Annotated in this window: 236 protein-coding genes and 11 tRNA genes (2 of these 247 only partly in view); 178 read left to right on the plus strand and 69 right to left on the minus strand. The window is 40.0% G+C overall.

The genetic code is table 11. The features are described from left to right. A tRNA-Met gene (locus tag GM182_RS02920) sits at positions 1 to 23 on the minus strand (it extends 53 nt beyond the left edge of the window). Positions 24 to 232: 209 nt separating this feature from the next. Between GM182_RS02920 and GM182_RS02925 the strand changes: the two genes are divergently transcribed. The 5 genes from GM182_RS02925 to GM182_RS02945 all read left to right on the plus strand — a co-directional run bounded on the left by GM182_RS02925 (position 233) and on the right by GM182_RS02945 (position 1,985). After that, positions 233 to 307 (plus strand) — tRNA-Gln (locus GM182_RS02925). Positions 308 to 321: 14 nt separating this feature from the next. Continuing rightward, positions 322 to 396 (plus strand) — tRNA-Glu (locus GM182_RS02930). Positions 397 to 402: 6 nt separating this feature from the next. Beyond that, positions 403 to 478, plus strand: a tRNA-Asn gene (locus tag GM182_RS02935). A gap of 145 nt (positions 479 to 623) precedes the next feature. Further along, positions 624 to 995 (plus strand): DUF4405 domain-containing protein, encoded by a 372-nt coding sequence (locus GM182_RS02940; protein ID WP_449187100.1) that lies wholly within the window; start codon positions 624 to 626, stop codon positions 993 to 995. A 6-nt stretch (positions 996 to 1,001) separates the two neighbouring features. After that, a complete protein-coding gene (locus GM182_RS02945; protein ID WP_449187101.1) occupies positions 1,002 to 1,985 on the plus strand; it encodes a TIGR00341 family protein in 984 nt (327 codons plus the stop codon). 1 nt (position 1,986) lies between these two features. Here GM182_RS02945 and GM182_RS02950 read toward each other — a convergent pair whose 3' ends face one another. Further along, positions 1,987 to 2,847 carry a serine hydrolase domain-containing protein gene (locus GM182_RS02950; protein WP_449187102.1) on the minus strand — a complete coding sequence of 287 codons (861 nt, stop codon included), beginning with the start codon at positions 2,845 to 2,847 and terminating at the stop codon, positions 1,987 to 1,989. A gap of 36 nt (positions 2,848 to 2,883) precedes the next feature. On the opposite strand from GM182_RS02950, the gene GM182_RS02955 reads away from it, so the two are divergent. The 15 genes from GM182_RS02955 to GM182_RS03025 all read left to right on the plus strand — a co-directional run bounded on the left by GM182_RS02955 (position 2,884) and on the right by GM182_RS03025 (position 15,285). Then, the gene (locus GM182_RS02955; RefSeq protein WP_449187274.1) at positions 2,884 to 3,318 is read left to right on the plus strand and encodes a secondary thiamine-phosphate synthase enzyme YjbQ; all 435 of its coding nucleotides are present in this window, start codon (positions 2,884 to 2,886) and stop codon (positions 3,316 to 3,318) included. Positions 3,319 to 3,428: 110 nt separating this feature from the next. Further along, positions 3,429 to 4,259 carry a 30S ribosomal protein S2 gene (rpsB, locus tag GM182_RS02960; protein WP_449187103.1) on the plus strand — a complete coding sequence of 277 codons (831 nt, stop codon included), beginning with the start codon at positions 3,429 to 3,431 and terminating at the stop codon, positions 4,257 to 4,259. Further along, the gene (gene tsf, locus GM182_RS02965) at positions 4,259 to 4,858 is read left to right on the plus strand and encodes a translation elongation factor Ts (RefSeq protein ID WP_449187104.1); all 600 of its coding nucleotides are present in this window, start codon (positions 4,259 to 4,261) and stop codon (positions 4,856 to 4,858) included. The genes rpsB and tsf overlap by 1 nt, the downstream gene beginning before the upstream one ends. Before the next feature lie 5 nt (positions 4,859 to 4,863). Next, positions 4,864 to 5,580: a UMP kinase gene (gene pyrH / locus GM182_RS02970; protein WP_449187105.1), complete on the plus strand. Its 717-nt coding sequence runs from the start codon at positions 4,864 to 4,866 to the stop codon at positions 5,578 to 5,580. 17 nt (positions 5,581 to 5,597) lie between these two features. Beyond that, entirely contained in the window at positions 5,598 to 6,155 is a 558-nt protein-coding gene (gene frr, locus GM182_RS02975; protein ID WP_449187106.1) for a ribosome recycling factor, read from the plus strand. A gap of 2 nt (positions 6,156 to 6,157) precedes the next feature. After that, entirely contained in the window at positions 6,158 to 6,340 is a 183-nt protein-coding gene (locus GM182_RS02980; RefSeq protein ID WP_449187107.1) for a ferredoxin family protein, read from the plus strand. Further along, a complete protein-coding gene (locus GM182_RS02985) occupies positions 6,333 to 7,190 on the plus strand; it encodes a phosphatidate cytidylyltransferase (protein ID WP_449187108.1) in 858 nt (285 codons plus the stop codon). Before GM182_RS02980 ends, GM182_RS02985 begins: the two co-directional genes overlap by 8 nt. Further along, positions 7,177 to 8,259: a hypothetical protein gene (locus GM182_RS02990; protein WP_449187109.1), complete on the plus strand. Its 1,083-nt coding sequence runs from the start codon at positions 7,177 to 7,179 to the stop codon at positions 8,257 to 8,259. The genes GM182_RS02985 and GM182_RS02990 overlap by 14 nt, the downstream gene beginning before the upstream one ends. Further along, positions 8,256 to 9,530 carry an RIP metalloprotease RseP gene (rseP, locus tag GM182_RS02995; protein ID WP_449187110.1) on the plus strand — a complete coding sequence of 425 codons (1,275 nt, stop codon included), beginning with the start codon at positions 8,256 to 8,258 and terminating at the stop codon, positions 9,528 to 9,530. Before GM182_RS02990 ends, rseP begins: the two co-directional genes overlap by 4 nt. A gap of 1 nt (position 9,531) precedes the next feature. After that, entirely contained in the window at positions 9,532 to 10,596 is a 1,065-nt protein-coding gene (gene ispG, locus GM182_RS03000) for a (E)-4-hydroxy-3-methylbut-2-enyl-diphosphate synthase (protein ID WP_449187111.1), read from the plus strand. Between the two features lie 3 nt (positions 10,597 to 10,599). Continuing rightward, positions 10,600 to 12,309, plus strand: a complete 1,710-nt coding sequence (locus tag GM182_RS03005) for a proline--tRNA ligase (RefSeq protein WP_449187112.1) — start codon at positions 10,600 to 10,602, stop codon at positions 12,307 to 12,309. Beyond that, on the plus strand, positions 12,299 to 12,994 hold the full coding sequence (locus GM182_RS03010) for a glycosyltransferase family 2 protein (protein WP_449187113.1): 696 nt from the start codon (positions 12,299 to 12,301) through the stop codon (positions 12,992 to 12,994). The genes GM182_RS03005 and GM182_RS03010 overlap by 11 nt, the downstream gene beginning before the upstream one ends. Positions 12,995 to 12,998: 4 nt before the next feature. After that, positions 12,999 to 13,883, plus strand: a complete 885-nt coding sequence (locus GM182_RS03015) for a pseudouridine-5'-phosphate glycosidase (RefSeq protein ID WP_449187114.1) — start codon at positions 12,999 to 13,001, stop codon at positions 13,881 to 13,883. A 10-nt stretch (positions 13,884 to 13,893) separates the two neighbouring features. Continuing rightward, a complete protein-coding gene (locus GM182_RS03020; protein WP_449187115.1) occupies positions 13,894 to 14,718 on the plus strand; it encodes a PfkB family carbohydrate kinase in 825 nt (274 codons plus the stop codon). 12 nt (positions 14,719 to 14,730) lie between these two features. Beyond that, positions 14,731 to 15,285, plus strand: coding sequence for a TIGR00725 family protein (locus tag GM182_RS03025; protein WP_449187116.1), 555 nt, complete (start codon positions 14,731 to 14,733; stop codon positions 15,283 to 15,285). Positions 15,286 to 15,308: 23 nt separating this feature from the next. On the opposite strand, the gene GM182_RS03030 is transcribed toward GM182_RS03025, so the two are convergent. The 3 genes from GM182_RS03030 to alr are packed head-to-tail and all read right to left on the minus strand — an operon-like array spanning position 15,309 to position 17,912. Next, entirely contained in the window at positions 15,309 to 16,070 is a 762-nt protein-coding gene (locus GM182_RS03030) for an SDR family oxidoreductase (protein WP_449187117.1), read from the minus strand. Then, positions 16,063 to 16,842, minus strand: a complete 780-nt coding sequence (locus tag GM182_RS03035; RefSeq protein WP_449187118.1) for a TrmH family RNA methyltransferase — start codon at positions 16,840 to 16,842, stop codon at positions 16,063 to 16,065. Before GM182_RS03035 ends, GM182_RS03030 begins: the two co-directional genes overlap by 8 nt. Then, positions 16,839 to 17,912 carry an alanine racemase gene (gene alr / locus GM182_RS03040; protein WP_449187119.1) on the minus strand — a complete coding sequence of 358 codons (1,074 nt, stop codon included), beginning with the start codon at positions 17,910 to 17,912 and terminating at the stop codon, positions 16,839 to 16,841. The genes GM182_RS03035 and alr overlap by 4 nt, the downstream gene beginning before the upstream one ends. A 62-nt stretch (positions 17,913 to 17,974) precedes the next feature. Here alr and GM182_RS03045 point away from each other — a divergent pair. From GM182_RS03045 to GM182_RS03080, 8 genes are all read left to right on the plus strand, one after another. After that, positions 17,975 to 18,066 (plus strand) — tRNA-Ser (locus GM182_RS03045). A gap of 200 nt (positions 18,067 to 18,266) precedes the next feature. Continuing rightward, positions 18,267 to 20,558 (plus strand): NAD-dependent DNA ligase LigA, encoded by a 2,292-nt coding sequence (gene ligA, locus GM182_RS03050; RefSeq protein ID WP_449187120.1) that lies wholly within the window; start codon positions 18,267 to 18,269, stop codon positions 20,556 to 20,558. Then, on the plus strand, positions 20,494 to 22,686 hold the full coding sequence (locus GM182_RS03055) for a ligand-binding sensor domain-containing protein (protein ID WP_449187121.1): 2,193 nt from the start codon (positions 20,494 to 20,496) through the stop codon (positions 22,684 to 22,686). Before ligA ends, GM182_RS03055 begins: the two co-directional genes overlap by 65 nt. A gap of 5 nt (positions 22,687 to 22,691) precedes the next feature. Next, a complete protein-coding gene (locus GM182_RS03060) occupies positions 22,692 to 22,982 on the plus strand; it encodes a hypothetical protein (RefSeq protein ID WP_449187122.1) in 291 nt (96 codons plus the stop codon). Continuing rightward, entirely contained in the window at positions 22,979 to 24,391 is a 1,413-nt protein-coding gene (gene gatA, locus GM182_RS03065; RefSeq protein ID WP_449187123.1) for an Asp-tRNA(Asn)/Glu-tRNA(Gln) amidotransferase subunit GatA, read from the plus strand. The genes GM182_RS03060 and gatA overlap by 4 nt, the downstream gene beginning before the upstream one ends. 5 nt (positions 24,392 to 24,396) lie before the next feature. Then, positions 24,397 to 25,821: an Asp-tRNA(Asn)/Glu-tRNA(Gln) amidotransferase subunit GatB gene (gene gatB / locus GM182_RS03070; RefSeq protein ID WP_449187124.1), complete on the plus strand. Its 1,425-nt coding sequence runs from the start codon at positions 24,397 to 24,399 to the stop codon at positions 25,819 to 25,821. Beyond that, positions 25,814 to 29,248: a DNA polymerase III subunit alpha gene (gene dnaE, locus GM182_RS03075; protein ID WP_449187125.1), complete on the plus strand. Its 3,435-nt coding sequence runs from the start codon at positions 25,814 to 25,816 to the stop codon at positions 29,246 to 29,248. The genes gatB and dnaE overlap by 8 nt, the downstream gene beginning before the upstream one ends. Before the next feature lie 2 nt (positions 29,249 to 29,250). Next, on the plus strand, positions 29,251 to 29,766 hold the full coding sequence (locus tag GM182_RS03080) for a hypothetical protein (RefSeq protein WP_449187126.1): 516 nt from the start codon (positions 29,251 to 29,253) through the stop codon (positions 29,764 to 29,766). Here GM182_RS03080 and GM182_RS03085 read toward each other — a convergent pair. Beyond that, positions 29,741 to 30,607 carry a YitT family protein gene (locus tag GM182_RS03085; protein WP_449187127.1) on the minus strand — a complete coding sequence of 289 codons (867 nt, stop codon included), beginning with the start codon at positions 30,605 to 30,607 and terminating at the stop codon, positions 29,741 to 29,743. The two genes, GM182_RS03080 and GM182_RS03085, sit on opposite strands and share 26 nt — an antisense overlap. After that, positions 30,604 to 32,454, minus strand: coding sequence for a hypothetical protein (locus GM182_RS03090; RefSeq protein WP_449187128.1), 1,851 nt, complete (start codon positions 32,452 to 32,454; stop codon positions 30,604 to 30,606). Before GM182_RS03090 ends, GM182_RS03085 begins: the two co-directional genes overlap by 4 nt. A 76-nt stretch (positions 32,455 to 32,530) precedes the next feature. Here GM182_RS03090 and GM182_RS03095 point away from each other — a divergent pair, with 76 nt between their 5' ends. Together GM182_RS03095 and GM182_RS03100 are read left to right on the plus strand one after the other, a co-directional pair. After that, positions 32,531 to 33,775, plus strand: coding sequence for an amidohydrolase (locus GM182_RS03095; protein ID WP_449187129.1), 1,245 nt, complete (start codon positions 32,531 to 32,533; stop codon positions 33,773 to 33,775). Then, a complete protein-coding gene (locus tag GM182_RS03100) occupies positions 33,772 to 35,067 on the plus strand; it encodes a bifunctional folylpolyglutamate synthase/dihydrofolate synthase (RefSeq protein ID WP_449187130.1) in 1,296 nt (431 codons plus the stop codon). Before GM182_RS03095 ends, GM182_RS03100 begins: the two co-directional genes overlap by 4 nt. Before the next feature lie 24 nt (positions 35,068 to 35,091). On the opposite strand, the gene GM182_RS03105 is transcribed toward GM182_RS03100, so the two are convergent. From GM182_RS03105 to GM182_RS03150, 10 genes are all read right to left on the minus strand, one after another. Beyond that, positions 35,092 to 35,814 (minus strand): lipoate--protein ligase family protein, encoded by a 723-nt coding sequence (locus GM182_RS03105; protein WP_449187131.1) that lies wholly within the window; start codon positions 35,812 to 35,814, stop codon positions 35,092 to 35,094. Next, positions 35,814 to 36,056: a ubiquitin family protein gene (locus tag GM182_RS03110; protein WP_449187132.1), complete on the minus strand. Its 243-nt coding sequence runs from the start codon at positions 36,054 to 36,056 to the stop codon at positions 35,814 to 35,816. The genes GM182_RS03105 and GM182_RS03110 overlap by 1 nt, the downstream gene beginning before the upstream one ends. A gap of 80 nt (positions 36,057 to 36,136) precedes the next feature. Further along, on the minus strand, positions 36,137 to 37,975 hold the full coding sequence (locus tag GM182_RS03115; protein WP_449187133.1) for an aldehyde ferredoxin oxidoreductase family protein: 1,839 nt from the start codon (positions 37,973 to 37,975) through the stop codon (positions 36,137 to 36,139). A 23-nt stretch (positions 37,976 to 37,998) separates the two neighbouring features. Beyond that, positions 37,999 to 39,168, minus strand: a complete 1,170-nt coding sequence (locus GM182_RS03120) for an NAD(P)/FAD-dependent oxidoreductase (RefSeq protein ID WP_449187134.1) — start codon at positions 39,166 to 39,168, stop codon at positions 37,999 to 38,001. After that, positions 39,161 to 39,448, minus strand: coding sequence for a (2Fe-2S)-binding protein (locus GM182_RS03125; protein WP_449187135.1), 288 nt, complete (start codon positions 39,446 to 39,448; stop codon positions 39,161 to 39,163). The genes GM182_RS03120 and GM182_RS03125 overlap by 8 nt, the downstream gene beginning before the upstream one ends. Positions 39,449 to 39,454: 6 nt before the next feature. Further along, positions 39,455 to 39,940: a 4Fe-4S dicluster domain-containing protein gene (locus GM182_RS03130; protein ID WP_449187136.1), complete on the minus strand. Its 486-nt coding sequence runs from the start codon at positions 39,938 to 39,940 to the stop codon at positions 39,455 to 39,457. Continuing rightward, positions 39,940 to 41,034 carry an NAD(P)/FAD-dependent oxidoreductase gene (locus tag GM182_RS03135; protein ID WP_449187137.1) on the minus strand — a complete coding sequence of 365 codons (1,095 nt, stop codon included), beginning with the start codon at positions 41,032 to 41,034 and terminating at the stop codon, positions 39,940 to 39,942. The genes GM182_RS03130 and GM182_RS03135 overlap by 1 nt, the downstream gene beginning before the upstream one ends. Then, positions 41,024 to 41,341 carry a (2Fe-2S)-binding protein gene (locus tag GM182_RS03140; protein WP_449187138.1) on the minus strand — a complete coding sequence of 106 codons (318 nt, stop codon included), beginning with the start codon at positions 41,339 to 41,341 and terminating at the stop codon, positions 41,024 to 41,026. Before GM182_RS03140 ends, GM182_RS03135 begins: the two co-directional genes overlap by 11 nt. Positions 41,342 to 41,409: 68 nt before the next feature. Further along, entirely contained in the window at positions 41,410 to 42,243 is an 834-nt protein-coding gene (locus GM182_RS03145) for a hypothetical protein (protein ID WP_449187139.1), read from the minus strand. Then, positions 42,230 to 42,784 carry an RNA polymerase sigma factor gene (locus GM182_RS03150; protein WP_449187140.1) on the minus strand — a complete coding sequence of 185 codons (555 nt, stop codon included), beginning with the start codon at positions 42,782 to 42,784 and terminating at the stop codon, positions 42,230 to 42,232. The genes GM182_RS03145 and GM182_RS03150 overlap by 14 nt, the downstream gene beginning before the upstream one ends. A gap of 46 nt (positions 42,785 to 42,830) precedes the next feature. Here GM182_RS03150 and GM182_RS03155 point away from each other — a divergent pair, with 46 nt between their 5' ends. Genes GM182_RS03155 through GM182_RS03180 form a run of 6 tightly spaced genes read left to right on the plus strand, consistent with a single transcriptional unit; the run spans position 42,831 to position 49,116 of the window. Then, positions 42,831 to 43,817 carry an NYN domain-containing protein gene (locus GM182_RS03155; RefSeq protein ID WP_449187141.1) on the plus strand — a complete coding sequence of 329 codons (987 nt, stop codon included), beginning with the start codon at positions 42,831 to 42,833 and terminating at the stop codon, positions 43,815 to 43,817. After that, on the plus strand, positions 43,780 to 44,688 hold the full coding sequence (locus GM182_RS03160) for a hypothetical protein (protein WP_449187142.1): 909 nt from the start codon (positions 43,780 to 43,782) through the stop codon (positions 44,686 to 44,688). The genes GM182_RS03155 and GM182_RS03160 overlap by 38 nt, the downstream gene beginning before the upstream one ends. 29 nt (positions 44,689 to 44,717) lie before the next feature. Next, positions 44,718 to 46,436, plus strand: coding sequence for a S1 RNA-binding domain-containing protein (locus GM182_RS03165; protein ID WP_449187143.1), 1,719 nt, complete (start codon positions 44,718 to 44,720; stop codon positions 46,434 to 46,436). Positions 46,437 to 46,489: 53 nt separating this feature from the next. Then, complete coding sequence (locus tag GM182_RS03170) at positions 46,490 to 47,521, plus strand: pyridoxal phosphate-dependent aminotransferase (RefSeq protein WP_449187144.1); 1,032 nt, start codon at positions 46,490 to 46,492, stop codon at positions 47,519 to 47,521. Beyond that, positions 47,478 to 48,080 carry an HDIG domain-containing metalloprotein gene (locus GM182_RS03175; RefSeq protein WP_449187145.1) on the plus strand — a complete coding sequence of 201 codons (603 nt, stop codon included), beginning with the start codon at positions 47,478 to 47,480 and terminating at the stop codon, positions 48,078 to 48,080. Before GM182_RS03170 ends, GM182_RS03175 begins: the two co-directional genes overlap by 44 nt. After that, entirely contained in the window at positions 48,064 to 49,116 is a 1,053-nt protein-coding gene (locus GM182_RS03180; RefSeq protein WP_449187146.1) for an AAA family ATPase, read from the plus strand. The genes GM182_RS03175 and GM182_RS03180 overlap by 17 nt, the downstream gene beginning before the upstream one ends. Here GM182_RS03180 and GM182_RS03185 read toward each other — a convergent pair. After that, on the minus strand, positions 49,091 to 49,978 hold the full coding sequence (locus tag GM182_RS03185; RefSeq protein WP_449187147.1) for a PfkB family carbohydrate kinase: 888 nt from the start codon (positions 49,976 to 49,978) through the stop codon (positions 49,091 to 49,093). The genes GM182_RS03180 and GM182_RS03185 overlap by 26 nt on opposite strands. Next, positions 49,975 to 51,546 (minus strand): copper amine oxidase N-terminal domain-containing protein, encoded by a 1,572-nt coding sequence (locus GM182_RS03190; RefSeq protein WP_449187148.1) that lies wholly within the window; start codon positions 51,544 to 51,546, stop codon positions 49,975 to 49,977. The genes GM182_RS03185 and GM182_RS03190 overlap by 4 nt, the downstream gene beginning before the upstream one ends. A gap of 109 nt (positions 51,547 to 51,655) precedes the next feature. On the opposite strand from GM182_RS03190, the gene GM182_RS03195 reads away from it, so the two are divergent. After that, a complete protein-coding gene (locus GM182_RS03195) occupies positions 51,656 to 51,859 on the plus strand; it encodes a cold-shock protein (protein WP_449187149.1) in 204 nt (67 codons plus the stop codon). Between the two features lie 45 nt (positions 51,860 to 51,904). Here the strand turns inward: GM182_RS03195 and GM182_RS03200 are convergent, their stop codons facing one another. After that, positions 51,905 to 52,600, minus strand: a complete 696-nt coding sequence (locus GM182_RS03200) for a biotin--[acetyl-CoA-carboxylase] ligase (protein WP_449187150.1) — start codon at positions 52,598 to 52,600, stop codon at positions 51,905 to 51,907. A gap of 62 nt (positions 52,601 to 52,662) precedes the next feature. Between GM182_RS03200 and GM182_RS03205 the strand changes: the two genes are divergently transcribed. From GM182_RS03205 to purB, 5 genes are all read left to right on the plus strand, one after another. Further along, positions 52,663 to 53,016, plus strand: coding sequence for a histidine triad nucleotide-binding protein (locus GM182_RS03205; protein ID WP_449187151.1), 354 nt, complete (start codon positions 52,663 to 52,665; stop codon positions 53,014 to 53,016). Positions 53,017 to 53,058: 42 nt separating this feature from the next. Next, positions 53,059 to 53,208: a 30S ribosomal protein S21 gene (gene rpsU, locus GM182_RS03210; protein ID WP_449187152.1), complete on the plus strand. Its 150-nt coding sequence runs from the start codon at positions 53,059 to 53,061 to the stop codon at positions 53,206 to 53,208. A gap of 70 nt (positions 53,209 to 53,278) precedes the next feature. Next, on the plus strand, positions 53,279 to 54,085 hold the full coding sequence (locus GM182_RS03215; RefSeq protein WP_449187153.1) for a Fe-S hydro-lyase, tartrate dehydratase alpha-type: 807 nt from the start codon (positions 53,279 to 53,281) through the stop codon (positions 54,083 to 54,085). Then, the gene (locus tag GM182_RS03220; RefSeq protein WP_449187154.1) at positions 54,078 to 54,536 is read left to right on the plus strand and encodes a fumarate hydratase C-terminal domain-containing protein; all 459 of its coding nucleotides are present in this window, start codon (positions 54,078 to 54,080) and stop codon (positions 54,534 to 54,536) included. Before GM182_RS03215 ends, GM182_RS03220 begins: the two co-directional genes overlap by 8 nt. Positions 54,537 to 54,549: 13 nt before the next feature. Next, positions 54,550 to 55,851 (plus strand): adenylosuccinate lyase, encoded by a 1,302-nt coding sequence (gene purB, locus GM182_RS03225; RefSeq protein ID WP_449187155.1) that lies wholly within the window; start codon positions 54,550 to 54,552, stop codon positions 55,849 to 55,851. On the opposite strand, the gene GM182_RS03230 is transcribed toward purB, so the two are convergent. Next, entirely contained in the window at positions 55,846 to 58,020 is a 2,175-nt protein-coding gene (locus GM182_RS03230; RefSeq protein ID WP_449187156.1) for a DNA translocase FtsK, read from the minus strand. The two genes, purB and GM182_RS03230, sit on opposite strands and share 6 nt — an antisense overlap. Before the next feature lie 197 nt (positions 58,021 to 58,217). On the opposite strand from GM182_RS03230, the gene tilS reads away from it, so the two are divergent. The 30 genes from tilS to GM182_RS03380 all read left to right on the plus strand — a co-directional run bounded on the left by tilS (position 58,218) and on the right by GM182_RS03380 (position 84,357). Continuing rightward, positions 58,218 to 59,153 carry a tRNA lysidine(34) synthetase TilS gene (gene tilS, locus GM182_RS03235; protein WP_449187157.1) on the plus strand — a complete coding sequence of 312 codons (936 nt, stop codon included), beginning with the start codon at positions 58,218 to 58,220 and terminating at the stop codon, positions 59,151 to 59,153. Beyond that, positions 59,153 to 59,668 carry a hypoxanthine phosphoribosyltransferase gene (hpt, locus tag GM182_RS03240; protein WP_449187158.1) on the plus strand — a complete coding sequence of 172 codons (516 nt, stop codon included), beginning with the start codon at positions 59,153 to 59,155 and terminating at the stop codon, positions 59,666 to 59,668. Before tilS ends, hpt begins: the two co-directional genes overlap by 1 nt. A gap of 7 nt (positions 59,669 to 59,675) precedes the next feature. Beyond that, positions 59,676 to 61,538 carry an ATP-dependent zinc metalloprotease FtsH gene (gene ftsH, locus GM182_RS03245; protein WP_449187159.1) on the plus strand — a complete coding sequence of 621 codons (1,863 nt, stop codon included), beginning with the start codon at positions 59,676 to 59,678 and terminating at the stop codon, positions 61,536 to 61,538. Between the two features lie 17 nt (positions 61,539 to 61,555). Then, positions 61,556 to 63,238: an acyl-CoA mutase large subunit family protein gene (locus tag GM182_RS03250; RefSeq protein WP_449187160.1), complete on the plus strand. Its 1,683-nt coding sequence runs from the start codon at positions 61,556 to 61,558 to the stop codon at positions 63,236 to 63,238. 13 nt (positions 63,239 to 63,251) lie between these two features. Continuing rightward, the gene (locus GM182_RS03255) at positions 63,252 to 63,665 is read left to right on the plus strand and encodes a cobalamin B12-binding domain-containing protein (RefSeq protein ID WP_449187161.1); all 414 of its coding nucleotides are present in this window, start codon (positions 63,252 to 63,254) and stop codon (positions 63,663 to 63,665) included. Then, positions 63,658 to 64,605 (plus strand): methylmalonyl Co-A mutase-associated GTPase MeaB, encoded by a 948-nt coding sequence (meaB, locus tag GM182_RS03260; protein ID WP_449187162.1) that lies wholly within the window; start codon positions 63,658 to 63,660, stop codon positions 64,603 to 64,605. Before GM182_RS03255 ends, meaB begins: the two co-directional genes overlap by 8 nt. Continuing rightward, on the plus strand, positions 64,602 to 65,003 hold the full coding sequence (gene mce / locus GM182_RS03265) for a methylmalonyl-CoA epimerase (protein ID WP_449187163.1): 402 nt from the start codon (positions 64,602 to 64,604) through the stop codon (positions 65,001 to 65,003). The genes meaB and mce overlap by 4 nt, the downstream gene beginning before the upstream one ends. Positions 65,004 to 65,024: 21 nt before the next feature. Further along, complete coding sequence (locus GM182_RS03270) at positions 65,025 to 66,557, plus strand: acyl-CoA carboxylase subunit beta (RefSeq protein ID WP_449187275.1); 1,533 nt, start codon at positions 65,025 to 65,027, stop codon at positions 66,555 to 66,557. A gap of 13 nt (positions 66,558 to 66,570) precedes the next feature. Continuing rightward, positions 66,571 to 66,918 (plus strand): OadG family protein, encoded by a 348-nt coding sequence (locus GM182_RS03275; RefSeq protein ID WP_449187164.1) that lies wholly within the window; start codon positions 66,571 to 66,573, stop codon positions 66,916 to 66,918. A gap of 12 nt (positions 66,919 to 66,930) precedes the next feature. Further along, positions 66,931 to 67,356, plus strand: a complete 426-nt coding sequence (locus GM182_RS03280) for a biotin/lipoyl-containing protein (protein ID WP_449187165.1) — start codon at positions 66,931 to 66,933, stop codon at positions 67,354 to 67,356. A gap of 235 nt (positions 67,357 to 67,591) precedes the next feature. Further along, positions 67,592 to 68,737 (plus strand): sodium ion-translocating decarboxylase subunit beta, encoded by a 1,146-nt coding sequence (locus tag GM182_RS03285; RefSeq protein WP_449187276.1) that lies wholly within the window; start codon positions 67,592 to 67,594, stop codon positions 68,735 to 68,737. A 23-nt stretch (positions 68,738 to 68,760) separates the two neighbouring features. Further along, positions 68,761 to 70,263, plus strand: a complete 1,503-nt coding sequence (locus GM182_RS03290) for an HAL/PAL/TAL family ammonia-lyase (RefSeq protein ID WP_449187166.1) — start codon at positions 68,761 to 68,763, stop codon at positions 70,261 to 70,263. Between the two features lies 1 nt (position 70,264). Beyond that, a complete protein-coding gene (pdxS, locus tag GM182_RS03295) occupies positions 70,265 to 71,152 on the plus strand; it encodes a pyridoxal 5'-phosphate synthase lyase subunit PdxS (protein WP_449187167.1) in 888 nt (295 codons plus the stop codon). Between the two features lie 5 nt (positions 71,153 to 71,157). Then, a complete protein-coding gene (gene pdxT, locus GM182_RS03300; RefSeq protein WP_449187277.1) occupies positions 71,158 to 71,742 on the plus strand; it encodes a pyridoxal 5'-phosphate synthase glutaminase subunit PdxT in 585 nt (194 codons plus the stop codon). A 4-nt stretch (positions 71,743 to 71,746) separates the two neighbouring features. After that, entirely contained in the window at positions 71,747 to 72,499 is a 753-nt protein-coding gene (locus GM182_RS03305; RefSeq protein WP_449187168.1) for a YebC/PmpR family DNA-binding transcriptional regulator, read from the plus strand. Then, the gene (locus GM182_RS03310; RefSeq protein ID WP_449187169.1) at positions 72,496 to 72,990 is read left to right on the plus strand and encodes a crossover junction endodeoxyribonuclease RuvC; all 495 of its coding nucleotides are present in this window, start codon (positions 72,496 to 72,498) and stop codon (positions 72,988 to 72,990) included. The genes GM182_RS03305 and GM182_RS03310 overlap by 4 nt, the downstream gene beginning before the upstream one ends. Further along, a complete protein-coding gene (locus tag GM182_RS03315) occupies positions 72,980 to 73,561 on the plus strand; it encodes a helix-hairpin-helix domain-containing protein (RefSeq protein WP_449187170.1) in 582 nt (193 codons plus the stop codon). The genes GM182_RS03310 and GM182_RS03315 overlap by 11 nt, the downstream gene beginning before the upstream one ends. Further along, complete coding sequence (locus GM182_RS03320; protein ID WP_449187171.1) at positions 73,536 to 74,432, plus strand: Holliday junction DNA helicase RuvB C-terminal domain-containing protein; 897 nt, start codon at positions 73,536 to 73,538, stop codon at positions 74,430 to 74,432. Before GM182_RS03315 ends, GM182_RS03320 begins: the two co-directional genes overlap by 26 nt. Continuing rightward, positions 74,429 to 74,989, plus strand: a complete 561-nt coding sequence (locus GM182_RS03325) for an epoxyqueuosine reductase QueH (protein ID WP_449187172.1) — start codon at positions 74,429 to 74,431, stop codon at positions 74,987 to 74,989. The genes GM182_RS03320 and GM182_RS03325 overlap by 4 nt, the downstream gene beginning before the upstream one ends. Beyond that, positions 74,986 to 76,023 (plus strand): tRNA preQ1(34) S-adenosylmethionine ribosyltransferase-isomerase QueA, encoded by a 1,038-nt coding sequence (gene queA, locus GM182_RS03330; RefSeq protein ID WP_449187173.1) that lies wholly within the window; start codon positions 74,986 to 74,988, stop codon positions 76,021 to 76,023. The genes GM182_RS03325 and queA overlap by 4 nt, the downstream gene beginning before the upstream one ends. An 11-nt stretch (positions 76,024 to 76,034) precedes the next feature. Beyond that, positions 76,035 to 77,150: a tRNA guanosine(34) transglycosylase Tgt gene (gene tgt / locus GM182_RS03335; RefSeq protein WP_449187174.1), complete on the plus strand. Its 1,116-nt coding sequence runs from the start codon at positions 76,035 to 76,037 to the stop codon at positions 77,148 to 77,150. A 57-nt stretch (positions 77,151 to 77,207) separates the two neighbouring features. Continuing rightward, complete coding sequence (gene secD, locus GM182_RS03340; RefSeq protein ID WP_449187175.1) at positions 77,208 to 78,572, plus strand: protein translocase subunit SecD; 1,365 nt, start codon at positions 77,208 to 77,210, stop codon at positions 78,570 to 78,572. A 16-nt stretch (positions 78,573 to 78,588) separates the two neighbouring features. Continuing rightward, positions 78,589 to 79,530, plus strand: a complete 942-nt coding sequence (gene secF / locus GM182_RS03345; protein ID WP_449187176.1) for a protein translocase subunit SecF — start codon at positions 78,589 to 78,591, stop codon at positions 79,528 to 79,530. Between the two features lie 18 nt (positions 79,531 to 79,548). Next, on the plus strand, positions 79,549 to 80,070 hold the full coding sequence (locus tag GM182_RS03350) for an adenine phosphoribosyltransferase (protein ID WP_449187177.1): 522 nt from the start codon (positions 79,549 to 79,551) through the stop codon (positions 80,068 to 80,070). A gap of 28 nt (positions 80,071 to 80,098) precedes the next feature. Then, complete coding sequence (locus tag GM182_RS03355) at positions 80,099 to 82,477, plus strand: RelA/SpoT family protein (RefSeq protein ID WP_449187178.1); 2,379 nt, start codon at positions 80,099 to 80,101, stop codon at positions 82,475 to 82,477. Further along, positions 82,474 to 82,938 (plus strand): D-aminoacyl-tRNA deacylase, encoded by a 465-nt coding sequence (gene dtd, locus GM182_RS03360; protein ID WP_449187179.1) that lies wholly within the window; start codon positions 82,474 to 82,476, stop codon positions 82,936 to 82,938. The genes GM182_RS03355 and dtd overlap by 4 nt, the downstream gene beginning before the upstream one ends. Continuing rightward, positions 82,922 to 83,671 (plus strand): lamin tail domain-containing protein, encoded by a 750-nt coding sequence (locus GM182_RS03365; RefSeq protein WP_449187180.1) that lies wholly within the window; start codon positions 82,922 to 82,924, stop codon positions 83,669 to 83,671. The genes dtd and GM182_RS03365 overlap by 17 nt, the downstream gene beginning before the upstream one ends. Before the next feature lie 54 nt (positions 83,672 to 83,725). Further along, positions 83,726 to 83,813 (plus strand) — tRNA-Leu (locus tag GM182_RS03370). A gap of 63 nt (positions 83,814 to 83,876) precedes the next feature. Then, the gene (rpsT, locus tag GM182_RS03375) at positions 83,877 to 84,164 is read left to right on the plus strand and encodes a 30S ribosomal protein S20 (RefSeq protein WP_449187181.1); all 288 of its coding nucleotides are present in this window, start codon (positions 83,877 to 83,879) and stop codon (positions 84,162 to 84,164) included. A 16-nt stretch (positions 84,165 to 84,180) separates the two neighbouring features. Beyond that, the gene (locus tag GM182_RS03380; protein ID WP_449187182.1) at positions 84,181 to 84,357 is read left to right on the plus strand and encodes a ferredoxin; all 177 of its coding nucleotides are present in this window, start codon (positions 84,181 to 84,183) and stop codon (positions 84,355 to 84,357) included. A 60-nt stretch (positions 84,358 to 84,417) separates the two neighbouring features. Here GM182_RS03380 and GM182_RS03385 read toward each other — a convergent pair whose 3' ends face one another. Then, a complete protein-coding gene (locus tag GM182_RS03385; protein ID WP_449187183.1) occupies positions 84,418 to 85,137 on the minus strand; it encodes a hypothetical protein in 720 nt (239 codons plus the stop codon). Positions 85,138 to 85,225: 88 nt separating this feature from the next. On the opposite strand from GM182_RS03385, the gene GM182_RS03390 reads away from it, so the two are divergent. The 37 genes from GM182_RS03390 to GM182_RS03570 all read left to right on the plus strand — a co-directional run bounded on the left by GM182_RS03390 (position 85,226) and on the right by GM182_RS03570 (position 116,362). Beyond that, complete coding sequence (locus GM182_RS03390) at positions 85,226 to 87,442, plus strand: O-antigen ligase family protein (RefSeq protein ID WP_449187184.1); 2,217 nt, start codon at positions 85,226 to 85,228, stop codon at positions 87,440 to 87,442. 44 nt (positions 87,443 to 87,486) lie between these two features. Further along, entirely contained in the window at positions 87,487 to 87,843 is a 357-nt protein-coding gene (locus tag GM182_RS03395) for a flagellar export chaperone FliS (protein WP_449187185.1), read from the plus strand. Between the two features lie 6 nt (positions 87,844 to 87,849). Beyond that, the gene (locus tag GM182_RS03400; RefSeq protein ID WP_449187186.1) at positions 87,850 to 88,266 is read left to right on the plus strand and encodes a flagellar protein FlaG; all 417 of its coding nucleotides are present in this window, start codon (positions 87,850 to 87,852) and stop codon (positions 88,264 to 88,266) included. A 3-nt stretch (positions 88,267 to 88,269) separates the two neighbouring features. Continuing rightward, entirely contained in the window at positions 88,270 to 89,811 is a 1,542-nt protein-coding gene (fliD, locus tag GM182_RS03405) for a flagellar filament capping protein FliD (protein ID WP_449187187.1), read from the plus strand. Positions 89,812 to 89,901: 90 nt separating this feature from the next. Beyond that, positions 89,902 to 90,222: a hypothetical protein gene (locus tag GM182_RS03410; protein ID WP_449187188.1), complete on the plus strand. Its 321-nt coding sequence runs from the start codon at positions 89,902 to 89,904 to the stop codon at positions 90,220 to 90,222. Continuing rightward, a complete protein-coding gene (locus GM182_RS03415) occupies positions 90,200 to 90,769 on the plus strand; it encodes a hypothetical protein (RefSeq protein ID WP_449187189.1) in 570 nt (189 codons plus the stop codon). Before GM182_RS03410 ends, GM182_RS03415 begins: the two co-directional genes overlap by 23 nt. Next, the gene (gene flgB / locus GM182_RS03420; protein ID WP_449187190.1) at positions 90,759 to 91,157 is read left to right on the plus strand and encodes a flagellar basal body rod protein FlgB; all 399 of its coding nucleotides are present in this window, start codon (positions 90,759 to 90,761) and stop codon (positions 91,155 to 91,157) included. The genes GM182_RS03415 and flgB overlap by 11 nt, the downstream gene beginning before the upstream one ends. Before the next feature lie 20 nt (positions 91,158 to 91,177). Further along, on the plus strand, positions 91,178 to 91,585 hold the full coding sequence (gene flgC, locus GM182_RS03425) for a flagellar basal body rod protein FlgC (RefSeq protein WP_449187191.1): 408 nt from the start codon (positions 91,178 to 91,180) through the stop codon (positions 91,583 to 91,585). 5 nt (positions 91,586 to 91,590) lie between these two features. Then, positions 91,591 to 91,881 carry a flagellar hook-basal body complex protein FliE gene (gene fliE / locus GM182_RS03430; protein ID WP_449187192.1) on the plus strand — a complete coding sequence of 97 codons (291 nt, stop codon included), beginning with the start codon at positions 91,591 to 91,593 and terminating at the stop codon, positions 91,879 to 91,881. Between the two features lie 11 nt (positions 91,882 to 91,892). Then, positions 91,893 to 93,467: a flagellar basal-body MS-ring/collar protein FliF gene (fliF, locus tag GM182_RS03435; protein ID WP_449187193.1), complete on the plus strand. Its 1,575-nt coding sequence runs from the start codon at positions 91,893 to 91,895 to the stop codon at positions 93,465 to 93,467. Positions 93,468 to 93,469: 2 nt separating this feature from the next. Beyond that, positions 93,470 to 94,480, plus strand: a complete 1,011-nt coding sequence (gene fliG, locus GM182_RS03440; protein ID WP_449187194.1) for a flagellar motor switch protein FliG — start codon at positions 93,470 to 93,472, stop codon at positions 94,478 to 94,480. Positions 94,481 to 94,494: 14 nt separating this feature from the next. Beyond that, positions 94,495 to 95,298, plus strand: coding sequence for a FliH/SctL family protein (locus tag GM182_RS03445; RefSeq protein WP_449187195.1), 804 nt, complete (start codon positions 94,495 to 94,497; stop codon positions 95,296 to 95,298). Beyond that, the gene (gene fliI, locus GM182_RS03450) at positions 95,258 to 96,577 is read left to right on the plus strand and encodes a flagellar protein export ATPase FliI (RefSeq protein ID WP_449187196.1); all 1,320 of its coding nucleotides are present in this window, start codon (positions 95,258 to 95,260) and stop codon (positions 96,575 to 96,577) included. Before GM182_RS03445 ends, fliI begins: the two co-directional genes overlap by 41 nt. Further along, entirely contained in the window at positions 96,564 to 96,974 is a 411-nt protein-coding gene (locus GM182_RS03455; protein ID WP_449187197.1) for a flagellar export protein FliJ, read from the plus strand. The genes fliI and GM182_RS03455 overlap by 14 nt, the downstream gene beginning before the upstream one ends. A gap of 18 nt (positions 96,975 to 96,992) precedes the next feature. Continuing rightward, positions 96,993 to 99,008: a hypothetical protein gene (locus GM182_RS03460; protein WP_449187198.1), complete on the plus strand. Its 2,016-nt coding sequence runs from the start codon at positions 96,993 to 96,995 to the stop codon at positions 99,006 to 99,008. Between the two features lie 12 nt (positions 99,009 to 99,020). Next, positions 99,021 to 99,395: a flagellar hook capping FlgD N-terminal domain-containing protein gene (locus tag GM182_RS03465; protein ID WP_449187199.1), complete on the plus strand. Its 375-nt coding sequence runs from the start codon at positions 99,021 to 99,023 to the stop codon at positions 99,393 to 99,395. Then, on the plus strand, positions 99,392 to 99,781 hold the full coding sequence (locus tag GM182_RS03470) for a flagellar hook associated protein (RefSeq protein ID WP_449187200.1): 390 nt from the start codon (positions 99,392 to 99,394) through the stop codon (positions 99,779 to 99,781). Before GM182_RS03465 ends, GM182_RS03470 begins: the two co-directional genes overlap by 4 nt. Positions 99,782 to 99,879: 98 nt before the next feature. Continuing rightward, entirely contained in the window at positions 99,880 to 101,493 is a 1,614-nt protein-coding gene (locus GM182_RS03475; RefSeq protein WP_449187201.1) for a flagellar hook protein FlgE, read from the plus strand. Positions 101,494 to 101,559: 66 nt separating this feature from the next. Then, positions 101,560 to 101,775, plus strand: a complete 216-nt coding sequence (locus tag GM182_RS03480; RefSeq protein WP_449187202.1) for a flagellar FlbD family protein — start codon at positions 101,560 to 101,562, stop codon at positions 101,773 to 101,775. Beyond that, a complete protein-coding gene (locus tag GM182_RS03485) occupies positions 101,775 to 102,566 on the plus strand; it encodes a motility protein A (RefSeq protein ID WP_449187203.1) in 792 nt (263 codons plus the stop codon). Before GM182_RS03480 ends, GM182_RS03485 begins: the two co-directional genes overlap by 1 nt. Then, on the plus strand, positions 102,567 to 103,397 hold the full coding sequence (locus GM182_RS03490) for an OmpA/MotB family protein (protein WP_449187204.1): 831 nt from the start codon (positions 102,567 to 102,569) through the stop codon (positions 103,395 to 103,397). Beyond that, positions 103,394 to 103,825, plus strand: a complete 432-nt coding sequence (locus GM182_RS03495; protein WP_449187205.1) for a flagellar basal body-associated FliL family protein — start codon at positions 103,394 to 103,396, stop codon at positions 103,823 to 103,825. The genes GM182_RS03490 and GM182_RS03495 overlap by 4 nt, the downstream gene beginning before the upstream one ends. A gap of 14 nt (positions 103,826 to 103,839) precedes the next feature. After that, the gene (locus GM182_RS03500; protein WP_449187206.1) at positions 103,840 to 104,286 is read left to right on the plus strand and encodes a flagellar basal body-associated FliL family protein; all 447 of its coding nucleotides are present in this window, start codon (positions 103,840 to 103,842) and stop codon (positions 104,284 to 104,286) included. Positions 104,287 to 104,301: 15 nt separating this feature from the next. Then, entirely contained in the window at positions 104,302 to 105,381 is a 1,080-nt protein-coding gene (gene fliM, locus GM182_RS03505; protein ID WP_449187278.1) for a flagellar motor switch protein FliM, read from the plus strand. After that, positions 105,381 to 106,349, plus strand: coding sequence for a flagellar motor switch protein FliN (gene fliN / locus GM182_RS03510; RefSeq protein WP_449187207.1), 969 nt, complete (start codon positions 105,381 to 105,383; stop codon positions 106,347 to 106,349). The genes fliM and fliN overlap by 1 nt, the downstream gene beginning before the upstream one ends. Positions 106,350 to 106,369: 20 nt before the next feature. Beyond that, positions 106,370 to 106,735 (plus strand): response regulator, encoded by a 366-nt coding sequence (locus tag GM182_RS03515; protein ID WP_449187208.1) that lies wholly within the window; start codon positions 106,370 to 106,372, stop codon positions 106,733 to 106,735. 6 nt (positions 106,736 to 106,741) lie between these two features. Next, complete coding sequence (locus GM182_RS03520; RefSeq protein ID WP_449187209.1) at positions 106,742 to 107,038, plus strand: hypothetical protein; 297 nt, start codon at positions 106,742 to 106,744, stop codon at positions 107,036 to 107,038. After that, positions 107,035 to 107,703 (plus strand): flagellar type III secretion system pore protein FliP, encoded by a 669-nt coding sequence (gene fliP / locus GM182_RS03525; protein ID WP_449187210.1) that lies wholly within the window; start codon positions 107,035 to 107,037, stop codon positions 107,701 to 107,703. Before GM182_RS03520 ends, fliP begins: the two co-directional genes overlap by 4 nt. Next, positions 107,703 to 107,966, plus strand: coding sequence for a flagellar biosynthetic protein FliQ (locus tag GM182_RS03530; RefSeq protein WP_449187211.1), 264 nt, complete (start codon positions 107,703 to 107,705; stop codon positions 107,964 to 107,966). The genes fliP and GM182_RS03530 overlap by 1 nt, the downstream gene beginning before the upstream one ends. Then, positions 107,951 to 108,718: a flagellar biosynthetic protein FliR gene (locus tag GM182_RS03535; protein WP_449187212.1), complete on the plus strand. Its 768-nt coding sequence runs from the start codon at positions 107,951 to 107,953 to the stop codon at positions 108,716 to 108,718. Before GM182_RS03530 ends, GM182_RS03535 begins: the two co-directional genes overlap by 16 nt. A gap of 6 nt (positions 108,719 to 108,724) precedes the next feature. Then, positions 108,725 to 109,783, plus strand: coding sequence for an EscU/YscU/HrcU family type III secretion system export apparatus switch protein (locus GM182_RS03540; RefSeq protein ID WP_449187213.1), 1,059 nt, complete (start codon positions 108,725 to 108,727; stop codon positions 109,781 to 109,783). A gap of 5 nt (positions 109,784 to 109,788) precedes the next feature. After that, entirely contained in the window at positions 109,789 to 111,873 is a 2,085-nt protein-coding gene (locus GM182_RS03545; RefSeq protein ID WP_449187214.1) for a flagellar biosynthesis protein FlhA, read from the plus strand. Positions 111,874 to 111,899: 26 nt separating this feature from the next. Beyond that, on the plus strand, positions 111,900 to 112,952 hold the full coding sequence (locus GM182_RS03550; RefSeq protein ID WP_449187215.1) for a flagellar biosynthesis protein FlhF: 1,053 nt from the start codon (positions 111,900 to 111,902) through the stop codon (positions 112,950 to 112,952). Then, positions 112,939 to 113,805: a MinD/ParA family protein gene (locus tag GM182_RS03555; protein ID WP_449187216.1), complete on the plus strand. Its 867-nt coding sequence runs from the start codon at positions 112,939 to 112,941 to the stop codon at positions 113,803 to 113,805. Before GM182_RS03550 ends, GM182_RS03555 begins: the two co-directional genes overlap by 14 nt. Before the next feature lie 5 nt (positions 113,806 to 113,810). After that, on the plus strand, positions 113,811 to 114,542 hold the full coding sequence (locus tag GM182_RS03560; RefSeq protein WP_449187217.1) for a flagellar brake protein: 732 nt from the start codon (positions 113,811 to 113,813) through the stop codon (positions 114,540 to 114,542). Further along, positions 114,543 to 115,589 (plus strand): protein-glutamate methylesterase/protein-glutamine glutaminase, encoded by a 1,047-nt coding sequence (gene cheB / locus GM182_RS03565; protein WP_449187218.1) that lies wholly within the window; start codon positions 114,543 to 114,545, stop codon positions 115,587 to 115,589. It begins immediately after the preceding gene. Beyond that, positions 115,580 to 116,362 carry a CheR family methyltransferase gene (locus GM182_RS03570; protein ID WP_449187219.1) on the plus strand — a complete coding sequence of 261 codons (783 nt, stop codon included), beginning with the start codon at positions 115,580 to 115,582 and terminating at the stop codon, positions 116,360 to 116,362. Before cheB ends, GM182_RS03570 begins: the two co-directional genes overlap by 10 nt. 115 nt (positions 116,363 to 116,477) lie before the next feature. Here the strand turns inward: GM182_RS03570 and GM182_RS03575 are convergent, their stop codons facing one another. After that, positions 116,478 to 118,820 carry a transglycosylase domain-containing protein gene (locus tag GM182_RS03575; protein ID WP_449187220.1) on the minus strand — a complete coding sequence of 781 codons (2,343 nt, stop codon included), beginning with the start codon at positions 118,818 to 118,820 and terminating at the stop codon, positions 116,478 to 116,480. 17 nt (positions 118,821 to 118,837) lie between these two features. Here GM182_RS03575 and tyrS point away from each other — a divergent pair, with 17 nt between their 5' ends. From tyrS to GM182_RS03610, 7 genes are read left to right on the plus strand one after another with little or no spacing between them, the layout of a single operon-like run. After that, a complete protein-coding gene (gene tyrS, locus GM182_RS03580) occupies positions 118,838 to 120,040 on the plus strand; it encodes a tyrosine--tRNA ligase (protein ID WP_449187221.1) in 1,203 nt (400 codons plus the stop codon). Between the two features lie 17 nt (positions 120,041 to 120,057). Then, a complete protein-coding gene (locus GM182_RS03585) occupies positions 120,058 to 120,639 on the plus strand; it encodes a 2-oxoacid:acceptor oxidoreductase subunit gamma family protein (RefSeq protein ID WP_449187222.1) in 582 nt (193 codons plus the stop codon). After that, positions 120,632 to 120,931 (plus strand): 4Fe-4S binding protein, encoded by a 300-nt coding sequence (locus tag GM182_RS03590; RefSeq protein WP_449187223.1) that lies wholly within the window; start codon positions 120,632 to 120,634, stop codon positions 120,929 to 120,931. The genes GM182_RS03585 and GM182_RS03590 overlap by 8 nt, the downstream gene beginning before the upstream one ends. A 1-nt stretch (position 120,932) precedes the next feature. Next, on the plus strand, positions 120,933 to 122,102 hold the full coding sequence (locus GM182_RS03595; protein ID WP_449187224.1) for a transketolase C-terminal domain-containing protein: 1,170 nt from the start codon (positions 120,933 to 120,935) through the stop codon (positions 122,100 to 122,102). A gap of 11 nt (positions 122,103 to 122,113) precedes the next feature. After that, on the plus strand, positions 122,114 to 123,130 hold the full coding sequence (locus GM182_RS03600; RefSeq protein ID WP_449187225.1) for a thiamine pyrophosphate-dependent enzyme: 1,017 nt from the start codon (positions 122,114 to 122,116) through the stop codon (positions 123,128 to 123,130). A gap of 54 nt (positions 123,131 to 123,184) precedes the next feature. After that, the gene (locus GM182_RS03605) at positions 123,185 to 123,937 is read left to right on the plus strand and encodes a hypothetical protein (protein ID WP_449187226.1); all 753 of its coding nucleotides are present in this window, start codon (positions 123,185 to 123,187) and stop codon (positions 123,935 to 123,937) included. After that, positions 123,927 to 124,697 (plus strand): HAD-IIA family hydrolase, encoded by a 771-nt coding sequence (locus tag GM182_RS03610; RefSeq protein ID WP_449187227.1) that lies wholly within the window; start codon positions 123,927 to 123,929, stop codon positions 124,695 to 124,697. Before GM182_RS03605 ends, GM182_RS03610 begins: the two co-directional genes overlap by 11 nt. Here GM182_RS03610 and GM182_RS03615 read toward each other — a convergent pair. After that, positions 124,642 to 125,316: an endonuclease III domain-containing protein gene (locus GM182_RS03615; protein ID WP_449187228.1), complete on the minus strand. Its 675-nt coding sequence runs from the start codon at positions 125,314 to 125,316 to the stop codon at positions 124,642 to 124,644. The two genes, GM182_RS03610 and GM182_RS03615, sit on opposite strands and share 56 nt — an antisense overlap. A gap of 56 nt (positions 125,317 to 125,372) precedes the next feature. Here GM182_RS03615 and GM182_RS03620 point away from each other — a divergent pair, with 56 nt between their 5' ends. From GM182_RS03620 to GM182_RS03630, 3 genes are all read left to right on the plus strand, one after another. Beyond that, the gene (locus tag GM182_RS03620) at positions 125,373 to 126,797 is read left to right on the plus strand and encodes an aminopeptidase (RefSeq protein ID WP_449187229.1); all 1,425 of its coding nucleotides are present in this window, start codon (positions 125,373 to 125,375) and stop codon (positions 126,795 to 126,797) included. An 83-nt stretch (positions 126,798 to 126,880) separates the two neighbouring features. Next, positions 126,881 to 128,101: a 2,3-bisphosphoglycerate-independent phosphoglycerate mutase gene (locus tag GM182_RS03625; protein WP_449187230.1), complete on the plus strand. Its 1,221-nt coding sequence runs from the start codon at positions 126,881 to 126,883 to the stop codon at positions 128,099 to 128,101. Positions 128,102 to 128,127: 26 nt separating this feature from the next. Beyond that, entirely contained in the window at positions 128,128 to 128,637 is a 510-nt protein-coding gene (locus GM182_RS03630) for a hypothetical protein (RefSeq protein WP_449187231.1), read from the plus strand. Here GM182_RS03630 and GM182_RS03635 read toward each other — a convergent pair. Next, positions 128,625 to 129,209, minus strand: coding sequence for an IMP cyclohydrolase (locus GM182_RS03635; protein WP_449187232.1), 585 nt, complete (start codon positions 129,207 to 129,209; stop codon positions 128,625 to 128,627). The genes GM182_RS03630 and GM182_RS03635 overlap by 13 nt on opposite strands. Before the next feature lie 63 nt (positions 129,210 to 129,272). On the opposite strand from GM182_RS03635, the gene GM182_RS03640 reads away from it, so the two are divergent. From GM182_RS03640 to murC, 22 genes are all read left to right on the plus strand, one after another. Further along, positions 129,273 to 130,439 (plus strand): GGDEF domain-containing protein, encoded by a 1,167-nt coding sequence (locus GM182_RS03640; protein WP_449187233.1) that lies wholly within the window; start codon positions 129,273 to 129,275, stop codon positions 130,437 to 130,439. Positions 130,440 to 130,513: 74 nt separating this feature from the next. Continuing rightward, positions 130,514 to 131,842 (plus strand): amidophosphoribosyltransferase, encoded by a 1,329-nt coding sequence (gene purF / locus GM182_RS03645; RefSeq protein WP_449187234.1) that lies wholly within the window; start codon positions 130,514 to 130,516, stop codon positions 131,840 to 131,842. Further along, positions 131,835 to 132,476: a phosphoribosylglycinamide formyltransferase gene (gene purN / locus GM182_RS03650; RefSeq protein ID WP_449187235.1), complete on the plus strand. Its 642-nt coding sequence runs from the start codon at positions 131,835 to 131,837 to the stop codon at positions 132,474 to 132,476. Before purF ends, purN begins: the two co-directional genes overlap by 8 nt. Further along, entirely contained in the window at positions 132,436 to 133,335 is a 900-nt protein-coding gene (locus tag GM182_RS03655) for a phosphoribosylaminoimidazolecarboxamide formyltransferase (protein WP_449187236.1), read from the plus strand. Before purN ends, GM182_RS03655 begins: the two co-directional genes overlap by 41 nt. A gap of 12 nt (positions 133,336 to 133,347) precedes the next feature. After that, positions 133,348 to 134,535, plus strand: coding sequence for a phosphoribosylamine--glycine ligase (purD, locus tag GM182_RS03660; protein WP_449187237.1), 1,188 nt, complete (start codon positions 133,348 to 133,350; stop codon positions 134,533 to 134,535). A gap of 5 nt (positions 134,536 to 134,540) precedes the next feature. Continuing rightward, entirely contained in the window at positions 134,541 to 135,476 is a 936-nt protein-coding gene (purM, locus tag GM182_RS03665) for a phosphoribosylformylglycinamidine cyclo-ligase (RefSeq protein ID WP_449187238.1), read from the plus strand. Between the two features lie 27 nt (positions 135,477 to 135,503). Further along, a complete protein-coding gene (purE, locus tag GM182_RS03670) occupies positions 135,504 to 135,974 on the plus strand; it encodes a 5-(carboxyamino)imidazole ribonucleotide mutase (RefSeq protein WP_449187239.1) in 471 nt (156 codons plus the stop codon). Continuing rightward, positions 135,974 to 136,666 (plus strand): phosphoribosylaminoimidazolesuccinocarboxamide synthase, encoded by a 693-nt coding sequence (locus tag GM182_RS03675; protein ID WP_449187279.1) that lies wholly within the window; start codon positions 135,974 to 135,976, stop codon positions 136,664 to 136,666. The genes purE and GM182_RS03675 overlap by 1 nt, the downstream gene beginning before the upstream one ends. Continuing rightward, positions 136,663 to 136,893, plus strand: coding sequence for a phosphoribosylformylglycinamidine synthase subunit PurS (purS, locus tag GM182_RS03680; protein ID WP_449187280.1), 231 nt, complete (start codon positions 136,663 to 136,665; stop codon positions 136,891 to 136,893). The genes GM182_RS03675 and purS overlap by 4 nt, the downstream gene beginning before the upstream one ends. Continuing rightward, positions 136,890 to 137,546 (plus strand): phosphoribosylformylglycinamidine synthase subunit PurQ, encoded by a 657-nt coding sequence (purQ, locus tag GM182_RS03685; protein WP_449187240.1) that lies wholly within the window; start codon positions 136,890 to 136,892, stop codon positions 137,544 to 137,546. Before purS ends, purQ begins: the two co-directional genes overlap by 4 nt. Further along, positions 137,536 to 139,380, plus strand: coding sequence for a phosphoribosylformylglycinamidine synthase subunit PurL (purL, locus tag GM182_RS03690; protein WP_449187241.1), 1,845 nt, complete (start codon positions 137,536 to 137,538; stop codon positions 139,378 to 139,380). Before purQ ends, purL begins: the two co-directional genes overlap by 11 nt. Before the next feature lie 89 nt (positions 139,381 to 139,469). Beyond that, entirely contained in the window at positions 139,470 to 140,351 is an 882-nt protein-coding gene (rsmH, locus tag GM182_RS03695) for a 16S rRNA (cytosine(1402)-N(4))-methyltransferase RsmH (protein ID WP_449187242.1), read from the plus strand. Positions 140,352 to 140,357: 6 nt separating this feature from the next. Continuing rightward, a complete protein-coding gene (locus tag GM182_RS03700; protein ID WP_449187243.1) occupies positions 140,358 to 140,732 on the plus strand; it encodes a hypothetical protein in 375 nt (124 codons plus the stop codon). Next, positions 140,732 to 142,201 carry a Mur ligase family protein gene (locus GM182_RS03705; RefSeq protein WP_449187244.1) on the plus strand — a complete coding sequence of 490 codons (1,470 nt, stop codon included), beginning with the start codon at positions 140,732 to 140,734 and terminating at the stop codon, positions 142,199 to 142,201. Before GM182_RS03700 ends, GM182_RS03705 begins: the two co-directional genes overlap by 1 nt. Next, positions 142,180 to 143,580, plus strand: coding sequence for a UDP-N-acetylmuramoyl-tripeptide--D-alanyl-D-alanine ligase (locus GM182_RS03710; RefSeq protein WP_449187245.1), 1,401 nt, complete (start codon positions 142,180 to 142,182; stop codon positions 143,578 to 143,580). Before GM182_RS03705 ends, GM182_RS03710 begins: the two co-directional genes overlap by 22 nt. Then, complete coding sequence (locus GM182_RS03715) at positions 143,567 to 144,451, plus strand: phospho-N-acetylmuramoyl-pentapeptide-transferase (RefSeq protein ID WP_449187246.1); 885 nt, start codon at positions 143,567 to 143,569, stop codon at positions 144,449 to 144,451. Before GM182_RS03710 ends, GM182_RS03715 begins: the two co-directional genes overlap by 14 nt. After that, complete coding sequence (murD, locus tag GM182_RS03720) at positions 144,435 to 145,772, plus strand: UDP-N-acetylmuramoyl-L-alanine--D-glutamate ligase (protein ID WP_449187247.1); 1,338 nt, start codon at positions 144,435 to 144,437, stop codon at positions 145,770 to 145,772. Before GM182_RS03715 ends, murD begins: the two co-directional genes overlap by 17 nt. Then, complete coding sequence (locus GM182_RS03725; protein ID WP_449187248.1) at positions 145,765 to 147,111, plus strand: FtsW/RodA/SpoVE family cell cycle protein; 1,347 nt, start codon at positions 145,765 to 145,767, stop codon at positions 147,109 to 147,111. Before murD ends, GM182_RS03725 begins: the two co-directional genes overlap by 8 nt. Next, entirely contained in the window at positions 147,108 to 148,070 is a 963-nt protein-coding gene (locus GM182_RS03730) for a UDP-N-acetylglucosamine--N-acetylmuramyl-(pentapeptide) pyrophosphoryl-undecaprenol N-acetylglucosamine transferase (protein WP_449187249.1), read from the plus strand. The genes GM182_RS03725 and GM182_RS03730 overlap by 4 nt, the downstream gene beginning before the upstream one ends. 2 nt (positions 148,071 to 148,072) lie before the next feature. Next, a complete protein-coding gene (gene murB / locus GM182_RS03735) occupies positions 148,073 to 148,993 on the plus strand; it encodes a UDP-N-acetylmuramate dehydrogenase (protein ID WP_449187250.1) in 921 nt (306 codons plus the stop codon). A 12-nt stretch (positions 148,994 to 149,005) separates the two neighbouring features. Beyond that, positions 149,006 to 150,343 (plus strand): ribosome biogenesis GTPase Der, encoded by a 1,338-nt coding sequence (der, locus tag GM182_RS03740; RefSeq protein ID WP_449187251.1) that lies wholly within the window; start codon positions 149,006 to 149,008, stop codon positions 150,341 to 150,343. Continuing rightward, positions 150,340 to 151,713, plus strand: a complete 1,374-nt coding sequence (gene murC, locus GM182_RS03745; protein WP_449187252.1) for a UDP-N-acetylmuramate--L-alanine ligase — start codon at positions 150,340 to 150,342, stop codon at positions 151,711 to 151,713. The genes der and murC overlap by 4 nt, the downstream gene beginning before the upstream one ends. On the opposite strand, the gene folK is transcribed toward murC, so the two are convergent. Further along, positions 151,680 to 152,153: a 2-amino-4-hydroxy-6-hydroxymethyldihydropteridine diphosphokinase gene (gene folK / locus GM182_RS03750; protein ID WP_449187253.1), complete on the minus strand. Its 474-nt coding sequence runs from the start codon at positions 152,151 to 152,153 to the stop codon at positions 151,680 to 151,682. The genes murC and folK overlap by 34 nt on opposite strands. 39 nt (positions 152,154 to 152,192) lie before the next feature. Here folK and glpK point away from each other — a divergent pair, with 39 nt between their 5' ends. The 14 genes from glpK to GM182_RS03820 all read left to right on the plus strand — a co-directional run bounded on the left by glpK (position 152,193) and on the right by GM182_RS03820 (position 165,615). Then, positions 152,193 to 153,683, plus strand: a complete 1,491-nt coding sequence (gene glpK, locus GM182_RS03755) for a glycerol kinase GlpK (RefSeq protein ID WP_449187254.1) — start codon at positions 152,193 to 152,195, stop codon at positions 153,681 to 153,683. Between the two features lie 6 nt (positions 153,684 to 153,689). Continuing rightward, the gene (locus GM182_RS03760) at positions 153,690 to 155,144 is read left to right on the plus strand and encodes an NAD(P)/FAD-dependent oxidoreductase (protein WP_449187255.1); all 1,455 of its coding nucleotides are present in this window, start codon (positions 153,690 to 153,692) and stop codon (positions 155,142 to 155,144) included. After that, entirely contained in the window at positions 155,141 to 156,367 is a 1,227-nt protein-coding gene (locus GM182_RS03765; protein WP_449187256.1) for an NAD(P)/FAD-dependent oxidoreductase, read from the plus strand. Before GM182_RS03760 ends, GM182_RS03765 begins: the two co-directional genes overlap by 4 nt. Continuing rightward, the gene (locus GM182_RS03770; RefSeq protein ID WP_449187257.1) at positions 156,367 to 156,738 is read left to right on the plus strand and encodes a DUF1667 domain-containing protein; all 372 of its coding nucleotides are present in this window, start codon (positions 156,367 to 156,369) and stop codon (positions 156,736 to 156,738) included. Before GM182_RS03765 ends, GM182_RS03770 begins: the two co-directional genes overlap by 1 nt. 42 nt (positions 156,739 to 156,780) lie before the next feature. Next, positions 156,781 to 156,857: transfer RNA gene (locus GM182_RS03775), tRNA-Pro, on the plus strand. A 165-nt stretch (positions 156,858 to 157,022) separates the two neighbouring features. Further along, positions 157,023 to 158,033: a type I glyceraldehyde-3-phosphate dehydrogenase gene (gap, locus tag GM182_RS03780; protein WP_449187258.1), complete on the plus strand. Its 1,011-nt coding sequence runs from the start codon at positions 157,023 to 157,025 to the stop codon at positions 158,031 to 158,033. 5 nt (positions 158,034 to 158,038) lie between these two features. After that, positions 158,039 to 159,235, plus strand: a complete 1,197-nt coding sequence (locus GM182_RS03785) for a phosphoglycerate kinase (RefSeq protein ID WP_449187259.1) — start codon at positions 158,039 to 158,041, stop codon at positions 159,233 to 159,235. Between the two features lie 12 nt (positions 159,236 to 159,247). Then, positions 159,248 to 160,006 carry a triose-phosphate isomerase gene (gene tpiA, locus GM182_RS03790; protein WP_449187260.1) on the plus strand — a complete coding sequence of 253 codons (759 nt, stop codon included), beginning with the start codon at positions 159,248 to 159,250 and terminating at the stop codon, positions 160,004 to 160,006. A gap of 6 nt (positions 160,007 to 160,012) precedes the next feature. Next, the gene (secG, locus tag GM182_RS03795; RefSeq protein ID WP_449185802.1) at positions 160,013 to 160,228 is read left to right on the plus strand and encodes a preprotein translocase subunit SecG; all 216 of its coding nucleotides are present in this window, start codon (positions 160,013 to 160,015) and stop codon (positions 160,226 to 160,228) included. Positions 160,229 to 160,314: 86 nt separating this feature from the next. After that, positions 160,315 to 160,581 (plus strand): 30S ribosomal protein S15, encoded by a 267-nt coding sequence (gene rpsO / locus GM182_RS03800; RefSeq protein ID WP_449185803.1) that lies wholly within the window; start codon positions 160,315 to 160,317, stop codon positions 160,579 to 160,581. 37 nt (positions 160,582 to 160,618) lie between these two features. After that, the gene (locus tag GM182_RS03805) at positions 160,619 to 162,862 is read left to right on the plus strand and encodes a polyribonucleotide nucleotidyltransferase (protein WP_449185804.1); all 2,244 of its coding nucleotides are present in this window, start codon (positions 160,619 to 160,621) and stop codon (positions 162,860 to 162,862) included. A 95-nt stretch (positions 162,863 to 162,957) separates the two neighbouring features. Next, on the plus strand, positions 162,958 to 163,392 hold the full coding sequence (gene dut, locus GM182_RS03810) for a dUTP diphosphatase (RefSeq protein WP_449187281.1): 435 nt from the start codon (positions 162,958 to 162,960) through the stop codon (positions 163,390 to 163,392). Then, positions 163,379 to 163,951 carry a uracil-DNA glycosylase gene (locus GM182_RS03815; RefSeq protein ID WP_449187282.1) on the plus strand — a complete coding sequence of 191 codons (573 nt, stop codon included), beginning with the start codon at positions 163,379 to 163,381 and terminating at the stop codon, positions 163,949 to 163,951. The genes dut and GM182_RS03815 overlap by 14 nt, the downstream gene beginning before the upstream one ends. A 2-nt stretch (positions 163,952 to 163,953) precedes the next feature. Continuing rightward, positions 163,954 to 165,615, plus strand: a complete 1,662-nt coding sequence (locus GM182_RS03820) for a ribonuclease J (protein WP_449185805.1) — start codon at positions 163,954 to 163,956, stop codon at positions 165,613 to 165,615. Here the strand turns inward: GM182_RS03820 and GM182_RS03825 are convergent. Then, a complete protein-coding gene (locus GM182_RS03825; protein WP_449185806.1) occupies positions 165,599 to 166,387 on the minus strand; it encodes a sugar phosphate isomerase/epimerase family protein in 789 nt (262 codons plus the stop codon). The two genes, GM182_RS03820 and GM182_RS03825, sit on opposite strands and share 17 nt — an antisense overlap. Before the next feature lie 4 nt (positions 166,388 to 166,391). After that, positions 166,392 to 166,739, minus strand: a complete 348-nt coding sequence (locus GM182_RS03830) for a cupin domain-containing protein (RefSeq protein ID WP_449185808.1) — start codon at positions 166,737 to 166,739, stop codon at positions 166,392 to 166,394. Between the two features lie 70 nt (positions 166,740 to 166,809). Between GM182_RS03830 and GM182_RS03835 the strand changes: the two genes are divergently transcribed. The 15 genes from GM182_RS03835 to GM182_RS03905 all read left to right on the plus strand — a co-directional run bounded on the left by GM182_RS03835 (position 166,810) and on the right by GM182_RS03905 (position 183,284). Then, entirely contained in the window at positions 166,810 to 168,126 is a 1,317-nt protein-coding gene (locus GM182_RS03835) for a cyclic 2,3-diphosphoglycerate synthase (RefSeq protein WP_449185809.1), read from the plus strand. A gap of 69 nt (positions 168,127 to 168,195) precedes the next feature. Then, complete coding sequence (argF, locus tag GM182_RS03840) at positions 168,196 to 169,131, plus strand: ornithine carbamoyltransferase (RefSeq protein WP_449185810.1); 936 nt, start codon at positions 168,196 to 168,198, stop codon at positions 169,129 to 169,131. A gap of 10 nt (positions 169,132 to 169,141) precedes the next feature. After that, positions 169,142 to 170,077, plus strand: coding sequence for a carbamate kinase (gene arcC, locus GM182_RS03845; RefSeq protein WP_449185811.1), 936 nt, complete (start codon positions 169,142 to 169,144; stop codon positions 170,075 to 170,077). A 17-nt stretch (positions 170,078 to 170,094) separates the two neighbouring features. After that, the gene (locus GM182_RS03850; RefSeq protein ID WP_449185812.1) at positions 170,095 to 170,958 is read left to right on the plus strand and encodes a diadenylate cyclase; all 864 of its coding nucleotides are present in this window, start codon (positions 170,095 to 170,097) and stop codon (positions 170,956 to 170,958) included. Beyond that, entirely contained in the window at positions 170,945 to 172,018 is a 1,074-nt protein-coding gene (locus GM182_RS03855; RefSeq protein ID WP_449185813.1) for a CdaR family protein, read from the plus strand. Before GM182_RS03850 ends, GM182_RS03855 begins: the two co-directional genes overlap by 14 nt. A 15-nt stretch (positions 172,019 to 172,033) precedes the next feature. Beyond that, positions 172,034 to 173,371, plus strand: a complete 1,338-nt coding sequence (locus GM182_RS03860; protein WP_449185814.1) for a phosphohexomutase domain-containing protein — start codon at positions 172,034 to 172,036, stop codon at positions 173,369 to 173,371. A gap of 4 nt (positions 173,372 to 173,375) precedes the next feature. Next, entirely contained in the window at positions 173,376 to 175,229 is a 1,854-nt protein-coding gene (glmS, locus tag GM182_RS03865) for a glutamine--fructose-6-phosphate transaminase (isomerizing) (RefSeq protein ID WP_449185815.1), read from the plus strand. Between the two features lie 11 nt (positions 175,230 to 175,240). Continuing rightward, entirely contained in the window at positions 175,241 to 177,187 is a 1,947-nt protein-coding gene (gene metG, locus GM182_RS03870) for a methionine--tRNA ligase (protein ID WP_449185816.1), read from the plus strand. A 2-nt stretch (positions 177,188 to 177,189) separates the two neighbouring features. Then, complete coding sequence (locus GM182_RS03875; protein WP_449185817.1) at positions 177,190 to 177,969, plus strand: TatD family hydrolase; 780 nt, start codon at positions 177,190 to 177,192, stop codon at positions 177,967 to 177,969. Next, positions 177,947 to 178,168: a 4Fe-4S dicluster domain-containing protein gene (locus GM182_RS03880; RefSeq protein ID WP_449185818.1), complete on the plus strand. Its 222-nt coding sequence runs from the start codon at positions 177,947 to 177,949 to the stop codon at positions 178,166 to 178,168. Before GM182_RS03875 ends, GM182_RS03880 begins: the two co-directional genes overlap by 23 nt. Then, entirely contained in the window at positions 178,169 to 179,317 is a 1,149-nt protein-coding gene (locus tag GM182_RS03885) for a 2-oxoacid:acceptor oxidoreductase subunit alpha (RefSeq protein WP_449185819.1), read from the plus strand. It abuts the gene before it with no gap. After that, positions 179,310 to 180,152, plus strand: a complete 843-nt coding sequence (locus tag GM182_RS03890; protein WP_449185820.1) for a thiamine pyrophosphate-dependent enzyme — start codon at positions 179,310 to 179,312, stop codon at positions 180,150 to 180,152. Before GM182_RS03885 ends, GM182_RS03890 begins: the two co-directional genes overlap by 8 nt. Continuing rightward, positions 180,145 to 180,729 (plus strand): 2-oxoacid:ferredoxin oxidoreductase subunit gamma family protein, encoded by a 585-nt coding sequence (locus GM182_RS03895; RefSeq protein WP_449185821.1) that lies wholly within the window; start codon positions 180,145 to 180,147, stop codon positions 180,727 to 180,729. Before GM182_RS03890 ends, GM182_RS03895 begins: the two co-directional genes overlap by 8 nt. Beyond that, positions 180,726 to 182,021, plus strand: a complete 1,296-nt coding sequence (eno, locus tag GM182_RS03900) for a phosphopyruvate hydratase (protein ID WP_449185822.1) — start codon at positions 180,726 to 180,728, stop codon at positions 182,019 to 182,021. Before GM182_RS03895 ends, eno begins: the two co-directional genes overlap by 4 nt. A 69-nt stretch (positions 182,022 to 182,090) precedes the next feature. Then, entirely contained in the window at positions 182,091 to 183,284 is a 1,194-nt protein-coding gene (locus GM182_RS03905; RefSeq protein WP_449185823.1) for a nicotinate phosphoribosyltransferase, read from the plus strand. On the opposite strand, the gene GM182_RS03910 is transcribed toward GM182_RS03905, so the two are convergent. Beyond that, positions 183,281 to 184,684, minus strand: coding sequence for a potassium channel family protein (locus tag GM182_RS03910; RefSeq protein WP_494324946.1), 1,404 nt, complete (start codon positions 184,682 to 184,684; stop codon positions 183,281 to 183,283). The two genes, GM182_RS03905 and GM182_RS03910, sit on opposite strands and share 4 nt — an antisense overlap. Positions 184,685 to 184,806: 122 nt before the next feature. Between GM182_RS03910 and GM182_RS03915 the strand changes: the two genes are divergently transcribed. After that, on the plus strand, positions 184,807 to 185,640 hold the full coding sequence (locus tag GM182_RS03915) for a tyrosine-type recombinase/integrase (protein ID WP_449185825.1): 834 nt from the start codon (positions 184,807 to 184,809) through the stop codon (positions 185,638 to 185,640). Between the two features lie 55 nt (positions 185,641 to 185,695). Here GM182_RS03915 and GM182_RS03920 read toward each other — a convergent pair whose 3' ends face one another. The 12 genes from GM182_RS03920 to GM182_RS03975 form a co-directional block, all read right to left on the minus strand. After that, on the minus strand, positions 185,696 to 186,142 hold the full coding sequence (locus GM182_RS03920) for a prepilin-type N-terminal cleavage/methylation domain-containing protein (protein WP_449185826.1): 447 nt from the start codon (positions 186,140 to 186,142) through the stop codon (positions 185,696 to 185,698). A gap of 65 nt (positions 186,143 to 186,207) precedes the next feature. Beyond that, positions 186,208 to 186,879 carry a DUF2207 domain-containing protein gene (locus tag GM182_RS03925; protein ID WP_449185827.1) on the minus strand — a complete coding sequence of 224 codons (672 nt, stop codon included), beginning with the start codon at positions 186,877 to 186,879 and terminating at the stop codon, positions 186,208 to 186,210. Between the two features lie 11 nt (positions 186,880 to 186,890). Continuing rightward, positions 186,891 to 187,436 carry a hypothetical protein gene (locus GM182_RS03930; protein ID WP_449185828.1) on the minus strand — a complete coding sequence of 182 codons (546 nt, stop codon included), beginning with the start codon at positions 187,434 to 187,436 and terminating at the stop codon, positions 186,891 to 186,893. After that, positions 187,433 to 188,725 carry a type IV pilus biogenesis protein PilM gene (locus GM182_RS03935; protein ID WP_449185829.1) on the minus strand — a complete coding sequence of 431 codons (1,293 nt, stop codon included), beginning with the start codon at positions 188,723 to 188,725 and terminating at the stop codon, positions 187,433 to 187,435. Before GM182_RS03935 ends, GM182_RS03930 begins: the two co-directional genes overlap by 4 nt. Next, complete coding sequence (locus GM182_RS03940; protein WP_449185830.1) at positions 188,722 to 189,156, minus strand: prepilin-type N-terminal cleavage/methylation domain-containing protein; 435 nt, start codon at positions 189,154 to 189,156, stop codon at positions 188,722 to 188,724. The genes GM182_RS03935 and GM182_RS03940 overlap by 4 nt, the downstream gene beginning before the upstream one ends. 3 nt (positions 189,157 to 189,159) lie before the next feature. Next, a complete protein-coding gene (locus GM182_RS03945) occupies positions 189,160 to 190,389 on the minus strand; it encodes a type II secretion system F family protein (RefSeq protein WP_449185831.1) in 1,230 nt (409 codons plus the stop codon). 2 nt (positions 190,390 to 190,391) lie between these two features. Beyond that, positions 190,392 to 192,071 carry a GspE/PulE family protein gene (locus GM182_RS03950; RefSeq protein ID WP_449185832.1) on the minus strand — a complete coding sequence of 560 codons (1,680 nt, stop codon included), beginning with the start codon at positions 192,069 to 192,071 and terminating at the stop codon, positions 190,392 to 190,394. A 12-nt stretch (positions 192,072 to 192,083) separates the two neighbouring features. Continuing rightward, positions 192,084 to 193,691, minus strand: a complete 1,608-nt coding sequence (pyrG, locus tag GM182_RS03955; protein WP_449185833.1) for a CTP synthase — start codon at positions 193,689 to 193,691, stop codon at positions 192,084 to 192,086. Positions 193,692 to 193,709: 18 nt separating this feature from the next. Beyond that, a complete protein-coding gene (gene argS, locus GM182_RS03960; protein WP_449185834.1) occupies positions 193,710 to 195,356 on the minus strand; it encodes an arginine--tRNA ligase in 1,647 nt (548 codons plus the stop codon). Between the two features lie 40 nt (positions 195,357 to 195,396). Beyond that, positions 195,397 to 195,471: transfer RNA gene (locus GM182_RS03965), tRNA-Thr, on the minus strand. A gap of 15 nt (positions 195,472 to 195,486) precedes the next feature. After that, positions 195,487 to 195,561 (minus strand) — tRNA-Val (locus tag GM182_RS03970). Positions 195,562 to 195,573: 12 nt separating this feature from the next. Continuing rightward, a tRNA-Ser gene (locus GM182_RS03975) sits at positions 195,574 to 195,667 on the minus strand. A gap of 69 nt (positions 195,668 to 195,736) precedes the next feature. On the opposite strand from GM182_RS03975, the gene GM182_RS03980 reads away from it, so the two are divergent. Genes GM182_RS03980 through GM182_RS04000 form a run of 5 tightly spaced genes read left to right on the plus strand, consistent with a single transcriptional unit; the run spans position 195,737 to position 199,510 of the window. Beyond that, complete coding sequence (locus GM182_RS03980) at positions 195,737 to 196,591, plus strand: class I SAM-dependent methyltransferase (protein ID WP_449185835.1); 855 nt, start codon at positions 195,737 to 195,739, stop codon at positions 196,589 to 196,591. Continuing rightward, positions 196,591 to 197,322 carry a WecB/TagA/CpsF family glycosyltransferase gene (locus tag GM182_RS03985; protein WP_449185836.1) on the plus strand — a complete coding sequence of 244 codons (732 nt, stop codon included), beginning with the start codon at positions 196,591 to 196,593 and terminating at the stop codon, positions 197,320 to 197,322. The genes GM182_RS03980 and GM182_RS03985 overlap by 1 nt, the downstream gene beginning before the upstream one ends. Then, on the plus strand, positions 197,312 to 198,040 hold the full coding sequence (locus GM182_RS03990) for a WecB/TagA/CpsF family glycosyltransferase (RefSeq protein WP_449185837.1): 729 nt from the start codon (positions 197,312 to 197,314) through the stop codon (positions 198,038 to 198,040). Before GM182_RS03985 ends, GM182_RS03990 begins: the two co-directional genes overlap by 11 nt. A 26-nt stretch (positions 198,041 to 198,066) precedes the next feature. Next, positions 198,067 to 198,195, plus strand: coding sequence for a hypothetical protein (locus tag GM182_RS03995; protein ID WP_449185838.1), 129 nt, complete (start codon positions 198,067 to 198,069; stop codon positions 198,193 to 198,195). Beyond that, positions 198,182 to 199,510, plus strand: a complete 1,329-nt coding sequence (locus GM182_RS04000; protein ID WP_449185839.1) for an SPASM domain-containing protein — start codon at positions 198,182 to 198,184, stop codon at positions 199,508 to 199,510. Before GM182_RS03995 ends, GM182_RS04000 begins: the two co-directional genes overlap by 14 nt. Here GM182_RS04000 and mutL read toward each other — a convergent pair. The 3 genes from mutL to acpS are packed head-to-tail and all read right to left on the minus strand — an operon-like array spanning position 199,497 to position 203,930. Then, positions 199,497 to 201,191 (minus strand): DNA mismatch repair endonuclease MutL, encoded by a 1,695-nt coding sequence (gene mutL, locus GM182_RS04005; RefSeq protein WP_449185840.1) that lies wholly within the window; start codon positions 201,189 to 201,191, stop codon positions 199,497 to 199,499. The genes GM182_RS04000 and mutL overlap by 14 nt on opposite strands. Continuing rightward, positions 201,184 to 203,583, minus strand: a complete 2,400-nt coding sequence (gene mutS, locus GM182_RS04010) for a DNA mismatch repair protein MutS (RefSeq protein WP_449185841.1) — start codon at positions 203,581 to 203,583, stop codon at positions 201,184 to 201,186. Before mutS ends, mutL begins: the two co-directional genes overlap by 8 nt. Positions 203,584 to 203,585: 2 nt before the next feature. Then, on the minus strand, positions 203,586 to 203,930 hold the full coding sequence (gene acpS / locus GM182_RS04015) for a holo-ACP synthase (RefSeq protein WP_449185842.1): 345 nt from the start codon (positions 203,928 to 203,930) through the stop codon (positions 203,586 to 203,588). 117 nt (positions 203,931 to 204,047) lie between these two features. On the opposite strand from acpS, the gene GM182_RS04020 reads away from it, so the two are divergent. Continuing rightward, complete coding sequence (locus GM182_RS04020; RefSeq protein ID WP_449185843.1) at positions 204,048 to 205,109, plus strand: bis-aminopropyl spermidine synthase family protein; 1,062 nt, start codon at positions 204,048 to 204,050, stop codon at positions 205,107 to 205,109. Between the two features lie 307 nt (positions 205,110 to 205,416). Here the strand turns inward: GM182_RS04020 and GM182_RS04025 are convergent, their stop codons facing one another. The 20 genes from GM182_RS04025 to uvrA all read right to left on the minus strand — a co-directional run bounded on the left by GM182_RS04025 (position 205,417) and on the right by uvrA (position 225,540). After that, entirely contained in the window at positions 205,417 to 205,716 is a 300-nt protein-coding gene (locus GM182_RS04025) for a hypothetical protein (protein WP_449185844.1), read from the minus strand. Beyond that, complete coding sequence (locus GM182_RS04030; RefSeq protein ID WP_449185845.1) at positions 205,709 to 206,353, minus strand: V-type ATP synthase subunit D; 645 nt, start codon at positions 206,351 to 206,353, stop codon at positions 205,709 to 205,711. The genes GM182_RS04025 and GM182_RS04030 overlap by 8 nt, the downstream gene beginning before the upstream one ends. Positions 206,354 to 206,356: 3 nt before the next feature. Next, positions 206,357 to 207,736 carry a V-type ATP synthase subunit B gene (locus GM182_RS04035; protein ID WP_449185846.1) on the minus strand — a complete coding sequence of 460 codons (1,380 nt, stop codon included), beginning with the start codon at positions 207,734 to 207,736 and terminating at the stop codon, positions 206,357 to 206,359. After that, positions 207,733 to 209,511, minus strand: a complete 1,779-nt coding sequence (locus tag GM182_RS04040) for a V-type ATP synthase subunit A (protein ID WP_449185847.1) — start codon at positions 209,509 to 209,511, stop codon at positions 207,733 to 207,735. The genes GM182_RS04035 and GM182_RS04040 overlap by 4 nt, the downstream gene beginning before the upstream one ends. Positions 209,512 to 209,529: 18 nt before the next feature. Beyond that, entirely contained in the window at positions 209,530 to 209,826 is a 297-nt protein-coding gene (locus tag GM182_RS04045; RefSeq protein WP_449185848.1) for a V-type ATP synthase subunit F, read from the minus strand. Next, positions 209,819 to 210,616, minus strand: a complete 798-nt coding sequence (locus GM182_RS04050) for a hypothetical protein (protein ID WP_449185849.1) — start codon at positions 210,614 to 210,616, stop codon at positions 209,819 to 209,821. Before GM182_RS04050 ends, GM182_RS04045 begins: the two co-directional genes overlap by 8 nt. Next, positions 210,613 to 211,398, minus strand: a complete 786-nt coding sequence (locus GM182_RS04055) for a hypothetical protein (protein WP_449185850.1) — start codon at positions 211,396 to 211,398, stop codon at positions 210,613 to 210,615. Before GM182_RS04055 ends, GM182_RS04050 begins: the two co-directional genes overlap by 4 nt. A gap of 11 nt (positions 211,399 to 211,409) precedes the next feature. Continuing rightward, positions 211,410 to 211,880 (minus strand): V-type ATP synthase subunit K, encoded by a 471-nt coding sequence (locus GM182_RS04060; RefSeq protein WP_449185851.1) that lies wholly within the window; start codon positions 211,878 to 211,880, stop codon positions 211,410 to 211,412. After that, positions 211,877 to 213,853, minus strand: a complete 1,977-nt coding sequence (locus GM182_RS04065; protein WP_449185852.1) for a V-type ATP synthase subunit I — start codon at positions 213,851 to 213,853, stop codon at positions 211,877 to 211,879. Before GM182_RS04065 ends, GM182_RS04060 begins: the two co-directional genes overlap by 4 nt. A gap of 2 nt (positions 213,854 to 213,855) precedes the next feature. Beyond that, a complete protein-coding gene (locus GM182_RS04070; protein WP_449185853.1) occupies positions 213,856 to 214,170 on the minus strand; it encodes a hypothetical protein in 315 nt (104 codons plus the stop codon). A gap of 14 nt (positions 214,171 to 214,184) precedes the next feature. Continuing rightward, entirely contained in the window at positions 214,185 to 215,666 is a 1,482-nt protein-coding gene (locus tag GM182_RS04075) for an aminotransferase class I/II-fold pyridoxal phosphate-dependent enzyme (protein ID WP_449185854.1), read from the minus strand. A 48-nt stretch (positions 215,667 to 215,714) separates the two neighbouring features. Further along, positions 215,715 to 215,791, minus strand: a tRNA-Pro gene (locus tag GM182_RS04080). 60 nt (positions 215,792 to 215,851) lie between these two features. After that, entirely contained in the window at positions 215,852 to 217,075 is a 1,224-nt protein-coding gene (locus GM182_RS04085; protein WP_449185855.1) for an adenylosuccinate synthase, read from the minus strand. Further along, positions 217,072 to 217,512 carry a type II toxin-antitoxin system RatA family toxin gene (locus GM182_RS04090; RefSeq protein WP_449185856.1) on the minus strand — a complete coding sequence of 147 codons (441 nt, stop codon included), beginning with the start codon at positions 217,510 to 217,512 and terminating at the stop codon, positions 217,072 to 217,074. Before GM182_RS04090 ends, GM182_RS04085 begins: the two co-directional genes overlap by 4 nt. A gap of 14 nt (positions 217,513 to 217,526) precedes the next feature. Further along, positions 217,527 to 218,783: an aspartate aminotransferase family protein gene (locus GM182_RS04095; RefSeq protein ID WP_449185857.1), complete on the minus strand. Its 1,257-nt coding sequence runs from the start codon at positions 218,781 to 218,783 to the stop codon at positions 217,527 to 217,529. A gap of 43 nt (positions 218,784 to 218,826) precedes the next feature. Beyond that, positions 218,827 to 219,723 (minus strand): DNA-binding protein WhiA, encoded by an 897-nt coding sequence (whiA, locus tag GM182_RS04100; protein ID WP_449185858.1) that lies wholly within the window; start codon positions 219,721 to 219,723, stop codon positions 218,827 to 218,829. Beyond that, positions 219,686 to 220,585 carry an RNase adapter RapZ gene (gene rapZ, locus GM182_RS04105; protein WP_449185859.1) on the minus strand — a complete coding sequence of 300 codons (900 nt, stop codon included), beginning with the start codon at positions 220,583 to 220,585 and terminating at the stop codon, positions 219,686 to 219,688. The genes whiA and rapZ overlap by 38 nt, the downstream gene beginning before the upstream one ends. After that, positions 220,582 to 221,061, minus strand: coding sequence for a methylated-DNA--[protein]-cysteine S-methyltransferase (locus GM182_RS04110; protein ID WP_449185860.1), 480 nt, complete (start codon positions 221,059 to 221,061; stop codon positions 220,582 to 220,584). The genes rapZ and GM182_RS04110 overlap by 4 nt, the downstream gene beginning before the upstream one ends. Next, entirely contained in the window at positions 221,024 to 222,745 is a 1,722-nt protein-coding gene (locus GM182_RS04115; RefSeq protein WP_449185861.1) for a GIY-YIG nuclease family protein, read from the minus strand. The genes GM182_RS04110 and GM182_RS04115 overlap by 38 nt, the downstream gene beginning before the upstream one ends. Continuing rightward, positions 222,745 to 225,540, minus strand: coding sequence for an excinuclease ABC subunit UvrA (gene uvrA / locus GM182_RS04120; RefSeq protein ID WP_449185862.1), 2,796 nt, complete (start codon positions 225,538 to 225,540; stop codon positions 222,745 to 222,747). Before uvrA ends, GM182_RS04115 begins: the two co-directional genes overlap by 1 nt. A 61-nt stretch (positions 225,541 to 225,601) precedes the next feature. Here uvrA and GM182_RS04125 point away from each other — a divergent pair, with 61 nt between their 5' ends. Then, entirely contained in the window at positions 225,602 to 226,669 is a 1,068-nt protein-coding gene (locus GM182_RS04125; RefSeq protein WP_449185863.1) for a glycosyltransferase family 4 protein, read from the plus strand. On the opposite strand, the gene coaE is transcribed toward GM182_RS04125, so the two are convergent. The 5 genes in view from coaE to GM182_RS04150 are tightly spaced (at most 2 nt apart) and all read right to left on the minus strand, a layout consistent with a single transcriptional unit that may run on beyond the window. After that, positions 226,648 to 227,253 carry a dephospho-CoA kinase gene (gene coaE, locus GM182_RS04130; protein WP_449187283.1) on the minus strand — a complete coding sequence of 202 codons (606 nt, stop codon included), beginning with the start codon at positions 227,251 to 227,253 and terminating at the stop codon, positions 226,648 to 226,650. The two genes, GM182_RS04125 and coaE, sit on opposite strands and share 22 nt — an antisense overlap. Then, on the minus strand, positions 227,235 to 227,996 hold the full coding sequence (locus GM182_RS04135; RefSeq protein ID WP_449185864.1) for an Fpg/Nei family DNA glycosylase: 762 nt from the start codon (positions 227,994 to 227,996) through the stop codon (positions 227,235 to 227,237). The genes coaE and GM182_RS04135 overlap by 19 nt, the downstream gene beginning before the upstream one ends. After that, positions 227,996 to 229,381, minus strand: a complete 1,386-nt coding sequence (locus tag GM182_RS04140; protein WP_449185865.1) for a 5'-3' exonuclease — start codon at positions 229,379 to 229,381, stop codon at positions 227,996 to 227,998. Before GM182_RS04140 ends, GM182_RS04135 begins: the two co-directional genes overlap by 1 nt. Then, positions 229,378 to 230,328 (minus strand): polysaccharide pyruvyl transferase family protein, encoded by a 951-nt coding sequence (locus GM182_RS04145; protein ID WP_449185866.1) that lies wholly within the window; start codon positions 230,326 to 230,328, stop codon positions 229,378 to 229,380. The genes GM182_RS04140 and GM182_RS04145 overlap by 4 nt, the downstream gene beginning before the upstream one ends. 2 nt (positions 230,329 to 230,330) lie before the next feature. Further along, positions 230,331 to 230,686, minus strand: partial view of a nucleotide sugar dehydrogenase gene (locus tag GM182_RS04150; RefSeq protein WP_449185867.1) — the 3' portion only. The gene runs 922 nt beyond the window's last position; only the last 356 of its 1,278 coding nucleotides appear in the window; its start codon lies off the right edge, out of view; it ends in the stop codon at positions 230,331 to 230,333.

Raw genomic sequence — 230,686 nt, forward strand, 5'->3', positions numbered from 1 at the left:
TCTGCCACTTGAGCTACGGGCCCACACACTCGCAAGGTTATTATACACATATGCGTGTATCCTGTCAAGGGGACTATGCAAAATCTGCTCGGAATGCCTTTTTGCATATGGTTATACACTTTATGAATGCCACGAAACTTGAGAAAAGCTTTATTTGTAGGTGTTTTAGGGGATGTTGATACACATACTTGACATGTCGCAACTTTCATGGTATAAATATATTGCTGTCGGTTGGGGAATCGTCTAATCGGCAGGACGCGGGACTCTGGATCCCGTAGTGGTGGTTCGAATCCACCTTCCCCAGCCAGATAGAAAAACGGTGGCCCCATCGTATAGTGGCTAGTATGCCGGGCTCTCAACCCGGAGGCGGGGGTTCGATTCCCCCTGGGGCTACCATGAGGTTCCGGGGTAGCTCAATCGGCAGAGCAGCGGACTGTTAATCCGTTGGTTGAGGGTTCGAGTCCCTCCCCCGGAGCCAATTTTTATTTTTGAAATGTTTTATTATAACAATGCCTCGCTTTGCCCCTTGTAAAGGTATGAAACGCTACTGTTTGCTATCTGCGTTATAGGGAGTATAATGTTTCTATCTCTTTACCAGTTGAAAGTGAAAGGAGGTAATATTGATGAAGCAACAGAACAACAAAAAATGTGTTTTACCACCACAGCTTAAAAAGATGATGGGATTGAAAGGAATTTTATCTACTTTGCTGCTGATTAGTTTCACAATTGTAATGGTTACAGGAATAATGTTAACTTTTAAAATGAAGAATTTTTCTTCAGCACCAATGGGGTTAAAGTTGCATATAATTTTTGGTTTTGTTATGGGGGGATTGGTACTGATCCATTTGGTACTTAATTGGGGATTTTATAAGGCTGAAATGAAGTGCTTGGTTAAAGAAGCTTACTTTCATGATTTTCCTCTAGGAAGGATTATAATTAATCATATAGAGGCACAGAGAAAATTAGAGTTGGATAGTGAAGTGAAGGAAGACTAAAGGTATATGGAGCTTAGACTTATAGAGGCATATATACCCAAGGGGTTAGAAGAAAAACTTCTTGAGTCGCTTGATGACGATAAATATATATGGCTTAGATTTCACGATATAGATAATAACGATAACTTTGTATTGGTTAGAGTGCTTACCACTATCAAGTGGGATGAAGAAGTTATAGATAGGATTACCTCTTTATACAGTGTCTATGAAGGATTTGAGCTTGTGGTGTTTCAACCAAAAACGGCTGAGCCTCTTCACAACAAAAAAGAGCATCGTAAGAGGCTCGGCCCTATTCCTCGTATCAGTAGGCAGGAGCTTTATGTTAGCATGTTTTCCAAGGCAACTTTGTCTTTTTCCAATATCCTCATGGTTATATTGTCGGCTATTGTTGCCGGTATTGGTCTTTATAAAAATGATCCAGCTGTTATAATTGGGGCTATGGTGATGGCTCCTTTCCTAGGCCCCAACATGGCCTTAGGTCTTGGTGTTACTTTGGCCGATACAAGACTAATATTTGAAAGTATTAAAACCCTGTTTGTTATGCTTATCGTTGCTTTCGTGTTGGGTATTATTATGGGTTGGTCGTTACCTGTAAATCCTAACATACCTCAAATAGCCAGTAGAACAGATGTTGATATTTTAGCCGTTATTGTTGCCTTGGCGTCTGGTGCGGCTGGAACCCTATCTGCTATTACTGGAGAGATGGCTTCATTGGTTGGTGTTATGGTGGCTGTGGCACTACTTCCGCCGTTTATGGTGTTTTCTATGCTTCTAGGAGCTGGATACTTTTCATCCGCATTTGGAGCTCTGATGCTTTTCTTTGCAAATATTATTGGTGTTAACCTTGCTTCTGTGACACTATTCAATATTTATGGGATTACACCTATGACTTGGTGGGATAAGAGAAAGGCACAGATATTGTCTGCAGCTGCCTATGGCTTGTGGTTTTTGCTTCTTTTGTTCCTTATCACTATTATCTACTCTGTTTAGTTTAATCTTTTAGGGTCTCTTTGTATAACCAGTTGGACATTTGCCCTAAGAACCTGAATCGTTCTATCCGTCTTCTTATATGGTTGATGCTATGACTGAGAAATATCTGGAAAGTTTTATTATCTGGGTGAAACCATATAAAACTGCCAGGAAATCCACTATGTCCGAAGCTTCTAAACGAAAAATTTGAACCGCAAGTTTTACACCGTGTGCTATATAAGAACCAGCCGAGGGAATAACGCTGTATACCTCTTATGTGTGGCTTAGAAAATTCCTCTACAGGTATGCTGTACCATCTGCCGTTGAGTATTCTCTGAGCTACTCTTATAAGTGCCTGTATATTTCCAAATAGACCTGCATTTCCGGCTTTTTCTTTTAATAAACGGGCCTTTCCATCGTGTGGTATGCCAATGTAAGTTTTACCATCAACTATGGGTAAAGTATTGGAGTGTTTTATACCCATACCTAAGTAACCTTCATCTTTCCACTGAAGGTGTTCCAGTGGGTATTTTCCGCTCTTTATATACACATAGTGTGCAAGTAGATTGTAGTTGTGACACGAATAGTCGAATCCTGATATAGTTCCTTTATATGAGGCTACATTTTCAAAATATTCCTCAGTTTTCCAATTCATCCAAGGTAGTTTCTGAGGGATACCTGCACTATGGGTAATCAGTTTTATGATGTCAATACCGAAAATACTATCACCTTGTTCGTAGTATTTTAGAGTGTACTTTAATGTAACAAGGGGTTTGGTAAGAGATGCAAGATCAAATATTGTATTTTCGATAAGGCCATTGGTAAAAATGCGATACCTGTTTATATCTCCCACAGCTGCAATAAATGGTATATGTGCTTTCATACTCTTATAATAACAGTGGAGGTGATGATTGTGAAGATATATGAGGGTAGCAATGTTAGAGCATATACAGAATATCTGTGGTTTAATACAAAGAAGAGAAGGGAACTTATTAATATCACAGAAACCGTTAGGGATATAGTGAAAAAGAGTGGAATAAAAGACGGTTATGTGCTTGTCTCTGCTATGCATATTACAGCAGGTGTTTTTGTAAATGATGATGAAGAAGGTTTGTGGCAAGATATATGGGAATGGCTTGAGAAATTGGCTCCCTATCGTCCAGATTACAAACATCATCTTACAGGTGAAGACAATGGAGATGCACATCTGAAGAGTTTGCTTGTTCATCATGAAGTTATTGTCCCTGTTACTGATGGTGACCTTGATCTTGGCCCATGGCAGCAGATTTTTTATGCTGAATTTGATGGTCAGAGACGCAAGCGTGTGATTGTCAAAGTATTTGGCATCGTATAGTTTTATATGATATACTTCATAGGTAAAAACTCACACCCTCTAAAAGTTGGGTGTCCCCATTGGGGTGCACTAAGAGGGTGGAGGAAAAAACCCAACAGGAGGTGCAAACAATGCCTATCGTAACATTAAAACAGCTATTGGAAGCTGGTGTTCACTTTGGTCACCAGACACGTAGATGGAATCCTAAGATGAAGAAGTTCATCTACACTGAGCGTAACGGTATCTACATTATTGACCTTCAGAAGACTGTTCAGCAACTCGAGAAGGCCTATGAATTTGCCAAAGACATTGCTTCCCGCGGAGGGACAATTCTATTTGTGGGTACCAAGAGACAGGCACAGAGGGTTATTGCTGATGAAGCAAAGCGTGCCGGTATGCCTTACATCAATCAGAGATGGGTTGGTGGTTTTCTCACCAATTTCCAGACAGTGAAGAACAGTATTAAAAAGCTCAGGGAGCTCAAGAAGATGCAGGAGGAGGGACTGCTTGACAACATTCCTCTAAAGGAGCGCAACCGTATTATTAGGAGAATGAATAAACTAGAGAAGTACTATGGTGGCGTTATTGACATGGAGCGTCTTCCCGATGCAATCTTTGTTGTTGATACCCGTAAGGAATCCATTGCTGTTGCCGAGGCTAATAAGCTTGGTATTCCTATTATTGCTATGGTAGATACTAACTGTGATCCCGATGAGGTTACTGTACCTATTCCTTCTAACGACGATGCCATTAGGGCTGTTAAGCTCATTACCAGCAAGATAGCCGATGCCGTTATTGAGGGTAATGAGGGACGTGCAGGTGCAGCTGCTGAGATGGAACAGGCTCTGGAGCAGGTAGAGGGTGAAGAGGAAGAAGTTCCTCAGAATGTCAAAAAGCTTGAAGATGCCGTTGAGAAGTTTGGAGATCTATATGCAGAAAATGAACAGGGGGGCGATGAGTAATGCAGATAACAGCACAAATGGTTAAACAGCTGAGAGAAATGACCGGTGCCGGTATGATGGATTGTAAGAAGGCACTGCAGGAAGCAGGCGGTGATTTTGATAAGGCAGTAAAGATTCTTCGTGAACGTGGTCTTGCTAAAGCAGCTAAGAAGGCAGGGAGAACTGCTAAAGAAGGTATGATTCATGCATATATCCACGGTGGTGGCCGCATAGGTGTTATGGTAGAGGTTAACTGTGAGACAGATTTTGTAGCCCGTACTGATGACTTTAAAAATCTTGTCAACGATATAGCCCTTCACATTGCAGCTTATGCCCCCAGATGGGTTAAGAGAGAAGATGTGCCTGAAGAAATTATTGAGCAGGAAAAGGAAATTTATCGCAAGCAGGCCCTTCAGGAGGGTAAGCCTGAGCATGTTGTTGAGAAGATTGTTGAAGGTAAAATGAAGAACTTCTACAAAGAGAATGTACTTATGGAGCAGCCATTTGTTAAAGATGAAGATAAAACTGTAGAGGAAGTTATTAAAGAGGCTATTGCAAAGATTGGTGAGAATATCGTTGTTCGTAGGTTTGTACGCTGGGAGCTCGGAGAGGAGTCCTGATAGCCATGGTGGTCCGCTCAGCGTATAGTTCTATACTTTTAAAATTGAGCGGCGAAATTTTGGCGGGTGAAAGGGGCTGGGGTTATTCTTCCCAGTCCCTTTTTTCTATTTTGAATATTATCGCCGCTTTGTGGAAAGAGGGTATTCGTATAGGTATCGTTGTGGGTGGTGGTAATTTCTGGCGTGGCCGTATGCGTGGAGACATAGGACTTGGACGTGTTGTTGCCGATCAAGTGGGTATGCTTGCCACTGTAATGAATGCCCTTGTACTTCAAGATAAACTTCGTCAGCTGCATGTAAAAACCCGTGTTATTGGTGCCATGGATTTTGGCAACTTTGCCCCTTCTATGTCCCCTGTAGAGGCTGCCAAACTCTATCGTGCTGGTGAACTTCTTATATTTGCCGGTGGCACTTCTAATCCATTCTTTACAACTGATACTGCAGCAGTGCTACGTGCCGCAGAAATAGGGGCAGAAGTTGTTATTAAAGGTACCAAGGTTGACGGTGTTTATGACAAAGATCCTACAAAATATCCAGATGCAAAAAGATATTCATCTATTAGTGTAGAAGAAGTTCTTGAGCGCAGACTTGAAGTTATAGATATGACTGCTGCCTCCCTGCTTAGAGATGTGGGCCTCAAAATGATAGTATTTAATATAGGGAAGCCTGAAAATCTCGCTAAAATTGTTGCGGGAGAAGATATTGGAACTCTCATATACTAATTGAGGAGGTGGCGGTAGTGAAGAATGATCCACATGTTAAGGAAGCAAGACAGCACATGCAGAAAACTATAGATGTTTTCAAAGAGGAACTTGGTGGTATTAGGGCTGGTAGAGTATCTCCTACATTGATTGAAAAGGTAGAGGTTATGGCATATGGTCAACCTATGGAATTGAGACAGGTTGCCCTTATATCTGTACAAGGTTCTACTACACTTGTGGTACAGCCATTTGACCAGTCTACCCATGATGCTATTTTCAAAGCATTGGAAATGGCTAATCTTGGTGCCATGCCTACATCTGATGGTAGGGTTATTCGTCTAAACTTTCCACCAATGAGCCAAGAGCGTCGTGCCGAGATGGTGAAACTTGTACACAAGTTTGCCGAAGAGGCAAAGGTTGCTATTCGTAACATTAGAAGAGATCTCAATAAGCAGGTAGATGCTAAACAGAAAGATGGAGAGTATTCAGAAGACCAGGCAAGAAGAATAAAAGATGAAATTCAGAAAGTCACAGATGAGTTTATATCTAAGATTGACGATATGGTAAAACACAAAGAGCAGGAGATTATGGAGTAAGTGTGTACTACGAGATAACGACCTCTTGTGTCAACTGTGGAATTTGTGTGGCGGTGTGCCCTGTAGATGCAATAGAAGAAGGGGAGCACCGCCCTTTTATTAATATTGACACATGTGTTTTGTGCGATTTGTGTAGGAAAGAGTGTCCTATTTCCGGGGCTATTGTGGTGAAAAGTGATGAATAGAGACATGTTAAGAAAGTGGTGGTCTTTGATAAAAGAAACAGCCTTTCGTTCTTCCATTGGTGTAATATATGTTGCCATTGTCCTTGGGGCAGTTTTCCTTGGAGGGGAATACCTATATGGTTTACTATCGTTTATGGCTCTAGTAACTGTCTATGAGATAGTTGACATGGAATTTAAGGGTAAAGAGTGGTGGAAGAAAGTCATATATGGAGCCGTAGGGGTTCTTTTATGGCTTGTATTATATTTTGTGTCTCCTGAAGTGTTTCTTGCATTATTATTTGTTATTTTCTTCCTTTGGTTCTTTGTATATGCGGTTCTCTTGAAAAAAGAAGAAGAGGTATTCTCATCTTCTTACTATATGTTCTTTTTCCTTATCGTGTATGTTCTTGTTGGTCTGTATATAGGCATAGACTTATACGAGCATACGGGGAAGATGTTCTTTATGTCCTTACTGGTTATGGTGTGGACATTTGATGTTTTTAGCTACGCCGGTGGTAAGACAATGGGAAAAACAAAGCTTGTTCCTACTATCAGCCCTGGTAAAACATGGGAGGGATTTATTACGGGCTGGTTATCACTGACAATACTTGAGGTGTTGCTATGGCTTTTCCATATTTGGAAGGTTGAGCCATATACACTGGGTATTTCTGTTGTTCTTCTTGCTCCTATCCTCCTTACAGGAGACTTGGTGGAGTCTGTTGTGAAGCGAAAGGCTGGTGTGAAGGATTCAGGTTTTATTATTCCTGGTCATGGTGGTATGTGGGACCGAATAGATAGCACTATTGCCGCATTTTACATTATGTGGTTACTTAAGTATTTAGAGCAGGTGATTGGCAGTGTCAGAATGTAAGCTGGCGATATTGGGAATTACCGGTTCTATTGGTTCTCAAACTGTGCAGGTGGCACAGCACCTTGGTTGTGATATTGTAGCAGCATCTGCCGGCAGACGTATAGAGAAACTACAAGCTTTGAAAGATACACTTGGTATTGGTGTTATCTATTCGCCATATGGTAATTTTGATAGGAAAGCATTTGAGGAAGCGGTATATTCTGCAGATGCCATTATGGTGGCCACATCAGATGTATCTGAGATGCCCTTTGTTTTAAAGCTTTTGGAAGATGGCAAACGTGTTGCCATTGCCACCAAGGAGATGCTTGTTTTAGGACATGATTTATTTGCACCATACAGGTGGAAAAACTTATATCCCGTAGATTCTGAACATGCAACTGTATACATGCTGATGAAACCATATATTTCTTTGGTGAAAGAAGTGTATCTTACAGCATCAGGAGGGGCTTTTAGAGATTTATCACTTAACGAGATAGATAACCTTTCACCAAAGGATGCGTTAAAACATCCTGTGTGGAGTATGGGATACAAGATTACCGTTGACTCTGCGACCTTGGCTAATAAGGGTATAGAGCTCTTAGAGGCTCGGGTGCTATTTGATATTCCACCTTCTGAACTGAAAGCGGTAATGCATAGAGAGGTTATTGTCCACGCCATGGTTGTACTCCACGATAACTTTACACTTATGGGAGCATATAAACCCTCTATGCTTCTTCCAATACAGTTTTCACTGACATATCCCGATCTTAAAGAGTCTTTGCTAAAGCCCATTAGTTGGCATGGGCAAACTCTGCACTTTGAAGACATTCCCACAGACAAGTATGGCATGTATAAACTGGCTATAGATGTGTTGAATACAGACGATAAAAAACTGTATATGCTATATCTCATAGCAGATGATATTGTTGTTGAGAGGTACATGAAAGAAGAAATAAGATTTTCTCAAATGCCTTGGCTGGCAGAGAAGATAATAGATACTCTTTCAGAGAATAATATACCTTATCAACCGGAAGAGAGAATATTCTGGTATAGACAGATGAAAGAGAGAGCAAAGGAGGTAGCAATATGAATATACTGCTGGCGATTATTGCGTTGCTTATTATGGTAACCATTCACGAAACAGGCCATTATCTTGCCGCAGTTAAAAGTGGACTAACTGTAGAAGAGTTTTCCATTGGTTTTGGTCCCCTTATATACAAGAAAGATATTTTCGAGATAAGATTAATTCCTCTTGGAGCCTATGTCATGATAAAAGAGTTGGAGGATCCGGAATACGAAGGAGAGGATATCCCTATAGGGGCCAAAATTAACACGCTGATATGGGGACCTTTATCTAACATACTTTTGGGTATAGTGCTATTTGCTTTAGTTTTTATGATTGGTAATGTTTACTATCCTGCTGTGGTATATGTTCCCAAAGATTCCCCATCTTACAAAGCTGGCATACGAACGGGAGATAAGATAGTCAGTATTGATAAACATCCTATTAAGCAATTTACCGATATTACCTCTTATATGATGATGAATTATGAACCTCCTCGTTCTGTTAATGTTGAGGTGGAGCGTAAAGGAAAAGAATTGATGTTTACTGTTACTCCAACGCAGACAAGTGATGGTAGATATATTATTGGAGTAGCACTCTATTATCCTCCTGTTGTTGGTGATGTTATGAAAGATTCTCCCGCCTATGGAAAGGTGCAAAAGGGGGATAAAATCGTTTCCATTAATGGTCAACCTGTATCCTCATTTAATGAGGTCTATGAATATATTATGAAGACAGCTACCGGTGAGAGGTACTCCTACACCTTAGGTATTATGAGAAATGGTAAAGAGATATCTGTTAAAATAGATGTTGTCAAAGATAAAGACTCATACGTCTTGGGATTTGTGCCTCAGAGTCCTGCAAAGATAGAGAGATACAATGTCATTACCGCTATCTGGAAAGGGCTACAAAAGACATGGGCTACCACTGTGTTGTTCTTTAAAGGGCTTTGGCTCATGATTACAGGTCGTATTAGTCTTAAGTACGTTTCTGGACCTGTAGGTATTGTTGCAATTATGGGCGAAGCATTGTCTGCACGGGTATCATTTATTCTTAAGTTATCCTCTTTTATTAATATGAGCGCCCTTATTACTATAGCATTAGGGCTTACAAATCTCTTGCCTTTACCAGCTCTTGACGGTGGTAGATTGGTATTTGCAATATTGTCTCTCTTTGGTTTGAAGATTAGTAGAAAGGTAGAGGAAAAAATCCACATGTATGGCTTTTATGCACTGCTGGCACTACTTGTTCTTGTGACATTTAAGGATATACTTGCCATTATTGGTGGTGGGCTATAGTATGTTTTCGAAAAAGGTTGTCTATGTTGGTGACGTTCCTATTGGCGGAAAGCATCCTGTTGTTGTTCAAACTATGCTTTGGCGTCCGCTTGCTGATAGGGAGGGTAATCTTAGAGATTTAATTGATGCTGTAAATGCCGGGGCGGATATTGTAAGGGTATCTTTTCCCAGTCCTGATGACTTTGAACATCTAAAGTGGCTTGTAAATCATTCACCTGTACCTATTGTAGCCGATATCCATTATGACCCTCGTCAAGTTATATTAGCTGTGGAAGCTGGTGTGCATAAAATACGCTGGAATCCTGGAACCATAGCAGTAAAGAGGGTAAAAGATGCCCTGAAACTTATTGCGGAAAAGAAACTACCTATAAGGTTGGGCTATAATATGGCCTCTTTGCCAAGAGAGCGTATAAAAGCTGGTGAAGATGTTAAAGAGGCGATTCTTCGAATAGCCCGTGAAGATGTAGACATGCTAAACGATGTTGGAGTTGAGGATATTGTCATTTCTATTAAATCTTCAACGCCCAATGAAACCATAGATCTCAACAAATCTCTTAGCCAGTGGTTTAATGGTCCTATTCATATCGGTGTAACAGAAGCTGGTACACTTCTTGATGGTACTATAAAGTCTTCTTATGCACTGGGTTATCTCCTAAGAGAGGGTATAGGAGATACCATAAGGGTTTCTCTGTCTGCTGAGCCTTGGCAGGAGGTTAAAGTGGCGTGGAAGATACTATGTGCATCTATAGGCCAGTGCAGAGGACTAACCATTGTTTCATGTCCTAAATGTGCCAGAAGTACAGGTCCTGTATGGGAGATAGCCCAGAAAATAGAAGATAAATATGCACATATAAGAAAGCATATTACCGTTGCGGTAATGGGATGTGCCGTTAATGGGCCAGGTGAGGCCAGAGAAGCCGATGTGGGTATTGCATTCGGTGGTCCTGGTGAAGCAGTGCTCTTTAAAAAGGGCAAAGTTTACCGCACTTTCCATTTTGATAGTGATACAGATATAATGAAAATAATTACAACGGAAATAGATAAAATTCTTGAGGAGGAGGTATAACCTATGAGAATGTCAAGAATGCTGATTCCGACACTAAGGGAAGATCCTGCCGATGCAGAATCTATTTCTCATAAGCTCCTTGTAAGAGCTGGTTACATTCGTAAGATATCTGCTGGTATTTATGCATATCTGCCACTGGCATGGCGTGTTTTGAAAAAGATTGAAGACATTGTCCGAGAAGAGATGGATGCCATTGGCGGACAAGAGGTATTGATGTCTATTTTGATGCCCAAGGAGATGTGGGATGAAACAGGCCGTTGGGACCTTTATGGTGATGAGATGTTTAAGACAAAAGACCGTAAGGGAAGATGGTTCTGTCTTGGACCAACCCATGAAGAGCAGATAACGGCCCTTGTGAGAGATAATGTGTCTTCATATAAACAACTACCTGTGATTTTCTATCAAATTAATACAAAGTTTAGAGACGAGCTAAGACCGCGCTTTGGTGTTATTAGAGGAAGGGAATTTATTATGAAAGATGCCTATTCCTTCCATACATCTGTAGATGATTTGAAGAAAACATATGATGATATGTATAGGGCATATAGCAATATATTCCGCCGAGTAGGGCTTGATGCCGAGGCATTTGAAGCTGATAGTGGAGCTATTGGTGGTAAGATGTCTCATGAGTTCTTGGTACCTGCTGAATATGGAGAAAGTGAAGTTGTAAAATGTGAAAAGTGCGGATACAAGGCTACTATAGAAGTAGCACATGCCCCCTATAAGAAAGTTGATTATCCGCCATCAGATAAGCCTATAGAAAAGGTTCACACACCAGGTACCCATACAATAGAGCAGCTGGCAGAATTTTTAGGCGTTGAACCTTCTCGTATTATTAAGTCTATGCTTTACATGGTAGATGGCAAGATTGTTATGGTGCTTATCAGAGGAGACTATGAGGTTAACGAGACAAAACTTGCCAAGGTTCTTGACGCCTCGGAAGTGAGACTTCTTACTCCCGATGAACTTGACGAAATGGGACTTGTGAAAGGATACATTTCCCCGTATGCTGTAAAAGATAAAGATAAAGATATCAAGATTATTGCCGATGAGTCTGTTCAGGATGTTAAAGATGGTGTTATCGGTGCCGACGAAACAGATTACCACTATATTCACTTCAACATAGATGAGTTTGATGTGGAGTATGTGGATATTAGACAGGTGAACGATGGAGATGCTTGTCCTGTATGTGGCGCTCCACTGAAGAGGTATACAGCCATAGAGGTTGGCCATATTTTTAATTTGGGAACACGCTACAGTGAACCTATGGGGGCTACGTATCTTGATGAAAATGGTCAGCGTAAGCCGTATATTATGGGATGCTATGGTATAGGTATTAGCCGTGTAATGGCTACTATTGTTGAGAGAAGCCACGATGAAAACGGTATTATATGGCCTATATCTGTGGCACCATATCATGTAATTATTACTGTTCTTGATGTTAAAAAAGACGATATTATGACCGTTGGAGAAGAGATTTATAAGGCACTCACAGATGCCGGTATAGAGACGATCCTTGATGATAGAGACCTTAGACCGGGTGTCAAGTTCAAAGATGCTGATCTTATTGGTATACCGTTTAGAATCGTGGTATCGAAGAAGACAGTGTCTTCAGGGGAGTATGAAATCAAGGATAGAAAAACTGGCGAGGTTTTCAAAGTATCTAAAGATGAGATTGTTCCCTTCTTGAGGGAAAAGATCTATGGACAATGATAATCTACATATTAAGTCAAAAAAGGTATGTGCAATAGTTCCTGCGTTTAATGAGGAGGGAAGGGTGTCTGAGGTTGTTAAGGTGCTCAGACACCTTTTCCCTTATGTACTTGTTGTTGATGATGGTTCCACGGATAAAACTTCACTTGATGCAGCTATATCAGGAGCCGCAGTTTTAGTGCTTCCTGAGAATGTGGGTAAAGCACACGCCTTGCAGATAGCTTCTAGGTATGTTCATCACTGCAAATATGTTGTCTTGTTTGATGCAGATTTAACAGGTTTGCATCCTTCACATGTTTATGACCTTCTTGAACCTGTGCTGAGGGGTAGGGCTGATATGACAATAGGCCTTTTGCTTGGTGGTCGTGTTGCCACCCATCTTGCTCAAAGTCTTGTTCCCCATATATCGGGCCAGAGGGCTATGAAAGTGGATACACTCCGTAAATTTTTTGAGGAATATGGTGACGTTAGTGGATATGGTATCGAGGAAGGACTTAAGCGATTTGCTAAGGAGCACAACCTTAAGGTGGAATATGTCAAGCTTTGGGGAGTAGCTCAGGTTATGAAAGAAGAAAAATACGGATTAAAAGAGGGAGTAAAGATGCGCATGGGTATGTATAGGGACATTGTACTAACGCTTGTGCGTAGTATTAAAAGATTTGTAAAGAAGACTGTAGGGAGGTGATTGTATGCATATATATATTTCCGAGGAAGTAATAGGAAAGTCTCATGTTGTAGCACTGGAGACAGCGGTTTTGACACATGGCTTACCATATCCTAAAAATGTAGAGGCTGTTGTCAAAATGGAAAAGGCTGTTAGGGAATCAGGGGCTATTCCGGCTACAATAGGTATTGTTAACGGAATTATTAAGATTGGTTTGACTCTTGATGAAATAGAAATGCTTGGTACAGTAGATGGGCGACAAAAGGTTTCTATAAGGGATATTCCGCTGGCTGTGTATGGGAAGTGGAATGCTGGTACCACTGTTAGCGCCACAATGTGGATAGCTCATAAAGCTGGTATAGAGGTGTTTGCTACTGGTGGTATTGGCGGTGTACACCGTCATGTGGAGAAGACATGGGATATTTCTGCGGATATGTATGCACTGGCAACGATACCTATTATGGTTGTGTCTTCAGGTGCTAAGAGCATTCTTGATTTGCCTAAAACATTAGAGTATCTTGAAACTTTAGGTGTCCCTGTATTAGGCTATCAGACTAATGTTTTTCCTGCATTTTATACGGGAAAAACATTGCTTCAGCTTCGTCATCGTTTTGAAACACCTAACCAAGTGGCCGCGTATTGGAGAGTTCATAAAGGTGTAAATCTGGACAAAGGCGTGCTCCTTGCTAACCCTATACCGGAAGATAAGGCTATACCTCAATCGGAAATGGAAAATATTATGGAGAGTGTGCTTGACGAGATGGAGCAAAAAGGTGTTACTGGTAAGGATGTAACACCATTCTTGCTTTCTCGTATTGCAGATATCCTTGGCGAAAAAGTTGTAGAGGCAAATATAGCCCTGCTGGTAAACAATGCCCGTGTTGCCGGTGCTATAGCACGTTTCTTGTAAGGTGATGGCAATGGCAATGGATGTTACACCTATTCTTGTTATTGGGGGCAGCAATATAGATATAAAGGGTAGAAGTAGTGTTCCTCCTGTGCTTGGCAATTCCAATCCCGGTGAAGTGTATATTACTCCCGGTGGAGTAGGCAGGAACATTACATCTACACTGGCAACACTTGGAGCTGTTGTTTCACTTATAACATCATTTAGTACAGATGAATGGGGACTGACAATTAGGGCGAGTTTGGATAAGCAAGATGTAGATGTGTACGTTGTAGATAAAGGTTATACTGGAACGTATGTTGGTGTGCTTGATAATCACGGTAAGACAATCATTGGGGTGGCAGGAAAAAATCCCGCCTATGAAATTACATGGGATGATATCAAAGACTTTATTACAGATGCCAGTATATGGGTATTTGATACAAATCTTTCCCCGGAGCTTGTTGAGAAAATTGTTATGGAAGCTCAAGAAAGACACGTATTTTCGGTTTTGGTACCAGCTTCTCCCAAAAAGTTAGAGCCTGTTGTTCATGTTGTCGAAAAAGTCAATATGGCTGTGCTTAATAAAGACGAGGTAGAGCTTATAAGAGATATGAGACCTAAGGATATCCTTATAGGCACAAGTCACAGCAGTATATCGATTTGGCATAGAGGTCAGATTACCAATGTGCATTTTGCTCCTGTTCATGATTATGTAGATGATACAGGAGCAGGAGATACCTTTACTGCTGCCGTTATCTATCATCATCTGCTAATGGGTATGGATCTTGTAGAGAGTGTTAAGGTTGCTTTGGATTATGCTCGAATGAGCCTTGAGAGTTACTCGTCTGATATTTAAGGAGATGATTGTATGTATAGAGACATGTTTAAGGTAGCTGTTATCGGTTATGCAGGTGATATTGATAAGCCACCTGTTTCGCATGTTGCCGATATAGCCCTTAGTATAGGTAAGGCGCTAGGGAGAGAAAGATATGTGGTGCTAACTGGAGGACGTGACGGAGTCATGCATCTTGTTAGTAAGGGAGCCGCAGAAGAGGGTTCTATTGTTATTGGTATTACCCCTTATGCTTCTGGTGGTATTACTCCTTATGCTATAGAAATTTCTACTGGTCTTGATATGGCTATGAGGTCTGGTGTACTTCTTAACTCTGCCAATGCTGTAATATCTATTGGTGGTGCAGCCGGTACTTCTGTCGAGATATTTATGGCCTATTCGTATAGAAAGCCACTTATACTCATGAGGGGTACCGGAGGATGGACCGATAGAATTATTAAGATACTGGAAGAAGACACAACCCTTGGCGGAGATTCCCTTGATTATCGTCTTGCCGGTAGAGTATATATTGCTGATAGTGTAGACGAAGCAATGAAGATTCTTGAAAGAATAAGGGCAAACAGGGAATAACCCTGTTTGCCCTTTGCCGTTGGCTATAATGTGCATTTGACCCAACCACCATCTACCGGTATTACAGTCCCTGTGATAAAAGATGCTTCGTCAGAGACAAGGAATGCAACGGCTGCAGCAATTTCTTCAGGTTTTGCCAACCTACCCATAGGTACATCTTGAACGCGGAGTTTTTCCTCTTCTTCATATGTTATACCTTTCTGTTTTGCTGCATAGTTTATAAGGTTTTCCATGCGCTGTGTTGCTGTAAGTCCTGTAGCGATAGTATTAATTGTAATGTTGTAGGGGGCCAGTTCAAAAGCCAGATGTTTTGATAGTCCCACCACAGATGGTCTAATGGCGTTTGATGTTAGCAGGTTAGGATATGGCATTTTTACAGAGACTGATTCCATATTGACGATGCGTCCCCATTTCTGCTGTTTCATACCAGGAAGTACTTTTCGGATCATTCTTACCTTGCTGAGGAATGTGAGCTCGAATGATTTTATCCATGTCTGGTCATCTATGTCGTCAAAGTTGCCAGGTGGTGGACCACCAAGATTATTGACCAATATGTCGATATGTTCTTCCTTTTCTAAGATATCATTGAATATCCGGTCAATATCTTCTTTCTTTGATAGATCTCCTGTATAAGCTATAACACCGGGTATTTCTGCGATTAGTTTCCTGACGTTATCTTCACTCCTGGATGCTGTATATACCTTGTAGCCTTTATCTATCAGTGTTTTGACGATGGCTTTACCGATACCTTTTGTTCCTCCTCCTACAAATGCAATCTTACCCACAGAGTTCACCTCCTGTTTTTAGAATATACATGAGTATGCTGCCGGCTACTGCTACATTAAATGAATCTATAGTTGACGATTTTAGTAGTAGATTTAAGGTATCGGGATATTCTTTCCATATATCGGAAAGTCCTCTTCCCTCACTACCAAGGCATAGTGCAAAGTCATCAAGTTTCATATTAAATGTTGGCTTACAGTTTTCTTGGTGGATATAAGTTGTAATGATTTTTATGGTTCTTTCTTTTAATGCTTTGAAAATCTCTTTGTTTCTTCCTTTGAATATAGGGATAAATAAACTGTATCCTGCTGATGATCGTATAACTTTAGGGGATAGTGGATCTGCTGTTCCTTCTCCTACCAATATGGCCTTATACTGGAGTCCTACTGCCGTGCGAATAAGTGTACCAACATTTATGGGATCCGACACTCCGTCAAGTACAAGAAAAGGTCCTCTATCTGGTAATGTTTCAAGAGAAGTGTAGTGTTTTTCTATCACTGCCATTATGCCTTGATCTGCCATGACATCGTCAAGTGTTTTAGCCAGTTTAGGGCTAAGTAGTATAGGATTGAAATCTTCATAGAGTTGAGCATTTTTTTCATCAGTAAGCACAATATATTTAACATCTGTGGACAGTGTACTGGTAACTATATCATCTACTATTTTTTTACCTATGGCGATCGTTAGTCCTGTCTTTTTGCGATAAGATGAGGATGTCAGAATTTTCTTTATCTCTTTGTATGTTGGATTATCTTTACTCGATATGACCTTCACTCTATCTCCTTCCTTTCCACCCGTTTCCCAAATGATACAAGTATTTCATAGGGTATGGTGCCTGCGAGATTGGCTATGTCATCTGCCCATATGCTGCCTTCTTCCCAATCTCCCATAATTACAACCTTGTCTCCAACTTTTACACCTTCTATATCTGTTATATCAAACATAGAAAAATCCATAGCTATACTACCTATTTGTCTGGCAGTTTTTCCTTTGATACCAGCCCAGACTTTACCGCTGAGTATTCGCTTGTATCCATCGGCATATCCCATAGATACTGTAGCTACTTTGGTTGGCTTATCGGCTATAAATCGCCATCCATAAGATACTCCTTCTCCAGGTGGTATTTCCCTGATATCTGATACTGTAGCTTCTACACGCATAACTCTTTTTAGTTTGGTATCAAATTCTGGTACTTCACTGTACCCATATATGGCTACCCCTGGTCTGACCATATCAAAGTGCACTTCTGGATATTTATAAAGGGCACTACTGTTGGCAGCATGGACGATTAAGTCATCGCGGGGTATTTCGTTTAATACGGCCATGAATCTGTTTATCTGTGTGCGTGTTACCTCTTCATCGCTATCGGCTTTGGCAAAGTGGGTTAGTATGCCTTCTATCCTGCCTGGGAATGTGGTAAGTAGTTTCTTTATGGAATCTATGTTGGAGTGTAGTATGCCATGTCTGTGCATGCCTGTATCTATCATAAGATGGGCTTTTAATTTTTTAGTGTTTGCAAGTATGAAGCGTCCAAATTCCTCATTATTGATAACAATGCGTATTCCTTTTAAGGCCAACTCGTCTAAAACATCTGGTTCGTAATGGTCGGTTGTGCCCATGATCAGTATCCATTTGGCTCCAAGTCGCGATACGGTCAGGGCTTCTTGTAGTGTTGCAACACCGAATCTCTTAATGCCAAGATCGAGTAGTGTCGGCACAACAATGTGGACATCATGACCATATGCATCTGCCTTTACCATAGCGAGTATCTCAGATGATGTGAGTTTGCGAATTTCTCCGAGGTTATGGGCTATGCTACTCTTACTGATAAATGCAGTTTTCATAGATATTCCCCCTTCCGAGAGGTGCCTTTTTGTTATATAATACTCCATGGTCTACCTATTGCGGAGGGGTGACCGAACTGGCTAAGGAGCCGGACTTGAAATCCGGTGTAGGCCTATGAAGGCCGTGCGGGTTCGAGTCCCGCCCCCTCCGCCAAACTTTTAGAAAACATTAAGTAAATACCCTTGACGACATTTTTAAGACTTGGTAGTATATCTTTACCCCCTGAGGAGAAGTGTCCCCCGCTTCTCCACAGATGGAAGAAAATGCATCCCCCTAATGGACCCCGTACCCCCAGGGGTCCTTCTCCTCTTTTTGGGTAGAATAAAGTAGAGGTAGGAAAGGGGGCGTAGGCCATGAAAAATGCAGAGGAGATTATAGAGGAAGGGAGGAAACTCTACGAGAAGCTGACAAAGCTTTTGAAAGAAGGAAAAAAGCCATCGAAAGAAGATGTTGAAAAGCTTCGTGAAATTATAGAGTTTCATAATAGACAGTACTTTGTATTGGATAATCCTATAATTTCTGATAAGGAATATGATGGGTTGTTTCATTTACTGTTGAAGATAGAAGAAAAATATCCCGAACTCAAAACACCTGATTCACCAACCCATAGGGTAGGTGCTCCTCCAAGAAAAGATTTGCCAACAGTAAGGCATAAAGTGCCTATGCTATCCCTTGATAATGCTTTTGATTTTGATGATCTGAGAAAATTTGACCAAAGAGTCAAATCTCTTTTGGGCATAGAGGAAGATATAGAGTATGTTTGTGAACACAAGCTTGACGGACTTGCTATATCTCTTCGCTATGAAAATGGTATTTTAGTGCTTGGAGCCACTCGTGGTGACGGGATAGAGGGTGAAGATGTGACACCCAATGTCAAGACGATAAAAGTTATTCCTCTAAGGTTAAAGACAGATAATCCTCCTCGTGTTGTTGAAGTGCGTGGAGAAGTTTTTATGCGGTATAAGGATTTCGAAGAGCTTAATAAACGTCAGCGTGAGAGAGGCGAAAAAGAGTTTTCTAATCCGCGTAATGCTGCAGCAGGTTCTATTAGGCAGCTTGATCCATCTATAACAGCAGAAAGACCTTTATTTTTCTATCCGTACGCTTTTGGAGAGCTTGATGGCATTCGCTTTCAAACACATTATGAGTTTCTCAAGTGGGCTGAAAGCGTAGGATTTTTGATTAACCCTTATACAAAGGTGTGTAAGGGAATTGAGGAAGTAATAGAGTACTGTGACTATTGGACAAAACACCGAGATAAGCTTGACTATCCTGCTGATGGTGTTGTTGTCAAGGTTAATCGCATCGATTATCAAGAGATACTCGGCTTTAAGGCAAGAAGTCCTCGTTGGGCTATTGCCTACAAGTTCCCTGCGGAGGTTAAAGAGACTGTCGTTGAAGATATTATTGTTAGCGTGGGAAGAACAGGTGTGTTGACTCCTGTCGCTATACTGAAACCTGTTGTGCTGGATGGTGCTGTTGTTACACGGGCATCACTACACAACGAAGATGAAATTAAACGTCTTGATGTTCGTGTTGGTGATACTGTTCTTGTGCATCGTGCAGGACAGGTTATACCTGAAGTTCTGGAAGTTGTCAAGGATAAAAGGCCTAAAGATAGCAAGCCTTTCCAAATGCCTGATAGATGTCCTGTATGTGGGGCTCCTGTAGTTAAAGAGGGGGCATATCATAAATGCACCGGTTTTCGTTGTCCTGCTCAGGTAAAGGGTCGCATTAAGCATTTTGCCTCTCGTGATGGTATGGATATCGAGGGACTCGGTGAGAAGCTCATAGAGACTTTGGTGGATAAGGGGCTTGTATCAGATGTGGGAGATCTATATTATTTGAAGATGTCTGATCTTGTGTCCCTTGAGCGTATGGGTGAGAAATCTGCATCTAATCTTCTCAAAGCCATAGAGAAGAGTAAAAGTAGACCTCTGTACAAGCTTATTTATGCTCTGGGTATTCCTCTGGTTGGTCAAAAGACTGCCTCTCTGATAGCAGAGCAGTTTCATAGCATTTATGAGCTGGGAGGATATATCAGTGATGAAGATGTGAAGCAGTTGCCTACCGATATTGCCCGAGTCTTACGTAAACATTTTCACTCGTGGTTTGAGGTGTTATCTGCGGATAAGCCCGAAGATATTCCAGAAGAGTGGTGGAAAAAACTGCGTGAGATGGCCAGGCAGAAAACTCAGGATATAATAAATAAGTTATATAGCATTGAAGGTGTCGGTGATGAAACTGTCGGTGCTATTGTTAAAACTTTTTCGCAAAGTGGTACTTGGGAAGTCATTGATAAATTGCAGAAGGCAGGCGTTAAGCTAAAAGAGGAACAAAAGGAAGGAAAACTATCTGGTAAAACGTTTGTCTTCACAGGTAGTTTGAAGAGTATGTCACGCACGGAAGCTGCCGATGCTGTTCGAAGTCTTGGGGGCAGGGTTGCAAGTAGTGTATCTAAGAAGGTTGACTATGTTGTTGTGGGAGAAAACCCGGGTAGCAAATATGATAAAGCACTAAAGCTTGGAGTAAGAATTATTAATGAAGATGAGTTTTTACGGCTCATAGGGGAGGGTAAGCATGGAGAAGAGAACGGTGAAGAGGATAGTGGTAGTGCTATTCAGCCTCCTCTTCCTCTTGGCTAATATATATGTACCCGATGCTGTTGCCCGTATATATAAGTTTGGTATGTATACCCGTATCAACGATATATGGGTGTCTCCTAAAAATGAGATATGGCTGGCTACCGACAATGGTGCTTATAAAATTAACTTGTCTGGATATGTAATCAGATCGGTAGATACTTCTTATGGTTTACCAGATATTTATGTGAAAAAGGTTTTCGGCGATGATAATGACCGATTGTTCTTGTTAACTGGAGCTGGTCTTTCTGTTGTATACCTGAGTGACCATGTCAGTCAAACTTATTCAGATTATGAAGGGTTACCACTTGGGGCATATCAAACATTGGATGTGTCTGACGATTACATTGCTGTGGGTTCTTCAGAGCAGATGTGGTTGCTAAATAAGCATACGGGGAAGACATGTAAGGCTAGTGTTGGTGCCTATATTAATGATATTCAGATTGTCGGTGACAATATATATGTTGGAACCTATAATGGGCTTGGGGTTTATGGTGTTGATTGTCATTATAAAGGGATACTTCTCAATGATAAAGTTAATGATATATATAGGTATGGTACTTCATTGTATATTGCAACCAAGCATGGAGCTTTCAAGGTATATTTACCTAATACTAGTGTAAATCGTATTTCCAATATTGATTTCTACGGTGAAATTGAACATATAGTTGTTTCTCCTAGGGGAGATGTTGTTGCTACTGCTGGAAATGATATATATATAAAACCTTCTGGAGGAAAGGCATATAAGATTACCATAGGCGCTTCTGGTAATGTAATAACAGCTGTGTATCCTTATGGATACGATAATATCGTTGTGTCTTTAGCAGGTTCTCGCAATGCAGGCTTGTATATGGTAGAGAATATGTTTTATGTTAAACAAATTCTCGAGATTCATGTGCCTGTCCGCAATAATATGGTTTCGTATATTAAACCTGAGAATACATCTGTTGTATGGTTTAAGTACGGAGAATCTCTTTATTGGTTTAATAATCCAAACTCTATGTATAGATTTCAGTTTATGTCCGCTGATGGGAAATCTATAGATGCTTCAATTATTTTGTCTATTGCACCATGGATTACAGGGGATAAGTTAGCTCTTGGTACTGTGCTTGGCTTTTATGTGGGAAATAAGGTTAGTCGTGTTATGAAACAAATAGACATATCTTCATTTATATCAGAAAGTATTGTCGATGTGGATACAGATGGTAGGGGCAAATATTTCATATTAACTCGAAAATATCTCTATGTATATAATGCCTACACAGGATACTTCAAGAGATTGTTGCTCCCTAAAGGAGAATATGCCTATGATGAGTATTACTACGATGGGGGTATATATATATCAACTACTAAATCTGTCTTGAAATATGAGGATGATGTCATTGTTGCATATCACGCTCTTAATTATGGTGCTACTCGGATAGTAGGAACTCTGGGTGGTATTTGGGCTATAAACAATGGAAACTTGATTTTTCTGGACAGAAAACTGAAAAAATTGGTACCTATTTCCCTCTTCAATAACATGGGAGTTGTGGATGTTGATAGTTGGCAACACTATCTTGTTGTCGGAACAGATGAAGGGGTATTTTTATACAAAGGAGGAAAGATTTGGGGTGTGTTTTCTGCCTTTGAGGGTATGGTGACATCTAACTTTATCACGGATATATCTGTATGGAATCACTATCTTGTTGTCGGCACACGTAGTGGGCTTTCGATAGTGGATTTGTCAGATGGAGTTATCCCATTTAGAGATGTTAACTACTTAAATTATATTGTGTGGATGCACCGTTTGACATCATTGGGTATTATTAAAGGAAACGGAAAAGGGGCTTATATGCCCTATAAACCCATTACTGTGGAAGAACTGGTTATTTTACTGTCCCGTGCATCTCATATTCCCACCAAATCTTGCATGATAAATAATGCCCATTCGTGGGCTGTCCCTTATATTTGTGGTTATTTTCATGGGAAAGTTCCGCGTGGGGTTAAGTGGAAGGCCAATCTAACGTCTGATATATTAAATAGGTATTTTCCATATGTCAATATTCCGTCTAAGCATGGAAAATATTTACGAATAGATGTATTCAGGTTTTTGTATAAACTTATCTATTCCAATGGACTATGGAGGTGAAAAAAGTGGATATAAAGGTTGATAAAGAACTTGTGCGGAAGATAGCCGATATGGCTATGCTAGAGTTTAGTGAAGAGGAAATAGAGGAATTTGTTTCATACTTTGAAGAAATGTTTGATGTTTTTGACATGCTGGGTGATATTTCACCTGATTATGAGATTCCTCCATTACCGGCAACACTTCACGAAGATGAACCGGAAAGAAGGGTGGACTACCATGATTTGTGGATGAGATTTTCTCTTATGAAAAATGGATATTTACTTGTACCACCACTTAGGGGAGGAGATGAGGAATGACGATAAAAGAGCTGAGGAAAAGATTTATATCTGGTGAGTTAACACCACTGGAATACATGGAGGAATTACTAGAGACAATTCGTCAAAAAGAAAGAAAGATTAATGCTTTTACTCATTTGGAAAAGACAGATACTTTGCTTAAAGAAGCAGAATTATGGACAGAAAAATATAAATCTGGTGAAGAACTACCACCACTTGCCGGTATTCCAGTGGCCATTAAAGACAATATTGCCGTAAAAGATATGCCTCTTACATGTGCCAGCAAAATACTTCAAGAGTTTACATCACCATATGATGCAACGGCTGTAAGGAAATTGAAGGAAGCCGGGGCTATTATCATAGGTAAAACTAATCTTGATGAGTTTGCCATGGGATCTACTACAGAGTTTTCTATCTTCGGTCCAACTCATAATCCTGTGGATCTTGAAAGGGTGCCTGGTGGTTCTAGTGGTGGTTCAGCAGCCTCTGTTGCTGCTGGTATGGTTCCTGTAGCCCTAGGTAGTGATACAGGTGGATCTGTAAGACAGCCGGCGTCATTTACTGATACTGTTGGTATAAAACCATCGTATGGTATGGTGTCTCGTTATGGACTTGTTGCTTTTGCTTCTTCCCTTGATCAGATAGGGGTACTTGCCAAAAATGTGGAAGATGCTTCTCTTATTATCCGAGTTATTGCCGGTAAAGATAAATATGATGCTACATCTAGAGAATTGTCTGTAAAAAATATTTTTGATGCTTTTGAAACTATAGATGGAGTAAAAATCGGTGTCTGGAAGGAACTTGACAATCATCCTGCAGAGGACGGGGTTATGAAAGTATGGGATGATGCTATTATGAAGGCATCAAAGGAATTTCAGATGATACCTGTGTCTCTGCCTGATATTGCTTCTGGTATTGCCTCTTATTACCTAATAGCTCCTGCTGAGGCTTCTGCCAATTTGGCACGATATGATGGTGTGAGATATGCATGGCGAGTTCTTGATGCTTCTACGTATAAAGAAATGGTAAAGAGAACACGAACCATAGGATTTGGTAAAGAGGTCAAAAGGAGGATTATGATAGGTACGTTTGCGCTATCAGCGGGATACCAGGATGCTTTTTATAAGAAGGCTGTTGCTATGAGATATAGAATTATGCAAAACTTTGAAGAGGCTTTCAAGCAGGTTGATGTTATTCTTGTTCCAACATCACCGAAATTGCCTTGGAAGATAGGACAGAAAATGTCTCCGTCTGAGGTATATAAGGCAGACCTTTACACAATACCTGTTAATCTGGCAGGTTTGCCTGCTGTTTCTATTCCTGCCGGATATGTTGACAATTTGCCTGTTGGTATACAGGTGATTGGTAAGTATGGCGAAGATGAAAAGGTCTGGGCCGTTGCAGATAAGCTTATGGGGTTGTGGAGGTGAAGGCAGTGGAATACTATGTTCATATAGGGTTTGAAGTTCATATAAGACTTGCCACAAAGACAAAAATGTTCTGCTCTTGTAGTACAGAGGAAGGGGAACCCAATACACATATATGTCCTGTGTGTTTGGGATACCCAGGAGCGTTACCAGTACCTAACAAGGAGGCATTCAAATATGCCATCAAAATGGCCAAAGCATTGAATGGAAAAATTAACAAGACCGTGATATTTGCCCGTAAAAATTATTTCTATCCAGACCTCCCAAAGGGTTATCAGATTACACAGCATGAACCTCCTCTAATGGAGGATGGCTATCTTGTACTTGCTGAAAGTGGCAAGAAAATCCGTATTATTAGACTACATGTAGAAGAAGATGCTGCGAAGACTCTTTATGATAGCGAGACTGGTAGACAGGGAGAAAATGCATTCCTCATGGTTGATTACAATAGAAGTGGAGTGCCATTAGCTGAGATTGTTAGTTATCCTGATATACATGATCCCGATGAGGGGGTAGAGTACCTTAAAACCCTTCAGGCTCTTGCCCGTTACCTTGGGGTTTCTGAGGCTAATATGGAAAAGGGTGAGATGAGGGCAGATGTTAATATATCAGTGTCCACAGCACCTGATAAACTGGGTACAAAGGTTGAAATTAAGAATATGAATTCTTTTAAAGCTATTCATGATGCCCTTGAATACGAGATACAAAGACAAATTCATGCTCTTGAGACAGGAGAGACTATATATCAAGAGACTCGTATGTGGGATGAGGCATCGGGAAAAACCCTTGTTATGCGTAGGAAAGAGACGAGTGATGACTATAGATATTTCCCAGAACCAGATATTCCACCGTTTGAGCTCGAACAGGAAGTTATAGATATTGAACCTGAATTTGATGATCTTCACAAACTGTATAAAGAGGTAAATTCTTGGAATATTGATGAGAAAAAGGTCGGCTTTATTGTATATTCTCCTGAGATTTACAAGGCACTAAAATATCTCATAGAAAAGGGTGTGCCTCCTAAATTTGCCGTGTCTATGTACCTTGATGAAATAAAAGGGCAATTGGAGAAATCTGGTTTATCGCTGGAGGATAGGCACAAAGATTGGGTTGTGTACCTACATAAGCTCATTAGTGATGGAAAGATCGATAACTCCATTGCCAAGAAAATTATTAGAAAAGCTATATCGCAAAATAAGGAACCTAAGGAGATTTATGAGGCTGAGTTCAGTGGTCCCAGTATTTCTGAAGAAGATATTCGAAAGACCATTAGAGATATACTGGCTAAAAATCCAGACATTGTTCAAAAGTACAAGGATGGTAAGAAATCCGTATTTGGTTTCTTGATGGGACAGTGCATGAAGGCATTCGGTGGAAAAGTGCCTGCCGCTACTGTCAAGAAATTGCTTGGGGAGGAGCTTGAGCGTGTCTAAAGACTTTGTGCATCTTCATGTGCATACGGCCTATAGTTTGCTTGATGGTGCCTCTCGTATAGATGATTTGCTTGCCCGTACAGCAGAATTGGGCATGAAATCTATTGCTGTGACTGATCATGGTGTAATGTATGGAGCTGTTGAGTTTTCCCAGAAGGCGAAAAATTATGGGGTAAAACCTATTATTGGTGTGGAGGCATATGTAACAGATGATGTATCTGTAAAGGATAAGAATTCTAAATACTATCATCTTATACTTCTTGCAAAAAATAAGCAGGGATATAAAAATATCAACTATCTTCTTTCTCGGGCATTCAAGGATGGTTTTTACTACAGGCCGCGTATTGAAAAATCTTGGCTGATAGAGCACAGTGATGGCATTATTGCGTCAAGTGCCTGTGTTATGGGTGAGGTAGCACAGAAGATACTTACAGAGGGTATTGATGCCGCAGAAAAGGTTGCTTTATGGTATCAAGAGGTATTCGGCAAAGATCATTTCTACCTTGAAGTTATGTACCACAATATGGATGAAGAGGAAACGGTTATAGAGGGTATGAAGGAAATATCTCGTCGTACAGGTATTCCTCTTCTGGCTACTAACGATAGCCATTATACAAAACCTGAAGATTGGGAAGTTCAGCAAGTTTTGATGGCTATAGCCAGTAGAAATGGCAAGGCAGACGACTTTGGTGTATTTTCTCAGCATCATGAGTTTTATGTGAAGTCTCCTCAGCAGATGTGGGAAATATTTGCAGAAAGATTCGGTATCCCTGAAGCTATAGAAAATACATTAAAGGTTGCCGATATGATAGAGTTTGATATAGAAACCGGAGTATACCATGTTCCAAGATATCCGTTACCAGATGGTTTTTCATCTGAAGAAGAGTATCTTAGATATCTTGCCGAGCAGGGTCTTCATAAACGATACGATAAAGTAACCGATGATATTGTAGAGCGGATGAACTATGAGCTTGATATGATATCCCGTATGGGATTTGCCGGTTATTTCCTCATTGTTAGGGAATACATTATCTGGGCTAAGGAGAATGGCGTTATGGTAGGCCCTGGTAGAGGTTCTGCGGCGGGCTCTTTGGTTTCGTACCTTATTGGTATTACAGATATCGATCCTCTCAGGTGGGGACTTCTGTTTGAGCGTTTCCTTAATCCTGAGCGTGTAACTATGCCAGATATTGATGTTGACTTTGATGCTGCTCGCCGTGACGAGGTTATTAGGCATGTTTCAGACTTGTATGGAGAAGATAAGGTAGCCCAGATTATCACATTCGGAACCATGGCATCAAAGGCTGCGGTTAGAGACGTTGGAAGGGTAAAGGGTTATCCTCTATCTCTTGTTGATAAGGTGTCTAAAGCCATACCACAGGGTGCATCTATAAAGAAAGCTCTTGAAGAATCTCAGGCGTTAAAAGAATTGTATGAATCCGATGAAAGGGTTAGAGATATTATTAATACTGCTATGAAAATAGAGGGTTTCCCTAGACACTCATCTACCCATGCTGCAGGTGTGGTTATTGGTGATGCACCACTTACGGAGTATGTTCCACTTCAGTATGATGCTTCATCAGTTACAGGGTTTATTACACAATATGCCAAAGACGAAGTTGAATCTGTAGGACTTTTGAAGATGGACTTTTTAGGACTAAGAAACTTGACAATTATTCAAGACGCTTTGGACCTTATTGAGAGGTTTCACGGTGTGAAAGTGGATCTTCTTGAGCTTGCTAAAGATCCTACAGATGAGAATGTATATAAGATGATCGCAGAGGGTAATGTGCTTGGTGTATTTCAGATGGAAAGTGAGGGTTTTAGAGCATTTGTTATGCGACTAAAGCCTTCAAGATTTGAAGATCTTATTGCAGCACTTGCACTGTTTAGGCCTGGCACCTTAGCCTCGGGCGGTGCCGATATGTATATTCGCCGTAAGCATGGGCTTGAAGAGGTAGATTACTATCATCCTGATCTCAAGGATATTCTTGATGAGACATATGGTGTCATTGTCTATCAGGAGCAGATTATGCAGATAGCCTCTAAAATGGCTGGCTTTACCCTTGGTAAAGCAGATATCTTACGTCGTGCTATAGGTAAGAAGAAGTTGAAGGTCATGATGCAGATGAAAGAGGAGTTTATAGAAGGTGGTGTAAACAAAGGCTACAGTAGGGAGCTTATGGAAGAGATATGGGAAGTTATTGTGAAATTTGCCGAATATGGTTTCAATAAATCTCACTCTGCTGCCTATGCTCTTGTGACATATTGGACAGGTTGGCTCAAATATCATTATCCTTTGGAATATATGTCTGCAGTGCTTACCAGTGTTGCTGGTAACACTGATAAGTTAGTGAAGTATATTGTTGCCACCCAAGATATGGGGATTACCGTTCTTCCGCCTGATGTGAACGAAAGTGATGTCAGACATTTTGTTCCTGTATATGATGGTGAAGGGAAAGGAGCAGTAAGGGCATCACTGGTTATTGTCAAAGGAGTAGGAGAAAAAGAATTGGAGAAACTTGTTGGCGAAAGAGAAAAGAATGGACCATTTAAAGACTTTGACGATTTTGTATCCAGGGCTTTATCCGCAGGTGTTAAATCTGGTTCTATAGAGATGCTTATCAAAGCTGGGGCAGCTGATAGGTTTGGAGATAGAACTACTTTATTAAAGAAGTTTAAATCTGGTGTTTCTGGTGGTATGTCTCAGTCTCTTTTTGGTGAAGATATGCCGGGCATAGATGATATAGAGGTGCCTACCCATGGTGAGATGGAGTTTACAGCACTGGGCTTTTATTTGAAGTATCATCCTCTACAAGATGTGGCAAGTAGGATTAAGGTGCTGAGAAAAGAGCTTGGTGCATTACCTCTGACTCGTGTGCAAGAAGAAGAGGATTTTGAGGATGCTGCTAAATTCGAAGTGCTTGGTATGATTACGGCACTGAAGGAAAAGAAATCTGGTGGTAGCTTGCTGGGAATAGCCGACGTAGAAGACCTTACGGGTAAGATTAAGGTTTATGTGCGAGGTAAGAACCTTATTGATATACAAGAATATAAAGAGAAGCCCGGTGTTTTGCATATGTCAATTACTGCCCTGAAGCGCAGAGATGGTGAAATCATGTACTTTCTGGATAAGGTCAAGAAATTCTATCCACTAGAGGAATTACGAGGAGAAATAGTGGCATTGCCTACATTGCTTGTAAAACTACCTGCCTATGCGTGGCACAGGGATTTGCTTGTGAGATTGTCTGTAGAACTGAAAAAAATAAAGAACAAGCGCTACCTTGTTGAATTGCATCTTCCACTAAAAGATGGAGGTAATGTTAGTAGACTCCTCGATTCTCGTTTTGGTATAGATTCTATAGGTACACTGAAGAAAATTCTTATGACTATGGGAATTGAAGAGTTTCATATAGAGGAGGGATGATTATGTATGGCTGCCCTTCGTGGAGAGCAATATATAGAAAAAGTGTTATGGCATTGCGGTATTGGTTTGATACCTTTGTCTTGTTTTTTAAAGGACAGCTAGGGAGAATATGGTATGCTCCACTTATACCACTGGTGGAGGTAGCTCTTTTAACATATATTCTTATTGGTATTCCAACACTTGCGGTTCTGATAGGATCTTTAGTTTTTTCCTCTTTGATATTTGCCTTTATCAAGGTGTCAACATCTCGTATGGCTCACAATTTATGGATAGACTGGGAAAGGTATTTAAGATGTTCTAGGCCTATAGTTGCATTTTCTGCCAAATTGGATAAAGTTATAGATTACTTTAGAAGTGGGTATATTGATGAGGCGTGTATGGGATTAGGTGTTTTGCTAATGATATACTTTGCGGTTTTTATTGGTATTATCTATGCTCTTATGTATCCCGAGATGCTAGTAATGTATACCCTTATTATGGTTCTTGGTATGTTTATTTCTTCGTCTCTGGGACTCTAAAGCCGTGTCCCCATACTTCTGAGGGCTCAAAAATCATCATAAATGCCTCGGGATCAAGGTTATGAATCATACGTTTGACCCGAGGCACCTGGGTTTTTCGTACTGTTGTCATTATCATTATCCTTTTCTTTCCTGTATATCCTCCTATTATTGGGATAAAGGTTACTCCTCTGCGCATTTCCTTCATGATGAATGTTGATATTTCCTCAACGTGGTCACTAATGATGAGGAGGGTTTTTGTGCTGTGAATACCTGTTAGAGCTACGTCTAAGCTATAAGAAGATACAAAGAAGGCGAATATTGTTAGAAGTACTTTATCTGCAGAACGGAATATAATACCGTTCACGGTGGCTAGTGCTGTGTTAAATGCCAGTTGGAATTTACCTATAGGTATGTCGAAGTATTTATTTGCTATTAAAGCTAGAATATCTGTTCCGCCAGTAGAACCACCTGAAGAATATATCATTGCATAGGCGAATCCCTGTATAGCACCTGCATACAGAATAGCTAGTATGACATCACTTGTTAGTTGATGTGGAAATGCTTTTATAAAAAAGTCTAACCCGAAGGAATACACAAGCATTCCAAGTATTGATCGAGTACCTGTACTCGTGCCAAGGTACTTAAAACCCAGTAAAAAGATAACAATGTTAGCGGGTATAAGTGTGAGTGATACCGGTAAGCCCGTTAGTTCATTGATGATTAAGCTTATACCACTAATACCACCTGGTATTAGTCCATATGGTTTTAAAAATACAGCAACACCAAAAGCAGCTACAAGGGCTCCTATAACGATAACAACATAATCCTTTATGTCCTTAAATGTTAGCTTTGCCTTCATTGTTTACACACAAGATGTATATGTTTAAGTTTTACGGCGTCTGACCATGTGCCCTTATATGCGGCGCATTGTTTGCCTTTAATAAAGGCTTTTATTGTGATGTATTCATCTTTGTCCCCCATTACAGGTATTCGTACCGGCGATAGTGCACTAAATATCTCTTTTCCGGAAGCATCAAATATCTTTATCCTAATATTGGAGGGATTTGTCGTTAACAGAATGGGTTTTTCAGGGTCTTCTTCGGCGATGTATCTGCAGTCTAGTATGATTTTATCTTTCAGGTCGGCTATTGTCCATCCTGTACCGTTTGGTTTAGGGTAGGAAGCACATACAGAGCCCATATACATCGCTACGAACATAGGGTTTTTCATGTCTATAGGGGCTTTTATAGTACATGGTGCTTTGCAACTTTTAATAACCTTTATCTGATTGCCTTTGTTGTCTGTTTGTATTAAGGTTATCCGGAGACCAGAAGGTTTGGTGATAGCAGAGAATGTTTTTAGCTCGCTTGTTATCTGTTCTGTAGATGTTGTAGTACTTGCAGTAGAAGATGTGACTGTTCCACCGGTAGTCTCTGATGTTGTAGATGTTTCTGTTTCTGATGTGGTAGAGGTGTTTCCTGTTGTTGGTGTTATAACTGTTGTAGACGAAGTATTAGTGTTGGTTGCCGTGGTGCTACCTGTTCCCGAATTGTTTCCATTGTTTGTGGTTGAAGTTGATTGCTTTCCATTATTGTTGTAGGATTGTTCTGTATGCGTAGTACTTGAGAAATATTGCTTAATAGTATCTCCATATCGAATATATAAGAAGCCTCCAAATAATAGGATAAATAAGATGACTATTATTATTGCTATGATAGGTGAAATCTCTCGTCTTTCTCTCGGTTGGGCTAGAAGTCGTGATGATTTCTTTTTCTTCCTTTTTCTTTTATCTTCTTTTTGTTTTGCTATTTCTTGTCCTATTTCTGTTTCTTGTATATTGCGAAGTGTTTGTGTTAATTTTTCAACTGTAGTCTTGTCATAGGTTTTACGATAGTCTGAGGGAACTTTGCTTGCAGTTTGTCCTGCTAATATTCCTGCTGCCATGGTCTTTGTCGATAATGTAGGTAGTTCTTCTGCAGGAATTTCTTCTATTTCCTTTTCACGCCATGCAATAATGATGGTAGCGTTATCATCAGGTTTGTGTGTATTTAGATATTCTTCAAGTTTGGTCAGTATGCTTCTGGGAGAATCAACTCGAGCAAGCAAATTATGTATCTTAGGGTTTTTCAAAAAAGTATAAAAACCGTCAGATGCGACAATTGTAGAAGAGAGTTTATCTGTTGCATCAAATGAATTGATGGCGAGTGCAAACTTTGTTATATTACCGGTGATATTCATCTTTATGGGGGGCTTATCCATAAGGAGATATATGGCTTTAAGTTGGTGATCCTCAACTTTATAAATAGATACTTTACCCGCTGCTAGAGAAATAATTGTGTTGTTGAACCATACTAGGACAGCAAGATGTACATTTACTTCACCTGCTGTGGTGAGTGTGAAATGTGGAATAGAGTTTCCAGCCTCTTTGACTTTATCTTTGATAAGCCTTTTGATCTCTTCTTCAATTTCTGTGATATCTTTTTGTAGAAACTCATCTGTCATTAGTTCTTGAAGGCCGTCCGATATGCTACCGGCAAGAAGAGAAGCAAAGTTCTCTCCCCAACTACTGCCTGTTGAAGGGTCTACAAGAACTATAGCTAGCTTGTTTTCTTCAAAAAAACCTGATACTTTATCGGTGTTGGCACTTTTGTCTTTTCCTTGAATAGAGATATGTGAAAAGATTAGTTTTCCATTTTCTGTTTCCATATCACAGCCCCCCTATGATATCCCTTGTTTAATATGTATATTATCATAGTTGTATAGGGAGGGAGGTGTTTATAAGATGGTTACTTTGCCATTTATTGATGCTCATTTCCATCCGCTTCAATTGGCATATTTTCGCAGTGCCGTGGACTTGAAGAATGTTCAAGATGAAAAATCTTTAGTAGATGCTCTTGAAAAAGCTAATGAACCTATTTTAGGTTACCACTTTGTGGAGTATGAAGGATTCAGCGGTGGAGATGTGCTAACGAGGTATTTTCCTGATGTTCCTGTAATCGTTATTCGTACTTGTCTCCATAAACTGTGGATGAATGCAGAAGCCGTTAAACGTTTTGGTGAGGGGCTTCAGATTGCGGATGATGGTAGTGTTGTAGAAGAGGGGGTCTGGACAGTTATAGATAAGGTGTTTGATAGCTATAAAGATGTTAAGAAGAATATCGTCAGAGATATGTTTACGTATCTGCTTTCCATGGGTATCGTTGGCGGTGTAGAGATGGGTGTATCACCTGATGATGGAGAATTTATGTCCCATGTTGCTGAAGATATAGGGTTTCTCTATTTTTACTTTGTTAAAAGTCAGTACGATCCTCTGGATTGCTTTGGTAAACAGCGATGTTTGGGACTGAAACTCTTTGCCGATGGTAGTCTTGGGGCTCGTACTGCTGCTATGATTGACGAGTATTCTGATAGCCCGGGTGAAAAAGGTATTCTTAACTGGGATGATGAGCATTTATATATGAAGATGAAGCAGTGGCACGATGCTGGATATGATATTTCCATCCATGTTATAGGTGATAGAGCGCTTGAGCAGGTAATGAGGGTGTACAGACATGTACTGGCAGAGAGTCCCCGTCCACATAGGCATAGGATAGAACATTTACAAATTATGTATCCTGGCGCTATCAAGGATATTACCGATATGGGGCTCTATGCCTCTATTCAGCCCACTTTTTCACCAGAAATACCCTGGGCTATTGAGCGGGTGGGAAGACATCGTATGGCTTATGGATATAGGTGGAAAGAGCTAATCGATTCTACATTTACTCTTATTGGCACAGATGCTCCAGTGTACGGTGTAAGTCCTATCGATGTTATAGATGGCTTAATCAATGATAAATATTGGAAAGATGTAAATCTTGAGCCTGCTAGTGTGTCTTTGGGTAAGGCTGTAGACTTGTATACAGCAGGGAATATGCGCTATCTTGGCCTTTTTACTGACCTAGATATATATAGGGTAGAGTGGGACATATTCCCAATAAAAGTGAAAAAAGTTATATCTAGTGGAAAGGTGGTGTATGAAACTTGACATATGAAGAGGCAATAGATTATCTACTTCACAAGGCATGGATGCCCAAAACCTTACGATTTTACCGTATGGAAAAACTTATGGATCTCATGGACCATCCTTATAGGGAGTATAAAACAGTTCACGTTAGTGGTACTAATGGTAAAGGATCAGTTGTTATGTATATGTCATCTATATTAGGAGAATCTGGGTATTCGTGGGGATACAATATATCTCCTCATATCGAACACTGGAGAGAGAGAATTGTTGTGAATAGTGAGGAAATACCAGAGGAAGACCTTGCAGATGTTATTTCTTATGTGGCCCAGTATGTAGAAAAGGTGGGAAAGCTTCTTGGAGAGGAACCCACACTGTTTGAAATTATGACATCTGCGGCTTTAGAATACCTAAAAAGGAGAGGAGTAGACTTCGGTGTTATAGAGGTGGGAATAGAAGGAAAGTACGATGCCACCAATATTATTAATCCCGAACTGTCGATACTTGTCTCTCTTGACCTTGACCACCTAAAAACTCTTGGTGGAAGCATACAAAATATAGCTCGTGAGGCGCGTTATGTCTTTCGTCGTGGTGTACCATATGGTGTTGTTGGTCCACTGCGTAAAGGTGCCCATAAATTTGTGAGGTATAGGCTATCCAACCTGCGAATACCGACGCTATGGTATGGAAAAGATTTCTATGTGAAGAGTGTTAAAGATGTTTCTCTTGATGGAACAGTGTTTGACTTGTATCTTGATGGCAGGGTATACAAGGATGTCAAGACATCTCTTATTGGACTCCATCAGACTGTAAATGGTGCCGTAGCGTTTGCCGGAGCTTATATGCTTTCAGATAGATATAAGGAAATTACAGAAGATTCTATAAGACGGGGACTTAGTAAGGCTTTTCACAAAGGTCGTTTTGAAGTTATATCTCGCAGTCCACTAGTTATTATGGATGGAGCACACAATCCACACGGTATGAAAGCACTAACATCTACGCTGAAGAAATTAGGTTTAACAGATTTCACCGTTGTATTTGGTGTTCTTGGGGATAAGAATGTTGATGAGATTGTTTCACTATTGTCTCCTTATGCAAAGCGGTGGATACTTGTTACACCACCTAGCAAGAGGGCACTTCCTGCACAACAGCTGAAAAAACGTCTTGAAGAGTTAGGTATAAATAACGTTGTAATTAATGAAGATAAAGAGTCAGTTATCAGAGAGATTGCCGATGAAGATAAGATTTTATTTGCCGGTTCGCTTTATATGGTAGGAGATTGGCGTCCCCATGTAGTAAAAGCTTTTAAAAAATAAGAAAAAGGGAGGCTTTGCCTCCCTTTATATATCTACCTTTACCTTGTCTCTATATATACTCAGTATCTCATTTTTATCTATCTCCCATTTCTGGGGAGTAAGTTTATATATGTTGCTGATAATTTCTAAAATGATTTGATGAAGTTGTGTTGGTGTAAAGACTTTCCCATGTTCCTTGAATGATGTTCCCTTCATAATTTCTGGAGGTGAGAATACCATACCGGCGTTTTCAATAAATGGAAACATTCTTATAGAGGCATGCATAAGCATGCCTTTCCGTGTTTTCCTAACAGCGATACCTGCAATTTTCCTACCATTTATGCCTATTTCATAGCCTGTTGATGAGGAAAAACATCCTTCGTGATTCTGATAATTATCTTCTGTTGTACGTGATAAAGGAAGTTCTGTTAGTTGAAAAAGTGCTTCTCGAAGGATATCTGACATTTCTGCATATGCCTCTTTTGCCCTTCTGGGTAAAAGCTCTGCGGGTAGATAAAGGGCAATAGATATATCGCCATCGTGGATAACAGCTTTGCCTCCTGTTGGTCTCCTTACTACCACATAACCTTGCTGAAGTATAAACTCTTTGTTGAGCCCCGATGTGTCTTGGAGATATCCGAGACTTATAGCATGGGGGTGCCATGTGAATGTGTGAAGGCTTGGTATATTTTCGCTAATAATATGCCAGTCTATAGCCATAAGCAGATGCCCGTTTTCGCTTTCCGTCAGGACATGTCTTAGTACCATTAGCCACCACCTACTGGGGATATGATGGTAATACCTTTTTTAATGTCTTCTTCTGTTATTGGCTCATTCCATCGTTTAATAGTATCGCCAACTGTAATGGCACTAACAAGTCCTTTATTAATACCCAATTTTTCTATGAGTTCATTAGGGGTAAATGGAACATCTATATCTAGGGTAATTTCAGATTTGCCACCTGATATGTATTCTTTGGCATGTCCTGCTACCTTTATTGTGATTTTCATAACACCACCTCCGGTGGTATTGTAGCATTAACAAAAGCCCCGCACGTGCGGGGCTTTTGTTTTCAGATGAGATCATATTATTACATGTTCTCTTCGATAAATTCCAATATTCCGAGTTCCTGGAGTTTCTCTTTTGTTGGTTTTCCGTTCTTGTCCCAGCCACGCTTTGCATAGTAGTCATCTAACAGTTTGTCAAAGTCTTCTTTGGGAATAACGGCTCCCTTAGCAGGGCCGCTAGGAACAGGCTCTTCCATCCATCTCTTTGGTGGATAGTCCCAAGATCTGCCAAAGCCCGGTTTGTGTCTGAACCAAATCATACGTGTAAGATTCCATACACGCTCGGAAGCTTTCAGCATATCCTGAAGTGTCCAGTCAATGCCTGTTGCTGCAGAGAGGAGTTTAGCATAGTATTCAAGGTCAAGCCCAAGCTCTACCCACTGCAGACGGCATGTTGTCAACATATCAAACATTGGTCTAATATGCTGAAGTTCAATAACCTTGTCGGCTGTCTCAGGTGTAATCTTGTGACCAACAGAGATATCATATGTTATAGCCCATGCCCTGTTATGGTGTGCACCTATGTCGGCTGTAGCATACGCAAGCATCATGCCTGGTGCCCATCTGGACTCATAACCAGAGATTTCCTGTCCTTTGACCTGCATGGCAAATTCGTGGCCGGCACCGAAGAACTCCGCAGCGTACTTAACACCTTCAGCAAGTATTTTTCCAATGCCTTCTCTGTATGCAATCTTCTCGAGAAGATACTCAGCTGTCTCAACATCATTCCATTTGAGCTCTCTGCCGTCTACCATGGATTTAGGAATAATACCTTTCTGGAATGCTTCAATTGCCCAACCGATGACGGCACCGGCAGAAATTGTATCAAGACCGAGGTTGTCTGTAACCCAGTTGAGATATGCCACATCTGCAACATCGGTGTTGATACCAAGGTTGCCACCCATCAGTGCCAATGTCTCGTACTCAGGACCTTCAACAACATATTCCTTACCACGGTATGTAAACCTCATTACCTTACCGCATGGAGAAGGACAGTTATAACAACCTTTATGCTTGACATCATAGGTTTCTATCATATAACGACCATCTATTTTCTCATAATTTTCAAGGTATGATGTAAAGAAGTTGCGTGTGGGAAAAGCACCGTTTTCATTAGACCACTGGACGACAGAAGTTGTGCCGTATTTTACCCAGAACTGGTAATTGTCGGATTTGGTGCATGCAACAATTGCCTCTCTGGCAATTTTCTTGAACTCTTCGTCCCTTGCATACTGGATCTTGCCACCAGAACCCTTAACGACAATGGCTTTGACCTTTTTGAAGCCCATTGTTGTACCGACACCAGTACGACCTGCCTGTCTGCCGAGGTCATGATGAATCATGGAAAATTTTGCAAGATTTTCGGCAGCAGGGCCTATGACAAGTATCTCTGCATTCTGACCGTATCTTTCTTTGAGAATTTCTTCTACCTCAAATGTTCCTTTTCCCCATAAGTCAGATGCATCTACAAACTCTATCTTGTCATCTTCAATATAGATAACAACAGGTTCTGGAGAAATATCTTCAAGAATAAGGCCGTCCCAGCCGGCGTCTCTCATGGCCTTTGAAATTTTTCCACCAACATTAGAATCACCGTATCCACCTGTTAGTGGGGATAGATGACCAATGTCAAACTTACCAGAACCAGGTGTTTCTGTACCAGATAGAGGACCTGTCATAAGATAGAGATTGTGTTCTGGGGTTAGTGGCTTAACACCTTTTTGTTCTTTCCATACATAGTAAGCGATAAAACCACGGCCACCAATCCAGTTTCTTGCCATTTCTTCGGTGACCTCATCAACCTTTACTGTTCTGTTCTTCAAATTAATTCTTGCTATTTTCCCCGCATAACCATAGAGCATAACGGCTCACCTCCCGTATATTTTTAGCCTACAACAGCAGGCTCAATGACCAATTTCCCTTCTTTAAAGCGTTTCCAGTTGAGCTTGGTAATATCGTAGGCAAGTTCTTCACCTACAATCCACTCTGCTAATATCATTCCTATAGATGGACCGAACATAAACCCGTGTCCCGAACCACCGGCTAGTATCCATAGACCATCATAGGCATCAATAGGTCCTACAATGTGATGATGGTCTGTTGTCATATCATAAAATCCTGCCCACTGCCTAACAATATGAACATCTTTAAGAAAGGGCATGACATCAAGAATAGTAGATGCCATCTTCTTTAAGAAGTGCCATGAAGAATGAATATTATAGTCATTGGGATCAAACCACTGTTCGGGATTGTCTGGAGAGATACCCATGATAAAACCACCATGTGGTCTCTGTTGAGCATAGAAGTCTTTGGAGAATGATATAACCATGGGGTCTAAGAATCTTGCAAGTGGTTCGGTAATAAGGATTTCGTGTTTTTCAGCCCACAGTGGAATATCTACTCCTATATCTTTTAATAGTTTGGTAGACCATGTTCCTGCAGCTACAATAACATTGCCACCGTATATAGGGCCATCAGGGGTTTCCACCCCAACAACTTTTTCTTCCTCTGTTAGAAGCTTCAGAACAGGAGTATGTTTTCTCAACTCAGCTCCCAATCGTTTTGCCGCCTCAATGTATGCAAATGTTGTATAAAATGGGTCTGCATGTCCGTCTCTGGCATGATATGTGGCTCCTACAACCCCGTCAAGACGGAGCATAGGCCACCTGTAATGGACTTCTTCTGATGTAAGTATTTCGGTGTTTATGCCTATCTTGCGCTGGACTTCAACGTTTCTCTTCAAGTTTTCCATTTCTTCTTCAGAGTAGGCAAGCACAAGGTATCCACCTTGGTGAAGCCCTATGAGATCTTTGGGATAGTCAAGTTCTTCGTGGAGATGTTCAAATTTTTCTAAAGATATTTTCATAAGATTGACATTAAACTCTGTGCCAAACTGTGCTCTGATGCCTGCGGCACAAGAACCTGTAGCTCCTGCAGTGGGAAAGTCTTTATCAAGAATGAGTATAGAACCAGCATTTCTTTTGGCGAGCTCATAGGCAACTACAGCTCCACTAATACCTGCTCCAACAACTATGTAGTCATATGTTTTACTCATCACTTTCCACCTCCACAGCGGTGGCGAATGTAATATTTTTCATAGGAGGTCTAATCATAGTTGCTCTCATGGGGACTTTGTCCGGGGTTGTTTTCCAATATCGGGCTAGTTCTTTGAGAATGATGGGTCTACAAGTTTTTCCTCCACATGGCCCCATCCCTGCTCTGGTATATCTCTTTACTTCATCGTATGTGGTGTACCCTAGCTCGTATATAGCCCTTCTAATATCTGCCAGTGTTACATCTTCACAACGACATACGATTACCTTTTCAGGATCCATAGGGCTTCACCTCCTATTAAAGAAACGCACCTGAAGGGCATAGCCCTTTGGCACCTTAATGGTTACAATAGGTGTCTTGTCCTTTTTATTTACGGCAGGTAAATGTACAACTTTTTCTATCACGCCCTCACATATAACTTTTCCTTCATGATTAAGGCAATCTACAGTTTCGCCAACTTCGGGTAGTGGGAATTCATAAGGTATAGATACTCGCTCTCCATCTTCCTTGCTGCTATCTACCAGCAATATCGCAAGGCCAGGACATGCTGCAACACACAAGGCACAGCCTATACATTTTTCGAAATCTATCTGAGGAATAGCTGTGAGACTTTCCATTGTAATGGCACCAGTAGGACAGGATACAACACATGGGTTACATGGTATTTCTTGCCAACATTCAATCATTGCCACTGCACCTTTTTTCATACGCTCTACGGGCGGTGCCTTGGCAAGGATATCTTCTTTGGTAGGTATTCCATCGATAGGAAGCATTACTGTAGCCCCCTTTCCTTAGCTGCTTCATGCAGCTTATGAAGTCCGTGACGCAATCTTTCCAGTAGTGGTGCATCTCTAAGTTGTCCTAGTTCACTCTTCCATTCTTCGATATCACTGTCGTTAACTGTTAGACCAAGATCTTTGGCTGCGACAGCACCGGCTATTTTGCCTTCAAGTGCTGCAGTCGTGGCCTCCTCAATACCCGAGGCATCTCCCGCCACATATATATTTGGCTTAGTTGTCCTCATGTTTTCACTGTGAACAGGTACAAGTCCACCAAGCTCTGGTATCCATATAAGTTCTACTCCAGCCTGATACATGAGATCGGTTAGTGGCGACAGTCCTATAGATATGGCTATTGTGTCAACATCGAGTTCTTTTTCTGTTCCAGGTATAGGTTGAAATTTCTCATCGATTTCTGCAATAGTAGCACCTTCAACCCACTGATCGCCCTTAATTTCTATTACGGTATGTTTCATATATAACGGGATACCCATTCTTCTAATCTTGGTAACATGTACCCAGTATGCGCCCCCCAGTCTAGGAAGCACATCGACAACAGCTTTTACTTCTGCACCAGCTTGCGCTAGCTGATATGCCAAGATTACACCAATATTACCGGCACCTACAATAAGATATTTTTCCCCGGGAAGTACGCCGTATACATGCATCATTGTCTGGATAGCGCCTGCACCATATACACCTGGAATGTCAGCATTTTCTATGGGGAGTGTTTTCTCTTGAGCTCCAACAGCTATAATGACTTTTTTAGGATATACAGGAATGAGTTTTCCTTCTTGCTCTATCATCCATGCACCATCGTCATAAAGTCCTATGGCTTCACTGGATAATAGTACTGTAATGTTTTTATGTTCTTCCACTGCTCTTGCCCATTCTTCTGCCAGTTGTATGCCTCTTGTGCCAGCACCTTTTTCAGCCCAACCAAAAAATTTATGAGTTTGCTTAACAAGTTGTCCTCCAAGGTGAGCTTGTCTTTCTACGAGTATCACAGAGGCTCCTGCACGGGCTGCTTCTATAGCGGCATTCATGCCGGCTGGTCCACCGCCTATAACCAGAACATCAGTCTTCATAGTGCAGTGCCCCCTTTCCCTTGATACGCTCAATGTGCATACCTTCCTTTAGTGGTGTAATACATGTTCTGATATTGGGTACACCGTCTACTGTCATGAGACACGAGGAACAGTTACCAATAGCACAGTAAAAACCACGAGGTCTGTGTAATTTAATGCTTTCTCTGAAGACTTTTACTCCATTGGCAACAAGTGCTGAGGCAATAGTATCTCCTTCGTACCCCCACATTTCTTTGCCTTCAAAATAAAATTTAATCTTTTTTCCCCGCTTAAATGTGAGAATGGGGTGGTTTTCTATGCGTTTCAAGGTTTCACCCCCTCCGAAATTATTTCAAAGTTATTCTATCATTTATGCATAACTTTTTGGTAGGCATGTTATTTATGCAATGAATACTGTTGGGAAATATCGAATATTATAAGAAGTATCCAGAATCCTTCCGCAAGTTTGAAAATGATACTAAATATGAATCGTTCAATAAGTGGCCATTTAAAAACAAGTAGTATAAATATCCAAAAAGCAAATAGTATTAATCCACCTATAGCGGTTCTTTCAGGAGTTCCTTTAGTGGGTGCTGTGATGCTGCCTATATAGTAGAAAATGGCCGATAATCCAGGTATGCTTAAGCCAATAAGAAGAGAGTTAATAATATTAACGGTAAGAAGTGTATAGTTGTAGTTGAATGACATATATGTGAATAGCAAATAAATGCTAGCACCTAGTGCAAGTGATAAACCTCCATATTCTTTTAAAATAGTTTTCCACCGTCTTACATCCCCAGGTAATAGTGCTGCTGCTATGAGAGCCCCGGGGATAGTGGATATCCATGTAATGATATGTCCCATAACAATAGGATGTATGAATGGTAAGAATGGGCGAGGATGATGTTGTCTGATGTGGGTAAGGTTTTTTCCAAATAGTGGTTTTCTGCGGGATGGAGGAATAGCTGCTAGCATAAAGGCTGTATTTTTGTTTTTATTTTTTATGAAAACAGCGATTTGCCATAGAATACCTAAAATTAGGAGATAGTAGTTGATGCGAAAGCCGTAATTATCAATGGCTATAGGGTACATGTAATCAACTAACCAGAATGATAGCGTAGCACTAATGAGTATAAGAAGTAGCAGAATTGCCCAAGTTTTTCTTCGATTAGTTTGTTGTTTCTTTTTAAATGATTGTATGTATTTGCTGCTAATATCATTGTTTTCCATGTTTATCACCTGCCAATTTTTTTAGTTTCTTTAGTCCACGGGATACTAATTGTCTTGCCGTTGCTTCACTGACATTCATAATGCGGGCTATTTCGCCGTATTCTTTTTCTTCTATGTATCTTAAAGTAAGAGCCTGTTGATATCTAGCAGGAAGTTCGCTTAATAAATTTCTGAGCTCATCTGAAAGGTCGCTACTGCTGGTTTCTTGATTTTCATATGATTCATCACCAATATATAGAAAATCCTCTGGTGGGATATATATTTCTTGGTTTTTCTTTTTTCTAAAAAAGGACATGAGTGTGTTGTATGTGATTTTTCTGAAAAATGCCAGTGGTTCTGAGGTTGTATCTACGCGGTCTATAGAAGACCAGATTTTCCAAATACTTTCTTGCAGGATATCATCTATATCGTGTTTGTTATCCAGATATCGAGTTAAGTCTTTATACAGAATGGGTACAACAACAGCAAGTAGTTCTTCAAATGCTTCTTCGTTGCCTTCTGCAGATTTCCGAATTAGTATTTGTAATTTTCTATCGTCCACATATGATATTATAGTAAATTGATAGCGAAAGGTGGGAGGTGGACCAGTGGCGGTACATATATTTATTGACTTAGAAAATCTTGTGAAAAGTTTGGAGCGCTATATAGTTGCCCCTTCGGAGTTCTTTGATAAATTAGATGTATTCATACGGAATATGTTTCCTATGAGAGAGTCTATTTATATGAGGGCATATGCGTCTTGGGGACTTCATTCTACTATTGTTAATTATCTTCATATGAAAGGTGTTGATGTTGTATATGCCTATGCTGCCAAACGTGGTGAAAATAAGGCTGTTAAAAATTTGGCAGATATGAAGATAGCTGTAGATGTTTTTGATTCTTTGATGGAACATCCTGAAGTTGATACATACGTATTGGTAACAGGGGATTTGGACTTCTTACCCCTTGTTTTTCTATTGAAAAAGTATGGTAAAAAGGTGGTTATCATTTCCGATGAGATGGCTCTTGCGGGGCCTTTGGCTTCTGCATCAGATCTTGTATTCACGTATAAAGATGTGGACCCTGATATCAAATCAATCTTACAAATTCAAGAGCAGGTAGATATGACATCTCTAATAGAGGTAACGCTAAAATTAGCTTATATGGCAGAAGAGATGGGATACCAGCTTAGTCCATCCATTTTAAAGGAACTGCTTGCCCTTCACTTTGGATCTTTCCAAGAAAGGGAATGGGGATTTCCTAATTTCAAAGCCTTTGTAGACATGTTAGAAAGACATGGATATGTTGAATTTACAGATAGAGCGAAAATGCTTCTTAGGTTGACTCCATTAGGTAAAGAAACCGCAGGTGCTCCATATATTCCTGAAGAAGATTATCAGCTGGCTAAGCAGTTATGTGAAAAAGACCATTTAAAAGGTGGAAAGCTTATTGCCAAGCTTAGAAAACTTTCTGGTAAGCAGGGAATCAAAGGTGGAAAGGCTTATTGGGCTTACATTGTAAAAATGGCAGGTTGTGATGTAGAGGAGGGTGAAGAGAGTGACGAAACATCAGAAGAAGCAGATAAAAAGTTCTAAAAACATTCAAGTACAGAGAAAACGTGTAGGTGTAATTGTTTCTCTTGTTATTGTGATTGTTATTGTATTAGGTTTTATTGGGTATAAATCATGGGAGATGTGGAATAATTCTCCTGAGAGGGTAGCACAACGTTTCATAAATGCTTTTAGTGTTTACAATGCCGGAGAGATGGAGATAAACTCTACAGAATCCTTTTGGAAGAAGGAAGGAAATTACTATGCATCTATATCTAGGGCATTGGGGGTGTTGGCCGACAAAATAGCTGCATCTAAAGGCGTTTCAAAGGCAATGCTCAAACCTCAATTGAAAATAGAGCTGCCTCCCATTGACCAGTGGAAGTACAGTGAAACGAGCACGAATAGAATATTTGCGTATGATGGTGAAGCAACTTTGACCTTTCCCGAGTCTCCTAGTTTGCCTAATGCCAAGGTTGATGTACATGTTTCATTGAAAGTAACCTTGTGTAAGGATTCTGGTAAATGGCGTGTTTGCCAGTTTAATAGGTATCGCAAATATGCCGATTGGACTGTTTATGAATTTGTTGAGGCTCGAATGGCTGCAGATACTCCACATTTAGAAGAGATGTCATGTAAAAATGCCGATGAGAGTTTGAAGAATTATATAGACGCTTACGATATAATGGTTCATGATCCCGCAGGCGACAGTAATTATGCGTGGGTAATATCTCATATTGCTAAGTTGAAGGTCTCCGGAAATAAAGCTTTACTTGAATATGGCCTTTATAAAGTTTCTAGTCAAGATCCAACAAATCCTGTGCTTAAGTGGAAGTATGTAGATGTAAAGGAGCATCTTACCCTGTGTAATGAAGATGGGGTATGGTATATTAAAAGTATATATTTTGAAGAATAGGTAGTTTGAGATAAAAGGAGGTATGTCCCGTGGAAGAATTTGACGGAATGGAAGGGTTTGGGGGTCAAGATAGACTACCCAGACGAGGAGAACTCATTGATGCCAAGGTTGTTGTGGTAGATGACCGTGGTTTATGGTTGAGTGTAGGTAGTACTAAATATGATGCCCATCTTCCTATAGAGGAGATGACAGACGATTTAGCTGAGAAACTGAAAAATGGTGAGATTAAGGAGGGTGACACAGTAAAGGTTGTCGTTAGTGGTATCAAACGTGATCCTAATGAAGGAACAACAGTTATTACTGTTTCCCAGAAAGACTTGTATCGCAGAGAAATTGTTGAAAAACTTTTGAGGGCGAAGGAAGAAGGAGAAATTATTCGCGTTAAACCTACAAAGGTTGAACCGAATAGGAAAGGCGTTATTGTGGATTTTGGGTATGATGTTAGAGGTTTTATTCCTGCTTCCCAGCTTGATACACGATTTGTTCCGCCTGAGAAGTTGGATAGATATGTAGGTAGGAACATGAGAGTGAAAGTCCTCCGTGTTAATCCTCGTAGAGGAGATGCTGTGTTATCTGCGAGAGCTGTCCTTAAAGATGAAATGGAACGTAGAAAGAAAGAGTTCTTTGAGAAGACTAAACCAGGAGATATTGTTAGGGGTCGTGTTGTCCGTGTAACCGATGAGGATGTTATTGTTGAACTTGAAAAAGGGGTTATTGGCAAGGTTCCATTTGAAGAGCTTGATTGGAGGCCTATAAAGAATCCTCAGTCCTTTGTCAAACGCGGCGATGTTGTTAGAGCATATGTCATGGATATAGATCCAGAAACAGAAGAGATAAAGCTGAGTATGAAGCTGGCTAAACCGAACCCATGGGAGAAGTTTGCAGAGAAGTATCCTGTCGGTTCTCAAGTTTCTGGTAGGGTCCTTAAGGTCACCCCTAAAGTTCTTGTTATCAAAGTAGGTAATGTGGTAGGTATTGTGCCAAGAAGTGAAATGACATGGAAGAAGGTTTTCAATCCTGAGGATATGTTCAAGCGTGGTGATTATGTCAAGGCTATTGTTAAAGAAGTAGATGTCGATAACCAGAGAGCTGTATTTAGTATCAAGGCAGCCTTGCCTGATCCGTGGGAGAATATAGAAGAACATTATCCTGTTGGTAGCATCGTTGAAGGAGAAGTTAAGACTATCAAGGACTTTGGTGCTTTTGTAGAGATTGGGGACGGTATAGAGGGACTTGTGCCCAGAAGACATATTTCTTGGAAGTCTTTTGAAAATATTGAGGATGTTGTTAAAGTTGGCGATAAAGTAAAGGTGAAGATTATTGGCATTATTATTCCTGAGAGAAAGATATCTCTCAGCATTAAGGATGCCATGCCGGATCCATACAAAGAGTATAAGAAGCAACATAACAAGGGTACTTTGGTAAAAGGCAAAGTAAAAGAAGTTCAGGATAGAGGGCTTGTTATAGAGCTGACACCTGATGTGGATGGTTTTATGCCGTTGTCTCAGGTGTCTAAGGATAAGGTGGAAAATCTTGAGGAATCTTTCCCTGTAGGTACTGAAATCGAAGCTAAAATTATTGGGTTCGATGATAGAGGACGACTTGTAAGACTCTCCAGAAGAGTAATTGAAGAAGAAAAGGAAATGGAAGAGGTTAGGCAGTATATCCCTCAAGACGATGACAAACCTCATGGTTCCTTTAAATTGGGTGATATGTTGGAGGATCTTCTTAATAACAAAGGAGAGTGACGTTCGTGAGGGGGATGGGTAGGGGGGATATACCTCCATATAGATTTAAAAATATGTCAGAATGGGGAGAGGCGTATACACGCCTCTCCCTTAATGAAAACTTTATTTCTCCACCAGATAGGGTAATTAAAGCTGGTTATAGGGCAGTTAATTCCATCAATCGTTACCCTGAAATTGATGGTTACTCACTTCGTAAGAAAATATCTTCATATTTAGGGCTAACATCAGATATGGTTTTCCTTTCTGGTGGCTCTATCTTGCTTATTTATACATTGCTCTATGCCTTCGCAGATAGTACTGGTGAGGTTATTGGTCCCAAGGTTAGTTTTGCAGCATATCCACCCGCTGTTATGGCATCGGGTGCTAGATATATGGTATTTGACAACGAAGGTACTTGGGGTATGGATGTAGAAGCAATTTTACAGCTTGTTAACGAAAAAACTCAGGTTATTCTTTTGTGTAGTCCTAATAATCCTACAGGTGCCATTATGACGCGTAATGAACTTATCAAATTGCTCAGTAATATTCCTTCAGATGTTATTGTTGTATTGGATGAAGCATATTATGAATATGTGGAAAATGAAAACTATCACTATGATAGCCATAAGCTTATAGCAACATATCCTAACCTAGTTATATTAAGAACATTTTCCAAGGCATATTCATTGGCAGGTGCCCGTATAGGATATGGTATTGCCGTACCGAAGATTTGGGAGATTGCTGGTAATTTTCAGCCAATATACATTCTTAATAGAGTAGCACTCGCAATGGCATATGAGGTATATGGAGATAAAAAGCATTTGGATAAAGTTCGTAAACTTACCCGTAAAGGTAGGGAATATCTGATTGAGCATTTGGCCAGATTAGGTTTCGAAATTGCTGGGAAGCCCGAGGCTAATTTTCTTATGGTAAAGCCCACTTGTGGTAAGGATGCGTCTACTTTAAGAAAAGAATTAAGAGAAAACAAGATACTGGTAAATGAAACTTCGATGTATGGGATACCCGGTTGGTTGAGAATTACAGTGGGAGCTGAAAAGGAAAATGAATATCTTATTGAAACTTTGGCAAAACTATGTGCCTTATGATATAGGCGACATACTTGATATCTATGATAGAGAGAAATTACCCCTTGGTGTGAGACATCATATACTTGCTGTTTCTGAGGGTGTAGCAAGGGTTGCCAAGACTTTTATGAAAAAGGGGTATTCGATTAAGGTTAGGCCACTTCTTGAGGGTGTGCTTCTACATGATATTGGTAGAGCGTATACCCATGGAATATATCATGGGCTTGTTGGTGCGGCTATTGCCAAGGACTTAGGATTTTCCGAAGATGTGCAAAGTATTATTCGTAATCATCTGGGAGCAGGTATTCCCAAAGATATAGCTGCTTCACTGGGACTTCCTCCAAAAGATTATATACCTACCACATTAGAAGAAAAAATTGTCGCATGCGTAGATAACATGGCACGTGGCCCTGTTATTGTTGATCAGATTGGTATGATGGAGGATTGGAGAGAAAAGCTTAAGAAAGGACTTATTACCCAAGATGCCGTCATTAGGGTACTTGAATTGTATAAAGAGCTTAGTAAGATGCTGGGACAGGATATATATGAGGTGATTATTTCTTATGGACAGGATTTCTGAGATATCCTATATGTTTTTTCGGAATCTCAGAAATCTGTCCTCTTGGATTTTAAACGATACCGATTTGCTTGTTATTACTGGTGAAAATCAGCAGGGCAAAACCAATCTTTTGGAAGCTATTTATACTGCTTTGACTGGGGAATCTTTTCGTACCGGTTCTTTAAGTGATATTATTACCCATGGAAAAAATCAGGCAATGTCCTCTGTGGTTTTGTCGTCAGGAACTACACTCCGCTTTGTTGTTTCTCGTTCTGATGATGGAAGAGTTAAAGGGGAGTGGTATTTAAACGATAAAAAAGTTGCCAAAAAAGATAATCCATATCGCTATAGAGCGGTTCATTTTTTGCGCATTGAGGCGGATAAAATCATGGTTCCTTCTGAGTTTACTAAGATTGTTATGCGTATGATGCTTCGCATATTTGATGATTTTCGATCCACATATGCTGAATATATGGCATGGATAAGAAAAAGGAACGAAATTCTGAAATCCCCATCATTTGACAGACGGGTTTTACAAGTTGTAGATAGGAAAAAACTTCTTCCTTTATGTAGCCAGCTAAGACAAATGCGAAACGAATATATAGATTTTCTTGTTGATTGGGTTAATCAGAAACTTGATATGGATATGGAAGGTTTACATGTTTCTGTTGAAAAAAAAGAGCGGGCATATGGTGTACCTTTAGAGATTGAGAAAGATAGAGGTGTTACACTATGGGGAATACATAGGGATAAATTATCTCTCATATTGTCACCAGACAATAGAAGAGTACCTACACAAGGGGTTCAAGTTTATCTTTTGTTTCTACTTAAAATGGGCCTCTTGGTACAGAAACCTGCTACTTCGAGATATTATTTCTTCTTAGATGATATAGGATGGGAACTTGATAAGTACAATTTCTCACGTATTCTAAGACATATGTCTTCTATTGGACAAGTATTCTTTGCCAGTCCTTGGTGGCATGAAGAGATAGAACAGTTCTTGGGTAAAGATATTCATGTAGACAAAGTTGTTATGAAGAATGGAAAGTTGTTATAGCCTGTAAAGTTTTTATAGCAAAGTCTTCGTTCCACTGAGAAACTCCTAATGTTTTGGTACTTGCTGTTGCCCTTGCTGCAGCTTTTTTAATGGCCGTTTCCCAATCTTCACCTTGAACAACTTTTTCATATACAAGTGATGCCATAAATACATCTCCTGCTCCGACAGTATTGACAGGGTCTATTCGAGGTATATTGACAACAATATGAGTTCCATTGATGTGAGCAATTGTTCTAGTAGCGGATGTAACAATAAGTATATTGGGAAGTATGCCTCGACTTGTCAAATCATGGCTTTCTATGTGATTGACTTTAAAGATTCCTCGGGGTATATACTTGTATGCTTCTATAAGGTGTTGCCCCTTAAGATCTATCCAAATATGATGATCTGGTAATTTGGTGAATAGTGGTATTAGGTCTTTTACTTCTAATCCTTTAGGGAAAGATCCTGTCAATATGAGAATATCTTCGCTATTTATAAGATCTGCTATGTGATTTATGTATTTGGTGAATAGATTTCTATCCGCCTTGGGACTTTCTGCGGAAATCAATATTTCGTTGTTTTCTTCTAATTTTATAATATTGATTCGTGATTCTTCGGTACGGTGATGGAGAATATGTAGATGCATAGGGTTTGAGCATATATTTTTCAGCATGTATTGGATACACTGCCCTGTAGAGCCCCATGTTAAACCTATAAGGTGAGGACATTGTCCTAATGTTATTAGGCTGCGCATTACATTGGCGCCTTTAGAGCCTACCGATTTCCATTGTTTGGCATGTAATCTTTCATATTGATCTTTACTTTCTATTTTTATCACGGTATCAATAGATAGGTTTAGTCCTGTGATCCATATATTCATTGGATAATGATAACCCTCCTCGTACGTGGCACCCAGTAAACAAAGGAACCTAGGTATTCAGCTATAAATCTCACAGGTACTAAGGTGCGCCCTGCACTTGCATCTATAAATGGTGCCACATCCATTTTTTTGTGTTCACCGTTAACGACGATAGTTTTTTTGCCTATCCACAGTTGTATAGTGTTATCTCCTAAAGTTATTAATATACTTCTATCATCTTCATTCCACTCTACTTTTGCCCCTAATGTTTCACTGATAAATCTTAGGGGAACAAATGTTCTTCCCGGGGGAAGTATACGTGGTGAAACATCTATGGTACTAGTTTGTCCATTTACCCTTACAACTTTACTGTCGATAGTTAAAATAATTTCCTTTTGGTAAAGGTTTATTGTATAAAGTCCATATGGATCTATAAGATATATTTTTCCTGCATAATAAGCTATTGGTTTTTTTCCTTTTAGGGGGATAGTGGCGGTTAAGGTATTATTTCTATCATATATTGCTATTGTGTTATTAGAAGAGGTGGCTACAAATAATGGCGAACATCCTACGATCCCAGAATAGGATTGTTGCCATATCGAACATTTATCATCGTGTTTTTCTATATTTGTAGGTAATACTGGAGTTTTATCTGATAGGTATAGGCTTAAGCCGTTTTCCAAGGTTACAAATGGTTCTCCGCCAGTAATACCACTGTCTTTTACTCTATATGCTTTTATCCAGGAGGAATAGTACACGATGTTGTTATCGGATACGACATAGGTAGATGTTGGAGTTAAGATGAATTTGGATAGCAGACGAGAATGTGGGCTAAATTGCTTTTCTCTGTTCCATTTGTTGTCGATGAGTTTATATAACATACCTTTATTGGAGAGCATATAGACATAGTTTGCTATTACAGATATGTAGGTTGGTTGTTCTGTAAATGGAATAATAGATGAACAATGATTAAAAGTTGTTAGTCCTTTTAAGCCTACTATATATATGTTTGAAGCGGTTCCCAGTAGGGCGTAAGGATGTATATTAGGACTGCATACATCAGACAGTTTTTTGTTAGTTATTTTCATGATGATTCCATCTTTCAAAATATATAGGCTTGCTTGATGTATGGAGAATGTGCCTATTGGAGGTGCTATTTGATATAAAAAACGGTGTTCAATGCTATATATGTACAAGTATCCATTTTTAAGTACTGCATATCCTGACAAATCGGGGGCAATATAAATAACATTGTTTATGACCGTTGTTGCCAGTGTGGCGGATGTAGGATTGAAAGAAACAAGTTTGCTTTTACTCAGTAATAAGAGTGCTTCCCTATTAGGAATTATTTTTTCTGTATCTACAGGGAGAGAAATGATTTTCCCCGATGCTGTCAGTAGGTCTTTATCTGATAGAAGGAATAGTGGTTTACCTTGAAAATATACAATTTGTTTAGGAACTAGTGTAGGAAAGATATTGTGCATGGGAAAAGAGGAAGATATTTGTTCTCCTAATGTTACTGGTGATGCTATTGGTATTAGCAGTATTATTACTAGTATAGCCACGGCTGTAAACCTTTGTTTGTTCATTGACATCACCTCAACACCATTATAACGCAGTTGGTGGTATAATACTTATGCCACATCTTTAGGGGGATCCCGAGGGGTGTGAGTATAAGTACCAGGAGGTTTTTGTAGTATGCTTACAGGTCATGTTAAGTGGTTTAACGACAAAAAGGGTTATGGGTTTATTACCCGCGACGATGGTCAGGGTGATGTGTTCGTCCATTACACAGCTATTCAGGGCGAAGGCTATCGTACTCTTGCTGAGGGGGATGCTGTAGAGTTCGAGATCAAAGAAACAGAAAAAGGTCCTCAGGCTGTTAATGTCGTAAAGAAATAAGAGTACAGACTAAACTATTCGGGAGGGGAAATGTCCCCTCCCATTCTATATCTTTCTTATAGATACTTCTCCCCATTTGGCTGTAATACATTGCTTTTTAGTGCAAACTATTAAACTACCATCGTGATTGAGCCCTATGGCTTTACCTGTGATGTTGTCTGGTAATAAGATGATTATTTTATCTTTCCACAAGAAGTGTTGCCACAAAAACTCCAATATGTGTTCTTTGTTTGTTTCCAGAGATTCTTTATAGTAGTTACTTACTTTTCTAAGAAGAGTATGTATATCAAATTGCCTTCCTGTTTCTATGTACATGGAGGTAGCTATTATATTAGCAGGAAATAATTCTTCATTGACATTAAGCCCTATTCCTACAATGATTTTTTCAATATTGCCATTGCTCCATATGGCTTCAGGCAAGATACCGCAGATTTTACCCCTAGTGGTCCATACATCATTAGGCCATTTATAATATGCTTCTATTCTATATTCTTCCATGACTTTGATGATACTGTAAGCAGCAGAAATGCCATAAAACCACGGTTCGAAATCGTTATTAATATGCTTATGAGTAACGGACATAAGGATATTTTTATATGGTGAAGAGAGCCATTTTCGGGTTTGCCTTCCCCTTCCTGATGTTTGATATCCCGCATATAAAACATGAAGGTTATTATCAATGTGTATATCTTTGGCCCATGTATTTGTTGAGTCTACTTTTCCCCTATAGTGAAAAATCATGTATACATCACCTCAGTAGTGTAGTATAATACACCTGTGAAATAAAAATTGTCTGAGGTGATATGGTAGTGTCTGAATGCATCTTTTGCAAGATTGTTAGGAGAGAAATCCCCGCAGACATTGTGTATGAAGATGAGATTTCCCTCGCCTTCAGAGACATTAATCCGCAAGCACCAACGCACATCTTGGTTATTCCCAAGGAGCATATTCCTTCACTTGTGGATGCTGACCCAGTTAAGCATGAGGCATTGCTTGGACATTTGCTTCTTGTTGCCCGTAGAGTGGCGGATCTTGAAGGTATTACAGACAGTGGTTTTAGAATCGTTATCAACAATGGTAAAGATGCCGGCCAGGCGGTAGACCATCTTCATGTCCATGTTTTAGGTGGGCGTGAGATGGGTTGGCCTCCGGGATAAGGCTTCGCTTAAGAACTATTTCAAGGAAAGGGGGGAGAAATGATGGCAGAAGTACATAGAAGAAAAAATGAGACTATAGAGGATCTCATCAAGCGATTCAACAAAAAGGTTTCCAAGGAAGGTATTATGAGCGATTATAAGCGTCATGAATACCATACTGGAAAGAAGAACAAAAAAGGTGGCAAGAAATAAAGACGACTTTGAAAAAACGAAGGGGCGGGATAACCGCCCCTTTATAAGTTAATAGGGGGGATTTAGGGGGATGCTTGATGTTATCAAAGGCCTTCTATATAAGAGTTTGTATGCCATAAGACCTGACATGAAAGATTATATACGATCATGTCTTGAAGGAGAGATTTCTGATATAGAACGAGAGATTCTTGAAATCTACATTCGCAATGAGAATGTGTCACAATCTTATAATGTGCCTCTATGCCAGGATACGGGGCTTGTAACTGTTTATCTATCTCACGATATTGCAAAAAATATTACTGTTAATGAGCTCGAAAAAGAGATTGCTTCATACATGAAGACACTTAATATGCGAAATAGCCAAGTAACATCTCCTCTTGTTCATGAAAATATGGGAGATAACCAGATACCCCTTATAAAGATTATCTCATCATGGCAAGATATGGTAGGAGTTCAGGTTAGTGGTGCTGGTAGTGAACTTCAGGGATTTGTCTTGACCTTTACAGGTTCTTCAACTACCAAGGATATTATCCATGCTATTGTGCCTGAAGTTATTCGTCGTTTTCCTAAGTCGTGTCCTCCTGTTATGATTGGTGTCGGTATGGGGGGCACACTGGCCGATGCCGCATTGCTGTCTAAGCTGGCCCTTTTTAGGAAGATAGGACAATTTCATAGTGATGAAGTTGTCAGTCAATTTGAAAGAGATTTGCTGTCTGCCATAAGGGAACAATCTGACCGTGGAGCACAAGGAATTGTGGGGGGGCAGTGTGGAGTGGCACATGTTGCGGCTGAATATGTTCCTTCTCACATAGCCGGCTTTCATGTTGCTGTGTCGTTTCAATGTTATTTGACGAGGAGCTGGTGGAGTCATGTTTGATGCTCAGGCTGGTAGCCGAATGCTATATACAGGATATTTATATACCATGAGAGATGGCACCTTGAAAAGACTCATAAATGATAGTTTTCAATTTACGGATATCTTCCCTGTGTATTTCTGTGGCCCATCTTTTAAAGGTACTCTTCCTTTAGGTGCATGTGGACCTACAACAACGGCTCGTATGGAGAAATTTTTCCCATGGCTAATAGAAAATGGTTTTCGTGTAATTATAGGTAAAGGATCTTTATCTCGGAATGCCATAGACGCTATTCGTGGAAAAATGGTTTATTGGCTTGCCGTTGGTGGGGCTGGGGCTTTTTATGGTGAAAGAGTTAAGTACTATGAGACTGTAGCATATGAAGAGCTTGGTCCTGAGGCACTTTTAAAAGTGTATGTAGAAGATATGCCTCTGTTTGTAGGTGTAGACAAGTGGGGTAATAAAGTTATATAGGAGGGGATTAAGGGTGATTGCAAGATATTCAGACAAGACTATAGAGAAGATTTGGAATCTTCACAATAAGTTTTCTAAGATGCTGGAAATAGAAATATTGGCTTTAGAGGGATTGGCCTCTATAGGTAAGGTGCCACCTGATGTGCCGGCCCGTGTTAGGGAAAATGCCCGTTTCACCGTTGAGGAAATTTTAGAGGAGGAGAAGAAAACCCGTCATGATGTGGTAGCATTTGTCAATGTTGTGTCTCGTTATATCGGAGATGATGCCAAGTATTTTCATAAGGGACTGACATCGTCTGATGTTCTTGATACGGCATTTGTACTGCTCAATTTAGAAAGTCTTGATTACATAGAGAACATCTGGAAGGATATGCTTGATGTTCTTTACAAACTTGCCCAAAAGTATAAGCATGTACCACAGATTGGCCGCACTCATGGTATACATGCTGAGCCTATGACTCTAGGATTGAAACTGCTAGGGTATCACTATGAAGGGCTGCGTGTTTTGGAAGCGCTTCAGAATGTGAAGAAGTCTATTGCATATGTGAAACTCTCGGGTGCTGTGGGTACATACGCTAACTTGCCTCCTGAGGTTGAAGATTATGTTGCGTCTAAACTTGGGCTAAAAAGATTTATGCCTGCAACACAGGTTATATCTCGCGATGTCTTTGCCGATATTGTGTGGGCCATGGCAAAACTTATGTCGGCACTAAAACGCTGGTCTATTAATTTTAGGCTCATGGACCTTACAGAGATATTGGAAGTGCAGGAGCCTTTTTATAAAGGACAAACTGGTTCTTCTGCTATGCCACACAAAAAAAATCCAATATCATGGGAGAGAATTACCGGCCTTGCCCGAGTAGTTCAGTCGTATGTCAATGTAGCTTTGGAAAATAATGCTCTGTGGTTCGAGAGAGATATATCTCACTCTTCTACTGAGCGTATTATATTTCCTGATATGTATCATGTTGCCGCATATACTACAAAGCTCATGACAAAACTCTTAAAAGATATAAGGGTGAATGAGAAGTATCTGAAGAGAAATCTGGAGTATCTACGGGGATTGGTATTTGCAGGACGGCTACTTGTGGCCCTGATGGATAAGGGTTATGTACGCGAGGAAGCGTATAAAATAGTGCAAAGCTTGTCTATGCAAGTATGGGAAGATGAAACGTTGCACCTGAAGAATCTTGTTAAAGAGCATTTATCTCATATTTTTAGTGATAAAGAAATAGAGCATATATTTGATGTAGATGACTATCTTAGGTATATTGATTACGTCTTCGACACATATAAGGTGGAGCATCAACTATAGGTCGCTCTCATAATCTGTGCGTAATATCTGTCTTTTGCCTTGTGGTCCTTCGGGTGGGCTAACAACACCGAGATCTTCTAGTTGGTCCATAATACGTGAAGCTCTATTAAAGCCCACCCGCAGTTTTCTCTGTAAAAACGAAACAGATGGTCTGTTGTGTTGCACAATAAGTTTCCATGCTTCTCTTAGTAAGGGATCATAAGAGGTTGGTGAACTACCAGAGGATTTATCACTATCGCCAGATAACTCTATGAGATTGAGTTCTTCAAATTCTTGTGGGTATCGTCTACTCCAGTAGTCGACTATGGCATTGATATCTTCATCAGCTGTATATGCTCCCTGTATACGAATAGGATGTCTATATCGAGGGGACATGAATAACATGTCTCCCATGCCAAGTAGTTTTTCTGCTCCTGCTGTGTCTAATATAACTCTGGAGTCGACTTGGGATGAGACAGCAAATGCAATTCTAGCCGGTACATTTGCTTTGATTAAACCGGTTATGACATCCGTTGATGGTCTTTGGGTGGCAAGGATAAGGTGGATACCGGCGGCGCGGGCGAGTTGAGCGAGTCTTGCTATCTTCTGTTCTGTCTCACCGGCGGATACCATCATAAGGTCGGCAAGCTCATCTATAATGATGACAATATATGGAAGTCTTTGAGATGGTTCTACTTTGCTGTTAAATGATTCTATAGATCTAACACCATGTTCCTTTAGTAACCTGTATCTTCGATCCATTTCCCTTATCATCCACTCTAACCCGGCCACTGCCTCACTTGCTTCTGTTAGAATGGGAAATATTAAATGGGGTAGATGAGCATAAGGACTGAGTTCTACTCTCTTGGGGTCGACAAGCATTAGACGGAGATGATCAGGTGATGCTTTCATAAGCATACCGACAAGTATAGTGTTTATGCATACGCTTTTACCAGATCCTGTAGCACCTGCAATAAGTAGATGTGGTTGTTTCCTTAGGTCTTCTACTACAGGTCTTCCGGTAACATCAAGACCTAATACAAGAGGTGTTGGTGAATTAAGATCTGTAAATGCCTTTGTACGTATGATACTGCTGATGTGTACGGTTCCAGAGATACTGTTAGGTACTTCTATGGCAATTGTTTGTGGTTTACGAGGCACAGATAGTTCCAACCTGATGTTTCTAACGCCCAGTGCTGTGGCAATGTCTGTACTAAGACGTTTAATCTTGTCAACGCGTGTTCCCTTAGGTATTTTAATCTCATATCTTGATACTCTTGGTCCAATTTGAAGCTGACTGAGTTCTCCATCAATACCAAACTCTGACAGTAGATCAAGTATTATACCGGCATTTCTTTCGGCCTCTGGTCTAACTTTATCGAGATAATCTGGTGGAGTATGACTAATAAGGTGAATAGGAACATCGTTAATTTCGCTATGAGAATATGTTGGTGTGCTTGCAGATTGTATGGTGTTTGGTAAAGGTTTTTTTGCGGATACTGTTTTTCTCTCTGATGGCTGAGCTTTCTTTTTTTCGTTTGGTTGTTGGGGTTTTAGTGGTATAACCTTTTCTTCTTGTGGCTTGGTAATTTTTTCGGTCTTTTGCTGTTTAGATGATGGTATAACTTCAGTTTCTTCCCATGATCGCTTAATAACATTTTTGCCTTCTGGTCCAAGCAGTATTACCTGATCTCCTTGTTCCATATTGTTGGTTTCATTGCTTTCTTTTGTCTTATGTTTTTTTTCGGATAATGTGATTTCTGGAATATCTTCGGAAGATAGAACGATAATCTTCTCTTCATTCTCACGGTTATTACCAATAGGTGATTGTGTAGGTTCTTGTACTTGTTTAGTAGGAGTTGTATGAACGGTATTTCTCTTGGAAAGTGTATGTTTTCGTGTTTTTTTCATGACTATAAGTAATAGTTTGAATAACACCATAGCTACGATGATAATACCTATCATCCATAAACCGTATTTGATATATGCCATATATTGGTTTTTAACATCTGCTGGAATTTGGAGATAAGAAAAGAAGTTACGCCATGCCCTAATGGATTCTGTTGTGTATATATATAACATTTTCACATATTTGCTTCCCCAAACTACGGCGATGGCAAACAGTGCTAAAAGGATTAGTGAAGTTATACCGAGAATAACTATCTTGAAACCAAATATAAACTTTTTCAATAGATTTTTCTTTTTCTTTGCTCTTTTTTTTGTAGGTATCTGTTTTGTTTTATAACTTGTCTGTTTACCTTGCTTTTTTTCTTGCGAGCGCGCTGTTTTTAAAGTTTGTCGTTTGGTACCACTTGAGGTTTTGTATATGCGTTGCTTTCTTTTTCTTTTCATAGCGGTGATAGTATAACATAAATGGGGAGGAAGATATGGTTAGGGATAGCTTTTTGAAGAGATTGTATATGGAAATAAAGAGGTATCCATGTTTGTTAGGTGATGTTATTGCTATTGCCGTATCCGGTGGTGTGGATTCTATGGTCTTACTTGAAAGTGTTTTCATGCTTCGTGAAGCTCCTCTTCTTAAGGATAAGAAATTTTTTGTTGTTACCATAGATCATGGCATTAGAGATGATTCTGCTGAGGAAGTAAAGTTTGTGGAAAAACTTGCACGGAGAAGAAATATGATTCCTTTGGTATATAAATTGTCTCCAGAAAGCTTTTCGGAACACTATTTACATGTAAAACGGAAGGAGATATGGAACGACGTTATTCATAATTATGGTATTGACAAGATATGGCTTGCACACCACAAAGATGATGTTATAGAGCATGTTTTATTGCAGCTACTTAGAGGTGAAGAGATAAGGGGATTGACATCTTTGAAACGGTGTGCCGGTTATATTGCAAGACCTCTCCTGTCTTTTTCTAAAGATGATATAAAATCGTTTGCTTCCAGACACAAGATCAAGTATTTTGAAGACATAACAAATAACGACATATCTATTCCACGGAATTTCATTAGGCATAAAATCGTTCCTCAACTAAGGCAAAAGTTTGACATTTATAATATATGGCGTTCTTATAATGCTTTAACGTTGCAGAGAGAGGCATTGGATATACAGATAGAAAACTTTGTAAGAAATCATGCTAAAATATCAGAAAATACTGTAGTGATAAACGGAAGTTGGCCCGTAGTAGTGGAGGCCAGCATTTTTATTTTAAAAGGGTGGGGTATAACCCCATCTGGGAGGCTTGTTGAACGGTTAAATGAGCTTTGGATGAAGCATGCGGGTAGTAAAGTTGTATGGAAGGATATTAGCATTATTAAAACAGATAAAGGTGTAAAAATAATAAGGGGGGATTAATGTTGAAAGTTCTTTTGTCAGATATTCAAATAAAAGATGCTGTTAAGAGACTTGCCGCTGAGGTTATGGAAAATCATCCTGATGGCGTACTTCTTGTTGGGGTTTTGAAGGGGGCATTTGTTTTTTTGGCGGACCTTCTTAGAGAGTTTCCAGCCGATTACAATGTATCTGTTGATTTTGTTCAGGTGTCTAGTTATTCCGGTACAGAAAGTACAGGGCTTGTGAAATTTCTTAAGGATATAGATCAGCCCATAGAGGGAAGAGACGTTATTCTTGTGGAGGATATTGTTGATACTGGTCTTACTCTGCAAAGACTTTATGAGATTTTTCTCGCCCGCCATCCCAAAACACTAGAAGTAATGGTTCTTCTTGATAAGAAAGAGAGAAGACAGGTAGATGTACCTATTCACTACACAGGCTTCGTTATCCCTGATGAGTTTGTTATAGGATATGGTCTTGATTATAATGAGCGTTTTAGAAATCTTCCATATGTAGGAGTGTATGAAGGAGAGTGATTGATCTGTGAGTAGGAAGAGTTATAAAAACGGAGGTTTGAAACCCACACCAATATTATGGATGCTGCTGGCCGCTATGATGTTTTTCCTCATATGGGCCATGTGGGGACAAGGAATTCCTCCCAAAACAATTTATCTTAATGAATTTTTGCAGTATATGGAAGACGGTAAAATTACCGTTGTAAAAATTAGTGGTGATACTATTACTGGTATTGGCACCGATGGTAGAGAATATGTTATTGACACAGATACTGAAGCTGTTAAAGATATTATTTTAAAGAAGGCTTTGGAGTTAAAGGATGTCAATGTTATAACAGCTAAGGATACATCCTACCTGTATTGGAACATATTCCTAAATTTCATTCCTACACTGCTATTTATTGTGCTTATTATCTTTATGTTTAAGCAAATGAGCGGTGCCGGTGGAGGAGGAGGTCAGGCATTTACTTTTGCTAAAAGTAAGGCCAAGCTATTTCTTGACAAGAGACCGCCAGTAACATTTGATGATGTTGCCGGTGCCGATGAAGCAAAACAAGAACTTATGGAGGTTGTAGATTTTCTGAAGAATCCTGCCAAGTATAAAAAACTTGGAGCTCGTATACCTAAGGGAGTATTGCTTGTCGGTCCTCCTGGTTGCGGTAAGACACTGCTTGCTCGGGCAACAGCTGGTGAGGCTGGAGTACCTTTCTTTAGTGTTAGTGGTTCTGAGTTTGTTGAGTTGTTTGTCGGCGTTGGTGCTGCCCGTGTAAGGGATTTGTTCCAACAGGCTCGTAAACATGCTCCTTGTATCGTCTTTATAGACGAAATAGATGCAGTAGGTAGACACAGAGGTGCTGGCCTTGGAGGAGGACATGATGAAAGAGAGCAAACTCTTAATCAGCTCCTTGTGGAAATGGATGGCTTTGATTCGTATTCTGGTATTATCGTGCTTGCCGCTACCAATAGACCGGACATTCTTGACCCAGCTCTGCTCAGGCCAGGTCGTTTTGATAGGCGTGTTGTTGTTGATTATCCTGACAAAGAGGGTAGAAAAAAGATACTTCAAATACACATGCGCGGTAAACCGGTAGATTCTACAGTAGATGTTGATGTATTAGCCGATATGACAGTAGGTTTCAGCGGTGCAGACCTTGAAAATCTTGTCAATGAGGCTGCACTATTGGCAGCGCGCAAAAATAGAGACACTATTCTTATGGAAGACTTTGAAGAGGCATTTGAAAAGGTTATTCTTGGTCCTAAAAAGTCTAGAAAGCTTCGTGAGGAGGATAAGAAGATTACAGCATATCATGAGGCCGGTCATGCACTAGTGAAAAAACTTGTTAAGCATTCCGACCCTATTCACAAGATATCTATTGTTCCTAGGGGTATGGCATTGGGATATGTTATGGATAAACCTTCCAGCGATAGAGTGAACTACTCTAAAGTAGAGATTCTTGATAAGATTGCCGGTCTTCTTGGTGGTCGTGTAGCTGAAGAAGTTGTATTTGGTCACGATAACATTACGACTGGTGCAGAGAATGATCTTCAGAGAGCTACAGATCTTGCTAGAAAGATGATTGTTGAGTGGGGTATGAGTGACATTATAGGTCCTATGTTTCTTGAAGAGAAGAAAAACGAGGTTTTCCTTGGCAGGGAAATTGCAAGGTATAAAAACTATTCCGAGTCTACAGCCAAACTAATAGATGCGGAAGTGAAACGCATTATTATGGAACAGTATAGAAGGGTAAAGAACATGCTTGAGATGAATAGACATCTCTTAGATGAGATTGCTCAAACCCTTATAGAAAAAGAGGTCATGACGGAGGAAGAGCTTGATAATATCATAAAGAAACATATGGGAGAAAATGGCTCTGATGAGCCACAACAATAAAGAAGAGGTGAGCGGGCATGGAAGACAGAAAGAAGATTGCGGAAGTGAAAGAAGACTGGCTGTCTACAGATTATGCCAAGTTTGTGGCTAAAGTACCTGAGAGAAAGCAGCCATTTATGCTTGACTCTGGTATTGAAATCGATCCTCTGTACACCCCAGCCGATCTTGATGAAGATTGGAGTTATCTCGAGAGGTTAGGTTTTCCAGGTAGGTATCCTTTTACCCGTGGTGTGTATCCTACAATGTATAGAGGTCGTTTCTGGACCATGAGACAGTATGCCGGCTTTGGTACAGCTGAAGAGTCTAATCAGCGTTTTAAGTATCTTCTTGAACAAGGGCAGACGGGTCTTTCTGTTGCATTCGACCTTCCTACTCAGCTAGGATATGATTCTGACCATGACCTAGCCATTGGTGAGGTGGGTAAGGTTGGTGTTGCCATAGATTCTGTAGAAGATATGCATGTTTTGTTTGATGGTATACCCCTTGATAAAGTGTCTACATCAATGACGATCAATGCTCCTGCTGCGATACTCCTTGCTATGTATATTGTTGTAGCAGAAGAAAAAGGTATAGACCGTAAAGTGCTAAGAGGTACTATTCAGAACGATATTCTTAAAGAATATGTCGCAAGGGGAACATATATCTTTCCTCCCCGTCCTTCTATGAGACTCATTGCCGATACCATTATGTTCTGTGCCGAAGAGGTGCCAAAGTGGAATCCTATTTCCATTTCCGGTTATCATATCAGAGAGTCTGGTTCTACTGCTGTTCAGGAAATAGCGTTTACACTTGGTGATGCTATTGAATATGTTAAGACTGTTATTGAAAAAGGTATGGATGTGGATAAATTTGCCGCAAGGTTATCCTTCTTCTTTGCATCTCACAATAATTTCTTTGAAGAAATAGCTAAGTTCCGTGCAGCAAGAAGGGTTTGGGCTAAGATTATGAAGGAGAAATTTGGTGCCCAGAATCCAAAGAGTATGATGCTCAGATTTCATACTCAGACCGCTGGAAGTACATTGACAGCTCAGCAGCCTCTAAACAACATTGTGCGTGTTGCCATTCAAGCACTAGCTGCCGTTATTGGTGGTACACAGTCTCTTCATACAAATTCTTATGATGAAGCTTTGTCTTTGCCAACGGAGGAGTCAGTTACCGTTGCTCTTCGTACCCAGCAGATTATTGCTTATGAATCTGGTGTTGCCGATGTTATTGATGGTATTGGTGGTAGTTATTATGTTGAGAAACTTACCGACGAGATAGAGAAGAGAGTATGGGAATATCTTGACAAGATTGAGAAGATGGGCGGTATGGTCCCTGCTATTGAAGAGGGATATATTCAGCAAGAGATTACCGATGCCGCATATCAGTATTACAAGGCTGTTGCAGAGGGGGAAAAGGTTGTTGTCGGTGTCAATAAGTTTGTTGACCCTAATGAGGACCTTACTAAATTCCACCTGCATAGGGCTGATCCAACAGTGAGAGAGAAGCAGATAAGAAAACTGAAAGAACTTCGTGCAAAAAGAGATAATCAGAAAGTGAGAAAACTTCTAGATGAGTTGAAGAAAGCCGCCGAAGATGAGAATACTAATCTTATGCCATATATTATCGAAGCTGTTAGGGCACGTGCAACACTTGGTGAAATTACAGATGTACTCAGAGAGGTCTTTGGTGAATATAGACCTCCGGTAATCTTCTAAGGGGGTGGCAGGGATGGCAGATAAAGTGGTAAGAGTACTTGTTGGTAAACCTGGACTTGATGGGCATGATAGAGCAGCAAAGGTTATGGCCCGTGCTCTTAGAGATGCAGGTTTTGAAGTAATATATACAGGTATCCGTCAGACACCAGCTCAGGTGGCTCAGACGGCTGTTCAGGAGGATGTTGATGTTATTGTTCTTAATAACCTTACAGGTGCACACCTTGAAGTTTTCCCACTTGTAGTAGAAGAACTAAAGAAGAGAGGCAGAGATGATATCTATGTTTTGGCGACAGGAGTTATCCCCTTTGAAGATGTAGAACCATTAAAAGAGAAGGGTATTGATGAGGTTTTTGGCCCGGGTACAGGTCCTATACATGTTATTAATTGGATTAAAGAGCATGTATTAGGTGAGAAACAAGGTGAGTAAGAAAAAAAGACTTGTTCTCACGGAAGAAGAGGTTTTTCGTCGTCTGATACAGGGCGATGAAGTTGGACTTGCAAGAGCTTTATCGATGATATACAGGGAGGAGGCTACCTCCTCCCTGCTTTCTCGTATATATGCTTATAATGCCGATAAGAAGCATAAATCTAAAGTTATTGGTATTACCGGGGCTGGTGGGGTTGGTAAAAGTACACTGATTTCTGTGCTTGCTGAAGCATTGCTAAAGAAAGGCCTGCGGATAGGTATTATTGCCGTTGACCCATCAAGTCCTAAAACAGGTGGTGCACTACTTGGAGACCGTATTCGCCTTCAACATCTATTTCCCAATCCTAACCTCTTTTTTAGAAGTTTTTCTAGTAGAGGTATGGTGGGAGGTATTAATCCATTTATCTTTGATGCGGTTGCTGTTCTTGAAGCAGCATCGTTTGATTACATCATCATTGAAACTCTAGGGATAGGTCAAGACGAGATAGATATTGTTCATATGTGTGACCTTACGGCACTCGTTATTGCTCCAGGACTTGGAGACGATGTACAGTTCCTCAAAAGTGGAGTTATCGAGTTGGTGGACCTTATTGTTATGAATAAATCTGATCTGCCTACTGCTTCAAGAACAGTAGGTATTCTTAACTCATATACTCGGATGGTAGAGAATCATCCTGATATTATTAAGCTGTCTGCATACAAAAAGCAAGGTATTATGGAACTTATAGAATATATCGATAACAAGTGGCAGGAACTGTTGGACAATGGTTCGCTTGAGAAGAGGAGAATGGAGCGTTGGAAGTTTCAAGTAGGTAATTGGATGAGATATATTATAGGTAAAAGGATACATAAGTTTGTCGAGAAAGGAGAGGTTAATCCCAAGGCTTCTCCTTATGAAATAGCAATATCAACTCTAAAAGAGTGGGGGTGTGAGGTATGAAAGTAGACCATATAGCTATTGCCGTTAAGAGTTTAGACGAGGCAACTAAAGTCTATTCTGACCTGTTTGGTAAAGGTCCCGATCACTTTGAAGAGGTAGAGGAGCAGAAGGTTAAAACAGCTATCTATTATCTTGGTGATGTGCGTATAGAACTTCTTGAGCCAACATCTGATGACAGTCCTATAGCCAAATTCATAGAAAAAAGAGGCGAAGGTCTTCATCATGTTGCATATAAAGTGGATGATCTTGAGGCTAAACTTGCTGAGCTAAAAGAAAAGGGGTTCAGACTTATTGACGAGAAACCCAGAGTAGGTGCAGAGGGTAAACTCATTGCATTTGTGCATCCTAAATCTGTTGTTGGTGTGCTTACTGAACTTACTCAGGATGCAAAGGAGTGATTGATTGTGTGGGATAAGTTCATGGAGGAATTTCAGGAAAAACTGGAAAAGATAAAACAGGGCGGTGGCCCTAAGCGTATCGAAAAACAACATGCTGCTGGAAAAATGACTGCTAGAGAAAGAATAGACTATCTTGTTGATCCTGGTAGTTTTGTTGAATTTGGTGCTTTTGTTAAGCATAGAAGCACAGAGTTTGGCCTCGATAAAGTAGAGGCACCTGCTGATGGTGTTGTAACAGGATTTGCTACGATAAATGGTAGACTTGTGGGTATAGCTTCTCAAGATTTCACTGTGCTTGGTGGTTCTGTTGGTGAAATGCATGGTATTAAGATAGCCGAACTTCTTGATAAGGCTATGCTTTATGGTGTTCCTGTTATTATGATTAACGATTCTGGTGGTGCCCGTATTCAAGAGGGTGTGGATTCCCTTCGTGGATACGGTGATATTTTCTACAGAAATGTTAAAGCATCAGGTTATATTCCACAGATTGCCGTTATTATGGGGCCTTGTGCTGGTGGTGCTGTGTATTCTCCGGCTCTTATGGATTTTGTTGTTATGAGTCCATCTTCTTATATGTTCATTACTGGTCCTAATGTTATTAAGGCCGTTACAGGTGAAGATGTTACCAAAGAGTCACTTGGCGGTCCGCAGGTACATGCAACAATATCTGGTAATGCCCACCTTGTTGGTGATAGTGAAGAGCATACCTTAGACCTTGTTAAGGAGTTATTGTCTTATCTACCTCAGAATGCGAAAGAAAGACCTCCAATATACGAAACAGCTGATCCTATCAATAGAACAATAGATGATGTGTTTGATATTGTTCCTGCTGAAGCTAAAATGCCGTTTGATGTGAGACAGCTTATTACACGCTTTGTTGATGATGGTCATTTCTTTGAGATTATGCCCGGATTTGCTCCCAATATAGTTATAGGTTTTGCTAGGTTAGGAGGTCAGGTTATAGGTATTATTGCCAATCAGCCTTCTTACTTTGCCGGTGTCCTGGATATTAATGCATCCGACAAGGCAGCACGCTTTATTCGCACCCTTGATGCATTTAACATTCCTATTGTGACACTTGTTGATACACCTGGATACATGCCAGGTACCAACCAGGAGTATGGTGGTATCATCAGACATGGTGCCAAGCTTCTGTATGCATATTCTGAGGCCACTGTGCCAAAGGTTACATTGATTTTGAGAAAATCCTTTGGTGGAGCATATCTTGCTATGGCATCTAAGCATCTTGCATCTGATGTTGTTATGGCTTATCCAACAGCTCAGATAGCTGTTATGGAAGCTACAGGTGCAGCAAATATTATCTTCCGTAAGGAGATACAGAATGCACCAGATCCAGAGAAGGCTAGAGAAGAGAAAATTAGAGAATATAGAGAGAAATTGCTCAATCCATATGTTGCTGCAGCCCGTTATTACATAGATGATATTATTGATCCAAGGGCTACTAGACCAATGATTTACAATGCCTTGCAGATAGCTAAGTCCAAAGATATACATGAAAAACTTCCTAAGAAACATGGCAATATGCCACTGTAGGGTGGTGATATAGATGTATATAGCATATGCGGCAACTGCATCAGCTTCAAATGCTGCAGCTTCATTGGGAGCTCGCTTATTTGAGGCTTTGGTAATTATGATTATTGGCATGAGTGCAGTATTTCTCATGCTTACGATTTCTATGTTTGGCATGATGCTTATTGGCAAAGTGGCTTCTCCTAAGCAAAAGCCTGCTGTGGAAAAGCAAGAGTCTGTTGTATCGCTTTCTCATACGAGCGAAGAGGCTATTATTAGAGAGGAAGATACTGAGGCTGATATAGCAGCAGCCATAGCTGTTATTCACCATATAAGGAGAAAGACGGCTGTTTCTATACCTATTATTAAAAGGAAAGATATATAGGAGGTGTTATCAATGGCAAAGAAATATGTGTACAAGGTTAAGGTTAACGGAAAGGTATATGAGGTAGAGATAGAAGAGGTGGGTGGTACTCCTGTGGTGACTTCGACACAACGTGTGCAAACTTCTACTTCGACATCTGCTTCTACTCCTGCTCCAGCTCCAGCACCTACGCCGGCTCAGACTCAGACTTCTACTTCTGCTCCGACTCAACCTTCTGCAGGTGGTGATTCTATAGTTAAAGCACCTATTCCTGGTAAAGTTCTTTCTATTAAAGTAAAAGAAGGAGACCATGTTGAATATGGTCAGACCCTCCTTATTTTTGAGGCCATGAAAATGGAAAATGAGGTTAAAGCACCTAAGGCTGGTGTTGTGAAAAAGATATATGTTTCAGAGGGGGCAAACTTCAATACAGGCGATCCTCTTATAGAGATAGAGTAGAGGAGGGCTTACTATGTGGGAAGCCATAGTAAAGACGTTTGTTAATCTATGGGAAACGAGTGGTGTTTATGCACTTTTGTTTCCCAAAGATACTAAAGGATTATTACCATTTGGTTTAGCTATACTTCTTGAAATTCTAGGTATTATAGCTGTTTTGTATGGACTTAATAATCTCCGTAAAAGCAAATGGGCTACTCTGAATATTATTGTAGGTGTTATAGCTATTGTGGTAGCTATGCCTGATTGGAAACACTCTATTATGATTTTTATTGCCCTCATTCTTCTATATCTAGGTATCTTTAAAAAGTTTGAACCTCTGCTACTTGTTCCCATTGCGTTCGGTGCACTTTTGACTAATCTGCCACCTGCTGGAGACATGTATATTATTTCTCCAGAGTTTGTAAGTATTCTTGAGAAATTGGGTGGTCAGGCACATCATATTGTTGCACCAACTAAACCTCTTATTGGTGATGTTATGTACTTTGGTGTTGTTAATGAGATTTTTCCGTTGTTAATCTTTATGGGAGTCGGGGCTATGACAGACTTTGGTCCCCTTATTGCCTATCCTATTTCTTTCCTACTTGGAGCTGCAGCACAGATAGGTGTATATATAGCACTGTTTGTAGCTGTTCTGTTAGGCTTCTCAGTAAAGGAGGCTGCGGCTATCGGTATTATTGGTGGTGCAGATGGTCCTACATCTATATATCTTGCTGTTAAATTAGCTCCTCACCTTCTTGGTCCTATTGCTGTTGCAGCATATACCTATATGTCACTTGTTCCTCTTATTCAGCCGCCAATTATGAAATGGCTAACAACTGAAGAGGAACGCAAGGTGAGAATGGAGCAATTGAGACCTGTTTCTAAGGTTGAAAAAATTGTCTTTCCGATATTTATGACAATTCTTACAGGTCTGCTTCTTCCATCTGCTCTACCACTAATTGGTTTTCTTATGTTTGGTAATTTGCTTAGAGAAACAGGAGTTACTGACCGTCTTGCCAATACTGCTGCAAATGAACTTATCAATATTGTTACTATATTCTTGGCAACATCTGTAGGTATGTCTATGAAGGCTGATAGATTCTTAACCGTTCAAACTATGGAGATTATTGCTCTGGGTATTGTAGCATTTGGCGCATCTACAATGGGTGGAGTACTCCTTGGAAAGCTACTTTACAAGATTAGTGGAGGAAAGGTAAATCCGCTTATAGGTTCTGCTGGTGTTTCTGCTGTACCTATGGCTGCACGAGTGTCCCAGGTTGTGGGGCAAGAAGCCGACCCCCATAACTTCTTGTTAATGCATGCCATGGGCCCAAATGTAGCCGGTGTTATTGGAACAGCAGTTGCGGCAGGTACCTTTATTGCTTATTTCTTAGGTAGATGATGAAATCGAGGGAGGGGGTATATATGCATACTGTTGTTCTAAAGGGGGAAGCAACATTACATGATTATGTTGATGTTGTGTATAGGGGAAAGGTTATCAGCCTTTCCCCTTCTTTAGTTGAAAGGGTTAAACATCTTAGAGATAGAATAGAAGCCTTTACCGCAGAAGGCCGTGTTATGTATGGTATTAATACGGGATTCGGAGCTCTTAAAGATACTGTTATCTTGCCAGACCATCTGAAAGATCTACAACATAACATTGTTAGAAGTCACGCTGTTGGTGTAGGAGATCCTGTTCCAGAAGTGGTTTCTAGGGGGATGTTGTTTTTACTAATTAACTCTTTTTCTAAAGGATACTCTGGTGTCAGACCAGCACTTCTTCAGCGACTCGTTGATATGCTCAACGCCCATATTCATCCTGTCGTACCACGTTGGGGCTCTGTAGGAGCTAGTGGTGATTTAGCTCCCCTATCTCATCTCGCGCTTGCTGTTATAGGGGAAGGTGATGTTTTCTATAAAGGAAAGCGTATGAATGCAGCTGAGGCTTTTGAGAAAGCTGGAATGCCACCAACTTTTCAGCTTGATGCGAAGGAAGGTCTTGCACTTCTGAATGGTACACATTTTATGCTTTCTATGCTTATTGATGCATATCTCAAGACAAAAAATATTTGGAGTTGCTACCTTTCTACCTTTGCTGTATTTGCAGAAGTGATGGAAACAGTTTCTACGCCGTTTGATCCTCGTATTCATAAGGTGCGTCGTGATAAATACGCTCTTGAAGTTGCTCAGATTATAAGGGAAAAGCTGAAAGGTTCTAAACTCATAGACAGACATCCGGAGATGGTTCAAGATAGTTATTCTATTAGATGTTTTCCTCAAATAGCTTCGCCTATTGCCCGGGCTATTGAGCTGACAGAAAATCTTATAGATGAAGAAATTAATGCCGTAACCGATAACCCTTTGGTGTTTGAAGAAGAAGTCCTTTCTGGTGGTAATTTTCATGGTGCTCCCATAGCATGGGTTTCGGAATCTCTAAAGACAGCCATTGCCGACATGGGTAATGTGTCTATAGCACATATGGAATGGCTTCTAAATCCGCGCTACAATAAAGAAAGGGGGCTGACTCCGTTTTTAACCAAAGAACCCGGTTTGGAATCTGGTTTTATGATTGTTCAGTATATGGCGGCGTCGCGTATGGCACATATAAGAGTTCTTTCTCATCCTGCCTCAGTTGATAACTATTATACATCTGCTTTACAGGAGGATGTTATTTCTCTTGGTGCTGTTAGCGTTGATAATCTTCATGTTGTTTTGCAAGATCTTGCTTATATTGTGGCAGGTGAGAGCCTTATGATATATAAGGCTATTTTCATTAAAGATATATATGATATGCTATCTTCGCATGGCAAAGAATGGGTATATACCCATAAACCTCTAATTGGAGATAAAATATTAGGTGGTGACAGTTATGTCGCACCTATTTTGGAGGGGTTAGCTCTTAAATATTTAGGGGAAGAGGTGATGTAAGTTGGTAGAGTATTACGGAACAGATAGATTGAAAAGAGGCCTTGCTCAGATGTTGAAAGGTGGCGTAATTATGGATGTTACCACACCTGAGCAGGCTGTTATTGCTGAAGAGGCCGGTGCTGTTGCCGTTATGGCACTTGAGCGTGTACCTGCTGACATCAGAAAAGAGGGCGGCGTTGCCCGTATGGCAGATCCTAAGATTGTAGAGGAGATTCGTGATGCTGTTTCTATTCCTGTTATGGCAAAGGTGAGAATAGGTCATTTTACAGAGGCTTTAATACTTCAGTCACTAGAGGTTGATTTTATCGATGAGAGTGAGGTTCTTACGCCTGCCGATGAAAAGTATCACATTGACAAGAAAGAGTTTGCCGTGCCATTTGTATGTGGTGCCCGAAATCTTGGAGAGGCACTGCGAAGAATTGCAGAAGGTGCTGCAATGATTCGTACCAAAGGTGAGGCAGGTACAGGTAATGTCGTGGAGGCCGTTAAGCATATGCGTACAATGAATGAGCAAATCAAGAGAGTTGTTCTTGCGGATGATGAAGAGCTTATTGTTCTTGCAAAAGAATGGGGAGCCCCACTGTATTTACTTGAAGAGGTAAGAGAGCTAGGTCGACTCCCCGTTGTTAATTTTGCAGCTGGTGGCATTGCTACACCTGCAGATGCTGCTCTCATGATGTGGTTAGGTTCTGATGGTGTATTTGTTGGTTCTGGCATATTTAAATCTAATAACCCAAGGGAGAGAGCAAGGGCTATTGTAGAGGCTGTTACCTACTGGAGAGAGCCGGAGATACTGGCTGAAGTCTCCAAGGGTCTTGGTGAAGCTATGAAAGGTATAGATGTTTCCAAACTAAGCGAAGAAGAGCTGCTTCAGAACAGGGGGTGGTAATGATGGTGACAATAGGAGTTTTGGCTGTTCAGGGAGATTTTGAGGAGCATATGGCTATGCTTGAGACTCTTGGGGTAGAGGTTAAAGATGTTAGACTGCCAAGAGATCTGCATGGTATTGATGGTATTATCTTGCCTGGTGGCGAGAGCACGGCTATGACAACAATTATGCTCCGTCGTGGTATGTGGGATGCACTGAAAAAGGCATTTGAAGAGGGGCTTCCTGCATATGGAACATGCGCCGGTTCTATTCTGCTTGCCAAAGATATTGGTGCAGGTTCTGATAGGGTTAAGCCATTTGGTATGATTGATATGGTTATTGAAAGAAATGCCTATGGAAGACAGATAGCCAGTAGGGAAGTATTTCTCGAAGAGCATGAACTTGGCGAAGATGAGCCTCTCCATGCTGTGTTTATAAGGGCTCCTCGTATAGTGAAGGTTGGTCCTGCTGTTAAGGTCTTGGCTACATATGATGGGGATCCAGTGCTTGTTAGAGAAGGTAATTTCCTCGCATCTACATTCCATCCTGAATTGACGGATGATTATAGGGTACATGAATATTTCGTGAAGATGGTTAAAGGGGAGGTTTAATGAAGTGGCAGGTCATTCAAAGTGGCACAATATTAGGGCTAAGAAGTCCAGAATGGATGCCCGTAAGGGTAAATTGTTTACCAAGCTTGCCAGGGAAATACAGGTGGCTGCCAAAAATGGTGGACCAAATCCTGAAACAAATGTTCGCCTAAGAATAGCTATTGACAAGGCCCTTGCGGCCAATATGCCCAAAGAAAATATTGAAAGAGCTATTAAAAAGGGTACCGGTGAGCTTGGTGGTGAAAACATAGAAGAGGTTACATATGAGGGTTATGGTCCTGGCGGAGTGGCTATTTTGGTTGAAGCTATGACCGATAACCGGAATAGAACCGCAGGTGAAATTAGGCATATATTTTCTAAGTACGGCGGTTCTATGGCTGAGGCTGGGGCTGTAGCATGGATTTTCGAGAGAAAAGGTGTCATAACTATTAAAGCTGACCAAATAAGTAATACTGATGAGTTTATGCTAGAGATTATTGATCTTGGTGCAGAGGATGTTAAAGAAGAAGATGAGGTTATAGAAATTGTTACAGATCCCAAAGATTACACCAATGTCTTGGAAGCTTTGAAGAATCAAGGTATAGCTATAGAGCATTCCGAACTGACTTTTCTGCCTAAGAATTATGTAGCAGTATCTGGTGAGACAGCGGAGAAATTAATAAAACTTATACAGGTTTTGGAAGATCACGATGATGTGCAAAATGTTCATGCCAACTTCGATATATCTCCAGAAGAGCTGGAGGCACTTATGGCGTGAGCATAGTATGGGGAGTTGACCCTGGTACAACACGGGTAGGAATATCTGTTTTTCATGTTGATAAGGATGAAAAATCTCTGTTGAATATTATGCTTATTGACTTAACTGAAGAAGATGTGGAAGGTCGTCTTGGTGCTATAGCCAAGACGACCTCTTTTTTTGCCGATTTATATCCTCCAGATATTGTTGGAATGGAGAAACTTGTTTGGGGTAGGAATGTTACTACGGCATTATCTGTGGCAGAGGCTCGTGGTGTAATGAAATATATATTTTCCCTCTATAATGCCAGTATTGTTGAGTGTTTACCTAAAGTGGTGAAATCTGCTGTAGGAGCTTATATGTTTGGTAAAGGTAAAGATGCTGTTAGGGAGGCTGTTGTTCAGGTATTTAGTGACAATATTAGGGCTACTGGTGTACCTTGGTATGCTATTATTGATGATGTAATAGATGCAGTTGCTATAGCGTTGGCGGTGATAGAAGGTGATTGTTAAAACAGGTGGAATTATATATAAGGAAAACGGATTTGTATGGTTGAAGCCGTATAAATCTCATATATTATTTGAGTGTGTTCCTGCATGTTATATATCAGAGTATCCTAAAAGAGGTAACTGGTTTGTGTACATAGATATCCCGCAAGGTGGTTCTCCTGTGGCATATCTCTTTTCATCTCTTGATGATTACCGATTATGGGATAAATTAAGGGGTTTGAAGAATGTGGGTGCAAAGAGAGCTGCCGGTATATTGTCCTCCTATCCCTCAGAATATCTTCTAAAAATCATTGCTTACGGTGATGAAAATACACTTGCCTCTGTTAAAGGTATTGGTAAAAAGACAGCCCATCGCATCATTGCTGAGCTTATGGAAGAGATAAGCTTGAATGTATCTGAAATCTCAGAAATAAAGCATGTACTTGTATCTTGGGGATACGATAAGAAGGATGTAGATACTGCGTTCGCCAAACTATATGCCAAGGGAGCCATCACAGACAACATGAAATTTGATGATATATTAAGGAAAGTTATGCAGGTGATAGACGATGAAACAGATCGTCATACCACGTAAAATTAGCCGTCTTATAGATGAAGTATTAAAGGGCAGTCTTGATAGAGGAGAAATTCTTCCCCATATGTTACTTGTTGGTCCTCCTGGTGTAGGAAAAACAACACTTGCCAGTTATATGGCTGAGAACATGGGAACCTCTCTTGTGCGCATTATTGGCGGTGCCGTTAGCAAACCCAAAGATATTGTTTCTATATTACTGAAGCTATCTCCTGGAAGTATATTATTTATAGATGAGATTCATAGACTTCCTTCTGCTGTTGAAGAAATTTTATATCCTGCTATCGATAGGTTTGAGATAGATGTTCTCATCGGAAAGGGTAAAGTTAAACACATATCGCTAAGTCCGTTTACCCTCATTGGGGCTACTACGATGGAGGATAAGATATCTCCCCCATTGCGTTCCCGTTTTTCTATTGTTATTCATGTGGGAGATTATGAAAAGGATGATTTTTACAAGATGATTGACCTCTACGCAGATAGTTTCTTATTTACTCCCGATGCTAAAGATTATGTTATAAAAATTTCTCGTCATACGCCCAGAAGGCTGATATTAATTCTTGAGCGTCTGAAAGACTTTGCCACTACTAGAAACATAGATCTTATAGATAAAGAGCATGTTGAAATGCTTTTGGAAATCATAGACTATGATACGGAGTTTGGACTTGATCGCAGAGAAAGGCGATATCTGTCTGTACTTGCACATATGTTTAATGGTGGACCAGCCGGTGTGAAGGCTATTGCCGCAGCAATGGGGGAGAGCGTGAGCACTATTCAGGAAATTATAGAGCCCTCTCTGCTTGCTGATGGATTCATACTCCTTACTTCTCGTGGCAGAAAACTGACGGCAAAAGGTTGGAGGTTTGTATCGTGAAGAAAGTTCTTCTTCACACCTGCTGTGGACCATGTCTTCTTGGATCTATTGCTTATATCAAAGAGCACCTACATGATTGGGATGTGTTTGCTGTTTTCTATAATCCCAATATTCATCCTCTTTCAGAATGGATAAGGCGAAGAGATGGTTTCTTAGATGTAGTAAGAGTAGAAAGTATTCCTGGATTTGCCCCTATGGTATGGGATGCGAAAGAATGGTTTAAAGAGTGTGGTGTATCCGATGATAGGTGTGGATGTTGTTATAGGATACGGTTTCAGTGGATAGCTCAGTTTGCCAAGAAGTATGGATTTCATTATTTTTCTACAACATTGACAATATCTCCGTATCAGATTAAAGAACTAATATACCGTGAGGCAGAGAAGGTGGCCAAAGATTACGACCTTGAATATCTAAAAGTTGACTTTTCCACTTATTATAGATATAGTGAAGACCATGCTAAAGAGCTTGGGATATATAGGCAAAAATATTGTGGTTGTGTTTTTTCTGAAGCTGAGGCATGGCAAATGAGAATGAAGGGTGGGTGGTTTAAGCTATGACAGATGATTATATTTACAAACTTGAGGCATACGATTATGAACTTCCAGAAGAGGCTATCGCACAGGAGCCCGCAGATCCACGAGATAGTTGTAAACTTATGGTTGTTAATAGGAAGACCGGTGAGGTGCACCATGTTATTTTTAGAGACATTGTTAAATTTTTAGAGCCCGGTGACCTCCTTGTGCTTAATAATACTAAAGTTATGAAGGCACGACTGTTTGTGAATAAGCCTACAGGTGCAAAAATAGAACTGTTTCTGCTTAGACCTAATGAAGATGGCACTTGGGAGGCTCTTCTCAGACCTGCTAAAAAGGTCAAGGTGCCCTCATACCTTGTAGTGGACAATGTAAAGATCAATGTTCATGGCAGAAACGATAAAATTTTCAATGTGTCCTTTGAGAATATGTCTTTTGAAGATGTTATGAGATTTTTAGACAAGAAAGGAATCATGCCATTGCCCCCTTATATTAAATCTGGTGGTAAAGTGCCTCCCGAGATGTATCAAACAGTATTTGCTGAAAAAGAGGGTTCTGTTGCAGCTCCAACAGCCGGTCTTCACTTTACACCAGAATTGCTTGCCAAAATCCAAAATATGGGGGTGAATATTGCCTATATTACCCTGCATGTTGGGCTTGGTACATTTGAGCCTGTTAAAGAGGAGGATATTAGACATCATAGAATACACAGTGAATATCTTGAAGTGCCAGAAGCTACCGTCAATATTATTAAACAGACAAAGTCAAATGGTAAGAGGGTTATTGCCGTTGGTACAACTGTTGTTAGGGCACTTGAAACAGCCGCTTCAGATGATGAGATTAAACCATACATGGGGGAGTCTCAACTGTTTATCTATCCCGGATATAAGTTTAAGGTTGTAGATAGCCTTATCACGAACTTCCATTTGCCTAAAAGTACGCTTCTAATGCTTGTTAGTGCCTTTTACGACAGAGAAAAGGTATTAAGGCTTTACAAAGAAGCTTTAAATCGTGGATATAGATTTTTCTCATTTGGCGATGCTATGTTTCTTATTTAGGAGGTGAGGATATGGCTCTTGAGTGGAGTGTCTTATATCAAAGTGGAAAGGCCAAAGTAGGTGTTATAAAGACCTCACGCAGCGAGATTATTACCCCTGTTTTTATGCCAGTAGCCACGAAGGCCGCTTTAAAATCTCTTTCTACTGAAGAGTTAAGGGAACTGGGTTTTCAAATTATCTTATCCAATACATACCACTTAGTTTTTAAACCCGGTCTTGACATCATTAAGAAAGCTCAGGGTGTGCATAAATTTATGAGATGGGACCGTTCTCTTCTCACAGATAGCGGAGGTTTCCAGGTGTTTTCACTGTCTAAGTTTAGAAAGATTACCGAGGAAGGTGTGGTCTTTAAATCGTATGCAGATGGTAGAGAGCATAAGTTTACCCCTGAGTTTGTTATTGAAGCCCAGAAAATTATTGGTAGCGATATTATGATGCCCCTTGATGTATGTCTTGGATATCCCAGCGATGAGAAAGAAACATTGTGGGCTCTTGATATGACTATGAAATGGTTGGAAAGGAGTCTTGCTGTTGAAAGACCAGAGCATCAGAGTTTATTTGGCATTATACAGGGGGCTTTTAGGGAGCATACAAGAAGAAAAGCAGCTCAGATGGTGAAAAAGCTTCCTGTAGATGGATATTCTATTGGTGGATTGGCCGTAGGAGAACCCAAAGAAATGATGTATCATCTTACCGATGTTGTGACCGATGAGTTGTCAGAATTTGATAAGCCTGTATATCTTATGGGCGTTGGACATCCTGTAGATATGCTTGAGTCTATTGAGCGTGGAGTGGATATGTTTGACTGTGTGCTTCCCATGAGGGTTGCCCGTAATGGCCTTATTTATACCTTTAATGGACCTATCAAGATTCGACATGCTAAGTACGCCGATGATTTCCGTCCTATAGATGATCGTATACAAAGGACATTTACATTCTTAGAAGGGTATACACTGGCATATCTTCACCATCTATTTAAAACAAAAGAGATGCTCGGTTATAGGGTGGCAACTCTTATTAATTTGGCATTTATGACACTTCTTATGGAAGATGTCAGAAAGCATATAAAAGAAGGAACATTTGCAGAATTCAAGCAAGACTTTGTGGAAAGATGGTCTGCAAAGTGATATAATACCTAAAGTCTGTGTCAATTTATTTAGTTATGTGCAAAGGAGGAGGATGCTATGAGTAAGGGGCTGAGACTTGCAATCGTCACTATTCTGGTTTTGATTGCATTGTTCGTAGACCTTGTTGCCTTAGGTGTTATTGATTTTGGCAGCAAGCCAGCTGTTGAACAGGCAACTGTAAATCTTACAGGTACATCTGCACAAACATCTTCAACCTCTACCGCTACAGGTGGAGAGACGAAAAAGTCCTCATCTTTGAAGTTGAGATTCGGTCTTGATATTAAAGGTGGTGTCCATGTTGTTTTAGAGGCATTTCCACTGGAAACGGCCTCAACTGCAACTCAGAAGCAGTTGACACCACAAGAAGTAGATGAGCTGATAAAGGTGCTTGAAAATCGTGTTAATGCACTTGGTCTTAGCGAGGTTGTTATTTATCGTGATAAGGCAGTGCCTAACAGAATTATTATGGAAATCCCATTGGATATTAAAGGTGGAAACCTTACGCCAGATGATATTGTAGATTTACTTGGTAAACCTGCGGTACTCGAATTTAGAGATCCAACGGGAAAACAGGTGCTTCTTACGGGTAAAGACCTTGTAAAGGCATATGCTGGAGTGGACCAAAATAACAGTGCATATTATGCTGTATATCTTGAATTTAATGATGAGGGAGCAAAGAAGTTTGCAGAGATAACGAGTAAATATTTGGGTAAACCTATACCAATAGTACTAGACGGAAAGGTCATTAGTGCTCCTGTGGTACAGAGTGTTATTACTGGTGGTAAAGCTGTTATTACCGGTAAATTTACACTTGAAGAGGCTAAGAAACTTGCTGCACTCTTGCAGGGTGGTGCTTTACCAGCCCGTGTTGAAATTGCAGAGGTTAGATATGTTGGTCCTTCTATTGGTGAAGATGCTCTTAAGGCAGGTATTAAAGCCGGTATTTTGGCTTTTATACTTGTTGTTATATGGATGACGCTGAACTATGAGATTTGGGGATTAATATCTTCTATTGGTCTTGTGGTTTTCTTAATTATGGACCTGGCAACCCTAGTACTCTTCCAAGCTGTTTTGACACTGCCTGGTATTGGTGGTATTATTCTTTCAGTTGGTATGGCTGTTGACGGTTCCGTTATTATCTTCGAGCGTCTCAGGGAAGAACTCGCTGCAGGCAAGAGTTGGCGAATGGCCCTGAGAAGGGCATTTGCCAGATCTACACCGACAATTCTTGACTCTAATGCTTCTACATTGATTTCTGCACTTGTTCTGTATTGGTTTGGTGCTCCTACCATCAGAGGTTTCGCCATTACCTTGGCTATTGGTACGATCTTAGGTGTCTTTACATCACTGATGGTGCTGAGGAGCTTGATGGAAATGCTTCCCCCAAGGAAGAGAGTCCAGCAGAGCACTACTGCAGCGTAAGGAGAGGTGATGCAAGGTGGAAATTATTAAGGTCGGAAATTGGAATATAGTAGGAAATAGAAATAAGTTTTATGCTATATCTTTGACTGTTATTATTGCCGGTATTATTGCCATGATTATTAATGTGGCAACAATCGGGGCTCCATTTAATCTGGGTGTTGACTTTACTGGTGGTGTTGTTCTCGAAGTCCAGTTTAATAAAGCTCCCGATTTTCAGGTTATCAGGGATACCTTTCAAAAAGCCGGCTATGGCAATATAGAGGTAAAGGCTGTAGATTCTCCAGAAAACACAGTCATGCTAAGGGTAAAGGCCACAAGTGGTGAAGAGAGAGACAAGATTGTCAATCTTGTTAAAACTCTTCCGGATTTCAAGCAAATTGTTAGACAGGAGTTTGTTGGTCCATCGGTAGCACGGACTCTTATTTGGAATGCTTTTACCGCTACAATTATTGCCCTTGCCTTGATTCTTATATACATCAGTGTAAGATTCGAGTTTATCTATGGTCTTGTTACCATTGCAGCATTGCTTCACGACGTGCTTGTGCTTCTTGGTGTATTTGCCATGACAAGGGTTGCCATTGATAGTTCATTTGTTGCGGTGGTATTGATACTTGTTGGTTATTCTGTTATGGATACCATCGTTGTTCTCGACAGAATTCGTGAAAACAAGCATATATATAGAGGTATGCCCTTTGAACAGCTTGTTAATAAATCCATTCTGTCTACATTCCGTAGATCTTTTAATACCTCTGTAACGACATTACTTGCTGCTTTATCATTGCTTATTGTAGGTGGCCGACTGCTTCTTTCTTATGGTTTAGGACTAAGTGTGGGTATTCTTGCAGGTACATATTCCTCCATTTTCATAGCATCTCCTCTTCTTGTAGATATTAGAAACTGGCAGGCTAAAAGACAAGGAAACAAGAAGGGACAGAGGAAACCTAAAAGAAAGAAGTAATAGTAGGAGGAGATAAAAGTGACCATAGGTGAAATAAAGGCACTTATAAGAGATGTACCCGATTTTCCTAAGCCGGGTATCTTGTTCAAGGATATTACTCCTGTGCTTCAGAATGCTGAGGCATATAGATTTCTTATCGATGAAATGTCTTCTGCCCTTGATAGTATTGAGTTTAACAAGATAGCTGGCATAGAGTCTCGTGGTTTTGTGTTTGGTGCACCTATCGCATATAAGCTGGGTAAGGGGTTTATTATGCTTAGGAAAAAGGGGAAGCTGCCATATATCAAAGAGAGCGAATGTTATGACCTTGAATATGGGGTTGATTGCATTGAAGTGCATGTGGATTCTGTGGAACCCGGCGAGAGTGTCATTATTGTTGATGATGTCCTTGCAACGGGAGGAACAGCCTTACATGCTGCCAAACTTATTGAAAAAATCGGTGGCAAAGTTGCCGGATTCTTGTTCTTTGTAGAGCTGGAGTTTCTAAATGGCCGTGAAAAATTGAAAGATTACAATGTTATCAGCATGGTCCGTTTCTAATAAGATTAAAGAGGTTCTTAAAGAAGGGATGCCTGACTATGAGGGCATCCCTTCTCGTTTAGAAGTTAGTAATGTTGATGTACCTTTAGTAAACAGACTTCCCGTTGATGTTGCTGAGGGAGCTGTATATCGTTTATATAGCACGGTTTTGTGGAATAGATTAAGAGATGCTTTATCGTACATGTCTAGACGCGATATTAATGAGGTGCGGAAGGCATATGAGTACATGGAAGAAGTTCATCGCTATCAGAGACGTAAAAGTGGAGAGCCTTATATTGTTCATACAGTAGCTGTTGCCATTATTCTGTCGGCATTCCAAGCTGATGTGTCCACTATACAGGCAGCGCTGCTCCATGATAGTGTCGAGGATAATCCCAGCGTCAGTTTAGATGATATTAGAGAAAAGTTTGGCACATTTGTAGCTAAAATGGTGGATGGTGTGACAAAGTTAACAGCTAGTGAAAGAAATGATCAAAACATTGTTGCATCAAAGGCTCAGGTAAAAAAGAAGGCTATAAGAAAGCTGCTTATCAATATAGCTCAAGAACCTCGTGTGGCCTTCTTAAAGCTTGCCGATAGGCTTCACAATATGCGAACAATTATTTTCATGTCTGAGGAAAAAAGGAAAATTATTGCTCGTGAAACAATGGAAGTATATGTGCCTCTGGCTCAGAGATTGGGTATATACATGATTAAGACAGAACTTGAGGAATTATCTTTTAAAACATTGTATCCCCATGAATATGAGTTTATTAAGAAAAGGGTCATTGATAAAATTAGAGGTAGAAGAGAGCAGATTCGAGAAGTAATAAACAACATTTACACTCATACAGCAGAGGCTATGTCTCCTCATGGTATTATTCCTATTGTCAAATATCGCGTCAAAAGTGTTCCTAGTATTTATAGGAAAATGGAGAGCCTTGGTAAGTCTTTTGATGAGATATATGATCTTGTAGGCGTAAGAGTTATTCTTGATTGGAAAACTCCCAGAGATGAAGAGGTTCCACCTGAACTATGTTATCAGGTACTGGGTATTGTTCACTCTCTGTACACATCTATACCCGATAGGTTTAAAGATTTTATTAGTCGTCCCAAGCCTAATGGTTATCGTTCGCTTCATACTACGATATTTGATGGGGCAGGAGAACCATTAGAGGTGCAGATACGAACAATAGATATGCATAGAGAGGCAGAATTTGGTGTGGCTGCTCATTGGGCTTATAAAGAGGGAGAGGTTAGTGTAGAGGAACTAAAGATTGTCGAAGCTATGCGAGAGAAATTATCTTCCATTTTTCAAACATGGGGCGAGGATCCACTGCATAAAGAGATAGAACAGCAATTATTTGCCGATGAAATCATGGTTTTTACCCCCAAAGGTCAGGCTATTTTCTTACCTGAAGGGGCTACCCCTGTTGATTTTGCCTATGCTATTCATACTGAAGTAGGTCATCGTTGTACTGCTGCCAAGGTTAATGGCAAACTTGTTCCTCTTGATTATCAACTTCAGTCAGGTGACCAAGTAGAGATTATTACCTCCAAAACATCTAAGGGACCGAAGAGAGATTGGCTTTATTTTGTCAAAAGTAGCAGGGCTAGGGATAAGATACGCAGTTACTTTAAAAGACTTCGTAGAGAAGAAGAGCTGAAAGAGGGTAAACAACTTCTGGAAAAAGTTCTACATAGATTAGGGGTAGATATATCTAAGTTTAAAGATGCTATAGATAAGAGCAGAAAATGGAATCTACAGGATCTTTATATAAAATTGGCTCGTCTTAAAAAAGGAATTATTTCTGGTGTGAAGTCTCCTGACCGTAAAGGACAATCTGTTGATGCTATGGTTTCCTCGTCTATCACAAACTTTGTCAAAGATGTTCTGAAAGATTTAGGGTTATGTGAGTTCGTGCAGAATAAAGATGCTGAGATTAAGATTGTTGATGTGCAGAGGAAAAAGACTAAGACTTCTTTTTATCTCTCAAGGGCATCTTGCTGTCAACCATTACCCGGAGAAGAAATTGTAGGTTGGGTAACGACAGGTAAGGGTATTGTTGTTCATAGAAAAAATTGTTCTGCACTAAAAGGTTTTATGAAAAGTGCTCATCCAGACAGGCTTGTTAAAGTTTCTTGGGATGAGCTAGATTATCTTAAAGACGTTGAAGGAGCTTATCCCACGAAGTTGGTTCTTGAGACATGGGATAGGAAAGGACTACTTCTTGATATTGCCAAAGAGCTTGCATCACTTGACAAAAATATTTCTCGTATAAAAACATATTTTCGTAAACGCGATGGAATGACAATAATCGAGCTTGTTGTATCTCTTAAAGATATCAATGATTATCATTCTGTTAGAAGAAAGCTGCTGAGAATAAGAGGTGTCGAAAAAGTAAAAAGGGGGAAGATGAGACGATGAGGCTAGTTATCCAGAGGGTTTCTAAAGCATCTTTGACTGTTGATGGTGCTGATAAAGGAGCTATAGGTAAAGGACTTGTCGTTTATGTGGGGTTTGCGGATAGTGATGCAGAAAGAAATGACTGGGAGAAAGTGTTTACTAAAGTTATCAATAAGCTTATAGGGTTGAGGGTGTTTCCTGATAGTGAAGGGAAGATGAATTTGTCTATTCAAGATATTAGAGGAGGTATTGTTCTCGTTAGTAATTTTACCCTTTATGCCGATATATCTCGAGGAAAAAGGCCTTCTTTTACCAAAGCCTTAAAGCCAGATATTGCCGAATCGTTGTATAAAAAGCTTGAGCAAATGTTTATGCAGGCTATGGAAGCTGAGGGACTATCTTTTCTTCATGGTACTTTTGGTGCAGACATGGATATTGATGCTGTTTCATGGGGGCCTGTTAATATTGTATGGGACATCTAAGTATCGAGAGGTAGGTTATTCCCTAATCGAATCTGTAGTTGTGATAGTAATCCTTGGAATTCTTCTTGCTGCTGCTGTGCCATATTATTTAGATGCTGTTGAGGAAGCTAAGGATAAGGCCCATCTTACCAATATAGATATGATTGTAAAAACCCTTACTGTTGATAGACCGACCTTGTGGAATGCTAGTGAGTTTGCTATTTGGTTTTATAAGAAGTATCCTGATATGCTTTGTCCATGGTCTGGTAAGCCGTATCAAGTTTTTAATGGAGCTGTTTGGGCCTATGACGAAGGAAATAAATGCACCATTGGTTTTTTAACGAGAAATTTTTATCATCTTATAACCGCTTATCACTACACTGGGGGAAAGCAATTGGTCTTTACAGCTGTTCAGAGGTGGGGTGGTTGTCATAAGGAATATGTAGTGGTTAAGAATATTTCTAATAAGACAATAAGATTAAATGGCTGGAGTATTACCGATGGATACGGAAGGTATTCATATAAATTTATTTTTGGAAACATTGAGCTTACCCCCGGAAGTACATTGAAGATCTATTCTGATACCAATAGGTATGGTACATGGTTTAGGAATGGTAAACGAGGGAAATGTTTTGGAGGTATTAATAATAACTATTTAGGACAATATGATGTGTTATTTTTGCTTACTCCACACAATGTTGTACATGATTTCACAGATGAACAAAATCCGGTCAATGGTCCTGCAACTTACTGATAGGCTGTTCTTGTCAAGTTCATGAAATATGTGGTATCATACAGAATAGGTGGTGCGGGCGTGGTGGAAATGGCAGACACAGCGGACTTAAAATCCGCTGGGGTAAAACCCCGTGCGGGTTCAAATCCCGCCGCCCGCACCAGTGGGTTATTTATTAAGCCTACAAACTGATGTTTGAATATAATATAAACAGGAGGTGTGAAAGGTGCCAAATCTGAAATCGTCCAAAAAGAGGGCTAGACAGGCTATAAAGAGAACTGCCTATAACCGTTATTGGCGTAAGACAATGAAGACTTATATAAAGAAAGCTCGTAAGGCTATTCTTGCAGGTAATCTTGAAGAGGCTCGTAAGCTTGTGTATGATGCACAGCGTATGATTGACAAGGTTGCCTCTAAAGGGGTTATTCACAAAAGAGAGGCAGCTCGCAGGAAGTCTCGTATTATGGGTATGTTGGCAAAGGCCGAAAAATCTATGGCCCAAACGCAAGAATAAAAAGGAGGGGATAGTTATGGCTATTCAGGTAAATGAGGATCTCTGTATCGGATGTGGTGTATGCTCTTCTTTGTGTCCACAGGTATTTGTTCTTGGTGATGATGGTAAGGCAAAGGTTGTTAATCCTGATGCAACCGACGATTGCGTAGATACTGCAATCGCTTCCTGCCCAACAGGAGCAATTTCTAAGTAATTAAAATTTATTCTTATGTATGGCAAAGAAGGGGGACGGCTAGTCCCCCTTCTTGTTTTATTAGTCTTTGAGCTCTTCTATCTTTTGTCTGATTTCCAAGAAGATTTCTGGATACATTTTAAGCAGTATAAGTAAATAAGATGCATCGGCTATGCTAGCTGCTATAAGGAGCAGTCGTGTAGGGTTGTTTATGTCCTTAACATAGGTTTCAATAAATTCTCTTAATTCTCCTTCAGGTAGTTCTTTGCCACTAGATAACGAGGTAATAATTGCTTTAGAGATTTCCATAGACTTATTTTGATATTCTTTTAGCCATTCTATTTCTTCCTCTGGAAAACCTTCAAGCCCTATAACTTGCGGATTGTTAAGTATAAGTCCCCAGAAAAATTCTTCCTCTGCTTTATACACCTCTTTAACTTCTTCTGTGATACCTTTAAACTCATCATGGCTTTTTTCAAGAAGCTCTATGTTACTCATTGCTAATGTGACAGCACTAAGAATAAGTGGATATGCTAGTACAACGTCTTTTATAATTTTATTGAGCCTTTCTTCGTCTTTGGTGTTTAGTTCTTCTTGCAGTCTGTTAGCTATTTTATTGAGTATCAACAATGTGACAGAGACTTCGTTGATGGGGAAAATTTCTACCTTTACTTCATCTGACGATATTTCATCAGGTCTAGAAACCCTTACCTTTTCTTTGCTGAGCATATCATATGTTTCTGTAATAATTTCCAATATCCACTTAGGGATTAGACTTGCTTCTACTTGCGTGATGTTCATACAACATCCTCCTCTCATAAAGTGCTTTCCTATATTCTAACTTATTATTGGTAGAATGAAGTAAAGTTCAGCTTGGGAGGGATAGATCATGAATAGGACAGCGATTTTGGCTATATGGAAGAAGTTGATACTAGTATGGATACTTCCATGGGTGGTCTACACTTCACTTTTGACTCTGGAGGTTGTACCTTTGTGGACAGGACTGTTTCTCCCGTTTCTAATTACTATAGTTTATAGTAGATATACATTTAGCTCGTTTTCATTACCTAAATATTTCGTCACTTCGTTATATATGTTTTCTCTCTATTTGGGAATAACCATTTATTTATTGGGATCAAGACACTCTCAATTACCTGTTCCTTGGCCAGTAATTATTGCCATTGTGGTTGTTGTTTTGCTGGCCTTTAGAGGTATTCGTTCTTGGATTACATACATGGGAACTGGTGAAAGGGTACTAGGCGCTACCACATATATTTATGCTCTCCTATTTGGCCTTTGGATATATTGGCTTCTCTTGTATAAGTTGGTGTCGATAAGAATGTTTATGCTTGTTGTATTGGCTTATTTTATCTTTCACTTTGCTATTTATGTGCTCCAGATTTCTGGTAAGGGATTTCAGTTAAAACTTGAAAAACTGAAGTATAGACCTGGTACTTATCTTGGAACCATAGGAAATCCATTAACCTTCAATCTTAATTTGCTAATGGCTTCTCTGCTTGGCGTATGGGCATTGTATTATTTAAAAACATCTTTGTGGTTTATATGGCTCATTGCAACTGTGTCTGTGCTCTCGGTTTTATATAATACAAAACGCTCTGTTATTGTGGGGGCTATTGTTTACTTTCTTTTTCTTCCCATTTTCCTCTGTTTGGATTTTCACTTCTCTTGGTATTGGGTTTTTATCTATTATGTTTTACTGGGTTTGTTAAGTTGGTTAGTGTTAAATGGTAAAGGTCCTCTTTCTAGACGTATTCGTGGTAACCTTTTCCCTTTATTTTATGCACGACATTTGAGGCAGTTAGGTATCCATCCGCAGATAAAGTTTTTTACTCTTTCCACTGCTACAACGCGTTTGTACCTAGCCTTATCCGGTCTTAAGACATGGCTCAAATCACCGTTATGGGGATTTGGATTTGAATATGTAAGGCGATATCTTATAGAGAACAGGGCTATAGAGACCTATTATGCAGAGCATACTAAAGGGTATGATCGTAGTCATAATATGTATGTAGATATTCTCATTGAAGGTGGTGTTGTTTGGTTTGCCCTTTTGGTATATTTGCTCTATCCTGTATTTAAGCACCTTTTTTCATATCCTGCTACATTACTTTTAGGAATTACTATTGGTGTCATTTTGATGTTTTTGTTTTGGGATATTACTTTTGTTGTTTCTATGGGATATTTATTTGGACCGGTATGGATATTTGAGAGTAAAGCTTATCTTGTTCCGGTATGGGCTTTGTATATTGTCAATGCTGTAATGTTATTGATTGTTACCATAACCCTGTTTAGATACGTCGCAGATATGTATAAGGGACTGGCAAGAGCTGTTATTCCGCGGGGATTAGATATTGCAAGAGAAGAAGCAGATAAGTCTCTTGCAATATGTCCTTTCCCAGACCACAATGTTGTATGGCGTACAGAGATAGTGGTTAAGTATATTCAGGTGTTAGATGCTAAGGGGACATCACCGGCATTGGCTGCCAAACTAGCTACAAGTATTACAGAGTATGAAAACCACATAAAAATTACAAATTATCCTGATTCTTTTCTAGCATATTTGGGATATGCCTATGGCACATTATATAGATTAGGATGCAAGGAATGTCTTGATAAGGCTATATTTTATTTCGAAAAGTCCATGGAACTTAATCCATTCAACGAGGCTACAATAAGTGCATATGCTAATTTTGCGGGAAATATTAAGGATTGGGATAGGACGTGTCGAATATTAGAGACTATACTTTATGCGAAGTATTCAAATGACCCCGATGTGTTTGCTGAACAGATGAAAGAAGTGTTTTATGACGCTGTAAGATCTCATAGAAAATATGTATTGAAGATAGATGAAATGCCTGAAGATTTTAATATAGATGCTCACGCTATGGGTAGAATTTCTTGGCAGCCGGGTAGGATATCTCCTAACCTGATAAAAATGTATATTTTCTGCCTTATAGAAAAACAACGCTATGATGAGGCTAAAAAGTGGTTGAGATTTTATGAGAACTTTTATAAAGATGCGGATCCAGCGTTTGTTGACGAGATGTTTCTCAAAATTAAGCTCGGGCAGTTAAGAAATATATGATCCCTCCGATTATATTAATGAAGAGAATAAAAGGAGGGATGACTATGCCATATGGAGCATATCAGAGAGTAAGAAAAAGATATATCGAAGAGGAAGTAAAAAATGCATCACCTGTAAAATTGGTGCTAATGATATACGATTTAGTAATAGCATCTTTAAAGAAAGGTGATACTGTAAAAGCTCGTGCGGGTATTAGGGAACTTATAGATTCACTGGATTTTGAGAGAGGTGGAACACTGGCTACCAATTTGCTCTCTTTATATGAATATGCATTAAGACAGATACATGAGGGTAATTTAGAAGAAGCACTGAATGTCATTAAACCTCTCAGGGATGCCTGGGAGGAGGCATTTTTCAAGAAAACCTCTGAGGAAAGCACCGAGGAGGTATCGGAGGGGTGATGAACTATGGCAGGTAGAGATTTTATCGAGGGAATCAGTGGGGTAGAGAGAGCAGATTTTGAAACACCATCTCGTGGTGTTGGCGAAGTCATGCAGTTATATTCCTTAGGAGATCGTCTTGTGAAGGAAGCAAGTCGATATAATGCTTATCTTGATGCCAATCAAACCAAACCCCTCACTAAAGAAGATGTAGAAAATATGGTTGATCGTATAAAGAAGATTCTTGAAACTCTCGATGCCTCTGTTGATGTTAAAATTAAGCACTATAAAGAGATACCAGATCTTATACTTGGAATGCAAATAGTTTTCGAGGATAAGCGTACTAAAAAGGTTATTAAGGAAATTCCACCAGAAAAATTACTGAGGCTATATAAAGAGCTTTTAGAAAAAATTGGCTTCTTCCTCCTCGATAAGGAGGTGTGAATGATGATTTCTAATGTGGGAGGTTTTAATCCACTAGCAACACGAGAAATGGTTGATAAATACATTAATGCATTGCTTGCGCCTGCCAGAAAACCTATTGATCTTTTAAATAATCAGAAAACACAGATAGATAGACAGGTAAAGGCTTTAAATGAAATTAAAAGCATTCTTTCTTCTATGAAAGATTTGGCTCACAGTTTAGCAGATCCTGTGCTTGGTGCTTGGCGAGATAAAGAGGTATCTGTTTCTAATGATGATGTTGCTTCTGTCAGTGTTACTTCTAGTGCTACAGAGGGAGTTTGGGATTTAACGGTTAACAGAGTTGCGACAGCACACAGAGTTATCTCTAGTCAGGTAGCAAAGACCGATACCAATCTTGTAAATACTTATGGTGGAAAACTTTTAAAATTGACATTCAATCTCAAGGATGGAACAACTTCAACGGTAAATGTGGATCTAACTGATATTACAACAGATAATGGTTCTACCAACATTGATGTTTTAAATAAAATAGCAGATGCTATTAATTCTGCTTCTGATGCTGGGGTTAAAGCTGTTGTTATTGGGACGGATCCTGATAATGTGAGACTGAGTATATATGCAACCTCTGTTGGATCCGATAAGGCGATCGATAGTATGAGTGCGGAAGAAAGTTCAGATGGGGGGAATACATATAGCGCAAGTAATCTATGGTCAGATCTAGCCCTTGATGACCTTTCAAAGGTTTATGACCCTACGGATCCTACTAGTGGTGGTTCTATTGCTCCTGAAGGAGAAAGTGGCACGACTTTTGATTATGATTGGCTCAATCTAGATGCTGTTCTTAGCGGAGTACCTATAAAAGATACAGACAATACTATATCTGATGGTATATTGGGGGCGACTATCACTGTTAAAAGTACGGGTTCAACAACAATTTCTATTCGCGATAATGTTGATAACGTCGTGAAGAAAATAGAAGATTTTATGAATAAGTTCACTGAACTCAACGCGAAGATACGAGCATATACATTCGCCGGTTCTGATAAGGCTGAGCGAGGAGTACTTGCCAATGATACTAGTATTAGAATGACGCTCTATGCTATACGTGAGGCTATGACTGCAGCTGTTAAAGTTACTGTGGGAAGTGATACGGAAACATTCACCGGGGAAAAACTTGGTATTACATTTGATAAAGAGGGTAATCTAACTTTTGACTCATCAATTATTAGAAATATGCTGAGTGGTTCGGAAGAAGATAGGGAAAAAATAATAAAAGCTTTTACCCAGAGTACGGAAAACGGGGATCCTGAGGATGGAATTTTTGTAAGATTGGAGAAAAAGTTAGAGACCTATGTTGACTCTGTTAGCGGTCTATTTACCACGCGTATTAATAGTCTAAATGAGCGTAAGGATTACATTGACGAACGTATAAAAACACTTGAAAAGATGTTGGATGCGAAAGAGCAGATGTATAGGGAACAGTTGGGTAATCTCATGGCTATGAGTATGGAATTAAAGCAGCAAGTTAGCGAAATGCATGGTATATTTGGTGGTACTATGTAACAATCTCTACAAAATAGATAACTGCCATGTTATAAAGCGGAGGGTATCCTCCGCTTTTGTTGTATAATTCCTATATAGGGAGGGATATATGTGAAGATTGATGAATATCTCACCTCTTATGAAAAGCTACTGGATAGGATTGAGAAATTGTTGGAAGAAGACAAGTATGCCGATGTCATGGGTCTAATTTCCGAAATAGATCACATTATCGCGTTGATTGATGAAGAGGTGAAAGGCTTAACAAAGGAGCAAAAAGACACTATAAAGCCCCGTGCGATGAAGATAATTAAAAGACAGGAGTCCATTTTAGCCAGTATAGACGAAAAAGTTAAATCTATTCAAGGAAATTTAGAAATGATACCTAAGTTGCAAAGGGCGGCGAAGACCTATGGAAAAAACAGTCAGGTTTAAAACAATTGTTCTTCTATTCTTGGTTTTTTTGTCGATCCTTGTTTTTATTGGTTGTTCTCCTACTAAAAAGCCAGATTATGTTACCGATGCTGATATAGCCAAAGCTAAAAAGATGCTTTATAACCTCATTGAGGTATATCTACCTTCTATGGATGTGGATGCTATTGTTAATATGTACCCTCCTGATACAAGAACAGAGATGAGACCTCAGGTTGAATCTTACTTTAACACATGGAAAAATACGGTAATGTCTGCGTCTAATGTTAATAAGCCGCCAGAAATTATTTCAATGAAAATTGTTTCTGTAGATAGGTATGCTGTGTCAGATAAAGATGATCCTACAGCTAAATTTAGGATACCGTTTAAGGTTGTATATGAAGGAGTTTACCGTTTTTGGTTACCCAAGGAGGAAAAGTATGTAAAATATAAGTGCAGACATTCTGCTTGGGTTGAGTTTGTGAAATATAAAGGGGATGTTTATCTACTTAAATTTCAAAGTTTAGATACACCTGCATGTGAAAAGGTGGGTGATGGTAGTGAAAATTAACGATATTAGTAGTGTTTTGGCTAGGGCTATGGATGTGGCATCTAAAAGGCAAGATTTGCTATCTGATAATATTGCCAATGTTGATACCCCCTTCTATAAGAGAAAGGACTTAAACTTTAAAGATATGGTGGATTACATAACTCGTGGTAGAATGGGACAGCCCTTAAAGAGTGATAATCCCAGACATTTTAAATATTCTGATGGGGTCATTTTTCCAAGAACGCAAGAAGACAAAAATCTATCATGGCGAAGTGATAGAAATAATGTTGACATTGATAAAGAGCTTGTAGAACTAATGCAAAACTCTATGTGGTATGGTGGTGTAGCTAAGTTGTTATCACAGAGATTTAGCACATTGCGCTCTGTGTTGACAAGTGTCATTAGATAAGTGTGAAGGTGGTGAGTGGTATGGACTTTGGTTTTTCACCGATTAAAAGTGCTGCCTCGGCACTAACTGCGGAAAGACTCAGAATGGATATTGTTTCTGATAATCTTGCCAATATTGATACAACGAGAACACCTACCGGTGGTCCCTATAGAAGAAGATTTGTGGTATTTGAACCTATTGTAGAAGAGAATGGTAGTGTGGATGGGGTAAGAGTTGCGGCAATTGTAGAAGATAATAGACCTCCTCGCATGGTATATGATCCCAATCATCCAGATGCCAATGCTCAGGGTTATGTTGCTTATCCGAGAATCGATTTTGCTACAGAGATTGTCGACCTTATGGCAGCTCAGAGGGCATATGAGGCTAATACGACAACAATTAGTATTGCAAGGAATATGTATTTGAAAACACTAGAAATAGGTAGGTGATGTATGTGATTGATAAAGTGGGGGGTATTGGTGGAGCTTCTGGTATAACGGGAATTACCAAAACAACGAAGAAGACTCTTCCCGGGGCAAAGGATTTTGCCAAAATACTTGATGAACTTCAGCAGTTTGAGGAGCAGACGAATAGCGTTATGAAGGAAGTGGCTGCAGGTAACTTGGATAAATTACCCGATGCCATTACCATGGCTTCTCAACTCGATTTGGCGGTTCAGATGATTATACAGGTTAGGAATAGATTGATGGAGGGTTTTCAAGAGTTCATGAGAATAGCAATGTAAGGTGATATGACGTGAAAAACTTTATTGAGAGACTCAAAGATATCCAAGTAGTTAAAGATTTTCTGGAGTTTTGGAATTCTCTTGATAGTGCAAGAAGAAAACAAATTGTTGCTGTGTTTGTTATTATCTTTTTGCTTTTAGGAGGATTACTATTTTGGGTTAGTCGTCCTAATTATCAAATATTGTATACTGATTTATCACCTGATACGGCTGCATCTATCACGGCATATCTTGATCAGAAAAATATTCCCTACAAACTGGTGGATGGAGGCCGGACGATTTTAGTTCCAGATAAGTATGTAGACAAATTACGTATTGAGCTAGCAGCACAAGGTATTAGCGGCAAGTTTGGTGATGAATACTCTATATTTGATAAAACTAGAGCAATGTTTTTGTCTCAGGAGCAAGAGCGTATATTTGAACAACGAGTGCTTGAGCAAAAGCTTACTAATATTATCAAGCAGCTCAACAATGTGAAGGATGCTAGGGTATCCATCGTTTTACCTTCAAAAAATATTTTTGCCGAACAGGTTACATCTACCGCTAAGGCATCGGTTATAGTAGAGCCTAAATATGGAGCGAGGCTAACAGATGAAGAGGTTCGAGCAATAGTTAATCTTGTTGCCGGTGCTGTTGATGGGCTTACTCCTGATCAGATAACGGTTGCTGATACTAGTGGTAGAGTTCTTTGGTATCCTAAGATGTATAACAGCGGTATGTCTTTTGATGCTATAGATTATAAATTCCAGATTGAACAGCGACTTGCTTTTTCCATAGAAACTGCATTAAAGGAGCATTTTATTAGTATTGGTATAGATCCATCTTTGTTTGATGTGAGAGTATCTGTTAATGTTGATGTGTCTAAGGTGAAGAAGGTGTCAGAAGATTATGGTGACACCTCAACCTTATCACTTAGTGAGAAGCATGAGAGAGAAGTTAATGGTAATCAGGGAGGAGTTGTTGGTACTGCTGGTAATGTTGCTGGTACTGGTCCAACTTATCCATATGGTACAGGGCAAACTTCTTCTCGTACTTATGATGAAAAAACGGTAAATTACGAGGTGGATAAAACTGTTACAACCTTTGAAGATAATGGGGGACATGTCAAAGATGTTAGTGTTAGTGTTATCTTTGATTCTGATACCTTGAAGAACTTGAAATGGTCTGCTCAAAAGATAGAGGATATTGTTAAAGCTTATATTCAAGGACTTGGTATTGATACTGATGGTGAACATGTTGTTGTAGTTCCTGCTCCCGTTAAGCAACTTAGAGAAGCTTCTGCCCCGAAAGGATTCGATTGGAAAACATTTTTGTTGACTTCTGGAGTACCAATTGGATTATTCCTTTTAACAACGCTGCTGGCTTTTGCATTCCTTGTTATGGGTAAGTCCAGAAAGGAGCCGTTGCCAGAACCACAGGCTATTATTGAAGAACTTCTCAAAGAGAGAGGTCTTATCGAAGAAGAGGAGTTGTCGCCGGAGGAGCAGCGTGAACGTGAAATTATTGATCGTATCCGAGAAATCATTGCATCACAGCCTGAACGTGTGGCGGCTCTTGTTAAGATATGGCTTGAGGAGGAGGTTTAACTGTGCCTGGTCGTGGTAAGGAAATGAAATACAATAAAGCGGCTGTTTTGATGGTGATACTAGGTAAAGATTGGGCAGCCAAAGTTATGAAGTATTTACCTGAACAGGATGCGGAGCTATTGGCTATAGAAATTGCCAAAATCAAAGAAATACCTAAATCTGTGAGACAGAAAGTCATAGAAGAGTTTTATACCCTTCTTATGGCTAAAGAGTATATTGGTAAAGGCGGTTTGGAATATGCGAAGGAAGTTTTAGAAAAAGCATATGGTCCACAGAAAGCCGAAGAGATATTTAAAAAGCTTGTTGGGGCTATGCAAGTTGTACCTTTTGAATTTCTTAGAAAACTTGATCCTCAACAGGTAGCCAACCTTATTCAAAATGAGCATCCCCAGACTATTGCATTGCTTCTTAACTATTTAACTCCTCAACAGGCTACCGCTGTATTTCTTAGCTTGCCTCCTGAACTGGCTCAAGAGGTGGCTTATCGTATGGCTGTTATTGATAGAACATCGCCTGAAGTTATTCGCACCATAGAAGAGGAGCTTAAGCGTAGATTCTCTGCCTTCTCTGCTGGGCAAGATATGACTAAGGTTGATGGTATTGCCACGCTTGTACAAATTCTTAACTCTGTTGACCAGCAGACCCAACAGGCTGTCTTGGAATATTTGGATAGTATCAATCCTGCTTTAGCTGAAGAAGTTAGAAAACAGATGTTCGTTTTTGAAGATATTGTTCTTCTTGACGATAGATCCATTCAAAGGGTTCTTAGAGAAGTTGATGCTAGAGACCTTGCTATAGCACTGAAGGGTGCTAGTGATGCAGTAAAAGAAAAAATATTTAAAAATATGTCACAACGTGCAAGACAGATGCTTCAGGAAGAAATGGAGTATATGGGGCCTGTACGTGTAAAACAAATAGAAGAAGCCCAGCAGAAGATTATTGCTATTATCCGTAGACTCGAAGAGGCAGGGGAAATTGTTATTGTGCGTGGCGGCGAAGATGTTGTTATGTAAAGTGGTGATCTCCGTTGCCAAAGGATAAAAAGTCTGGTATAGAGTCTTTAAAGAGGGTTGCCGTATATCGTAAAGGCGACAAGATTGTTGTAGGGGAATATACGCCTAAGTCAAGCGAAGAAACGGGCCATGATCCTGTAAAGGAGCAAGTGGAACAATATACTCAAAAAATAAGGGAATATTATGAGGGTATATTGGAGAGCGTAAAAGAAAGGGCCTATAAGGAGGCTTATGAAAATGGATACACCGATGGCTATAACAAGGCTTATATCGATGCTGGTGAAAAGGTAAAAGCGACACTAGATGAGTATATAGCCCAGATAGAGATGATACATACTGAAATATCGCGTCTCAGAGATGAGCTTCAGCAAATAAATGTTTCTATTAAACGGGAAATAGAGAATATCTATTCCGATATGGAGAGACAGCTTCTTATGATGTTGCCAGAGGTTATTGCAGAAATTACCAAGGCTATTTCTGGTAAGGCATTGGATGTAGATAATGAGTTTTTGGAAGGATATGTTAAACAGGCTATTTCTAAACTTAAAGGTTCAGAGGTGATAGAGTTAAGGGTTCCTTCCCATCTTTATGAGAAAGTATCTAAAATAGCTGATAAGATCATGGAGACGGATATTAATATTAGAAAGATAGTTGTTAATGAAGATCCTCATGTAGATGTCGGGGTTATTGCTGATTCACAGCTAGGGTTAGTTGATGCTCGTTTGTCTTCTGCTATAGACAATCTTAGAGAGCTTATAAAGGAAGTGATGGGGTACTATGCTCAAACAAGCATTGGAGGATCTCAAAAAAAAGGTTAGTGAATTTTCCCCATTTTCCTCATATGGGAAGGTTATTGATGTTGTTGGTCTATCCATAGAGGCCTATACTCCAGGTGCTTTTGTCGGTGAATTGTGCGAAATTATTACCCCTTCTGGTAATAGCATATGGGCTGAGGTTGTAGGTTTCAAAGAGGGAAAAACTATTCTCATGCCTATTGGTGATCTTATTGGGGTAGGGCCTGGTAGCCTTGTTCGTACAACTGGTAAGCCTGTTTCTGTGAAGGTTAGTGATGCACTTCTTGGTAGAGTTGTTGATGGATTAGGAAGACCTCTTGATGAGTATGGAGAAATATATGGCGAAACCAGACTCATATATGCTTATCCCCCTCATCCGTTAAAGCGTAAGCCCATTGAAGAACCTCTTGAAACGGGAGTAAGGGCTATAGATGGGCTTATTACTATAGGTAAAGGGCAGAGAATAGGACTATTTGCTGGCTCAGGTGTTGGCAAGAGTACGCTAATGGGTATGATTGCAAGAAACTCACTTGCAGAGGTTAATGTTATAGCGTTAATAGGAGAGCGTGGAAGAGAAGTCAAAGACTTTATATACAAATCTCTTGGAGAGGAAGGATTAAAGAAGAGTGTTCTTGTGGTTGCTACATCTGACCAGCCGGCAGTTGTTAGAGTAAGAGCTGCATTTACTGCATTTACTATTGCTGAATATTTTCGTGATAAGGGTGAAGATGTTCTTCTCATGATGGATTCCGTGACACGTTTTGCTATGGCTCAGCGTGAGATCGGCCTTTCGGCTGGCGAACCACCTACAACTAGGGGATATACTCCTTCTGTCTTTGGGCTTTTGCCTCGCCTTCTTGAACGAGGTGGTGCCAGTGAACGTGGTAGTATCACGGTTATTTCTACGGTCCTTGTAGAAGGTGATGACATGAATGAACCAGTCGCGGATACAGTTCGTTCCATTATAGATGGTCATATAGTGCTTTCCAGGAAGCTAGCACACCGTTCTCATTACCCCGCAATAGATGTACTTCAAAGTGTGTCTCGTGTTATGCCAGATGTCGTTACGAGGGAGCATATGGAGCTTGCTATGAAAATAAGAGAGATTTTAGCAATATATCGAGATGCTGAAGACCTTATCAATATCGGGGCCTACTCAATGGGTACAAATCCGAAAATAGATTATGCTCTGAATAAAATAGACCAGATTAACGAATTTTTAAGACAAGATATTTATGAAAAGACATCGCTTCCGGAAACGATTGAATGGATGAAGAGGATACTTAGCGATGAAGAGGTTTAGATTTGCCCGTATAAAAAGAATTAGAGAAGTTGAGGAGAAGCTAGCTGAAGAGGCTTTTTCAGAGGCTGCCGCTCGTGTAAGAGAGTTAGCTGTTAAATCTAAGGAATACACAGGTGTCTATAAGGATTATCGTCAACGTTTTCAAAGGGGAGAAATAGATTGGGTTGAGCTTGCTAACCTGGTAAAGCGTATTGAAAAGGCGAAAAAAGACCTCATAGAGGCTTATAATAATTTACAGGAGAAGCGACAGGAACTTCTCCAAGCTAATGTTCGTTTAAAAATGATGGAGAAACTGGAAGAAATGTGGAAAGAGCAGGTATTTATTGAGGAAATGCAAAGTCTCCAAGAGGTTTTGGATGACTTTGCTTCCTATAAAAGCTATCTGAAAAAATCATAAAGGAAAGGAGGTGAAAAAGTGGAGATAGGGCAGCTACTCATGATTTTAGGCCAATCATTGGGCAATGCGCAAGGTGGTGAAAAAACAGGTGCCTCGATTGATAAAGATGTATTTGCTAAATTACTAACTGAGCTAATGAAAGAAGATTTTTCTTCACTTGCGGATTTGATAGGCAAATTAGCTGAACAAAAGCAGTTTTCTAAAGAAAGTGATATTCTAGATGATCTTGTGAAGAAGATAGAAGAAATGCAGAAAAAGTCCCATAAAGGTAAACAAACAAATTTTTTGGCATCTGCTATTCTTAAGGATATTGCGTTATTGTTTTCGACAGATCCTGAGCTCGTTCAAGCAATTGCAACTATACATATGAACCAAAAAGAAATCCAAAGCGAAAATACTGTTTCTAACGTTGAAAATGTAAAACACACTGGTGAAGGTATTTATACCGATATCCATGCAAGCGATACGAAAATTTCTAAGGATGGAACGGTAGAAAATGTAGAGGATCATTCAAATGTTTTAGTAGTGAATGCAAAGAAATCTGAAGGGGAAAAATCAATTGACATTTCAGCTAAGAACGACAAACACGCTATGTTGGGGCATGAAAAGCATGTAAGGACCTTATTCGCAGATAAAGCTATCAATAATGTTCCCAGCAAGGTTGAGGAAAGAGTTAAGAGTAGGTTAGTAGATGTCGAAGAAAGCCATCAGGATACTGGTAAAGATGCAAAAGGTATTAAAGTGACTGGTAAAGTTATTGAAAACAAGATAACAAAAGACCATAATAATGGCCAAAGTACATTTCCAAATAGTTCGAGTATACATGCGTTTTCTACCAATAAGTCTCATACCAAGACAACGCAAGTAGCTTACCACTCTAAAAACCATGCTGAAGATGGTATATTTCATGAAGTGCATCAGACTAACCAGGTTATTGCCTATGTAAGTGATAATTTTAAGGTAAAGCAGTTACATCAAAGTGTTATTAGCAGCAAGATTCAAGGTGTAAAGATACCTCAAGTTAGTAGTAGAGGTAAGTATGTTATTACTGATCCTATTGAGATTGTTCCTATTACTGCAGATGAATGGGAAAATACAAAGAAAGATATTGTTGCGGATAAAGAGTTTGCCAAAGTAACAATCGAGCACTTCTTGAAGTTGTCTAATAAGAATAGTGAGAATAAAGAACAAGTGGGAACTTCACCTAAGGGGATTGGTGTATCTAAAGGAATCACCACTGCAGTGCATGTAGATATGCATGATGCTAAAGTTGATATGGGGAGTAATTCGAATACCAAGCTATCTGTAAACTTTACTGGCATTAAAAACTCTCTGTTGAGGGATATGCAAGATGGTGAAATAGTTAAGACAGATAATATACCTGAGCATCAAATGGATACCGGGCAAAAGGTCTCAAATGATAAACATGTTAAGGAGGAAAAGATAAGTCATACTGATGAAATCAACTATCACAAGCATGTGGCGACTGATGTGAGCAAGCTATCTGTTAGTGACAATCAAGATAAACAGTTATCTCAGGAAAATCGGATACCTCTTAAAACTTTAAATAATTTGGTCAGAACAGTAGAAATTATGAAGAGTAAGCATAAGTATCCTACATATATGGCTGTTAAGATCGATGATAGTATTGTGAGAATGAAATTATCATTTGATGTGGAAAAAGGGGAGTTTTTACTGGAAATGATGTCAGATAAAGATATGGCCAAGACATTGCATTTGCAGAAACATGTGCTTATTAACGCACTAATAGAGAAAGATATACATGTAAGAGATGTCAAGGTATATGTAACTAATCAGTCGTCTATGATGGGGTTAAGACAGGATGCTCGTCATATGAATTGGTCGTTTATGGGGCATAACGGGACATGGCACAGTTATAAGCAGCAACATGAGTATGTAAGTTGGATTAGAGATATTTATAGTAATGCTTACAATGTCCCTGTTATGTCGAATACGGAGTATAAGGCACCTTCTAGTGCTAACAAAGGTGCAGGTATTAATATTTATGCATAAGGGGGGAGGCATATGCCCTCTGTAGATTCTGTCAATAATCCAATAAAAGCAGGTTTCACAGAAGATGTAACACATAAAGACAGTTGGTCTAATATTGGTCTAGGCAAAGATGATTTTTTAAGGCTCCTTATAGCTAATATTAAATATCAAGATCCTCTATCACCAATGGATAGCGATAAGATGTTGGAGCAATTTACACAGCTTACTTTGATAGAGAAAATCATAGAGGTGAGTGAGAAGCTAGATGATATTAAGAAGGTACTAGAAAGCATAAATGAGGCTGTTGGAGGGAAGCCTACAGATGCATCTTCGAATGCAACAGTTAATCCAACAAGTGCGTATAATATATATAAGAAAACACAAGATATCTCTGGTGGTGCCGTATGATAGGTCGATATAAACAAATACAAAATCTTGGAGGACCAGAATCAACTAGATTAAATATTTCTCGTGCGCAAAAACAGGAGCAGAGAGTATCTGTTGGTTTATCTCCTTTTATGCAGGAGCTTGCTTCTTCTATGGGTATTAAATTTTCCAAACATGCACTTGATAGGATTAGATTCAGAAAAATTGATTTTACCCAAGATCATCTTTTAAGATTGGCTGATGGTATCACCAAATTAAGAAATAAGGGGGTGAAAGAGGGTGTAGTCGTTATGGATGATCTTATAGCGGTTGTGGGTGTTAAAGATGGAACTGTTATTACGGTGAAAACCCCACCGTTTAAAAAAGATGCTGTTTTTTCCCAGATTGATGGGGTAGTGTTTGTATAATTCGCGCGACGGTGGTTTGAGATATTGCCTGGGTAGCTGGACCGCACTGGCGGAGGCTCCCAGGCGCTTTAAAAAGCGCCAAAGGGAGGTGTTTGTGTATGTTGAGATCTTTCTTCACTGCCATTTCTGGCCTTAAGGCCCACAATACTCGTATTGATGTTATTTCAAACAATATTGCCAATGCTAATACTGTGGGCTATAAATCTGCTAAGGCCACTTTTAGAGATGTTTTGTATCTCATGAATCGTGCAGCAAGGGCACCATATGCAGGTAGAGGAGGCACTAATCCTTCGCAGATAGGTTTAGGTGTTCAGGTGTCTAATATCAATAATATTATGACTCAGGGAGCTATCCAAAAAACTGGTAGAATTACCGATCTTGCCATTCAGGGCGGAGGTTTCTTTGTTTTGTCTGATGGTCAGAGATATTTTTATACCCGTGATGGTAGTTTTGACATAGATACTAATGGTGCTCTTGTTAGTTCTGCTACTGGTCTTAAAGTTCAAGGCTGGAGTATTTCTCCTACTGCTAAGGTAAATGTCCATGGTTCAATTGATACATCTACGACAACACAAACCTTAATTCGTGTCTATGATGAATTAGGACAGGAACATGTGCTTACTGTAAAATTCGACTCCACTACCAATGGTGTCATTGCTACTATTTACGACGGAGTTAATGCTTCTGCTCCTGTGGTTTTAAGCAACCATATTATTACGTTTGATGCATCGACCAATAGAGTTATTGGAGGACAGATAGCGAGTTTGAGATGGCATGGGCAGAATATTAGTATAGATTTCAATAATTTACAAAGTGCATCTGTAACAGCGATTTTTGCAGATCCTGATATTACTCCAGATGCTGGTAAAGTTGGTGATATCGTTATTCCTCAAGATATGAGTATGGCGCCTACTCCTACATCTTCTATATCTTTCAGCGGTAACCTTGATGCTGCTGCAACCGCCTCTGATAATATCACATTCAGTGTTAGTGGTATTATAGATTCTCTTGGAAGAGAACATGCCATGGTTGTTACAATGACACCTAAAGATGGAAGCGCTAACACATGGATTGCCACAGTTAGTATTGGATCTAAAGTGTGGAAATTCGGTGTAACTTTTACCAATGATGGTAGGTTTGAGAGTGTTTATTACAACACAGCCGATCCAGCTGGTGATCCTTTTGATCCTGCAAACTCTGCAACAACTTCAGAGCCTACAATACCAATAGATCCTAATGATCCACTACTTTCTGAATTTGCCGGAGCTAATCCTATGGATATTAGGTTGACATTTAATGCTTTAACTCAATATGCGTCACAGTCTACTGTTTCAGGTTCTGCAGATGGTGTTAAAGAGGGGAAACTTGAAAGTTTCTTTATTACCCCAGATGGGCAAGTCGTTGGTACATTTACCAACGGGCTTGTTAAACCATTAGCACAGATAGCCTTAGCTTCTTTCTCTAACCCTGCAGGTTTGCAGAGGGAAGGATCTAACTTGTGGTCTGATTCTGCAAATAGTGGCTTTGAAGGCTTTAAAACAGCTGATGACCTTGGGTCAGAGGTTATCTCCGGAGCTTTGGAGATGTCTAATGTAGATCTAGCAGAAGAATTTACAGATCTTATTATTACCCAGAGAGGTTTCCAGGCCAATAGTAGAGTGATAACAACGGCGGATGAAATCACATTAGAGATACTGAATATTAAGAGATAGTAGCCGATATAAGTAAGGGAAGGGGTTATGCTCCTTCCCTTACACTTTTACATTGGGGGTGGTAACGTGATAAAACTGCATAGGCTTAATGGAACTGTGTTTTACCTTAATCCTGAGCACATTGAACTTATTGAAGAAACCCCCAATACCGTTGTTACATTGACAAATGGTCATAAGTATGTAGTTAAGGAGTCCATAGATGAAATAATAGAACTTATAGTAGAATTTAAAGGGAGATTTCTTATTCGGAGACAGCATGGGGTAGAGGAGGTTAGTGACTAATGGATATAGCACTACTTGCGGGTTTGGGTTTAGCGACTATATTAGTTATATCAGGTATGCTTGGTGGTGTGCCAATTTCTACATTTATTAGTTTGCCTTCTGCTTTACTTACCATTGGTGGTTCACTGGGTGCAACGATTGCCTCCTTACCTTTAAAGACGATAACAGGTATTGGTGGTGTTATTAGTGCTGCTCTAAAAGGGGTTACACTAGATCCTGTTCAACTTGTTACGACGCTGGTAAACCTTGCATACAGGGCAAGAAAAGAAGGACTCTTGTCTTTGGAGGAAGCTATACAAGAAATAGAAGATGACTTCCTAAAGAGAGGGGTTCAGCTTGTTGTAGACGGTGTTGATCCTGAGTCTGTTAGGGGGATTTTAGAAGCAGATATTGAAGCCATGCAAGCCAGGCATGCAATGTATAAAAAGGTTTTTGACTATTGGGGTGAATTGGCACCTGCTTATGGTATGATAGGTACCATTGTTGGTTTGATTAAAATGCTTAAACAGCTTGATGATCCGTCCACCATTGGTCCGTCCATGGCTCTAGCTCTGATTACAACATTGTATGGTTCTATGGTGGCAAATATGTTCATGCTGCCCATAGGTAAAAAGTTGGCTGCAAACGACGAGATAGAGGCTGCTATTAGGCAGATGGTTGTTGAAGGGCTCTTAGCTATACAGGCAGGAGAGAATCCTCGAGTTTTAGAAGAAAGGCTCAAATCGTTTCTTTCTCCAGCAGATCGTAAGGCTGTTGAAGAAGCATTGTCTGGTGGAGGAGGCGGACAGTAAGTGGCAAAAAATAAATGTAAATGTGAAGAAGGTGGAGGGGCACCATTATGGTGTTTGAGTTATGGTGACCTTGTTACTAATACTCTTGTTTTCTTCATTTTGCTATATGCGTTTTCGACAATTAATCCTGTGAAGTTTGAGCAGATAGCATTTTCCTTTATTATTACATTTGGTGGAAGTTTAGGAGTTTTACCGGCTAATCCTATTTTTACCCCACCTATGCCCGTACCTCCGGATGTTATTCAAGTTGGTCCTATGACAGTTATGCAGACTTATGCTAATGCCGAAGGAGCTGCCAAAGAGATACAAAAAGCCGTAGAAGAGGCTCTTAAGGAAAAACTCTCAAAGATGGGAAAAGAGGAACAAAAAATATTATCTGAACTTGCCAAACAGCCTGTTGAGGTTAAGACGGCTAGTGGAGAAATTACTTTAATTTTGCAGGGTGATATTTTCTTCGATTTGGGAAAGGCTACAATAAAACCGGAAATGAAAGCAGCCTTGAAAAAACTCGTTCCAGTATTGGCAAATGCCAACGGAGAGATATGTATTACGGGACATACCGATAATATTCCTATTCATACACCCCAGTTTCCATCAAACTGGGAGCTAGGTGCTGCCCGTGCTTTAGCTGTTTTGCATTTCTTTGAAAAGGAGGGAATTAATCCCGCCAAAATGTGTGCTGCTACATATGGCGAGTATAGACCACGTTATCCTAATGATACGCCAGAACATAGAGCACTTAACAGGAGAGTTGAGATAAATATTAAGATACCAGAGACACCATCGTTAACAGGTACCTCTACTGCTTCGTCTAAGGGGGGACAGAAATGAAGAAATTGCTACCAATATTGATACCTATTATTGCAGCGATTTTGGGTATTGCTATAGGAGGATTTGTAATTGGTCCTATGCTTATTCCTAAACCTCCTACAGTTGAGCCACAAGAAGGAGTATTATATTCTTTGGGAAAGATGCAAATTAATCTAGATGAAATGTCATATATTGTTATTATGTCACCTGTTTTAGAGTTTAGAGATCAGAAAACACTGGATGAGATCATGAAAAAGGATCCAAACTTGTCTGAGATAAAAAATATTATTATTCGAACTTTAGCTAAGTTCAAGCCAGAAGATTTTGTAGGGGATAGAAGAAGAGCAACTATGGCAGCTGTTGTGGAAGCTATTAATAACTTTTATGGAGATAAGGTTGTATTAAGGATATTTGTTACGGAACTACTTATATCTAAACTTCCACAGTAAAGGAGGGTGGGGATGTGAAAAAGCTACTTGTACCGATACTTATTGCAATAGTTGCTATTGCCGTCGGTTTAGCTATAGGTGTATTTTTCATAGGTCCGAAAATGGCTCCCAAAGCCGAGGATAAAACGCAGGAATCGACCAAGGATGAATCTGTACTATATGATATGCCTAAAATGACCATAAATCTATCTGATTATTCGTGGATAGTGCAGATAAAGTTGACATTGAAATTTAAGGATCAAAAAACTCTTGATGAGATAACAGCCAAAGATCCTGACATGGCAGCTATAAAGGATATAATCATAAGTGTTATTAGTAGAAAGAAACCGGGTGATTTCACATCGGAAGGCATGGATCAGATAATGAATGAGATAAAAGAAGCTATCAATGATTTTTATGGAAAGACCGTTGTCGTAGATGTGTTTTATACAGAAAAACTAATAACAAAATTACCCATGTAGGGGGAATTGATATTGGTGCCAGATATTCTCAGTCAGGAAGAAATTGATGCCTTGCTTGCTGCTCTTGAAACCGGTGAGGTTAAAATTGAAGAAGAGACAAAAAAGCAAGATGTAAAGATATATGATTTTCGCCGTCCTGATAAGTTGTCTAAAGATCAGCTTAGAACAATTCAAATGATATTTGAGAACTTTACCCGTTCTGCCGTTACCGGTCTTTCAGGTTATTTGCGTACAGCTATAGAAATTAATCTTGTGTCTGTAGATCAGGTCACATATCAAGAGTATATTCGTTCGTTAACAGAACCAACATTTATGGTTATAGAAGATGTCAGTGAGTCGGCTAACATCATTCTTGAAATGTCTTTACCTCTTGTTTTCATTATTATTGATAAACTTCTTGGTGGTCCAGGAAAGCCGATATCTAATCTTAGAGGTCTGACAACTCTGGAAGAGAAACTTATGCAGCGTATTGTTGATATTATTAACTCTTCTTTATCAGAAGCTTGGCAACCCGTTGCCAATTGGAATTTTCAAGCTGTAAGACTTGAATATTCTCCGAGTTTTGTTCAGCTTGTTCCTCCAAGTGATATTACAGCTGTCACGACTATGGAGGTAAAAATGCAGGAAATGACGGGAATAATGACTGTGGCTATTCCTTATGTTGTCTTAGAGCCTTATGTTCAAAAACTCTCTGCTCAGATGTGGTTTACCAGTATTAGGAAGATTAAGCGTGATAAGAAAAAGGTACTTAATACAATTAAAGACGTTATGTTTGATGTTGCAGCTGTTATTGGGGAAACTGACATTCCCATTAATGATTTACTGCTTCTAGAGGTTGGGGATGTTATAATTTTAGATAGAAAAGTTAACGAACCTATTGATGTAGAGGTTGAAGGCCATAAGCTATATAAGGCCATACCTGGCACCGTAGGCAGAACAAGGGCTGTTAAGGTTGTTAGTTATAGAGAGGATAAGAGCATAGAGGAGTCTATGCGAGAATTAGGATTGGATATTAATACTCTAGATATATTAGCCGAAGAGTCTGAAGAGACTAAGGATACGGGCGAAGAAGAAAAAGAAGGGGGTAAAGAATAGTGCCAACAAGGGAAGAAGTATGGAAACCCCTAATTGATTCACTTGCTGATGTTTTACAAGGAGTTCTTGGAAAGTCGGTCACAATGAATTTGGGAGAAGAGGTAGAGCCTTCTGCTATTGAAAGTGACCTTGGCAAGGTGTTTTACGCGTCTTATAACCTGTCAGGAGATTTATCTGGTAGTGCTGCTATTGTTTTGAGGGGAGAAGATGCCCTTAATATAGCTAATCTTATGCTTCAGGTTTTTGGTATGATGGCAGCTACCCTTGAAGATGATATGGTGGTTAGTACTCTTGCCGAGCTTGCCAATCAAATGATTAGTGCCTTTACCAATACAATGGCTGGAACATACGGCAAAACGTCTGATATAGAGCCTGTAGATAATCAAATACTATCTGTTGATGAAATTCCCGATAACCTTAAATATTTTGCCATATCCACTGAAATTGAAGGTATTGGAAATACTACAATGTATATTGGTCTTAGCCCTGAGGTAGTGGATATCATTGAAAGCTTTGCCAGTGCTCCTCAATCCGAGGAGCCAGTGCCTGAATCCACCGTTTCAGGAGAAGCTACAAGTTCCACGTCTCCTCCTGCGGGCAGTTCTGTTGGTCCAACAGATTTTGTAAGTGGTAAAATTGCTCGAGGTACAGAAGATGTGCAGGAAGTTGATTTTGCTCCTCTTCAACCAGCAGATAGTGTAAAGCCTTACCCTGAGAACTTAGAGCTTTTACTTGATGTGAATGTTACGATTTCAGTAGAAATTGGTCGTACAAAGATGACTTTAAGAGAGCTATTGTCATTGGGTGAAGGGTCTATTATCCAGCTTGATAAACTTGCAGGTGAACCTATGAATGTACTTGTTAATGGTAAAGTGATAGCCCGTGGTGAAGTTGTCGTTATAGATGAGTCATTTGGTGTTAGAATATTAGAGATAGTAGATAAAAGAGAGAGATTAATGAATGTGTAAATTTATAGGAGGTGTTGGCCGTGGGTAAAAAGGTGCTTATTGTAGATGATGCGGCTTTTATGAGAATGATGATTAAAAACATTCTTACCAAGAATGGTTTTGAAGTTGTCGGTGAAGCATCTAATGGTGCTGAAGCCGTTGAGCTGTATAAAAAACTTAAACCAGATCTAGTAACAATGGATATTACCATGCCAGAAATGGATGGTATAGAGGCACTTAAGAAGATAAAAGAGATTGATCCCAATGCCAAGGTTATTATGGTTAGTGCTATGGGGCAGCAGCAACTTGTTATCGAGGCTATTCAGGCAGGTGCTAAAGATTTTATTGTCAAGCCATTCCAGCCTGATAGATTACTCGAAGCTGTCAATAAAGCGCTATCTTCATGATAGAGTATGAGTTGGTATTTGTATCTTTATGTCTTTATAACACTACTAATAATTGGTGGTAGTGCGTGGTTTATAATCTGGTTAAAGAAGAAAATAGCCCCCTGGAATAGTAACACAGGGGGCTTTATTATTGTTGATAGGTTTGTGATTGATTTTAAATGGCATATTGTTGTTTTGAAGTATAGAGATAAATATTATATGGTGGCTTTTTCTGATAAAGATTTTCGTTTGCTTGATATCTGGGAGGAAGAAAAACATACTAGCAGTGGTGAGGTCTCGTTTAAGGAGGTACTAGGAGAGTGAATACCTCTACGCTTGTTATATCTTTACCAGGACTCGGAAATGAACCATATATTGTGCAAATTATTGCTTTGCTTACTGTTCTTAGTATTGCCCCTTATATTATTATGTTTTTTACTACCTTTCTTCGCATTTCTATTGTTTTTAGTTTTCTTCGCAATGCTATGGGACTTCAGCAGTTTCCATCTGCCCAAGTATTTGTTACACTATCCCTGATACTCACATTTGTTATTATGAAACCTACATTTACAGACATATATGCTAATGCTTGGGTGCCTTACTCAAATGGTGACATTACATTACAGGAATTTGTGGATAGGAGTTCTGGGTATTTAGAGGACTTTATGCTTAAGCAGACGGATCAGAAGGATTTGGAAATGATGTTTACAATTGCAGGAGAGAAACCACCTGCTAAGGCTAAAGACACACCGTTTGCCATTGCTGCCGGCGCATTTATGGTTTCTGAATTGAAGAAGGCTTTTTTAATGGGTTTTCTTATATATTTACCATTTATAGCTCTTGATATTGTTGTGGCGTCGGTTCTAATGTCATTAGGTATGTTCATGATTCCCCCCATGATGATTTCTTTACCTTTAAAGGTTATGTTGTTTATAATAGCCAATGGGTGGGATCTTGTTATTATGGGTTTAGCGAGGAGTTTTAAATAATGTTGACTGATTTTGTGTTTTTCTGGTTTCAAAAAGTGCTTGTTATGGTTCTTTTATGGGTTATGCCTGTACTGCTTGTTGCTGTTGTTATAGGTCTTCTGATTAGTTTGTTTCAGGTTGTTACGCAAATCCATGATGCTGCGTTGAACTTTGTGCCCAAATTTCTTATTGCTATGCTGATGGTTGTACTTGGTACTCCAATAGTATTCAAAGCACTTGCCAAACTCCTTGCTGAAATTATAGCTACTTGGAATACCTTGTAGCCATGGAGATTGCAACATTTATAACTGTATATCCAAGAATATTTGGGTTTTTTATAGGTCTGATGTTTCTCAATCCTCGCATTTTTCCTTTGCGTATCAAGTCGGCCCTTGCAGCCATATTGGCCGTTATTGTGTCTTTATATCTCTCACATAAGGGTATTGTTGTACCTCATTATTCTCTTCTTGGTATGTTTATTATAGAGTTTCTTGTAGGTGTTTTTTTAGGTTTCGTTACCAGCTTGTTTCTTGTAGGTCTCGAATTAACAGGTGCCATGTATGATATATCTTCTGGTTTTAGTATGGCTAATATGATGGATCCTGTAACTGGTCAGCGTACTGCTATTTTGGGTCAATACATTGGTATGTATTTTGCAACTTTATTCTTTGCCTCTGGTGGATTTGAACTTCTGTTAAAGATGATTATAGAGACCTACCGGGTTTTACCGCTAGGTAGTGCAATGTTTACTTCACTAGGTATAGAACATGTTGTTTGGTTCATTGCTAAAGCCACCATTTGGGGTATGTCTCTAGCATTACCTCTCACTATAGTTGTATTGGTGCTGGAAATTTCGCTAGGACTTATCAATCGTGGTATTGGTAATATTCCTATTTTTATATTATGGCTACCTATCCGCACATTTGTAGCATTGTTTTTATTGGTACTGTTAATGAGACCACTCAATATAGTTATGATCCATGCTATTGGTATACAGGCTGATATACTTCAGAAGTATTTGCCACTTCTGAGGTGATAGGTTGTGGCAGATGAAAAAACTGAAAAGCCAACGCCGCGAAAGTTGAGAAGGGCCCGAGAACAGGGACAGGTTCCACGTTCTAGGGAAATGCAATCAGCTCTTGTGTTCTTGGCTGTTGTAGTTGTGTTAGGCATGGTATATAACAAGACCTTGTACACACTGACAAGGCTTCTTATACTTTGGAGAGACATATCTCCTGAATCCTTATTAAAGCCAGAACAGACAATATATTCAGCTTGGAAACCTGTAATATCACTATGGGTATGGACTGTTGTTTTACTGGGAGCTGTTGTCCTTGTTGTTGTGGTTTTAACCAATATGGTATTCGGAGGTTTTGTTCTCGCATGGAAGCGGCTTATTCCTAGGCTTGATGCACTTAATCCAATTTCTAATTTGAAGAACATGTTTTCCCTCAATAAACTTATGGAAACACTATTCGGTATAGTGAAATTATTTGTTATTAGTGCTGTTGTATATTTGTACCTTAAAGATCACTGGGCTGCACTGATATCTGTTATGGGAGTTAATTTCAAGGCTCAGATGTATGAGTTTATAGAAGTTGTCAATAGCCTTCTCTGGAGGGTAGGATTGATTTATTTATTAATAGCTGTTGTAGATTGGTATTATCAAAAATGGCACTATATGAAAAACATGCGAATGACCAAACAAGAGGTTAAAGAGGAAATGAAAGCTATGGAGGGTAACCCTCAAGTAAAGAGTAAAATTAGGCAAAAAATGTATGCAATGGTCATGAGGCGAATGCTCATTGATACGAAAAATGCCACCGCAGTGATAACAAATCCCACTGAGTTTGCTGTGGCTATTCAATATGAGGAGAATATGGTTGCTCCTAAGATTGTTGCTAAGGGTACAGGGTGGATGGCGAAAAGAATCAAAGATATTGCCCGTAAACATGGTATACCTATATTTAGAAGGCCTCGATTGGCAAGGAGACTATTCTGGGAACATGAGGTAGGCGATTATATTAAGCCAGATTTCTATCTAGAAGTAGCAAAGATTATCAGAGATGTTATTATGAGAAAGAGAAGAGGTAGGAGGTAAAGCCGTTGTTTGGAGACAAAGGTATAGCTATTGTTATATTTTTCATAATTGGTCTTATTCTCATTGTTTATCCTTTACCGCCTATTGTTTTGGATTTGATGTTTGCTATTAATTTGGCATTATCATTCGTTATACTGCTTCTTAGTGTATACGTTGATAATCCTATAAAATTTTCCTCTTATCCATCATTGCTTTTGTTTATGGTTTATTTACATCTTTCACTAATAGTAGCTTCAGTAAGGGCTATACTTTCTACAGGTAGTGCAGGTGCTTTGTCGGATTTATTTGGAAGGCTTATACTTGGAGGCACAGGAAACTTTGTTATAGGTCTTGCAATATTTATTGTTATTATCGTTATCCAGTATATGGTTATAACCAATGGTCAGCAGCGTATTGCCGAGGTTGCAGCTCGTTTTACCCTTGATGCCATGCCCGGTAAGCAGATGTCCATAGATGCTGATGTGTCTGCAGGTTTTATCACACCCGAAGAAGCTCGTAAACGCAGAAAAGAACTGGAAAGAGAAGCAGCATTTTTTGGTGCAATGGATGGTGCTTCGCGATTTGTTAAAGGAGAAGTATTAGCCGCAGTATTGGCAGCTCTTGTCAGCTCTCTTGGTGGAGTTCTTGTTGGTATGATACATGGAATGGAAGCTGCTGCAGCATTTGAGCAGTATTTTTCTATGTCTGTTGGCTTCGTTATTCAGATTACCTTATCCTCACTTCTTATTTCCATGTCTGCCGGCTTACTTGTTACTCGTGTATCCAAAGATGTTGGCATTTCTTCTCTTGTTATCGATGAACTAACATCTTATCCGAAAATTATGGAATATGCTGCATATGCTTTTGCAATATTTGCACTTATTCCCGGTATGGGAGGGTTTTCTACACGTATTGTTTTCATACTTCTTGCCGGTGCTTTATACTGGTTAGCTACATACTTTAGAAAAGAGACAGTGCCAGCTCTAGAGGCTGAAACGGCAGAGGGGACAGAAATTGGGTCTGGTGGTGTTGGAGTAGAAGGCGGTGCTCCTGGAGGAGGTCCAGAAGAGGCCATTGGTGCTATGGAGAGCATGATGGCTCTTGTCGGTGTTGATCCTTTTGAGCTTGAATTCGGTTATGGTCTTCTCCCTCTGTTTGATATAGAGCAGGGTGGCGATCTGCTTAGTCGTATATCTTTACTGAGAAGAAATATTACAAGTGAGATAGGATTTCCTGTTCCTCCTGTGAGGGTTCATGATAGCTATGTTCTAGGAGCTAATGAGTATGTTATTAAGGTTAGAGGAGTCGAAGAAGGAAAAGGGGAAGTGTATACTGATAGATTTTTGGCTATGGGACCTCCAGATGATTTACAGCTGTTACAGGGCATCGAAGTTGTAGAACCGGTATTTGGTTTACCGGCTAAGTGGATACCATCTTCGGCAAAGTTTGAGGCAGAAGCCATGGGCTTGACAATTGTTGATGCATCAACTGTTATACTTACCCATTTGGGAGAGATTATTAGAAGAAAACTTTACGAAGTTGTTACAAGACAACAGGTAAAAGAACTTTTGGATTATCTTGCTGAGAGATATCAGGCTGTTGTAGATGATGTACTTAATACTATGGGAATTGGAGAAGTAGAGAATATTATCCGTAGGTTACTTATGGAACAGGTACCACTCAAGGATATGATTGCTGTTTTAGAAACAGCTGTTGATGCCTATAAAGTCAATAGCTCCATGCCTTTTGTTATAGATTCAATACGAGAGAGGGTAAGAAAGCACATCATTGAGCATATAAAGGCCGATGATGGAAATGTACATATCATAGTTTTGGATCCGAATCTTGAGAAGATGCTTGCCCCTGTGCTTACAAATGAGAATGCTTCTTTTCCACCGGGTACTATTATGCGAGTGGTAAAGAACCTCAAAGATGCCGTTAATGAACAGTTGGAAAATGGCTTTCCTCCGGTGTTTTCTGTATCCCCCAGTATTAGATATTACTTTTTTGATTTTGTTAACACATATGTGTCTCAAAGTGCCTTTGTTGTCTCTTATAATGAAATAAGAGATGCCAAGTTCGTACAAGATAAGGTGGTGAAGCTCTCCTGATTATAAAAGTTTTTAGAGGTACAGATGTGAATAGGGTTTTAGAACGTATCAGACAAGAGTGGGGCAATGATGCTATTGTTATTGATGTTAAGTATAAGAGGAAATACCTATTTTTTGGAGAGAGATATGTTGAGGTAACAGCCGCCAAAGATGAATATGGTATGTTGGGAGAAACTCCTAGAAACCGTGTGTTAGAACGAGAAAAAATCCCTGTTGAAGATTTGCTCAGGGAAATAAAGGAAAACAAGGAGCTTATGCTCAAAGTGTTAAAAACTCTGAGTGAATCCACGCAAGAAAAATCTGAAAATAGTGTTGAAAGGTTTTTTATGAATTTAGGTTTTTCGCGAGAGTTTTCTCTACTTATTAGTGAAAATATGCCTCTACAGGCAGCAGAAGATGAAGAGGCAATGAAGAGTTTTCTCAAACGGTATATCAAAAAACATATTCATGTTAAATCCTTTGATAAATATAGAACAGAGTTGCTTCCCAGGGTTGTATCCTTGGTGGGTTCTACTGGGATTGGTAAAACAACAACTATTGCCAAAATAGCCTCGATTTTACATCTGTATAGGCGGAAGAATGTGGCACTTTTTTCTATAGATACATACCGCATCGGTGCTATAGAACAGCTTGAGGAATATGCTAAGATACTTAGGGTTCCATTTGAGGTGATTCGTAATCCAGAGGAGGTAGCACCTGCTTTATCGCGGCATTCCTCTTCCGATTATATACTTGTGGATACTATAGGAAGAAGTCCGAAGGATAGCTTAGAAATTGTTAAGTTGGCATCTTATTTATCAGCTTTTCCTTCGACTATTGTGTTTTTAACATTGGCTGCGAATATGAAGCTTGTTGATATGTTATCAGCTTATGAGAGATTCTCCTCGCAGATAAAAATATCAGGTGTTATATTGACAAAACTTGACGAAACAGATGATATTGCTCCTGCTCTGGAGTTTTTAATGCGCACAGGAATACCCCTTGTGTACGTAACTACTGGGCAAAATGTACCAAATGATATTATGGAACCCAATGTAGAATATTTAATAGAGAGGTTGAATATCAATGGATCAGGCTAGAGTACTAAAGCAGTTGGCGGAATCTGGACTTACAACAACAGAAGAAAGAAACACTCGATTTATTACCGTTACGTCTGGTAAGGGTGGTGTTGGTAAGACAAACTTTGCCTTAAATCTTTCTATTGCTCTGTCCAAATTTGGTAAAAAGGTTTTGTTAGCCGATGCTGATATAGGTCTTGCAAATGTCAATATTTTACTTGGTACTTCACATCCTCTTACCATATACGATATCATCGTAAAGGGTATAGATTGGCGAGAAGTAGTTTATCCGTTTGACGAAAATTTTTTTATATTACCTGGTTGTTCTGGGATTGAAGAGGTCCTAAATCTCACAGAGACCCAGCTTCAAATGCTGGTAAAAGTACTTGATAATATGAGTAAGATGTTCGATTTTGTTATTGTCGATACTGGCGCAGGTATCACTCGTTCCCTTATAGCTTTTGCTTTAGCTTCTCCGGAACTTATTCTTATTACAACTCCTGAACCTTCTGCGCTAGCAGATGCCTATGCAACTTTAAAGGTGCTTAACCAGAAGGGATATGATGGAAAAATATGGACTGTTGTTAATATGGTAAGAGATATAGCAGAGGGAGATAAGGCATTTATTGCGCTATCGACCTTAGTGAAAAGATTTTTTGATAGAGATATAGCACATCTTGTTAATATTCCTGATGATCCAGATGTTCATGCAGCAGTTTCATTACAGAAACCTATACTCGTATATAAACCTACTTCTAAGTTTTCTACATCGGTGATGACAGCTGCTAGGAAACTTTTAGGTGTATATATACCAGAGAGAAAGAGAGTCTCTTTTTGGGATAAAATTGTGAAAACATTATCTCGTAGGTGGTGATATCATTGCCCAGCAAAATTGTTTTACCTGAGGTTGGATCAAAAGTGTGGATAGAGGTTAAAGAAGGCGGAGACATTCAATCTTACACTTCTCGTGTTGAGGATATTAAAGGAGATCGAATTGTGCTTGCAGCTCCTATGTATAAGGGAACTCTGGTAAAAATCACTAGTGGAAAAGTCAATGTAAGATTTGTTCACAAAGATGCCCTTTATGTGTTCGAGACTGATGTTCTTGAACAGAGGGCTATGCCCATTCCTTCTCTTATTGTTAGGGTTCCCAAAGAAGTAAAGAGAGAACAAAGAAGAGAATATGTTAGGGTTCCATGGCTTATTATGGCAAAGTTTTTGGTGCTAAATGATGATGAAATTAATGTTCCGTATAAAGATTATCCCAAACTGTGGGAAGAAAAACTATTTGATATCTTTGATGGTGTTATTAAAGATATATCTGGTGGCGGGATTAGATTTAATGTATCTATGAATTGGGTGAAGCAATATGATATAAAAGTAGGAAAATACATGTTAGTTAGGTTTTCATTGGAATACGACCTCTTGGGTAATCATTATGAGCGGGAATTTATACAGAAAATAAAAATCGTTAGAGATATTCCTATACTTAGCAAACTCAATGCGGAATTTGGAGCTACCTTTGTAGATATACCGGATAGAGACAGAGATTTTATAATAAAGGCAGTTTTGCAGAGGCAGCGTGAGCTTATAAAGAAGGGGGTGCTTTAAATGCCTATTCGCGTACTTGTAGTAGACGATTCGTTACTAATAAGACGATTTGTCAAAGATATACTTTCTCGTGACCCAGAGTTTGAAATAGTAGGAGAGGCAGCCGATGGTGTAGAGGCAGTAGAAAAAATCATGGAACTGTCTCCCGATGTGGTTATTTTAGATTTAGAGATGCCTAAAAAGAATGGTATCGAGGTTATTAGAGAAGTAATGGCTAAAAAGCCTACCCGAATATTAGTGTTTTCCTCACATACTAAAGAGGGAGCCGAAATTACCACTACGGCACTCACTAGTGGTGCTATAGACTTTGTTTTCAAGCCATCTTGGAGTCATATTGCCAGCAATATATCTGAATTTTCGAAGATGTTTATTGAAAAAGTGAAACTTGTAGCCCGTTCTAAAATTCCTACTCCTAAGGCTGAGATTGCTGAGACACAACCTTCTTCGACGAGTATATCCCGTCCCACATTACGTAAAGAAAAACTTGGCATTGTTGCAATTGCATCCTCTACAGGTGGTCCCAGAGCTCTTACAGCTGTTGTACCTAAATTGCCAGAAGATATGCCTGTTCCTGTTGTTATTGTTCAGCATATGCCTGCAGGTTTTACTAAATCCTTAGCTGAGCGTCTTAACAAGCTGTCTAAATTGACCGTTAAAGAGGGAGAAGATGGAGAACCTGTTAAAGCCGGTTATGTATATATTGCCCCCGGTGGTATTCATATGCGTGTTAGTGGTGGAAGAATAGAGTTATTTGATGGTCCTCAGGTTAAAGGTGTTAAGCCTGCAGCTGATGTACTGTTTGATAGTGTGGGAAGAGAATACAAGAAACAAACATTAGGTGTAATTCTTACTGGTATAGGCGATGATGGCACTGATGGAGCACGAGTTATCAAACAATTTGGAGGTAAAATATTTGCAGAGAGTGAAGAAACGGCACTTATATATGGTATGCCTAAGGCGGTTGTTAAAGCCGGATTGGCTGATAAAGTTGTGCCCCTTCATCAGATGGCAGATGAGATAGTGAAGGAGGTTAGAAAATGGATTTAAAGCAATTCATTGCTGAGGTGGAGAGAAAGCTAAAGATAAATCTTTCAGGATATCGTGAAGATCAGGTGAGAAGGAGATTTGCCTTGTTTATGAAACGGTATGGTATTAGTGATTACAGTGAACTTCTTGATAAGGTACTGCATGATCCTAAAATCCAAAAAGATTTTATTGATAGACTAACTATCAATGTTTCAGAATTTTTCCGTAATCCTGACAAGTGGGAGTACTTAAAACGTACGATTATACCAGAACTTATAAAAGAAACAGGAAAACTAAAGGCGTGGAGCGCAGGTTGCTCTGTTGGGTGTGAGCCTTACACACTGGCTCTTATTATGAAGGTTGACTTTCCACATGTTCCTGTGACAATTATAGCTACAGACATAGATGATGGTGCTTTAGCGAGGGCACGAGAGGGAAGATACTTTAAGAGAGAAATGGTTAATGTGAAGGGAGAATACCTAAAATATTTCACTAAAGTGTCTGATGAAGAATGGGTAATATCTCCTGAGATCAAACGGATGGTGACATTTAGGAAGCACAATCTAATTACTGATCCGCCTATAGATAAGGGATTTGATCTTGTTATGTGCCGTAATGTTGTTATTTACTTTGAGAGAGAACATAAGCAGAAGGTGTGGGAAAAGCTAGCCAGTGCCCTTAGAGTAGGAGGATATCTATTCGTTGGTGGGAGTGAAATTATATTTGGTACTGCTAAGATGGGCTTGAAATTGCATAAGCCTGGATTTTACAAAAAAGTAGAAAATAAAGTATAATTGGTGTCTCGCAGCTTTACCTATTACCTTTATAAACCAAATAGATTTAATAGGTCTATCTTTCTTGTGAATTGAAAAACTTCTTGTGATTTATGTCTATTTCCCTGTTACCTATTTATGGCGTTGTCGTAGCAGTCGTAGAAGTTGTTGTGGTAGATGAGGTACTTGCTGTGCCGACCGGGGATACCTGTCCTGTTGCGGAGATGTTACATACAAATGACATATTTTGTAGTTGTTCATAGGGTACCATTGCTGGTGTCATCATTGAAAATTCATCGCATTCTGGGAAGGTATAGGTTCCAGCTAAAAAGTCTACTCCTACGAGTAGCCAGGAAGAATCTGGTACACAGTTGCCTTCCGGAGCTGCATTGACGAGATATATGTCCTTGTTATTTCCATTATCTCGTTCTCCATAGGGTTTGCAACGAGATAGAGACATAATGTCCGTATTTTCCTCTTTAATTTTAGGTATAGGTGAACCTGGAAATAGCTTTTTTGTTTCTAATTCGCCAAGTAGGGTACCCCATGTGTATGCTGCTATACCTGGTCCCATCATAAAGGTACGCGCCTTGTAGGGAAGTTTCATGTCATACTTATCAAGACCTATGTATACACTTGCGACAAAATCGCCACCAAATCCTATAAACCAAGCATTTTTCTTTTCATCTGTTGTTCCAGTTTTACCTCCTAATTCCCATTTGTCCTTATTAAGCCTTTTCGCATATATCTTATGTTTAAAGACATCCTCGAGTAGGTTTACTGCAAGGTAATGAGCATCAGGTGATAATACCTGAACTGCACTTGGTTTGGATTGCCATATAGTATTGCCTTTATTATCAATTACTTTTAGTAGGTATCGTGGTACAACGGCTTTTCCTCCGTTGGCAAAGGGCGCATATCCGTATGCCATTTCTATTGGGCTTAAATCTGTGGCACCTAAAAATGAGGATAGATATGGTTGAATTTCTGTTTGAATGCCCATAAGCTGTGCTCTGTATCGAAAGGCATTGAGCCCGAGTGCCATACCTATTTGTACTGTTACGGGATTTGATGATTCTATGAGTGCCTCTCGCATAGAAATCCAACCCCAATATTTACCGTTAAATTCTTTAGGAGACCATTGATCTTTCATTCCAGGAACTTTTAGCTCCAGGGGTTTGCTTTCCCAGTAGTCACCGGGCATAGATATTTTATAGTCCAGTGCTGTAGCATAAATAATGGGTTTAATGGCCGAACCTGTTTGTCGTTTTGCGATAGCCCTGTTGAATTTGGTGATGTTAAAATCTTCTCCGCCTATCATTGCAAGAAGATCACCCGTTTTAGGGTCTATAACTACGATAGCTCCCTGAGGTTGTGGGATTTTTTTATCGCCAACTTCATCGTATGGTATTTTTCCGTTGAGCCATTTTTCTCTAAAATATTTCAGAGAATATTTCAGAGAGGTACTTGCTGATTCTTGTATTTTTACATCTAATGTTGTGTATATCTTCAGGCCACCCTTGTATATTGTTTCTTCTCCGAATTTCTTTATAAGTTTCGGGATAATATAGGTAAGAAAATAATTCACAGATGGGTCTTTGTATTCTGCTAATTGACTGTATGGTTGTATCTTAGGAGGGTTTTTCAATGCCTCTTCATATTGCTCTTTAGTTATGTAACCATATTCATACATTTTTTGGAGTACTACCTTTGCCCTTTCCCATGCACCATTATAGTTATAGAGAGGGCATAGAGCAGAAGGACTGTTAATAATACCAGCTAGCATAGCTGCTTCTGAAAGGGTAAGGCTAGCTGTGCTTTTACCGAAATATGTGAGACTGGCACATCCTACCCCATAACAACCAGCACCTAAATATACAGTATTGAGATACATCTCCAAGATCTCGTCTTTCGTGTATCTCTGCTCGAGTCTTACAGCCAGTATAGCTTCTTTAATTTTTCGTGTTATATGCTTTTCCATTCCAAGGTTATATATTGTTCGTGCCAACTGTTGTGTTATGGTGCTAGCTCCTTGCTTGACCCCACCATACCGAATATTGACATAGATGGCTCTAAGAAGGCCTTTTATAGATACACCGGGGTGTTCGTAGAAATAATGATCTTCTACTGCTATAACAGCTTTTTTTAGATATGGTGATATTTCATTAAGTGGAACGTATTTATTCCTACTACCTAATGTGATGAGTTTAGTGCCATTTCTATCGTAAATGACAGAGGGTTTACCAACTTCAATTTGAAGATTTTTAGGATCTGGCAGCTTCATAGAGTACTCGGATATGATATTGATAGCAATAGCAGAGGCTGCGAGTACTAGTGATAAAGATATAATGATAAACACCAAGATAAGTGAATGAGCTATGCTCCACAATACATGCAAAAACTTTTTTAGTGTATGACTTGTCTGTTTGTTTTTTCTTCCCATAACAGTTAAAATTATAGCATATAGTATTACAGGCAATGTTGGAGGTGACTCATATGACAATTGAAGAAAAGGTTGAAAAACTTGTTAGTCGCACCGCCGAGGTAATTTCCCCTGCTGAACTTGTTGAGAAATTCAAAAAGGCAGAGAAAGAAGGTAGGCCTCTTAGGGTGAAGTTGGGTGCAGATCCAACAGCTCCAGATTTACATCTGGGACATGCTGTTGTGCTTAGAAAACTGAGACAGTTTCAAGATTTCGGGGCTAAGGTTTATTTTGTTATTGGTGATTTTACTGCAATGATTGGAGATCCTACAGGTAGAAATAAGACGAGAAAGCCCCTTTCAAGAGATCAGATTCGGGAAAATGCAAAGACATACTTGGAACAGGTATATAAAATACTTATTCCTGAAATGACGGAAGTTGTTTATAATAGCCAATGGCTCGAACCTCTCGGGGCTGCGGATGTTATTACAAAACTGGCATCTAAATATACTGTTGCCCGTATTTTAGAGAGAGACGATTTTGATAAGCGAATGAAGGCAGGTATACCCATATATATACATGAGATTTTGTATCCCCTTTTTCAAGGTTATGACTCAGTAGCCCTTGAAGCAGATGTGGAGATGGGAGGAACCGACCAAATATTTAATTTACTTGTTGGTAGAGATCTTCAGAGAGAATATGGACAGGATCCTCAAGTTGTCTTTACTATGCCTATCATTGAAGGTCTCGATGGTGTTAAGAAGATGTCTAAATCTCTTGGTAACTATGTGGCATTTAACGATGCTCCTAAAGATATGTTTGGAAAGATTATGAGTATCCCTGATGCCTTAATGAAGAAATATTATGAACTCCTGACAGACTTTAGCGATGCAGAGATAGAAGAGATACTAAAAGGACATCCCAGAGATGCAAAAATGAAACTTGCATATACTATTACAGCTTTCTTCCATGGCGAAGATGCTGCTGCAGAGGCGCAAGAACATTTCATAAAAGTCTTTTCTAAAAAAGAAATACCCGATGAGATGCCAGAAATCAAGTTTAGCGATGTTGCTCCTGATGCAGAGGAGATTAGACTTGTTGACTTTTTGGTTAAAGCAGGTCTGCTTGGTTCTAAAGGTGAAGCCAAGAGAATTATCAAGGGAGGCGGAATTAAGCTTGATGGTAATACAATAACTGATATTGCATATGTGTTGTATCATAAAGATGAGCCTCAGGTCTTGAGGATCGGTAAGAAGCGTTTCTATAAAATCGTATAGCTCAGGAGGTGAAGCACATGATTGAAAACATTCTTGAAATTAGATGGCATGGTAGAGCAGGTCAAGGTGTAAAAACCGCCTCTTATCTGCTTGCTGAAGCTGCAATGGACCTCGGAAAGTATATACAGGCTTTCCCAGAATATGGTCCAGAGAGAATGGGTGCCCCTATGGCAGCCTATACAAGAATTAGCGATGAGAAAATTCTTATTCACAGTGGTGTAGAGAATCCTGATATTATTGTTGTTATTGACCCAACACTTGTTGGCACCATTGATATATTGAAAGGTGTTGACTTGGAAAAGGGTATCGTCATTATCAACAGCGCAATGGAGCCTGCTGTATTTAGAGAGAAGCTTCCAGGCTTCAAAGGAAAACTGGCAACTGTTGATGCAACAGGTATTGCTCTCGATACTATTGGCAGACCAATACCTAATGTTCCTATGCTTGGTGCTTTAATTAAGGTTACAAACTTGCTTCCACTTGAATCTGTTGAGGAAAAACTTAAACATAAATTCTCCGAAAAGTTTACAGAGAAAATTGTTGAAGGTAACCTTAAGGCCCTTGAAAGGGGCTATCAGGAGGTGAGAATAGATGGCTAAGGATCTTATGCCCAAGTCTTGGAAAGAGTTTCCTGATGGTATTCATGTAGAAGTAAAAGATCAGCCACAGGGATTTGACTATATTACTGCAGGATGGAGAACATTTAGACCAGAAGTTAATTTAGATAAATGTGTTCACTGTATGATTTGTTGGCTTGTATGTCCTGATAATGCCGTTGTTGTTGAGGACGGAAAGATGACCGGGTTCTTCTATGACCATTGTAAAGGTTGTGGTGTATGTGCCAATGAGTGCCCGGTCAAAGCCATTGAAATGGTACCGGAGGTGAAGTGATATGGGAAAGAAAATAGCAATGGAGACTAACCAGCTGGCAGCGTTTGCCATGGCCCAAATTGATCCTGATGTTGTTGCCGCTTATCCTATTACCCCTTCTACAGAGGTTGTTCAGGAGTTCTCTAAGTATGTTGCCAATGGTGAGGTTACAACAGAGTTTGTACCTGTAGAGAGTGAGCACTCTGCTATTTCTGCATGTCTTGGTGCTGCCACTGCCGGTGCCAGAGTTATGACAGCTACCGCTTCTCAGGGCCTTGCTCTTATGAACGAGATCCTTCATATCGCATCTTCTGCCAGAGCTCCCATATCTGTTGTTGTAGCCTCTCGTGCTCTGTCTGGTCCTATTAATATTCATGGTGACCATATGGATATCTCTTCTATTAGAGATGCAGGTTGGATTATTATGGTTGCAGAAGATGCACAAGAGGCATATGATAATATCATCCAATCTATTCCTATTGCAGAAAGGGCTAAGTTCCCAATTATTACATCTTATGATGGTTTTATTACTTCTCATGCTGTCGAAGTAGCTGAGGTTCTTGAAAAGGAAGAGGTTCAGAAATTTATTGGTCCGAAGAAACCTGATTATTCCGTTTTCGATGAGAAACTAACAATTGGTGTTCTTGCACTGCAGGATTCCTATATTGAGTTTAAGAGAAAGCAAGCTGCAGACTATGATAAGGTCATTGATATTGTAAAAGAAGTTGGTAAGGAGTATGGTGATCTTACTGGCAGATACTACGATACTGTGGAGAAGTATATGACAGATGATGCCGAGGTTATCATGGTTGCTATGGGCTCTACAGCTGGTACAGCCAAAGTTGTTGTAGACCAAATGAGAGCCGAGGGTCACAAAGTAGGTCTTCTTAAAATTCGCCTCTTCAGGCCCGTTCCCAAGGATGATATTATTGGTGTTCTGAGAACGGCCGATGCGGTAATGATAATGGATAGAGCTTATACCTATGGTGGCGTTGGTGGTCCACTGTTTGAAGAGATTTCTGCAGCCATGAATGACTTGCCATGCAGACCATACATGGCCAACTATATCTATGGCCTTGGTGGTAGAGATATTAAACCATCTCATATTAGGCAGGTCTTTGAAGATGGTCTCAAGGCCGTTAAGGGTTGTGGTTTTGACCAGCAGATTAAGTGGATCACAGTGAGAGAGTGAGGTGATGAGGGATGGCAAATAACTTTAATATAACTCTTCCAGAAGTAAAAGAATTGGCAAGTCGTGGTGTGAAAGACCAGCCATTCGTTGGTGGTCATCGTCTGTGTGCTGGTTGTAATGCTGGTACAGTTGTTAGACAGGTTCTGGCTGCTGCTCAGTCTGATGAGTATCAAATAGTTGTGGTTAATGCAACCGGTTGCTTAGAGGTTGCCACTTCCATTTATCCATATACATCTTGGAATGTACCATGGGTTCATGTGGCATTTGAAAACGCCGCAGCTGTTGCATCTGGTATAGAGGCGGCATATAGAGCCCTTTGGAGAAAAGGAAGACTCAATAAGAAATTCAGATTCATCGTGTTTGGTGGAGACGGTGGTACATACGATATCGGTTTCCAGGCTCTTTCTGGTGCCCTTGAAAGAGGCCATCAGCTTCTTTATGTGCTTTACGACAATGAGGCTTACATGAATACTGGTATTCAGAGATCTTCTTCCACACCTTTGGGTGCTAATACAACAACATCTCCTGCCGGTAGCGTAATTCCCGGTAAACCTCAGATGAAGAAGAGGATTGTTGATATTGTGGCATTCCACCGTATTCCATATGTAGCCCAGGCCATACCAGGTCAGCCATTTGACCTTATGAAGAAGGTGAGAAAGGCTCTGTCTTACGATGGTCCAACATTTATGGCTATCTATTCCTCTTGTACAAGGGGACACAGGTTCCCACCAGAAAAATCTGTTGAGGTTACTAAGAAAGCTTGGGAAACATACTACTGGCCACTGTTTGAAATAGAGCAGGGACAGTGGAGAATTACAATGAAGCCACCAAAGAAACTTCCTATTGAAGAGTGGCTCAAGATGGAAGGTCGTTTTGCTCACCTACTGAAACCTGGCAATGAGCATATTGTTAAAATGCTCCAGGAGGCAGTAGATGAATATTGGGATTATCTCGTAAGAATGGAAGAAATGACCAAGGAAAAAGGCCTTTGGACTTGGGTTCCGCCGCTTACAAGACAGCAGGGATAATAGGGTGTTGTGGGGAGCTTCGGCTCCCCACTTCTTATAAGGAGTGAGGTGCATATGTTTCCGCTAATGCATGTCAAAGCGGTTGTTGACATCCACGGTACTATTGATGATAATCTAATTCTTGGATCATTGCTTCCCGATGTTTTAAGACTTACAGGATGTGGATGGTCTCGTAGTCATAGTGCTGCTCACTTTATTAAGAATACACTTGGGAAATGCCATGGTATTACTATTGGTGCTATGCTACATGGAGAGTATCCACCGGGGGTGGATTTTTACTCCGATGTCGGTTTTAAGAATATTCCCTGGGGCTGGGCTTTTTATACGGCTTGGAAATATACTACCAAACATCTTTATTATCCACTACCTAAAGGACTTGTACCTTGGGTTTTTCATAATATGGTAGAGGCATCTGTTGATATATATCTACATGAGCAGTGGGATAAATCTCTTATTGCTCATGTTAAAGACGTATATTCATGGAATGTAAAATGGGATGTTGTGGAGAAGATGATTATAGAATCGGGACTCAATCTTGCCAGAAATCTTAAAGATGCCTATGTAGATTACTTAACCTTATCCTTGGGAAAATACCATGATAGGCGATGCTTTGTTCGATCACTTTACGAAATTGCCAGACGAAAGTTTTATCGGCATGGTATTGTTATGAACTTACCTATAGACCTATTTGAAGAGGTATGGTATGCCATCTATAAAGATAGGGAATTCCTTTATGAGCAATATGTATCTGTTGCCTATGATGGTTTAAAACGAACATATAAGGAGTGGTGTAGTGGTGAAATATAAGTATTTTCTTTTGGATATGGATGGGGTACTCATTAGGGGTAAGGAACCTATCAAAACGTCTATTGAGGCTGTAAATCGTATAAAAAAGGCTGGTTATAATGTTGTTGTCCTTACCAATAATGCTATTCATAGTGAAAAAAATCTTGCGAAAAAGCTACAAGAAATGGGATACAATATTGTTCATGATGAAGTTTTTTCTTCCATATCAGCACTGCGGGAATACATAAGAGAAAATCCATTTAATACTGCGTTTCCAGTTGCATCATTTGGTGTTATAGAAGCTCTTGTAGAGTCAGGAGTTTCGCCTTTTGATTCGGAAGATGTAGATGCTGTTGTTGTTTCATTTGACAAATATGTGACATATTCAAAACTGGAAAGAGCAACTAAGGCAATACTGAAAGGGGCTAAATTTATAGCCACCAATCCCGATCCATCTATAGTAACTGAAGATGGTCTGGCAAGACCTGGGGCAGGAGCCATCGTTGGAAGTATTGAGATAGCTACAGGGGTTAAGCCGATAATCTTAGGTAAACCTTCAGGTTGGATGATACAACTTGCCTCTCATCACTACGGTTTTTCTGTAGATGAAGCTGTTATGGTGGGCGATAGGATATCTACAGATATCATGGCAGCCGAGAATGCTGGTGCAAACGCTGTTTTAGTCCTTACAGGAGCTACAAAAAAGGAAGAGATACCAAAGGATTTTAAATATCCTGTCTATAAGGATCTTCTGTCGTTTGTAAAAGACATAGGTCTTTAAGAAGACAGCCCTCGCATAGAGGGCTTTTTTTCTTACATCTACGTTTAGCGTGTTCTACTATGAGAGCATGATATTCCTTGTACAGTTCTGCATCTTGGGGTAGCGCAGACATAAACGTCTGGGCTATATTATCGTATGGTTCCTTTTCATTTACGAGTGATAACCTGCTAAATATCCTTCTTGTGTATGCATCTACAACGAAGTATGGCATATCAAGAGCATATAATAGTATAGAATCGGCTGTTTCCTTCCCAATCCCCTTAACAGACAACAGCGCTTCTCTTGGGTGGGAAAGCTTCTTAAGGTTTCTTATACAGCAATCGAGGTGTTCACATGTAAATATAGCTAAGTTTTTCAGATAGCCTGCTTTCTGGTTCATGAATCCGGCCGGTTTGATGAGTGATTTGATATTCTCTATGTCTGTGTTATATAGGGCTTGAGGAGTGTCAAGATTTTGACATATTAAGTTCTGAAGTGCTTTATATGCTGATGTCCATGTTGTATTTTGTGTAAGAATTGCTCCTATAGCAATATGAAATGGAGTTTCTCCCGGCCACCAAGCTTTTTGCGCTCCGTACATTTGCTTTAGCTGTTTATATATGTGCATAAATCTATTCATAGTAGTGATATTATAAATATCGTGCAGCGTTATTTCAAGGAAGGGAGGGGTAGTATATGGCAGAAGAGAAGAAAAAGCTACCTTATGTACTAGAAAAGAAAAATGGGTGGGAGGTTATTACCTCCGAGGAGAGAGAGAAAGCTTATCAATTATCTGACAAGTACATTTCATTTATGAGCAAGGTAAAAACAGAGAGGGAGTTTGTGAAGGAATCAATTCGTATTCTTGAAGAAGAGGGCTTCGTCTCTATTGACAAAAAAGAATCCTTAAAGCCCGGTGATAAGGTTTACTGGAACTTCAGGAATAAGTTTTTGACTGCTGCCGTAGTGGGGAAGGATCCTGTATCCAAGGGTGTGAATATTGTTGCATCTCATGTTGATGTACCACATATTGATATTAAGCCGTATCCTATTTATGAAGACAGTGAGCTTGCATACATCAATAGTCACTACTATGGTGGAATTAAGAAATTTACATGGCCTGCTATTCCACTGGCACTTCATGGTGTTGTTGTCAAATCTGATGGTGAAGTTGTAGAAGTTGTTATAGGTGAAGACGAAAGTGATCCTGTGTTAACCATTACAGATATTGCCATTCATATAGCCCGTAAGATTCAGTTGGGTAAGAATATTAGCGAGGCTGTTCCTGGTGAAAATCTTGATCCACTGGTTGGTAGTGTGCCTGATACAGAACTCGATGAAAAGGAGAAGGACAAGGTTAAGAAGTATATTCTTAAGCTTCTTTACAACAAATACGGTATTACAGAAGAGGATCTTGTGGGTGCGGAACTTCAGCTTGTTCCTGCTTGGTCTGCCCGTTATGTAGGTCTTGATAAAGGTGCTATTGGTGCCTTTGGTCATGATGATCGTGTTTGCGGTTATACATCTCTTGCGGCTCTTCTTGATATTGAGGGTGTACCTCAGAGAACAGCAATAGCTATGTTCTTCGATAAAGAGGAGATTGGTAGCGTTGGTAACACATCTTCTGCAAGTTACTTTGTTGATAGAACTTTGGCAGATCTTCTTTATCTGACAGGGGAATCCACTGATGCACGTACACTTATGCTAGCATGGGACAGTACTGCGGTACTTTCTGCAGATGTTGATGCTGCGTATGATCCTCTGTGGAAAGGGGCATATGATCCTTCTAACTCCCCATATTTGGGGTACGGTGTTACTTTAACGAAATATACAGGTTCTGGTGGTAAGTATCATGCTAATGATGCCCATGCGGAGTTTTATGCAAAGATGAAGAAGCTCTTTAAAGATAACAGTGTTGTGTGGCAGACTGGAGAACTTGGGAAAGTTGATGAAGGTGGAGGTGGCACTGTCGCAGGTGACTTCGCCAATAGAGGTGCCGATGTTGTAGATATAGGTCCTGCCGTTCTCGGATTGCATACACCATTTGAAGTTGTTTCTGTTATCGATACCTATTATTCCTATAAGGCATTCAAAGTCTTTTACGAGAAGTATACAAAGTAAGTTGCATAAACTGGTATATATAGGGGGCGGGCATGTGTCCGCCCCTTAACTTTTGGAGTAGAATGTAAAAGGAGGTGATGTATATGTCTAAAAAGATATTATTCGTCATATTAGATGGAGTAGGAGATCGTGTGCTAAACGGTAGAACCCCTCTGGAAGTAGCAGTTAAACCTAACATGGATTTCATTGCAAAAAATGGTGTTCAAGGTATTGTAGATGTTATATCACCCGGTGTTATTCCGGGATCAGATACAGCCCATCTTAGTCTGATGGGATATGATCCGTATAAATCTTATACAGGTCGTGGTCCATTGGAAGCCATGGGGGCAGGTATAGAGGTAAAGCCTGGCGATATTGGTTTTAGGGTAAATTTTGCCACGGTGGATGAGAATTGGATTATTAAAGATAGAAGAGCTGGCCGTATAAAAGATGCCCGTCCACTTGCTGAGGCTTTGGATGGCATGGAAATAGATGGAGTGAAAATTATTTTAAAGGCAACGGTTGAGCATAGGGGGGCTCTTGTGCTCCGTGGTGAAGGCCTTTCTGACAAAATTACAGATGCCGATCCCCACGAGGTAGGTAAGCCTGTTTTGGAAGTTAAACCCTTAGATGATACACCTGAAGCTAAACGTACTGCAGAGATTGTCAATAAATTTATTAGAAAATCCTATGAGATTTTGAAAGATCATCCCCTAAATAAAGAAAGGGAAAAACAAGGATTACCTCCTGCCAACATAGTACTTCCTCGAGGCCCAGGTAAGGTTCCACATCTCCAATCTTTTGAAGATAAATGGGGTATCAAGGGGATCTTTATTGCAGGGGTAGCTCTATTGAAAGGACTTGGCCGTTTTGCAGGTCTTCCAGCTCCTGACCTTGAGGGTGCTACTGGTGGCTACGATACTAATCCGATGGTAAAGATAGAGCGTGCATTAAAATTCCTTTATGAAGAAGATGGTGATATTGCGTTTATCAACTTTAAGGCAACAGATGTAGCTGGCCATGATATGAACTTTGAGAAGAAAGTGGAAATGATAGAGAAGGCCGATAAAATGTTTGAAATGGTGCTTGATAAGAAAGACCTTGTTATAGCAATTACAGGAGATCATAGCACACCTGTTACCAAAGGAGATCACTCTGGTGATCCTGTACCACTGGTTCTTTATGCTCCCAATATCCGTACAGATGGTACTCTTCACTTTTCCGAGAGAGAAGCGGCTATGGGAGGACTTGGTCGTATAAGGGGATTTGATATAATGCCTATGCTAATGGATCTTTCTGACAAAGCTCACAAATTTGGAGCGTAAATATTTGAAATAAGGGGGGAACTGCTGTGAGTAAGTTTCTGAAGGTGCTGGCTATTTTCACACTGATAGGAGTCATTATTTTATCGGCGCTGATTGGAATGGAATATTATAAAGCCAAAGTTAGCAAGCAGCTCCCCCAGATTTATATTAAGCAGATAACCATTAGTGCAGGAACCCCCTACGCATTTACGCGTAGGGGGCTTTATTATAAAATTTACCCTCCCGAGATTATAGATGGTGTTTTATATATGCGTATTGATGATATGCCTATTGTGTTTGGAGGTTATGGAAATGTTAGCTATGGTGTAATGCTTGACAATCCTAGAGACATTATTCTTTCTGTTGCTGGCAAGAAATTAATGTTCCAAGAGGACAGTAAAAATGTCGTACTGTCGTTTGGTTCTACTTATCTGCTTCACAAGGTCCTGTGCAAGAATTATGTATGCATGGCTCCTGTCAGGGAAGTAGCCGAAATATTGGGGCGTAAGGTTGATATGTACCAGAACGGTAAGGTGCTTGTTATTCATAATGAATAGTTAGTTAGGGTTTCATATATAGCCTTGTCATACATATATGTACGTCTAAAAGCCTTTAGTGCGAGCTGTTTTCTTATTTCTATTGGTATCTCTTTGTTTTGTTGGATATATTTCACAATAACCTCGTAGTCAGAAGGGTCTATAAGAACAATAACATCTTGGTAGTTTTTAGCAGCAGCCCTGATAAGGGATACTCCACCAATATCAATGTACTCAAGCAACCTATCTTCAGGAATCTTCTCTTCAGACATTTTTTCAAACGGGTATAAATTTACAACCACGATGTCTATTGGTTGACCACCTATGGCTTCAAGATCTTTCATATCTCCCGGCAGATGCCTTCGTGCCAATATTCCACCAAATACCTTAGGGTGAAGCGTCTTCACTCTACCTCCCATAATCTCCGGAAATCCTGTGTAGCTACTTATAGGCAATACTGGTATGTTGTTTTGGCACAATAGCTCTGCTGTTCCTCCCGTGGAAATGATTTTTATGCCATGTGTATGAAGAACTTTAGCAAATGGAACAATCCCTGATTTGTTAGATACAGATAACAAAGCTGTGTGGTACATATCCTTTCCCCCTTTCATAGTTTGTATAATGATAACAAGAAAGGTGCTGTGGAGGGGAGAGATGTGTTAAAACATAATATGCTTTCTGAGATTGTTGATGCGATGGTACCATACATTGAACCTGATATTGTTGAGGAAAGTGTCAAGACTATTCTTGAAAAGAATGGATATATGCTGAAGCATGCCCTTCACGATGACGGCTTGGTTTTTCCTAGTGGAATATATCATATTTATTATGAAGATGAAAGACAATATGATTGGGAGCATGTTATCAGTAAACTTTTTAGTATCTATGGAATGTCTCACGAATTATACGATGATTTAGCAGCGAAGCTTACCGTTCTCCGAACATTAACTCATACCTTGTCTGTTCTCGCTGCAGCATCTACTGATAGAGAAGGTATAAAGAAAGTTATAGATGTTATTACATCTGAGACACAACTGACAGATTTAATACTTGCTGTATACGATGAAAAAGTTCATCGCATATACGCTCCGGATTATGTGAGCGAGGAAAAACTTAACGATATTGTTGAGAGAAGTATATATAAACCATTTACTAAGGAGCGTCTTAACGGGCATTATGTATATCCTCATACATATACTACTGACAACGGTATATTCTTTATAGGATTTCTTGCTGAAAAGGATATACATGTGAGAGTTGAACCTGAGCTTTTAGCTCTTCTTCTTTATATTCTTATTCCTTTTCTTCGCTCTGTATACTTGTCTGAGATTGCATTTTACGATGCGCTAACCAATGTATTAACTCGGGGGAAACTTATGGAATCTTTATCAATGCTTTGGGATTTGTCAAAGTATACGGATTCTTCGGTTGGTGTGCTGATGTGTGATATAGACCATTTTAAGCATGTTAATGATACATATGGCCATGATGTTGGGGATATTGTTTTGAAGGAAATAGCCTTGCGTATCAAAAAAGCCGCTCCTAAAGGTGCCATTATCGGACGCTATGGTGGAGAAGAGTTTGTGGTAGCCTTTCATGCTGGCAGTAGAGAACAGGTAAGAAAGTATGCAGAGGCTATTAGACTGTTTGTAGCTGAACAGCCTGTAAATTACTATGGGGGAAGTTTGCATATAACAATTTCTATCGGGGGGACACTTGGATCTCCCCAATCTGGAGAGTCTGTTACTGAAGCTCTGAAAAGAGCGGATAATAACTTATATAAAGCCAAAGAAGATGGCCGTAATAGAGTGTTTGTTAAATAAATTCTATTGCCGTTTTAGTTATTAGTTGCTATAATATCCACATCAAAGCGGGGGACAATTGGGGGGAATGCGGTGTGTGCGGTATTGCTGGTGCTTTTGATGTTGAAAGAGCTTTTTTTGTGCTTCATGACCTTTTGTTGCATCTTCAGCATAGAGGACAAGAATCTGTTGGTATTGTAATGGATAACTTTACCAGTGTAAAAGGGCATGGGCTTGTCAAAGAAGTGCTTACAGAAAAAAGTTTTATTGAAGGACATACAGGTATAGGGCATGTCAGATACTCCACAGTAGGAGGACCTGAGGAAATACAACCCCTTGTTGGATATACAGGTAAGGGTAAGCTTGCGATAGCTCATAATGGTACAATACCTGATGCATCTCATAGAAGGGAAACATTTTTAGAAAGAGGAGCAGTTTTTTCTACAACAGTAGATTCTGAACTTTTTCTTCACTATGTATCTATAGCTCCATTTGAAGATTCTCTTGAAAGTGTATTGTGGGCATTGCAAACTGTTCCTGCGGCATATAGCCTTTTGGTGCTTAACGAAGATTTTATGATAGGTGCCAGAGATCCTTATGGATATAGACCGTTATTTTGGGGGAAATACGACGGGGGATATGTTTTGGCATCTGAGGATTCTGCCCTTGTAGTCTTAGGGGCTTCCGATATTACAGAAGTAGAAAGAGGTCAGGTTATTATATTGGAGAAAGGTAAGTCCCCTAAAATACAAAAACTATCTGTAGATAGGCCAGGAAGATTTTGTGTGTTCGAGTATATCTATTTTGCCCGACCAGACTCTAATCTTGGAGGTATTAATGTTCACAAGGCCCGATTTGAAATGGGAAGATGGCTTTATAAAGAGCACAAGATACAGGCCGATATCGTTATACCGGTGCTTGATTCAGGCTTGTCTGGGGCTTTAGGCTTTTCATCTGAATCTGGTATCCCCATGGACTTTGGCCTCATGAGAAACAGATATATGGGACGCACATTTATTATGCCCACGGATAGAGAGTCTTCTGTTAGGAAAAAGCTTATACCTATACCTGAAGTTGTTAAGGATAAAGATGTTCTTCTTATAGATGATTCTATTGTAAGGGGAAGTACGATGGGGGTTATTGTTTCTATGCTCAGAGAGGCTGGTGCACGAAAGGTCATTGTTGGTATACATTCACCACCTGTGAAATATCCATGCTTTTATGGAATAGATACGGCTACACGCAGAGAACTTATAGCCTCTGACCATACTGTCGAGGAGATACGAGAAACTATAGGAGCAGATGAGCTGTTTTACCTTTCAATAGAAGGACTTATCAAAGCTGTGGGTAGAGAGGATGTATGCCTTGCATGTCTAAACGGACACTACGATACATGGGTACCCGAGGTGGATAGTGGTGTATAACATTGTGGTGCTTGCCTCAGGTAGTGGTTCAAATTTTGAGGCGATAGTCAAGCAGACACGCCTTTATTTCACAGATATTACTGTGTCAATGTTGATAACCGACAAAAAGAATGCGTTTGCCATTAAACGGTCAGAGTATCTGGGTATACCGTATACTCTTTTACCTAAACATCGTCGGTTTCGTGTGCTTGATGAGATTATAGATACTATAAAACCTCATTTGATAGTTCTGGCTGGTTTTATGAGGATAATACCCAGATGGTTTGTAGAAGAACACTTCGGCAAGATTGTCAATATTCATCCATCACTTCTTCCTTCATTTCCTGGTATGCATGCTATCAGGCAGGCTTATGACTATGGCGTCAGGGTTACCGGTATCACTATTCATTTCGTTGACAGTGGAGTAGATACTGGACCTATTATCTTTCAGTATCCACTGATGGTGAACCCTGAGTGGGATATAGAGAAGTTGGAAGAGTATATCCACAGGTTAGAACATCGTTTCTATACACCGGTGATAAATGGGCTGCTTCATTGTCCTTATGAAATACGGGGGAGAAAGGTTATTTTTACAGATAACAGGGGGGATGCATGTGATATTTTCAGAGTTGAAAGAGGGGAGCATATCCCTTAGGTATGGTGAGAATCCTCATGAAAAGGCATGGGTGTATGGTGAACCGGCATTCCAGCTTCTTCATGAGGGACGACGGATTTCTTACAACAACCTACTTGATGCCGATGCGGCGTGGGCTGTTGCACAACATCTAAAAGACATAGCACCGTTTGGAGCTGTAGCACTAAAACACCAGACACCGTGTGGAGTGGCTGTGGCCGATACACCAGAAGAAGCGGTAAGAAAGGCTATAGATGCCGATGCAGAATCTGCCTATGGGGGAATACTAGCAGTGAACTTTCCATTCACTTTGTCTGTTGCCAAATCTTACAAGAAATATCTGGAGGTTATTGTAGCCCCAGAGTTTACCGAAGAAGCCCTGGCATATCTTAGAAAAAAGAAAGTGCGTCTCATAGTTCCCAGTAGATACGATGCCTTTGTAGGAAAACCTGCCTTTGGGGCCTTAGTTGTTTCTGAAAGAATACTTCCACCGCTAGAGTTTCAGCTACAGGTCGGAAAGCCTATATCCGATGATGTTGTAATGGATATGAAGCTTGCGTATGTTGCCGTAGAAGGTGCAAAGTCCAATGCCATTGTCATTGTAAAAAATAGTGTCACTGTTGGCATAGGTACAGGGCAACCCTCTCGGAAACGGGCGGCGTGGATTGCCACAACGCTTGCAGGTGATAAAGCACGTGGGGCTGTTGCCGCCTCTGATGCCTTCTTTCCATTCCCCGATGGGTTAGAGATATTGGCAGAAGCAGGGGTTAGTGTTGTTGTAGCCCCCTTGGGTTCTAAAAGAGATAATGAAGTTTTAAAGAGGGCCGAAGAGCTTGGTATTACTTTCTACTCTGCATCGTCTCGTGTATTTAGACACTAAGGAGGGGTTAATATGAAGATTGTTATAGTAGGCAGTGGTGGGAGAGAACATGCTATGGGATGGGCTTTTTACAGAGAGGGCTATGATGTTTATTATGTGCCCGGTAATCCTGGCACTGCACGACATGGCACCAATATTGCTCAAATACCAGATGAAGAAGATATCTTAGTCATTCCCGGATCTGAGACATATATTGCCGGTGGTATAGCCGATGGCAAAGACAATGTCTTTGCACCAGATAGCAGGGGGGCTCGTCTTGAGTCTTCTAAGATATGGGCAAAAGAGTTTATGAAAAAACACGGTATCCCTACAGCCCCGTTTATTGTGGTAAACACTCCTAAGGAGCTGAAAACTGCTCTAAAATCATTTTCACCTCCTTATGTAATCAAGGCGGATGGACTGGCCGGTGGTAAAGGTGTAATCATAGAAGATGACTTTGAAAAAGCTGTAGAAAAAGGCTCCATGCTTATAGAGGGAACTTTTCTGAAAGGTGTCAAGGGACCGGTAGTTGTTGAAGAGTATTTGCCAGGTATTGAGCTTTCTGCTATGGCTGTTGCCTCAGGAGAACATTTTGCACTGTTTCCTTTTACACGCGACTATAAACGGGCATATGATGGTGGAAAGGGACCTAACACAGGTGGTATGGGGGCTGTTGGACCGATTAATGTTGACAAGGGCATTGTAGATCAGATAGAGGATATATATCGCTTGACACTTGATGGCCTGAAGTCTGAAGGTATTTCTTATAAGGGCTTTTTATATATAGGACTGATGATAAAAGATGACAAGGTTTATGTGCTTGAATACAATGTTCGCATGGGGGATCCTGAAACAGAAGTTATTGTGATGATGAATCCCTCTGGCTTTGTAAGTAGTGTGTTAAGTGCATACAGAGGAGAATCCATTCAGCCGATTGTTCCTAAGTGTTTTGCTGTAGATGTTGTTATTGCCTCAGAGGGGTATCCACTATCGCCTCGTAAGGGTCAGGTTATTGAAAAAGAGCCAACGGGATTTGCATTTTATGCAGGTGTAAAGGAAGAAAGCGGTAAATTGGTTGTTTCTGGTGGCAGGGTTTTCCACTGTATGGGGACAGGTATGACACCAGAAGAGGCACGCACATCGGCCTACAGGTGTGCAGAGTCTGTGTCTTTCCCTGGTGCATTTTTTAGAAGGGATATCGGAGAGCTTATTGAGAGGTGAGAACATTGAAAACATATACATATAGGCAAGCTGGTGTAGATGTGAAAAAGGGTGATGAATTTGCCAGCTACATTAAGGAAAAGGTAAGTGTTCCCGACTGGCTTATAAAGGAGCCAACGGGGTATGCTTCTATATTGTCATTTGTCAATCCGCCTATTGTTGTGACAGCCGATGGTATAGGCACGAAGATTTTGCTTCATACGAAATATGAGCGTTTTAAAGATGCAGCTATGGACCTTGTGGCCATGAATTACAACGATATTGTTTCCGTAGGCGGTAGACCATTGGCCTTTTTAGACTATCTTGGGGTTTCTGAGATAGGTGAGTTTTTAAAGAAATTTATAGAGGCACTTGCTGGAGTACTTGAAGAGGTTGATATGTACCTTGTTGCCGGTGAAACGGCAGAGATGCCAGACATATACGACAGAGGGCATTGGGATGCCGCTGGATTTGCCATTGGTATATGGGAGAAAAAACTACCTATAGATGATGTTCAAATAGGCGATGTCATCATGGGTATTCCTTCGTCAGGTTTTCATTCCAATGGTTGGAGTCTTATTAGAAAGATTATTGGTGAAGAAAATATAGACATTGAAAAACTTCCATTTGACCTCCTTGCAGGTACCCGTATCTACAAAGAGGCCATACAGCTATTTCCATATGTTAAGGCCATAGCCCATGTTACCGGCGGGGGTATTAAGAGGGCGCTGAGAAGGGTGCTAAGGGATAAGGGCTATCGCATAGGACTGCCACAGCGTGATTTTATAAACTGGATACTCGGTTATGTGGGTTTTGAAGAAGCCCTAAACACATTTAATATGGGTGTTGGCCTCATAGTCGTGGTATCACCTGAGAATATAGACCATGTGCTTCGTATATATGAAGATGCCCTCATTATAGGCAAGGTTTCACCATTTATTGAAGTGAAATATGGCTTATAGCCTAAATATACCTAAGGGGGGATGTATGTGTTTGTATCTATTATCATGGGGAGTACATCAGATTTTGATGTTGTGCGTCCAGCAGTTTTGCTTTTAAAGGAATTTGGTGTTGAGGTGGATGTAAAAGTGCTTTCTGCCCACAGAACACCCAAAGAGCTTGTGGACTATGTAGAATCTGTGTCTGACAAGGTAGATGTATTCATCACCGCTGCTGGCCTTGCCGCTGCACTACCCGGTGTTGTTGCTGCCCATACACTAAAACCTGTCATTGGTTTGCCTGTAAAGGCAGGGGCTTTACAGGGTGTAGATGCCCTTTTGTCTATTGTCCAGATGCCACCAGGGGTACCAGTGGCCACTGTTGGTATTGGTAGGGCCAAGAATGCTGCACTTCTTGCCATAGAGATTATGGCACTGAAGTATCCGGAGATTGAAGAGAAACTAAGAGAGTATAGACAAAATCAGAGAGAAAAAGTACTTAATGCGGAGGTGAACCTGTGATGGTATACGAGGGAAAGACAAAGATTGTAGAGATAAAAGACGGATATGCGTATCTGCATTTTAAAGATGATATTACTGCTGGTGATGGCGAAAAGCACGATGTAATGTCTGGAAAGGGTTCTATGTGTGCCGAGATTACTGCAAGGCTAATGAGGGCTTTGAAAGACAGAGGTATAGATAACCAGTTTGTGGAGTTTACAGCCCCTAATGTTATTAAGGCTATACCCTTAAAGATGTATCCCCTTGAGGTTGTTGTCAGGTTTAAAAAGGCCGGCTCTTTTATCAGAAGATATGGCGGTGTGGAGGGAGAGGAATTTGCCGAGCCTCTTGTTGAGTTTTTTGTCAAAGACGATGAGAGACATGATCCTATGGTATGCAAAAAGCATTTACCTATTCTCGGTATTGCATCACTTGATGATGCAGAAGAGATGGAAAGGCAGGCCAAAGAGATAGCCCTTGCCCTTAGGGATATATTCAAAGAAATGGGATATGACCTGTGGGATATGAAGTTTGAGTTTGGTAAGGCAGAAGATGGAAAAATACTCTTGGGCGATGAAATTTCTCCAGATACTTTAAGACTTCGTCGTAGTGGTGAGATATTTGACAAGGATGTATACAGAAGAAATCTTGGCGATCCCATGGCCAAGTATAAGGAGGTGCTTGAGCAGTGCCGCAAACATATCACTTTATGATAGATATTCAGTATAAAGGGAATGTTAGAGATCCCCGTGGTGAGACCATAAGAAAGGTTCTTGTAGGGGAATATAACCTGCCTGTTACATCTCTTCGCATAGGTAAATCGGTCAATATTGAGGTTGAAGCAGATTCCCCAGAAGAGGCAGAGGCTATTGTAAGAAAGGCATGTGAAGAGCTGCTTGTTAATCCTGTTGTGGAACAGTATGAGGTGAGGATGATATGAATCCCAAGGCTGCCGTTGTTGTATATCCCGGAACAAACTGTGATAGGGATACCTACTATGCCTTAGAGCTTGCCGGGTTTACCCCTGAATATGTAGACTGGCATGGTGATGTTAAGGGATATGACCTTGTCGTGCTTCCAGGAGGTTTTTCATATGGTGATTATCTCAGGGCTGGTGCTGTTGCGGCAAGGGAGCCTGTTTCCAAGAGTGTTAGAGCATATGCGGAAAAAGGTGGATTAGTGCTTGGTATATGTAACGGCTTTCAGGTTCTTATGGAGATGGGACTTTTACCCGGTGGACTTCTTGAAAATACCAGTGGCACTTTTATCTGCAAATGGGTAGATCTGGAGATAACAGATACAGATAATCCTTTCCTATCTCGCTTCAAGCAGGGTGAAAAAATTAAGCTTCCCATAGCCCATGCCTTTGGGAGGTATGTGAAGGTAGGAGATCCCAAGGTGGCACTGAGATATGTAGAAGATGTCAATGGCTCAGATGAAAAGATAGCTGGCATACTGTCGGAGGATAAGAACATCTTTGGCCTTATGCCACATCCCGAGCGTGCCATGGAGAAGCTTCTGGGGTGGGACTATGGTAAAAATGTGTTCCTTTCTATTCTTGACTGGATAAGGGGTGGTAATCGTGTCGTTTAAATACTACGATGAGTTGAAAAAGAGGCTTGGTAGGGAGCCGACCCCTGTAGAGATAGAGGCATTTATCGTTATGTGGAGTGAGCATTGTGGTTATAGTCATACGAAGAAATACATAAAGATGCTTCCCAAAGCTGAGAATGCCATTCAGGGGAATGCCGGTGTGTTACCCATAGATGATAAGTGGGCGGTGGCATTTAAGATTGAAAGCCATAATCACCCCAGTGCTGTTGAACCATACAACGGTGCTGCCACCGGTGTTGGTGGCATTATTAGGGATATTCTTGCCATGGGGGCAAGACCTCATGTCTCTCTTGATTCTCTACATATGGGAGATGTAACAGAGGGGATTATCCGGGGCATCTCCGACTATGGCAACTCTATTGGTGTACCCACTGTTGGTGGTGAACTTCGTATATCTGAGTTTTATAAACACAATCCCCTCGTCAATGCCATGGCCGTTGGTATAGTTGAGAGGGACAAGGTTATACCATCTAAGGCCTCTTATCCGGGACAGGTTATCGTCTTGTTTGGCGGTGCTACCGGTAGAGATGGAATACACGGGGCATCATTTGCATCTGAAGATTTAGAGGGTGAAAAGGCCACAAAGTTGTCTATCCAGGTTGGCGATCCTTTTATGGAAAAACAGCTCATAGAAGCTTTTCTCAAGATGAAAGAAGAGGGGCTTATTGAGGGGGCCCAAGACCTTGGTGCCGGTGGTGTGCTATCTGCCACATCGGAACTGGCATCTGCTGGTGACTTGGGTGCCGTTGTCTATCTTGACAGGGTCCCCCTTAGAGAGCCTGACATGGAGCCTTGGGAGATTCTTATCAGCGAATCTCAGGAGCGTATGGCAGTGCTTACATCACCTGAAAAGGCAGAGCGGATAATGGAGATAGCCCGTTATTATCTTCTTGAGACAGCTGTATTGGGCGAGATTATACAGGAGCCAGTTTATAGGGCTATGTATAAAGACGAAGTGGTTATGGAAGTGCCTGTTTCTGTTATTACCAATCCCCCACTTGAAGATGTATATCCGTATACTCCCGGAGAGATACCAGAGTTTAAGCATATTCCATTTAAAGAAGTAGAACCTTCTAATGTTTACTTTCAATACGATTATATGGTAGGAACAGATACTGTACTTCCACCAGGATTTGGACCGGCTATTATGAGAATTAAAGGTAGCGAATATGGTTATAGTGTTGTTACCCACAGCAGGGGAGATCTCGGTTATCAAGATGCATATTGGGGAACATACATTGCTACACTGGAGGCTGTCAGAAAAACGTTTGCTGTTGGTGGTGAGCCCTTGGGTATTACCGACTGCATCAACTACGGAGATCCCGATGAAGATCCAGAGGGCCTATCTGCTATGATGCATGGCTTAAAAGATGCATGCGAGTTTGCTGGTGTCCCTGTTGTGTCAGGAAATGCTTCTCTTTACAATACTACAGGTGGTAAACCTATTCCTCCCACAATGGTTATAGGGCTTGTTGGAAGGGTAAAACTTGCAGAGGTTGTAAAACCTCATGAGGGTGATGTCTATGCTATTGGATGGGATAGATTTTCGCCTGCGTATGAGCGTATTCTTTGGGACGTCATAAGAAAACTTCATAGTTGTGGATGTTTTATTATGGCACCGTCGCATATGAATAGTTTAGAAGGTTATAAAAATTCTCTTGCTGAGTATGGATATGCTTTGAATGTTACCGATTTACCAGATGTTAATCCAGTTCATTCTACGGTGCTTGCTGTATGTGAAAATAATTATTGCATAGACGAGATATCGAAAACTATACCGGTGCACCGAGTAGGGGCTGTTGTGAAGGTCTAAATATTAAGTGACACTTGAGTGAACTTTTATTGCATATATATGTATAGTTGTATACATCATACCATGGGTTCTACAATAGTTATAGGATGGTGTATACAGAGCATGTTCCAGTACTTGCTAATGAGGTTGTAGAGTATTTGATAAAAAGACCATCTGGTGTGTATATTGATGGCACTGCGGGAAGTGGTGGACATTCCCGTTATATCTTGCATAAACTTGCACCAGATGGTCTCTTAATTATGCTTGATGTTGATGAAGATGCCATTGCGTTTTTGAAACAACAGTTCTCCCATGAACCCAGAGCTGAGATTATTCATGCATCTTATGCAGAAATCCCCCATATTGTAAATGATATGAAATTATCATCTGTGGATGGTGTTTTACTTGATTTGGGTGTCTCTACTCATCAGGTTTATGAGGGAAGTCGTGGATTTTCATTCATGCGTGAAGGACCTCTTGATATGAGATTTTCCAAAGATATTTCTCCTATCTCCGCATATGATGTTGTTAATTCATATGATAGAGATAAGCTTGTCAATATATTTACAGCATATGGTGAAGAACCGTATGCAGATGAAATTGCAGATGCAATTATTCACTATCGCAAGGCTAAACCTATAGAGACAACATTAGAGCTTGCTGACATTGTGGCTGATATAGTTCCATATAAAGATAAGAAGCATCCAGCCACAAGGGTGTTCCAGGCTTTACGTATCTATGTTAATAATGAGTTTGACAACATAGAAAAAGGTATAAGGGGAGCTATTAGTGTATTGAATAGTGGTGGCAGGCTTGGTGTTATCACCTATCATTCCCTTGAGGATAAGCTGGTGAAAAGAATATTTTCTGAACTGAAGCATCAAGGGTTGGGAAGAGTTGTAAAGAAGAATGGTATTAGACCAAAGTGGAGTGAAATTCAGAATAATAGAAAGGCGCGTAGCGCCATAATGCGAATATTCGAAAAGAGGTGAGTTGGGTTGGCAGGGCCAGGGACGGCGAGGAAGTTTAATTATGAAGAATTGCAGGAAATAGAGCCACTAAGAAAAGGATCCTCGCTTATTATTGTAGAGGAGAAAGAAGAAATCTCTCATGTTGGTTATGAAGGGAGCCATATTAGGAGTTTGCTGGCGGTGATGCGTTTATTGGTTATGGTTGTATTACTTGTAGTAGGTCTTGTTCTTATTGTGACTTTATCATCATATCTCATGGTATTCCATTCCGTTAAAGCAGAAGGTATTGGTAGTGGTTCTGTTATAGGTGAAATATCGCGTATAAAACAGTACTCTGATGATATCAATATTTACGATATAGGTAACTCTTATTATCCTGTTGCTGTTAAGGTGGAGAGGTAGTGGAAAGACAGTTAAAAACTCTAATTGAAGGAGCACCTGCATATAAAATTTGGGGTAAGCATGAAAATGGCATTCTAGGTGTTAGATTTGATTCTCGCCGTATAGAGCCTGGTTATATTTTTACTGCCGTGAAGGGTACCCATGTTGACGGGGTGCGCTTCTGGAAACAAGCCTTAGAAAGAGGGGCTGTTGGTGTTATTTCTTATATGGCACCACCAGATGACTTCCCTCTAGATACTCACTTTTGGATAGAAACTAAAGATCCTATTGTGTTTTCCGCATATATTCTTAGTCGTATTAGAGATGTCTCTGATATTACTTTTATCGGAGTTACAGGCACAAATGGAAAGTCATCCACGACGTTTTGGTCACATTATATTGATCCAGATGGTGGTTCTATAGGAACAACAGGATTGTGGGCTAAGGGTAAGGTTTTAAAAGAGTCGCTTGGTAATACTACACCATTTCCCGATGTCTTATGGGAAAGCATATGGACATTACAAGATAAAGGTGTTAAGCGTATTTATATAGAAGTATCTTCGCATGGTATTATGACAGGTCGTGTAGCCTATGTGCCTTTTCAGTGGACGCTATTTACCAATCTAGAACCAGAGCATCAAGATGCCCATCCCGTATTAGAAGGATACTTTAGAATAAAATATAGCTTTATGTTTACTGTTCCAGAAGAAAGACGCATTATTGGTTTGCAGAATCATTGGGGAAGAAGGCTGTTCAGGATGTCTGGAGAGGGTTCCATTACATATGGTATGGTTCCCGATGCCGATTATACTGTTTGGAGATGGCGGAGACACAATGGGAAAATACATGTAGAGTGGCTGCTAAAAGATTTCGTTCTTAAGGCACAGATACCAGCTATGCCTTCGTTTTTTATATACAATTTGACCGGAGTTTTGGGACTTGCCCATCAGTTAGGATTTGGTATAGATGCTGGTGTTTTATCCTCTTTGCCTAAACCTTCTGGTAGGTTTGCAACGTACCAATGTGAGGGACGAACAGTTATTGTAGATTATGCTCACACACCAAGGGCTGTACAGGGATTAATAGAGGATGTGAAACATCTATATCCTGGTAGGAGAATTATGATAGTTGTCGGAGCTGTTGGTAGTGGTGACAGGGTAAAACGTTGGAAAATCGGAGCTATAGCCAGTAGAATGGCCGATGCCCTTTTTATATCTCCACATAACCCGAAGGGAGAAGATGAAGAAACTATATGTATGGATGTATATAGTGGGGTTTCAAGAGGGTATTCTCACAAGGTATTATATGTAGGTGGAAGAAGATCTGCTGTAGCAGAAGCATGGAAGAGAAGTAAACCTGGCGATGTTCTTGTTCTGGCAGGGCGAGGAGATGAAAAAGCCTATATTACTAAAGAGGGTGTTAACTTAGACTTTTCAGATCTTAATGTCTTAAAGGAGATGGGCATATCGTGTGGCGTTTTAGAACCATAGGGCGTGTTGTAAGTATAACTGGTGGTCACTTGGGTAATGTTTCACCTTATAGTGCATACAAGCGTATTAGATTCGATAGTCGTATGATTAAAGAAGGAGATCTATTTGTGGCTCTCAAAGGTGAGCATGCAGATGGTCACGAATATGTGAATGATGCCTTAAAGCGCGGTGCTGTTGCCGCTTTAGTTGGGGAGGAATATTTCTTTAAATACTATCATACACAACCTCTAATTGGTGTTTCTAATACCTTAAAAGCCCTATGGGAAATTGCAAGTGCCCGTATGCAGATGGAAGTAGATAATGATACTATTGCTGTTATAGGTAGTGTAGGTAAAACAACTACAAAAGAGTTGATATCACATATACTATCTGGGATTTATACGCTTTATCGCACTCCCGGTAATTTCAATACCCTTATTTCCGTGCCATCTGAAATAATTAATATGCCCTTGGGTATTCCTATGTCGGTTTTTGAACTTGCACTGCATGAGGTAGGAGATGTAGATATTTTAGCTAGTATAGTAAAACCCAAGATTCTTGTTGTTACAGCTATTGCAGCTGAGCATCTAGAGTATCTTGGTAGCTTATCTACTGTCAAGAAGGAAAATCTTAAAGCTCTTAGACACGTCCGCACCAATGGATGGGTTATTATACCGGGTTCTTTATATAAGGATGTTAAGGATTATGCATACATTCATTCCGATCAAGTTATTACCTTTGGTAGAAAAGGACATGTAGATATATCAGCTCGAGGTATTACCGTTGACTGGAGTGGTACAACTTTTACTATAAATGCATTTGGCGAAAGTAAAAAAATACATATCCCACTTCATGGCATTCACTATGTATTTGATGTTATGGCTGCTATAGCCGTTGGCTTTATATATGATATGACATTATCTTATATTGCCTCAAGACTTGAAGAATTTTCTCCTGTATGGGGCCGTATGCAGGTATACGATATAGGGGACAAGAAGATCGTCTTTGATGCTTATAATGCATCACCAGCCAGTATGAAGTATTTTATTCAAACACTGGATAAGCTTGTCCAAGATAAAGAATCTCTGCTTGTATTTATTGGAGATATGAAGGAGCTTGGAAAGCACTCTCGTAAGTATCATGAGGAGCTTGCAGATCTTTTGGCTTCTTTATCTCCAGCTAAGATTGTGCTTGTTGGTAGCGAGGTCAAGGCCACATATGATAAACTGGTAGACGGTGGTTTTCACTCTGTTGAGCTATACGATAATGTGGATAGTATCGTTGACGAGGTGAATGATTTGATGGATAGATACTCTGTTGTGGCTTTTAAAGGATCGAGAAGTATTCATCTTGAAAAACTCTTAAAAGTAGTGGGGCTGGTGGAAGATGAACCCGCTTGAAATGAGTAAATGGCTTCTTCCGGGTTTGCTCGCAGGCTTAGGAGGATGTGGACTAATAGTAGAGCTTGCTAGTGAAAGGCGACTGTGGCAGAAAAACAGTCGCGATTTTTATGAAGAAACTAAGAGAAAAGTTCCCCCTCTGGGTGGTATACCTCTGCTTATTTTGATGATTGTATTGATGTTCTGGGCAAAAACATGGTATATGCTTCCTGCTGTATTAATAGGGCTTGTTGGTACTATAGACGATATTATGAAACTTGGTATCAAAGGTGTCAATAGACCACTAAAAGCCCGAGAGAAAATTGTGCTTCAGGTCCTTATAGGTATACTTGGGGCATATTTATGGGGGCGATTTTCTTCTATATGGGAAATCGCATGGGTTGTTGTTGTGTTTATGGCAGTTGTCAATGCTACCAATATGACAGATGGTATTGATAGCCTCCTTGCTATGACATCTATAGTGGCTGTCTTGTTTTCAATGTTACTTTTACCGGGATATGGTGCCGTGTTCTTTATGCTTATAGGTTTCTTGATAGGATTTTTATGGTTCAATGCCCATCCTGCAGATATATTTATGGGTGATACAGGTGCCTTTGCCATTGGTGGTATTCTTGCCACTATTTTTTTAAGAAGCAAAATGGAAATGTATCTGTTGCTTATTGGTATTGTTTTTGTTGTTGAAACATTATCAGTTATAATACAAGTACTCCATTTTAAGAGGACAGGTAACAGAATTTTTCTTATGTCTCCTATTCATCATCATTTTCAGAAGCTAGGTTGGAGTGAACCACAAATAGTCTTTCGTTTTACATTTTTTCAAACTTTAGGTGGTATGATTGCGACGGTGATAGCATATGTATTGGCAAAATAAAAAAATACTTGTACTGGGGTATGGTATAACTGGTAAATCTATGATTTCATACCTTAGGAAAAAAAGGGCTATTGTGTATATCTATGACGATAATTTAGGTTTATCGTATCCTGAAAGTTCTACATGGGAAGAAAAGGAATCAGTTTTCTACTTAGAAGGAATAGACATATTGGCTGTTTCTCCGGGATTTGCTCCCAACCATCCCGTTGTTTCCTACTTTACCCAGAAGGGTATTCCAGCCATCGGGGATATAGAAATTGCCTATACTGACAGGGAAAAAAATGACTGGATAGCCATAACAGGGACCAATGGTAAGACGACAACGACAATGCTTGTTGACCATCTTCTTCGCAAATTAGGGGTCAATTCTCAAACATTTGGCAATATTGGTGTTCCTGTACTTGATGCTGTGGAATTTAACGGTATTCCCGTTGTAGAGGTAAGTTCTTTTCAGCTTGAATATGCTCCAACATTTAAACCGCATATTGGCGTATTTCTAAACTTAACTCCTGATCATTTAAATAGACATGGTGATATGCAAGGATATTTCATGGCCAAGATGAGAATGTTTCTCAATCAAGATAGAGAGGATTTTGCCATATTTAATGCCGATGATATATGGACTAGTAAAGGGGCATCTATGGTTCCATCTTTTGTAATGTTGTTTTCTCCCTCTGGTCAAGATGCCGATGTAATGGTCCGCGATCATAAGGTATATGTCCATGATCGTTTACTCTGGGATTTAACTGGAAACCCAAGATTCTTGTATCCTCCATACCTTGAAGATTTACTAGGTGCTCTTAGTGCTTTGATAGCACTGGGCTATGAGAAAGAACTTAGAGAAATAACATCGGAATCTCTTAGTGATTTTGTCTTTGCCAGGCATAGGATGGAAGAGGTTGCCACTATAGGCGGAGTTATCTTTATCAATGATTCAAAAGCCACCAATGTAGCATCTACTATTGCTGCTATCAAAGGATTTGAAGGCTCTAAATTGCTTTTAATTCTTGGGGGTAGTAAAAAGGATACGTCGTATGATGAACTTGCAGAAGAGATAAAGAGATTAGGGGTTAAATATATTGCCCTTATAGGCGAAACCTCTTCTGATATTAAATCTAGTTTGGATAAGATAGGCTACTCTCAATATGAATTGGTGGATAGTCTAGAAGATGCTGTTACCCTTTTATGGAAGAAAGCCCAACCAGGTGATACTGTGCTTTTATCTCCAGCGTGTGCCAGCTTTGATATGTTTAACAACTACAAACACAGAGGAGACACATTTGTAGAGATTGTAAACAGGCTGGCGAAGGAGTATGACTAAGCTGGGAAAGGAAAGTCAAGATATACCGATAAAATTACAACTTTTTGTGGCATTGCTTGTTATGATCATGTTTTCCCAGCTTATAGCTTATATCGCTTACACACTTGATCCTGGAGCTCTTGTCATATATCAACCCCATTTCTGGTTGCGAGGCCTTTATGGACTTTTAGCGTCAATTGCAACGGCAACGTTTATATTTCTTATTTCTCCTAAATTGCTTGATAAGTTTTTCCGCTCTATATTGAATCCTATCAAGTATATATTGATGATTGTGACCATTGGTTTATTGATGTTTCTGCTCACGCCAGTAGCACCATCTATATATGGTGCTAAACGGTGGTTATTCGGTTTTCAGATATCAGATATCGCGAAGCTGATAGTTCTTATATTTATTTCCTTTGTTATTGAAGAGATATGGGCGGATTGGTATAAACAAAAACATAATCCTGAACTTGTGCCCGTTTCAGAAAAGATTTTTTCAGTCATTACCCTAGGTATATTTGTGGGTTCGCTATTTCTATCTAATGTCTTAGGCTTAGCATTGGCATTTACCACGCTACTTATATACGTAGTTACTGTTGTATATGTCGAGACAAGAATTACTGGGAAGAATTTCTTCATAATGGCTATATTATTTGGTTTAACATATGTTCTTATATTACTCGAGCCAGATATAAGCACCTCTTCACTATTTGCCTTATGGTTCTTATTCATGCTTATGCTTTGGTATGGTAGAAGAGGAAGACATATAGCATCGGTAGTTCTTGTAGGTATATTTATATCAGCTTATCACTTAAGAAGTGTTCCACTTGAGGGAACCATTCCTCACCAATTTGCTCACGCTATAAGTCGTTTACTTGTTTGGAAAGATCCATTTATAGATCCCAATGGTATTAGTTATCATGTTGTCAAAAACTTTCTTGCTGTTTTTAAGGGTGGTCTATGGGGTAGTTATCCTGCTAATATGAACTACATTCCTCCAGTGCCATGGTCTGATGCTATACTACCATTTACAGCTGTTACGCTCGGAATGGTGTTTGAACTATTACTTGTAGGATTATGGTTGTCTTGGGGAATGTTTTTTCTGATATCTGGTCTTCGAATGAAATCTTATAAAGGACTATTTGTATCGGGATTTGCTTTGTGGTTTCTTTTACAGATGGTTTTTAATATGCTTTCTACTTATGATGTATTTCCACCTACAGGTATATCTGTTCCATTTCTCTCGTGGGGGAGAACCGGACTTATAATATTTACAATAATGAATAGTATTGCCGCAGTATTTGTTGCAGAAGATTGGAAACACAATATGAAAGACAAAGAGGGGGCAGTGCAGTGATTTTACTGATAGCAGGGACAGCGTCAGGTGGACATTTTTTTCCTGCATTTAGTCTCGGACAAGCATTACGTTTTAGAGGACAAGAAGTAAAACTCACCGTCTTTGGGGAAAAACACTTTGAAGTTGCCGATAGCTGGATTGTACATATGGATAGTCTAAAGTCATTCACCCGTTTTATAGCCAAACACAAAGGTGATATAGATGCAGTGATATCTTTTGGTAGTCGCCATGTTGTACTACCTTCAATTATGGCTAAGAGAAAAATTGGAACCCTTTGGGTTCATGAGCAAAATGTTGTACCAGGTAGAGCAAACAAGGTGCTTTTTCATTTTGCCGACAAGATATTGCTCACTTTTCATCAGTGTGAACCGTTTATCCCTTCTATGTTTTATAAGAAACTTCTTGTTGTTGGATATCCTGTTAGAGAGATATACGAAGACTTGTCAGGTGAGCAGCTGCGTAAGCGGTGGAATATTCCCAGTGATGCTAAGGTTGTTGTCTTTTCGGGAGGCAGTAAAGGGGCAGTAGAGATTAATGTAATAGCCTCGTCTTTTATTAGGCAGTTAAAAGATAAAGGAATTAACAATGTATTTGTTATATGGCAAAGAGGGAAAGATGATATGCGGATGTTTGATTCTCATGGTGTAGCTGTTGGTTTTACAAGTGATTTGATGCATCTGTTTTCTATAGCAGACCTCATTGTTAGCAGAGCTGGAGCTGGTACCATCGCTGAAATTCTTTCTTTGAATAAAAAGGCTTTGTTAGTCCCTCTTCGAGGTGTTGCTGGTGATCATCAGTATTTTAATGCAATATACAGTGGTTTTCCTGTGCATCGTATAGATGACCTAACATTTGATACAATATACGATGCTTTGTCCAGTGAAGAAAACTTGAATGAAAGCAAGATAAGCATTATGGATTACGATAGTTTACTCAATCTAATAGGTGGGAGGGAGTAGATGTGAAGGTGGATACACAGCTGGCTGAAGATATATCTTTGGCTGAGCATGAAAACTTGAATATAGAGATGTGGGGTGCTTTGTCAAAATATACAACATTTAAAATAGGCGGAAAAGCCAAATATATTGTTAAAACTGAAAATAGACTACAGTTTATAGAGGCAGTAAGACTATTTTCTTCTCATGATATACCATTTTACATATTGGGAGGAGCCTCAAATGTTTTGATTGATGACAAGGATTGGAATGGAGGGGTTATTATCACGAAAACCCCCCCAACAGATTTTAAATATGAAAACGGTATCGTCGAAGTGTTTGCCGGGGACTATTTACCAGCTCTTATTCACAAACTTGCTTCATGGGATTTGGGTGGCTTTGAATTCCTGGTGGGAGTGCCGGGGACTGTAGGGGGAGCCATTATTATGAACGCTGGCACCTCTACAAAAGGTATATGTGACTATGTAGAAAAGATAGAAGTTATCGGTAAAGATGGTAAACTTTATCTTATTAATAACAAGGAACTGGAGTGGGGATACAGACACTGTAATTTGCCAGTAGAAGGCTATATTGTTAGGGCATGGTTAAAAGTAGTGGATAAGAGTGCTACCGAAGTTTTAGGATTTGTTCGTGAACATATGGCGTGGCGGAGAGAACATCAACCTATAGATATGCCTTGTGCCGGCAGTTTCTTTAAAAACCCGGAAAATACGGCTGCAGGTTACCTTATTGATATGGCAGGACTTAAAGGATATAGAGTAGGCGATGCACAGGTCTCCACCAAGCATGCCAATTTCATTGTGAATTTGGGCAATGCTACTGCTTCTGATGTTCTGGCTGTAGTATCCCATGTTAAGAAGGTTGTGGAAGATAAGTTTGGGATAGTACTTGAAGAGGAAGTCAAGTATATTTCTCATGATAGATAAGGAGTGGTAGTGATGCCTAAAGTTGTTATCATAGGACGACCTAATGTAGGAAAGTCAACATTATTTAACAGATTAATTGGAAAGAGAAGAGCTATTGTTGATGAAACTCCCGGTGTAACTCGTGATGCAATAAGGGATATCTCTGAGTGGAGTGGGCGAACATTTGATCTTGTAGACACCGGTGGTATTGTAGCTGATGTAGAAGATCCTTTACTTGATGCTGTGTATAAAAAAGCGGTATCTGAGGCAGAGGATGCCGATGTCATACTTTTCATGGTAGATGGAAAGGATGGTATTACAGCTGTAGATGAGCGTATCGCAGAACTATTAAGACCTTATGCTGATAAGGTTATTGTCGTTGTTAATAAGATTGATAAAGCCGGTGAGGATTCTCAGTACGAATTTTATTCCCTTGGTTTTGACGATGTTATAGGGATTTCGTCTATGCATGGTACTCGCACAGGAGACTTGCTTGATAAGATTGTAAGCAGATTTCCTGAAGAAACAGGTGAAGCGGAATCATATGATGAACTGTATCCTAAAGTTGGCATTGTGGGAAGACCTAATGTAGGTAAATCCACGCTACTAAATGCCCTTCTCGGCAAAGAAAGGGCTGTTGTCAGTGATATTCCAGGTACGACAAGAGATGCTGTTGATGATATTTTGGAAACTCCTCAAGGAACTATCTATTTTGTAGATACTGCAGGTTTACGCAGAAGAAAAAATAAGCTCGACAAGCTTGAATACTATGCTCACACAAGGTCAGATAGAGCTATTAAAAACGCCAATATCATACTTCATGTGGTAGATGCTACAGAAGGTTTTACCCATAAAGATGCCGAGATTGCAGGTGATATGCTTGATAGGGGCAAAGGTTATATACTGCTCCTTAATAAGCTTGATGAAATTGTCGAGAAACCCGCAGATGTAGCTAAAAAATTTAGAGAGATTAAGAGGGAAATCATAGGTGAAAGGCCGTATCTCAGAGGTATCAATATCCCTATTATGGGTATATCTGCTAAAGAAGGTTGGAATGTAGATCGCATTGTAGATGAGATATGGAAAGTAGCTGAATCCCATTCCATGCGCATACCAACTTCTGAATTAAATCGCTACATTGAAGAATTTACAGATTACTATACTCCACCAACTAAGATCAACAAGCCATTTAAGGTTTACTACACAACTCAGCCGAGTATTAGACCTCCTATTATCGTTATGTTCGTCAATCATGATGAAGTTGCCGATAACTACATTACTTTTTTGCGTCGCCGTATTCATAAAGACTTTGGATTTTATGGTGTGCTTCCTGTTATTAAGCTGAAACCGAAGGAGCGGGAAAAGAAATGAGATTTCCTATAGAGAAGAAACTTCATGTCCACTTTATTGGTATTGGCGGTATAGGAATGAGTGCACTTGCCTATGCCCTTGCGGAAATGGGACATGACGTGAGTGGTTCTGACATTAGGGAGGATTTTTATACGCGTTCTTTCCTTGAAAGTGTTGGTGTGAAAATCTACACAGGTCATAGTCCATCTCATGTTGCTGGTAGTATAGACTTAGGTGTTGTTAGCACTGCAATATCTCCTGCAAACCCAGAGTTTAGGGAGTTTCTTAGAAAGAATATTCCTATTGTGCACCGCTCCCAAATACTCGGTGCTTTTACAAAGGCCAATACTACTATCGGTATTACTGGTGCTCACGGTAAGACGACGCTGACATACTATATTGCTAAAATCTTGTTAGATGCCTTTATTGACCCTTCTATAATTATTGGTTCCACGATGTCGGAACTCAGTGGTAATAATGTTCGCGTAGGGGGGGAATTACTTGTTGCAGAAATAGATGAGAGCGATAAATCGTTACTTAACACATATCCCGATTATCCTGTAATTCATAGTATTGATATTGAACACATGGATCATTATTCATCTTACGAAGATATTTATGATACTTTTTTACAATACGGAGCAAAAACGCCGTGGTGGGGATATACATTTATCAATGTGAATTATGATGATTTATATAACATGGCAGTTTCCTTGGACAACAAAGGTGTTCATGTAATTAAATATGGTTTTGCTGATTCGGGGAAAGAAGCCGATTATGTTGGTTTCTTGGGAGATGGAAAGCTAACCGTTGTTAAGGGTGGTAGTAGGCTTACGTCGTTTACATTAAGGTATCCTACCAAATATAACTTTGAAAATGCCCTCGCGGCGTTTGTCGTTACCCATATGCTAGGTGTGGCACCGGCCGTTATTGCATCCGCCCTTGAAGATGCGGGTATGCCTGGAAGACGTCTTGAATATAAGGGGGCATGGCATGGAGCTACAGTACTCGAAGATTATGCCCATCATCCAAGGGAGATAAAAGCGCTCCTTGATGGTGTTAGGCAGATGTATCCAGGTGCCCAGGTATGGGGGGTTATCCAGCCCCATAGGTATTCCCGTGTCAAAGCCCTATGGGACGACTTTAGAGATGTTATATCTCAGTTTGACAAGGCCTTTGTCATGCCTATATACCCTGCCAGTGAAAAACCCATAGAGGGTATTACAACGGAAAATCTTATCGAAGGAATAGATAGTGCATTTTATTCTACTTGGGATAATATTGTCAGTAATCTCATGCAAGCAAAGCATGATACAAATGGTAAGGTTGTTATCGTGCTTATAGGTGCTGGCGATGTCTATAAAGTGTGGAAACTTCTCAGCAACGAGTGATAAAGATGTTTGATGGTACGTCTCTTGGTAGGATGTACCCAGTGCGGTGCTATCTGACACGCAGGCTCTAATACAAAGATTCTTTCTGTCATATAAGGGTGTGGCACCTTTAGCTGGGGGTGCTCTATAACATAATCTTCTATCAGCAATATATCTAAATCTATGGTTCGTGGTCCCCATTTGTATGGCCGTTCTCTACCATGAAGTTCATATTCAATTTTTTGCATGTGTTGAAGTAGCTCTAGGGGATGAAGGAAAGTTTCTAACACGGCCGTGGCATTGAGAAAGGTTGCTATTGCTGGCCCCCATGCTTCATATGGCATAATGCGAGATATCGTTGCAACACGTGTCTTTTCTAAATTATCAATAGCATATATGGCTTTTTTAATAAATGCACGGCGATCCCCTTTATTACTTCCTAGTGCTATTAATACCCTCATGCTCGTATTATACTAAATACAAACTGCTCTAAAGAGGTGATGTATATGTCATATGTTCTCTCTCTTGATGAAGGCACAACAAGTGTGAGAGCTATTATTTTCAATGAAAAAGCCGAGATTGTCGGAGTAGGCCAACATGAATTTCGTCAGATATATCCCCAGCCCGGATGGGTGGAGCATGATCCCGAAGATATTTGGAATGCACAACTGGCATCAATTAACGATGCACTAAATATGGCGTCTTTAAGTATTAGCGATATCAGTGCCATCGGTATCACCAACCAGAGAGAGACAACCATATTATGGGATGCCAAAACAGGTAAACCTGTATACAACGCCATTGTGTGGCAATGTCGAAGAACAGCAGAAATGGCACAACAATATGCTGAAAAGTATAAAGAGCTTATCAAGAAAAAGACAGGACTTATTCCTGATTCATACTTTTCCGCCTTTAAAATTAAGTGGATTTGGGATAATGTGCCAGAGGCGAGGAATCTTGCCAATCAGGGACGCTTAAGATTTGGCACTATAGATTCCTTCCTTGTGTGGAAACTGACAGAGGGTAAGGTACATGTAACTGATGTTAGTAATGCATCACGCACAATGCTTATGAATATACACACACTACAGTGGGATGAAGAGCTTCTTGAGCTGTTTGGTGTTCCCAAAGACATCCTTCCGTCTATTGTGCCATCTTCTGAGATTTATGGCTATGCCACGGCACTGGGAGGTAAGGTGCCCATATCCGGTATGGCCGGTGACCAACAGTCGGCATTGTTTGGACAGGCCTGCTTTGAAAAAGGCATGGTTAAAACAACATATGGAACGGGGACATTTATATTGGTCAATACAGGAACAAAGCCGAGATATGCTGATGGGCTGTTGACCACTGTTGCCTGGAAAATTGGGGAAGATACATTTTATGCTTTGGAAGGTAGTGTTTTTGTATCGGGCTCAGCCGTGCAGTGGCTTCGTGATGGGCTTGGCATCATTGAAAAATCTGCCGATATTGAACCTTTAGCCACATCGGTACCTGATAACGGTGGAGTATACTTTGTTCCTGCACTGGCTGGACTGGGGGCTCCATATTGGGACCAGTACGCAAGAGGACTTCTTATAGGTATCACAAGGGCTACAACAAGGGCTCATATTGCAAGGGCTGTCTCAGAGGCAATAGCATATAGCACAAGAGATGTCATAGAGGTAATGAAAGATAGTGGTGTAGATATTAAACAGATAAGGGTAGATGGCGGTGTGTCCCGCAATAATTTCATTATGCAGTTCCAATCAGATATGTTGGGAGTACCTGTTGTAAGACCCGAGATTACAGAGACAACGGCACTTGGTGCTGCTTTTCTTGCAGGACTCAGTGTAAATGTATGGAAAAGTATAGAGGAAATACAACAGATATGGAAAGAAGAGAAAGTTTTTACCCCTTCTATGAATAAAGAGGAAAGTGATAAACTATACTTTGCTTGGAAACAGGCTGTTAAACGCTCACTAAATTGGGTAAAAGATATAGAGAGGTGATACACATTGTCAGAGGTATATGATGTTGTTGTTATTGGTGCTGGTATTAGCGGTTCTACAATTTTCTATCTGCTTAATAAGTACCAGATAAAAACTTTACTCGTTGAGAAGTCCGCAGATATTGCTGGTGGTGGTGCCACCAAGGCCAACAGTGCCATTATTCACTCAGGTCATGACCCTAAACCGGGTACACTAAAGGCCAAACTCAATGTTAGGGGTAATTATCTGTGGCATAAGTGGGTTGAAAAGTTAAATATTCCTTTTTACCCTACAGGTGCAATGATTGTTGCCACCGAAGAAGACAGACAGGAGACTATTTATGAGCTGAAAGAAAGGGCCAAAAAGAACGGTGTAGAGGCCTATATTATCAGCGGTGAAGAGGCAAGAAAAAGAGAGCCGCATCTGACAGAGAAGACAACTATGGCACTGGTTACTCCCACTGCCGGTATTATTCATCCCATGAGGGCCGCTATAGCCCCTGTTGCCAATGGTATCAAAAACGGAGGAGAGCTAAAACTTCTTACTGAGGTAACAAATATCACCCGTGATGAGGAAACGGGGCTTCTAAATGTCCATACCAACAGAGGTATTTTCAAGACCAGAATTGTTATCAATGCCGCAGGTCTTTTTGCCGATAAGATTATGGCTATGGTAGGCGAAGACTGGTTCAAGATTACCCCTCGTAGAGGAGAATACCTCATCATAGATGACGATGCCCCTCTGCATGTTAGTACTGTGCTATTTCCAACACCAACCCCGATTTCTAAGGGTATACTGGTGCTTCCCACAGTTGGTATGGAGGTTATGATTGGTCCCAATGCCGAAAACCTTGATAAGCCTGATACGGCTACAACACTGCATGGCCTTCAGACGGTTATCAAAGGTGCTAAGAAACTGGTTCCGTTTGAATACGAAAAGTGGGCATTTGCATCGTTTGCTGGACTGCGTCCAACAGGGAATACCGGCGATTTTTACATAGCCCATAGTGAAACTGTGAAAGGTGTTATTCATGTGGCCGGTATAGAATCCCCAGGTCTTGCTTCAGCACCGGCCATTGCCGAGATGGTTGTTGATATGGTAGGAGAACTTATAGACCTCAAAGAGAAGTCAGAGTGGGATGATACATACGAGTTTCCACCGTATATCAAGTTCTTGCCAGAGCAGATGAGAAGAGAATTGACAAAGGCCCGCGAAGATTATGGAAAGATTGTTTGTAGGTGTAGACAGGTTAGTGAAGGAGAGATTGTTGATGTTATTAGACTGACTCCTGGTGTTAACGATGTCGATGCCATCAAGAGAAGACTTGGTGTAACAGGTGGCCATTGTGGTGGCACTTACTGTCTGCCTAAGATTATGGAGATATTGGCTAGAGAAAAAGGTATTCTTCCCCAATATGTAAAGAAATCTGCCGATAAAGAAAAGGCCTTTTTTGTTTCTGTAAAAGGTGGTGATGTCAGGTGAAAGTTGCCGTTATAGGTGCAGGTAGTGCCGGTATGGAGGCTGCCAAGACACTTGCCAGTAATGGTGTTAAAACAGTTCTTGTTGATGTAGAGGAGCGTATGGGAGGCATACTTAACCAGTGTATTCATCCGGGCTTTGGGCTTCATATGTTTGGTGAAGAGCTAACCGGCCCTGAATTTGCTCAACGTCTGGAAGATACTATAAAAGATTTAAATATTGATGTTAGAACAAATACCTATGTCAAAGCTTTACAGGTAAAAGATGGTAAGAAATCGTTGGTGCTTCAGGCTCCGAAACTTGGAGAATACGAAGAGGAGTTTGACAAAATTATTATTGCCACAGGTGCAAGAGAGCGCACACCGGCCGGTATACTGACACCAGGTCACCGAGTTGCCGGTATTTATACAGCTGGATTGGCACAGACATTTACCAATATAAAGGGGTGGCTTCCAGGAAATAAAGTGCTTATAGTCGGTTCAGGCGATGTGGGACTTATTATGGCAAGAAGACTGACCCTTGAAGGAGCAGAAGTTGTTGGTGTTATTGAAATCAATCCATTTCCCGGAGGTCTTCCCCGTAATGTGAAGGCCTGTCTTGAAGATTTTGGTATACCTCTTTATTTATCAAGAAAAGTTATTCATATAGAGGGTAAAGATGGAAGAGTGCATAAGGTTTATGTGGCAAAGGTAGATGGACAGTGGAATATTATCTCTGACGATTATGAAGTGTTTGAGGTGGATACCGTTCTTTTCTCTATAGGCCTTATACCAAACACCGGTCTTCTCAAACACTATGTTCCTATCAAGAAGGGGTTTTATGTAGACTTCGACCAAAACTTTATGACAGATATACCGGGTGTACATATCATAGGCAATAGTGCGATGATATTCGACCTTGCTGATCATGCGTCACTGTCAGGTAAAATGGCGGCCAATGCTATTTTGTCGGAAATAGTAATAGATAAGAAAATTCCTGTTGTATCCGAAGGTCTTACTGTATATCCTTCTCATATTACTTTGCCACTTTTAGAGAACTGTGTAAAGATATTTATTCGTGTAAGAAGACCTGTTGCTTCTGCCACTATACATGTGTCCACTGATCACGGCCAGATAAAACACGAGATAAAAGATATTGTGCCAGCCCAGATGCTTGAAGTGTGTGTGCCCGGTGATATGTTAAAAACGGCCTTTGCATTGAATGTGGCATTGGAGGTGCATGAATAATGAGGCGTCAATGTAAGTGCATAATGTGTCCTGTAGGGTGTGAAATAGAGATTGTTCTTGATGACAGTGGGAATGTTGTTGAAGTTATTGGAGGTCTATGTGAAAGGGGAAGAAACTTTGCCAAAGAGACAGCTGGTCAGAATATGCAGATTGTAACAACAACAATAAAGCTAGCGAAACCTGTAGGAGAGGTTAGGGTAGTGCCCGTAAAAACACTTACTCCTGTGCCTGTATCCCAGATGAAGGAGGTTGTTTCTTATCTTAAAACACTTGTTGTGCAACCACCTGTAAAAGTGGGAGATGTTATAGCTGATAATATCGGAGGTAAGCATATAATAGTTGTAGCCACTCGTTCCGTTGGAACCTCTTGACATACTGGAAGCTTCCTTGTATAATTTATTTGCTTGGTCGGTCGGGGCGTAGCGCAGCCAGGTAGCGCACTCGTTTGGGGTGCGAGTGGTCGGCGGTTCAAATCCGCCCGCCCCGACCATTTTTGTTTTTGAAACTTAAATATTCCACAATATGCGATTTTCCCTCCTTTTATTCGATAATAAATGCAAGGTCTTGCTGGTACATACTTATTGATGTATACTTATTTCCTTAAGGGTGATAAAATTGATAAGGATATAAAACATATGCAAAAGGAGGGATCGGTATGGTAAGAGTTGCCATAAACGGTTTTGGAAGAATTGGAAGACAGGTTTTCAAGGTCCTGTTTGAGAAGTATCGTGATCAGGTGGAGGTTGTTGCTGTAAACGACCTAACGGATGTTAAAACCTTGGCTCACTTGCTAAAATATGATTCTAACTATGGAAAGTTTGAGGCAGATATTCGCACCGAGGGAGATTATATTCTTGTCGACGATGTAAAAATTAAAGTCTTGGCAGAGCCAGATCCTGCCAAGCTTCCTTGGAAAGATTTGAATATAGACATTGTTGTTGAGTCTACTGGTAGATTCCGCGAAAGGGATAAGGCAGCCAAGCATCTTGAGGCTGGAGCTAAGAAGGTTATTATCTCTGCACCAGCAAAGGGTGAAGATATTACTATCGTGCTTGGTGTTAACCACGAAAAATACGATCCTGAAAAGCATCATATCATTTCTAATGCTTCTTGTACAACAAACTGTCTTGCTCCTGTAGCCAAAGTTCTACAGGACAGTTTCGGTATTAAGCGTGGTCTTATGACAACAGTTCACTCTTACACCAACGACCAGCGTATTCTCGACCTGCCACACAAAGACCTACGTCGTGCAAGAGCAGCTGCTATTAATATCATTCCTACCACCACAGGTGCTGCTGCAGCAATTGGTAAAGTTATTCCTGAGCTTAACGGTAAGCTTGATGGTATGGCCATGAGAGTGCCTACATCTACTGTTTCTATTGTTGACCTTACTGTGGAGCTTGAAAAGCCTGCAACTGCTGAGGAAATCAATGCCGCTATGAAGAAAGCCGCCGAGGGCGAGCTTAAAGGTATTCTTGGATATTCCGAGGAACCACTGGTATCCTCTGACTATAAGGGTGATCCAAGATCTTCTATCTTTGATGCTCTTGAGACCAGAGTTATCGATGGTAACTTTGTGAAAGTTCTTTCTTGGTACGACAACGAGTGGGGTTACTCCAATAGAGTTGCAGACCTTATTGTATACATAGCCTCCAAGGGGCTGTGATAGCCATGGAGCTGCACAAACTTGATGAAGTTAAGGTTAAAGGTAAAAGAGTGCTGGTAAGGGTGGACTTTAATGTCCCCCTTACCAGCGATGGTGAAGTTGCCGATGATACACGTATAAATGCAGCAATACCTACCATTACCCATCTAATGAAGAATGGAGCAAAAATTATTCTTGTATCCCATTTGGGAAGACCTAAGGGACAAAGAAAACCTGAGCTGTCCTTAGTACCTGTTGCAAAGAGATTGGCTAATATTCTTCGTAAAGAGGTATTGTTCGTTCCTGATGTTATAGGAGAAGAGGTTGAAATGGCTGTTTCTTCACTTGAAGAAGGCGATGTTCTCATGCTTGAGAATGTGCGTTTCTATCCAGAGGAAGAGAAAAATGATCCTGAATTTGCCAGGAAACTTGCGTCTTTGGGAGATATATTTGTTTCCGATGCTTTTTCTGTCGCACATAGAGCCCATGCCTCTAATGTTGGTGTAGCTCAATATCTTAAGGCATATGCTGGTTTTCTTATGATAAAAGAGATAGAAAATCTTGGTATGCTACTTGATCCATCGGATGAGCTAAGACCATACTATGTCATTATGGGAGGGGCCAAGGTTTCCGATAAAATTGGTGTTATTGACAATATCCTTGACAAAGTAGACGGGCTCTTTATTGGTGGGGGCATGGTCTTTACATTCCTCAAGGCTAAGGGGTATGAAATCGGTAGATCTTTGCTAGAAGAAGATTATATTGAATACGCCAAAGAGGTTATGAAAAAAGCCGAAGAGACAGGCAAGAAAATTGTTTTGCCTACTGATATTGTGGTAGCCGATAGCATTGATGCAGACACCGGTGAGGTTGTTCCCGTAGATGCTATTCCTGCCGATAAGATGGGCCTTGATATTGGTCCTGAGAGCATAGAGCTTTTCAAGAAAGAGCTTGCCGATGGAAAACTTGTATTCTGGAATGGACCTATGGGTGTATTTGAAAAAGACGCATTTGCCGAGGGTACCAAGGCTATTGCAGAGTACCTTGCCCAGAAGTGTGAAAAGGGTGAGATGAAAGTTGTGCTTGGTGGAGGCGATTCTGCAGCAGCAGCACATAAGTTTGGGGTAGCTGATAAGTATACCCATGTATCTACTGGCGGAGGTGCTTCCCTGAAATTCTTAGAGGGTAAGACGCTTCCTGGTATACAGGTTCTTTATTGGTGAGGGGGTGTTTCTGTGAGAAAGACTATTGTTGCCGGCAATTGGAAAATGAATGGTTCTACACTAATGACAAAGAAAATTATTATAGGTACAATGGCTCGTCTATGGGATGTAGACTTTAATGAAAACCTTGAGGTGGTATTTATTCCGCCGTTTATATATATTCCTATAGCTTCTGATCTTGTTAAAGATAGCAGATATGAGATTGGTGCCCAGAATATGTACTTTGAAGACAAGGGAGCATTTACTGGTGAAATTGCACCTGATATGCTCAAGGATTTTGATGTCAAGTATGTTGTGTTAGGTCACTCCGAGCGCCGTCATATCTTTGGAGAATCCAATGAGATGATAGCCAAAAAGGTAAAGAAGGCTGTAGAAAAAGAGCTTGTGCCTATACTGTGTGTTGGCGAGACACTGGAAGAGCGCGAAGAGGGTAAAACATGGGATGTAATTCGTGAGCAACTGGAGACAGCTCTTAGTCAGTTTGACACTTTGCCAGAGATTGTGATTGCCTATGAGCCTGTCTGGGCTATAGGTACTGGTAAGGCTGCAACTAAAGAAGATGCCGAAGAGGTTATCTCTAAGATTAGAAGCTGGATCAAAGAAAAATTTGGAACCGATGAGGTGTCAATACTCTATGGTGGTAGTGTGAAACCTGCCAATGTAGAAAACTTTGCCTCTTCCCAAGAAATAGATGGGGCACTTGTTGGAGGGGCTTCCCTAAAACCCGAAGATTTTGCTATAATTGTTAAAACATTTGTTGGAAGGGGTTGAAGTGGGATGAAGGAAGCAATAATGATTGGTGTTGCTATTGTCTCTGCAATACTTCTTATACTTATTGGTATACAGGAGCCCAAAGGAGAAGGACTGGGTGCTATTGGTGGTACAGCGTCTATTTTTCACGGTTCGTCTCCTAGACAAAAGTTACTAGACAAACTCATTATTGTGTTTGCTGTATTATTTGCCGTTGGTGTGTTTGTTGCTGGTCTTATGTAAGACTGGCTAAAACAATAAAAACAAAAAAAACCTAGTTCTGGGAAGGACCGTAGAGTCCTATCTCGGGCTATGGAGGAGGTGCGATTATGTTTAACAAGGAGATTAAACAGCAGATTATTAAGGAGTTTGGTAAACACGAGGGAGACACAGGTTCTACAGAGGTGCAGGTGGCTATTTTGACAGCCAGAATCAAGCATCTTACAGAGCACCTGAAACAGCATCCCCACGATTACCACTCCAAGAGGGGCTTGCTGAAGCTTGTTGGTCGTAGAAAAAAGCTTCTCAAGTACCTCAAGAGGAAGGACATGGAAGCCTACCTATCTCTTATTAACCGTCTCGGCTTGAAGAGATAAATTGGGTTGGGCTCCGTGGAAAGGAAGTGAACAAGGTATGGAGAGAAAAAAGATTATAGAAGTAGTAGAACTAGAAGAGGGTAAACAGATAGTCTTTGAAACAGGCTATGTGGGTTTACAGGCAAATGGTTCTGTATTCGCTAAAATAGGAGATACAGTGGCCTTTGTTGCATCTGTTATGAGTAAGGAGCCCAGATTGGACATTGATTTCTTCCCTCTACTAGTTGAGTACGAAGAAAAACAGTATGCCGTTGGTAAAATACCTGGCGGTTTCTTTAAGAGGGAAGGAAAACCTTCCGAAGCTGAGATTTTGAGGGCGAGATTGATTGACAGATCAATCCGCCCTCTTTTCCCTGAAGAGATGCGCAATGATGTAGAAGTTATTGCTATGATTCTTGCCAGTGATAGTACTAATCCACCAGAAATCGCAGCTATGAATGGTGCTTCGGCAGCACTGTATATCTCTGATATCCCGTTTAATCATCCATTTGGTGCTGTAAGGGTTGGACTTATTGATGGTAAATTCGTAATAAACCCAACATTTGAAGAGTTAGAGAAGTCTGATTTGGACTTAGTTGTTGCCGGTATCGAAGATGGTATCGTAATGGTTGAGGCAGGCGCACGAGAGGTTTCCGAAGACACAATGATAGAGGCAATGAAATTTGCCCACGAGTATATCAAGAAGATTATTGCTGGTATTAAGAGACTTCGCGAAAAAGCTGGAAAAGAGAAGGCTGAGGTGCCACTTGTAGAAATACCAGAAGACCTTAGAGAGTTCATTATGTCTTACAAAGACGAGATACTTGCTGCACTACTTGAGGTTGAAAAGAAAGAAAGAGAAAAGAAAGTTTCCGAGGTAAAGACCAAGATAAAAGAAGCAGTAGAGGAAAAGTGGGCCGAAAACGAAGACTATATAAAGGTGTTTGATCTAGCCTTCAAAGAAGTAGAAAAGAAAATTGTTCGCCAGTATATGAAAGAAACAGGTAAGCGCGTGGATGGTAGAACATTTAAAGAGATTAGACCTCTCAGTGCTGAAAAGGGTGTTTTACCTGTTGTTCACGGTAGTGGCCTGTTTACAAGGGGGCAAACTCAGGTACTTAGCATTGCAACATTGGGTAGTTTCTCTGATGTTCAAATTATTGATAGTATTAGCGTTCAGGAGGAGTTCAAGAGATTTATTCACCATTACGATTTTACACCGTTCTCTACCGGAGATATTAAACCAAGAAGAGGTCCCAGTCGCCGTGAAATTGGTCATGGTGCGTTGGCAGAAAGAGCGCTTAAGTATCTTATTCCTTCTGAAGAAGAGTTCCCATATACTATTCGTGTAGTCAGTGAGGTTATGGAATCTAACGGTTCTACCTCAATGGCCAGTGTGTGTGCAAGTTCCATCGCACTGATGGATGCTGGTGTACCTATGCCCAAACATGTCGGTGGTATTGCTATGGGTCTTATCAAGGAAGATGACACCTTTATTATTCTTACAGATATCCAAGGACTTGAAGACCATCTTGGTGATATGGACTTTAAGGTGGCTGGTACCCGAGATGGTATTACAGCTCTCCAGCTCGATATTAAGGTCAAGGGTATCACATTTGAAATCATGAGACAGGCGCTGTATCAGGCTAAAGAGGCAAGGTACCAGATACTTGATGTCCTTTATCAGGCTATTCCTGCTCCAGATGAGATTCCTGAAACAGCTGATAAGATTTTCTATATGCAAGTTCCCGTTGAAAAGATTGGGGAAATCATTGGACCCGGTGGAAGGGTTATTAAAAAGATTATTGCCGACGCGGGTGTAGAAATAGATATCAATGATGAAGATGGAAAAGTTTTCATCAAGGGCAAACATATGAGCAACATAGAAAGAGCTAAACAGATTATCGAAGCTATTGTTAGAGAACTGCATGAAGGTGATGTTATAGATGGTAAAGTTACACGTATTGATCCCAAACTTGGTATTTTCCTCGAAATAGCACCTGGCAAAGAGGGATTACTCAGAGTAGATGATCTCAGCCCAAATAGACTTGTTTCCGTCAATGACTTTGCTAAGATAGGAGATACGATCCGAGTGATTGTCAAAAGTATAGATGCTATGGGCCGTATAAACTTCACCCGCAGAGGTCTCGAAGAATGGAAGAAGGAAGAAGAAGAAGCTCGCAAGACAGGTAATCTCCGTGTTCCAAGACCCCCAAGGCAATCACATGGTCGTAGACATGATAATAGAAGAGATAATAGGGGACATGGAGGCAGAAGAGACGGAGGCAGGCGAGACGGATAGTATGAACGTTATTTATAGCGGGGGAGAGATTATCTCCCCCTTTTTTATTTAGAGCTGGGTATAATATTCACATGAGAGGTGATAGTGTGCAACGAATAGAAGTTAAAGTAAAGTTGAAACCCGGTGCCAAATTGCCATTTTATGCAACAGATGGTTCTGTTGGCGCTGATTTATATGCATATCTTGAAGAACCTTTAGAACTCAAGCCTATGGAGCGATACATGGTTCCGACGGGGGTGTCTATCGAATTGCCACCAGGCTATGAGGCACAAATTAGACCTCGGAGTGGACTTGCTGCCAAATATGGTATAACAACTCTTAACTCCCCAGGTACCATTGACTGGGATTATCGTGGTGAAATAAAAGTTATACTCATTAACCTTGGTAACGAATCTTTTACCATTGAACATGGAATGAGAATAGCTCAAATGATTGTCGCTCCTGTTGTTATAGCAGAGTTTACAGTTGTAGACTCTCTATCAGATACCAGGCGTGGTGAAGGAGGTTTTGGACATAGTGGTACACGCTAAATGGGAATCTTATCTTGCAGAGGCTATAAAACGATGCAATAGATGCCCTTTACATGAAAGCAGAACAAATCCTGTTCCTGGAGAAGGCAATCCCAACGCCTCCCTTATGTTTGTTGGAGAAGGTCCTGGAGCTGATGAGGATAGAATGGGAAGACCGTTTGTTGGGAGAGCAGGTAAAAGATTGGATTTATGGATAACAGACTATCTGGGTATGAAACGTTCAGATGTTTATATAGCCAATACGGTAAAATGTCGTCCGCCTGGTAATCGAGTACCTACAGATAGTGAGATGGCTATGTGCTTCCCATATTTATTAGCCCAGATATCGTTTATAAAACCTAAAGTTATAGTGGCACTTGGAAAAACAGCCGCTCAAGATTTACTAGGCTTTCCCAAGGCAACCTCTCTTAAGCTTCTCCGGGCTGATAATCCCTATAGAAGGAACGGATATTATGTTGTTGTTACATATCACCCTGCAGCAATACTAAGAAACGCATCCTATGAATCCGCAGTTAGAGAAGATTTAATAATAGCAAAGAAACTGTTAGAGGTGGGCTGATTATGGTTAGATGGATTGTGATTAGTGGTATAGATGAAGTAGGTAGAAATTGCCATTTGCTAGAGACAGATGATGAATTGTATATTGTTGATTGTGGTGTGAGATTTGGCACACTAAAAGAACCAGGTATAGAATATATCATTCCTGATTTTTCCTATATTGTAGAGAATGCCGATAAGTTAAAAGGGGCATTTTTCTCTCACGCTCACGAAGACCATATAGGAGCTGTCCCATATCTTTTAGAATCTTTGAAAGGAAAACTAAATCGTCTAGATATATACAGCGCTCCACTGACTTTAGAGATGCTTAAAGACTATGTGGGTGGGCATCATGGCATAGCTGTGAATATGCGAGCTATACATCCTCGAGAGGAAATTCGTATATCACATAACTTAAGTGTTTTACCGATACACGTCAATCATAGTATTCCCCATGCCTTGTCTTTGGCTTTTTATACGAAAGAGGGAAAAATCATATATACCGGTGATTTTAAAATAGATCAAAATCATCCTACAATGGAAACAACTGATCTTCATACCTTCGCACGACTTGGGGAAGAAGGAGTAAAACTACTTCTTTCTGATAGTACCAATGCCGATGAACCGGGCTTTGGTACTTCTGAGATGAAGGTCAGAGAAGGATTAGAAAAGGTTTTTGCTACATATACAGATAGAAGAATTATCATTAGTGTATTTGCTTCTCATGTTAGTCGAATTGAACTTATTATGAGTCTCGCTAAGAAATATGGTAGGGTAGTAGCAGTTGATGGTAGGGGAATTGTAAAGATTACCCAACTGTCACGAAAATTAGGTTTTCTCGCCGACTATGACGATATTATTGTCTCTGTATCTGATGCCCTAGCATTGCCACCTGAATCTCAGGTTATATTAAGCACGGGCACTCAGGGAGAACCCTTATCTGCCCTAACTCGTATGGCATATGATAAACATAGATTTATCAAACTTCAACCGGAAGATGTTGTTGTTATATCTGCTGACCCGATTCCCGGCAATGAAAGAGCTATATTTGACGTTATCAATCGTCTGTTTAAGAAAGGAGTAGAGGTTGTATACTCGGAATATTTTCTTGTACATGCTTCGGGTCACGCTTCTATGGAGGAACTGAGATTGATGCTTAATTTAGTAAGACCTGAATACTTTGTACCCATACATGGTGAAAGAAGACAATTGGTATCTCATAAAAAACTTGCAATAGAAACGAGGGCAGTTAAGGAAGATAACGTATATCTTTTAGAGCGAGGAGATGCTATAAGGTTCGAAGACGGTAAGGCTACTATAGAGAAAGAAGTGGCTTCAGCTAGAGAAATTCTCGTTGATGGCGGGGTTGTTGATATTTCTACTCAAGTTGTAAGTCAGCGTATGGAGCTTGCAAAGGATGGTATTATCATAGCTATCTTTACACTTGACAGGAGAAATAAAGCCAAACTCCAAGATCTTGTTGTTAAAGGGGCCTATGTAGGTGATGAAAAAGAACTTCAGAGTCTTAAACAGTACATATCATCGGCAGCAGGTGAAATTGTTTCTCGACCTGATCTAACAATTAAGCAGAAAGAGGATATGATGAAAGAAAAAATAGCATCCAAGCTGGCATCTAAATGGAGGCAAAAGCCTCATATAGAAGTCAGAGTTATACCTGTTCATTAGAGAGCAGAGAGCGTATACGCTCTCTGCTCTCTATAAAGTCTTCAATATCGTTGAATTCTCTAATCTCCAGTAGTATGATTCTCCCTTTTAGAAATGGAATAAGTTTATTCCAATCTACAGTGCCATGTCCTATAGGTTTGTGCTCATCGTATTTCCCATTATTATCGTGAGCATGAATGTACTTAATACGTTCAACAACATCATAGGCATTTCTCATACCGTCAAAGTTCCATCTCATTGTATTGGCATGTCCTACATCGAGGCATATACCGGCGCTGGGAAATTTTCTTACAAATGCTATGAAGCTATCAAGTCGTGAAAACAACTCTCTTTTTACCCCATTTTCTATAAGAAGAGTGGTACCTGTTATTGAGGCCACTTGAAGTAAACGATAAATAGAATCTTCTGAAGATGACATGTTAATGTGTGAAAAATCTACAGATTTTGTACCAGTAGGTTTGCCTGTATGTACCACGGCGAGGCGTGCTCCTATTCGCCTCGCCGTGATTAGTGCTCGTGTTGATAGCTCCAGTGATACCCGTCGAATATCTGGGTTTGCACTAGCAATGTTCATATCAAGATATGGTAGATGCACTGAAAGTTTTAGATGAGTATCCTTGAAAAATCGATAAGTTTCTTCTATCCCATTTTCTGATAGTAAAACAAGCCCATCTCCCCATAGCTCAACCCCATCAAAGCCATATTCGAGTGCCAGTTTAGCCGTTTCTATCCCTTGTTTGTCACCAAATGATGAAGCGGGGAGAAAGAACATGCTTTTAATCCTTCCTCTTAGGAATGATACAGATGAAATTCATAGGCTCATCGCCTACATTAATAAACTGATGCATAATATTTGGTGGAACATATGCGGCAGTTCCTGGTGTAAGCTCATAATCTCCAAATTCAGTATGAAGCTTACCTTTACCCTTTACAAAGAAAATTTCATGCTCCCATTCGTGTTTGTGGTAAGGTGTAGCTTTTCCAGGTTCCACCGTGAAGTATCTCATTTCAAATGTGGGAACCCCGATATCCTTTGATAAAAGCCACTGAATCCATACTCCCTCCAAACCATAAACCTCTTCTTTGGGATGAGTATCAATGTGTGTAATGAATGGCTTTTGCATATTTTCCCCCTCCTTTGTTATAATCTAAATGTAGTATATCAAATATCCTTCAGAAAGGGGGAATCCGTAAATGGATAGAAAGAAAGTCATCATCATGGGGGCGGCAGGTCGCGACTTCCACAACTTTAACACTTATTTTAGAGACAGAGAAGAATATGAGGTGGTCGCCTTTACCGCCACACAGATTCCAGACATCGAGGGAAGGGTATATCCCGCAGAGCTTGCAGGAAAACTTTATCCTGAGGGTATTCCCATATATCCTGAGGAGCAGCTTCCCGAGCTTATTAAGAAACATAACGTTGACTTTGTAGTATTTTCCTATTCAGATGTATCTCATGAATATGTAATGCATAAAGCTAGCCTTGTTCATGCTGCTGGTGCATCCTACATGCTTCTTGGTCCCGGCCATACAATGTTAAAATCCTCTAAGCCAGTTATTGCTATCGTTGCCGGTCGTACTGGTTCTGGTAAATCTCAGACAACAAGAAGAGTTGTTGAGATTCTCAGAAATATGGGTAAAAAAGTCGTTGTTGTCAGACACCCAATGCCTTATGGTGACCTTGTAAAGCAGAAGGTACAGAGATTTGCTACCTATGAGGATTTGGATAAACATAATTGTACCATTGAAGAAAGGGAAGAGTATGAGCCACATATTGACCGTGGTGCTGTTGTCTATGCCGGTGTAGACTATGAAGCTATTCTCAGAGAGGCAGAGAAAGAAGCAGATGTTGTTCTTTGGGATGGTGGAAACAATGACTTCCCATTCTATGTTCCAGATTTAACTATCACTGTTGTTGACCCACACAGGCCGGGACATGAGGTCACATATCACCCCGGTGAGACTAATGTTCGTATCGCCGATGTTATTGTTATCAACAAAGTTGATACTGCTGATCTTGAAAATATCGAGTTCGTAAGAGAAAATGTCAGAGCAGTTAATCCAGATGCTGTTATTATTGAGGCAGCATCTCCACTGTTTGTTGAAGATCCTGATGCCATTCGCGGTAAGAGAGTATTGGTTGTTGAGGATGGTCCAACTCTGACACACGGAGAGATGTCTTATGGTGCCGGTTACATTGCAGCAATCAAGTATGGTGCTGCTGAAATTGTCAGAGCAAAGGAATTTGCTGTGGGAACCATCAAAGCTGCTTACGAAAAATATACTCAGATTGAAGAGGTCCTTCCGGCTGTTGGTTATAGTGAACAGCAGCTTAAAGACCTTGAGGAGACTATCAATGCCACAGATGCTGATGTTGTTGTTTCCGCAACACCTATCAATCTACAGCGTGTTATCAAGGTTAACAAACCAATGGTTAGAGTTAGATACGAGCTTCAGGAGATTGGCAAGCCAACCCTTGAAGACATCATCAAAAAGCAGTTTGCTTAATATTATAAATTTATCACCATTGGGGGCACTACCGGTGCCCCCTTAACACATTAGAGGGAGGGATGAAATATGGCTATTAATATGAAAGGGAAAAGTATTACCTCTATGCTTGATCTTTCTAGAGAGGAAATTTGGCAGATTCTTGAATTTGCTAAACAGATGAAGCATGAACGCCTTGCAGGTAAAAGACATGATTACCTTAAAGGTAGAACTCTTGCCATGATTTTCCAGAAACCATCTACCCGTACAAGGGTATCCTTTGAGGTTGGCATATATCAGCTTGGGGGTTATGCACTCTATCTTGGAGCAAACGATCTGCAGCTCAGAAGAGGAGAAACTATTGCAGATACAGCCAGAGTTCTTTCTAGATATGTAGATGGTATCATGGCTCGTGTCTTTGACCACAAAGATATAGTAGATCTAGCAACATATTCTAGTGTTCCCGTAATCAACGGTTTGTCAGACTTTGAGCATCCTATGCAGATTTTGGCCGACTTTCTAACAATTTGGGAAAAGAAAGGGACACTTGAAGGTCTAAAATTTGCATATGTTGGTGACGGAAACAATGTGGCAAATTCTCTTATATTTGGTGCCGCTACCATCGGTATGGATATATATGTTGCATCTCCTAAGGGATATGAACCTCTGCCAGAAGTAGTTGGTAAGGCTCAGGAAATTGCTAAGAAATCTGGTTCTAAGGTTGTTATTACTAATGATCCCATTGAGGCAGTAAAAGATGCAGATGTTATTTACACAGATGTATGGGCATCTATGGGACAGGAAGCAGAGGCCGAACAGAGAAGAAGGATTTTTGAGCCATATCAGGTAAATCCAGAACTTGTAAAACATGCCAAAGAGGATTATCTGTTTATGCACTGTTTGCCAGCACACAGAGGAGAAGAGGTTGTAGATGAAATTGTTGACGGACCAAATTCTGTCGTATTTGATGAAGCAGAAAATAGACTTCATGCCCAGAAAGCCGTAATGGCCCTTATTATGAGGTAGGTGATATTTTATGAAGGTTGTCATAGCCCTAGGGGGAAATGCCATACAACTGCCGGGTAGTAAGGGGGATGCTTTTTCTCAACTTAAGGCATGTAACCAAACAGCAGAAAGCCTATTTAAAGTGCTTTCCGATCCTGGGGTAAAGGTGGCATTGACACACGGTAACGGTCCACAGGTTGGTATGGAACTACTTAGACATGATATTGCCAAAGACAAACTGCCACCATTTCCCATGGATTTTCTCGGGGCTATGACCCAGGGATATATTGGTTATATGCTCTCTCAGTCTATTAGAAATATCTTTGATAAGCATGGTGTGAATAGAGGAGTGGCCACTATTGTTACCCAGGTTATTGTTGACCCTTCCGATCCTGCATTCGAAAACCCTACTAAGCCAGTTGGGCCGTTTTATAGCAAAGAAGAGGCAGAAGAACTTATGGCTTCCAAAGGCTGGGTTATTAAAGAAGATGCCGGCAGAGGATATAGAAGGGTTGTTCCATCTCCGGAACCACTTGATATTGTGGAGCTAGAGGAAATTAGAGATATATATGAGGATGGCAAGATTCCTATATCTGTTGGTGGTGGAGGTATACCTGTTATCAAGACAGAAGAGGGACTTCGTGGTGTAGAGGCCGTTATAGATAAGGATCTTGCTTCAGCACTTCTCGCTAACAAACTGGGAGCCGAAAAGCTTATAATACTTACGCAAGTAGATAAGGTATATATTAACTTTGGCAAACCTGAACAGAAGGGGCTCGATAGAGTATCTCTTGAGGAAATAAAAAGATACTATGAAGAGGGACATTTCCCTGCTGGTTCAATGGGACCTAAGGTTAAGGCAGCAATTAAGTTCTTGGAAAGAGGCGGCAGCGAAGTTATTATCGCATCTCTCGAAGATGCAGCTCTGGCTATTCAGGGTAAAGCAGGAACAACAATTTTCAAGTAAGCATGAGGTGAGATAACATGTTGGGAAGTTCCTCTACACTGATAATGCTGTTGGATATACTTATTGTTACATTATTTATATATAATTTGCTTAAGATACTACAAAGTGTAGGGGGGCTTCCCCTTGCTATTAGATTTGTAACAGTTGCTTTTATACTGTCTGTCATTTCTTGGGTTTCCAAGCACTTTCATATCCTCATATTTACAGGATGGGTTGCCGACAAGGTGCTAGCCATTCTGTTGATTTCTGTTCCTATTATTTTTCAGCCCGAGTTTCGAAGAGCTCTTCAAAGATTTCAGCTTCTTCGTTTTCCCTCAAGTAAGTCAATAAGTTTTCGTGTCATTGATGAAGTTTTACTTGCATCTGAATGGTTAAGAAAAAATGGATATGGAGCGTTAATTATCATCGAAAGAGATGATGTGATAGGTGATGTGGAGGCAGGAAGAGGTACTATAATAGATGCTCTTCCCAAAGCTAAGCTTATAGAAACAATCTTTTATCCGGGATCTCCACTTCATGATGGTGCAGTTATTATTAATCAAAAAGGAAAAATATGGGCGGCTGGCTATGTGGTACCTATTCCAGAGGACATCAACATAGACACCAGTTTATATTCTCATTTCGGAACAAGACATACAGCTGCCCTTGCTATAACCCGTGAAAAAGATGTTGTGGCCATCATTGTATCAGAAGAGAAAAAGTGGATAAAAATCGCATATAAAGGCAAAATATTAGACGATACTTTTAATGCTTCTCCTCGTGAGATATTAACCAAATTACTTATAAGAGAAAAGGAAGAAGAAAAGAGAAAAAAATCTTCTAATGTGAAATCTAGAAATAGACGGCAGAGAAAGAAGGGCGATCGAGATGCAACAGAATAGAGGTATACTAATTACTCTGTCTCTATTATTTACATTAGCACTTTGGTTCGCGATGTCGCAGACTATCACTCCTTATACAGAAAGAGTATTCACTGGGGTAAAGATTCAAATAAGGGGCTTAGGTGATGATAGAGTTATATTAAGTGATGTACCTCTGGTCAATATTCGCGTTAGAGGACCCGAAGATATTGTTTCAACTATGCCACAACCCGTTGCATGGGTAATGATTCCAGCAGGTGCTGTAGGAGATGTTGTCCTCAGTGTCAATGTTGACTTACCATCAAGTGTTAACTTAATAGATATAAGTCCTTCATCTGTAGCATTGCGAATAGATGTTATAAAATACAAAAATGTAAAAATTGAAGTGTTAACTGCTAGTCGCACAGATATAACCAGTCAGTTTGAAATACTGCCACCTCGTGTATCTATAAAGGGTCCTTCAAGCATTGTTAATTCTATTGCGAAGGCTGTGATTGTTCTTGACAAAATGCCCAAAGAGGCTATCAAAGTTTCGGCTTCTGACCTCATGCTTATAGATGTTTCTGGCAAACCTAAGGATAAAAAACTTATCTCAATAGAGCCATCCGAAATAAAACTTTCACCATTTACTATAAAGCAAGATTATTTACAGCTACCTGTTATTCCTGTTATCAAAGGTTATGTCCAAGGAGAATATGTACTTGCCGGAATGAAAATTGATCCCAGCTTTGCTGTAGTAAAAACCTCTACAGATAACTTGCCTGTATCTTTTATCAAGACCGCTACTATAGATTTACATGGTGAGTATCCTTCATCTATTGAAGTTTCTCTAAATGACAAGCCTTTACAAGGATTGGCATCCATCATTTATCCACCTCACAAAAAAGTTACTATTCGATTTTTATGGCAGAAAACCAAAGTATATAAGATAAAGACAACGGTTAATGGTACTCCGTGGATTGTTATGATTAGGTGTCCCGATAACATTGAGCCACCTCCAGATATAGTAGATGATCACGGGAATGTAAAAACAAATAAATTACCCGATACCTGTGTGGTAATCTATTCAGGTGTTTATTGAAGGGAGGGATTTCTATTGAAATGGTTTGGTACTGATGGAATTCGTGGTATTTTTGGTGAAGACCTAACCCCAGACATAGCCTTTAAGCTAGGTGTAGGAGTAGCAAGATATTTCTCCAAAGGAAGCAAGCCCACAATTATGATTGCCAAAGATCCCAGACTTTCCTCTGATGCCCTTGAAGCATCGCTAATATCAGGTATTCTCAGTGCTGGTGGAGATACAATAACCCTTGGAATTCTTCCCACTCCTGGACTTGCTCTTTTGGCATCCCTTAATAAGGAAGTAAATGGTGCAGTGATGATATCTGCTTCCCATAATCCCATAGAATACAATGGTCTTAAAGTATTTAATGGTAAAGGAGAAAAACTCGAACCTACAGCAGAAGAAGAAATAGAGCATCTTATGGAAATCCCCTTATCTGCATCGTGGGATAAGGTTGGTAGCAATATTTTATATCCTGAGGCCACAAAGAGTTATATAGATATCCTGTTTGATAGAATAGGGGATATTGACTTAAAGGAAGAATTTATACTTGTAGATACTGCCCATGGTGCAACATGTAATGCAGCTGTTTACGCCCTTCAAAAAGGGGGGGCAAGGGTAAACGCCCTATTCGGGTATCCTGATGGATGGTGGATAAACAACAAATGTGGTGCTACCCATCCAGAAGTAGTGGCCAAGGAAACAGTTAATCTTGGAGCTGCATATGGTTTTACTTTCGACGGTGATGGAGATAGAGTCTTTATGGTGATGTCAGATGGCATGGTACTAACAGGTGATCACCTACTTGCTGTATTGGCATATTACCTTAAGGAAAAGGGCCTTTTGGGGCAGTATGTTGTATCTACAATAATGGCCAACCTTGGTTTGGAAGCCTTTTTACGTGATATGGGTATCACTCTAATAAGAACACCAGTAGGCGATAAGTACGTGTATGACGAGATGAAAAAAACAGGTGCAATACTAGGTGGTGAATCGTCAGGACACATTATTCTTATGCCTGTTAACAACACTGGAGATGGCATTGGCATAATGCTTTATATACTGCATGCTATATACAGTGATGGTCTGGATATCGAGGAAGTTTTGCGAAACTTTACCCTTTATCCTTCAAGGATGTATAACCTTAAAACTAAATACAAACATGAATTGGCCAATCATCCTAAAGTCAAGGAAATAGTGAATAAATATACAACAGAATATGACGGTATAGCCCGTATTATCGTTAGGCCATCTGGTACCGAGCATGTTTTAAGAATATCAGTAGAAGCACAAAATAACGAATTAGTGGTAAAATTATTAGAAGCTATAGTTAGTGAAATACAAGATGTGGAAAATTCACTAAGGAGTTGATAATATGTGCGGAATAGTTGGATATATAGGCACAGATAAAAAGGTTCCTGTTATTATCGACGCATTAAAAAGATTAGAATATCGTGGTTATGATTCCAGTGGTATAGCTCTACTTATGGAAGATGGTAGTGTAGTTATTGAAAAGAAAAAAGGTCCGATATCTGTCTTAGAATCGGAGCTGACAGATATCTGGAATAGCGATAAGGTATTACTAGGAATAGCACATACAAGATGGGCTACCCACGGTGAACCTAATGACACAAATGCCCACCCACATACTGACTGTACTGGAAGGGTCGCTGTCGTACACAATGGTATAATAGAAAATTTCCAACATCTTAAGGATATGCTTATTAAAGAAGGGCATATATTTAAGTCTGATACAGATACCGAGGTCATTGCCCATCTTATAGAAAAATATCTAAAAGAAACAGGAAACCCATTTGAGGCATTTAAAAAGACCATAGATACTCTTGAGGGGGCTTATGCACTTGCTGTGATCATTGCCGATGAAAAAGATAAGATCTTCTTCGTTAGACAACAAAGCCCTATGGTAATAGGTAAATCTGATAAGGGTACTTATATAGCATCTGACATTCCAGCTATTCTGCCATATACCCGCGATATTATGCCACTTGAAGATGGTACATATGGTTATATCGATGGCAAAGAAGTCGTCTTATTCGACAAGGAAGGTAACCGCATACCATTTACTCCTATCAAGATAGACTGGGATATAGAATCAGCAGAGAAAAAAGGCTATCCACACTTCATGCTTAAAGAGATTCATGAGCAACCTCAAACAATACAAGATGCTTTGCGTGGTCGTATAGATATAGCTAAAAGTGAAATAGTAATGCCAGAACTTGATAGTCTTGTTGATAAATTAAAGACTGCGAAGAAAGTATATATTACAGCATGCGGAACAGCATTTCATGCCGGTCTTATCCTGAAATATTTGCTAAAAACATATACTGACCTTTCTGTAGAAGCAGATGTTGGTAGCGAGTTCAGATATATGCCATGGGATCTATCTCGAGACAAAGATGACAGTATTGCTGTTGTTATAAGTCAGTCCGGAGAAACTGCAGATACTATTGCTGCTATGAGACTTATTAAATCTTATGATATTCCCGTTATTGGTATCGTCAATGTAGTCGGATCGACTATATACCGTGAAAGTGATGTTCCTTTGGTTATCAATGCTGGCCCTGAAATAGCAGTTGCCTCTACTAAGGCTTATACCAACCAACTTATTGTTGGTTATCTACTTGCAATGTATGTAGCCAAATTGAGAGGTTTCATAGACAAACAGTTTGAACACCAATTTGTATCTGATATGCTGGCACTACCTAACCTTATATCTACGGTTCTCGGTGTTGAAGAAACTGTTAAAGATATAGCACTAAATATCAAAGATTCTAGTAATATCTTCTTTATCGGTAGACTTCTTGACCATCTTATTAATATGGAAGGTTCATTAAAACTAAAAGAGATATCCTATATCCATTCTGAGGCTATTCAAGCAGGTGAACTAAAACACGGACCACTGGCCCTTATATCAGAGGGTACTCCAGTAATAGCTACTGTGCTTCAAGATAGGGTAAAGGAAAAACAAATTTCCAACATCATAGAGGTTAGAGCACGAAAGGCAAAAACCATAGTTCTAGGATACAGAGACGATATAGAAGCTCAATCTGTAGCCGATATGTTTATAGGGCTACCTCGCATTGACTCTCTTTTTGCTCCTATTGCTGGAATTATTCCACTACAACTTCTTGCATATCATGTAGCTGTTATGCGTGGTAACAATGTTGATAAACCACGAAATCTTGCAAAGTCTGTAACTGTTGAATAGGAGGTGATAGTATGGGTACTTATTATGTAACAACGCCAATTTATTATGTAAACAGTAAACCGCACATTGGCAGTGCCTACACGACCATTCTTGCTGATACACTGGCAAGATATCACAGGCTCATCGGCGATGATACACTGTTTCTAACAGGAACCGATGAGCACGGTGTTAACATAATGCGCACAGCAGAAAAATTAGGTAAACACCCTAAGGAATTCTGCGATGAGGTATCCGCCGTCTTCCGCAAGGTCTTTGATACATACAACATTAGTTATGATAGGTTTATTCGTACAACCGATGAAGATCATGAAAAAGTTGTGCAGCATGTTTTTAAGACCATGTATGAAAAGGGTGACATATACAAGGGAGAATATAGAGGTTTTTACTGTCCGAAATGTGAAACATTCTATAGCCCCGATGAACTGGTAGATGGTAAATATTGCCCCATACATGGCATAGAGGTAGAAGAAGTTGCAGAGGAAACCTATTTCTTCAAATGGAGCAAGTATCAAGATGCACTCATAAAGTGGTATGAGGAGAAAAAGGCCATTGTACCAGAAAGTAGGTATAACGAGATTTATACCTTCGTAAAAAATGGCCTAAAAGATGTCTCCGTAACCCGTATAACTGTACCTTGGGGTATTACAGTACCTATCGATCCTAAGCATACCGTATATGTATGGTTTGATGCTCTTATTAACTATATTACCGGTGCAGGATATCCATTTGATATGGATAAATTCAACAAGTATTGGCCTCATGTAAGACATATATTAGGTAAGGATATTCTCAGGCATCATGCCGCCATGTGGCCTGCAATGCTTATGTCTCTTGGAATAGAACCTCCCCATAAACTGATAGTCCATGGTTGGTGGATGATGGGTGGCAAGAAGATGTCTAAGAGTGGAGGCAACATTGCAGATCCTCTAGAGCTCGTTAAGGAGGTATCTCAGGTTGCCGGTATATCTGAGCCATTTGCCGTCGATGTTATCAGGTACTTCGTTATTATTGACGGTCCACAGAAAGATGACAAGGAGTTTTCTATGGAACTCTTATTCAAGAGATACAACTCAGATCTTGTTAACGACTATGGTAATCTCATCTACCGTATTGTTGGGTTTGCCAAAAAGAAAGGCATAAGTGAGGTATCACCTGTATTTGATGGAGAATATAAAGATAAACTGGTTGATATATTCAACGATTACTTCGACAGGTATAGAAAGGCTTTCGACGAGGATGATTCTGCCGAAGCTCTAAGACAAGCATCGGAATTTGTTAAAGCCCTCAATAAATATGTAGATGAAACAAAACCTTGGAGTGCTGAGCCCGATGTTAGAGATACAATTATCTATTATGTGCTTGATGGTATCAGATTGGCTTCTTTGATGCTCATGCCATTTATTCCTACGGTTGCAATTCATGTACTCGAGTTAATCGGTGCTTCTGAAGCAGGCGACTGGCTAGATGCCCTCCAAGTTGGCAAACTTCCAAGACCTGTATCTATTCCAGTAGATATGAAGCCCTTATTCCCTCGCGTCGATGTAAATAAATATCTCAATGAAATAGAAAAGGCAGAGAAGAAAGAGGAAAAGAAAAAGGAGGAGAAAAAAGTGGAAGAAAATAAGGTGGACATTATAGAATACGATGACTTTGCTAAAATAGACCTCAGAGTGGGTAAGATTGTTGAGGCAGACAAACATCCCAATGCAGATAAGCTTCTTCTTCTTAAAGTTGATCTTGGTGAGGGGCAACCTCGTACTATACTTGCGGGCATAGCCGCATGGTATAAACCAGAGGAGCTTGTAGGTAAGGAAATTATTGTTGTTGCAAACCTGAAACCTCGCAAAATGAGGGGGATTTTCTCTGAAGGTATGCTTCTTGCGGCTACTGATAGTAGTGGCAAGCCTGTACTTCTGACCCCAAGTGAATACGTGGAGCCGGGTGCAAAGGTGAAATAAAGATGAAACTATACGATACCCATGCCCATCTTCAAGATGATATTTTCAATAATGATAGGGCAGAGGTAATAAAACGAGCTAAGAGTGCCCTCTCAGGTATAGTGATTCCCTCATACGACAGGGAATCATCTGAGAGGGCACTTGCCTTTTTAGAGGATCCCTTCTTCAAGGTAACTGTAGGAGTACATCCTCATTATGCTGCAGAGCATAAAGATCTGAGTTTCCTAGATGCTCTATATGAAAAAGCTCATGGCATCGGTGAAATAGGACTTGATTATTACAGAAATATATCACCTAAAAAAGATCAAAAAGATGTATTTTATAATCAATTGTTATTCGCTGTGGAACACAAAAAATTTATTATCATTCATGAAAGAGAGGCGTTTGACGACCTATGGGATATTATTCAAGGAGTAAGACCCCAAGTTCCCGTAATATTCCATTGTTTCTCACATGGTGAAGAAGAGATAGAAAAAATACTAAAAGTTGACAACTACATTCCTGCATTTTGCGGGAATTTGACATATAAGAAAGCAGATAATCTTAGAAAGGCTTTAAAGATTGCCTACAGATACAGTAAGTTTTTCTTAGAAACAGATTCTCCGTGGTTATCTCCCATTCCACTAAGAGGCAAACGAAATGAGCCGCGTAATGTATTTTATATATACGAATTTGCCTCAAAGTTTCTTGGTATAGGCATGGATAAAATCTCCCAAATCACCACACGGTGGTGGGAGTTTATATTTGGAGGTGATAGCAGTGCCAGGCAAGAAAACTTATGATGTTGTTGTGGATTTCGACAGGTGTAAAGCCTGTGGAATCTGCATCAATGTGTGTCCAACAAAGGTCTTTGATAAAAGAAATGATTTTAAGGCTTATCCCGCACATCCTGAAAAGTGCGTGGGATGTCTCATGTGCGTTTACTCTTGCCCTGATTTTGCCATAAAAATCTATGAAGTTGTAGAAGAGGAGGCGGTATAAATGGAACTTGTATTTGGTAATCATGCAGCTGCTAAAGGTGCTATTGACGCAGGATTAAAATTTTATGCCGGTTATCCTATCACACCCTCCTCTGAAATAGCAGAAGAGCTATCTGTTGAACTACCCAAAGTTGGTGGCATTTTCATTCAAATGGAGGATGAAATAGGTAGTATTAATGCCTGTATAGGTGCCGCATATGCTGATAAAGTGTCACTTACTGCAACATCTGGTCCAGGATTTGCACTAATGCAGGAAGGTCTTGGCCTAGCATCTATGGCAGAGCTTCCTGTTGTTATAATCGATGTTATGCGTGGTGGTCCAAGCACAGGTTTAGCCACACTGGTTGGTGAAGGTGATCTTCTCATGGCAATATGGGGAACACATGGCGACCATCCTGTTATCGTGGTATCACCAGGAAATGTTAAAGAATTTTACATCTATACTCAGAAGGCTTTAGTATGGGCTGAAACACATAGAATACCCGTTGTAGTACTTGCTGATGAGGTTATAGGCCACTCATATCAATGGATTGATGAGTGGCCTGAACCTATTAAGATACCAGAGCGAACTAAAGAAAGAGTACTGGAAATCTTCGAAAATCCTGATGATTATCTGCCATTTGCTACAGACGAAGAGGGACATATTGTACCTTTACCCCCTATTGACTCAGGGATTAAATGGCACATGACAGGTTCTGCCCATGATGTTGACGGATTCCCAACCATCATGCCTGAAAAGGTTAAAAGACTTATCGAGAGATTATGGAACAAAGTAGGAGATATTCGCGATGAACTTATTGACTACGAATACCTTGGTGACGGTGATGCAGATATCCTTCTTATGTCGTTTGCATCTATGGGAATGTCTGCTAAACAAGCATACCTTGAGCTAAAAGAGGAAGGCTATAAAGTTGCCTTGTTTAGACCAAGAGTTCTCTGGCCATTTCCTGGAGATGAACTGGCAGAGATTATCAAGAAAAACGGCATTAAGAAAATTATTATTCCTGAACTCAACGCAGGTCAGTTAATGTTGCTTACCAAAGCATTCCTTGCCGATAAAGGCGTTAATGTAAAGTATGTTGGTATTAACCATCAATACGGAGAAATGATTTCTCCCGATGAAATCAAGGAGGCGGTCTACAATGGTTAAAAAGCCCCTACCTTATACCTATACTGAAGAAAAGTGGATTAGAGATAGATATCTACCCCACCAGTGGTGCCCAGGTTGTGGCATAGGAACCATCTTAAAAGCAGTTATCGATGCTATGGATGATTTGGGATGGGAGCCTGAAGATGTAGCGTTTGTCAGCGGTATTGGTTGTACTGGTCGTTCTTCAGGTTATGTTAACGCCCATACCTTTCATACAATTCATGGACGTGCAATACCTGTAGCTACAGGTATCAAACTATCCCATCCAGAGCTTCATGTAGTTACTATGCTTGGTGATGGTGATGGAATAGCCATAGGTGGTAACCACTTTATTCATGCAGCCAAGAGGAATATTGGTATTACAGCTATTATAGTAGATAATTCTATTTATGGTATGACAGGCGGTCAAGTATCTCCTACAACACCAGAAAACATGAAGAGTACAACATCGATATACGGTGCACTCGAACCGCCCATGGATCCTATTTCACTGGCACTTGGTGCAGGTGCCACGTTTGTAGCCAGAGCTGCAACATGGAACCCAGTTCACATGCGCCAAATTGTAAAGAAAGCCCTCGAACATGATGGGTTTGCCGTTGTAGACATTAAATCTCAGTGTCCAACGTATTTCGGAAGATATAACGGAATCTCTGATCCCGTTGAACTTCTCAATTGGTATAAAGAACATACATATATTATGAAAGATCCCTCTGATATTCGAGAAGGTAAATTACCTCTTGGTATATTCCGTGATAATAAAAGCAAAGTAGAACTTTCCAAGAAATACAGACAACTATTCGAGCACCTTAGGAAAGAAGGTGAAAACAATGGATAAGATCAGAAGGGAACTATTCATTGTCGGTATTGGTGGGCAGGGAGTAAAACTTCTCTCTATTTTGCTTGCTAAAGCCTATATGAAGAAGGGATGGTATGCCCTCCAGTCTTCAGTATATGATTCAGCTCCAAGAGGAGGACTTACCCGCTCTGAGGTTGTCGTTACCAACTATGAATATTGGTACCCTAAAACACGTAAACCTGATATAAGCATTTTCTTTGAAGGAAAATATTTTGAATGGTACCTACGAAACATAAAAGGGTCTATCATAGTAATAGACAGCACTCAAAAAGATAAAGTTGAAGCCGTACTATCAAAACTTGACAATAGGGAAGATTATGATGTAAGATATCATCCTTTCATAGAAATAACAAGGGACGAACTAGGACATCCTAAAGGACTCAACATATACACGCTAGGCTATGTGGCAGCATTTATCGGTGATTTGGATAGGGAAACACTTATAAGAACGATTGATGAGAGATTGGGAAATAGAAGTAGAGAGGCCAATATGCAGGCCCTAGAACAGGGCTATCAGGCAGGTCTAAAACTAAGAATGGAGGTGAAGGGGATATGATTCTCTTCAAAGCAGATTTAGCAATTGTAGATGTTAGAGGCAGAGAGGTTATAGATTCCCGTGGCAACCCTACTGTGGAAGCAGAGGTTGTACTTGAAGATGGAACAATTGGTGTTGGTATTGTTCCATCTGGTGCATCTACAGGTAAAAACGAGGCACTTGAGCTTCGTGATGGTGATGAACGCTTTGGTGGTAAGGGCGTGCTTCGCGCTGTCAGGCATATCAATGAAGATATTGCCGAACACATTATTGGCATGAATGTCTTTAATCAGCGTGCCATAGATCTTGCCATGCTGGAACTCGATGGAACCAAACAGAAGAGCAAACTTGGAGCCAATGCGATTCTCGCCGTATCCTTGGCTGTAGCACATGCTGCAGCTAATGCACTGGGTATACCACTGTATAAGTATCTTGGTGGTGTCAATGCCTTTGTACTACCTGTTCCATTTATGAATGTTATCAATGGTGGTAAGCACGCCGATAACAACCTAGACATGCAAGAGTTCATGATTGTTCCCGCTGGGGCTCCATCATTCAGAGAAGCTCTCAGATGGGGTGTTGAGGTTTATCAGTCTTTGAAGTCCCTTCTCAAGTCTAAAGGACTTTCTGTGGCAGTGGGAGACGAGGGCGGATTTGCACCTAACCTTGAAACCCACGAAGAGGCCCTTGATTTGCTCGTAGAGGCTATTGAGAAAGCTGGCTATCGTCCCGGTGAAGATGTATTCCTTGCCATGGACCCAGCAGCCAGTGAATTCTATAAAGATGGTATCTATACTGTTGGGGGAGAAAAGTTAACAGCTAGAGATCTCGTAGGCCTTTACAAAGAGTTTGTTGATAAGTATCCTATCATATCCATTGAAGATGGTATGGCAGAAGATGACCTTGAAGGTTGGAAGATACTTACAGAAGAACTAGGTTGGAAGATTCAACTTGTTGGAGATGACATCTTTGTTACTAACAAAGATATTTTCTATGAAAAGGGTATATCTCAGGATATAGCCAACGCTATTCTGATTAAGGTTAATCAGATAGGTTCTCTTACAGAGACACTCGATGTTATGCATATGGCAAAGAGAAATGGTTACAAAGCACAGGTTTCTCACCGTAGTGGAGAAACTGAGGATACTACCATTGCACACCTTGCAGTAGCTACAGGTTGCGGTCAGATTAAGACCGGTGCACCAGCTAGATCTGAACGTGTCGCCAAATACAATGAGCTTCTTCGTATAGAAGAAGACCTTGGTGAAGGAGCTGTATTCTTAGGTTTGAAGGGTATCCTCGGAGACAAGTAAATTAGTTTTGCGCTAATAATGGGGGTGGGGTAGACCCCACCCCTTATTTATACGAAGGGAGGGTTTACCGTGGGAAAGTTTCTCATGAATGAAGAAGTAGATATATTATCTGGTCTCTCAACAGATGCCTATTTTCTTAGAACAGAAGAGGTTCTTGATGGTTTAAAACACTATCCACAAGTGGCAATGGAGTTACATACTAAATCATTTCCATCTAAAGATTACGGCTTTGGTATTGTTGCAGGTTTATGGGAGATTGTTAAGCTTCTTGAGGGATTTCCTGTGGATATATATATGATTCCAGAGGGTAGTGTGTTTTTCCCCGGTGAACCCGTGATGTATATCGTTGGAAATTATAGGAACTTCTTGAGGTATGAAACAGCTATCATCGGTTTTGTATCTTCCATGAGTGCCATAGCCACTAAAGCTGCCCGTATCAAGCTTGCTGCAGAAAACAAACCTGTTTTTTCCTTTGGAACAAGAAGGGTACATCCCGCTATTGCACCAGCAGTGGAATATGCATCCTATATAGGTGGAGTTGATGGAGTTAGCAATGTTTCGGGAGCTAGAAAAATTGGTATTAAAGCTATAGGAACAATGCCACATGCACTTATACTCGTCATGTCTGATCCTATAGAAGCTTTTATAGCATTTGATAAGTTTGTAGATCCTTCTGTACCCCGTATAGCTCTTGTAGATACATATGGTTATCCATTGAAAGAAACAGTAGAGGCCGCTAAAGTACTAAAAGATAAGCTGTATGGTGTTCGTATTGATACAAAAGACTTTATACACATTATTGATATCATTCGCTGGGAATTAAAAAGATTAGGCTATGACAATGTAAAGATCACGCTTAGTGGTGGGCTAGACGAGTTTACTGTAAACAAATACAAAGATTTAATTGATTCTTTTGGTGTAGGTACCCGTCTTGCTTCTGCCCGGGTGTTTGATTTTGCATTAAAAATAGTTGAAGTCAATGGTCAACCCAAGGCAAAGGTTAGCAATTACCCAGGGCAAAAAAGAATATATAGGAGAGTAGGGGCAGGACATATTGAAGACATTGTAAAATTGGCATCTTCCCAACCACCTCAGGAATATAAACCCCTTATGAAGCAAGTCATGAAAAAGGGTATTATTATAGAAAATATACCAACACCCCAAGACATTAGAGAGCATGTTAAAAAGGAACTTGAGAATCTTCCCTTTACGTATAAGGCCCTTGAGTTCTCAGAAAAATATCCCGTGATATTTGAACCCTAAGCTCCGATATGTGCTTTATATTCTTCAAGATGTTCTCGGGCTCCCATAATAAGCAGCCTGTCTCCTTGTTTAAAAGTCTCATCAGGTGATGGAACCGGTATAAAATTGTTGTTTCGTATGATACCTACTAAGGTTAATCTATGAAACTCTCTTAAGCCGGATTCTCTTACTTTCTTACCTATAAGGGACTTCGGTACATATATGATAGACAGATACACACCTTCAAGCCCCATCACTTTCCCCTCAAGCACCTGAAGAGCACTGCTACTACCTGATTCCTCTTCAGGTAGAACTATCTGTTTTTCACGGGTTTTAGCCTGAGTATACCTCAGACCTATTTTCATAAGAACCTTCATATGAGGAGCATTCAGCGCTTTAACAGCAAAATCCATAGCTCCAACATCCATACTATGGAATACAGCCATCAGGGAAGAGGCGAGGTCATCTCCTGTTGCTATCGTAGCAAGCATAGGCGGTCTACTAACTAAAGAGCGCAAAGCTTCTAAGCCAGTTTCATCAACAATATTCATGCTAGCGGCAAGTTTAGCATAATTCTTGGCAGCATTGACTTTAGTCTCATCTCTATCAATAGCAATAACATCATATCCCAAATCATATGCCTTTTTTACAAAGTTAAACCCAAATCGTCCCAGTCCGATACTAAGAACAGTACCTGATGTATCAAGGTCAACAAACTTTCTAACAAATGCATCGATAGCTGTGCTAGATGCGGCGAGTAGAAGCTTATCTCCTTCCTGAATTTCTTCATCGGCGGATGGAATAACAATGAGTTGTCCTTGACGTCTAATACCAATAAGGGTCATTTGAAAATCTTCTCGAAGTCGCGAATGCCTAACAGCAACATTCCACAGTTTAGGTGGGGCATCTATTTCCAGTATAAACATGTCTATATATGTGCCTTGGAGGTCATGAATAATGGCCTTTCCACCAAGCAGCTTAACATACGCCATAGCAACACCGGCATCTTTTTCTGGAGATATGATATTGTCAACTCCCATCTTCTCAAGTATTCGGATGTGTTCTTCATCGGAAGCCTTAGCAATAATAGTGGATACACCAACTTCTTCAAGTTCCAGTACAGATATAGCAGAGGCTGATATATCTGTACCTATAGCAACAACACCCACATCAGCATTTTCTGCACCAAGCTTTCTCAAAATCTGTTTGCCATCTGTCTTTATATCTGCAACAGCATATACACTAAGAAAATCTTGTATATTTTCAATATTTTTAGGATTGTGGTCTATAGCTATAACATCGTGACCAAGATTAGCGGCCTTTTTAGCAAACATAGATCCAAATCGTCCGAGACCAATAACAACAACTGTTTTCTTTGCCATATCATATACCTCCTTTATAACAATGACATTATATAAAATTACAAGGTAAGTTCAAGGGGTAGATGGCTCATATAGACAAATGTCACAATAGGCACATTTTGTGACATTTTATGATATGATACTACTGCCACGGAAATAATCTTATTGGGGAGGCAATGCCTATGAAGATTACAGAGGATATTTTGAAAGAACCTGACGCCCTGATTGATGCATTTGCCGATTGGCTATATTTACATAAGGCAAACTCGCCATCATCCGTTCAATGGAAACGCTATATCATTCGCAAAATGCTAATAGATATTATGGACGGAGACCCAAGAAACTACACAAGACTACTTCCTTTTATAAGGTCTCTTGAGGTTGATACCCAAAAAACATATATGTATGTTATTAGACAGTTTTATCAGTGGCTTGCCAGTGCATTTCGTGAAGCTGGTAATCTACAGCTGTACGATGAGTTTACAGAGTTTGCCGAAGATATACGAGTACCCCGTGGAAGTAAGCGTCCACAGTGGTTAACTATCGAGGAAGCACAAAAACTATTAGAAACTGCCAAGGAAGAAAGAGATCCAAGAAAATATGCTGTCATTAAGTTTATGCTCTCTACCGGTCTCCGTGTATCAGAATTTGTATCTATGGAACTGACAGATTTTAAGAAAGATGGTCACTCCTATCTACTGAGAATACGGGGAAAAGGTAATAAAGAACGTATCCTCCGAATATCGGAGGATTTGTATAAACTCCTTGTAGACAGTGGCTGGTTTAATAAAAAGGTTCATAGGCGAACTATTCATCGATGGATATCCGACATTGGCAAAAAAATTGGCATAGATGTGCATCCCCACACACTTAGACATACGTTTGCCCATACACTCCTTGAACGAGGTGAATCATTGGCGATGATTCAAGCACTGCTGGGACACTCCTCTATTTCTACCACAGGAAGGTACGTGAGGGAAAGTTCTGCAGAGGTTATGTTAGGGAGAGATTGGTAAAAATAAAGGCCCCCATGAATATGGGGGCTCCTTGTTTGATTTATAAAAGATTAGATTATGGGCAGGTAGAAGTTACAGGTGCGTCAGGACCAACTTTAAAATACAATGTATAAGCCTGGCTTCCTGTTTCAAGTTCATATGCAATAACATTTGTATTATCAATAGATGTAGAAGAATTCACTACTTCAAAAGGCAAACCACTAAAAGGATCTTTGGGTTCAGAATCGAAATACTTATTAAAATCCGCTCCCCAATCAGTTGTTATCCAATCTTTTAACGGCTTTTTGGAGTCAGGGGCCGGTGGATATGTATAGCTTGGCCCATTAGTTGTTCTATAAACCTCCAATGCCATTTTCAAGTTAGCAATTGTAGAGCAATAAGCCTTTACCTTAGCCTGCTCAATCCCCTCAAAGTATCTGGGAATAGCTACAGCAAGTAGAATACCCAAGATAATGATAACTACTAAGAGTTCAATGAGTGTAAAACCTCTTTCTCTTCTCATAATGCAAGACCTCCTTTCATATTTATGCAATGTGGTAATATTCTACCACTTTTAGAACCATTCTATCAAAACCATTTAGAAACCCGTACTTGTTTTTTACCTGTACCCTTAGCCGCTGCTCTCTCGGGCCACAGGTTGACATAATGTTTAAGCCCATTTGCGAGCTGCTTAATAAATTCATTTTCGGGCTTCCATTTCTTTATACTATCATCGGTTTCCTCTTCTACAATTTTACGTCCCTCTGGTGTCAGTGGTGCCCTACGCAGGGTTAACAGCCCTGCAACAATAGGAGCGCCGAAAATCCACGACCACATAAGATACGGATATACTGATGTACCCTTCAGTGCTAAAAATGGTATCCAACCCACAAGAACAACAACCCATGCTATAGCCGAAATAACATTTATTCTTCTCTCGGCTTCAAGGTCATAATAGTCTTTAACAGCACTTCGGAGGATGCTGAAAAACTTTGCCTCTATTTCTTTGAGGTCTTCTACTAACACTTTTATTTCTTTCTTATCCTTTGCCCGCTCCATACCAAAAGCTTGAAGGAGAATTCGGTCATACACTGGGATATCTTCCATAAGTCTCTCATGATCCACAACAATTTTATCGCCTCGGTCCTGTAATATGCCTCGTTTCATCATATCTTCAAGAGCAAACGCCATAAGCGTTATATCATCTTCTCTTACGACAAGATAACGTTTTTCCGTATTAGAAACATGACTTTTCTCCATTAACATCCCCCCTACTTTATGTCCCATACATTATCGGCAATATCTGTAACATACGGCAATGTAATACCAAATGAAACTGAATAGCCCTGGCCAGAATATTTTATCGAAGGAGCATTAGATATCTCACTCCACTTTTCTTGAGATTCTACTGTGTTAATGATGCTTAATATACGAGAATATTTATCGGTGGAAAATGATATATCCAGCCTAACAATCTCATACTTGTCTGTTACCTTTTCAACATTAGATACCTTAAGAGAATAGGCAATAGAATTAGTATCTAGGGCACCTGTTATGTCATCAATGTATTGTTTGGCTTCCTTTTGGAGAAGAAGTTTTTCGTTCAATCTTTCGAAGAAAGCTTGCAATTTAGGAATAGAAGCCTTTTTTGATTGAAGTTCACCAATTCGTGTTGTTAACGTGGTAATCTGCTTGTCTTTAGCTTGAATATCCTTCTCTACCTCTCTAATCTGCCAATATAAATACCCTTGTACAGATAGAACAGCAACCACTACCAAAATAACAAGTATCCATAATATTCTTTCAACTTTTCTCATTTTAAACTCACTCCTATATTTAAGAGAAAGACATTGGTCTTTTTATCAGCTGTTTTGCTAGTAGAGTATACAATAACCCTTTGAAATAAATTGGAAGATTTAAAGGCGGAAAGAGCTCTAAGCATATCTTCCTCCTGATAAAACTTTACTGTTACCTGTAGCATAGAAGATGTACCATTTATCGAAATTAATGTTCCCCTATTTCCAAAGATAAGTCTACCTAGTTCTACATAATATTGCCAGTATCGATGTGGGTTATTTTCTATGAAGGCCAATTTGCCTAATGCTTCTCTTTGTTTTAGCAAGCGATTGTATTCTTCTTCATAAGGTAGAAGCTTAGAGATCTCCTCATTCAGAATCATTAACTGCCTCTGCTTTGTTTCTTGCTCCAATTTCAAAGCTAACAGATTTTGATAGGTTAAATTTATACTACCTAAGCCAAATAGTATAGTAGCAATTAAGACTATTGTAGTATAAAACACCCTTCTAGCAACCCTCTGCTCTTCTTTGTAGAGCTCAGGAACAAACACATACATAGGATGGCCTGACACACCAAGATTCCATGCCGCCCTAAGAACAGCTTCATGAGTGTCCTCAGCAGCGATAGACATAAGACTGCTAAAAGACTCGATTTCATAGGAGGAATATCGTCTAAGGGCTTCAATGATGGTAGGATCATCTCTAGTTATAGATGCTACAAACACTTTAACAGGGTTGGGAAAGTTTCGAATAATCGCTTCATCAATGTTAGATAGAAAATCTGTAATGTCTCTTTCAGAAAATCCAACATCGGTTATCATATCCCTATGGCCTATATTGATGTTTCTTCCATATATAGGCTTACCATTCTTATAAAATATTAGGTCAGACTGATTGTCACCAACAAATACCACTCCAAAATCCTTTTCCTCTGATAAGTCTTTTACAAGCTCTGCAACCACACCAACAAGTACTACAGCTGCAAACAGTTTGACCCCAGATTCTTTTTTTACCTCCGTGTAAATCTCATTGAGATGCTCCTTTTTTATTCCTATAGCCAGTACACGAACATAGTCATTTGTTTCGTCTATGATTTCCCAATTAATATCTGGTGTACCTCCAGCTATTGCAGCATAACTAAGGTATTCTGTTACTATAGCCTCTTCTAATTCTTTCCTTTTCATCTTTGGGAAAGACATATAGCGAATAATCGTGTCCTGAGGCTTTAGCAGATATACTCCCTGTTTACGAAAAGAGTATATATATGAATGCCTGTCTGATATAGAAATACGATTGTTTCTACCCTTCACTGTCTATCAACTCCTATTAAACAACCTGGATAAACTTCGTTTTTAACAGTTTGACTAACACCTAGCTTATATGAAAACACTTTACCATTTGTCCTAATAGGACAATATCTAATAATGTCTGTGCTAACATTGCCACTACAGTTACTTGTAGTTTCTATATAGATTTCATGGCTTGTATATGGGTCAGTCAAATGAATATCAAGTAGAGTTTCTATAGAAGCGGTAGAAATATTATCTGGATAGGCTCTACTAACAATATCTTTTTCCTTTTCTATTTCAAGATATGTTCTGATAGCGCGTAAAAATCCACAGTATGTTGACGGTTTACTTTCATGAAATATAGGAGTAAATCTTGGAACAATAGCAAGCAACAAAACACCTAAAATAACTAACACTACTAATAACTCAATAAGTGTATAACCTTGTTGCATAACCTATTTCCCCTTTACGATTGATGTCATGCTGAATATTGGTAGATACATTGCAAGCAAGATTACAAGCACTATCGATCCAACTATTATTGTTGATAGTGGCTCAATAGCTGCAACCATTCTGTCTATTTTTATATTAAGTTCCTCTTCGGCCATATCAAGATATGTCTTTATCATTGTATCAAGGTTTCCCGATTGTTCCCCTACCCTAATCATAACCTTTAAAACACCTGGCAAATCTGATTTCTCTAATGCCTTAGAGAAAGAAACCCCTTTTTCCAGCTGTTCTTTTGCCTCAATAAAAAATTGTTTGATATATTCATTGGTAATAACCTCAGTAGACAGTTCTAAAGATTGGACAATGGGAACACCATTTGAAAAAAGTGTATAAAACGCTCTGAATGCCTGAACTATTTCACCTAGCATAAGGACATTTCCCACAAGTGGAATACGGAGAAGAAACCTATGCCAGAATAAACGAGCTTTATAAAATGTTTTAATGACAAACCTAAACAGCAAGTAGATAGCTATAACACCAAGCACCAACCACAGCCAATTATGGTATATAAAGTCACTAATATTAATGACAAACTGTGTAATTGACGGTAAAGATTTGCCAAATCCAGAATAAACAGTCTTTAACTTGGGAACAACGATAAGCATAAAAACAAGGATAGCGGCGATGGACATGATACCAACCATAATAGGATAAATCATAGCACTTTTCAGTTTTTCTTTTATAGCCGCTCTTCTTTCATAAAAAGTTGCAAGAACAATAAGCGTACTATCAAGAGTTCCCGTTTCCTCTGCAACCCTGACGAGGTTGATATAGATAATAGGAAAGCTGTTTGTCTTCTTCAAGGCTGAAGCAAAACGCATGTTCATATTAACAATATAATCATACACTTCCTGTAAAACGTGTCCAATACGAGAGGATTTATACTCATCGGCAAGTGTGCTAATAGCATCCACAAGGGAAATACCAGCAAGCAGTAAACTGCCTAATTGGCGAGACAAGACAGCTATCTCCCTATCTTTAAGTTTTATCCTCCGAGGGGCAAAGAGTTTGCTCATAATAGAAGATCTCAAAGACTCTTCTTTCTTAAGATGGATCTTTACAACAACAAGCCCCCTAGTCTTCAGCATGTTAACGGCTTGTGCTTTATTAGATGCTTCAATTTCGCCTGAAACTTTATCCTTTCCATTAAATGCTTCGTAATAAAAAACAGGCACAGTTAGTCACTCCTGGATATTTCTATAGGGGATTTAATAACTCTCTGCAGTTCTTCAACAGTGGTTATACCGGCTTTTACCTTTTCGAGACCAGCAGTCCACATATCTATCATACCTTCAGCTTTAGCTATTTTCTTAATTTCTTCAAGAGAAGCTCCTCTGAGAATGGCATTTTGTATGTCTTCAGAGACAGGCATAATTTCAAAGACAGCTGTTCGACCAGAATATCCTGTAAAGTTGCAAACAGGACAACCTTTAGGTACATATACATTAGGACTCGTGGGATCCTCGTTTCTTACTTTACAATTCGAACATAGTTTTCTTACCAATCTTTGGGCTACGATACCCACAAGAGAGGCAGATAGTAGGTATTTTTCTACTCCCATCTCCTGAAGGCGGATAATAGCAGAAGGTGCATCATTGGTATGAAGTGTTGAAAGCACGAGGTGACCCGTTAAGGCTGCTTCAATAGCAGTCTTAGCCGTATCCTCATCTCGAATTTCACCTACGAGAATTATATCTGGATCAAGTCTAAGAATAGATCGAAGTACTGATGCAAATGTAATTCCAGCCTTTGTATTGACATTGATTTGATTAATACCCTCTAACTCATACTCAACAGGATCTTCAACGGTGATAATCTCCTTAGACTCATTATTTAATACCGAAAGCGCAGCATATAAAGTGGTTGTTTTTCCAGAGCCTGTTGGTCCTGTAACGAGTATCATACCGTATGGCACAGATATAAGTTTATGAAATATCTCTTCCTGCTCGGGTAAAAGCCCCAATCTACTAATATCCACAAAGATATTTTTCTTATCAAGAAGGCGAATAACCATCATTTCGCCATATATAGAGCCTACAGTAGCAATACGGAAATCAAATTCTCTACCAGAAACTCTTGCTGTAAAGTGTCCGTCCTGTGGTCTTCGTCTTTCCGCTATATCCATATCAGCCATAACCTTCAAGCGGGTTATAAGCTGTTCGGCAATCCATTTGGGTAGTTTAATTTTATCCATTAAAACGCCATCTATCCTATACCTAACTCTGTAGTCATAGCGGGTAGGTTCTATATGGATATCCGTAGCCCTATCGGAAACAGCATCGACCAGAATAGTATTGACAACAACATTTATACTTGCCTCTTGACCTAAAAGGTCGTTGATATCAATTTTTTCAACGCTTATCTCCATAACATTATCTTCGTCAGAGGCTTCCTCTGCGAGTTTCTCGATAACATCTTTAGCACGTTGAGTGATATCGTAAACTTGGTCAAGTAGGGCCCTATATTCAGATTCTGTAATGATAATAGGTCTTACTTTAAGACCCGTCAGCAAACTAATTTTTTCTAAGATATCTGAATTGAATGGAGGTACTACCCCAACAACAAGAGTATTTCCTTCCTTTCTAAGTGGAAATACCCTATACTGCCTAACAATATCTTCGGGAATGGTATCTTTTACCGAGGGATCGAATTTTAATCTCTCAAGAGATTCATATGTAACATTAAATTGCTTCTGAAGAACACGTCCCAAGTCTTTCGGTGTAATATACCCCAAATCAATAAGAACCTGACCAAGGGGTTCTCCTGTTCTTTTAGCCTCTTCAAGAGCTTCTTTGAGTTGCTCTTCTGTTATAAGTCCCTCTTCTAAAAGTATTTCGCCTAATCGTTTCTTGGGCATACCAACCTCACGTTACGTCTTTTGTTTTAGTATAGCATCAATAAGCCCAAGAAATAGTGGATGAGGAGACAAAGGTTTTGAATTAAATTCCGGATGAAATTGACTACCTATATAAAACGGATGATTTTCTAACTCGACAACCTCTACAAGATTCATCGGCAGATATACACCTGCCACTTTCAGTCCATGCTCCTCGATGATTTCTCTATAGTCATTATTAAATTCATATCTATGGCGATGTCTTTCTACAACACTATCTGTACCATATAATTCCTTTACCTTGGTACCTTCAACAAGGTTACAGGTGTAACCTCCAAGTCTCATGGTACCTCCCTTATCTGAAATACCTCTCTGCTCCGGAATCAGGTCTATAACGGGATGAGGGGTTTTTTCATCAAATTCTGAAGAATTAGCTCCTTCTAACCCACAAACGTTACGAGCAAATTCTATAACCATACACTGCATACCAAGGCACAATCCTAGTGTGGGTATACCATGCTCGCGGGTATATGTTAACGCATTGATTTTGCCTTCGATACCACGTGTACCAAACCCTCCCGGAATAATAACCCCATCAACATCACCAAGATATCGGGCAGGGTCTTCTGTCTCCAATTTTTCAGCTTGCACCCATATAATTTCAGGTTTCACCCCATGGTGGATAGAGGCATGCTTAATTGCCTCCACAACACTAAGATATGCGTCAGGAAGCTCTACATATTTACCAACAATGGCTATCTTCACAGTGCCAGATGCATTATCTTCTCGTTCCACTAATGCTTGCCAATCAGAAAGGTTGGCATGTCTATCTTCTCCATATAGATATTTCATGATAAGTCTTCCAACACCTTTTTTCTCCAACATGAGTGGAACATGGTATATTGAAGGTGCATCAACAACATCAAATACCGCTTCCGGCCTGACATCACAGAAGAGAGCTACCTTCTCTTTGATTTCTGCTGGCAATGCAATATGACTTCTCAGCATAATAACATCAGGTTGTATACCAAGAGAGCGAAGTTCTTTAACAGAGTGCTGTGTAGGCTTGGTTTTTGCTTCACCTGTGGTAGATAAAAACGGAACAAGAGTTAGGTGTATAGAAATAGTATTATTTCTGGGCTCTTCTCTTCGGAATTGTCTTATTGCCTCAAGAAATGGTAGCCCTTCGATATCACCAACGGTACCACCCACTTCAACAATAAGGACATCCAGATTGCCAACAGTTGCTACTTTTCTAATAGAGTTTTTAATGGTATCGGTAATATGAGGTATAACCTGAACAGTCGCCCCCAAAAATTCCCCCGCACGTTCTTTACGAATGACCTCAGAATATATTTTACCTGTCGTAACATTATTAAGACCTGAGAGATCCACCCCTATAAATCTCTCATAGTGTCCAAGATCAAGATCAGTCTCTGCACCGTCCATAGTAACAAACACTTCGCCATGCTGGTAAGGGTTCATTGTGCCGGCATCAACATTGATATATGGGTCGAATTTCATAATACCAACATTTAGACCTCTAGCCTTCAGCAGTCTACCAATAGATGCAGCAACTATACCCTTACCGAGTGATGAGACAACTCCCCCTGTGATAAAAATGTACTTTGTGCTTTTCATCCCCCGCACTCTCCTTCCTTACATATGCTCTTTTTTCTCTATCCCCATAAGGTCATGTAAAAGCCCCATAACCTCAACAAACCTATCAATTAGTGCCATTCTAAATACTCTAGCACTATCGCTCTCCGCATCAAGTACCCTTTTTGATTGATAAAATGAGTGAAGCATACCTGCAAGGTCCTTGGCATAATTAACAATATAATGTGGAGACAAATTCTTCGCAGAAAGCATTAGCTGGTATCTGATATCCGCAAGGTTGATGAGTAGTAGCTTTTCTTCTTCTGAAGGTGTATACATTTCAAGTGCTTTTTTTACTTCATCTAATGTAGGTACAGTCACACTAGCTTCTTCAGCCTTACGTTTCAAAGACAGCGCCCTTGTATAGGAATATTGCACATAGTAAACAGGGTTGTCCATAGACTTTTTCACCGCAAGGTCAAGGTCAAAATCCATGCTATTGTCTGGTGAGTACATCAAGAAATAAAATCTGGCAGCATCAACACCTACGAGGTCTATTAGTTCAGAAAGCAGCGTAAATGTTCCCGCCCTCTTAGACATCTTAATAGGTTCTCCATCTTTAAGAAATCTCACAATCTGTATGACAATAACCTGCAAGAAATCATCGGGTAAACCTAATCCTTTCATTGCAGCTTTCATGCGCCCAATATGACCGTAATGGTCAGAACCCCATATATCGTAAACAATATCAAAACCGCGGCTGTGTTTCTCAAAATGATAGGCTACATCAACGGCAAAGTAGGTGTATTCCCCATTTTTCTTAATAAGAACCCTGTCTTTGTCGTCTCCAAATACTGTTGTTTTAAGCCACAGTGCCCCATCAGATTCATAGGTTAAACCTCTTTCTTTCAGGAGATTTATGGTTTTCTCAACCCAACCTTCTCTTCTAATATCCTTTTCAGAACGCCATACGTCAAACTCAACCTTATAAGTTTTTAGGACCTCTTTTTGATCTTGAAGCATAAGGGCAATACCAAATTCTGCGGCAGTATCCAATGCCTTACTCTGTGGCATATCGAGTATGTTAGGATACCTTTCAAGAAGTTTCTCAGCAATATCCTTTAGATATTCTCCTTTATATCCTCCATCGATAGATTCTATATCAAAAGGTAACCCTTTTATTTCCTTGACCCTCTCCAATATGGATAGGGCAAATTTCTTTATCTGCTCACCACCATCGTTTATATAGAACTCGGCAGTCGTATCAAGACCAATATGCTTAAAAATATTGACAAGGGTACTACCAACTGCAGCACCTCTACCATGGGCAACATGAAGTGGTCCCGTCGGATTGGCACTAACATACTCTACCTGTATTCTTTTCTTATACTGGGGTGTAAACTGTGCTATCTCCTCATATTTGCCTTTTGATAATCCATAAAGGTGCTGTAAAAGGAAAAACGGAGAGAGATATATATTGAGAAATCCACCTTTGTGCTCTATTCTTTCAGTCCAAGATCTACTTGAAAGTGCTTCTGCCAATTCTTTGGTGATTTCATCAGGTCTTTTCTTCAGTTTACGAGCCATCATAAAACCAACAGGAGAAGAGAGTTCTCCTTTTCCTTTTTCGGTAGAGGTATTTCTTATCTCAGGAATATCCTCTACTCCTAATATATTTGCCATTTCCTTTCCAATAATAAAACGCATAGCTATCCCCCCACTCTACTTGGAATAATTATAAAACAATTGGAGCCGGCGAGAGGATTCGAACCTCCGACCTGCTGATTACGAATCAGCTGCTCTGCCACTGAGCTACGCCGGCTCCTAATAAAAATAATGGTGGGCGGTGCAGGATTCGAACCTGCGACCTCTTGTGTGTGAGACAAGCGCTCTCCCACTGAGCTAACCGCCCATCCAAAAAGATTGGCGGAGAGGGAGGGATTCGAACCCTCGACACGGCCTTTCAACCGTGTATCCGCTTAGCAGGCGGACGCCTTCGGCCACTCGGCCACCTCTCCGCTATATTGCATTTGTTATTTTACACTGTATAATTTACTTTGTCAATATTGTGTCGGAGGGGGTACTCTGTGGATATAAAAACACGTATTTGTCTACCACTACTGTGGAAACTAGAGAAATATATGAAAAAGCCATATCATCCATTTAACGAAAAAGGTGATATATGGGAAAATCTTTATCTTTGGCAATACAAGACAACAGAAAAGACACTAAAACACTTTAATGTGGAGTTTTCAGGTAAAGTTGTCATGGATATCGGATGTGGCACAGGTGGAAAATCGGCATATCTGGCACAGTTTGCAGATAAAGTTATAGGTATAGATATTAACCCCCACGCTATCAACAAAGGGAAACAACTTGTTAAAAAACATAATGCTGATGTAGCTGATAGGGTTATATTGAGGGTTGACAATGCATACAACATGGACCAGCCAGATAGTTCCGTTGATATTATTTTTATGGATGATGTATGGGAACACATAGAAAAACCATCAAAAGCCTTAAGAGAAGCTATTCGGGTTGTCAAACCAGGTGGATATATTCTCATTGCTTTCCCTCCACTAAATCATCCATGGGCTGCCCATGTTAATGATCTTATTTCTATTCCATGGATACACTATTGTTTGTGGGAAAAATACATTGTTAGATGGTATATACACGAAGCGTTAAGAATAGAAAACGGTATAGAAAGATTAAAGTTTAAGGGAATCAAACCAACAGATAAACGAATAACATATATCAATCATATGACGCTAGAACGTACATTGGCTATTCTGTACAAGTACAGAAGCAACATAGATATTTATGATTTCTCCTATGATTTATTGAAGATACCACTTGCTAAGTTTTTTAGCAAACTTGAGCGCATAGGGCTTTTCTTTTTCTCTAAATATTATTTCACTCTGAGAAAGAGGGAAAGATGATGAGGCTTTGCATTGGACGTATACCTGTAGACATATTAGATAACAATGAACAGGCTAAAAAGCGTATTATCGAACTCGCGAATCGAACTAATACCCCATCATTTGTGGTTACATTGAATCCAGAGATAGCGTACCGTGCAGAAATAGACAGACGTATAAGATACATTGTTAGGCATTCTTCCCTCAACATCATTGATGGTATTGGTATAGCAAAGATTATCAAATGGAAAACGGGAATAACTCCCACAAGAATTACTGGAGTGGATACTATATGGCAAGTTCTTATGAATGTCGATGATGATATTCCCGTATTCTTATATGGTGCCAAACCAGATGTTTTGAATACAGTCGTGGAAAAGCTTGTATCATCTAATCCTAACATAAACATTGTAGGTATATCTCATGGATATAGACCTTGGGATAGGGTTGCAGAAGAGATTATAAAAGCTCGTCCTCGTTTGCTACTAGTAGCATTGGGAGCTGGAAGGCAAGAAACTTTTATGTATCATTATATTAGCCCCCTAACAATTCCTATTCTCAGCATAGGCGTTGGTGGCAGTTTTGATGTATGGAGCGGAAAAGTAGAAAGAGCTCCTAAGCAGGTACAGGATTTGGGACTCGAGTGGTTATGGCGTAATATTAAGCAACCTTCTCGGATAGGCAGACTTATGTACAGCATGATGTATATGATTACAGCTTTAAAAAAAGAGGTGCGTGAGTGTGAGAAATAAATACATATGTGGTATAAGGGTTGATGAGATCGATAGAAAATCTGCTCTAAAATTTGCTAAACAGCTACTTTTAAACGATACATACAATTTTAAATGGATAACATCTATAAATCCGGAAAAGTGTGGCAGAGCTATGGAAAATGAGGCACTAAGAAATACCATCAACGGCTCTATAATGACTATCCCAGATGGTATTGGTATTGTCTGGGCTGGCCGTATGAACGGACTTTTATTAAAACATCGCATACCGGGTATAGACTTCGCATGGAATATGATCCGGCTAGTACATAAATACAACCTCAAACTTTATCTATACGGTGCTAAACCTGAAAGCAACCAAGGTGCTGTAGCACGTATAGAGGCAACAATGCCTGGCATTAATATCGTAGGTGCTATAGACGGCTATAGAGAGTGGAACGAAGTAGCAGCGGATATAGCAGATAAAAAGCCTGATCTCCTCCTCATAGCTATGGGAGGAGGCAAACAGGAAGAGTTTATCTGGAAATACAAAGACATCTTACCTGTTAAAGTTGCCATGGGTGTGGGCGGTAGCTTTGATGTGTGGGCTGGTAAGGTAGAAAGGGCACCTCGTCTATGGCAGGCGATAGGAATGGAATGGTTCTATAGAATAGCCAAGGAGCCATTCAGAATACCAAGGCTCAAATACGGCTTAAGATTCATGATGTGTAGCATGTATCAGATGCTGTATAATATGTAAGAAATTATTATGTGGAGGTGACTATTATGCATATTAAAAAGACTGTGCTAAAGGTAAAGATAGAGAATGATCTTGACAAAGCTTATCACATGGCATGTCAGACTGCTTGTAAAACCTCTGCCACTGTGAGCAACATTTCCTATGACGAGGAGTAATAATAGACTATACGCCTTCTCACGTTTAGGAAAATACTTTGTTATCGATACCTACACGGGCTCGTCGTTTGAAGTAGACGAGCCCGTGTATCGTTATATACACGACTCCATCCCATCAAATGAAGGTAGAGAGGGCGTAGAAGAAATATATAGCGTTCTTGATAATCCACCTAGCAGAGAAGAAATTCTTGCTATTGTAGAAAATTTAGAAAAACGTACTCACAGGGCACTATGTCTTAATGTAACTCATACATGCAATCTGGCATGCCGATATTGTTTTGCCGCTCAGGGAACATATGGCGGACCCAGAAACATTATGTCAGAAGATGTTGCCAAAGCTGCAATAGATTGGCTCATGGCAACCGATGCTAAAACTGTTGATATAGATATCTTCGGCGGAGAACCACTCCTTGCATGGGATTTGGTGCTATTTATACTTGAGTATGGCACAAAGAGAGCTGAAGAAGAAGGTAAACGCATACGCTTTTCGCTAACCACAAACGGTGTACTCCTTACCAAGGATAAACTTGATGTTCTCAATGCATACGATGTCAATCTCACTCTTAGTATAGACGGAGATAAGTGGCACAACGACATGTTTAGGATCACCCCAGATCGAAAAGGAACATTTGACACCATCATTGAAAACTTTCTTGAAGTAGAACGCACAAGAAAAGGATATAACTACTATGTCAGAGGTACATACACAAAGTGGACTATAGACTTCGCATCAACAGTACAGTATCTAGCTGATTTAGGTTTTAAAGAAATCTCTATGGAGCCTGTCACAGGCAGTGGTATGCCATGGCATATAACAATGGATGACATACCTCGTATAGAAGAGGAATATAAGAAACTGGCACATATTTTCCTTGACTATGCTCGCAAAGGTAAACCGTTTATCTTTTATCATTTTGATCTTCACAGGGTAAATCCTCCATCACTGGTAAGACGATTCACCGCCTGTGGAGCAGGCCTTGAATATATGGCTGTTGCCCCCGATGGTACTATTTATCCTTGTCATCAGTTTGATGGAGTTAAGGAATTTGCTATGGGCAATGTTAAAAATCTGAAACCATATGAAGAACCCAGGCAAAATATACGAAAGATATTTGTTCATGCCAATGCCTTAAGAAAATCTCCATGCACAACCTGTCCTTTTAGAACACTGTGTGGTGGAGGATGTCATGCTGTAGGTTACTTTACCACTGGAGATGTTATGAAACCAGACCCGGTACAATGCGAAATTATAAAGCTCAGACTCCAATATGCTATAGCCGTTAATGCATTTGATGAATACCCTACTTCCGTTTAAATAGTTTTTCAAGGAGAGGAGTATCCAGCACGATAACAGCCGGCCTTCCATGAGGGTCATATCTATATTCTGGATACTCCTCTCCTATTTTTACAAGTGTTTGCAAAAATTGCTGTGAAGGTTTATCTCCTGCCTTGATAGACAATTTACAAGCAACATCAGCTATCTTATCTTTACTAAGAGTACTTGTATCTATATCTGCTATCAATTGACCCATAAGTTCTCTATTCCATATACGAAGAGATAGCACAGAAGGCACAGCTCTAACAGCAACGGTATTTTCTGATAAAACAGTAGATTCGAACCCCAACATAGATAATTTTTCTACAACTTCTTCAGGATTTCTTACTTCATAGTGCCACGGTATAGTAAGGGATTGGATGTACTTATCTTTATGTTCCCACAATATAGAGAACAGTATACCTTCCATAAGAGCATGTTGATCGGCTATCTTAATCTGACCTTTGTACCGATAAACCACAAAGGTATTATCGATAACATCTATAATCTGTGGAATTTCTTGATAATCACCTTTCTCTACCTGCTTTTGTTCCTCAGATGGAGAGAACATCTTTATAACAGAAGAGATTCTACTTGGTGATGTCTTTTTGCCATCGATGGCAGTATTATCATTTGAAATGTTACCAGTAGGGTTTTTCACGCCATCTTTTGTCTGATAAGAAATATCATTGAAAGATACAGATACTGTTCTTTCTTCTCTCAGCATAGACAGAAGTAGATGCTTAACAAGTGTCTTATCTTTAATATCCACTTCAAGTTTGGCAGGATGAATATTAGGATCAATAACATGAGGAGGAAGCCATAACCATAGCACAACAGATGGCGGAATCTCTGCCCCAAATCGATCTCTAATAATAGCCTTGACAAGGGCGTATATACTTCCGGAAACTACCGGTCTGCCATTGATACTAATAAATGTAAATGGCTGATAATTCATACTATCAAAAAACAACCACATATTACCGGAGATGTTTGCATCGTTTTCTGCAGAGAGTATATTAACATCTTCAGGTTTTCTCTTAGTATAGGCATAGTAAAAATCTTTGGGCTCTTTACCAAGTATCTTTATCTTGGGCTTACCATCTACATATAATGAAAATGTTTTCTCTGGATAGGCAAAGACATATCTAAACAAGACATCGACAATCTTTCGCGTTTCGTAACCTATAGATTTTAGAAACTTTCTTCTAGCTGGAAGCCGCTGGAACAGGTCAAATACCTCAATAGTAGTACCGTCTGTCCTAGATACCATGGAGATGTCTTTAAGTTTGCCATCTTCTACCACCGCTCTACTGCCAACATCTTCATCTGCATGTTTTGTTGTTAGCACAACACGACGAGCAGCATATGCAATAGCATGTAAAGCCTCTCCTCTAAATCCCAGCGTGATGATAGAGTGTAAATCCTCAGGTTCATAAATCTTACTTGTTGTATGCTTTTCGAATATCAGTGGCACATCATCTCTGAGAATACCACTACCATCATCTACAACTTTTATATACTCTTTACCACCAGATTTGATGTATACCTGTATGTCTGTAGCACCAGCATCAATAGCATTTTCAATCAGCTCCTTTACAGCAGAAGCTGGTCGCTCTATAACCTCCCCTGCTGCTATCTGCTTAATAATATCCGGTGAGAGCTTGCGAACACTACCCATCACTTTCATCTCCAAACAAAGGAAGAGGTTTTATCTGAACAACTTTCCGCTTTGGTACTTTGTTCTCAGTTTCAGATGTTTCTGTTCTTTCAAGCAGCTTGTTAAAGACTTTTTCGGCATTACGTATGACATGCTCGGGAATACCGGCTAGTCGTGCAACTTCAAGACCATAAGAATTATCGCTAACACCAGAAACAACCTTATGTAAAAACACCACTTCTCCATCTCGTTCAATAACATCTACCTTAAGAAGTTGTATTCTCTCATTATCTCTCGCAAAGTCGGCAAGCTCTAGATAGTGGGTGGACATAATTGTAAAAGGGGTATTCTCTCCACGACTTATCAATTCTTCGATGGTAGCCCATGCAACAGAAATACCATCATATGTTGATGTGCCCCTACCTATTTCGTCAAGAAGCACAAGGGAACTGCCATCTGCCTCTTTCAGTATCTTGGCAACCTCACTCATCTCAACCATAAATGTGGATTTGCCAAATGCTATATCATCTGTGGCACCAACTCTGGCAAACATCTTAGTAATAATGGGAATGGAAGCATCTTTAGCTGGAACAAATGACCCCATATGAGCAAGTAGAACAATAATACCTACTTGCCTAAGATATGTAGATTTTCCAGCCATGTTGGGTCCTGTCAATAGAGCAAGAGGGCGAGTTTTTGTCAGATAGGTATCATTGGGAATAAAGTTTTCTCTTCCAATAAAATACTCTACCACAGGATGTCTACCATCTCTGATAAGGATATGGTCTTTATTGCCCAATCGTGGGCGCACCCAACCACCATGTAGAGCCACCAATGCAAGAGACACTGTAACATCAAGGGAAGCAATTTCCTCGGCTATTGTGTCAATATCATGGGACATCTCCTTTAATTTCTCTAAGAATTCACTGTATATCTGCTTCTGCCTTTCTTCAAGTCGTTGCCATACTTCTTTAATTTTCGTTTCAAATTGTGCTAGCTTTTCATTGGTAAATCGCTCATAATTGACAAGTGTTTGCTTGCGAATAAAGCCTTCTATTTTCATTTTCTTTGCCTGAGCCCTTGGCACTTCTATATAATAACCGAAGGCATCGTTATATTTAATACGAAGTTTATGTATACCTGTCTCATCACGAAGTCGAGACTCATATGCCACAAGCCATTTATTAGCCTCTTTGATAAAGTCTCTTAATTTGTCTACCTCTTCATCAACCCCATCAGCTATAATAAAGCCACCCTTGACATCCTCCGAAGGCTCATCGGGAAGATACCGAGCTATAAACTCCAGTACGGTCTGCGCTTTTTCCATAGACCATTCTCCAACCAATGGGCTATTTTCAAGAAGAGAATTAATATCTACAACTTTTTCCAAAGAAACACGGAGAACTTGCAAATCAGAAAGCTTAATACTACCTGTTGATAGCTTCTTAGAGATACGCTTGAGGTCTTTTATACCCTTAAGATTACTATGTATGTTTTCCAACAAAATAGGTTCGTTGATAAATTTCTCAATTCTATCCAAAGACTTATTAATCTTTTCTAAATTAGTGTATGGTCTTAATATTCGATGGAAAAGGCTTCTCCTGCCCATTGGCGTCTGGGTCTTATCGAGCACCTCAAGAAGGGTACCACTTCTTCCGCCATCACGGGAATTAATAACCAACTCCAATGCCTTTATAGCAGAAGAATCCACCATCATGTAATCTATATCTTCTTTATTTTCAAATACGATTTCTTCCTTTTCTGTTCTATTAACATACGCAATATAGCTGCGTGCTCTTTCAAGAGCATTATCACCTTCGTCCCATCTTGTAACAGTTGCCTTCAGATGATTTGCCAATGCACTAACAAGCGGAAGTCCCACTTCCTTAGATGATATAAGAATTTCCTTGGGCTGATAAGGCATTATATAACCTACAATATCTTGTAATGGAATAGAAACCGGTAAAACGAAACTAATAAAATCCAGTGTGGTTGCATCAATGAGGTAATATGCTATATCATTACCTCTATCCTCTATAGAAAGAAGCCATGTATGCTCTATTTGCTCATCGTCGGCATATGTACCTGGTGTGTAAATCTTCACAATATCCCTTTGGACAAGCCCCTTTGCCTTTTTAGGGTCCTCTACCTGTTCACATATAGCTACCTTGTAACCTCTATCTATAAGGGTTTTGAGCCTGCTATCCAATGCATGATGGGGTATACCAGCCATGGGTACCCTATTACCTTTACCAAACTCTCTACTTGTCAATACAATCCCCAAAGCATCAGATACCTTATATGCATCCTCAAAGAAAAACTCATAGAAATCACCCAACCTAAATGCCAGAAGAATATCATCCCCAACCATATTCTTTAGTTTCCAATACTGTCTTGCCATAGGTGTACTCATGACTATACCTCCTCTATAACAACCATTGCAACGGCAACCCCTCCATCATGAGCAATTGATACATGCACCTTCCAACTGTCCTTAACAAGGTCACCATAGATATATGGCTTACCATATTTATCATATCCTATACATATCTTAGATAATGGTGTCTTATCCATCCCCATACCAACAGCTTTAATAAAGGCTTCCTTAGCTGCAAATAGACCTGCCACTTTCGTAGGTGTAATAGATATGGCAGAAAACTCGCAAGGAAAATATTTTTTCACAAATGTATCAGCCCGTTTTTGCAGTATCTCTTCTATACGAGAAATATCAACAACATCTATCCCTATACCTATTATCATAATTTATCACCTTACATATGCTATCATAGATAAGGTATTCTAAACAAAGAGTGCTTATTTTTTGTTGTATAATGGATTTCAGTCTATGCGACATACATTATGAAAGGAGGGTGAAAGATGAGGAAGGAAAGAACTATTTATTTTATTCTCAGAACGCTGCTTCAAGGTAAGACCAGTTATTGGAACCTCATCAGGGAAAACGACACTGTTCTTCCAGAGTTTATTTCTACTCTGAAAGAACTCGTTGATGGCGGATATGTAGCCGCTGACGAGGAGGGACTCCTCTATCTGACAGAAAAAGGTAAGGAATATGCAGAGAAACTTGGTATCAGAGCATATGTAGATCCTGTTTGTGATCACTGTAAAGGTAAAACTGTTGTTATTAAAGAAGAGTATAAACCACTATACGAGGAGTTTCTGAAAATTGCCAAAGATAGACCAAAGGCTATTACCGCTTTTGACCAAGGTTATGTTACACCAGAAGATACTATAAGAAGAGTACTCCTTATGCACCGCTTTGGTGATGTAGAAAATAAGAGAATTCTTATACTAGGTGATGATGACCTAACATCTATCGCTCTTGCTCTTACAGGACTTCCTAAAGAGATTCTTGTGCTTGAGATAGATGAAAGACTTATTAACTTCATTAATAAAGTTGCGGAGGAAAGAGGTTGGACCAATGTTAAGGCTATGACATACGATGCCAGGTATCCATTCTCCGATGATATCCAACGTCAGTATGACACATTTGTCACAGATCCTGTTGAAACAGTAAAAGGTATTAGCCTATTCCTATCTAGATGTATTCAGGGACTTAAAGGAGAAGGTTCTGCAGGATATTTTGGTCTTACACACATTGAGGCATCTCGTAAGAAGTGGCACCAGATTCAAAGAAACCTGCTTGATATGAATTTGGTTATCACAGATATTATCAGAAGATTTAGTGACTATGCCCTTGAAAACGAGGATATTGTCAAAGAAGACCTCAACTTCAGAGTATATACTGAGGCACCAGTTAAAGTTAACTTCCCTGATGCCTATTTCTATACATCTAACATGTACCGTGTTGAGCTTATAGGTGATCCCAAACCCATTTTTGACGGAAAAGTTGAGTGGGAAAGAGATCTATACCTTGACGATGAGGCATATGTTACAGCAGAAAAGGAAAGTCACGAGTAATAAAAGCAAATTGATAGAAAAAGGGAGCCTTGGAAGGCTCCCTTTTTTTAATTGGAGCAAATAGACCATTCTTATGCTATCAGAGAAAAAAAACCAGCTATGTCACTTGAACTCCCAAAATTACATACTGCTACCAACATGGCTATTTTACAACCATACCAGAAACAGCATAGAAAAAGATACTTTGCTTACAGAAAGGGAAGAGTATCCATCCCTAAAAGGAGATATTAGTATATCCACAATAAAAATTGAAAAAGGCGGGACACTTGCCCCGCCGATAACCATCCAAGATATTCAAGCTAATTTCTTATAGCTCTTCTATACCGTTGATAAGGAGAAACTCGTAAAGGGCCTCTTTACGAGCCTTCTCTTCAAGAGACAACTCCTCTTTCTCCTTAAGTTCTGCATAAGCCTTCTTAGCTTCTTCAACAATATCAACAAGAGGTTCATCACCCTGCTCCAACCTGTCTACCCAATCAGAATACATCTTGTGACGAATCTTAGCTGCTTGATACTCATCAGAACCCTCAGGATACTTTAACGTATCCTGCTTAGCCAGTGCTTTAAGTCTCTTCGTGGAAGCAATAACATCTTCTAAACTAAGCACTACGCACCCCTCCTTCTTTTTTTGCAAGAGTTTCTTTTATCTTCATAAGCCTTACAATATGGCTCCTTTCCATCTCATCGAGACGGAGTTCTATCATCTTGATGGCCTCTTCTGTTTGGGGAATAATCGTGTATTCCAAGGCATTAACCCTTCTTTTTGTCTTTTCCATTTCTTCAGCTAAAATGTGAAGTGCCTTCTCCACAACGGCTAATCTAATGATATCTTCTAAAAGTTTTACATACTCACTAAGAGCAAGGTCCATGTCACTCGATACAAATAGTGTTGGATACACGAGCTTAATCTCCTTAGTCGTTAATTTATAAGATGGGATAGGTATAGACAAGACATAGCGTACAGAAGCCTCAACGGTCTGTGAAACTTTACTCTCCGTACGCATTCTCTCTATAGCCCTATCAGAAGACGCTGCATCGGCCATAGCCATATACGTTTCAATGGTATCCATCTGCTTAGTAACATGGTCCTTCAAAGATTTGTATTCATCGATCAAGGTCATAAATTCCTTACGGAGACCTTCCAACTTATCTTTTAAAAGCTTGTGTCCCCTCTTGGCCATCTTCAAGCGCCTTTTCAGGCGCAGAAGTGTCATTCGATTTGGAGTCACATTTGTTAGTGCCATGGCTTACTCCTCCGCCTTCTTTGGCATATATTTTTCAATCATTTCAAGCTTAATACGCTTGAGCTCACTCCTTGGAAGCATGGAAAGGAGCCTCCAACCTATATCCAGGGTCTCCTCAATGGTTCTGTTTTCAAACTGTCCCTGTCTGATAAATTCCTCCTCGAACCTGTCGGCAAACTCCATGTACTTTCTATCCAGCTCACTGATAGATGATTCACCAAGAACAACTGCCAGCTCTCTGACTTCTTTACCCTTAGCATATGCAGCATACAGCTGGTTTGCTACACCAGAATGATCTTCTCTTGTCTTACCTTTACCAATACCCTTTTGCATCAAACGGGACAAAGATTGCAGAACATCTATTGGAGGATAAATCCCTCTTCTGTGAAGGTCACGGCTAAGGAATATCTGACCTTCGGTAATATAACCAGTAAGGTCAGGAACAGGGTGCGTTCTATCGTCTTCTGGCATGGTAAGAATTGGAATCTGGGTAACAGAACCCTTCTTACCTTTGATACGACCTGCACGTTCATATATAGTAGCAAGGTCTGTATACATGTAGCCTGGATAACCACGACGGCCGGGAACCTCTTTACGAGCAGCAGAAATTTCACGCAGAGCCTCACAATAGTTGGTCATATCTGTAAGAATAACAAGAACGTGCATACCAAGGTCAAATGCCAGATACTCAGCAGCGGTGAGAGCCACACGAGGTGTAGCTATACGTTCAATAGCTGGGTCATTAGCAAGGTTGAGGAATACAACTGTTCTATCAAGAGTTCCTCTCTTTCTAAAGTCTTCGAGGAAGAAGTTAGCCTCTTCAAAGGTAATACCCATTGCAGCAAAGACAACAGCGAAATCTTCACCGGTACCTCTAACCCTTGCCTGTCTGGCAATCTGGGCTGCCAGCTCTGGGTGAGGAAGACCAGAACCAGAGAATATTGGCAGTTTCTGACCACGAACAAGTGTGTTCATACCATCAATTGCAGAGACACCTGTCTGAATAAACTCATTAGGATAATCTCTCGCTGTTGGGTTGATAGGACTACCGGTAATATCCAGTTCTTTTTCTGGAACAGGAGCAGGGCTGCCATCTATTGGTCTACCAATACCATCAAATACACGACCTAGAATTTCAGGAGACACACCAAATGTTAGACCTTTTCCCAAAAATCTGACTTTTGTATCTGTAAGGTTGATACCATGGGTACCCTCAAACACCTGTACAACAGCATAGCCTTCCGAAGTTTCCAAAACCTGACCGTATCTTGTATGACCACCAACTTCTATCTCAACAAGCTCACCATAGGCGGCATCAGAAACACCTTGCACAACCACTAGTGGACCAGATATCTCCGATATGGTGGTGTATTCCCTAATCATACCTGCTCACCACCTTTCTTCATCAATGTCTCAAAGGCTGCATCTATCTCATCGTGAATAGCCTTAATTTCATCTAACCTATCTGGTGGGATAAATCTCATACGAGAAATCTTTTCTCGTATAGGCAGGGCAATAATGTCTTTAACATCTACACCTGCCTCTAGGGCCTCAAGGGCCTTGTGATGGAAATGCAGAACATTACGAAGCATGTGATATTGTTTCTCCAGTGGACAGTATGTATCTATATCATCAAACGCGTCCTGCTGCAGGAAGTCTTCTCTCAGAGATCTTGCAGTTTCCAAAAGAAGCTGGTCATGAGGAGATAAAGCGTCATAACCAACAAGACGTACCAATTCCTGAAGTTCTGACTCCTGTTGAAGAATCCTCATTGCTTCATGTCTATTATCCACCCAGTCAAGAGCAACATGTTCTTTGGCCCACTCACCTACTCTGTCAACATATAGAGAATAACTTCTTAACCAGTGAATGGCTGGAAAGTGACGGGCAAATGCCAGTTGTTGGTCAAGAGACCAGAACACACGAACCTCACGTAGAGTTGCCTGAACAACTGGGTCAGAAAGGTCACCACCAGGTGGAGAAACAGCACCTATGACAGATACGGAGCCAGTTCTTTCAGGGCTACCTAATGCCTCAATCATACCTGCTCTCTCGTAAAATGAGGAAATTCTGGAAGCTAGATAAGCTGGATAACCTTCCTCACCAGGCATCTCTTCAAGACGACCAGAAATTTCACGCATAGCCTCAGCCCATCTAGAAGTAGAATCAGCCATCAAGGCTACATTGTAACCCATGTCTCTGAAATACTCTGCTATAGCAATACCCGTAAAGACTGATGCCTCACGAGCTGCAACAGGCATGTTAGATGTATTAGCAATTAATACTGTTCTATCCATAAGAGGACCGCCTGTTCTTGGGTCTTTTAGCTCAGGAAACTCAATAAGAACATCTGTCATCTCATTACCACGCTCACCACAACCGATATACACAACAACATCGGCATCGGACCAACGGGCAAGCTGATGCTGAATAACTGTCTTACCACTACCAAATGGACCAGGAACAGCTGCCGTACCACCTTTAACAATGGGGAAGAATGTATCAATTGTTCTCTGTCCGGTTATCATAGGCTCAGAAGCAGCAATTTTCTTGCGATATGGTCTTCCCATACGGACAGGCCATTTCTGATACATCTTAATCTCTTTTTTCTCTTTGCCAGTATCAATAACAGCTACAACCTCTTCTATGGTAAAGTCGCCACTTTTAATATCAACGACTTTACCACGAATGCCCGGGGGAACCATGATTTTGTGTATAACAGTAGATGTTTCAGGCACTTCACCAAGTATATCACCTTCGGATACCTCATCGCCTATTTTTACCTTGGGTTCAAAATGCCATTTGGCATTTCTATCAAGGGAAGGTGCCTCAACACCTCTAACAAGGAAAGATCCTCCCATTTTCCAGAGAACTTCAAGAGGTCTCTGGATACCATCGTAAATATTCTTAACAAGACCTGGACCTAGCTCAACACTGAGAAGCTCACCAGTACCAACAACTTCTTCACCAGGTCTAACGCCACCGGTTTCTTCGTAAACCTGTATATAAGCCCTGTCTCCCTCAATACGTATAACCTCACCAAATAGGCCAAGAGAACCAACTCGTACAACCTCAAACATCTTAACACCTTGCATCTCTTTGGCCACGACGAGGGGACCGGCCACTCGTGCTACTTTTCCTCGTACAACTTGTGCCATATGCTATCCACCCCTTCCCTATTCAAAGATCCTTATACCAAGGGCACGTTCTATCTTCTTTTCAAGAACCTTAGATGCCTTCTCCTCGTCTTTACCGAGAATAACCACAGAAAACTCTGGTCTACTGACATTATCTAAGAGTTCTTGGTACCGAGTATATACATCTTCAGATACGATCAATATGGCATACTCCTTATTAGAGATAATATCCTTTATCTTTTGAGTAATATCTTCATTCTCATCAAACCACTCTACCCCTATAAGGGCAAGAGCTCTAATATGTGGTAAGTTGCCTATAGCTGCTATTTTATACATAGACCTCACGCACCCTCTTTACAATTTCTTCCCTTGACAAATGTCCCCATATTCCTGTTGCAACAATGCGAACGTTCCTATATGCTATATCCAAAGCCCTGTAATAAAATACTATTTCGTATAAAGGATTGCTTGTCATTGAAAGACCACTAAGTTTTAGCAACAGATACTCATCAACAAGCACCTCTAAATCCAAAATAGGCATATCACCTAAGTCCGATGCAAGTCCCAAAATAGAAGCCACTTGTTTGGGATCAGCTTCTCCTCTTTCCAGAAGAACAGAAATCTTATCTCCCATATACATCGGGGCGAACAAGTGTCTCATTGTAGTAAGATCCCATCCATAAGCGTGGGCACGCTTATAGAGAAACAGAAGCAAATATCTATACCACTCATCATATTCTGCTTCCAAATACCTATCATCAAATGAACGAACTGTCGCCCATAGCTTGTCCGTAGCATCAATCATATCCTCAAGGGTTAATGTTTCTTTATCTTTGACAAACCAATCAGGAAATAAAGCCAAAGCAATAGGTCTTTCATCATCTACAACAGTAAAGTAGTCTGTTACTTCTTCTTCTATATGCTGTTTAGCAAGGATAACAATATCACTTAGTGAAACATTACCTTCAATAGCTGAAAATCCTTTTATCCCATTAAGCATGGAAACAAATTCTGACCATGAAGTAGCATCAGCCATACGAACAACCTGGGACTTTGTTGGAATTTCACCTAAACGGGCTGCAATCGTCCCTCCAAGAAGCCTCTCGTAGTGCTTCCACACGATCATGATACTACCCCCTTCAGAACAGCATCTCTGATCGCAGCCAAATTACTTCGAACAAGGTCTTCTACTATAACCGATGGTGATACATCTATCTTGGCATTACCAGTATCAACAAGCACAATCATGTTTTCATCTTTGATAGTTACAAACTTTACCTCTTGACCAAACTCTCTTTGAAGTTCCTTAACAACAGACATGGGTAATTTATCGGAAACAATAACAGATTTTACTTCTTTTGATCCTATAAGCTGGGATACATAAGAAGCATACAAATCAGCAGCATCCCCGGTAAGCACTTTTAGCATTTCATTCTTTATATCATCTATGACACGGGTAAAGACCTCATTTATAAACTTTCTCTTCTCCACAGCAAAGATACTTTCTATAACAGCCTTTTCTTCTTTAAGTTTTGCCTCAAGATGTTTAATTGTTTGCTGCCACTCGAAATCAATATCAGCTACAATATCTCTGATTACCTTCAATGTTTCAGCTACAACCTCTTCGATAGCTCTATCCAGTTCTACAGACAGCTCTTTATATATATTGTCAACAAATTGCCTGTTTACAATATGTTTTTCTTCTTTATCTTCAGTAGTTGATTCCTGAAGGTCTTGAACAATGTCATACCACAACTCTTTGGCATACTCCGTTGCTTCTTCTCTTATTATGGCAGGAAGCGTATTCTCAACTGCACTTTTGATACCATCAATATCAAGTCCATCATTGGTATACGCACCGAGAGCCTCAAGCCATCTGGTCTTTACCCTTTCTTGTAAGCCAGCCACACTCCCCACCTCTATATCTTAACCTGGTTAAGCATGATGATTGTGGCAAGCAGACCAACAAGGGCATATGTCTCAACGATAGCAGGAATGATAATAGCACGACCAGCAAGCTCCTGTCTGCGGGCTACCATCTGAAGAGCAGCGGCAGAAGCCTTACCCTGCCAAACACCAGACATTAGCTCGGCAACCATAACAGGGATAAAGGCTGCAAAAATAGCCAATCCTGTAGCAAGATCCATTTTGTCTATATTATTGGCTATTTTGGCAATACCAAGGAACATAGCGACAAAACCATAGAAACCCTGTGTACCAGGAAGAGCCTGCATGATTAGTGCAAGAGCACCAAGTTCTGGTTTTTCTCTTTGAACTCCTGCTGCTGCCTCACCAGCGATACCAACACCAATTGCAGAACCAACAGAAGCTAAACCTGCACCAATACCTGCACCTACTAAAGCAATTGCTGCACCCCAAGATACGATCATTTAGCATCAACCTCCTTCACAAATTTGTGATATTTCCCATCAAGTGTTATAGGTTTAAACTCACACCCCGTCCCTTCGAAGAATCGGCCATACATCTCAAGGAATATAAGACGGGATGAGTGTACAAACGAACCAAGAAGCCCCAATGCCAAGTTAAGGGCATGGGCAAGAATAAGTAATATGATACCTATGACTATCTTAAACATAGGAGCAAGCATGGTATTAAGCACATGGGCAACAATACCAGTAGAAAGGTTTAGAGCAAGCAAACGAGAATAAGACAAAGTATCGGCCAAGAAACTAGCCACACCATACCCACCAGCGATACCATACAGTGAAATCAGACCGAAGGCAATTCTACCAATAGGATTTTTAATATGCCTACCTTGTGTCAGCACAATTAATAGGGCTGAGCCCATAGCAATATATTTAGCGTACATTAGTGTTGTGGCACTAACTCCTACACCAATAATAGGAAGCACAAGTACTACAAGGGATAGTAAGAATACCTGCCACGCAAACACATCAAATACGGCTGTTTGCCAATCACCTTGCTTAAATGACCACCATGCCTTAATACTCATAGCATACATCTGCATCACAATACCTATAATCAAAACCGTGCCAAGTCCCAAATTGGTATTGTGGACAACATCAAAGAAACTGAAGAACCCAAATACTTTTCCATTGTATACAAAAGGATTTTCTCCAAACCAAGTCCATGTAACTATACCGAATATAAGAGACGTTAAACCCAAATAGAAAATAAATAGAAGTGTATTCTTTGTGCCTTCTTCGGCTTTTTTATAGCGAATTAAGAAATAAAGTGCTGTAAGCATTAACAATGCACCATATCCCGCATCGCCAAGTGCTATACCAAAGAAGATAAAGAATGCAGGAGCTGTAAACTTCGTAGGATCAAAGAATCTATAATGAGGAACACCATATAGCTTGGTAACAATTTCAAATGGTCTCAGCCACCATGGATTTTCTATCTTAACAGGTGGATCTTCTTCCTCACTCGGATCACTCATCAGCACTCTAACAGGATAGTTATGTTCAAGATTATATTTAACCCTATCTGCTTTATCTTTATCTATCCAGCCCCAAAGGTAAACAAACTTTTTTCCCTTAAGAACATTATCAGAAACAACTTGCCACTTTTCTTTTTCAACTTCTAAGTAGTCAACCAAAACTTTATATGTATCTTGCTGATCATTTAGCCATCTGAGAACCTCTTCTATCTGTTTCCGCCTTTTATCCTCTAATTCAGCCCGTCTTGTCTCAAGCTCTTTAATATACTCTGCAGGTTCGATATCTACTGCTGGCAGAGATACAGCATATTCCTTCCATCTTTCAACAACTTGGGCAGCCTTATCAGAATAATACACGATAAGTACATACCATTGCTTTCCCGTCTTCTTAGCCCACATCCAATAGTAACCATCAATGGTCTTTAAATCTTCCCATAATGGAGCAACATATCTTTCTGAAATTTCAATGGGTAAATATCTCAAATGCTTGAGATTATGAAGAACAGACAGCTGAATAGTTATAAACTGCCAAGGTTTTAACATCTCTATTTGATAAGAAATATGTTCTATTTCTTTATCAATATGATGGATATCATCAAGCATCTTTTGGAGCTCGTTAAACAACATCTCACCCTTAGTTTCCCATAGAGATCTTGCCTCATCTATGCTCATGACCTTACGAGGTTCAAACATGCTCTTTTTAAACGGAGTATCACCATGCAGGGAAACAAACTCTTCAGCGTTTCTCCATATAGAGAGATATGTACTAATCTTCTGGAGAGTTTGCCTGACAGTCTCTTTGATATTACCACCTGTTTCTTGTAATTCCTCTATATGTTCCACATGGAAATCTCTAATACTGGCAATATATTCTAAAATCTCTGGAACTTTATTCCCCCACGCATATATTTCAAGCTTCTTTAGCGGTTTAACAGCCATGATCAGATCCCCCCGTGAAGCCTATGAATGAGATCTGTGATAATAGAAGTTTTCTTCTCCTGATATGTCTCCCATATTTTCTTTTCCAGATTCTTCAACTCAGCATTCGTCTTTTCAGATACTTGTTTATGATAAGCATCTATTTCCTGTTGAATCTTTGCTTCTTCGGATTTTCTATAATTTTCTATAGCCTCCTCAAGAACCTGTTTGGTTTCTTTAGAAAGTAACTGAGGTGTTGTTTTCAAATTTGTCTCTACACTCTTCCACTGTTCTACAGCCTTATCCAACATTTCTATCTGCCTCATCAGTTCTGCCACCGTTATCTACCCCCTTATTTAATAACTTTTATATAGTTCAGTTCGGGATCAATCGGGCCCTGAACCTCTGCACCTTGGGTAATTCTCTCTTTTATAAACTCATATATTTCACGATCTATCCGCTCACCAGGTGCCACAATAGGTATACCTGGTGGGTATAAGCTAACAACTTCCGCGCAAACACGACCAATCACATTTTCATCAAAGGCAACCATCTCAGACTTTGCAAAGAATGCCTCTCTAGGTGTTAAAACAACTTCTGGTATATGCGGAAGAATATGATAATCAACCCCCCTTGTTTCCTCACCTTTATAATACTTCTTACTCATATCCTTAATGGCATCTACAAGCACCTTAGCATCATCCATATAGTGACCCACAGTAATAAAAGCCAAAACATTGTGTGGATCTGACAGTTCCACTTCAATGTTATATTCATGATTAAGAATCTTCTCCGCTATATATCCATACATCCTACCTTTATTATATTCCCATTTACCCTCAAAACTAATTACTATCTTAGTTTCATCATAAACAGAAACAAAAGGATCCGTTTCCTCGACTTCCTTACTTATAACGAATATTCCTGGAATTTCATTTAATGTTTTACGAAGATAACGAGCAACATCAAGCACTCTGTCATAGATTATCTTACCTTCCGTTGCCAACTGCATTCTCGCAACATCAAGAGAAGACAGCAAAACATAGTTAGGAGATGTAGACTGAAGCACCTGCAAAGCCATTTTCAACCGAGCCAAATCGATGAAACCATTATCGTTATAATGAATCCAAGAAGTCTGAGTCATGGATGCAAGTGTCTTATGGGCACTTTGAACAACAAGATCTGCCCCTTGCCTGACAGCCGTCTCCGGAAGCTCTGGATGCATCCCATAGTGAGCACCATGAGCCTCATCAACAAGAAGAGGCATATTGTATTTATGAGCAATATCAGCATAGAGCTTAACATTACCAGTCATACCATAGTAGTTGGGCGTAGTAATAAACACAGCCTTGGCATCTGTATTGTTCTTTATAGTTTCTTCCAGTTTTCCCGGATCAAGATTTGTCGTAACACCTATGCGACTATTAACCTCAACAGGCACATAGACAGGGACAGCACCAGAAACAATAAGCCCACCTAATGCAGATCTATGAGAATTGCGTCCGAGAATAATCTTTTCACCGTCACCAACAGTAGAAAAAATCATTGCATGGTTACCGCCAGTACTTCCATTGATAAGGAAAAAAGATTCGGTACTACCATACAAGTCTGATAATAAATCCTGGGCTTCTTTCAGAATACCAGTAGCCTTATGAAGATAGTCTACACCCTCAACCTCTGTCAAATCAAGAAGAAAAACATTTTCACCAAGAAAATCTTTTAGAAGAGGATGCACACCTTTACCTCTATTATGACCAGGCATATGAAATGCCGTACGACCCTTATTAATATACTTTAATAGGCCTTCAAAATAAGGTGCTCTTCTCTGGTCCAATCATCTTCCCTCCTATAGTTTAGTTTTATAATTTTTCCTATATAAAAATGGTCGGGGCGGGCGGGCTCGAACCGCCGACCCCCTGGTCCCGAACCAGGTGCGCTACCTTACTGCGCTACGCCCCGACCGTTGCCTTAACCCATCACATATGCGTTTGCTATTATATCACAAATATCTATCTTAACTTATACTATCTCAATAGTATGCTCAGGTGCTGGACCTGTGGAAATATATCTAACTCTAACCTCTAAATGGTCTTCTATAAACTCGACATATCGTCTTGCCTGAATTGGCAACTTTCTCCACTCAGTAACACCAAATATATCTTCTTCCCAACCTTCAAGTTCCTCATACACAGGTATTATATTCAAATCAAGCACATTTTCAGGCCAAAAATCGTACTTCTCACCGTCTATTTCGTAAGCCACCGCTGCTCTAATTTTTTCCAACCCAGAAAGAACATCAAGCTTTGTAATAGCCAGTTCATTGATACCATTCATAAACACAGCAAAACGTGTCTGCACCAAATCAAGCCAACCACATCTACGAGGTCTACCCGTCGTAGCACCATACTCATGCCCCTTTTCTCTGATAAACTCCCCTATATCGTCTGTTAATTCTGTAGGAAAGATACCTTCACCAACACGGGTAGCATATGCCTTGACTACTCCTATTCGTCTATCAATAAGATACGGGGGAAATCCACTATCAACAATGCCAGCAAGACCTGGGTGTGACGATGTCACATAAGGGTAGGTGCCCATATCTATATCAAGCATGTACCCCTGTGCCCCCTCAAACAAGATTTTCTTCTCACGATTTTTCCATAGTAGCATCTCTACATCCGCAACCATTGGAGCAACAAATTGGGCAAGGAATTTCAACTCTTCTAAATCGTCATCCATATCAAGTCCCCATGTTTTCATAAATCGGGCTATTTCATTGTAGTGAGTCTCCAACTTTCTGTTATCAATAAAATCACCTACACGAATTCCAAGTCTATACATCTTCATAGCATATGCAGGTCCTATTCCTCTTTTGGTAGTACCTATCTTATTGTCCCGCATATCCTCAATCAGAACATCAAGATGGCGATATGTTTTGAAGACTATGTGGGCTCTTCTACTAATAAGAAGCTTCCCATGATCTGCAGGTAAACGATCATATTCTTCCTTTAAAACATAAGGGTTGATAACTGTACCCGCTCCAATAACAGACACTGTTGTGGGTTCAAGTATAGAGGAAGGTAATATATGAAATTTATAGGTAGTACCATCTCTAACGACAGTGTGTCCGGCATTATCGCCCCCACTATAGCGAACAACAAAGTCAAACTTATCCCTCAACATATCAACGATTTTACCTTTTCCCTCGTCACCCCAACTTAGTCCTATTACACTAGCCTTCATGTTCCTTCAGCCCTTTCCTTTATGGCATTAAGCATGGAAACACAGTTGTCTTTAATAAGCTTGGTTGCCAGAGGACCAAGCAGTGTTCTAAACATGGGTACACCTATTTCAAAATCTACAGTCAGCCTTACTTTTATTGTTTCCTCATCTAATTTCTCTATAGTCCACTCACCTTCAAACTTGCTAAATACTCCCTGTTTAGCTTTGTAATAAATTCGATATTCGTCAGGATAATAAAAATCTTCTTCATCCCATTCAACAGTCATGTTTTTCGCCTTGGCAACCCAATGGGTTTTCGTTGTATTTTCCCCACGTTCAAGCACCTTAACATCTATAAGATCATCCATAAACTCAGGATATTTCTCCATATCAGAAATAATCTCCCATACATCTTGAGGATTTCCCTTAATAGTAATCTCAGTTTCCACCTTAGGCATAACCTTCCCCTCCCTTATAAACTATCTACAAACGACTTCATCTTTTTGAGAGCCTTATTCCAAGCATCAAGCACTTTATCAATCTCTTCATAAGAAATAATTAGTGGTGGCTCTAACCTGATAACTTTTGGATTATTAAGGGCATATGCAACAATAATCCCTTCTTCCATGAGAAAACTCATCATAGGTATACCGTAGCCCTCATCGGCCATCTCAACACCAATCATGAGCCCTTTGCCTCTGACATTAGCCACGAACCCATCATATGCCTCCACAAGCTCTTTTAATCCATCAAGAAGCTTTTTACCCTTTTCTTTAGCTTGTGCTGGTAAATCTTCCTCCTTCATCACATCTATTGTTGCCACTGCGGCAACAGTAGCCAGTGGATTACCACCAAATGTAGATTCATGAATAATGGGGAATGGATCAAACGCAGACCAAATCTCAGGAGTAGAACTAAATGCTCCTATAGGCATTACACCACCACCAAGAGCTTTACCAAGGGCGATAATATCAGGCTCTACACCATATAGTTCAGAGGCAAACATGGCTCCAGTACGCCCCATACCTGTTTGAACCTCATCAAGAATAAGAAGAATACCTTTTTCTTTAGTAATATCTCTAACTTTCTTGAGATAATCGTCAGGTGGCAGCACAATACCACCTTCACCTTGAATAGGCTCTATGATAACTGCAGCTGTATCCTCATCAATAGTATGGGCTATGGCATCGGCATCTCCAAATGGTACCTTAATAAACCCTGGAACCAATGGCTCAAACGGTTGCCTGTATACATCTCTACCTGTTGCAGACAGAGCCCCCATTGTTACACCATGATAGGCTCCATCAGTATAGATAATCTTTTTCTTGCCAGTATACATTCGAGCCAATTTAAGAGCTCCTTCAACGGCCTCAGAACCAGAATTACCAAAGAACGAATATTGGATATCACCAGGCAGAATTTCAGCCAGCTTTTCACCAAGTAATGTTTCAGGATAGTTCAGAAAGAGCTTAGAAGATAGCGGTATCTTATCCAGCCACGACTTGACAGCCTCCACAACCTTAGGATGTCTGTGTCCCAACGCAAAGACACCGTAACCACCAAGACAGTCTATGTACTTATTACCCTGATCATCCCACACATAAACACCCTCTGCCCTTGTCTCAACAGATACAAGTCCACCATATCTCATTAGATCAGCAAGTGCAGGATTGATATAGTCATGGTATTTCTGCCACACCTCGTCGGCAGGTGGAATATTTGTATACATAACCATACCCCCTTTTAATAGCAACTTACAAACACAAAGGATATTATATATCGTCTGTGTCTTTATCGTCTGCTATCTTCTCAAGTTTCTTCAAACCTCTACTAACCTTGGCCTTTGTCCACCCTAACCGCTCAGCAATTTCTCTATATGATAAAAGTCTACCTTCTGGTGAGATACGCAACCGCCATAATGGAACCAACTTGGAGGGAACATCGTCTACAGTTAACCTTGACAACTTTTTTATCTGCCTGCTGGATGCATAACTTACCCTTTTAAGATTAGCCATTTCAATATTAGTGATTCGGGTAATACTCTTTTTTATCTCTCTCGTCTCGTAAATGTTCTGCAATTTTTCAATATCTTTTTTAAGGCCGAATAGTTTTAGAAGAGATATAATCTCGTCAAACTTCATAACATGAAGAAACCATATGTCTTTACCCTGTCTCTTTTGCATGGCAAACGATATATGAAGTTCACTAAGTAGATCAGAGGCGTATGAGAGGGCGAACTTATAACGAGAGGCAAATGTCAAGCGATATCCACCCCTTGTTGATATATATATATTGCCTCTCGCCAGAAATAATCCCCTAAGAAAATAAACAGGTAATAGTTCCATATCATAAATATAATCGTGGTCTAGAAGAACTTTATAAATATCTCCTTGATGAAAAATAACTTCATATTTGTGTCCAGAGACACCACCAAATCTATCAGGTACATACGAAGAGAGTGTGTGCTGAATACCTAGAACATCTAAAATACGAATCATTCGCCGTGCAGCAGGGGCGTTTTCAAATGAAGCTATAATTCCTCCCTTAAAGTTGACAAAGGAATTGGCTAGAGATAACCCTACCAGTTCAGAGTATGCTCTCTCATTATCCTCAATAGGTAATAATGATAAGTTAGTTCTGATTGTCGCAAGGAGGTTTCTTGACTTCACTTATCGCCTCATCCTCCCTATCTCTATCTCTATGAACGACAATAACACTATGTCCCCCTTCTCTCAACCTCTTTCCAATTTCATCAGCAACATATACACTACGATGTTTGCCTCCTGAGCATCCAATTCCAATAAGTACTACCTTTTTTCCCATATCAAGATAGCGGGACATAGAAATGGTAATATGCCTGCAAACATGCTTTATAAACCAAGAGGTATATTCATCTCTCTGTAAAAATTCCCTAACAGGTTCATCGGTTCCAACAAGATGACGAAGCTTTTCATCATAAAAAGGATTATTCAGTATTCTTGCATCAAATATCATATCCACATCTCTAGGTACACCATACTTAAAACCAAATGATTCAATGATAAACGTAAGACCTTCAGTACTAAACAGTTGAAGGATATATGTCCGTAATTTTCTTGTAGAAAAATTCGTTGTGTCTATAACTCTGGCAATCTCACGAATAGCAGACAATATCTCCTCTTCTTTCCTAAGCAACTCTTCTATAGAAAAAGCATCAGAAGAAGATAGTGGATGTGGTCTTCTTGTTAGGGCAAACCTGTCTATTAATACTTTCCTATCTGCTGTTAAAAACAAAACATCAACATCGTATTTGTTCTTAATGGACTCTAGCTCCTTGAGAAACTTCTCTACTAGAAATTCGTCTCCTCTGACACTGCGTATATCAATAACAAGGGCTACCCTATCGACACCTTCACTGTCAAGTTTTTCAACAATAGGTAAAAAGAACTCTACAGGCACATTTTCCACTGTAAAGTAACCCATATCCTCAAATGTAGATGCTACTGTGCTCTTACCAGCTCCTGACAGTCCACTAATAATAACAACTTTCATATATTTACACCCTCCAATTGTAATAGGTATCTTTTCCATTGTAACCCAGCAGAGAATCCCCCTATACCATTTTTCGCAACAACCCTATGACATGGCAAAACGATTGGTAGATTGTTATACTTCAGTGCTGTAGCAACACCACGGGGAGACGAATGTAAATATCCTGCCAGCTGACCATAGGTTATTACAGTACCGTAAGGTGCATAATCAGACAAAGCCACAAACATCTTTCTCTGGAAATCTGTAAGTGACCTTTCATGTGTTTCATCTAAACTCCAAACAACCTTTTCACCTTTAAAGTACCATTGAAGTTTCTCAATCAGTATATGGGGACAGCTATGCGACATTACCGTATACATAGGATACCTTCTCAGGGCAATGTCAAAATATTTGTCATCCCTAATAACGATATTGACAAACCCAATCTCAACAGGAAAGCTAACGGTGAAGTTTTTCGTACAATGCTTTGGCAACATCTTCTGGAAGTCCCCCTTTTTCGATAAGCTCATCTAATGAAGCATTGTATATTCCATAAAAACTTCCAAACACATTCATGAGTTTTTCCATACGCTTAGGGCCAAGACCTTTAACAGAATCAAAAATGCCCACAATGCTATCCCTTCTCTCTCTATGGTTCTTATTGATAAACCTATGTGCTTCTGCCATTACCCATCTCAGAAAGCGTTTAGCGGGATGTGTCTCGTCAAGATATATGGCTCTACCATCGTCAAAGTGAATAAGACCGGTATCTTTATCAAGAGAAATAACACGCCACATCTTTTCTATACCCACATCTTCATGAGCCTTCATAACAAAATCAAGCTGAGGCTTTGAACCGTCTATAACCATAAGCGATGGATACCCCCACTCAGGATGGGCTAACCTACGCGTGATCACTTCATACATCATGTCCACATCTGCCATACGCTTTGGACTAAGATGAAACAACCTATAGTGCCTTGGTGATGGTTTACCACCAATGAAGGTAATCATGCCACCCATTGGATAACTCCCTTGAAAATGGGCATTGTCGTATCCCTCTATACGGCTAGGTAGTGTTGGCAAATTAAGAATATCTGCAAGCTGAAGATATCCTTCCTCCAATTCACTTTTGTATGCAAGATGACTATAAGCTGTTGTAGCCATCTCCATTGCCAGTCTTTCAGGTCTGACATTGGATACAGAACATCCAAGAACCTCAAGGACATCTTTTACCTTGGGAGTGAAAACTATTGTCTGCATACCATCTTTGCATATACGGGTATATATATCAAGAGCTACCCTTTCATAAAATTCAGAAGCACTATCTCCCCTGTAATGCCACACTAAAACATCTCTAACTTCACTATCAATGAAGTAGACAATAGCCACACCTTTTCCATCTTTGAAAGCCGCAATAATCCCAATACCTGAAAAACCCTCGACAACCGCCTGACTCACAGATATCTGTGAAAATTCTTTCAAGGCATCTCTAAAGACTATAGCCTTTTCAAACTGCATAGACTGTGACGCCTCTTTCATAGATTTTTCTAAGTACTCTTTAACTTTAGAAGGTGAAGAGGTGGCGACTTTAACAAACTCTTCTACATTTTTACGATACTCCTCTTCACTAATACGCCCCACACATGGCATAGAACACTTGCCTATTTCACCAAGATTACATACTCTTGACAAGAGTTTCTTTTCATTCCACTTGCAGTTTCTTATACCGAATACCTTCTGGGCCAGTTCATATAAAGCCCGTGCCATAGCACGAGATGTAAATGGTCCAATGACACGGTATCCCAATCTTTCAGATGTCATCTTACGCGAACGACGAAATTCCAGTTTTATTGTCGGAAAGCGGAACGATTCATTGATGACAAGATATGAATACGTAATATCACTTGTCATAAGCACATTAAAGCGAGGTGTATATTTATAGATAAGAGACTCTTCTAAGATAAGAGCTTCTCGCTCTGTAGGAACTGTAAAAAATTCTAGATCTCTGGCATAATCCATAATAAGAGAGGCTTTAAAATCCCGCCTTTTCAGATAGTTGTCAAGACGTTTCCTAAGATCCTTGGCCTTGCCAACATATATAACCTCTTCACCAGATCCCTTAAAGAGATAAACCCCAGGTTCATGGGGTGCTGTTAGTATCTTTTCATCTATAGGCACTATAATCTACCCCTTGTTTCCAAGTATCTTTTGAGATACTGACCTGTATATGTTTCCGTCATAGCCACCTCTTCAGGTGTACCTGTAGCAATAACCTGACCTCCGCCCTCTCCACCCTCAGGCCCCATATCTATGATGTAGTCGGCATTGGCTATGACATCAAGGTTGTGCTCTATGATAACAACAGTATTCCCAGCATCAACAAGTCTATGCAGAACTCCTATGAGTTTATTAACATCATCCATGTGAAGTCCTGTTGTCGGTTCATCGAGAATAAAAAGGTAACCCTTCTTATTACCTTTGAGATAAGTTGCCAGTTTAACCCTCTGCGATTCGCCACCTGAAAGCGTCGGAGACTGCTGTCCCAATTTGATATAGCCTAGTCCAACCTCATGCAATATTTTCAAGTCGTTATAAATACTTGGTATATTCTTAAAGACATCCATAGCCTGCCTCACTGTCATATCAAGAACATCGGCAATACTATAACCCTTGTATTTAATTTCCAATGTTTCACTACCATACCGTTTTCCACCACATACATCACAGGTAACATATACATCTGGTAAAAACTGCATTTCCACTTTGATAATACCTACACCTTTACAGGCCTCACACCGTCCTCCTTTGGGAGGTGGTACATTAAAACTAAACCTACCAGCTGTATATCCTCGTGCCTTTGCCTCTGGCAATGATGCAAAAAGCTTTCTAATCTTATCAAAAACACCAACATATGTAGCAGGAATACTTCTGGGGGTTTTTCCAATAGGAGACTGGTCTATGAGGTCAACATACTTTAAATCTTCATAGCCCTCAATCTTTCCAATACCTGATACAGAAATATGAGCACCATTAAGATGTCTAGCAAGGTACTTGTACAGCACTTCTACAGCCAATGTACTTTTCCCTGAACCACTTACACCAGTAATGACTGTCATTACTCCTTTAGGTATAGCAACATCAATATGTTTCAAATTAAACTTATAGGCATCTTTAACATACAGAAAACCACTTGGAATACGTCTAACCATTGGAAGTGGGATGGATTTCTTACCCGACAGATATTGTCCTGTAACAGATTGCGGTGTTTTGATAATATCGTCTACAGTACCACGGGCAACAACCTTCCCACCAAGCTCACCGGCACCGGGTCCCATATCTATGATATGGTCGGCATTTCTTATAACACTTTCATCATGCTCAACCACAATAACACTATTATCTTTATCTCTTAACATCTTGAGAAGTTTTATAAGTCTATCGGTGTCTCGTGGATGGAGACCTATTGTTGGCTCATCAAGAACATACATGATACCTGTAAGCACATTGCCCAGTTGACCTGCCAACCTCAGTCTCTGAGCCTCACCGCCAGAGAGGGTGTTGGTCTTTCGTATAAGACTGAGATATCCCAGACCCACATCAACCATAAAATCTACACGCTTCTTGATCTCTGCAGATATAGAACGCCATACCTTTGCCTTTGTTCCTCCCACCTTGATACTATATATCCACTCCTTTAGCTGGGATACAGGCATCTTTACAACATCTTCTACAGTCTTACCATCCACTTCAACCCATAATGCCTCTTGTCTTAGTCCCGTTCCATGACATGCATGGCATTCCTCCAGGACCATAAAGTTACGTATTTTTTCTCTAACAATCTCTGAATCGGTTGTTTTATACCTATGTTCTAAGTAATCAACAATACCTTTAAATTCCCACCACCACGGTTCATCTCCAAGATCAACCTTAATAGGCACCTTAGAACCTTTAAATAAAAACCTATACTTTGCCCGTGTTGGAAGGTCTTTCCATGGCACATGAGGATCTATACCACAAGCCTTAGCAGCTAGTATCTCCATATCTTTCGATAGCATAGTAAAAATAGCACCTTCAGCAATAGATTTGTTTTCATCAAGTATCAATAAATCCGGATCTATCTTTTCATGCATACCAATACCACCACAGACAGGGCAAGCACCAACAGGACTATTAAATGAAAAAAGTCGTGGGGAAAGTTCTGGCAGACTACGGCCACAGATGGGACATGCATGTTTGTTTGTATAGTATGCAATATCATTACCCACTTTAATAGCAACCACTCCATCTGCCTTTTTCCAAGCAAGCTCAATGCCATCAAGAATTCTACTGCGATTTTCAGGTTTCACTCTCACCCTATCTACAACAAGATAAATATCATGATGTTTGTTCTTGTCCACTTCCGGTAATTCATCGAGGTAGTGAATATCTCCATCAATGTAGACTCGCATAAAACCTTCTTTAAGAAGAGAGGCAAAGAGATTCTTGAAATCCCCCTTTTTATTAATAGCAATAGGAGCTAAAATCTCAACCCTTTCTCCTTTGTATCTCGTAAGAATCGTCCTAAGGATAATATCGGGAGTGGTGGCCTTCATCGGCAAATGATGTTCTGGACAATAAGGAGTACCGATATGGGCAAACATAAGACGGATATAATCGTAAATTTCGCTCATCGTTCCCACCGTAGAGCGGGGGGTAAACGAAGAAGTTGTATGCTGCTCTATAGATATGGCAGGAGTTAAACCTTCCATGCTGTCAACATCTGGTCGCTTCAACATTCCCAGAAACTGTCTGGCATACGCAGATAGTGACTCAAGAAACCTCCTATGGGCTTCAGCATAAAGGGTATCAAATACAAGGGATGTCTTACCCGAACCACTGACCCCAGTGACAACCACAAACTGTCCTTTGGGTATATCAACGTCAATATTTTTCAGATTATGCTCTCTGGCACCGCGTATTTTTATATACTTCACATCGTTCACCTCTACTGATAGGTTATCATTAGAATATACAACATGAAAGTGAGGTTTATATATGGCTCATATTGGTATCTTATACGGTGATGAACAAAAAAAAGGGGGAATCAGGGCATATTCTCATATGCTTGGAGATGTATTGAAATCTCAAGGACATCAGATAACCTATCTTTCTTTTGCATCACTTCACAGCCCTTTTTACAAGAGTCCAACATCCAGTTGGAGAGAACTTCTTTTAACCTATCAGCTAGGCACAATGGCAGATTATATATCTCCCCAATATGACCTCATCATTGGCAATGGGTATTATGGTGCTTTTTGCAAACACTCACCACTGACGATATATCATTTTGTTTATCCATCATATGTTAAACATCTTGGCGAAAATCCATTCAAAGGAATCATTGGTGGTTATCTTGAAAAGAAAGCAGGCAAAGACAAGTTACGGCTATCTGTATCGCAGTTTCTGGCCTCTGAAGTAAAAAAGTATTATGGTTACAATACTATTGTTATATCCAATGGCGTTGATACAGGCATATTTCATAAATTATCTACAAATGATAAAAAGTTTCTCTATGCAAAGTGGAATGTGCAGGCAGATAAACCAACCATAGTGTTTGTAGGCAGATGGAATAAACGGAAAGGTGCCGATGTCGTAGAATATATTGCCGAGCACCTACCTCATGTGCAGGTTATTGCAGTGCTGGGATACGGAGAAGTAAAAGAAAACATGGCTTCCAACATTACCGTATTTAGCCAGCTTAACCACACAGAGATAAATGAGATATACAATCTTGCCGACATTGTGCTGTATCCATCAAGATACGAGCCTTTTGGCTATGTCACCGCCGAAGGCTGGTCGGCTGGTACTCCTGTGATTACTACCCCTATGGGACTTGGATATGAGATAAAGAACCACCCTATACTGGGCAAATTCGTCATATCAGACATGGAGTACATAAAAGATGAGACGCTAAATATAGTGAAGTGGTATTTAAATCTTGATGAAGATGAAAGGCACGATATAGCTACTGAGGGCATGACATATATCAGAAAACACTACAGCATAGATACATGGGCAAACAATATGAATGAAGTCATAAACTACCTATTAAGCACACGTTGACGCCACAACCGTCTAATTGTTTCCGCAAATATGTCCTTAGAATATTTATTGCAGATAACAATATCTGCGTAGCGCTTATACTCATCATCTGTCATCTGATATTTTCTACGGGGTCGGTAAAACAGAAAAAACCTTTCGGAACCCAACCTTTTATACACAGTTTTAGGAGGGCTAACAACAGTCCAAATCTCATTGCACAAGTGATCCCAACCGGCATCGTGGAGTATAGCAGCCTCTAATACTGCTGACTGAAATCCCCTTCTTGCAAAGAAATCGATAATATCTTCTGCCTGCTTTGACATAATTGGATGTAGAAGCCTGTTATACTCTATCAGAAGAGACTTGTTAGAAAACACCTTCTGGGCTATTTTTTTTCTACTTAGGCGACCAAATTCTATAACATCTGCCCCTAAAAGGTTTATAACCTCTTCGACAACATCTGACCTTGTTAATACATAATGACCAATGAAATCCATTTTTATCATAGGAACATGAAAGGTATTGTGAATAATGTGGGTGGCAAGAGTTTTACCTGAGGCTATAGGACCAGTAATACAAATGACTTTCATGGTTCCGGCTGGCATTTCGGGCAAATATACGACGTACGACCACCGACTTTAATCTTTTTCAGAGGAGTACCACAAACTGGACATACCTTCTTACCATGAACGGAAGCAGACCATTTGCCAGGGTTGCCATAAATGTCGGTATAATGCTCATCTCCACCCTGACTATAAGCCTCATCAAGCACTTCTTTCATTGTGACAAATATTTTATGTATCTCATCATCGGTAAGGTCTTTTCCCTTCTTTGTTGGGTGAATATGCGATCTCCAAAGAATTTCGTCCACATACCTATTACCCAAACCCAATATCTTTTCTTGATTCATAAGTGTGGATTTTATAGCTCCGGAAGAGGATACAATACTCTTGAATGTGGTTTCATCTATTTGTACAGCATCAGGAGATGTTTTAAAGTCTTCATCTGTCACTAGTTTAGCTTCTGCCAGTTTTCGTGTATCACCAAGAACAAGATATTTATCTCCCATATTGAAGGCAACAATCCAACCTTTCTCTGGAGAAGATATATCATCTGTAACTCTTACAAATCCATGTAGCCTAAGATGAAACATCAACTTAATATCATCGAAGTCAAGAATGATAGCTTTTCCATGCCTATAGGCATCTTTTAATGTGAGTCCAACGATTTTATCAATGTCTTCATCTACTCTTCTACCATCAAATATGGTAACATCTCCTACCTCTTTACCAACAACCTCATCCTTAATGCCATCAACAATTACCTGGACTTCAGGTATCTCTGGCATTATCCCATCACCTCAACATCTTCACCATAAGCTGCTCTATACCAATCACGGGCCATCTCAAGATCATCAAAATCGGCCCATATACACTCATCATCGTATGCATAGACTTTACCACCTGTTTCGAATATAGCAAGAGCGACCCGCGGCACAAGGTCTTTGTCACCTACAGCTATTTTAATGCCCTTCTCCTCTTCCACTACTACAGGACCACCATCAAAGAGTCTCTGTTCCAGATCACCATATATCATAATGCCAAAGTGATTAATAAAGTGCCAGAACAGAGAAATACGAGTAAAATCACTGGCATATTCATAAATAGCCATACCAGGCATCACATAACTCCAAGGCTGGGGAATAATATCACGGCTAATAATTCTCTTCCAACCATCTTTTCCACCGTTAACAATTTTCCATGGAGGCTTTTCCAGAGAACCCTTTAACCATCTCATTTCCTCTTCTGTATCAAACAGTGATGCCATACCAGTAGAACTTTGCCACATAAAAACTTCTCCATTATTATTGACCATTTTAAAGGGCTCGATCCACTTGCGAGGCATAAAACGTTTTCTTAGCTCATCACGAAAGCGTTTGATACTTAACTTATCCAATAAATTACTTGCTTTCTCCCAATCAGAAAGATTTTCCCTTAGAGATACAATGTCACCTACTGGAACATCTCGAACAACCCTCACAAGTCGCAAATTCTCCTCAAAGATATTGATATACGGAGCTATCTTTTTGTCTGATAATAGGCCTTCTATATCATCGTATTTCTGCAATAGTGCAGTAGCACGCTTGACACCTATATTAGGTATCCCCTTGATATTGTCTGAAGCATCACCGGCAAGAGCCTTCCATATGGGAAAACGGTCAGGAGAAAAACCATACTTTTCAATAAACTTATTTTTATCATATGTTTCCGTATTGGAAACACCTTTTCTAAACACAACAACCCTTACTCTATCGGTGATAAGTTGAAATAAATCTTTATCTCCTGTATAAATATCAACCTCCGCACCAATTAACTCTGCTCTTGTAGCTATTGTGGCAATAATATCATCGGCCTCATAACCCGGCGCCTCGAGAACAGGGATACCAAGAAATCGACACAATTCTTTGCAAATTTCTACCTGCCTATGAAAATCTTCAGGTACTTCAGGTCTACCTGCTTTATAAGCTTCATAACTTTCATGTCTAAAAGTTGGGGACTTGGTATCTAGTGCAACAGCCATATGCGTATGAGGCATACCGAGAATTTTCAGAAGGATTGAAATAAAACCCCTAATGGCTCCAGTTGTAATATCCATACTCCCTGCTTTCAGAGCAGGAAGGGCATAATACGAACGAAATAGCAAGCTATGACCATCAACAAGTATATACTTCATCTAACCCAACCCTTTCCCACCAAATATTGCCGTACTTTGCTATACACATTAGTCGCCTGCTCTTTTATTCTGCCAACTTCCGTAATATTTATATTAGCATATCCCATATTATAAGACGAGATAAAACAGTAATCACTCATTAACAAACGCATCTTCGCATCGTAAACAATCGGATAAAATGGCTTTCCTAACAAACACGATAGAATCATACCATGAAGTCTTCCCGTAATCCAACAACAAGAACTTTCCAATATATCCCACAGTTCACCAACAGCTAAGGCATCTATGCCACTTACAACTTTCCAATCACTAGGGTATAACTGTCTCCATTTGCTATCTTGTCTGGGTAAAAATTCTACAACTGTTACCTTGTATCCTCGGGTCAATGTAGATAATGCATCCCAATGCATTCCAATAGCAGGACCCGGAATAACTATAATATTATCCTCTTCATGATAAATACGAGAGTCTGAAATCACATCGAGGGTAAACACCATATCTGGAGCCATAATAACAGGCTCATAACCTACATACTGTGTTAGAAACTTATAAGACAGCCTGTCTCTAACAACAGCTAATGATAATCCCTTCATTATGTTGGAAAGGACATGCCAAGATAGCCGTTTACGCAAAGGTCCAATACCAACACCAAGTAAAACGCTGCTACTACCAACAAGAATTGGATATAGGTAATAAAGCATGTTATAGAAGCTTGTAGAATCTTGAAAAAGCCCACCTCCCCCAACAATGTGCCTATGAAATGGGACTTCGGTAATAGCCTGTTCGTATGTTATAACTTCAACATCGTGTACTTTAGAAATATATGAAGCATTACCCCGTGCAACAACAACAACATTCTGAGAACCAAGAAGCTTAAGCTCGGCACTCAGAATAAGTTCATCTCCAACATTAAAACCTCCGAAATATCCCCACAGAAATGTTTTCATTGTTAGAAGACAACGACTTTCAACTTCTTATTATTTACAGGAGTTAAAATCCCTTTAGTGTCTAATACAAGCATACCATCAGAGATATACTTCTCAACAGTTTCTGCGGTAATACCTTCTTGGAGGGCAGTAATAATAACAACCTTAGCATCACTTAGCACAGCATCTATGTCATCTATATGGGTATCGAATCTCTTTGGAACCATGGGATCATATGCCCAGATATTATTCCAACCCTTTTCCTCTAGATATTTTTTTAAGAACAAAGCAGGGCTATAACGATCATCGTATGAAAAATCTTTCATAGCGAGTCCCAATATGGCAACCTTATTGCTTTTATCAATACCTAGAGCCTTGG

This window comes from Zhurongbacter thermophilus, from assembly GCF_026184435.1.
Taxonomy (GTDB): Bacteria; Coprothermobacterota; Coprothermobacteria; order Coprothermobacterales; family JAADFF01; genus JAADFF01.

Coding starts and splice junctions, on each gene's coding strand:
- GM182_RS03520 (WP_449187209.1), top strand. CDS start 106,742: ATGAGTTGGTATTTGTATCTTTATGTCTTTATAACACTACTAATAATT.
- GM182_RS04040 (WP_449185847.1), bottom strand. CDS start 209,511: ATGGCACAAGTTGTACGAGGAAAAGTAGCACGAGTGGCCGGTCCCCTC.
- GM182_RS03290 (WP_449187166.1), top strand. CDS start 68,761: ATGCATACTGTTGTTCTAAAGGGGGAAGCAACATTACATGATTATGTT.
- dtd (WP_449187179.1), top strand. CDS start 82,474: ATGAGGCTAGTTATCCAGAGGGTTTCTAAAGCATCTTTGACTGTTGAT.
- GM182_RS04090 (WP_449185856.1), bottom strand. CDS start 217,512: ATGCCTAAGGTGGAAACTGAGATTACTATTAAGGGAAATCCTCAAGAT.
- GM182_RS03615 (WP_449187228.1), bottom strand. CDS start 125,316: ATGAATAGATTTATGCACATATATAAACAGCTAAAGCAAATGTACGGA.
- GM182_RS03825 (WP_449185806.1), bottom strand. CDS start 166,387: ATGTTCTTTCTCCCCGCTTCATCATTTGGTGACAAACAAGGGATAGAA.
- GM182_RS03015 (WP_449187114.1), top strand. CDS start 12,999: ATGCATATATATATTTCCGAGGAAGTAATAGGAAAGTCTCATGTTGTA.
- GM182_RS03285 (WP_449187276.1), top strand. CDS start 67,592: ATGCCTGATTGGAAACACTCTATTATGATTTTTATTGCCCTCATTCTT.
- GM182_RS03205 (WP_449187151.1), top strand. CDS start 52,663: ATGGTAGTGTCTGAATGCATCTTTTGCAAGATTGTTAGGAGAGAAATC.
- tgt (WP_449187174.1), top strand. CDS start 76,035: ATGGCTCTTGAGTGGAGTGTCTTATATCAAAGTGGAAAGGCCAAAGTA.
- GM182_RS04045 (WP_449185848.1), bottom strand. CDS start 209,826: ATGTATAAAATAGCAGCTATAGGCAACTTACCACATATTAGAGCTCTT.
- GM182_RS03025 (WP_449187116.1), top strand. CDS start 14,731: ATGTATAGAGACATGTTTAAGGTAGCTGTTATCGGTTATGCAGGTGAT.
- GM182_RS03185 (WP_449187147.1), bottom strand. CDS start 49,978: ATGAATATATGGATCACAGGACTAAACCTATCTATTGATACCGTGATA.
- GM182_RS04110 (WP_449185860.1), bottom strand. CDS start 221,061: ATGTTGCCAAAGCATTGTACGAAAAACTTCACCGTTAGCTTTCCTGTT.
- gap (WP_449187258.1), top strand. CDS start 157,023: ATGGTAAGAGTTGCCATAAACGGTTTTGGAAGAATTGGAAGACAGGTT.
- GM182_RS03270 (WP_449187275.1), top strand. CDS start 65,025: ATGGAGGAATTTCAGGAAAAACTGGAAAAGATAAAACAGGGCGGTGGC.
- GM182_RS03830 (WP_449185808.1), bottom strand. CDS start 166,739: ATGCAAAAGCCATTCATTACACACATTGATACTCATCCCAAAGAAGAG.
- GM182_RS03115 (WP_449187133.1), bottom strand. CDS start 37,975: ATGCTCTATGGTTATGCGGGGAAAATAGCAAGAATTAATTTGAAGAAC.
- GM182_RS03275 (WP_449187164.1), top strand. CDS start 66,571: ATGTATATAGCATATGCGGCAACTGCATCAGCTTCAAATGCTGCAGCT.
- GM182_RS03020 (WP_449187115.1), top strand. CDS start 13,894: ATGGCAATGGATGTTACACCTATTCTTGTTATTGGGGGCAGCAATATA.
- GM182_RS03855 (WP_449185813.1), top strand. CDS start 170,945: ATGCAACAGAATAGAGGTATACTAATTACTCTGTCTCTATTATTTACA.
- GM182_RS04020 (WP_449185843.1), top strand. CDS start 204,048: ATGAGGAAGGAAAGAACTATTTATTTTATTCTCAGAACGCTGCTTCAA.
- secD (WP_449187175.1), top strand. CDS start 77,208: ATGAGTAAGGGGCTGAGACTTGCAATCGTCACTATTCTGGTTTTGATT.
- GM182_RS03635 (WP_449187232.1), bottom strand. CDS start 129,209: ATGTACCACACAGCTTTGTTATCTGTATCTAACAAATCAGGGATTGTT.
- GM182_RS03395 (WP_449187185.1), top strand. CDS start 87,487: ATGCCATATGGAGCATATCAGAGAGTAAGAAAAAGATATATCGAAGAG.
- pyrG (WP_449185833.1), bottom strand. CDS start 193,691: ATGAAAAGCACAAAGTACATTTTTATCACAGGGGGAGTTGTCTCATCA.
- GM182_RS03495 (WP_449187205.1), top strand. CDS start 103,394: ATGAAGAAATTGCTACCAATATTGATACCTATTATTGCAGCGATTTTG.
- purQ (WP_449187240.1), top strand. CDS start 136,890: ATGAATCCCAAGGCTGCCGTTGTTGTATATCCCGGAACAAACTGTGAT.
- GM182_RS03090 (WP_449187128.1), bottom strand. CDS start 32,454: ATGGAAACAGAAAATGGAAAACTAATCTTTTCACATATCTCTATTCAA.
- rpsB (WP_449187103.1), top strand. CDS start 3,429: ATGCCTATCGTAACATTAAAACAGCTATTGGAAGCTGGTGTTCACTTT.
- GM182_RS03920 (WP_449185826.1), bottom strand. CDS start 186,142: ATGAGAAGAGAAAGAGGTTTTACACTCATTGAACTCTTAGTAGTTATC.
- GM182_RS03175 (WP_449187145.1), top strand. CDS start 47,478: ATGAATATCTTATTGAAACTTTGGCAAAACTATGTGCCTTATGATATA.
- GM182_RS03770 (WP_449187257.1), top strand. CDS start 156,367: ATGAGGCGTCAATGTAAGTGCATAATGTGTCCTGTAGGGTGTGAAATA.
- GM182_RS03805 (WP_449185804.1), top strand. CDS start 160,619: ATGGAGAGAAAAAAGATTATAGAAGTAGTAGAACTAGAAGAGGGTAAA.
- GM182_RS04140 (WP_449185865.1), bottom strand. CDS start 229,381: ATGAAGTATATACTTGTTGATGGTCATAGCTTGCTATTTCGTTCGTAT.
- metG (WP_449185816.1), top strand. CDS start 175,241: ATGGGTACTTATTATGTAACAACGCCAATTTATTATGTAAACAGTAAA.
- GM182_RS03080 (WP_449187126.1), top strand. CDS start 29,251: ATGTATGGCTGCCCTTCGTGGAGAGCAATATATAGAAAAAGTGTTATG.
- GM182_RS03715 (WP_449187246.1), top strand. CDS start 143,567: ATGAACCCGCTTGAAATGAGTAAATGGCTTCTTCCGGGTTTGCTCGCA.
- GM182_RS03605 (WP_449187226.1), top strand. CDS start 123,185: ATGTTTCCGCTAATGCATGTCAAAGCGGTTGTTGACATCCACGGTACT.
- GM182_RS03590 (WP_449187223.1), top strand. CDS start 120,632: ATGGCTAAGGATCTTATGCCCAAGTCTTGGAAAGAGTTTCCTGATGGT.
- GM182_RS03600 (WP_449187225.1), top strand. CDS start 122,114: ATGGCAAATAACTTTAATATAACTCTTCCAGAAGTAAAAGAATTGGCA.
- tsf (WP_449187104.1), top strand. CDS start 4,259: ATGCAGATAACAGCACAAATGGTTAAACAGCTGAGAGAAATGACCGGT.
- mce (WP_449187163.1), top strand. CDS start 64,602: ATGAAAGTAGACCATATAGCTATTGCCGTTAAGAGTTTAGACGAGGCA.
- GM182_RS03725 (WP_449187248.1), top strand. CDS start 145,765: ATGACTAAGCTGGGAAAGGAAAGTCAAGATATACCGATAAAATTACAA.
- GM182_RS03470 (WP_449187200.1), top strand. CDS start 99,392: ATGATAGGTCGATATAAACAAATACAAAATCTTGGAGGACCAGAATCA.
- GM182_RS03380 (WP_449187182.1), top strand. CDS start 84,181: ATGGCTATTCAGGTAAATGAGGATCTCTGTATCGGATGTGGTGTATGC.
- GM182_RS03400 (WP_449187186.1), top strand. CDS start 87,850: ATGGCAGGTAGAGATTTTATCGAGGGAATCAGTGGGGTAGAGAGAGCA.
- GM182_RS03125 (WP_449187135.1), bottom strand. CDS start 39,448: ATGGATCCTGAAAAGGTAATCGTATGTCGTTGTGAAGATGTAACACTG.
- fliD (WP_449187187.1), top strand. CDS start 88,270: ATGATTTCTAATGTGGGAGGTTTTAATCCACTAGCAACACGAGAAATG.
- secG (WP_449185802.1), top strand. CDS start 160,013: ATGAAGGAAGCAATAATGATTGGTGTTGCTATTGTCTCTGCAATACTT.
- GM182_RS04125 (WP_449185863.1), top strand. CDS start 225,602: ATGGCTCATATTGGTATCTTATACGGTGATGAACAAAAAAAAGGGGGA.
- GM182_RS04085 (WP_449185855.1), bottom strand. CDS start 217,075: ATGAAGGCTAGTGTAATAGGACTAAGTTGGGGTGACGAGGGAAAAGGT.
- GM182_RS03890 (WP_449185820.1), top strand. CDS start 179,310: ATGGTTAAAAAGCCCCTACCTTATACCTATACTGAAGAAAAGTGGATT.
- GM182_RS03170 (WP_449187144.1), top strand. CDS start 46,490: ATGTCAGAATGGGGAGAGGCGTATACACGCCTCTCCCTTAATGAAAAC.
- GM182_RS03385 (WP_449187183.1), bottom strand. CDS start 85,137: ATGAACATCACGCAAGTAGAAGCAAGTCTAATCCCTAAGTGGATATTG.
- GM182_RS04035 (WP_449185846.1), bottom strand. CDS start 207,736: ATGATTAGGGAATACACCACCATATCGGAGATATCTGGTCCACTAGTG.
- GM182_RS03895 (WP_449185821.1), top strand. CDS start 180,145: ATGGATAAGATCAGAAGGGAACTATTCATTGTCGGTATTGGTGGGCAG.
- GM182_RS04145 (WP_449185866.1), bottom strand. CDS start 230,328: ATGAAAACATTTCTGTGGGGATATTTCGGAGGTTTTAATGTTGGAGAT.
- coaE (WP_449187283.1), bottom strand. CDS start 227,253: ATGCCAGCCGGAACCATGAAAGTCATTTGTATTACTGGTCCTATAGCC.
- GM182_RS03250 (WP_449187160.1), top strand. CDS start 61,556: ATGGAAGACAGAAAGAAGATTGCGGAAGTGAAAGAAGACTGGCTGTCT.
- queA (WP_449187173.1), top strand. CDS start 74,986: ATGACAGATGATTATATTTACAAACTTGAGGCATACGATTATGAACTT.
- GM182_RS03485 (WP_449187203.1), top strand. CDS start 101,775: ATGGATATAGCACTACTTGCGGGTTTGGGTTTAGCGACTATATTAGTT.
- GM182_RS03280 (WP_449187165.1), top strand. CDS start 66,931: ATGGCAAAGAAATATGTGTACAAGGTTAAGGTTAACGGAAAGGTATAT.
- GM182_RS04030 (WP_449185845.1), bottom strand. CDS start 206,353: ATGGCACTAACAAATGTGACTCCAAATCGAATGACACTTCTGCGCCTG.
- arcC (WP_449185811.1), top strand. CDS start 169,142: ATGAAGGTTGTCATAGCCCTAGGGGGAAATGCCATACAACTGCCGGGT.
- GM182_RS03055 (WP_449187121.1), top strand. CDS start 20,494: ATGGAGAAGAGAACGGTGAAGAGGATAGTGGTAGTGCTATTCAGCCTC.
- GM182_RS03820 (WP_449185805.1), top strand. CDS start 163,954: ATGGTTAGATGGATTGTGATTAGTGGTATAGATGAAGTAGGTAGAAAT.
- ligA (WP_449187120.1), top strand. CDS start 18,267: ATGAAAAATGCAGAGGAGATTATAGAGGAAGGGAGGAAACTCTACGAG.
- GM182_RS03950 (WP_449185832.1), bottom strand. CDS start 192,071: ATGCCCAAGAAACGATTAGGCGAAATACTTTTAGAAGAGGGACTTATA.
- GM182_RS02940 (WP_449187100.1), top strand. CDS start 624: ATGAAGCAACAGAACAACAAAAAATGTGTTTTACCACCACAGCTTAAA.
- GM182_RS03455 (WP_449187197.1), top strand. CDS start 96,564: ATGAAGAGGTTTAGATTTGCCCGTATAAAAAGAATTAGAGAAGTTGAG.
- GM182_RS03215 (WP_449187153.1), top strand. CDS start 53,279: ATGCTTGATGTTATCAAAGGCCTTCTATATAAGAGTTTGTATGCCATA.
- GM182_RS03220 (WP_449187154.1), top strand. CDS start 54,078: ATGTTTGATGCTCAGGCTGGTAGCCGAATGCTATATACAGGATATTTA.
- GM182_RS04135 (WP_449185864.1), bottom strand. CDS start 227,996: ATGCCAGAGATACCTGAAGTCCAGGTAATTGTTGATGGCATTAAGGAT.
- GM182_RS03835 (WP_449185809.1), top strand. CDS start 166,810: ATGGATAGAAAGAAAGTCATCATCATGGGGGCGGCAGGTCGCGACTTC.
- GM182_RS02985 (WP_449187108.1), top strand. CDS start 6,333: ATGAATAGAGACATGTTAAGAAAGTGGTGGTCTTTGATAAAAGAAACA.
- GM182_RS03465 (WP_449187199.1), top strand. CDS start 99,021: ATGCCCTCTGTAGATTCTGTCAATAATCCAATAAAAGCAGGTTTCACA.
- purD (WP_449187237.1), top strand. CDS start 133,348: ATGAAGATTGTTATAGTAGGCAGTGGTGGGAGAGAACATGCTATGGGA.
- fliI (WP_449187196.1), top strand. CDS start 95,258: ATGCTCAAACAAGCATTGGAGGATCTCAAAAAAAAGGTTAGTGAATTT.
- GM182_RS03625 (WP_449187230.1), top strand. CDS start 126,881: ATGTCTAAAAAGATATTATTCGTCATATTAGATGGAGTAGGAGATCGT.
- rpsO (WP_449185803.1), top strand. CDS start 160,315: ATGTTTAACAAGGAGATTAAACAGCAGATTATTAAGGAGTTTGGTAAA.
- GM182_RS03985 (WP_449185836.1), top strand. CDS start 196,591: ATGAGGCTTTGCATTGGACGTATACCTGTAGACATATTAGATAACAAT.
- GM182_RS03190 (WP_449187148.1), bottom strand. CDS start 51,546: ATGAACAAACAAAGGTTTACAGCCGTGGCTATACTAGTAATAATACTG.
- GM182_RS03620 (WP_449187229.1), top strand. CDS start 125,373: ATGGCAGAAGAGAAGAAAAAGCTACCTTATGTACTAGAAAAGAAAAAT.
- GM182_RS03180 (WP_449187146.1), top strand. CDS start 48,064: ATGGACAGGATTTCTGAGATATCCTATATGTTTTTTCGGAATCTCAGA.
- GM182_RS04065 (WP_449185852.1), bottom strand. CDS start 213,853: ATGGCTGTTAAACCGCTAAAGAAGCTTGAAATATATGCGTGGGGGAAT.
- GM182_RS03530 (WP_449187211.1), top strand. CDS start 107,703: ATGTTGACTGATTTTGTGTTTTTCTGGTTTCAAAAAGTGCTTGTTATG.
- GM182_RS03915 (WP_449185825.1), top strand. CDS start 184,807: ATGAAGATTACAGAGGATATTTTGAAAGAACCTGACGCCCTGATTGAT.
- GM182_RS03200 (WP_449187150.1), bottom strand. CDS start 52,600: ATGATTTTTCACTATAGGGGAAAAGTAGACTCAACAAATACATGGGCC.
- murC (WP_449187252.1), top strand. CDS start 150,340: ATGAGATTTCCTATAGAGAAGAAACTTCATGTCCACTTTATTGGTATT.
- GM182_RS03995 (WP_449185838.1), top strand. CDS start 198,067: ATGCATATTAAAAAGACTGTGCTAAAGGTAAAGATAGAGAATGATCTT.
- GM182_RS03355 (WP_449187178.1), top strand. CDS start 80,099: ATGCCTGACTATGAGGGCATCCCTTCTCGTTTAGAAGTTAGTAATGTT.
- glpK (WP_449187254.1), top strand. CDS start 152,193: ATGTATATGTCATATGTTCTCTCTCTTGATGAAGGCACAACAAGTGTG.
- GM182_RS03255 (WP_449187161.1), top strand. CDS start 63,252: ATGGCAGATAAAGTGGTAAGAGTACTTGTTGGTAAACCTGGACTTGAT.
- der (WP_449187251.1), top strand. CDS start 149,006: ATGCCTAAAGTTGTTATCATAGGACGACCTAATGTAGGAAAGTCAACA.
- murD (WP_449187247.1), top strand. CDS start 144,435: ATGTATTGGCAAAATAAAAAAATACTTGTACTGGGGTATGGTATAACT.
- GM182_RS03085 (WP_449187127.1), bottom strand. CDS start 30,607: ATGAAGGCAAAGCTAACATTTAAGGACATAAAGGATTATGTTGTTATC.
- mutS (WP_449185841.1), bottom strand. CDS start 203,583: ATGAGTACACCTATGGCAAGACAGTATTGGAAACTAAAGAATATGGTT.
- hpt (WP_449187158.1), top strand. CDS start 59,153: ATGTTGAAAGTTCTTTTGTCAGATATTCAAATAAAAGATGCTGTTAAG.
- GM182_RS03415 (WP_449187189.1), top strand. CDS start 90,200: ATGGAAAAAACAGTCAGGTTTAAAACAATTGTTCTTCTATTCTTGGTT.
- GM182_RS03475 (WP_449187201.1), top strand. CDS start 99,880: ATGTTGAGATCTTTCTTCACTGCCATTTCTGGCCTTAAGGCCCACAAT.
- GM182_RS03010 (WP_449187113.1), top strand. CDS start 12,299: ATGGACAATGATAATCTACATATTAAGTCAAAAAAGGTATGTGCAATA.
- gatA (WP_449187123.1), top strand. CDS start 22,979: ATGACGATAAAAGAGCTGAGGAAAAGATTTATATCTGGTGAGTTAACA.
- GM182_RS03850 (WP_449185812.1), top strand. CDS start 170,095: ATGTTGGGAAGTTCCTCTACACTGATAATGCTGTTGGATATACTTATT.
- rapZ (WP_449185859.1), bottom strand. CDS start 220,585: ATGAAAGTTGTTATTATTAGTGGACTGTCAGGAGCTGGTAAGAGCACA.
- GM182_RS03130 (WP_449187136.1), bottom strand. CDS start 39,940: ATGCTTCCTATCGATGGAATACCTACCAAAGAAGATATCCTTGCCAAG.
- rpsU (WP_449187152.1), top strand. CDS start 53,059: ATGGCAGAAGTACATAGAAGAAAAAATGAGACTATAGAGGATCTCATC.
- alr (WP_449187119.1), bottom strand. CDS start 17,912: ATGAAAACTGCATTTATCAGTAAGAGTAGCATAGCCCATAACCTCGGA.
- GM182_RS04050 (WP_449185849.1), bottom strand. CDS start 210,616: ATGATCGTGTGGAAGCACTACGAGAGGCTTCTTGGAGGGACGATTGCA.
- GM182_RS03675 (WP_449187279.1), top strand. CDS start 135,974: ATGGTATACGAGGGAAAGACAAAGATTGTAGAGATAAAAGACGGATAT.
- GM182_RS03875 (WP_449185817.1), top strand. CDS start 177,190: ATGAAACTATACGATACCCATGCCCATCTTCAAGATGATATTTTCAAT.
- purS (WP_449187280.1), top strand. CDS start 136,663: ATGATAGATATTCAGTATAAAGGGAATGTTAGAGATCCCCGTGGTGAG.
- acpS (WP_449185842.1), bottom strand. CDS start 203,930: ATGATAATAGGTATAGGGATAGATGTTGTTGATATTTCTCGTATAGAA.
- glmS (WP_449185815.1), top strand. CDS start 173,376: ATGTGCGGAATAGTTGGATATATAGGCACAGATAAAAAGGTTCCTGTT.
- tyrS (WP_449187221.1), top strand. CDS start 118,838: ATGACAATTGAAGAAAAGGTTGAAAAACTTGTTAGTCGCACCGCCGAG.
- GM182_RS04000 (WP_449185839.1), top strand. CDS start 198,182: ATGACGAGGAGTAATAATAGACTATACGCCTTCTCACGTTTAGGAAAA.
- GM182_RS03940 (WP_449185830.1), bottom strand. CDS start 189,156: ATGCAACAAGGTTATACACTTATTGAGTTATTAGTAGTGTTAGTTATT.
- GM182_RS02945 (WP_449187101.1), top strand. CDS start 1,002: ATGGAGCTTAGACTTATAGAGGCATATATACCCAAGGGGTTAGAAGAA.
- GM182_RS03105 (WP_449187131.1), bottom strand. CDS start 35,814: ATGGTACTAAGACATGTCCTGACGGAAAGCGAAAACGGGCATCTGCTT.
- GM182_RS03930 (WP_449185828.1), bottom strand. CDS start 187,436: ATGAGAAAAGTTGAAAGAATATTATGGATACTTGTTATTTTGGTAGTG.
- GM182_RS03320 (WP_449187171.1), top strand. CDS start 73,536: ATGAAACAGATCGTCATACCACGTAAAATTAGCCGTCTTATAGATGAA.
- GM182_RS03120 (WP_449187134.1), bottom strand. CDS start 39,168: ATGAGTAAAACATATGACTACATAGTTGTTGGAGCAGGTATTAGTGGA.
- GM182_RS02950 (WP_449187102.1), bottom strand. CDS start 2,847: ATGAAAGCACATATACCATTTATTGCAGCTGTGGGAGATATAAACAGG.
- GM182_RS04095 (WP_449185857.1), bottom strand. CDS start 218,783: ATGTATACAAATATTCCACCTGCCGACGAGGTGTGGCAGAAATACCAT.
- eno (WP_449185822.1), top strand. CDS start 180,726: ATGATTCTCTTCAAAGCAGATTTAGCAATTGTAGATGTTAGAGGCAGA.
- GM182_RS03785 (WP_449187259.1), top strand. CDS start 158,039: ATGGAGCTGCACAAACTTGATGAAGTTAAGGTTAAAGGTAAAAGAGTG.
- GM182_RS03145 (WP_449187139.1), bottom strand. CDS start 42,243: ATGGAAAACAATGATATTAGCAGCAAATACATACAATCATTTAAAAAG.
- argF (WP_449185810.1), top strand. CDS start 168,196: ATGGCTATTAATATGAAAGGGAAAAGTATTACCTCTATGCTTGATCTT.
- GM182_RS03570 (WP_449187219.1), top strand. CDS start 115,580: ATGGATTTAAAGCAATTCATTGCTGAGGTGGAGAGAAAGCTAAAGATA.
- GM182_RS03925 (WP_449185827.1), bottom strand. CDS start 186,879: ATGGAGAAAAGTCATGTTTCTAATACGGAAAAACGTTATCTTGTCGTA.
- folK (WP_449187253.1), bottom strand. CDS start 152,153: ATGAGGGTATTAATAGCACTAGGAAGTAATAAAGGGGATCGCCGTGCA.
- GM182_RS03005 (WP_449187112.1), top strand. CDS start 10,600: ATGAGAATGTCAAGAATGCTGATTCCGACACTAAGGGAAGATCCTGCC.
- GM182_RS03095 (WP_449187129.1), top strand. CDS start 32,531: ATGGTTACTTTGCCATTTATTGATGCTCATTTCCATCCGCTTCAATTG.
- rseP (WP_449187110.1), top strand. CDS start 8,256: ATGAATATACTGCTGGCGATTATTGCGTTGCTTATTATGGTAACCATT.
- GM182_RS03595 (WP_449187224.1), top strand. CDS start 120,933: ATGGGAAAGAAAATAGCAATGGAGACTAACCAGCTGGCAGCGTTTGCC.
- GM182_RS03110 (WP_449187132.1), bottom strand. CDS start 36,056: ATGAAAATCACAATAAAGGTAGCAGGACATGCCAAAGAATACATATCA.
- GM182_RS03885 (WP_449185819.1), top strand. CDS start 178,169: ATGGAACTTGTATTTGGTAATCATGCAGCTGCTAAAGGTGCTATTGAC.
- GM182_RS03390 (WP_449187184.1), top strand. CDS start 85,226: ATGAATAGGACAGCGATTTTGGCTATATGGAAGAAGTTGATACTAGTA.
- mutL (WP_449185840.1), bottom strand. CDS start 201,191: ATGGGTAGTGTTCGCAAGCTCTCACCGGATATTATTAAGCAGATAGCA.
- GM182_RS03585 (WP_449187222.1), top strand. CDS start 120,058: ATGATTGAAAACATTCTTGAAATTAGATGGCATGGTAGAGCAGGTCAA.
- GM182_RS03555 (WP_449187216.1), top strand. CDS start 112,939: ATGGATCAGGCTAGAGTACTAAAGCAGTTGGCGGAATCTGGACTTACA.
- tilS (WP_449187157.1), top strand. CDS start 58,218: ATGGTTAGGGATAGCTTTTTGAAGAGATTGTATATGGAAATAAAGAGG.
- GM182_RS04060 (WP_449185851.1), bottom strand. CDS start 211,880: ATGATCGTATCTTGGGGTGCAGCAATTGCTTTAGTAGGTGCAGGTATT.
- GM182_RS03195 (WP_449187149.1), top strand. CDS start 51,656: ATGCTTACAGGTCATGTTAAGTGGTTTAACGACAAAAAGGGTTATGGG.
- GM182_RS03135 (WP_449187137.1), bottom strand. CDS start 41,034: ATGAAGACTGATGTTCTGGTTATAGGCGGTGGACCAGCCGGCATGAAT.
- flgC (WP_449187191.1), top strand. CDS start 91,178: ATGGACTTTGGTTTTTCACCGATTAAAAGTGCTGCCTCGGCACTAACT.
- argS (WP_449185834.1), bottom strand. CDS start 195,356: ATGCGTTTTATTATTGGAAAGGAAATGGCAAATATATTAGGAGTAGAG.
- cheB (WP_449187218.1), top strand. CDS start 114,543: ATGCCTATTCGCGTACTTGTAGTAGACGATTCGTTACTAATAAGACGA.
- pyrH (WP_449187105.1), top strand. CDS start 4,864: ATGGTGGTCCGCTCAGCGTATAGTTCTATACTTTTAAAATTGAGCGGC.
- ispG (WP_449187111.1), top strand. CDS start 9,532: ATGTTTTCGAAAAAGGTTGTCTATGTTGGTGACGTTCCTATTGGCGGA.